Origin of the sequence: Flagellimonas amoyensis (genome assembly GCF_003058265.1) — a bacterium.
GTDB classification, from domain to species: domain Bacteria; phylum Bacteroidota; class Bacteroidia; order Flavobacteriales; family Flavobacteriaceae; genus Flagellimonas; species Flagellimonas amoyensis.
In genome coordinates this window covers 171530-402215 of record NZ_QBUK01000002.1, presented here as the reverse complement: position 1 = coordinate 402215, position 230686 = coordinate 171530, and the positions used below count along the sequence as shown (strand labels likewise).

Genomic DNA, 230686 nt, shown 5'->3' with positions numbered 1-230686 from the left:
ATCCTTCGGACCGTAACACCCACGGACAGTATTGTGTTGGACGTCAGGCCCAATGTGGTCTTTATCTGTGTGGAAAGCCTTAGTGGAAAGTTCCTGAAATCGTTCGGGAACGAACTGGATCTGACCCCAAATCTGGATTCCTTGGCAGGGGAAAGCCTCTTCTTTACCCAACTGTATGCCACGGGTACACGCACCGTAAGGGGCATGGAGGCCATCACCTTGAGCATTCCCCCTACACCGGGGAGAAGTATTGTCAAACGGGTGGACAATGCAGGGTTGTTCACCATCGGGGAGGTGTTCGAACAAAAAGGGTATGAACGGAACTTTTTCTATGGAGGGGACGGTTATTTTGATAATATGAACTCCTTTTTTGGGGGCAATGGTTTCAACATTGTGGACCGTGGCCGTGGATTTTTAATGGATAAGAGCATCCTGACCAAAAGGACCAATATCGATGATGACGAGGTCACCTTTGAAAATGCATGGGGTGTTTGTGACGAGGACATCTACAACAAAGTTTTGAAAGAAGCGGACCGGGCCTACGGTGCAGGGCAGCCTTTTTTTGATTTTGTGATGACCACTTCCAATCACAAACCCTATACCTACCCTGAAGGGAAAATAGACATTCCCTCCGGTACGGGACGGAACGGGGCGGTAAAATATACGGATTATGCCATCGGGGAGTTCCTGCGAAAGGCCAAGGGGAAACCATGGTTCGCCAATACGGTCTTTGTGATCATGGCCGATCATTGTGCCAGTAGTGCCGGCCGGTGGGAATTGGATGTGCAGAATTACCAGATACCCGCATTGATCTATAACCTGCCTCTAAAAAATACAGGAAAGATCAATAACCTTTGCTCACAGATCGATATGTTTCCGACCCTGTTCGGCTTATTGGGTTGGGACTATACCTCCAACCTTTTTGGAAAGGATGTATTACAGATGACACCAGAAGAAGAAAGGGCCTTCATCGGTAACTACAGAAAGTTGGGGTTGTTGAAAGGGAACCAGGTCATGGTGCTTGGAGATCAAAAGAATGCCAATTTCTATGATTGGGATCCTTCCGACAACAGTCTGAAAAGTATCCCCACGGACCGGGCTTTTCTCGATGAGGCCATTTCGTGGTACCAGGTGGCTGATTTCCTCTATTCCAACGGAGGACTTAAACTTCGGGATTGATGGGGCATCAGAGAATACATTTTATTGTCAATCCCATTGCGGGCAAGGGGGAAAGGGTGCTCAATGAGGCCTATTTAGATCAGTTTTTTATCAAGAGCTTTCATCGGCTGACCGTAAAATATTCCCAATACAAGACCCACGCCACCAGTCTGACCAAGGAATCGATAGCTGAGAGGGCGGATATCATCGTGGCCTGTGGGGGGGATGGTACCATAAATGAAGTGGCCTCCTGTCTCGTGGGTACCGGCATCCCCTTGGGCATCATCCCGTTTGGCTCCGGAAATGGCTTGGCCTCCAACCTCCATATCCCCAAAAAACTGCGTGAGGCCCTAGGACTTTTGCGGAATGCACATACTATCCGCATTGATGCTGGTCGGATGAACGATTGCTATTTTTTCAGTAACACCGGGGTAGGTTTTGATGCCAGTGTCATCAAGAATTATGAATCTTCCAATAGGCGCACTTTATCCGGATATCTGGGGGCATGTATGACTTCCTTCAAGGAATTGAAGAAACCTCAGGAAATCGGGATCAAGGTCAATGGGAAGCAATGGAGGACAAACCCCTTTCTGGTGTTTGTTTCCAATACCAATGTGATGGGGTATCACCTGAGCCTTACGCCACAGGCATCTTTACAGGATGGGCTTTTGGATGTATTGGTCATTACCAAGATCAACAGGTTCAAAATGTTGGTATTGGGTGTTCTGCTCTTGATGAACAAGCCGCATTTGCTCAAGGAAGCAACACATTTTCAAACCACAGGCCTTGATCTATCAGGACTGCCTGGTGCCCATTTCGATTCCCAGATAGATGGGGAGTTCCATCCCATGGAGGACAATACGATTTCCATCGGTATTGAAAAGAAAGCCTTGACCGTAATTGTGCCCAGACCAAAAGGATGATGGATAGTACTTCGGGCGCAACTTAAAATTGTCTTTAGATTTCAGTACTACTTTGGTTCCATAATGTTAGGGGAGGATCTTTGATGCCAATCCCACAAACGAATTATACCATCATGGAAGTACGGTTTTTTGGAGCCACTGGAATCAAGAAAAACATATCGACCTTTGGGTTGTTTCTGCTTTTGGCCTGTACGGTTTGGGACACCCATGCCCAGGACAAGACACTACAAACTGCAGGGGACGTATTGCTGGTTTCCCTGCCTGTGGCCAGTCTTACCGGGACATTGCTCATCGGGGACCAGGAGGGAAGTTGGCAGTTTGCCAAAGGGTTTGCATTGAACCAGGCCGTGACCCTTGGGATGAAATACGCCATCAACAAACCAAGGCCCTATGATAATGGGTACCGTGCCTTTCCATCGGCCCATACCTCCACGACCTTTCAAAGTGCTGCCTTTTTACAAAAACGTTACGGTTGGAAATTCGGGGCGCCTGCCTATGCCTTGGCGGCATTTACGGGCTATAGCCGTATCCAGGCCCACAAACACGATGGTTGGGATGTCCTTGCGGGAGCGGTGGTGGGCATCGGGAGTTCCTATCTGTTCACAAGGCCCTATAAGGAAGATCGCATGGAACTCACTTTTTCAAGCGATGGACAAGGGGTCGTCATTGGATTTAATTATACCTTTTAAATGATGTGGACTTCGTATAAAACCAAAGTAAAACCTTGGAAGAAGGGATGAAACATCAGGATCGAACCCATAACTCAGGAGATATCCTTTCCTTGGCCAGGCAATTCTGCGTGTCATTCTTGAAAGGAGGCCGATGTGGGTCCCTACCGTTCCACAATGCGCAACATACCTTGGAAGTGTTTGACCATGTCCGGGTGATCGGGAGGGACGAAGGGCTGTCGGAAAAGGCATTGGAGCCGGCGCTATTGGCGGCCTTGTTCCATGATGTGGGAAATGCATCCGGTTTTGAGGGGCATGAGGCCCAAAGCAATGCCATGGCAACAAAGTTCCTGGAACCATGGAAGTATCCAAAAGAAACATTACAAACGGTACAGGCCTGTATCATGGCCACTAGAATGCCACAATCCCCCGATACCTTATTGGAAAAGATCCTTTGTGACGCTGATCTATTCCATTTGGGAACTGCATCCTTTTTTTCAAAGAACGCGTTGTTACGGGAAGAGTGGCAGCATTTTCATGGGTGGTCCTATACCGAACGCGATTGGGTCTTGCTCAATATTTCCTTCTTGGAGGAACACCGGTATTTCACTGCCTTTGGACAAAGGGAGCTTGAACCAGTAAAACAGCAACACCTGGCCACTTTACGGGGCCGACTTGATACGGAAATTATAAATGAACCATAAAATTGATACGTCATGGTAAAGTATGCCATTTTATTGTGTTTTTTGTTGGCCCTGAACAGCATGCAGGGGCAACAATCGGAAGCTGCAGAAGAGATTGCAATGGAAACTTCCATTGAAAAGATCGGGGATTATGCACAATTCGCCCCAACGGCCTTCTCGTTGATCACCGTTTTGGCCAAAGGGGACAAGGAAGGGTTTTGGCAATTGGGAAAATCGGCAACCGCCAATTTGACGGCCACATGGATCTTGAAATATGCCATCAACAAACCAAGGCCGGAAGGTAGGCTCGATGGTCATGCTTTTCCGTCCGGGCATACTTCATTTGCTTTTCAGGGTGCTTCCTTTTTACAACGGAGGTACGGTTGGAAATATGGAATCCCTGCCTATGCCGTAGCTGCCTACGTGGCCTATAGTAGGATCGAGGGGGTGAACGATAGGCACGATGGATGGGATATTTTGGGCGGGGCCTTGACTGGAATTGCCTCGACCTATCTGTTCACCACCCCCTACATGAAGGAACATTTTGATGTGAGCTTCCAAAGTGGGGACGGTTCATATGCCCTTGGGGTGGTCTATAAGTTCTAAAAGGGCAAGCATCTTGAATCGGGGTTTTTGCGATGTGGTGTTGTCCATGGATTTTGAAATAGAATGATATATTTGAAAAACAGTAATGGTTTGATTATGAGGTATTTTGTGTGTATGGTGTTTTTGTTCGGATTGGTACATCACAGCTGTGCACAGGAAAGATCCCTTGGATTCTTTGTGACCAAAGCCGAGGAAAATGCCCCGGGGCTTTTGGAAAATGCCAACCTTCAAAAGGTAGGGGAACTACAGAACGAAATCATCAGGGCCCAGAACAATGCCTTTCAGATCAATGCCACCTCCGAAGTTTTGGTGGCTCCTTATTTCAACAGTAACGACAAGTTTTTGGATGTGACCACAAACCCTTCCGTCAATGCACTGGGGTATGATGTGGGCATTACCAATGGGGGACTCTATTCCGCCCAAGTGAACATTACCAAAAACATTTTCAATAAGACGATTGTGGACAATCTGTTGCTCCAAAACCAATTGTCCAATGCATCCCTGGCCTTGGGACAGGAGGAAATGACCAGAAATCTGGTCAAGAACATCACGGACCTCTATATCTTCACTTACCAATTGCAACTCCAAAAGGATTTTACCCTTGGTATCATTAAAGATCTCAATAATCGGTTAAAGGTCATGGAGTTATTGGTAAAGCGGGGCATTTTGGCCGAAAGTGACTATTTGGCCATCCAATCGGATATAGGGACGAAACAATTGGAATTGGATCAGATCGATATCAACTTCAAGAACCTCTATACCCAAATGGGTAACTTGTCAGGGATGACCCTTTCAAACTTCGACCCCTTGTCCGAACCCCAAATAGAAACAACGTCCCAAAAGGATACCCTGCTCTTCGAAAAAAGATTTGCCCTGGATAGCCTTCAGATGTCCGCCGATCAAAATGTATTTGAGAACCAATATCGGCCACAGGTTTCAGTGTATGGCAACTCTGGATTGAATGCAGTGGACCTGAACAACCTTCAACGCAGGTTCGGACTCAGTGCAGGCCTCCGGTTGACCATACCGATTTATGATGGCCACCAGAAAAAATACAACGAGCTTCAAAATAAACTGAAATTGGACAATCTGGATTATTATAAGAAGTACAATGAGACCCAGGCCCAAAATACCCTTGAAAGCCTTCAGATGCAGATGGAGGGACAAACGGCATATTTAAAACAGATGGAACAACAACTGCAACTGCAGTCGAACATCCTGGAAATCTATAAACAAAAAATGGTTCAGGGACTTGCTTCCGTAATCGATTATTTGAACCTGGTCCAAACCTATAAATTGACGGCCTATGCCAAACTGCAGGCCCAGACCAACCTCTGGTTGTTGCGAAACCAATATAACTATACAAACTGGTGATATGATGAAAAAGTTATGGTACACCTTTCTTTACATATGGGTCTTGACCTCCGCGGGTTCCTGTAAAAGTGACCCCCAAACCACAACCACATCGGAAGTGCCCATTCAGGTAAAGACCGCTGCGGTTCAACAAGGTGACATCAAGGAATATATTACCTTCAATGGAGTGACCCTGTACCAGAAAAAGGAGAATGTGCGTTCCAATGTTACGGGATATGTCTCTTGGTTGCCCCATAAATTGGGGTCCCATATCCGTGCTGGACAAACCTTTGCCACGGTCAGGACCAAGGAACAGGATGCGCTGGCCGAAGCCGTAAGGATAGATAGTACCTTGGCCAAGCTTTCAGGGCCTATTTCAGTCATTAGCAATGGTACTGGGGTCATAGCCCAACTCAATGTGCAGCGTAATGATTATGTGGCGGAAGGGGATGTGCTGGCCATAATTTCAGAACCAAGGTCCCTCGTGGTCCAAGTCAACGTGCCCTATGAATATGGGGACCATATCGATATCGGGACCCTTTGCGAGATCATGTTGCAGAACGGAACGGTCATACAGGCCAAAATATCGGCCATCCTTCCAGTGATCGACCCTGTTCCCCAATCCCAACAATTTTTGATCGAACTCCCCGACCAAGAACTTCCCGAAAACCTGAACGTGCAGGTCAAGACGGTCTACAAGGAAAAAAAGAATGCCATGGCCGTGCCACACTCCGCCCTACAATCCAATGAATTGTTGACCGATTTTTGGGTCATGAAGGTCTTGGGTGACACCCTGGCGGTCAGACAAGATGTCGAGACGGGCCTCAAAAACGATTCTTTGATCGAGGTGATGTCAAAAAACCTGGGAATCCATGACAAGGTGGTGACCGAGGGCAGTTATCAAATGCAGGATTCCACCAAAGTCAGTATCGAAAAATAATGAAGCTTTCCTACTCCAAATACAAATACCCGCTTTTGGCCATAGCCCTGATGTTATTGATCGGGGGTGTTTTTTCCTATAGGGGACTGAAGACGGGATTGTTTCCCGATATCACCTTTCCGAAGATCAAAGTGATCGCGGATGCGGGTCAGCAACCTGTGGACAAAATGATGACCACGGTGACCATCCCCTTGGAAAATATCATCCGAAGAACGGAAGGGTTGCAATATATCCGTAGTACCACCTCAAGGGGCAGTTGTGAGATTTCGGTCTTTTTGGATTGGAGTACCGATATCAATACGGCCAAATCGCAGATTGAATCCTTTATCAACCAGTCCCAAGTGGATATTTTGCCCAATACGACCACATCCGTAGAGAAAATGAACCCCTCCATTCTGCCGGTAATGGGGTATTCCCTGGAAGGGGAGGGGCTCTCCCAAGTGGATTTAAAAAAAATAGCGAAATATCAGATAAAGCCCTATTTGGCCGCCACGCCGGGTGTGTCTGACATTGCGGTGATAGGGGGCAAGGACAAGGAATACCAAATCGAGTTGAAACCGTATGTCATCCATACCCTTGGTATTTCGATTGCTACGGTTACCAGTGCCGTGGTCAATTCCAATATTTTGCAATCCAACGGATATGCATCCGATTACAATCGATTGTACCTTACCCTGACCGACAATGCCATCGATGATCTGGATGATCTTCGCAACCTGGTCATCATCAACTCCCCGAATCGTTTGATCCGGTTGAAGGATATTGCCGAGGTCAAAGTGACCGAGGCCAAATCCTATACCAAGATCTTGGCCAATGGTAAAAATGTTCCCCTGATCGCTGTCATCAAACAGCCCAATGCCAACCTTGTGGAGGTCAACAACACTATTGAAAAAAAGGTAAGGGAACTGGAGTCCATTCTCCCAAAGGGTGTAAAACTCTTACCCTATTACAAACAAGCGGATTTTGTCAATACCAGTATCAGCAGTATCAAGGATGTACTTTGGATAGGTCTGGTACTGGCCCTATTGGTGGTCATCCTGTTCCTACGGTCTTTTTCGGCCAGTATGGTGGTACTTTTTACCATTCCCCTTTCCCTTTCCTTGACCCTTATTGTTTTGGATGCCATTGGTTACACTTTCAATATCATGACCCTTGGTGCCATTGCTGCTGCCATCGGTTTGATGATAGACGATGTGGTCATCATCGTGGAACAGGTGCATAAGATAAAAGAGGAGCATCCGGACCAGAACGCTGCATGGTGGTCCAAGGAGGCCATTGCCCATTTATTTCCGGCCATGGTAGGGTCGTCCTTGAGCACATTGGTGATTTTTATTCCCTTTGTGCTGATGACAGGGGTGGCAGGGGCCTATTTCAAAGTGATGGCGTTTAGTATGATCATTGCGTTGGCCTGTTCCTTTTTGGTGACATGGCTTGTGGTTCCCGTACTTTCAATGCTGTTTGCCTCGAAAAAGAAAATCACGAAAAAACATCATACGAATACCCAATGGATCCATATGGTTCTGACCAGACCGATGATTGGAATTCTTTTTGCCCTAGGATGTTTGGTCATCATTTGGCTGGTTCCCTCGAAATTGGCGTCCGGATTTTTACCGGAAATGGATGAAGGCAGCATTGTTTTGGACTATTACAGTCCTGCGGGGACCACTTTGGAGGAGACCGATCGGATGCTACAGGTGGTCAACCGGATTTTGGACGAGCAACCGGAGGTGGAAGCCTATTCTGCACGCTTGGGTACACAAATGGGGTTTTTTATAACCGAACAGAACCGAGGGGATTATCTAATAAAACTAAAGGATAAACGGAAAAAGACCACCAGTGAGGTCTCCGATGAGATCAGGAGCCGAATTGAAGCGGCGGTGCCACCTCTGACGGTAGATTTTGGGCAAGTGATCGGTGATATGTTGGGGGATCTTATGAGTTCCGTACAACCTATCGAGATTAAGGTGTTCGGTGATGATATTGGCAAATTGGAGGATTTTTCCCGGCAGATCGCAACATTGGTGGAGCAGGTAAATGGTACGGCCGATGTGAGCGACGGAATCATTGTGGCAGGCCCCGAGGTGCTCATACAGCCCAACGTACCCATTTTGGCACAATTGGGATTGACCCCTGCCGATTTTCAAACGCAATTGGAAACCCAGATACAAGGGGTGGTCATCAGTAGTATCATTGAAAGGGAACAGGCCGTGAACATCCGGTTGGTGTTTCCCGGCACCAACACCAATTCGGTTTCGGATATCCAACAAATGACCCTGCAATTGCCCAGTGGGGATATCGTACCCTTACAAAAGGTGGCGAAAATCGAAATAGGGAAGGGTGTGGCAGAGATCAATCGGGAAAACCAAAAATCCATGGGGGTCATTACGGCTCGCTTGAACAACAGGGACCTGGGGTCGACCTTGACCGATATCCGAAGCAATCTGTCCACGAAGATCAGCCTTCCCCCAGGGTATCATATTGAATATGGAGGGGAATACCAACAACAACAACAGGCCTTTAAGGAATTGATGCTCATTTTGATTGCCGCGGTACTGTTGGTCTTTACCGTCATATTGTTTCTGTTCAGAAGGATCAAGATTGCTCTTGCCATCATATTCATTGCCATTTTAGGGGTTGCAGGTTGTCTGTTGAGTCTATTATTGACAGGAACACCTTTGAACGTAGGGAGTTACACTGGTATCATTATGATAGTTGGGATTATCGGGGAGAATGCCATTTTTACCTATCGACAGTACCAAGAATGTGATGTTTCGTTATCACATCTTCAAAAGATCGAATATTCCATAGCGCAACGATTGCGTCCCAAATTAATGACGGCCACTGCCGCAATCATGGCCTTGATCCCCTTGGCCCTGGGTATCGGAGCAGGGGCCCAGTTGCACCAGCCCTTGGCGATTGCTGTTATTGGGGGGTTGGTCTTTGCATTGCCATTGCTATTGGTGGTACTTCCAATTATACTTAAATTGTTGAAGGAGTAGAAACAATTTAAAAGATGCCATTGATTGGAATTGCTTTGTCAGGAGGAGGTGCAAGGGGAGCTGCCCATATAGGGGTCCTTCAGGCCCTGAATGAGCACGGAATATTTCCGGAAGATGTTTCCGGATCCAGTGCGGGAAGTATCATCGCGGCATTGTACTGTTTTGGATATACCCCGTTGGAGATTCTTGACCTTTCACACGAAAAGGAGTTTTTAAAGATCTTTAAATTGGGAATATTCAATAAGGGAGTTACCGAGCTTACTTTTTTGAAGAGATTTCTTGAAGCCCATATTCATATACCTGGGCACGAGAATCCTAGGAACAGACTTCATGTCTGTATGTCGAATATCAATTCAGGAAAGTTTGAAATAGCCTCAGAGGGTAGTTACATCGTTCCCTTGTTGGCATCATGCGCCTTACCATTACTGTTCAAACCAATTGTTCACAATGGATATACCTATGTCGATGGGGGTTTGTTGAATAATTTGCCCATTTAGCCCCTGATGGCCAGCTGTGATACTGTTATCGGTTCCAGTGTCTGTCCCCATGAAGAAAGGTATGATATCCAGGGAAGACGGAATGTTGGTTCCCGTTGTTTTCAATTGGCCATTTGGAATACTGTCTATCCCCGCCTCAAGGAATGCGATTTGGCCTTGGAAATTGAGGACAGCTATCGTTTCAATATGTTTGACATCAAGGAATCCAAAACACTTTTTGAAATCGGTTACGAGTCCACGTTGAAGAAAATGCCAAAGCTTATGGAAATCCTAGAAGAAAAAAAGTAGGGTTTACTTAGATGATTTTTCCGAAAGCATTTTTTTCAATTCCTTTATTTCCTGCATCAAAAGTGCTATTTCCTTTTCGGCCTTGATGTTGACGTTATAGTCGTTTTCAGCCCTGATCTCTGCTCTTTTGGCCTGAAGGTTTTGTCCTACCATCAACAAGGGCATCAGGAATATTTGGATCATATTGGAAATGAACAGCCAAAGCACAAAAGCGGGATAGGGATCAAACCGGAAGTTGACGGGTGCGAACATGTTCCATCCTAGCCAAAATATGGTCCATGCTAGGATAAGAATAAAAAAACCGATGGTCCCAATTCGATCCGTAATCCATATGGCGAAACGTTCCGATGGTTTTAAATTTTTTTTATAGACGTGGTTGGTGTTCTTGATTTCCATTAGATTTCATTTTTGTCCATGGTATTGGGGAATGTAACGGTTCTTTGGGGGAATGGGATTTCGATACCTGCATCATCAAACCTTATCTTGATACTCTGTAAAAGGTCGCATTGAAGGACAAAGGCATCGGCAGAATTGGCTGCCCACGCCCACACCCGCAGGTTCACAGATGAATCGTTAAGGGCCGTTACCCTGGCAATCACAGGAGGAACTTTGTTCTCCAAATCCTCCTTGTTTCTGGGATCGATATGCAGTGGGTGTTTCGCTACTTCTTCCTTCATAATATCCAAGGCTTTTTCAACATTTGAGGAATATCCTATGCCAATGTCAATCATTTTGCAACACTTGGTATCCCCCAAGTGGGCGTTGATGATCAAATCGGAACTTATCACTGAATTGGGGACAATGATTCTATTGTTCTCAAAATCACGAATCACCACTTGACGTAGGTTTATGTCTTCAACAATTCCAGTAAAACTTTCACGGATGGTAATCTTGTCATTCACGCGGAAAGGTTTAAAGATGACAATCAAGATGCCGCTCATGATATTGCTAAGCGCTTGTTGTGATGCAAGGCCTGCAATCAGGGAAACAACACCGGCACCTGCCAAAAGGGAATGACCGACAATTTTGAATTCAGGAATCTGTACCAAGGCACATGCAATGCCCACCACATAGATCAGTGCGGTAGAAATATGTTTGATAAAGAGAAACCCGGTCAAATCCTTGTGATGGTTCAGCAAGGATTTTTTGATAAAACGGTTTAGGAACCAGTTAAAGACTAAAGCAATTGTAATAGTGAGAAGTATGATAATTACAATCAACGTCAATGTCCTGAATTCTGTAAAAAGCGTTTTGATCATGTTATGCTTATTGCTCTAAAAGTGTTTTGGGAATAACCCTTTTATTTTTCACTATTCTTTTGTTCATTAAATCTAGGCAAATCTATTTGATTTTACATTTTGAAATTTTCTGTGTTTTCCTACAATAGGAATTTTTGATTTCTTAACTTGGAATAGTTTGAAACACATAAAGGTTGTGTTCAAAAGTTGTTTTTTGCTTTCCGTGTTCTTAACGGGAATATCTTTAGGATTTCAGTGGTAAAACAATGATTTTCAATAATATAAGATTTGGTCGATGATTCAGTCATCCCGACGAACCGCCATTTTTGCATGTTAATCTTCAACTAAAAGTGGACTGAACTTGGTCTAAAGATAAGTGATGGTTTTGTTATCTTCAAGGCTAGCCTTGAAGATGGATTCATTAACCATTTAAATCACTTAAAATGACAAAGAAGAAGAACACGGAATCAATCGTAAAGGACATCAAGAGAAAGACAAGGCGCAAGTTCTCCGCGGAGGAAAAGATCAGTATCGTACTGGAAGGGCTCAAGGGCGAGGAATCGGTATCCGGTATATGCAGGCGAGAGGGAATCGCCCCGGCACTGTACTACCGTTGGAGCAAGGACTTTTTGGAGGCTGGGAAGAAACGCTTGATGGGCGACACCTTGCGTGAGGCCAATACCGGTGAGATAAAGGAACTGTGTGGGGAGAACTCCCAACTCAAGGAAACGGTGGCGGAGCTTCTGCTCCAGAACCGTGTGCTCAAAAAAAGTACGAATGGCTTAGGGTAAAATGGAGGAAGTACATGCGATTTACCCAACAGGAGAAATATGAGATCATACGGCTCGTGGAGACATCCGAGATAGGCGTGAACAGGGCATTGAAGGAAATAGGCGTCAACAAGAGCACCTTCTACAACTGGTACGGCAAGTACCTCGAAGGGGGCTTTGACGGCCTAGCCCCTAGTCAAAGGGCCAGGAACACCTATTGGAACAGGATACCCGACAAAATCAGGTCGGAGGTCGTGGAGATGGCCTTGGACTTCCCGGAGGAATCCTGCCCTGGACTTGCCTGCCAGATGACCGATGAAAGGGAGTACTATATCTCGAAGAGCAGTGTCTACCACATATTGAAGTCCCGTGGACTGGTGACATGCCCTGCCTTTGATACCATGGCCGCCTCACAGGAGTACAGGGACAAGACCACAAGGGTCCACCAGATGTGGCAGACGGACTTCACCTATCTGAAGATCGTGGGATGGGGGTGGTACTATCTCTCGACCATCCTGGACGATTACAGCCGTTATATCGTCCATTGGGAACTCTGCCCCTCGATGAACGCGGGGGACGTGAAGAAAACAGTGGGAAGGTCACTGGAAAAAGTGTCGCTGCCCAAGGGGAAAACGCCAAGGCTCCTCTCCGACAACGGGCCCTGTTACATCAGTGGCGAACTGAAGGAGTTCATAACGGAAAGGGAGATGGAGCACATCCGGGGAAAGCCCAAACACCCACAGACACAGGGCAAGATAGAGCGTTACCACCGTTCGATGAAGAACATCATCAAACTGGACAACTATTATCTGCCTGGGGAACTCAAGGAAAGGTTGGAAGAGTTCGTGGACTATTACAACAACAGGAGATACCACGAATCATTGGACAACCTGACCCCTGCAACCGTATATTTTGGATTGGACAAGAAAATATTGGAAAACCGTAAATCGATAAAGAAAAGAACGATGCTCAAAAGAAGGAAAGAGCACCAAATTCAAAAGTTGAAACTATGACTTAACTTTGTACTGGGCCAGTTCAGATTCGTTTGAAGACGTACAAATTTATGCTAGGGTATTGGAAAAGAAAGTAGGAGAAGATATGAGGATACTGGTTGAAAAAATGGTTGGTAAGTAAAGCTTTCCAGTAAGAATTGATCAAATTCATCAATTTTACTCCATTTTAGCAGTATATAGATGTATTTTACATCCATATTATCTAGTTACTTGCAAGTTGAAAACCGAACTCTTTGAATAGAAAATGAATAATATTAAAGACTTAAATATAGAAAGTGAACTTTTACCAATATTCGACTATTCTCTGAATGTATTTTCAAGGAACAAAATCCTTGAAATTCTTGGAAAACCATTAGAATCGACTACGGACATAATTCAACGGCAGAATATCCTTAAAGGATTTTCTGAAAATGAGAAAATACTAAAGGACTATTCATATACTGTTCTATACTTAAACGAAGTTCATTTTTTCCTTAATGATGAAAAAATCGAGGACCTTTCAAAGAAAAAGCTGAAATATAAACTGTTTGCTTCAAAACAAGAGAAAGCAAGATATACAAGCAAGCTTAATCAATTGGTTTTGTTTTTCCATCGTTTGGAGTCCAAATATTTTACCAGATTGAGATTAGAAGCTTTTCCAAAGGAATATGCTTTGAACATAAAACAAATATTGCAGTTCCTATCAAGTTTTGGACTTCATAAGTTTGAGCATATAATTAGAGAAAAGGGACTTAAGGACAATCATGTAATTGAATTGACAGAAAAAATCAATGAACTAAAAAGGAAGGAATTGGTAAGGCCTTTTTGGGAAGCTTTTTTTCTGTTCGAGTCATATCTATCGATTCATATAGGGATCATAGAAAACAATTTTTCATTTCCAATTTTTACCAAAGACAAGATCAATCTTAGTGATTTTTACCATCCATTATTAGAAAATCCAGTCAAAAACAATCTGGAAACCAGCAGCAATGTAATCGTGTTAAACGGACCAAATATGTCTGGAAAATCAACTTTTCTTAAAGCTATTGGACTTTGTATGTATTTTGGTCATTTAGGACTTGGCATACCAGCATCAAAAGGGGAAATTCCATTTTGTGATTACTTTTCAATTGAAATCAACAGAAGAGATGATATTTTAAACGGATACAGCCATTTTATGACCGAAGTGATGAACCTTAAAAAAGTAGTCGAACAAGTAACAAATGGGAAAAAATGCTTTGCTGTTTTTGATGAACTTTTTAGTGGTACAAATGTGGAAGATGGTTTTGAAATTTGTAGAACAACAATAAATGGATTAAGCAAATTCAAAAAGTCATATTTTTTTATTTCTACTCACATTCAAGAGCTAAAAAGTGTTTCAAACAGACAAATTGAAAATTATTATATCGATTGTGAGTTGATTGATAACACCCCTACTTTTACTTATCAGCTAAAAAAAGGTTGGTCGGACATAAAGGTTGGTCGGATTTTATTTGAGAAAGAAGGTTTAAACAAAATGTTGAATTAAAAAGAAGCCGGGGTAATGGCGATGAGTAATTTGTAAGCTCCCCTTAAAACCGAACTGTTTAAAAGTAGAATAATAATCTTAATTTTAAACAGCGTTATGAGGAAGAGCAAATTTTCACCAACACAGATTGCAATGATTTTAAAGGAGTTCGACAACGGCAAGTCCGTTGCCGAGATAACCCGTGACCACGGGGTCAGCTCTGCGGCATTTTACAAGTGGCGTTCGAAGTACGCCGGTATGAGCGGCAAGGAGCTCAAGCGCTTCAAGGAGCTCGAGGAGGAGAACCGCAAGCTCAAGCAGATGTACGCCACCTTGGCCCTGGACCACCAAATGGCAAAGGAGATCATCGAAAAAAAGCTCTGAGGTCCTGCCGTAAGCGAAGCATTGGCAAGGATTTTGCCCATTACGGCATCAGGGGCGTGCTGTGTCCTTAATATCAGCAAGAGCGTTTATTATTACAGTCCGTTGCCAAAGGATGACGGCGAGATTCAACAGGCCCTTCGGGAAAAGGCCAGGGAACATCCGGAGGAGGGTTTCTGGATAGCCCATCACCGTTTGAGGGCGGAGGGGAGGCCATGGAACCATAACCGCGTTTACTGTGTCTACAGGGCACTTGGACTGCCCTTGAGAAGAAAGGCAAAGAAACGCCTGCCGTCACGTGTAATGGAACCTTTGGAGGTCCCAGCGGAGGCGGACCATACTTGGAGCATGGACTTTGTCACCGATGTCCTAGAGAACAGACGGCGGTTCAGGGCACTCAACATCATGGACGATTACAACAGAGAGGCGCTGCACATCGAAGTGGACTTTTCCCTGACAAGCAACCAGGTGGTATGGGTCTTGAACCATCTGATAAACCGAAGGGGGAAGCCCAGGCGGATACGAATGGACAACGGCCCTGAATTCATAGCAAAGCTCACCTCCCAATGGAGCGAGATGCACGGAATAGAGTTCAAATATATACAACCGGGAAAACCGACCCAGAACGCTTTTATGGGACGGTTCAACGGCAGTTTTAGGAGAGGGACCCTCAACAGGTTCATCTTTGAGGACATCGATCAGGTAAGGGAACAGGCACGGATTTGGATGGACGATTACAACAATTACAGACCTAACAAGGCCCTGGGATATGTGTCCCCCAAACAATATCTGGAGCTTAATTCCTTGTGCGGTACCGCTCAAGGAATTAAAAACGATAACTTTGATGAAGTTATAGAAAAATGAGCAGTTCTATCTAGGGGGAGCTTACATCTTACAAGGGAAAATAGGGAGGACATGCAGAAGGTTATGCAGATTTATTCCAATAAGACAGAACAATTTCAGAAGCTAAGCTGTAATAGTTAAGACTTAATCTGACAATCTTAATAAATTAGTTTAACCCTTAAATTAGATTTGTCAGATGAGTACAGAAGAGAAGATTATCAAACCAAAGTTAGGACTGCTGGAACTTGCCAAGCAGTTGGGCAATGTATCCCAAGCCTGTAAGGTCATGGGATATAGTCGGGATAGTTTTTATAGGTTCAAAGAACTTTATGAACAGGGTGGAGAGCTGGCTCTCCAAGAAATTTCGAGAAAGAAGCCAATTCTGAAGAACCGTATCGGCGAAGAAATTGAGAAGGCCGTTGTAGCGATGGCCACCGAGCTTCCTGCCTATGGACAGTTACGTGTTTCCAATGAACTGAAGAAGCGGGGAACGTTCATATCTCCCGGTGGTGTACGGAGTGTTTGGTTGCGCCATGACCTAGAGACCTTTAAAAAGCGGTTGAAGGCCTTGGAGGTCAAATCCGCCTACTGACCGAGGACCAGTTATAGGCCCTGGAACGTGCAAAGGAGGAGAAACAGGCCCACGGGGAGATAGAAACGCACCATCCGGGCTATCTGGGCGCACAGGACACCTACTATGTCGGTTCCGTCAAAGGGATCGGCCGGATCTATGCGCAGACCTTTATCGACACCTATTGCAAGGTATCGTTCGTAAAGCTTTATGACCGCAAGAACGCCATTACGGCCGCCGACCTTCTCAATGACAGGGTAATCCCCTTCTTTCAGCAGAAAGGGCCTCCCTTGCTGCGCATATTGACCGACAGGGGAACCGAGTACTGTCGAAAACGGGAGCACCACGAATACCCGCTTTACCTGACCATTGAGGACATCGACCACACCAAGACCAAGGCAAAGAGTCCGCAGACCAATGGAATCTGTGAACGTTTCCACAAGACCATGCGGAATGAATTCTTCTTTGTCACCTTTAGAAAGAAGGTCTACAAGTCCATTGAAGAGTTGCAGAATGCCCTGGATCAGTGGATCGGATGGTACAACTCCGAGAGGACGCACACAGGAAAACACTGCTATGGCAAGACACCTTTGCAGACTTTCGAGGATTCCATACTTTTAGCAAAAGAAAAGCTTATCGATCACAATGAGCTTAAAAGTTCTTTTCAAGTGTCAGATTAACCAAAACTGTCAGGTTAAGTAGTGGCTAGTACAGCTAAGACATAATAACCTCCTATAAAAGTCGAAAAGCAGTTTAGGGAAGTTTTTGAGAAAGTAGCTAGGGAATCCCCTTATTTTTGTGAAAATATGTTGATTGCAATATCTTCGGAGGCATTTTTTTGGGTCGCCCAAATATGCAATTTCTCCCCATAATCAACCTCTAAGCCTGCAGCACCAATAAAATCCACTCCATTTGTACAAGTGAAAAGCTTTGTTGCAATCTTTTCCATTTGTGGTTCGAATTGATTAATACTGCTCACATAAATAAGGTCGGCACACCCGGTTTTCATTTCCGCATAGAACCCGATGGCAAAGATGTCCTTTTCATCCATGATGAGGTTGATGGATTGATAACTTGCCCAATCCTTTGGAGCGTCAAAACTTTTAAGCAACCTGTACTTTCCACTTTCGGGTTCAACAGCATAAAAATCCCAGATTCGGGAATCCCAGTTGGCCACCACCATCAAGTAACCCTCGCCGAGTTTTAGTAGTCCAGTGGCGCCGCTTGTCGGCCTTTTGGCTTCCCCTGTCCTATCGATGATGACATCGGGTATCGACTTATAAAGATTGCCATTCCCGTAATTGTAGATGCAGGCCTTTGCACTGGTCTTTTTGAAATTGTCCTCGATCCCTACCGCAAGATATCCATTGCTCACTTGGATTCCTCCTGCATGCCGGAACGGTTCTTTCATGAGTGTGATAAGGGTGTCGGTCTTTTGGCTTTCCATATCCATTTGTAGGATATAAGATTGGTGTAATGAACTCCCGGAAACCAAAAGTTTTTTTCTTCCCTGGGTCTCCATTACCTGAATCCCTTGAAAATGCCCATTTTCAGTAGGAACAACGAGGGTGTTTTTTATATGGACTGTGGTTGGGCTGGTGTCGATGGCCTTGAATGCTTCGGGAACATTCCTCACTTTCTGGGACCATATCGGGAAAGGAGATAGCAGCAATGGAATTACAAAGTGCACTAATCTTAAAGGTCCTTTTGGGCAACAAAAAAAGAAAACAGTTATTCGTTGAATCATTTTTTGGTTTGTTGAAGAGAGTTCAAAATCGAAGTGTCCCGAAAAAACCTGCCTAGTTGCCTGGTCTTAAAGCGTGCCTGTTCCTTACATCTTCAGGAAGGCTTAGGTTGTAGCTGGCCCCGAAGCCATCTATTTGGTGGTAGATGTATCCCTGCCAAGGGTCGAGCCCCAGTATTCTGGGATCTCCTGTTTCTTCCAAATGTGTTTTGAGTTGATTCCACATGGCATTTTTGTAGGATTGGTATTCTGGATCATACGCCAAGTTCTTGGTCTGACCTGGATCGTCGGCTATCTTGTAAAGTTCTTCCATAGGTCTTTTTCCGAAATTCCATTCATATTCCTCAGGGTATTGCGCAGCATGTTCTAGGATGAAGGTCTTTGTGGGACTGGCATCCACATCGCCATGATAGGTTCGGTTGGATGAAACAAAATCCGGTCCTCCTGTGGGCCACCGCTCCGATTCAAAATTTCGGATATACAGATATTCCTTGGAGCGAATGGCGCGGGCTGGATATGTGGCCCCTTCCGGCCTGCACCATGTATGTCTTTCGGTTGCGGTAAAAATATGGTCCCTTTCCTTTTCAACCTCACCTTCTTTCTCCGACATGAGGATGGGGAGTAGACTTTTCCCTGTCATTTCGGTAGGGATATCCAAGCCGGCAGCTTCAAGGAAAGTGGGCGCAAAGTCGGTATGGGACACGAGGTCATCCACAACTCGTCCCCCTTTGATCTTGTTGCCCCAACGTATGGCCAAAGGCATTCTGGTTCCCCAATCATATAAGGTGGTCTTTGCCCGGGGAAAGGGCATCCCATTGTCCGATGTAACGACAATCAGCGTATTGTCCAGTTCTCCCTGTTCTTCCAATATGTTGAGCATACTGGCCAAATGGGAGTCGTACCACTCTATTTCGTAATAATAATCCAGTATATCGCTTTTCACCACATCATCGTTGGGCCAAAAAGGGGGCACTTCCACATCTTCCACTTTTTTTCCGCTCATTTTCCCCACACCCTCTTCATAGACCCGGTGTGGCTCAGTGGATCCAAACCAAAAGCAGAAGGGTTGCCCGTCCTTGCGGTCCGTTAAAAAATCCTTGAAATTTTTGGTATAGTCCCGTTTGTCCACTCCACGGGCAAGATGCCCCTCCAATTTGCTGTTGTATGGGGTGCCAATAGGGTCTTTTTTGAGGCCCAAGGCCCCAAAGTCACCAGGAAGCCATCCTTTTCCGGTATAGCCCACATGATAGCCCGATTCTTCCAACATATGGGGATAAATTTTCAGATCGGCAGGAATGGAGCCAAACAGAACCCCAGCCTGCCCTATACGCCATATGTCCTGGCCGCTGATGACCGCACTTCTGGATGGGGTACACGAGGGGCTGGCTGTAAAAGAATGCGTAAAGAGGACCCCTTCTTCCGCAATTCTGTCAAATGCAGGGGTTTTTACCACTTTGTCCCCAAATGCACTGGTATGCAACCATGACTGATCGTCCGCAAAAACAAAGAGGATATTGGGTCTGTCCCTATTCTGCGACAAGTCTTCGTTATCGGCGGATTTTTGTGTTGGGTTGACGCATCCGAACACAGTTGAAAGAAATGCGACAAGGGTGACTTTTCGTAATATGGTATACACAATGATGGAGCTTTAGTCTGTTCAAGTAAACAAATAAATCCTATTTGTTCAATTATATGGAAGAAATGACCTGTTATTTTATGCAAACCTTTGCATTTTGTTTCGTTTTATCAAAAAATCATAAAATGTCTTGATGGTTGTTCAAATGGAAACCTGTTGCCGGGGATCATCCACTTTGGATGGTCATTGGGAATTGTAAAAGGAGAGTTTATGGAAACCCTTCAATATGTAGTTTGAAATCAAAAAAGCCCGGGAACAAATGCCCCCGGACTTCCGCACCAACTAAAAGTGCTAACTAAACTTAAATTGTGGAGAAATCAATGGGAGTCCTGTAGGATTTCCATGATCTTATGAACGACCTCATTGTTCTCATAAACGCCCTGAAATTTTTGGGAATGAGGCCCATAGGCAAAAATAGGGACCATGGCTGCCGTGTGATCGAAGGTGGTAAAATCCCCTTCGACAGTATGTGCGTTGAGGCTGCCTTGTGGAATGCTGAACCCCGAGGTCTCATGGTCTGCGGTAATAATGACGAGCGTGTTGCCCGATGTGTCTGCAAACTTGATGGCCTCGGTTATGGCCCTATCAAAATCGATTCCCTCGCTTATCAGGCCTGGTGCGTTGTTTTGGTGGGCGTACTTATCTATTTTGGCGCCTTCCACCATCAAAAAGAAAGGCTTGTTCTTGGCCTGTAGGAAGGCGATACTGTTTTTGGTGGTCTCCGCAAGTATATTTTCCCGGCCTTCCAAAATGCTGGGTACATCGCCGTCTGCAAGGAAATGGCCAACCTTATCGTGTTTGGAACTTCCTATGGTTTCTATACGGTCAAGAAGGGTGAAACCGGATAGGTCTTTTGGATCGTTGAAGTCCTTTTTCCCGCCCCCCACAAATAAGGAGAGTTGGCCCTTTGGAAGATCTGAGGCTATTTCGGAAGTCATGGACCGATCTTCTTGGTGGGCATAAAAAGAAGCAGGAGTCGCCCCGGTAAGTTTATCCGTAGTGATACAACCGGAAACATATCCGTATTTGGACAACATTTCGGGCATATTGGCGAGTGGTTGTCGCAAGGTATCCAGACCTATGGAACGGTTGTAGGTCTTGCTCCCCGTGGCCAAAGCCGTCCCGGCAGCAGCGGAATCTGTGGTAAAATCGTCCGTGGAGGCCGTTTTCAAAAAGCCAATGCTCCTAAGCTGCGTCAACGTCAATGCGCCACCATTGGCCAAAGTAGCAGCAGAGATTTGGGAAAGACCATTGCCATCGCCAATGAGGAGAATGATATTTTTTAAAGGCCGATCAGTTTGGTCAGGGGCATAAGTAGGGGTGTAGACTTCCGAAAAGATTTTGTTCCGGTACGTTCGCTCGGTCAGTGAGGTCATAAATTCCGAACAGGCAAATGGTTGGTCCGTATTGATGAAATCAACACCGAGAGCACTGAGTGACCTCCATGCGGTTTTTGTATCGGGAGTGGCCCAAAACCTGAAAGGTTTGCCAAGGCTATGGGCCTTATCAATGGTCTGCTTTACTTTGACAAGGTCTTCCGCGGTCAATCTTCCCAATCCGTTCCATGAAGATGTTTTTTTGAAGTTGAGGCTGATCAAGGCCACTTTGCTCCATGCCTCTGCATTGTCCAGGGTTTCCAGACTCTGGTAATCGAACGTTATGAAGGATGGGTAGTCCACATATTTTTCTGCAGGCGGTCGGCTCCCTGAAATGACCAAGGTTATTTTTTCATTTTCAGTGATATGGGGGTATGCTTCCAGTAAGGAGACCAAAATTTTTAGGGTAGGCTCGGCCTCCGATTTGATATCGATCAACAACTGCAGGGATTTTTGGGTCCCCAAGCCCAACGAAAGTATTTTTTCGATGGGTTGCAGATATAGGTTTTCAATGGTACGGTCGGGTTTTATTTCTGATGCTTCGTGGGTGGCATAAAGGATGCCGTTCTTTAAAAAGATGTCCACTTCGATGGAGTTTGCCCCACTTGAATAGGCATTCCAAAAGGGAACGGCCTGCTCATAATCATTATGGGAATGTATCTGCTGGGCAGAAACTTGGGAAACAAAAATGCATGCTCCCAAAAGAAATGAAAATTGGGAACAGATATTCTTTAAAAAGAGAGAAATATGGGCCATCGGATTGTTTTTTTGGGTTGAACACGCCATTATTCAAATTTTGTGATGAATGATGAATGTCCCAAAACAACAACAAATTATAGGTTCCATGAAAAAACATTATGCAAACCTTTGCACAATAATGGCAACACCATCCGCTCATTATCAGGGATTTATAAAGAGGTGGGGTAGGGTTCCTATCAAGGCTGGTGTTGCACGTGTAGCAAGCGTTGAAAACGTGTTTGAACCAGTCGTTAAATGCTTGCAAATTAAAGGTTAACCAATGCAAACCTTTGCATAAAGTTTTGAAGTGAGCATATTATCGATATGGGTTTTTTATTGTTATTTGGTTGCCGAATTAACAATTTTAATCAGCCAAATATGAAGAAACTTAAATTTTTAATATTCATTTTTCTTATTGGTTACTCAACGGTTTCGTGGGCACAGAAGACGATTACCGGTACGGTTACCGATAGTAATGGAACTCCTCTTCCAGGAGCAAGTATAGTTGAAAAGGGAACTCCCAATGGTGCAGTTTCCGATTTCGATGGACGATACACGATCACGACCGCTACAGATACCCCAACATTGATTGCTTCTTATTTGGGTTTTGAAACTGTGGAAAAAACTGTGTCATCTGCTTCGCAAACGATTGATTTCAGCCTTGCAGAGGCCAGTAATGTTCTGGATGATGTCGTTGTCATCGGTTATGGAACCAGTTCAAAGGAGAAGATTACCGGCGCCGTCGTAAGCTTGGACGCAAAGGATATCCAAGAATTTTCGAATGCCAACTTTGACCAAGCCATTGTGGGTAAGATGCCCGGTGTGGATATCTTGACGAATGCAAGGAATCCCGGGGATGGAAACACCATTACCATTCGTGGTGTTGGTTCCATTACCAGGGAAGCAAACCCCCTTGTGGTGGTGGATGGTTTTCCACTGGCGGAGGGTAGTTCGTTGAATGTGATCAACCCGAACGATATTGCAAGTATAGATGTCATCAAAGATGCAGCATCTTCTGCCATATATGGATCCAGGGCAGCCAATGGTCTCATTATGATCACCACCAAAAAAGGCAGGAGCCAAAAACCGACCGTTCAGGTGAACTCCGTTGTGGGTATCCAGGAACGCACAGGCAGCTATGACCTTTTGAATGCCTATGACGCAGCTATATTCTTCAGGGATGCGCGTAATAATGCCTATTTGAAGAACCATCCTACCGGTAGTGCAACAGATACTGAGGCCCAACGTATTGCTAATGGCGCAAACGTGAGGGAACTTATTTTGGACTATACCGTCCCATACCTGAACAATGAGCCAGGATTGACGGATTATAATTGGGAGGACGGTGTATATAGGGCCGGCATTGTACAAAACCACTACGTGAACGTTTCTGGGGCCACCGATGCCACAGATTATTCAGCCTCGATTGGATATACCAATGAAGAGGGTATAGTGATCACTGCCGATCAGAAACGCTACACGACCAATTTGAAATTGAACACCAAGCTGAGTGAACGTCTCAAGTTTGGGGTCAACCTGAATGGGTACTATGCGGAAAGGGGCCTTACCAATGGCAGCAATGAATACAGGTTTCCCATTGACCCTGCTGGTAGGGCCATGGTGTACATGTTCCCATTTTTCTCCGCCTATAATGATGCGGACCCTACAGGTTACAACATAGAGGCCCAGATCTTGGCCAACAGACCGTACAATGGAAACATGCAGGAAAACCCTGTGGCCATGGCCGAATTGTCCAAATATGAGCGAAGGGAGTTCAGAACGTTTGGGAACACCTATCTGTCCTATGAGCCCATTGACAATCTGGTATTGAAGAGCTCGGTAGGTTATTTGTTGGGAGCATCCTTCACAGACCAATATGCACCCATGCTTACAGGTGCCTATCGTGAATTGATCAGCGAGCGTAACTCACAACAAGGATCTGAGGATAGAAGCGACCAAGCCGATATCCTTATCGAGAACACCATCAATTACGATTTCAATATAGGCAAGCACTCCTTCAATACCTTATTGGGGCAGAGTTTCCAAAAAAGTACATCCACGGGACTCTCCGTACTAGGGTATGATTTTCCAAATGATATCATTGAGAACATTGGAGGATCAACGGTACAGACAGCCACTGCTTCCAGGAGCAGATGGACACAGCTTTCCTACTTTGGAAGGGTCATGTACAACTACGATGGCACCTATTTCTTATCGGGATCTATCCGTACCGACGGATCTTCCAGATTTGGTAAGGACAGTAGGTATGGTACTTTTGGGTCCTTTTCTGCGGGCTGGTTGTTGAGCAATGAGTCGTTTTTCCCTAAAAATGATGTCCTCACCCATGCAAAACTACGTTATAGCTGGGGACAAACAGGGAACAACCAAATAGGCAACTATGCCCAATATGCTTCCATAGGAACAGGAAGGGACTATCCATATGATGGAACGCTACATCCAGGTGCAGCACCATCAACGGCCCCATCATATTCCCTTTCGTGGGAGACCAATACATCGAACAACTTTGGTCTTGATCTGAATTTTTTCAATAAGGTGAGCTTGGGCGTGGATTATTACGTCTCCAACATCACTGACTTACTATTGGACAGGCCGGTTCCCCAGCACACAGGATTTGATGAATCCCTTCAGAATATTGGGGAGATGAAGAACAATGGTTGGGAATTTCAGTTGAACGCCTATGATTTTAATGTAGGGGGCATGCAGCTGGGCTTCAATGCCAATGTGGCCACCAACAAGAATGAAATCGTATCCTTGGGAGGTCCTGAGGAATTGTTCGAAGGTTCTAGCCAACGTTTTATAACACGAGTGGGCGAATCGTTATCCAACCTATACGGATATAAGATCATAGGGTTGTTGAAATCCGAAGAGGAAGTGGCAGCATACACCAGTACCACGACTACCACGCTTTCCGCACAAGTGGGGGACTATATTTTCCAGGATACGGATGGTAATGGTACTGTAAATGCGGACGACCGCGTGCTATTGGGGGATTACAACCCAGAGGTCACCTACGGTTTTGGAGTGAACTTGGCGTACAAGGGCTTTGATTTTAGCATGAACTTCAACGGAACTGTGGGAAGGGTGGCCTATGATGAAATGACATCAAGGTATCTGGAGTATGGGGAAGCGTTCACCAATACGAACTACTATTACTTCAACAATTATTGGGATCCCACCAGAAACCCGAACGGATTTTTGGCCCCACCCGATGCCTATGGCAATACATCCACGCGATCGGCAAGTAGAAACCCTACCAATTATAATGTTATGGATGCGGACTACCTCAGATTGCGAAGCGTGCAGTTGGGCTACAACTTTCCATCCAGTGTGGTGGAACAGTTACAACTTCAAAGCTTACGAGTGTATATTTCGGCGAACAACCTGCACACTTGGACAGACTACAGAGGCATGAACCCAGATGGTGGGGACAATGGAAACCCACTTCAAAGAGGATTCATCTTCGGAACAACTTCTGTACCACGACTTGTATCAGCAGGTATCAATCTAACCTTATAAAATTAGTATCATGGTTTTAAAACGAATATTCACATACATTTTGGCAATGCTGTTTTTTGTGGCCTGCGAAGATCAGTTGGACCAACTTCCGGAAACGAATATATTATCGGAAAACTTCTATACCGATCAGGATAATGTAGAAACCACAGTGACCGCAGCCTATAACGAATTGCAGGATCTCTACGATTATTATATGATCTTGTGGGGAGAGATACCCACGGACAATACCTATGTCCAAGCACCCAACTCCAATGGAGGGGTAAGGGCCTTGGAAGATTTTTCATGGATCAGTACCGATGGATTTGTGGGCAGTATCTGGGAGAACTCCTATGAAGGGATTTTTTATGTGAACACCGTATTGGATGTCATTGAAGATATTCCGTATGACAGTGAATCCCTAAAAAATATACGGATCGGGGAAATGAAGTTCATCAGGGGATTGTTATATGACAACCTTACCACCATATACGGGGATGTTCCCTTGGTATTGACCATTGATGATCCCGTGAATGCCTTTGATGACACCCGTACCCCGGTAGCGGAGATATATGCACAGATAGAGACGGATCTATTGGATGCCATTGCGCTATTGCCCACGAGCAACAGTGCTGGTAGGGCCAATGAGTATGCCGCAAGGGCCATTCTTGCCAAGCACTATATGAAACGCCAAATGTTCGGCGAGGCAGAGGACCAATTGGAGATCATTGTAGGGTCGGAACAATATGACCTAGCTCCCTTGGATGGATTGTTCGGTGTTGATAATGAAGGGAATGTTGAGGATGTATTCAGTGTTCAATATGCTTCCAACCTGGATGGGATGAGCGAGGGTAGTAGGTATTATTACATATTTACCCAGCCTGATGATCAAGGAGGAATGGGGGCCATGGCCATGGAAAGTTCCCTCTACGATCTTTATGAAGTGGATGATCTTCGTAGGAATCTGATCAATGAGTCCAGTAATGTCTACTATATCAACAAATGGACACCATCTCCCAACAGTAATAGGGAAGATGCCGGGGACAACCACTATGTGGTCCGATATGCGGATGTACTGCTGCTCTATGCCGAATGTTTGAACGAAAACAACAATACGCCCTTGGCCGGAACCTATCTCGATTTGGTTCGGGAGCGGGCCAATCTTACCGGCACTACGGCATCCGATCAGGCAAGCATGAGAACGGCCATCGCCCTTGAAAGAAGACTGGAGTTGGTAGGTGAGGGACACAGATGGTTCGATCTTTTGAGAACAGGAACGGCCATTCAGACCATGAACGATTTCTTCACTGCCGAGAATAGGAACATAACCGTTAACCCTATTCGTTTGTTGGCCCCGATCCCACAAGCAGAAGTCGACATTACCGAAATGCAACAAAACCCAGGATATTAGTGGGAAGGAATAAATGGTATATGAGATTGGATAGAGTTAGTCAAGTATTTTTTCTCTCATTGCAGGAAGGGGCCCTTTTTGGGGCCCTTCTCGCAATCTAAATATGAAGTAGCATGAAGGGATTGATACGTATGGTCTCCATGGTATTGGGCTCTTGTGTTATCTTCGGATGCTCAACGTCGGGGGATGCCCAATCTACGGTTACACCACCCGATGGAAATGGGGGTACTGATCCAACGGTCAAGGATTCCACTACGGCCATTTACAGACAGTTTTTTTTCCGGGGAACCCACAATTCGTACTCGGGAAACCTAGATGGCATGAAACGGGAAGGAATTGCGACCCAGTTGGAACGAGGACTACGGTTTTTTGAATTTGACCTATACTCATACCATACGCCAAAATATTTGGAAACCAATTGGTTGGAAGAAGGGAAGATAGCCTCGGTATTTGATTATCAAGGAAATACACATTTGCTATCCTATTCCGCCAGTAGAGGTGTCATGAACATATACAAGGTGTTGGATGGCAAAACCGTTCAGTCATACAGCAATGATGCAGAACCTCTTGATGCTGGGGAAAGAGAATTTTCCCTATTGACCTTAGGTACGGAACTATACATCTTAAGTTACGAATATAACACAGGGGATCTGATCATCTATGCGTTTGATGGCGAAGGGATGGACATCATATTTTCAGGTAAGTTGGGTGCCGAAAAGGGTTCATTGTCCACATTTGTTTATAAGAATACTGCTTATGTATCAGTCATCACCAATGATGGGTCTGTCCTTGAAATCCGTAAGCTCACCTTCGGAGAGGACAGTGCTAGCGTGGGGTCGGTCATTTATGAGGATGGTTCTGTGGATATTGGGGAGCTTGTTTTCCCTTTCGAGCAGGACAATGCCCTATATATCTTCAAGTACAATGCCCATTCTGCAAAACAATTTTCCGTGGATGCAGTGGATACCCATGCAGATACATGGTCCAAGGCGAACAGTGTTCTTGGTATGTCCGAAAAGCTTATGGGAGAGATACAGGCAGCATATACGGATGGAAAGCTCTATGTAAATTCCTATGGAACAAATGGGGATGTGATCGGATTCAGATTGATCATCGACAAAGGCATGCCCAATTTGGTCTATGAGTACAACAATGAAGGAAACATGCTCACCGAGGCCGATGCAAGTACATACCCAGCTGAAAATGGGTACTACTTGTTTTTGCAGAAAGGTCAAGAAGTGCAACTGTCCCATATCGATATGGGAAAACTTACCCTTGGGCATGATGCACCTGGTGATGAAGTGGATTTTTCCGTGGACAATCCTTCCTCCATTTTTCTGGAGGATTGGATATCCTATATCGTGGATTGGAGCAATGCACACCCCTATCACGAACCCCTTTTTATCATGACCGAACTGAAAGACTATGAACAGTGGATGGTCGACGCTAAGTGGCAGAACATCATCCGGCTTATGCAAAATAGTTTTGGGGATAGACTCAGGTATCACAGTTCCGATGGGTTCTCCAACGAAACCATTGTGGACAACAACAAAATAGTGGATGGAAAAACCCCCTATTTCATGGACAGTAATGGCTCGAAGGAAGGAGGGCTGTTGGGAAAAGTGGTCCTCTATATCCAGCCCAACATCAAGATCACCAGAAGTGCGGACACCAACAATTTTGAACCCTTTGTAACCAAGGATGGAATGCTTCAAGAGAATTTTCTCCAATTAAAAAGATACAGGGAGAACAATAAACTGGTGTCGCCCGACTGGCGGCATGCCGAAAACTATGGAAACGATATTGGGGCCCATATCGATGGTAAGGACGACAGTTACATCAGCCGGATTTTTCATATGCAAAGCCCGGATGGTGATGGCCAGTATGACAATATCCGATGCACGGACGTCATGTTCGCTGTCTCAGACAGGCCCTATCAAGGATTATATGTGGAATATGCAGAGGAGCAAAAGGTAAAGAACCAGCTGGCAACCGTTTCCGGTTGTGATGAATAGAGGCTGGTAGTACTTGAAAAAGTAAAGTTCATTGGTTTTTTGTCAAGGATAGACAGGGTAGCAAAATGCATCTGGATTGAAGGCTGATCGTTCTCACCTAGTGGGATGGAATCGGAAAATTAGTTGTATTTTGTATACAGGTCGAACAAAAAAATAGAAGATGTCTTGCTATTGATTTTGGAAGACGAACGACATCAAATGAAGTAAAGATTTATACAGATCTGTTATGAAAAAGGGACGTGTAACCCTCAAGGATATTGCAACCAAGCTCAATTTATCACCTTCAACGGTCTCAAGGTCGCTGAACGATCATCCCGCGATAGGTGAGGAGACCAAAAAGGCGGTGAAAGAGTTGGCAAACGCATTGGATTATCAGCCTAACCCCATGGCATTGGGCCTATTGCAGAAAAAATCCAATACCATCGGGGTGATCGTGCCAGAGATAACCAGTCATTTCTTTTCTGCGATCATCACGGGTATCCAGGATGTGATCGGACCATCGGAATACAACATTATGATCTGTCTTTCCAACGAGTCGTATGAAGAAGAGTTGACCCTGGTCAAAAAATTGTCGAAGATGAGGGTGGATGGCATTTTGGTATCCCCTTCTTCCGCAACCAAGGATTTTGACCATTTCCGCAGACTCCAGAACAATGATGTGCCTGTTGTCGTATTCGATAGGGATTGTCCCGGTCTGGAAGCGGATAAGGTGTTGGTGGACGATTATTCCGGAGCATATCAGGCAGTTGAATATCTCGTCCGTTCCGGTTGCACCAAAATAGCGCATCTGGGCGGACCGCTGAACCTGAGCACGACCAAGCATAGGTTGCAGGGGTATCTGGATGCCTTGGAGAAAAATGGGATCCCCAAAAGGGAAGAATATATTTTTCATGTCAAGGGTTTTTCGCATAAGGACGGTCTCAAGCCAGCGAGGAAGCTTTTGGAGATGGAAGATGCCCCGGATGCCATTTTTGCGGTAAACGACAACATAGCCACTTCGGCCATTCATGTGGCCAAGAAGATAGGCCTGAGGATACCCGAGGATATATCAATAGTCGGTTTTGATGACGAACCCCACTCATCCTATTTTTCCCCGGCATTGTCAACCGTTTGGCAACCTGTATATAGTTTGGGGATGTTGTCCGCAAGGATCCTGTTGCAACGGATAAAGGATACAAGTGCCAAGAACGATTTCAGGCTTGAGGTCTTTAAACCGGAGCTGGTGGTCAGGGCATCATCTAGGGAAAATTTGAGTGATATTTCTGGCTGATGTTGACTTAATTTTCATGCAAACGTTTGCATGCAGTTTTAGGGGCAATACTTTTGGACACAGGCTTTTTTTTGTTCTTTTACCCTTGGCATTAGGCTTATAATGAGCCAATAAAAAGTAAAGAAATGATAATTTCTCCAAAGGTTTTTTTTGATGATTGTTATGGGAGATATGCCATAGCCGCGGTAAATGTTTTTACCATGGAACAGGTGCACGGACTTTTCAGTGCTGCCCAAAAAGCAAATGCACCGGTCATGGTACAATTGACCCCTGTGGCGAGAAATTATGCACATGCCGGGATGCTATCGGCCATGATTGGCGCCGCAGCGAAAATTTATCCCAAAACGGTCTTTTCGGTACACTTGGACCATGGCAACGAGGAACATGCCTTTGATGCCATCAGGACAGGGGACTACCAATCCGTAATGATAGATGCCTCCCATGATGATTTTGAGACCAATGTGGCAAGGACCAAAAAAGTGGTAGAGGAGGCCCATGCCAAAAATATTGTAGTGGAAGCCGAGCTGGGCGTTCTTTCGGGAGTGGAGGATGATATCTCTATAGATGAAGAACACTCCTGCTATACCAAACCTTCCGAAGTGGCCGCCTTTGTTGGGGCCACCGATTGTGATAGTCTTGCCGTGGCCGTGGGTACCAGTCATGGGGCCTATAAGTTTTCGGGGGGGCAGGGCATTCAGTTCCATATCCTGGAAGAGATACAAAATCGATTGGAAGGATTCCCCATCGTATTGCATGGAGGGTCGGCGGTAAATATGGGAGAGATTGAGCGGATCAACAATGCGGGTGGAAACCTGACCGAAGGAGCAGCCGGTGTTTCGCCGGAAGAAATAGTAAAATCCATAAAATATGGGGTCTGCAAGATCAATATTGCGACAGATACCCGATTGCTTTGGACAAGGACACACAGGGAATTTTTCAAGAACAGCCCCGAACTGTTCGACCCCATTCTTCCTGGCAAGGAATATATCAAGGAATATGAGAAGTTCATGCTGCAAAAATTCGATTTGTTGGGAGCAACAGGCAAAGCAGAAAAATTGAGATCTAAACAAACAATAGTCACAAGAAAATGAAGAAAGAATCACATCTATTGGTCAAACCCCAACAGGCCAAGGGCATCTACCACAGTGTGACCCCGGAAACGGCAAATTGGACCTATTTGAGTTTTGGCGCACGTGAAATGAAGAAAGGGGAAAAGTGGGGACACAAGACCGAGGACAATGAAATGGTCATTGTTCTTTTGAGCGGTAATTTCAAGGTCGAGAGCGATAAAGGAACTTGGGAGACCCAGAATGGACGAACAAGTGTTTTTGATGGGGTGGCACATACCCTGTATCTCCCGAAGAATAGCAATTTTGTGTTGACTGCCACCAGTGATATGCTGGATATTGCCTACGGATGGTGCAAATCCGACGGGGACTTTCCCGCAAAATTTGTGACACCAGAGGAAACACCTGTCGTAATTTTTGGTGGTGACAATGCTACCCGGCAATTCAACGATTTGGTGCCCCCGGGTTTCGGGTGTAGTAAGATCGTGGTCCGTGAGGTATATACCCCTTCGGGCAATTGGAGCTCGTTTCCCGCCCACAAGCACGATGAAAGAATAGTGGACAACGAAGGCAATGTACTGGAACCCATACAGGAAGAGACCTACTTCTACAAATTTCAAAAACCAGAGGCCTATGCCATACAACAAGTATATACGGCAGACCGCTCCTTGGATGAAATTGTAAGGCCACGCCACAACAATGTGGTGTTGATTCCAAAGGGATTTCACCCTGTGGTCGCGGAACACGGCTTTCATTGCTACTACCTCAATTTTTTGGCGGGCACGGACCAATGCCTTGCCAATACCACAGATCCCGATCATGAGTGGATCTATGGCTCATGGAAAACAAAAGATGATAGATTGCCACTGGTAACGGCTGAAATGAACAAAGCATAAACAATGGACAATAAAAAATACGACGTCATAACTTTTGGTAGATCATCCATCGATCTATATTCCCAAAATATCGGTTCCCCGTTCAACGACATCAAAGGGTTTGATGCCTTTGTGGGGGGCTCTCCGTTGAACATTGCAGTGGCCTGCTCCCGATTGGGCCTCCAGGCCAGTTTGCTCACGGCCGTGGGCAATGACAAGGTGGGGGGCTTTATCATCGATTTTCTGGAAAAGGAAAACGTGAACACGGCCTGTATTCCCGTCAAGAACAGTGCCCGCAGCAGTGCGGTTGTTTTGGGGATTGAACCCCCAGATAAATTTCCCTTGGTCTATTACCGAGACAATGCGGCGGACAGTCAAGTGGATATTGATGATGTGCTCAGGGCCAAGATCGAGGACCATAAGATATTGCTCATCAACGGTACGGCCATGAACATAGAACCCACGAGGAGTGCTACTTTTTTTGCTGCGGAGATAGCACAGAAAAATGGAGTGGACATTGTGTTGGACCTAGACTTTAGGGCCGATCAATGGCACGACTACAGGGCCTTTGGGATCACGGTAAGGGCCATTTTGCCCAAGGTGAAGATTGCCATTGGTACCGAGGAGGAAATATTGGCCGCAACCTTGAGCGAAGCCTCACAAGTGGTCATAAAAGATCAACAGATATCAGCCCCCGAAATCAAAGGGGACATTGAAAAATCGATAGCATGGTTGCTTTCCTCAGGAATAGAGACCTTATTGGTAAAGAGAGGCGCGGACGGGGTAAGCATCTATTCCAAAGATGGCTCCCGTACCGATGTGCCCGGGTTCCCAGTAACGGTATTGAATGTCTTGGGAGCAGGGGATGCATTCGCAGGTGGGTTTCTGTATGGTCTGCTTCAAGGATGGGACCTGTACAAAGCATGCCGTATGGCCAATGCCAGTGGAGCACAGGTAGTGACCAAGAAAGGCTGTGCCAATTTTATGCCCACTCTGGAGGAATCATTAAAATTCATACAGGGCAAAGGAGGGTTTTGAGCAAAGGGATGTAATGAAGAAGAGGTAGTGTGCTGAGCATCCCATCAGAAATAACCAATAAGAAAGACGAATGAAAACAATACGATTGACTGTGGCCCAGGCCACCATTACATATCTTAAGAACCAATATGTGGAGCGGGACGGGGTTGAACACAAGTTTTTTGCCGGATGCTTTGGGATATTGGGCCATGGTAATGTGGCAGGAATGGGGCAGGCCCTGCACCAAGATCCGGAATTCCCTTTCTATGTGGCACGGAACGAACAGGCCATGGTACATTCAGCAGTGGCCTATGCGAAGGTAAAGAATCGCTTGGAAACCTTTGTTTGTACCACATCGATTGGTCCTGGGGCCACCAATATGGTGACCGGAGCGGCATTGGCAACCATCAATAGGATTCCTGTTCTACTGATACCTGGCGATATTTTTGCCACCAGGCAAGTGGCCCCGGTCCTACAACAGTTGGAATCCAGTGCTACCCAAGATATATCGGTCAACGATTGTTTCAAACCCGTGTCAAAATATTGGGACCGAATCAATCGTCCCGAACAATTGATCACGGCCTTACCTGAGGTTATGAGGGTACTCACTTCCCCTGCCGAAACAGGGGCCGTTACCCTAAGCATTCCACAGGATGTCCAGGCAGAAGCCTTTGATTTTCCCAGTGAAATGTTCCAGAAAAAAGTATGGACCATAGGTAGGACCATGCCCGATCGGACTTTATTGGAAAGGGCAGTTTCATTGATTCAAAAAAGTAAGAAACCCTATATTGTAGCCGGTGGCGGTACCATTTATAGTGGTGCGACCGGGATACTGCAAAAGTTTGTAGGTCGCACGGGGATTCCTGTTGCGGAAACCTATGCAGGTAAAGGATCCCTGCCTTATGATATGTCCCAAAATTTGGGGGCAGTGGGGGTCACGGGTACTCCAGGGGCCATTGAAATGGCCAAAGAGGCCGATGTGGTCATTGGTATTGGTACCCGGTACAGTGACTTTACTACCATATCCAAATCGGGGTTTCAAAATCCGGATGTCCGTTTCATCAACATCAATGTTGCAGAATTTGATTCGTTCAAGCACGGGGCATTGCCCTTGGTGGGGGATGCAAAAGCGATCTTGGAAGAATTGGACCAACGCCTTACGGATTTTCAAGTAAGTGATGCCTACAGGACCAAAGTTGAACAACTCAACCAAAGTTGGGATGCCTTTGTGTCCGAAATCTATACCGAAAGAAACGAAACCCCTGCGTTCCAAGGAGAGGTCATCGGTGCCGTGAACAATTTTTCCGAAGCCAAGGACATTGTTCTTTGTGCAGCGGGCAGCTTGCCGGGAGACCTCCACAAACTTTGGAGGACCAGGGATCCCAAGGGATTTCATCTGGAATATGGCTATTCCTGTATGGGCTATGAGATAGCAGGTGGCTTGGGGGCCAAAATGGCAAGACCCGATAGCGAAATATATGTGATGATAGGTGATGGCAGTTATTTGATGATGTCCCAAGAAATAGTCACCTCGATCCAGGAAAAGCAGAAACTCACCATAATCCTATTGAACAACGATGGGTATTCCAGCATAGGGTCATTGTCCGCTTCGTTGGGAAGTGAAGGATTTGGCACCTATTACCGATACAGAAATGAAGAGACCTCCCAACTGGACGGAGGGTTGTTGCCGGTCGATTATGCGGCAAACGCGGCCAGCATGGGTGCCCATGTAATCAAAGTGCCCAATGTGGAGGGCTTGAAAGAAGCCCTGAAAAAAGCAAAGACCATAGACCGGACAACGGTGATCTACATTGAAGTGGACCGCAAAAAAGGGGTGCCCGGTTTTGCATGGTGGGATGTGGCTGTGGCCGAGGTCTCTGAAAAAGAAGCGGTCAAAAAATCTTATGAAGCTTATCAGAACAACAAAAAGACCCAAAAATATTACCTATAGCCAGCTTTAACTAAACAAACAAACCAACCAATGAATTCAGATTTGATCATCATATTGGCTTCTTTTATCCTTTTTACAGGGGGAGTGGCCCTTTTTACCTGGCTCAGCCTTCGGAAAACCAACCTTACTTCTTCAGATGGTTATTTTCTGGGCGGAAGGAGCCTAACGGGAACCGTGATCGCAGGTTCCATGTTGCTGACCAACATATCCTCGGAACATTTGATAGGCATGAACGGTAACTCCTATGTGAACGGGTTCATCGTCATCGCCTGGGAAGTCACCTCTTCCATCGCCTTGGTGGTGGCCGCTGTCTTTTTTGTACCCAAATACCTGAAAATGGGGCTTACTACCATTCCTCAGTTTTTGGAGAACCGTTTTGACAGTTTTACCCGATCGTTGGTAGCCGTCATCCTTATTTTTTCCTTTGTGGTCACCCTGTTGCCCATTGTCCTATATTCCGGTGCCATTGGTATTGAAAGCCTGTTCGGGGTTTCGGAAATTTTGGGCATCAGCAAAACCGAAGGACTTTGGATCACTGTGGTGATCATAGGTGCAATCGGGTCCATTTATGCCATTTTTGGAGGGCTGAAAGCCGTAGCGTTTTCGGATACCATCAACGGATTCGGACTTTTGATTGGAGGTCTGCTCATTCCTATTTTGGCCTTGATGGCCATTGGTGGAGGCAATGTGTTGGATGGGCTTACCGAAGTGTATGAGTTTGCTCCCCAAAAGTTCAATGTTATAGGGGCTCCAGATTCTGTGCTTCCATTTGAAGTATTGTTCACGGGGTTGATCATCAATCAGTTGTATTTCTGGGGCATGAACCAGACAATTATCCAAAGGGCGCTTGGGGCGAAAAACTTGAAGGAGGCCCAAAAAGGACTGTTGTTGACAGGTTTGTTCAAGATTTTGATCCCATTGATCATCGTATTGCCCGGGGTAATCTGTTTCTATTATTTTCAGGATAGCTTTTATGGTAACCAGGACAGCGTTTATCCACAACTGGTGAAAAAAGTGCTTCCCACTTGGTTGATCGGGTTCTTTGCGGCCGTTATCATGGGAGCAGTGTTGAGTACCTTCAATTCGGTCCTGAATTCCGTGGCCACACTCTTCAGTATCGATATCGTAAAAAAACACATTAATAAGGACATCAGTGACGGCAAGCTCGTGGTCGTGGGCAAGGCCACCTCTGCAATTTTGGCCGTGGTCGCCATTTTTGCCGCACCCTTGATGGCCAATGCCCCAGATGGACTGTACCAATTGCTACAGGAGCTGAACGGTATCTATTTCATCCCCATAGCCTCTATTTTATTGGCAGGTTTCTTCATGAAACGCGTGTCTGCAACAGGGGCCAAGGTGGCTTTAGTCTTTGGGCTTTTGTTCTACATTTTCATGTCTTGGATCTATACAGGACACGGAATTCATTTTGTGCATCTGTGGGGCATTGAATTTGTGTTGAATGTGGCCCTTATGTTCATTGTATCACACTTTTACCCCCGAACGGATGATTATGAGATAACGGACGTGGGAGCGGTCAATCTCACCTCATGGAAATACACCAAGGCAATGTCCATTGGTCTTTGTTTGGTCACAGTATTGATCTATGTACTATTGGGTAGCAACTCTTGATAAAAAGAAAGAATTAGTTTAAAAACAATAAAATGAGCATTTTAAAGAATTACATCGACGGACGATGGTCCGAAAGCGTATCAAAGGATTCGATACCGGCATATAATCCTGCCACACAAGAAGTATTGGCACATGTTCCCAGCGGTCCAAATACGGCAAAAGACGTGGACCAAGCGGCACAGGCCGCCCAAAAGGCATATAGGGAATGGAGCAAGGTTCCGGTCATGAAAAGGGTACAGGTACTCTATCATTTAAAGACCTTGTTGGAAGACAATAGGGAAGAATTGGCCGAAATCATTACCAAGGAAGCGGGCAAGACCAGGGGCGAATCGTTGGGAGAGATACAACGGGCCATTGAAAATGTGGAGGTGGCCTGTGGAACCCCTATGCTGATGGCAGGGGATATCATTGAGGACATAGCCACTGGTATCGACGAAATGATGATCCGTCAACCCTTGGGCGTATCGGCCTGTATCACCCCGTTCAATTTTCCGGGAATGATCGTTTTCTGGTTTTTACCATACGCCATTGCAACGGGTAATGCCTTTATCGTAAAACCATCGGAAAAGGTCCCTATGACCATGATGAAGATTTTTGAGTTGTTGGATCAATTGGACATGCCTGCGGGATTGGTCAATTTGGTGCATGGTGGAAAAGAATCTGTGGATGCCCTACTGGAGCATCCCATTGTGAAAGGGATAAGCTTTGTGGGAAGTACCCCGGTTGCTCGATACATCTATTCCAAAGGAACGGCCCATGGAAAACGGGTGCAGGCCCAAGGTGGTGCAAAGAACCCAGTTGTTGTTCTGCCCGATGCCGATATTGAGATGTCATCCAAGATCATTGCCGATTCGGTCTATGGTTGTGCAGGTCAACGATGTTTGGCTGCATCCACCATAATCACTGTGGGAGATGATAAGGGAGTGATCAAAGATGCCCTATACGAAACCGTGAAGACCCGAACAACAGGTTATGGTCTGGAAGATGTGGATATGGGACCTGTCATCACAGCGGAAAGTAAGAGCCGTATAGAAGGCCTTATCCAAAAAGGGATCGATGAAGGGGCAAAACCCCTTTTGGATGGTAGGAACACAAAGATTTCAGGATATGAAAAAGGCAATTTTCTTACACCGACCATCTTGGAGAACGTGGCTTTGGACAAGGAATTGATCAAGACCGAAATCTTTGGTCCGGTCATGAGCCTGGTCCACATGAAAAATATAGAGGAAGCCCTTCAGTTTGTGAACAATGGAAGCTATGGGAACATGGCATGCCTGTTCACCACAAGTGGTGCCAACGCCCGAAAGTTCAGGAACGAGGCAGATGCAGGAAACATTGGGATCAACATCGGTGTTGCTGCACCCATGGCACAGTTCCCGTTCAGTGGGTGGAAAGATAGCTTCTTTGGTGATCTGCACGGACAAGGAAAACACGCCATAGAATTTTTCACCCAGACCAAAGTGGTCATCGAACGTTGGCCGAACATTTGGTCCCGTAAATTTTAAAAAGAAGCAAATGATCAAAATAGCAAATGCCCCTTGCTCATGGGGCGCACTGGAATTTGACCTTGAGGAGAAATCGGAAGAAATAGGGTTTGAGCAAGTTTTGGATGAGATCAAGGAAACAGGATATTTGGGCACCGAACTTGGGGATTGGGGCTATATGCCGACCGACCCCAACCTTTTGAGGAAGGAAATAACCAAAAGGGGCCTTCAGCTCTTGGGGGCCTTTGTTCCCGTTGCACTGGCAGATGCATCAAAACACCTGGAAGGCCTGGAATCTGCCATGCGTGTGGCCAATCTAATGCACAAGGCTGGCTATGAAGATGCCTTTATCGTATTGGCGGACGATAATGCCTCGGTACTGGAAAGAACCAAGAACGCCGGAAGGATAACTCCAGAAATGGGACTTTCACAGGCACAATGGGAGGTTTTTGCAAAAGGAGCCGATAAAATCGCAAAAGCCGTAAAAGATGCTTTTGGCATAAGGACCGTTTTTCACCATCATTGTGCAGGTTACGTGGAAACCCCAGAAGAGATAGATACCTTGATGGAACTTACCGATCCCAACTTGGTGGGACTCTGTTTGGATATGGGCCATTATGCTTTTGGTGGGGGAGATCCGGTAAAAGCACTCGAAATGTATAGAGATCGGATTTGGCATGTCCATTTCAAGGATTACGACCCAGTTGCCGCTCAAGATTCCCGCAAAGAAGAGGGGGATTATTTTGATGCGATACAAAGAGGGGTTTTTTGTGAACTTGGAAAAGGTGCGGTCGATTTTAAGGCAGTTGTGGACTTGTTGACCAATACAGGTTATGATGACTGGGTGGTAGTGGAGCAGGATATCTTGCCAGGAATGGGCAACCCCAAGGCATGTGCCAAAGCAAACAGGGATTATATTAAAACATTAGGGTTATAGTTTTTAGAAAGCAATGAAAAAATTAAAATTTGCCGTTGCCGGCTTAGGCAGAATAGGAAAGATCCATTTGGGCAACCTTTGTCAAATGGAGGGCATAGAAGTAGTAGCGGCCATGGATCCCATGGAAGAGGGCAGACAGTTTGCGAAAGACAGACTTGTCCCACACATTGTCTCCTCTTTTAAAGAGATGTTGACAGTGACGCCGATAGACGCCATTATCATATGTTCTCCGACCGATACCCATGCAGACTATGTGGAAATGGCTGCAAAGGCAGGTATCCATGTATTCTGTGAAAAACCCTTGGATTTATCTTTGGATAGGGTAGTGGAAGTTCTGGATATAGTGTCCAAATCTGGGATAAAGTTGATGTTGGGATTCAATAGACGATTTGACAAGGAATTCCGAAAAGTAAAAGAGTTGGTCAAGAATGGCGCTGTGGGCGAACCGCATTTGGTGAAGATCACCAGTCGCGACCCTGGCGCACCACCTGTGAGTTACATCAAAACATCCGGGGGGCTCTTTTTGGACATGACCATCCATGATTTTGATGTTGCCCGTTTTATTGTGGACAAAGAGGTCGAGGAAGTATATGCCAAGGGAGCCGTTCTGATAGATCCAGCGATTGGGGAAGCCGGTGACATTGACACGGCAGTAGTGACCCTAACGTATTCCGATGGAACCATAGCCGTGATAGACAATAGCCGGGAAGCCTCTTATGGGTATGATCAAAGAGTGGAAGTGTTCGGTTCCAAGGGTATGGTACAATCCAACAATAATTTTATGGATTCCCATAAATTGTACAATGATCAAGGCATACATGCCGCACTGCCATTGCACTTTTTCTTAGAGCGATACCGTGAGGCCTATAAGAATGAAATCGGTGATTTTGCCAAAAGCTTGGAAAATGGAAATGCGACCCCTGTGGATGGCAACGATGGATTGCAATCGTTGAAAATAGGATTGGCAGCAATGAAATCCCTCAAGGAAAACAGACCGGTCAAGATTTCTGAAATAGTACCTTTGATATAAGTCCCTCAAAATAGGTCAATAATTTTTGGGAAGTAGAAGGCAAAAGGATTTTTCAATCGGTTGGCCAAAATTGTTGTGTTGGTTCAGATGAATTCCGTGGAAATGAAAAAAACGTATATAGTTTCACTCCTATTTGTAATCCTACTGGGCATCCATGCCTGCAAGGATAAGGGCAAGGACGTTCCTGTGGATGATGCCGAACAAGCTACTGCGCTGGTCATTGAAGAGGAGCTATACCGTCCCAACTTTCATTTTACCCCAATGAAGGGATGGATGAACGATCCCAATGGTATGTTTTACCTCGATGGTTATTACCACCTTTATTTTCAGCACTATCCAAATGGGAACAAATGGGGGCCGATGCACTGGGGGCATGCCAAGAGCAAGGATTTGATACATTGGGAAGAAATGCCAATTGCATTGTTTCCCGATGATATGGGCTATATCTTTTCCGGTAGTGCCATTGTAGATCACGAAAACAGATCAGGTTTCGGTGCAGAAGGACAGGTCCCGATAATAGCTTTTTTTACCTATCACAACACCGATATGCAAAAGGAAGGCAAGGTCGATTTTCAATCACAGGCCATTGCATATTCGTTGGATGAGGGGAGCACATGGACAAAATATGAAGGGAATCCAGTTGTGAAAAATCCTGGAATCCCTGATTTTAGGGATCCGAAGGTTGTTTGGGACAAAGAGGGGGAACAGTACATCATGTCCCTTGCCGCTGGACAGAAAATTAGATTCTATGGTTCCAAAAATTTAAAGGACTGGGAGTTTTTATCGGAGTTTGGGGAAGGTATCGGCAATCACGATGGTGTCTGGGAATGCCCAGATCTCTTTCCGATCAAGGTGCACGGACTTGATGATGAAAAATATGTTTTGTTGGTAAGCATCAACCCTGGTGGATATAATGGAGGCTCAGGCACGCAATATTTTGTAGGCGATCTTAAGGACGGAAAGTTCGTTCTTGACCCATTGCTTCAGGGGAAAATAGGTAATCACCATGACTACTGGGTAGATTTTGGCAAGGACAACTATGCGGGTGTTACTTGGTCAAACACAGAAACCGGGGATAGTGAAAAACTGTTCATAGGATGGATGTCCAACTGGCAGTATGCCAATGAGGTGCCTACCGAAAAATGGCGAAGTGCCATGACAGTTTCACGGGAATTGAAATTGATTTCCAAAAACAGTGATTATAGATTGAGTTTTGCCCCAACAAAAGCACTTGAGGGGGCAAAATCCAAAAAAATAAAGAAATATGGGCCAATGTCCATATCCGGCCCTATGGAATTGATGGACTCGGAACCGATACCCTTGAGCAGTACCTCTTTGAGTTTTACTTTGATGAATGCAAAGAGTTCATCTGTGTCCATCAAGCTTAAAAATGAAATGGATGAAGCACTTGAGTTCGGTTTTGACCATGGGGACCAAACTTTTTATATTGATAGGACCCATTCCGGGAAAACTAATTTCTCAAAAGATTTTGCTACCGAGCCAAGTATTGCCCCCAGAATAAGTCAATTGGAAAGTCTGGAGGTGACAGCATTACTGGACAAAACCTCGATTGAGCTCTTTTTTGACAATGGAACAACGGTAATGACTGAAATATTTTTTCCAGAGCAACCCTACACGGAACTATGGTTCACATCTTCTGGAGAAAAAGCACAACTTTATAACATTGAGTTGAGTGAGTTAAAAAACTATTGAAACTATTCCCAAATCTCGCAGACAAATAGGTAATTCAATTGAACAAGGTCTCCTGAGGCCGTAAAAGTGTATCTTGCCAAATAGGTCGTCAGATGTTTTTGGTTATTTCCTAAAAAGAGGCAATCAATTTCTAATCAACACTTACGGGATAACGGGTGGATTTGAGATTTAAAGTTAGGCGATTAAAGCAAGTAACTTGAACATTGTCAAAAGCTGTGTTTTCTTGTTGTTTGCCATATCCGAGATAAAAGGCATACACACTTCCATTTTGGGCAATAACCTCCACCATCATTTTGATCGTATTAATCAAGAGGAAGAAGTGAACAGCTTCATTCAAAAAACGTTGTTGGAGGAAAAAGTGTTTTTAAGACATGATTTTGACATCAAAAAGGCATTGTCCGACCACAATCTTTCAGAACGTGATTTTCGATTGATGGTCAAAAGGGACAGGGGGCTTACCATTCATGAATTTATTATCAAGCTTAAGGTCAAAGCGTTCATTGAAATATCCCAAAATGAAGATTACGGACGATATGGGATGGAAGGACTTTATGAAATGGCCGGTTTTAACTCGAAAGCTACGTTCTACAGGAATTTTAAAAAAGAAATGGGCATTACTCCTTCGGATTATTTGAAAAAAGTAAAGGGCATCAATGTTGAACAATTGGCCAAGGAATAGAACGGCTACATAAATGATACCGCTTCAATGGGAATGTGGTTGTCCCAAAATGATAAACCAAATCATCATTTGAAAACCCAATAGGGACAAAGGCTGACTATCTACCCTTTAAATATTCTTGGTACAGTTTGTTCATCTCTTCAGGGGAAAGTTTCCAGTATTCGATCAATGGATTTTCTTTGGCTTTTTTATGGTATTCGTCAATAAACTTTTGGTTCAGGGAGTCATTGTCCCCATATGCTAGCCTCAGTTCATCCAAATCTTTGTGAAGCTTTTCTTGGATATCGGCATATGCAGGGTCTCCATAAATATTGTTCATTTCGTTGGGGTCTTTCTTAAGATCGTATAGTTCCCATACATCAAGGTCATAGTAGAAATGGATCAACTTATAACGGTCTGTCGTAATGCCATAATGCCGTCTTACATCATGTTCGGAAGGATGTTCGTAATAATGGTAATAATGCGCATTTCTCCAGTCTTTGGGCGTTTCTCCCTCCAAAATGGGCACTAAGCTTTTCCCTTGCATATCATTGGGTATGTTGGTTTGGGCAATGTCCAGAAAAGTCTCTGCAAAGTCCAGATTGGAGACCAGATCTTTGTTGATGGTGCCGGGAGCCACCTTTTTTGGCCATTTCACCAACAATGGGGTTTTCAGTGACTCCTTGTACATCCAACGTTTATCGAACCAACCGTGTTCGCCTAAATAAAAGCCTTGGTCGGAAGTATAAATGACTATGGTATTTTCATCGAGTCCCGCTTTTTCAAGATAATCCAATACCTGTCCAACCCCTTTGTCCACACCGGCAACACTCGCCAGATAATCCCTCATATAACGTTGGTATTTGAATCGGGTAAGGTCGTCCCCTTTTGGGTTCTCCCTTTTGAATTTTTCGTTGATCGGGCCATAAATGGAGTCCCATTTTTGTTGTTGTTCCTTGGTAAAACCAGCTTGGGGTCCATCGGTTATTTTAAGGTCTTGTTCCATTTTCATGGCCTCGGAAATTGACATATAGTTCATGCCGGCAACGTCACGGTTCCCGGAATAATCATCAAATAGGGTTTCAGGCTCCGGAATCTCAACATTTTCGTACATGCCCAGTTCATTGGGGCCGGGTTGCCATGGTCTATGTGGTGATTTGTGACCAAGGAACAGCATGAATGGTCGTTCTTCAGATTTAACGGAATCCATCCATTGGATTGCTTTTTCCGTAATGATTTCTGTTGTATATCCCTCCAGTTCATATTGTCCTTCCTTGTTGATGAAAGTCGGGTTGTAATAGGAGCCTTGTCCAGGTAGAATGTCCACATAATCAAATCCTTTTGAAGGTGTGTCCCCCAAATGAAGCTTGCCCAAAACGCCGGTTTTGTAGCCCGCCTGTTGCAGCAATTCACCAAAGGTCTGCTGATCAAAATCAAACTTGGAACCAATGGTGTTGTCGATGAATCCATTAAGGTGGCTATACTTGCCGGTAAGTATGGCAGCCCTTGACGGCCCGCAGATAGAGTTGGTCACCAAACAGTTTTCGAACAACATTCCATCTTCTGCAATTCTGTCAATATTGGGGGTAGGGGCCACTTGGGCCAACCTGCCGCCATAGGCACTGATGGCCTGATAGGCATGGTCATCACTTATGATGAAGACAATATTGGGTCTTTTTGGGCTTTCTTCCTTTTGTTGTGCCTGCATTTTGGTCATGCCGAAGGACAGCAATATGAATAGGACGAGGAATGGATATTTCATGTTCGTTTATTTAGAGGTGTGGTTCGTTTCGATGGGTTGGACAAATTGGAACCCCAATCCTGAAAGTTATCTATTTTACCGCTACTTCCTTCAAATCACAATGGGCCCATATCAAAAATAGTGCAAATGCCCTATTTTCTGACAGTATTCCCCGAGGTATCATTGCTATAGTATTTGAAACAAGAAAGTAATGAAAGTACCGAATATCCCCAAATGGATCCTATTGGCATTTGTGGCAATGCCATTGCTCACCTCGTGTGGAAAAGATAATGAAAATGGCGAAGAAGGGCAGCAGGCAGAGCAGGCCAAAACCATCAATTGGGAAGTGTTCCACGAATTTGAACCGGGTGAAACGGTCACCCAATTTGAAATTTCGGACGATGCCCATTGGTTGTTTTATACCAATAGCATGGGAGTGACCTATCGCATTAACAAAACCACAGGAGAAAAAAATATATTATATGCCAACCCATTGCAATTTGAAGATGGGAAACTTTACCTCTATGTGGTCAGGGACAACAGGAGCTATTTTGCCGTTTCGAATGATTTTGGTGCGACCCGGACGGAATACCACGTTGGGACCTATACCAACTATGCCGCAGGTTGGTACGACGGTGCTTTTATGAACTTGATTGTCAACCGAATGTTCGTCATGCCCAATGGCGACCTGGTTCTTCCCCACATCATGGACAAGGCCAATAATGCCGCCTATCTACAGGACAATGGATTGATTGCCGTTTCTGCTGATGGAGGGGCTACCTGGAACCGTAGGGAAAGCAATAATTCCTATATCCCGGCACTGCAGGGAAACAGGCTTTTTGCCATAAGTGAAGGTTGGACAGGGGTGAGTTCCTTTGCTTCCAAACTCTATTATTCCGACGATGTTGGTGCTAGCTGGCAGGAATCTGACCTTGAATATGCCCCGCAGGCGGTGGACAGGGAAAATAATCTAATCGCAGGTAGGGGAAACCAGCTCCTGAAATTTAAAGGAAATTCTTGGACAGCATACACATGGGAAGGACAAACTTCATCCATGGATGGGCCGGTATATTTAAATGGATTGAAATATGGGGGGACAACAGGCAATGACCCCAAGGGTAGGCAGATGGATGATATCGAATTTGATGCCGAGAACAACATCTATGTCATGGGTAGGAACGGGACAACCATTTGCAGGACCAAACTGGACTAAGTTCCAACCACGTAAACGCAACTAACATGAAGAACACACCATTCCTTTGGCTTTTGGGCCTCTGCTACAGCCTGAATCTGTGCGGACAAGAGTTTGTTTTGGATGACACGAAATTGTTTGGAGGGGCCAATTTTGCCAAATACAATTCCTTTGATAGTAAGTATATCACAAAATATTCCAACCTCCGGGCCGTCGTGGATAACCCCAAGAGCAATGGTAAGGCCGTGAAAAGTAAAAGGACCTATGAACGCATAGATTTCACCATTGATGGAACCGCTCTATACAGTAAGAATGTAACGTATGACCCCAACGGGGGAAAAGGGGATTTCCCGAAATGCAACATGTACTATGCTTCCAATGATCAATTGTACTTTGCATATGATCCCGAAAAGGCTACTATACTGGAAAGTCCTATGTTTCATGAAAACGGGATGCTTTGGAACGTGCACCTGCAGGATGAAGAAGATCCGGATGTCCGGCGCTTTATTGTGCGGGACAGTATGGGAAACACCTTTATTGATAGGGCCGAATTGCCCGAAAAAAAAAAGTTTTGTAACGGTTGTACATCCCAAGTACGGGAAAAATTTTGTTGATTTTGTACCTTCAAAAAAACCTTCCTTTTATCCTTCGAACACCTATTTCACAGTCAATTGGGAGCCTTTGATGGACCCAAGGAGCGAAACCAAGGCCCTTTACTATGGTTATGACCATCTGGGTTCGTACATCAACAATGTGTGGGGATTTACACTGACCGGATTTATGTTGCCCACAGCCCTGAAATTGGGAAATGGATCGGTGTTGTTCTTGGAAGATGAAATCAGCCAAAAAAAATACTGGGCGGTGGTGATCAATCAGGAAATCAAATTCAAACAGGAAGCCGAGGCCGATGAGAAACCTGATGTGGCAAAACTATATCAGGATACCGCAATAGAAATGTATAGCAATACCTTGGCCACCATGGTAAGCAAGGATATCCAAACCCATAACGGTTATGGCATCCGCTTGCTCCCCCAGGATAATGAAAAGCCAGGTGATGGGATTTCTTTGGAGGTAGGTATTTTTAAGAATGGAAAATTACACGGGGTCGGTTACAGGACAAAAATGATCCTTGGCAAGGATATATATGGTGATTTGGTTACCATTGACGCTTCCTATGGCCTATTTGAGGAGGGCCAACCCATTAACGTAAAGCATATAAAGGCCTTCAATGAAAAGCTGAGCCAGAATTTCTGGGACCCCATGCCCGTGGAAGGGTTCACCCATGTAGGTAAGGAGAATTCGCAGGATCTTTTTTTTAGGGACTATTTCAAGACCAACTTGGCTCAATTAAAACCCAATGATGAGCTATATATAGAAAGTATCCATCGCGTTGCCAAAATAAAAGGCATCCATCCCTCCGAACACTATATAGCCGTATATGGGGACAACCCCGATGTGGAGGCCAAACTGGATAAGGGCAGTGGTGCTATTTTTGTGAAGGAAACCTATATAGGGGATAATGTTATTTCCTGTCCCAAGACCATAAAGGTGCCTATTTACAAAGAAAAAATGGAGACCTATGTGGTGCCGGCCGAGATCAAGAGCAATTCCTATGTGGTCAAAGGGGTCTATTATGATAAGCATGTGACCACTACAACCTATAGGACTGCGGAATATATCAACAAAAAAGTACGGTATATCGAAAGAAAGGTTGATGAGGCCTGTCCAAGATGTAATGGGACCGGTTATGTCAAGCAAGGCACGAAGAGCAAAACTCTTTGGAAAATCGTGTCATTTGAATAACATGGATGCTCAAGATGCTGGGGTATCATTGCTTTCCAAAAAATCAAAGCGGCCCGAGGATACAATCTTGATGTTTCCCCTGATGGCATCAAACTCCTGTAACTGCAAAATGGCGAGGAGTTGTTCCTTGAAATTGGAAATGTACTGTTCCGATAACCGTTCAATCTCCTTATCAGGCCGGCTGTCCTTGTTCGTGTTCATTTTATAGGCGATTACTTTGTCCAACGTGAGTAGGGTAGTGGGAAAGTCAAAATATTGGATGGTGCCGCCCTCCGACCTCTTGGCGGTCCTGTAATCCATTTTTCTTTTTTCATTTTCAAACAAGAGTTCCACGGTGTCCACCACATATTGTCTGTTGGAAAGTTCAGTGATGACCTCGTCAATGGAGTGGGACCGGAACTCGTCCAGATTTTTGGGGATATAGACAATAAAGACCATCCCAGATGGGTCGGGAAGGCGTTTTCGAAGTCCACGCACCACGGGAGCCAGATAATTGTACATATAACCATGCGCAAGGGCATAGGCAATGCTGAGTTCTTCCTCCTTGACCCGTTTTTCCAATTGCTTGGTGATCCAATTGCCCAAAAGGGCCACAACCGAATAGAACAGTCCCAAAAAGGCCAGGAGCGGTTCCAGATTGAAGGAGGCATTGTAGACCCAAAGTCCTGCAAATACAAAACTGGCCACCAAAATGGCAATGGATAGCCAATGGAAAACGGTTTGGATACGGTCTAGGGATCGGTCGGTCATCCTTCGAAGAATTAACTTGAGCCTAGGTCAAAGGCCATATCCAAATATAGGACAAAAACATCCATCTTTCGAAGCCTATGATTTTCATATCGCAAAAGCGATTGTCCAAGTACATTGAAAACAGTTCACCTCCAATTCACCAACAAATTTGGTGATAGATCCAATGGGAGAATGGGTAATCCCACGTTCGGATTCCTATGGCACGCAATTCGTAAAGTTGGGTTGAGGCAATGCCCAGCTGGTGGCGTTATCGGAAAAACCCGAACAATCTGTGGCATTTTCCACGTTCCATGCGCTTAAATCCTGGTTGAACGAGGTGGCATCCGTGAACATTCCCTCTATGGAAGTCACATTTCCAACATCCCACCCGCCAATAGGTTGGTTAAAAGCTATGGCCTCTCTGAACATGTAAAACATTACGATCACATTTTCCGTATTCCAGTCACCGATGGGTTGATCGAATGCCTGTGCCGCGAGAAACATGTTGTCCGTTCGGGTCACTTGGCCAACATCCCAATCACCGATGGGTTGATTGAATTCCAACGCTCCTGTGAACATGCCGCTCATTAGCGTAACGTTGCTCACATCCCAATCGCCTATTTCTTGGTTAAAGACCGAGGCGCCCCTGAACATGGTCGTCATAGAGGTCACTTGGCTCACATCCCAGTTTCCAATGGGCTGGTCAAATGAGCTTGCCTCGTTGAACATGGCCCTCATGGTGGTAACGTTGCTTACGTCCCAATCGCCAATTTCTTGGTTAAAAGAAGTAGATCCGTCAAACATGTATTCCATATCCGTAACATTGCTTACGTCCCATCGGGTTATGGTGTACAAAGGTTCCCGTTCAAAGAACAGTTCTGACATATCCGTTACCCTTGAGGTGCATACAAATTGATAGTCCTCCTCATTGTCAATGCGTGACCGTAATTCCTGCTCACTGACAATGATGTAGGTGCTCCCGTTGACCTCACCTGCGTCCCCAATTTGGGCCCAATCCCTTGCGCGGATGGTAATGCCGTTGGCATCGAGGTAAACAGGGTTGCCATTGTCATTGTCATCATCGGATGAACATGAAACAAGGATTAAAAGTGCTAGGGTGAAGAGGTTGAATTTCATAATTGATATAAGGCTTTGTTTATAGGATTATCATTAGTGGTGGATGGTGTTCACGGGACAGCTGAAATGGTTTTTCCATTGTCCAGATTTCCATTGCCACCAAGGAATTGAGGGCAATTTTGCCCATGTATTGAAGAAGTGCGCCCGTGAATGGAAAATCCAAGGGATGCGCATACGTTTTAACTACCATAGTCCAGTCTTTTCAAGTATTGTTTGGGGAACTATACCTTTTTGCTGGTCGGCCCTATGCGTTGGGTTGATTGCTAATATACAGTTATTCAGTCTATTATTGTTCCGTGTTTTCAGAAATTAGACGAACTGCATGATGGGTTACTTAGAACTTTCATACGCTTTTCATGAAAAAAGACCATAAAAGAGCCTTTTTGACCAGTAGTTAAGATTTTGGTCATTTCTGAAACTATTATGGTTACCCCCAAGGATCTCTTCCTCTATAATTTTGTCCAAGTAAATTAAAATCAAAGTAAAGATCATGATGCAATTAAATTTCAACACGAAGAAAAACCTGACCATTGGTCTGATGCTCTTGGCGGTAACCATATTCATCTATGCCTTCACCACAGCGGACAATGGAAATGAAGCTCCACAAGCCGAAATGGCGGCCCTTCCGGTAGAAGTGGCGCTCCCTGTCCACGAGAACATCACGGAATGGGATGAATATACAGGTAGATTTGAAGCCAGTAGCAGGGTAGAGGTCCGTGCCCGTGTCAGTGGTTTTTTGGAAAAAGTGAATTTTGAGGATGGCCAGCACGTCAATAAAGGCCAGATTCTTTTCACCATTGACCAACGACCTTTCAAAATTGCCCTGGACGAGGCCAAAGCGAACCATGGACAAGCGCAGGCATCCCTCAAAACAGCACAGGACAATTTTCAAAGAGTGGAATCCTTGAGGGAAACGGGTGCCGTTTCCACAGAAGAATACGATCGTCGCAAACAGGCCCTGGTCCATGCAGAAGCAAGTGTACAGTTGGCCCAGGCAACCGTTGAAAATGCCGAGCTGAACTTGGAGTTTACCCAAGTGAAAGCCCCCATCTCCGGTTTGGTGAGCAGGGACAAGGTGAACGAAGGCAACTTGGTGGATGGCGGCAGCGCCAATTCAACCTTGTTGACCACCATAGTGGCCACAAGCCCCATACATTTTTATTTCACCGGAAGCGAATCCGATTATTTGAAATATGTGCGCTTGGCCAAAGATGGAAAGCGGGGTTCTGCACGATCCGAAGGTTTGCCGGTACAGATCAAACTTTTGGACGAGGACGAATTTTTGCACGAGGCCACACTGGATTTTGTGGATAATGAGATCGATAGCCAAACGGGCACCATTGAAAGCCGTGCCGTTCTACGGAATGAAGACCACTTGTTGGAACCCGGTATGTTTGGGAAGGCAAGGATCAGTGGTAGTGACGAGCATGAGGCCATTATGGTTCCTGATGAGGTCATTGGTACCAATCAATCCCTGCGCTTTGTTTACGTTTTGGGAGAAAACAACCAAGTGACGAGCAAGAACGTGGTTTTGGGACCATTGCATTCCAATGGGTTGCGGATTGTTAGGGAAGGACTTTCCCCAGGCGATAAGATCATTACCAACAACCTTCAAAAAATCGGACCGGGCATGGTGGTGAATCCTCAGGAATCGACCATCAGTCCCCAGAAAGCAGATTTGGCATCAGCGCACTGATCCATCGACATACATAGTAAAAACTGAAAAAACAGATTGTCCCTTTCGGTAGGGAGCTCCTTTTCACCAGGTCACAATGGGTTTGGACATAAGGGAGCAAGGGAATCCTATTACCCAATCTCAAATGATCTAGAATTATGAAGTTTAGTCACATTTTTATAAAAAGACCAATTTTTGCAGCAGTATTGAGTGTGCTCATACTCATTGTTGGAGGATTGGCATACATATCCTTGCCCACGTCGCAGTTTCCCGATGTGGCACCCCCTACCATAGAGGTGGTGGCCATGTATCCGGGAGCGAACGCAAAGACACTCTCGGAAACCGTTGCGGCTCCGTTGGAAAAGGAAATCAATGGGGTGGAGGACATGATCTATATGACCTCACAATCATCTGCCGACGGACGTGTCATCCTACAGGTGACCTTTGAACTGGGCACAGATTTGGACAAGGCACAGGTACAGGTGCAGAACAGGGTGGCCATAGCTGAGCCCCGTTTGCCGGAATCTGTGAGAAGATTGGGGATCACGACCAAAAAAGTGTCCCCTGATATGTTGATGGTGGTCAATATGTACTCGCCCAACAATACCTACGATCAAATCTATATGGGCAACTATGCGGTACTCCAATTGAAGGACGAGCTGGCCCGGATCAAGGGAATTGGGGACATTCAGATTTTTGGGGCCGCGGAATATGCCATGCGGATCTGGCTGGATCCCGATAAGATCTCCAGCCTCGATATGACAGCGGCAGAGGTAGTGGCCGCCTTACGCGCCCAAAACGTACAGATTGCCGGTGGTACGCTCAATGCATTGCCTTCGGGGAGCCAAACTGCTTTTGAGGTGAACATCCAGACCCAGGGCAAATTGGTGACAACGGAACAGTTCGAAAACGTAATCATCAAATCCCAGGACAATGGCCGTATTGTTCGGTTAAAGGATGTGGGAAGGGCGGAATTGGGTGCCCAGAATTATGCCACCCGTGGTTACTTGGGAAAAAATCCCGCCATTGCCATGCCCATTTTCCAGCAACCGGGGGGCAATGCCTTGGAAACCGCTGCGGAGATCCAGGACAGAATGAAAGAGCTTTCCAAGAATTTTCCAGAGGACTTGAAATATGAGATTGCCTATAACCCGACCGAGTTTATCCAAAAATCGGTGGATGAGGTCTATCGCACCATATTTGAGGCCATCATCTTGGTGGTATTGGTGATTCTTCTGTTCCTGCAATCGTGGCGTGCGGCGATCATTCCAATTTTGGCCATTCCTGTTTCCTTGGTGGGAACCTTTGCCGTGATGCAGGCCATTGGGTTTTCCCTGAACACCTTGACTCTTTTTGGTTTGGTGCTGGCCATCGGTATCGTAGTGGATGATGCCATTGTGGTGGTGGAAAACATGGAAAGGTATCTAAAGAAAGGTCATTCGCCCAAAGAGGCCGCCTTCAAGACCATGGATGAAGTTGGTGGTGCATTGGTGGCCATAGGTCTAGTGTTGATCGCTGTTTTTATTCCAACGGCTTTTCTGGAAGGGATATCCGGTCAGTTTTATAAACAATTTGGGGTGACCATTGCGGTGGCCACTGCAATTTCGGTCTTTGTGTCATTGACCTTGAGCCCTGCCATGGCTGCCTTGTTGATGCGCCATGAAGAAAAGGAGGAAGGAAGAAAGACAATTCCCTTGCTCAAACCTTTTGCTTATATAGGGAACAAGTTCAACCAGTTCATGGAGAACCTTTCGGAACGATATGGAAGAGGGGTCCAACGATTGGTAAGGTCATCGGTAATGGTATTGGTGGTCTATTTTGGACTCATCTTGCTCACCGGATTGGAGTTTGGTAGGGTGCCCAAAGGGTTCATTCCTGCCATGGACCAGCAATATTTTATCACTTTGATCCAATTGCCGCCGGGGTCATCCCTGTCGCGAACGGATGAAGTGGTGCAGGATGTATTGGATATTTCCTTGGAAATCGATGGTATTGATACCGCTGTTTCCTTTACAGGCTTTGATCCAGCTTCGTTTACCAATGCATCCCATTCGGCAGCAGTGTTCCAGACCCTTGATGATTTTGAGGAAAGGAACGACAGGGGAATTGGGTATGAGGAACTGTTGGCGACCATGCGTGGAAAATTGTCCCAAATCGATGATGCGATTGTGTTTGTCATACCACCCCCATCCGTTAGTGGTATCGGTAATGCAGGAGGATTCAAGATGATGGTACAGGACAGGGCAAACCTGGGTACGGATAAGCTATTGGAAGCCACAAATGCACTTGCCATGGCTGCCAACCAAGATCCCGTGTTGAGCAACGTCTTTACCTTCTTCAACAACCAGACACCACAATTGTATTTGGACGTAGACCGGGTGAAGGCAGAAAAATTGGGGGTCGATGTAGAGGAAATATTCCAGTCCCTTGAAATATACATGGGTTCTGCGTTTGTCAACGAGTTCAATTATCTGGGACGGACATTTCAGGTGACCGCCCAAGCCGATGCCCCAAACCGATTGACCCCAGAGGACATATCCAAGATCAGGGTGCGCAACAATGCAGGGGACATGGTGCCCTTGGGAACCATTGCCAAGCAGGAGAACATTGCCGGTGCCTCGCGGATACCTAGGTTCAATTTGTACCCATCCGCCTCTTTGAACGGTGATTTTTCACCGGGATACAGTTCCGGACAGGCATTGGAACGGATGGAGCAGTTGGCCGAAGAGATACTGCCCCCGGGCATTTCCTTCCAGTGGACAGAAATCGCCTATCAGGAGAAAAAGGCCGGCAATACGGCCGGGATAGCATTCCTTTTGGCCGTGATCTTTGTCTTTTTGTTGCTCGCAGCACAATTTGAGAGTTTGGTCCTGCCGCTTGCCGTAATCTTTATTGTACCCATGGTACTGTTGTTCGCCATTTTAGGGATAGACCTTGCCGGATTGGACAATAACATCATGGTGCAGATAGGGTTGGTGGTGCTCGTGGGTCTGGCCAGTAAGAATGCCATTTTGATCGTGGAATTTGCAAAACAATTGGAAGAGCAGGGAACCGAATTGAAAACAGCGGTAATAGAGGCATCCAAATTGAGGTTGCGACCCATTTTGATGACCGCAATGGCCTTCATTCTAGGTGTTGTGCCCTTGGCCTTGGCCACTGGTGCAGGTGCTGAACTAAGAGTTTCTTTGGGAATTGCCGTGTTCAGTGGAATGCTCGGAGTGACCTTGTTCGGTGTCTTCCTTACCCCGGTATTCTACTATTTGGGAAGGAAATGGACAACCCGCAGCAAAGAAAGAGAAATAGAACAGGTGCCCAATGCACTGAACGCTTAAAAGTAAGATGATGAAAAATATATATGTAATGATGGTCCTGTCCCTGTTGATCAGCTCGTGTGGGATACAAAAAAGGACGCACGACACAGGGGATATCATTTCGGTACGGAAGGATTTTCTCAAGACCGAATTGGAAGATGCAACATTTGAAAGTACTGCCATTGCAATGGAATGGTGGTCGGAGTTCAACGATCCTGTATTGGACAGCCTGATCAATAGGGCGAGGGTACACAATTTAGATATCAACTCAGCGGTCGCCAATTTTCAGGCAGCCAGGGCCATGCTCAAGGAGACCAAGTGGGACCGCTTGCCAAGCATCACCGCAAATGGCGATTATACAAGGACGCGATTGGGGGAAAATGTTTTTGTGTCGGGAGTCAACCCCACCTATAGCACCTACAACGCAAGTTTTGATGCTTTCTGGGAAGTGGATGTGTTTGGAAGGGTGTCCAACAGGATCAAAGGGGTCTATGCAAACAGACAACAGGCCTTGGCCGATATGCACGGGGTGTACATCAGTATTTTTGCCGAAGTGGCGAACAACTATCTCGAGCTGAGGGGCAACCAATATTTGTTGGACATCGCCAAACGGAATCTGGAAGGGCAGCAAGAGACCTATAATCTGACGGTCAAATTATCCGAGGCCGGTACCAGCAACAGCTTGGACGTATCGCGGGCGTTGGCACAGTTGGAAATGACACGGGCGAGCATTCCCCCGATAGAGGCAAGGATAGAAGCCTTGAAGAACAGCCTGAGCGTTCTAGTGGGCAGCGTTCCCGGAAATTTGGATGCTTCAGTGGTGAACAAGCAGCCTTTGCCCAGTTTGCCAGCCTCCGTGGCTCTCGGCGATATTGACGAAATGTTGCGTCGCAGACCGGACGTAAGGCGTGCGGAAGCCCTATTGCAGCAACGGATAGCCCAGTACAATATCTCCGTGGCCAACCTGTACCCAAAGATCGCATTTGGAGGGTCCATTGGTTTTTCGGCCATCGATTTTTCGAACTTTGGAAGCAAGGAATCGTTTACGTGGAGTATTTTCCCCAATATAAGTTGGGCCGCCTTTGATCTGGGAAGGGTAAGACAGCAGATCAAACGGGATGATGCGCTAACTTTGGCAGCGCTCAACCAATATGAAAAAACGGTTTTGGAAGGATTGGAGGAAATCAAGACTTCGTTGAGCAATTTCACGCAAGAGCTCAAAAGAAGGGAAATCCTCAGAACATCTTCCAAGGCCAGTGCCGAGGCTGCCACCTTTGCCCAGCAACGTTTTAATGCCGGACTGGATAATTTCATTGATTACCTTAGTGCGGACAACGCCTTGCTACAGGCAGAAAACACCTTGGCTTTGAGCGAAATATCCTCTGCAAGATCATTGGTCGCCATTTATAAGGCCTTGGGCGGGGGATGGGAAATCGTTTCCGAGGAAGAATTGGACGATAAAATGGAGGCCATGGACCTCATAGGGGCCAAGCAAGACTAAAAAGTGTAAGATTGTCAATTTGATATGGACTAATACATCGTCCATCTATATGATATGGAGAAAAATTTGAGCAAGGCGGATATTCCTGTTTTTGAAAATCCACATGATCATCATGAGGCGATCGGCTTTGCTCATAAAAGTCATATTCCAAACTTTGATGTTTTTCAGGTAGAGGATATGGGACCCTCCATAAGAAGTTGTATGCCCCCTTATCGACAAGGGTTTTATCAGATTGGATTGCTGAATTATACAGGGGAAAGCAAGTTCAACCTCAATACACATTTGTTGGATTTTGATGGACTTCCACTTTGGTTCGTTGTTCCGGGACAGGTGGTTTCTTGGTTTAGGGACAAGAACATCTCCGGATTTTTTGTGATGTTCCGAAAGGAGTTTTTGATGAATTCGTTCCCGGATTTGATCCATGATTTCCCCTTTCTGAAAATGACGGAAAACAGTGTGATGATGCTCACCGAAGAGGAACATGAATCATTGAACCTGGATCTGGAACGGATGCACTCCGTGTTCAAGAACCCGCATCCCTACCAAGAAAGGATGCTGGAGGGCATGCTCGGCTCGTTGCTCTTTTTTTGCAAGGCCATCCATGAGCGGCACAAGACCACCGAGAACCATCTGTCCAGGGCACAGGTCATTGCCAACCAGTTTGAGGCATTGGTGGATAAAATGTACGTGGATACCAAAAATGTGGGAGACTATGCGGAGGAACTGAACATTACCCCCAACTATTTGACAACGACCATAAAGAAATTGACGGGCAAAAGTGCCAAGGATATTATTCAGGAACGACTTTTGATAGAGAGCAAGAGCCTCCTAAAATACTCGGGATTGGATATTGCGGAGATTGCCTACAGATTGAATTTTCAAGAACCAACGCATTTTACGAGGTTCTTCAAGAATTTAAGCGGACTCACCCCCAATCAGTTCAGGAGGATGTAATGCAGTGATGGAATGACCGGACCGACCAAATTATTTTGAACACTATGTTTTTAACCATGAAAGACCATATGCTAAATTTGTAAAATGTTTTAAATGGATTGTAATGAATGAGAAGAATGTTGCTGTTGTCACGGAAGCAGGTAATGGATTGAGCAAGAAATTTGCAAGTATCCTAAAGGACAACCATTATGAGGTTGTGATCGCTGCTTGCAAGGAGAGTTATGATAAGCTCACCGCCCAGGATGAAGGGGTGGGGGAATATGAACTCCTTGAAGTTGATTTTACGTCCCCGGATAGCCTTGCAGCATTCGAAAAGACCATTGGCGAATCTTATGGGAAGTTGGACCTGTTGATCAACAACGCGGAAATCGTGAATGGTTTTGGGCACAAAATAGACCAGATCAACATAGAGGACATCAAAGAAGTTTACGAAATCAATTTCTTTTCTGTCATACGCGTCATTCAAGCACTGAAGCCCTTGCTGAAAATGAGCGATCACCCCCGTATCATCAACATTACCAGTTCGTTGGGAGACATCAGCAAGATGAAGGATGAATCTTTTTGTTATTCAGGATACAGCCTTACCGCATACTCTACTTCCAAAGCGGCACTCAACATGTTCACCCACTTGCAATGCAAGGAGTTCAAGCCTTCCAAAATCAAGATGTACAGTTTTGACCCCGTTGCCATGAAAAATTGCACCTATAACTCGGTGGTCATCGGTGAAAGTGTCAAGGACGAGTTCATTTCCCTGATCAGATAGCACGGCCCTGCCATACAAGCGATCGTCAAAGGGCCGGACTCGTCAGTAAGCTATTCCTCCCGGAATGGTTTTTCAGCACATAATACATCCGTTCGGCTTGGTCAAGTGTGAAGATGTTCATCGTTGCATCCTCACTGTAATTCATGTAGTTACCGATCATGATGGTCTCTCCGGAGCAGCCTTTAAAGGGGGTCGACCCATAAACAGGTTGGTCCACGGCCGGAGTGTCATCACAATAATCGTTATGGATACAGTCCTTTTTGCCCCAAGTATGTAAAAGTCCCAAATAATGCCCCATTTCATGGGTCAAGGTCCTTCCAAACCTCGCATGGCAATCCATGTCCGATTCCCCAAAATGGATCCAGTTCACAAGAATGCCTTCGGCATCGCCGGGTTGTGGCAATTGGAGCAAGTCCGATCCGGGCAGGTCGGTTTCTGGCCCCGTGGACGAACCCAGTACCAGGCACGCCGTCTCCAAAGGCAAAGGAGTGACCCAGATATTGATGTACTGTTCAGGACTCCAATAAGCGTATTGTGCAAAGTGGTTTTGATTGTATCCCAACTCATCCACTTGTTTTTGGGAGGCATCAATTCGGTTGATTCCATCGAAGGGTTCAGCGTCAGGGTCGAATTTGGCCAATACAAATTCAATTTGGGTATCCGCTCCATTGGGATCTTCATTGTATCCTTTTGTGCCCTTTTTTCTACGAAAATCCTCATTTAGGATTTCGATTTGTCGTAGCACACGTTCCTTGGATAAGTTTGGACCTTGGCCCATATCCTCTCCATTATGGATCAGATGTACCACAACGGGAAGCTGCACCAATTGCTCTCCGGGAAGGGGAGCGTCGATTGGAATGGGGTCATCATTTTTACTGCAACAGATCACAGTGATGCTGAGCATGGCTGCTAAAAGGGTTTTGTATTTCATGCTGTCTTAAATTGGTGATATGTGTTTTTGGGTTGTTTTGCAAAGCACATTTTACTTTTCCTTCCAGCGAAAGCCTGAGTATGTTGAAATCCAATCTTCAGTATTGTAGAAAAAGAAATCCTGTATCATTTTGCTATAATGGCCCTCCGCTTTCAGCGATTTGAACGTATGGTCATCATCAGCAATAAAAAGACTGGCGTTTTCCAAAAGTGAACCCAAATAAATGGAGGAGCGATAATCCGCTACATGATCATACCTACCTGCCAATAGGAACAGTTTGCCAGTGAATTTTCTAAATGTCCTTTCATTGAATTCATTGACCATCCCATGGTCTTGATCCTTGAAGTGTTCCATTATTGGTTCTGCAATCTGGTAACTGTTCTCTAAATCGGGATAAAATCGATTGGGATCGCTTTCGCGGTATTCCATCAAGGGATATATAAACTCCGAAAGCCTTACCCGAATGGGAATCCCATCTTCCGAACCAAAAAGAGCGTTGATGGCATCAATTTGAAATTCCTTTTGAAGCTGGGCCACATAAGCGGTGTCCCTATGGTATAAACGATGGATCAGTTCCGAGCGTTTACTGCTCAATTCTGATGGTCCAACAAAGAAATTCTGCCTTTGAAAAAGAGTGGCCAGTAATTTTCGATCAAAATGGCCCTCATCCATAACGGCATCCAGCTTTTTACGATCCTGTGGATGGTTTGAAAGAAACGCTCTCTGGAAATCATCGTGTATGATTCCAAGTTTTTGTTCAATGACAGGATTCACACTGGCCCCGATGAACACCTTCTTTACCCTTGTATCGGGGAAAAGGGATAGATATTCCGTAATCAAAAGAGCACCGCCGGATTGACCATACAAATACACATCACCGGGAATTTTGCCCAGAACGGAATGGATATCGTTGGCATATTGGAACGATCGGTAAACCTTGTATGCCAGAAACCAATCAACGGTTCCATTGCTTTGCAATTGGACTTTTCTTCTCAGTTCTTCATTTGTGCTTCTTGGAAGTATGCCAAGCACATTGATGCGTTTGGAGAAAAGATCATCTTGGATTTTTTTCATGCGGCCCTTTCGGACATAAAACTGCTGCGCATCAGCAATGACAACGACTGTGGGGAGTTCCGGGTTGAATTCGGCACCAAACTCATACTCCAACTGGAACGACCCCGAATTTGGGTCGTTGTAGTCCAGCGGGACCTCTATGGATTGCCCCATGACCATTTGGGCCAATAAGGAATTGATGATTATGATCGAACGTACCATAGCTTGAACTGAATAGGGAATGAATGGTCCATGTGCATTGAATTGTATTTCATGGGTTGATCTTGTTTACATAAATTTTTCCGTGCCGAGAGATTTGTAGATGTCTGTATGGATGAATATTCGCATCACTTTTAGGGTTCGATTAAAAAGTTCCTGACGGCTTCGCCCATTTTGTCCATGTCACATGCAAAGGTGTAATGGCCGCAATCCGATTTTAGGTCCAGGGATTTGGCCTTTAAATCTGCTATGGCAACCAGATTGGCCGATGGTGCCACCAGATTGTCCGTGTTCGAATAGATGATCAACGCCTTTCCTTTGAATACCTCTGACAAGGTTTTCGCATTTCGTCTTTCCAGGTCCTCTTCCAGATTGTGTTTGGAAATGGCCAACATTTGGCTGTACAGGTCCCGAACATCATAGTATTGGGCTTCGTCTTTGATTTTTCGCAAAACTTCTTCAATGGATCCATTGTCATCTTTATAGTATTGCGGTGTTAGTCCCAACGAATACTCCAACATCAAAAAGGTTTCTTCCTTAGTACCATGCTGAATCTCGCTGTTCAGTACCCTTTTGAAGATTTCATAGTTCAGTTGATCATAGACGGACAATTTGGGAGAGCCCACAATTGGGATGGCCCTGTCAAAAAAATCAGGATAACTGGCCATCCATTTATAGGTCTGCATACCTCCCATGGATATTCCGATGACCGCATATAAATGATCGATATTCAAAATGTCCTTCACCAGTCTATGTTGAAGGTCGACCATGTCGCCAATACCAAATTCTGGAAATTTGGTGCCAGGTTTTGTACTAGTATTGGAGGGCGATGAAGAAATACCATCACCCAAAGCATCCACTACGATCAGGTAAAATTTCGTAGTGTCTATCATGGTTTCCCTGCCAATGTATGGTTTCAGGCTTTCTCCCGTGCCAGCGTACCATGTGGGGAAGAGTATCGCGTTGTTTTTTTCTTCATTGAGTGTCCCATAGGTTTGATATCCCAGTTTTGTGTTTACCAGAGTTTCACCGTTCCGTAGGGTATGGTCTCCCAATTCTGCCATCTGTACTTGGGCAGTTAGGTCAGCAACCAATATGATAGATGTGGCAATCGCCAATAGGAATTTTTTCATTTTAGATGATAGGTTTTTGTGGTGTTTTTCTCCAATGTCAAAGTAGATGAACAAGGAGCGGCACACTTTGAAAGATTCAGGTGCCGCCCTCGATCATTGTATTTATGGACATGGCAATGGACTTCCATTGCCGGAACAAATACCGTTACTTGTCTTTTTTGTTGTTTTCTTCCGTCACATCTTTGAACAGTAACATCTCTTTGATCCGCTTCGAGGCCCCGGTATAAAATCCAGTTTCATTCGAGTATCCCTTTGGATTGTTGAACGTCCCAAAGATGATATCATAAATGGGTAGATCGGAATAGTTATACGCGTGGATGCCCTTGGCGTGGTGTATCGTATGGCTTTCTGGCCGTTGGATGATATACCCGAGCCATTGTGGGGTAACAATGTTGCTGTGCTGAAATATTCCCAGGAAAAAAGTGGTCAGCAGCGTGATGGTGGAGGCCCCTGGGGTGAAGCCAGCAACCCCTACAAGGCACAAGCTGCCCAAAAGGGTGAAGCCGGCCATGTCCATCGGACTAAAATAGAACGCACCATAGGTGTCTATCCGCTCGGCACTGTGGTGCATTTGGTGGAACACTTTCCAGAGCAGGTCACTTTTGTGGATACTATAATGCCAGAAGAAAAGCCCAAACTCATAAATAAGCACTCCAACAATGCCACCCCACATATCGCCTAAAATCGATAGGTCAAAAATCTGGTATTTGGAGATGGTACCGTCCCAGATAATGGGCAGATAACTGGATAGGTAAAAGAAGACGGCAAAGGAAAGCAATCCCCTCACCTTCCAGTTTTTGATCTTGGGAAGTTCCCTGGCCGGAAACAAGGCTTCCCAGATCATAAGAGTTGCATAGATGGCCAGGGCCACCAAGGAGATAGGGTCCAAAAGAATCTCCAGAGGAGTCGGTAGATTTTGTAAGATTTCCATAGTGCTCAGATTTTGGATTTAAACTTGGAGTTGAAGATCATTTTCTTGCGTTTCCAGATGATTCTCAACCCTTCATTGGGCTGATAGCTCTGGATGAATAACTGTCGTTTCATGTTTGATGATTTAATTGATTGATGAATAAACACGGCTTTCGTGCTCGTTTTTTGATGGGGCAAACTTAAGTGCAACATTTTTTGCCCAAAAGAAATTGGCTTGATACGGGGTGTACAGGGGTCCAATAAGATGTAGACTACACCCAAAAACAGGTAGACATCAGGTAGACAGGCTTTGTGAAAATGATTTCAACTAAAAGAAAATCAGATGCTTGAAAATTCTAATTGAATTGCAGTAAAAAGTTGAAAAGGTCGGCTTCCGGGGACAGTCCCATCTTTTTGCGAAGGCGATATCGGGCCGTTTTTGTGCTTTCAGGTGAGATTCCGAGAATATTGGAAGCTTCCTTGATCGATAAATTGAGCCTGGTAAGCGCGGCCACCTTTAGATCGTTGGAACTCAGGTCAGGATATTTTTCGTTCAGCGAGGTGAAAAAATCTGGATGTACATTCTCAAAATGTTGCTTGAAATCTTCCCAATCCTTCTCTTTTCCTTGGTTCATTTTGATGGTCCTTTCCATCTCGGAAAGCATTTTTTCTACCCCATCCAAGGATTTGGTTTTCCGTGCCTTCTGAATTTTATTTTGGAACTCTTCCAGCAGTTGATTTTTCTGGACAAAATTCATGGAGTAGGAGGTAAGCTCCCTGTTCTTGGTATCCAGTTCACCTTCCAGGTCCTTGCTCTTCAGTTGCTGGTTTTCCAATTCCTTTTGCGCGATGACCTGTTGTTGCTCAAACAGTTTCTTCTGGTTTTTGGTGCGTTGTCTAAGGCTTTTGATCAACAAAAAGGACAAAAGAACGACCAACCAAATGCCAATGATCAATATCCACTGGATGGTCTTGCTGTTTTTCTGTTTATCGGACAGCCTGTCCAACTCCTGGCTTTTTTGGAGCAACTCGTTCCGGAATTCCAGTCCGGCTATTTGGCGAGATTTTTTGAGGGTAAGCAAGGAATCCTTTAAATCCACATATTGGGAAAAATAGATCAAGGCGGAATCGGGCTTTTGTGTTTCCCTTTTGAGGTCAGACAGGTTTTTTAGGATTTCAAGCCTGTAATTGTTGAGGTGCATTTCACTGGCCCTTCCCAAGGCAAGTTTGAAGTGCATATCGGCCAGTTCATACTCGTGTTGGAGTTTGAAAAACCTGCCAAATTGGAGGATATTGTTCACCAGTCCGTCCTTGTCATCGATTTTCCTGCACAATGTGAGTGATTGCCTCAAATGATAATCGGCCTGTTCCAGATTTTCTTGTTCCAGGTATAATCGTCCCAGCCTATTGTGGGCCTCGGCCATCCCATATTCAAAATTGTTCCGGGTATGGATGTTCAATGCATTGGTGATATTGGTGTGCGCCTTGTCAAGCCTTCCGTGCTGCATTTGGAGGGTGCCCAGTTTGGTATAGGCCGTTGCGACCCTATCATCCAGATTGAGCTGGGTGAACCCGATAATGGCCTCGCTGAACTGTTTCAGGGCAAGGGAATCTTCATCAATGTCGGCATATACCATACCAATGTTCAGCTTGCTGTTGGAAATGCCCTCAAGATCATCCAGATTTTCGTAGCGTTCCAATCCTTCATACAGATCGAACAAGGCCTGTTTGGGTTCTCCAAGGGTCCAGTGTGCCACCCCGCTCACTCTTTTGGCAAATGCGGCCCCTTTTTCATATTTAAGTTCGTTTGCCAACCGATAGGCCTCTTCACCCAATAGCACAGACTGGGAAGGATCCCTGATCCAAAGTGTATACCCCCTGTGGGCTATGCTGTCCACGGTCAATGTATCCAATTTGCCCTGTTCGCTATCTGGCATATTTTGGGACAAAATCGGGAAGCACCACAAGGCGCAGATAAAATATGTTATGGAAATCTTCATCTGGCTATGATCCAATACATCTATTAAGTTAAAGGGTATTCAATGAAAACAAAGCCTAAAAATAACGAAATGTGTTCAATAGATGGTTCTTTTTAGGGGAATCACGGGCTACTTCACAGGAACAAATAATCAGTAAGATAATAGTTTTCAGATTATCAGAAGAAAATTATAGTATATTTGTAATATTATAATTATGTACTACAATATAATTTTTATGAATCGAATTGTTTTTTCCCTTCTGTTTATGTCCGTATTGATGACCAGTTGTCAAAAGACGTCTTTTGAGACGGCAAATACCAAAATGTTCAACTGGCCGGTTTTGAAGAACAAATCGGATAATCCGGTGTTACGGATTAGTTTTCCAATCCCCAACGATACCCTTTTGGAAGCTGATATCCAATTAAAAATATCCCACGAAAATATTGAGGCCCTAAAAACAATACGTCTTTACGCTTCAGGGAAGGACTCCCTGTTTACCAAAGAGGCTATGTTGGTTGGAGAGACCCTTCCTGCAAAGGAGACCAAATTTGACGTATCGGTCAAGCTAGAGAATGCCCCGAGTTATTATTGGCTTACCTATGAGCTTCAGGAGAAAGCAGACCTTACCCAAACCGTGAAGGCTGTATTAAAGGAAACCAAGATCAATGGAAAGCAAGTCACTATTTCAAAGGACAATGATATCGATAAACTGCGTTTGGGCGTGGCATTGAGGCAGCATGGACAAGATGGGGTCCATACTTATAGGATTCCGGGGCTTACCACTTCCAACGAAGGTACCCTTATGGCGATTTATGATGTAAGAAGGGACCTTTCCAGAGATTTGCAAGGTAACATAGATATAGGGGTAAGCAGGTCATTAGATCAAGGCAATACCTGGAACGAAACCCAAGTGGCCTTGGATATGGGAACTTATGGCAACTTACCGGAAAAGTTCAATGGAGTGAGTGATGCCAATATTCTGGTTGATGAAAAAACAGGCAACATTTTCATTGTCGGTCTCTGGATGCACGGTGTAATCAATAAAGAAGGGCAATGGCTGGAAGCATTGAACGAGGAAAGTGACGACTGGAACCACCAATGGAGGAATAAGGGATCACAGCCAGGATTGGACATCAAGCAAACCAGTCAGTTCCTCATTACTAAAAGTACAGACAATGGAGAGACTTGGGAAGAACCCATCAACCTGACCCCCATGATCAAAGATCCGAAATGGTGGTTGTTTGCACCGGCCCCTGGTCATGGCATAACCTTGGAAGATGGTACCCTTGTATTTCCTACACAGGGAAGGGACCGTGAGGGACTGCCTTTTTCCAACATTACCTATAGCAAGGACGGTGGCAAGACATGGGTCGCGAGCCAACCTGCGGCAAAAAATACCACGGAATGCATGGTGGTGCAACTGTCCGACGGGTCACTTATGCTGAACATGCGGTACAACGCCAACAGAAAAAACTTTACGGATACCAATGGAAGGGAAATAGCGGTTACCCATGATCTGGGCCAAACTTGGGGGGAGCATCCAACATCGAACAATGCCCTTATTGAACCGGTATGTATGGCCAGTATCCACAAACATTATTATACGAATGATGCGGGGGAAAAAAAGACTGCTTTGCTGTTTTCCAATCCCAATTCCAAGGAAAGTAGGGTGAAACAGACCATCAAGGTGAGTTTTGATGAAGGTCGAACATGGCCCAGTGAACATTGGATAGAACTGGATGAGGGTAGGGGTGCCGGATACTCCTGCTTGACCAGTATCGATGAGGACAAAATTGGAATATTATATGAGGGAAGTCAAGCCCAGATGACTTTTCAGACCGTTCTTTTTGATGAAATATTGAAGGGCGGCAAGGAATGACAAGATCAATGACCGGGGGCAAAATTATTTGCCCCCTTGTCTTAAAAAGTTCATCTCGTAATACGGGTTAAAATGGTTGTGCATCAGTTCCCGGAACTCTTGGACCGAACCTTTTTCCAGACAGTCCACCAAATCCGAATGTGTGACCTTGCTTTTGTTGATCGGAGTATCCATCATCTCTTCTTCAAGGCTCAATACATAATCAAAAACAATCTTCAGGTATTTTTGGAAACCACAAAGCGTTTCATTTTTTGAGATTTTATAAAGTTCTGAGTGAAAACTGATCTCATGCTCAATTTTATTCGGCACCTTTTTGGATTCAAAGTCCTCCACAATCTGTCTTAGGCCATGTACTTGTTCAGGAGCTATGTTCCTATAAATGGCATCGGCCATTCCGATTTCGAGCATGATTCTCAGCTCAAATAAATCGTGCAAGGTTGATTTGTCCAGGACATTTGGGTCCATCACCCTTTCCAAGGCAGAAAAGAGATTGAATTTTTCCAAATGTATCCCACTTTTCTTGTTGGAAGATATGAGCCCCAACATCCTAAACCTGCTCAAAGCTTCCCGGATGACATTGCGGCTTACATTCATGATCTGGGCCAGTTCGTTCTCTGTGGGCAGATTGTCCCCGGGCTTGAATCCGTTTTCCTTGAAATAGATACGTAGTGACCTTTCTACTTGATCTACCATGGTCATCTTCTGGACGGGTCTAAAAGTATTGTGGTTTTCTTTCATATATAATCATATATAGCCCCAAGGGCAATTTCGAACAAAAATAGAAAAGATTTTGGCGTAATCAATAGAATTGTACTATATTCGTATCATAATATTGTCCTACAATATAAATTAACAAACAACTATGAACTCAATCTTAATTAAAAAACTCTTAGTTCCCTTTGTGTTCCTTGTTTCCATAATGGCCATGGGGCAGCAGGAAATAAAGGGAAGGGTGGTCGATGCCGAAGGGGTTCCCTTGCCGGGGACCAGTGTATTGGTCAAAGGCACCTCAAACGGTGTTGCCGCAGATTTTGATGGCTACTACGCAATCAATGCAAATCAAGGCCAGACCTTAGTATTTACCTATGTGGGTTTTGTGCCCAAGGAAGTTGTGGTAGGTTCGCAGGCCGAAATCAATGTATCCTTGGATATGGATACCCAAGTATTGGATGATGTGGTGGTCATAGGTTATGGCAAACAATCAAGGAATCTGGTTTCCAGTGCGGTTTCAAAAGTAAAAGTGGAGCAAGTGGACAGCAATCCGTCCGCGAATCCTATTCAAGCCCTACAAGGAAAGGTTGCTGGTTTAAGCATTCTGCCCTCTTCAGGACAGCCTGGTGAAGAAGCCCAAGTATTCATCCGTGGTGGTACTCAAGTTTCTGGTACAAGTTCTGCCAATAGGCCCCTATATATTATTGATGGGGTTTTTAGGGACAACATGAATGGACTTAACCCCCATGATATTGAATCTATACAAGTATTGAAGGATGCAGCGGCAACAGCCATTTATGGTGCCAGGGCCGCAAATGGAATCATTTTGGTCACTACAAAATCCGGGGAAAGAAATGGTAAGGGTACAGTTTCCATCAATTATAGGTCAGGTATCGCCCAGCAATTGAACAGGTATCCATGGACCAGTGCCGAAGATTATATACAGGTGTCGCGAATTGCCGCCGCTAAGGGAATCAACTTGGAAAACCCAGGGGACAGGCTTTCCAATACCAACTTTGGGTATAGTGTGCAAACCGTGAACAATCGAGGGGACTATGGCTTCAATAGAAACACATTGGCGTTTTTGGACAATGTGATTGGCGTGGAAGGACAGGCCTATGTTGCCGACCTTCTGGAAAATCAAGGATATGAGACCATGAAGGATCCCGTGACGGGCAGAACCATGATCTTTAAGGACAATAACTATGATGACCTGATTTTTACCACGGCGCAACTACAGGATTTCAATGTTCGGTTTTCCCAAGGTAGTGAAAATGGCAACATGAACATCAGTCTGGGGTATCTAAAGCAGGATGGAACCTTTTTGGGTACCGGTTTTGATCGGATTACGGGGCTTTATAATGGAAATTATGACCTTTCGGATAAGATCAGTGCCAATGCAGGGGTCAACTTCAGTTTTCAACGGAACACTGAGGTCCAAAATGCCAATAACTCCATAAACAGGTCATCGCGCCTTCCACATACGGTAAGATTATGGAATGATGATGGAACCCCTGCATTGGGTGAAACCACAAGTTCTCCCAGAAACCGTTACCATGAGCTCTATTATCAGGACGCAGAACAAAAGACCTATTACTATACCTTGAACTTTGGGTTGGATTGGAATATTTGGGATAACCTACATTTCAAACCTTCGGTCTCCTTCTTTAGGGATGATTACAATTTCAATTTTTTTGAAAGGGCTTCCCCTGAAATTCCAGGTAGGCGGGCCGAAAGAAGCGAAGTCGCCAACAACCAATTGTTGTTGAACGGAATATTCACCTATGATCGCTCTCTTGGAGATCATAACTTTGACTTGCTCTGGGGGATGAACTACACCAAGAACCGAAGGGAATCCATCAATGGAAGTGGCTCCAACGGGGCAACAGACATCATCGAGACCCTCAATGCCTCTGCCACTGATATGGAGCGGGTGTCCAGTTCCATCGTTGAGAACAAGCTGCTCAGTAATTTTGGTCGTATCAGTTATGACTTTAAGGGGAAATACCTGGCCTCTGCCAGCTACCGTATCGATGGTGCATCGCAATTCGCAGAAGACAACCGATTTGCATTCTTCCCGGCATTTTCTTTGGGTTGGAATGTGCACCAGGAATCGTTTTGGAAGTCCAAGGCCCTTAGCCGTTTAAAGTTGAGGGGTAGTTGGGGACAGGCAGGATCGCTTGCCGGGCTTACCATTTCGGATACTCAGGGAGAATTTTCTACTCGTCTTTATGGTTTCCAAGGAGGAGCCTTGTTGACCCAATTGCCCAATACGGCCCTAAAATGGGAAACCACGACTTCAACGGACATCGGTTTGGACATGGGACTGTTCAATAATAGGATCAACCTCCTTCTGGATGTCTATGAAAAGATCACGGATGACCGATTGATTGATAGACCGATGCCCCAGCAGACAGGTTTCAGTTCCATACGGGACAATGTGGGAAGTATCCGAAATAGGGGAATCGAAGTGGAAATTGGCGCTGATATCATCAAAGGGGAAGATTTCCAATGGCATACGGATTTCAACTTTGCCTTTAACCGGACCACAGTGGTCAAACTTCCTGAAAACGGAAGGGACAAAAACAGGATCAACTACGGTTTGGTCTATAACGATAACGGTGACCTGATGGAAGTCGGGGGACTTGCTGAAGGGGAAAGACCCTACGGAATCTGGGCTTTTGACATGATAGGGGTCTATGCCACGGATGAAGAAGCCGCCAATGCGCCAGAGGATTTACTGGTCTCAGGGTCCAAATTTGGAGACCCCAAACACGGAGGGGATGCTATTTGGAGGGATGTCAACAATGATGGTGTCATCGATAACTATGATATGGTATTTGTCGGCTTTGCAACACCGGACAAATTAGGGGGAATGTCCAATACATTCACCTACAAGGGGCTGCAACTTCGTTTCTCAATGGACTATGCGTTCGGGCATGTGATCAATAACGGATGGAGGGCCAGGGCCAATGCCAATGCACGGAACAATGTAATGACCACCAAAGATGTCCTCAGGGACGACTTTTGGAAAGAACAGGGGGACATTGCTGTTTTTCCCAGATATGACAATGCTTCCGATTTTGACAATGGTTATAGGAACCACCTTCGCCCTTGGGAATCCAATGGAAACCTGACCCCGAGCAGTAGTGGAGGTTCTGCCAGTACACTGTATTATCACAGGGGCGATTTCATTGCCTTCCGTGAACTATGGCTCGGATACCAATTCCCCGAATCTGCAGGATTGGACAAATTCGGGATTTCCAATCTGGATGTCAGTATCAGTGCCAACAATTTAGGGTACTGGACCAAGTATACCGGCCTTACACCAGAGGTGTTCGATGGTCTGGATGAAGGTATATACCCAAGGCCCTTTCAGCTTATCATCGGATTGAATGTCTCTTTTTAAAAAAATAAAACTATGAAACTGTCTTCTATATATAAATTTCTGGCACTGATACTGTTCCTTTCGGTTCAGTCGTGCATCAAAAGTGCATTGGATACTGAAATACCATCCAGCATCACCACGGGCAACTTCCCAAGGTCTGAAGGTGACCTAAGGGCCATTTTGACCGGGCTATACGATGGTGTAAGGGACGAATACAACCGCACCCAATATGGCGAGGATCGTGGAGATGCCTTCGATGTGGGCCTCATCGGCACGGTTTCGGATTCGTGGGCACACAACCTGAGTGGGGCAAACGGACCCAACTGGAGGGTGAGCTACAATTTGATCAATAATGCCAATATTGTCATCAATACCGCAGATGAAATTGAATTCAACAGCTCCCAGACAAGAGGGCAAATTCTCGGGGAAGCTTATTTCATAAGGGCCTTCGTCTATTTCCAAATGCTGAAGATTTGGGGAGATGTTCCCTTGATTTTGGAGCCTGTGGACCAAACAACCCCATCAGTGGGCAGAACGGCGGCAACACAGGTCATGGATCAGATTTTGTTAGATCTGGAAAATGCCTTGGCGGCATTCCCTTCAAATGGTTTCGGAGATAGCAAATACACAGCATCAGCCCCTGCGGCCAATGCTCTTTTGGCCGATGCCAGTCTTTGGAAAGGCAAGGTACTCGGTGGTGGTAATGAGGACTTTATTAGAGCTGTTGATGCCATCAATGACATTGAGGGTGTGGGACTTCTCAATTCTTTTGGGGATGTTTTTGATGTCAAGGAAAACAATGAAGTGGTCTTTTCCATCTTTTTTGATTTCAACGAACAGGCCGGTATGTATGCAAGTACCATTACGTCACGGGATGTGAATGTGGATAGGGAGCTTAACCCGGACGTTCCCACTTCGACCAGTTTCAATGCAAGGCATAATTACAGACCAAGTGACAAGATCATGGCGCTTTACAACAATCCAAACGACCAGCGAACAGCTCGGAGCTTTATTCCAATTCTTACACAAGATGGATCGGATGCAGATTCTGATCCGGATGTATTGAGCATCAGCCAGAACAAGTTCAAGGGAACGGACAACAATAATGATACTTTTTATGACAATGACATTATTGTGTACCGATGGGGCGGACTTTTGCTTTTGAGGGCGGAAGCCTTGGCAGCCCAAGGATTGACAGCAGAAGCGATCATCGATATCAACACGGTCAGGGAGCGGGCAGGAACCGGAGCCTACACAGGACCTACCGATCAGCCTACCGTAGAGCGGGAGATTCTGGATGAGCGGGGGAGGGAACTCTTCTTGGAACTCAAAAGATACTGGGACCTTGTGCGGTTCGATGCGGGCAGCACCATCGATATCTATGCCGAAGTGCCCAACTTGGCAGGAAAGAACCTTCCGTTGGTATGGCCCGTGAACGACAATGTCATTGCACAGAATGAACTTATAGAGCAGACCGAAGGATATAGGAACTGATCCATGGTCAATATCCCAAGTGTTTTTTGAACAAATAAAATCATACATGAAGAAATTGGAATTTAAAGGGATCATCGCAGCAGGATTCAGTCCATTTGATGTGGACGGTAAACTGAAGTTGGAAGCTATCCCACCACTTGTTGAACATCTGATCGAACAAGGTATAGAAGGGTTCTATCTCACCGGAAGTACCGGGGAAGGAATGTCTTGCAGTATAGAACAACGAATGGCCATTGTGGAAAGCTATATGCAGGCCGTAAACAAAAGAGTGCCCGTCATCATCTGTGTCAGTCATGCCAGTCATGAGACCAGCACCTTGCTGACCAAGCATGCCATTGAGGTAGGTGCTGACGCCGTTTCGGCCAACCTGCCTACCTATTATGGCATCAACAACTTGGATCATCTGGTATATGGGGTGCAAAAAATGGTAGACTGTCAGGATGAATTGCCATTTATATACTATCATATTCCTGGAAAGACCGGTCTCAATTTCAAGATGCACGATTTTCTGGAAGCAATTGCCGGACGTTTGCCCCAACTCAAAGGAATCAAATACACCGCGGGCAATCTGGATGATTACATTCGCTGCGAACACACTTTTGGGAAGGAATTGAAAATGTACTTTGGTGTGGACGAACTGTTTCTACCTGCATTGTCGTTGGGTGCGGATGCCTTTATAGGAAGCACCTACAATTTTATGCTGCCCATGTATCAACAAATTGTGGAACAGCACAAAAACAACGACCCTCAAAAAGCAGTCGCCCAATATCATCAAGTGGCAGAGATCATCAATGGTTTCTTGAAATACGATGGTCTTTCAGCACAAAAGACCATAATGAAAATGGTCGGCCATGATTTTGGTCCTCCGAAACCTCCGGTACGACCCTTATTGGAAACCCAGTACAATGATTTGTATTCGGTAATGGAGCGGCTTGGGCTTTTCAACCCAATACCACATTGAGGATAACAAACTAACAAACCTTTACAAGCACATAAAATGAAATACGGTTATCTCATATTTTTTTTAGTACTGTTGTCCGCATGCACCGAATCCCCTGGAGGGAGCATCGTTATGGATGACGATGATCCGGTAGCTGTAGAGTTTCCGGGTACAGAAGGAATCAACTATCTTTTTGAACAAGGGATAGGAGGTTATGCATGTTATCGTATCCCGGCACTGTTGCGAGTGGATGACATGACCTTGTTGGCCTTTGCTGAAGGCCGTAGGAACAGCTGTAGCGATACGGGGAACATTGATTTGGTATTGAGACGTTCCGAAGACAATGGATTCACGTGGAGTGAAACCATTGTGGTCTGGGACGATGCGGACAATACCTGCGGCAACCCTGCCCCCATTTGGGATGCAGTGGCACAAAAAGTGGTATTGCTGGCAACTTGGAACGATGGTAGGGACGATATCGGCCCTATCAATGATGGTACTTCCATCGACACGCGCCGTGTCTACCATCTTTCTTCCACCGATAAAGGAAAATCATGGTCCTCTCCCACAGAGATCACTGAAGATGTAAAATTGCCCAATTGGCGATGGTATGCCACGGGACCAGGTTCTGGTATCCAAATTAAAAATGGACCCTATGCCGATCGTCTAATGGTAGGCTGTGATTATATCGATAGTGAGCGACGGGGGTATTCACATGTGATCTATTCCGATGATCATGGAGAAAGCTGGGTGTTGGGAGGTGTTTCCCCGGAGGTCCAGACCAACGAATGCGAAGTGGCCGAACTTTCCAATGGAGATCTCATGCTGAACATGCGGAACTCTGGGAACGAAAAGCGCAGAAAGGTGGCCACAAGCTCTGACGGTGGTGATACATGGGAATATGTGGGATTGGACAATACCCTTATAAGCCCCAAAGTACAATCCAGTTTGCACCGGTTTGATTTTGAGGACAACATTCTGCTGTTTTCCAATCCTGCCGATCAGATAGAAAGGATGAACATGACCATACGCTTGAGTACGGACGACGGAAGTACCTGGCCCCGCTCATATCTGCTCCATAGAGGGTTCGCAGCCTATTCCGATCTGGAAAACTACAACGGGGATAGGGTTGCCATTCTCTACGAGACGGGCCCAACACCACAAGACCGTTACCAAGGAATCTCTTTTGAGACTGTGGGACTCGATGACATACAATAACCAAGACTAACTAACAGTAAAAACTAAATTGATGGATATGAAAACAATAAAAATAATGATGGCCCTTTGTTCCTTGGCCGTTCTGTTCTCGTGTACTGATGACGACACCAGCACATTGGAGAAACAAGTGGATGCGGATTTTTCTGCGGAAGTGCAGAATGTGCAAGCAGGGAACACAGTTCAGTTTACGGACTTGTCCATAGGCGATGTGACCAGATGGAATTGGACATTTCCAGGGGGAACGCCACCAACTTCAAATTTACAAAGTCCTGAGGTGATTTACGAGACCCCGGGCACATACAGTGTCACTTTGAATGTGGCCAACCAAAATGGAAGTAAGACCCTAACCAAGGAAGGCTTTATCGTGGTACAGTCCCCAGAAGTCAATGCAGATTTTGAGTTGAGTGCAAATTCGGTGATCATGGGCAACAACTTTACGATCATGGACAGGACGACTGGAAACCCAACTTCTTGGCAATGGGAGTTCATTCCAGAAACAGGAAACAGTATCACTTCTACCGATCAAAATCCGACTGTCGTTTTCGAGCAGCCAGGTGTTTATTCCATTAAATTGACTGCTGCCAACGCCGATTACTCGGATGAGGTGGTGATGAGCAATGTGCTCACCGTTTTGGACCTGACCTCGGTGGATGCCAATTTTGAAGCTTCGACCTCTTATACCTACACGGGAAATGAGGTGACGTTTACCGATCTATCCGTAGGAAATGTGGATACCTATAGCTGGACCTTTGAAGGAGGAACGCCTGCCACGTCAAATCAAACCAGTCCCGCAGTCATTTATGCTACTCCAGGAAGGTATAGAGTATCGCTAACGGTGTCCAATGATAATGGAGGAGAGTCCACCATTACTCAGGAAGATTACATGGTTGTGGTTCCAGGAGGTGATCTTGCTGCGTATTTCCCATTGAGCAATGGTGGATCAGACGCAGGGCCAAACCAACTTTCCACCTCTATTTCGGGGAATGTCCTTTTTACTGGCGAAGATCGCTTTGGAAATACAGGGACGGCCACCTTTGATGGAGCTAGTCTGATCTCCGTTGCGGACAATGATGCATTGAATTTTGGCACTGCCAACTTTTCTGTTGGGGTATGGGTGAAAACAGAAGATACCTCCAGAATGATGGTCTGGCAAGAAAGTGGGGCCAACGGACCAAACGACAACCAGACCTGGTTGAGAATAGGCGATAATACGGATTCGCGAGTGATGCGTTTTGATACTGAGGACAGTAATGGAGGAGCGATTATCAACATCGGTACAGATAGGTTGCCCAATGGCGTTTCGGATGGACTATGGCATTTTGTGGTCGCTGTGAGGGATGGCAACACCAACTATGTTTATGTGGATGGATCATTGATCCACCAGATGGATGTCACCCCGATCCGAAATGTGTCCAACGAACAGGATTTCAAAATTGGAGGGCAGGAAATGGACCCAGGCGTTTTTGGAAATTTTCTAAATGGAACTTTGGAAGGAATGCTCATTTATAATAAAGCATTGAGCGAAGCAGAAATTACCGAACTTTATAATCTGTAGCATAGAACAGAAGAGAGGGCTGTCCAAAAGATCTTTTGGACAGCCTCTTTATTAAAAAAAATGATCAATAGAATGAAAAGATTACGTTTAGTCTTATACACAGCTGTATGTGTTTGGGTGTCCATCCAATTCGCCAACGCCCAAATCAAGCTTCCCGAACTCTTTTCATCGAACATGGTCTTGCAGCGCAATACCCAAGTGGCCATATGGGGTTGGGCCGATGCGAACGCCAATATTACCATCCATACATCGTGGATGGTAAACCCCATTGAGGTAAAGGCGGATAACAAAGGATCTTGGAATACAAAGCTGACCACCACCAATGCAAGAGAGCCACAATCCATGGAAATCAAGGGAAGCGGTTCCAGTATCATATTGGAGAATGTCCTCTTTGGGGAAGTATGGCTTTGTTCTGGCCAATCGAACATGGAACAATCCCTCAAAGGCTACACGGGCCAACCCACCTATGGTGCGCTTGAAGCACTTTCCGGAGCAAGAAATATAAACCTTCGGGTCTTTTCAGTGGATCATCATGGCTCAAAAACACCTTTGGACCATTTGGACGGATATCGGCCATGGCAAGAGGCATCTCCTGAATCGATTAGTGATTTTAGTGCGATTGCCTATTTCTTTGGACAGCAACTCCAGGAAATATTGGATGTCCCTGTTGGCCTTATCCTTACTTCATGGGGAGGAACGGAAATACAATCCTGGATGGCCAAGGATGCATTGGAGAACTATCAAACCGTTGATTTGAAAGATGTCGATCTCTCCCAAAATACCAAACATATCCCCACGGTATTGTTCAATGCCATGGTAAACCCGTTGGTGCCGTATACTGTCAAAGGAATGTTGTGGTACCAAGGCGAGTCCAACCGTTTGGAGCCTCAACTCTACCGACAACTTTTGCCAGCAATGGTAAAGGATTGGAGGGCCAGGTGGGGTCAAGGGGATTTTCCGTTTTATTATGTGCAGGTTGCTCCATACCTATACGATAAGAGGAACGATTACTTTCAGGAAGTTGAAAATTCAGCTTTTATCCGGGAGGCCCAATTGGAGAGCTTGGCAGATATTCCAAACGCCGGTATGGCCATTACCATGGATATTGGGGAATCGCATACCATCCACCCACCAAAGAAGAAAGAAGTCGCGGATAGGTTGCTCTATATGGCCCTTAACCAAACCTACGGACAAACGGCCATAGACTATCTGGGCCCGACCTACAGTTCCTTGGCCACAAAGGATGGAGGAATCGTATTGAGTTTTGACCACATTGGGGATACGGGTCTTTTTGTCCATGATAAGCTTGAAGGCTTTGAAATTGCCGGGGAGGACAGGAAGTTTTATACAGCTGAGGCCAAAATAATGGGTAACCATAAACAAGTCTTTGTCACAAGCCCAAATGTGCCCAAACCTGTAGCGGTTAGATATGCCTGGCGTAATTGGATCGTTGGGACCTTGTACGATGTGAACCTATTGCCCGCATCCTCGTTTAGGACAGATGATTGGGACAATGCCACCAGAGTGGAAGAATAGGGATATGAAGGACCAAATACCAATGGGAATGATGGGAATCGGAAAGAAAGGCAAGAGCTATTTTCTATTTTTTATTTTGATTTTTTTACTGGGGAACTCCTCCAAAGCACAAGACCAACCACAAAAAAAAGAGTTCGTCCGGTTCGATTGGCAAACGGCTACACAAATGCCACAAGGTCAGTATTTTCCGGAAAAGGGACTGGCCGGAAGTTTTTCAGGGGTACATAATGATGCACTTTTGTTGGCAGGAGGAGCCAATTTTCCCAACGGATACCCATGGGAAATGGGGCAAAAAAAGTGGGAAAGCACAATTATTGCCATCACAAGACAAGGTACAGCCTATAATTGGTACAGTTCAGAAGAGGTACAACTCCCTGTTCCGATAGGTTATGGTGTTTCCTTGTCCACCAAGGAGGGAATACTTTGTTTGGGAGGGAACAATGCCGAGGGCATTGTCACCAAGACCATATTGCTTTCATGGGACCAAGTGGATAAACGTATTTCACAACGGCAGTTGGGCAATCTACCAGGGAATTTGGAAGCGACCTTTGGAGCCGTATATCAGGAACAAATTTATTTGGGAGGAATTGAAAATGGGACAAATAAGTTGTTCCAACTATCCCTTTCTGAACTATTGGGGAGTTCCCCCGATCAAAAACTTTCATGGAAAGAATTGCCGCCGTGTCCTGGTCCGGCAAGAAAAATGCCTGCCTATGCCCTGCAGGGCAATGGACAGTCCGATGCGCTCTACATCTTTAGCGGAAGGTCAGAAACTGAAGCGGGCATAGAACTGCTTGATGACGGATATAGTTTTGATTTTTCAACCAAGCAATGGAATCGTATCATCAATGTGCCTCCGGTCATGGCTGCACCAGCATTGTCCTATGGAGTGTCCAATATTCTCATCTTTAGTGGGGATGGAGGGGACAGATTGTTGGAAAGGGATGCCCTGTCCAGGCAGATACAAGCTATGGAAGATGATGAGGGTAAAGATTCCTTGCAATCCGTGCTGAAGGACAAGCTGAAGAACCATACCGGCTTTTCCAATCAGGTCTGGTCGTTCAATACCATTACCAACACCTTCCAGAAGGCGGGCAAGCTGCCCAATTTTCCACCGGTCACGACCAACGCTTTTTTTTGGGATGAAAAGGTAATCCTACCTATGGGGGAAATTAGTCCAGGTGTTCGGTCAACTGGAATTTTGCAAGCTACGGTGGAGCATTCCAAAGGAACGTTTGGATATCTGAACTACATGGTGCTGGGCCTTTATTTCCTTGTTCTTTTGGGAATAGGAATCTATTTTTCATCCAAACAAAAGACAACGGACGATTATTTCAAAGGTGGGGGACGTGTGCCATGGTGGGCCGCAGGTCTCAGCGTTTTTGGCACGGCATTGAGTGCCATCACCTTTATGGCCATACCCGCAAAAACCTATGCAACGGACTGGTCCTATTTCTTTTACAATCTGAGTGTTTTGCTGTCCACCGCGGTGGTGGTAGGGTTGTTCATCCCCATATACCGAAAGCTGCAGCTCACCACGGCCTACGAGTATTTGGAACAACGTTTTAATCTTACCGTGCGGATGTTCGGGAGTATTTCCTTTATGCTTTTCCAGATTGGCCGTATAGCCATTGTACTCTATTTGCCGGCCATAGCACTATCCTTGGTAACAGGAATAGACATTTCGCTATGCATTGTGGTGGTCGGAGCCTTCAGCATTGCCTACACCCTCATTGGTGGTATAGAGGCCGTCATCTGGACGGACGTGGTGCAGGTCATCGTGCTTATGGGAGGAGCGGTTCTCTCCCTTGTTGTCATCTTTTTTGATTTGGGTGATGACCTTCAACCGATGTTGGGTAGGGCTATAGAGAACAACAAATTAACGTTGACCCATTTTGATTTTTCTTGGAACGAGCCCACGATATGGGTGGTCATAATAGGAGGGTTCTTTGCCAACCTAATCACCTATAGCAGTGACCAGACTTTGGTACAGCGTTACCTGACTACGAAGGATGAATCTGGTGCCAAAAAGACCGCATGGACCAATGCCTTGTTGGTCATCCCATCGACCCTTATCTTTTTCAGCGTTGGAACGGCCCTATTTCTCTACTACACCAAGTTTTCGGATGCCTTGGACCCTGTGGCCGAGAACAATGATGCCATCTTTCCGTGGTTCATCATCAACGAACTGCCAGCTGGCGTTTCAGGTTTGTTGATTGCAGGGTTGTTTTCTGCGGCCATGTCCAGTTTGAGCAGCAGTATCAATTCCACAGGCACGGTTTTTACCATAGATATCTATAAAAGGTTTTACAAAGGTGTTGCTGAAAAAAGGTATCTAAAGGTGGCCCGCTACGCGACACTTTTGTCCGGGGTGCTTGGCGTTCTGTTCGCACTTTGGATGGCCTCTTTTGATATTGAATCGCTTTGGGATGAATTTTTCAAGGTGTTGGGATTGTTCACAGGGGGTCTAGGAGGACTGTTTCTTTTGGGGGTATGCTTTCCCAAGGCCAATGCCCAAGGCGCTGTCATCGGACTTTTGGTGAGCAGTGTGGTCCAGTTCTTCGTATCTACACAGACCGATCTACATATTTTTCTGTATAGTGCCATTGGTTTGGGTACCTGTGTACTGGTGGGGTACTTTTCCAGTTTTCTTTTTCCAAAAGCACGGAAATAATTCCATTGATTGGGTCGTTCTGCCAGAAGACAGGTAAGATATGAACTTTGATTGCCAAAGCTCTTTTAGGCTACATGTGGTTTTTTGGGAATGTTCTTTATCATTTTGGAAAACAGCAATGCGCCGTTTATTGGTTTGGTGATCAGGTCATTGGCCCCCAATCTGAATATCTCCTTTCGGGTCTTACTGGTACTGTCCGCTGTGACCACAAGAATGGGAATTTGGGGATTGCAGCTGGCTTTCCCACTTCGGATCACAGAGGTTGTTTCGAAGCCATCCATTTCGGGCATTTGCAAATCCATCAGCACAAGGTCGAAAGTATGCTCCTTCATGATTTCCAGGGCTTCCTTCCCGTGATTGGCAATAGTGAGGTTGGTGTCTTCCCATTTTTTGAACAAAAGTTTCACCACTGTTTGGTTCATTTTGTTGTCTTCTACAAGTAGAATGTCCCGTGTGCCCAAACTATCCGTTGCGGCCATCTCATCTTGTTGGTCCAGTACCAATTCGGTATCGTCCATTTCATAGCCCAGGCTCAGCTCGCAAGTGGTGCCCTGCTGTACATTGTTTATGATATTGATGGTTCCTTCATGCAGGTCCACGTAGTTTTTAACGATGAACAGGCCGAGCCCAAGACCACTGAACTCCCTTTTGTCCATAAAGGATTTTTTGGTAAATGATTCAAACACAGTGCTCATCTTTTCCTTGGAAATTCCAATGCCGGTATCTTGAATGGAAAAATCCAGGGCCACTCCACTCTTGCCTTTGTATTTACAGTTCAAGGTTACGATTATGCCTCCCGTATTGGTGAACTTGATGGCATTTTCAAGAAGATGGTTCAAGATCTGGACCAGTTTTCCCTTATCCCCAATGATTCGTGCCGGTAAGGACCCTTGGAAAGAGAAGCTGAAATCCAAGTTCTTTGCCGTTGCCTTTTTCTGATAGGTCTCCATAACTTTTGATAAGGTTTCCGGAAGCTCAAAAGAGACCAACTTTAGCTCTTGGGTACCCTTCTCTATCACGGTAAAGTCCAAGATGTCCTCTATATACCCCAAGAGGTTCTTGGACGAGCTCAGGATAAGCTTACATTTTTCTTCCAGATCGGCCTCTTCCTTGTTTTGCTGTAGTGAGGTGGCCACGCCCATGATAAGGTTCAAGGGTGTTCTGAGTTCGTGGCTGATGTTTGAAAGAAAAGAGGACTTGATGTCGTTCATGTCCTCCGCACGTTGTAGGGCCAATAACTGGTTTTTTTCATTTTCCATGCGAAGTTCACGAATCCTGTTGCTCATGGAAATGGAAAGGAAAACGATTTCCAGACCAATGCCAAACTTTGCTCCATTGTTGGTGAAGAAAGAGTTTTCTATGGTATTGAAGTTATTCAGGATGAAAATGACAAAACCAAGCACCAAACAAGAGATGCCTATCACAAAATAGGGGTCTACTTTCACTTTTTTCGCTTTGACAACCACTAACGAGGTAATCATATGGACCAATACCAATATGCCAACGCCATTGGCCAAAGGATAGCAGAATGGGGGCAGGGCAGGAGCTGCACAGAGGATGACTATTCCCATAAGGGTGCCAATGCCCAAAGCTTTGCCCAATTGGTGCAATAGGCGGTTCTGTTTCTTCAGGTTCAAAAAGGTATCCCCATATTTTCCAAAAAAGAAAAGAGAAATAAAGGCGGTGAGCAACACGGACCTATCGGAAAGCCAGCCACCTTGCGGGGTAAAGTATTGGTGGAAAAAACCATCGAGCGAAAACTGCATCAGGGCGATGAATAGCACATAGAGCCCATAGTATATAAACGCGTTGTCCTTCAGTGCAAAAAAGAAAAAAAGATAGATGATACAGGCCAGTATCAATATCCCATAAAAGAAACCGTAAAAAACCTGTTCCTGATAGGTCAGCTCAAAAAACGTATTTTTTCGATACAATTGCAGCGGGGTCATCACGACTTCACCATCACTTTTCAAGTGGATATAGGCCTCCATTTTTTGATGTGGTTTTAAGCTGATATCAAAAATGGACTTTCGGTGGGCCACGGTCTTTTTTGAAAACGGAATTTTATCTCCACTATGCTGTCGTTGAACTTTGCCAACTTCGTCCACCAAATAAAGATCTACAATGTCTGTAATTGGCCTTGCAGTCTCCAGATAATATTCGGAAGTTGTCATTTCTGGATTTTCCAAAGAGAATTTGATCCAATAACTTTCATTTGAAAACCCCATGTTTTCCTTTACACTGGAAAGAGGGACAAAGGACAGGTTCGAACTTCTTATATCATCAAATGTGAGGTTTTTGTTGCCAGTTAAAAGAATGGATGCCTGGGAACGGAGTGAAATGGTCCCCGATACATTATCTTTTTTATGGGATTGGGCATTGCCAACAAAGGGAATCATGTAGATTGTGGCACACATAAGCATACCAACTATCATAGATAGTATAGAGGTCAAAAAGCGCATAAAGTAGGTTTTTTGTAGATACAGCCCTTTGGGAAGGCAGCATCATACTTGTTTATATATCCTCAGATATAATAAAACTAAAGAAAGCCAAACCCCGACTTTTCCCCAATATTTGGGGATGTCCTGCAAAATACATCGATGTTCGGTGGTTTATTGATGAAAAAGCCGATTTTGGCCAAAATTGAAAAGCCAGTAATTTCCTACTCTTAAGCACTATATTGGGCTGTATTTATTAGATTTGAAGGGAAACGAACAACTTAAACTGACTCATGGGAATTCAACTACGCTCTTTTTACTTTTCACTACTGTTTTTTGTTAACTGCGCATTGATGGCGCAAGACTTCAAAGCATTGAAATACCGTACCATTGGACCATCTCGTGGAGGACGGGTGACCACGGTTACCGGAACACCTATGTTGCCCGGAACATTCTATTTGGGAGCTTCGGGTGGGGGCGTTTGGAAAACGGACGATTATGGCAACACATGGAACAATGTTTCCGATGGCTATTTCAAGACCCCGTCCATAGGGGCCATCGAAGTGGCCGTCAAGGACCCCAATATCGTGTATGTGGGCACAGGGTCGGACGGTATTCGCAGTAACATCATTGAAGGGAAAGGAATGTATAGGTCCATCGATGCAGGAAAAACCTGGGAGCATATCGGACTGGAAAATGCGGGACAGATCGGTGCCGTCGAAATAGATCCTACCAATCATAATACGGTATGGGTTGCGGCCATAGGAAATGCGTTCAAACCCAACAGCGAGCGAGGAATCTTCAAGACCACCGATGGCGGCCAACACTGGGAAAAAGTACTCTTCGTGTCCGATGAGGTGGGTTTTGCCGACCTGGAACTGCTTCCCGGGAACCCCAACGTGGTCTATGCAGCTGCATGGAAGGCTCGCCGCACTCCATGGACCATCGATTCAGGAGGAGAGAACAGCGAAGGGGGCATCTACAAGTCTATCAATGGTGGAAAAGATTGGGCAAAACTGGAAAAAGGACTCCCCAAAGGACTCATCGGCAAAATCGATCTAGCGGTCTCACCAGTCGATTCACGCATATTGTATGCCGTTATTGAAGCCCCGGGAGAAGATAGGGGACTCTATAAATCCGTGGATCAAGGCAAATCGTTCACCCATGTTTCGGACAATGAGGATTTGGTGAACAGACCGTTTTACTATACCAACATCGAATTGGATCCCACCAATCCGGATATTATCTATTCCAATGCCAATCCCTTGGTGAAATCAACGGACGGTGGAAAGACCTGGAAACGGATGAGCGTACCACACGGGGACAACCACGACATTTGGCTCAATCCCAACAACCCAGATCTGCTGATCCAATGTAATGATGGCGGTGCCAACGTGTCCCACAATGGCGGCAAGACATGGTCTACCCAATTCAACCAGCCAACGGCCGAAATCTATCAAGTTGCTGTGGATGACCAATATCCCTATTGGGTCTATGGAGCGCAGCAGGACAATACCACTTTGGCCATTCCGAGCAGGGCTCCGAATGCCACGGGTGTACAAGGAACCCAGATCATGATGGATGTGGGCGGCTGCGAAACAGGACCCGTTATTCCCATGCCCGGAAACCATTATATCGTTTACAATAACTGTAAGGGCCGTTTCAGTGTGTACAGCAAGAAAACGGGAATGGACAGGGAGTATTCCATTGGGGCATCCAATATCTATGGACACAATCCAAAAGATTTGAAATATCGGTTCCAACGGGTGGCCCCTATCCATGTTTCTCCCTTCAATCCCGAAGTGGTGTACATGGGGTCACAGTATCTTCATAGAACGAGCAATGGCGGACAGCAATGGGAAACCATTTCCCCAGACCTGACAGCAAACGAGCCGGACAAACAAGTCATATCAGGAAATCCCATTACAAGGGACATTACAGGAGAGGAATACTACAGTACATTATACTCCATTAGGGAATCCAAGATCAGCCAAGGTGTCATCTGGACCGGTTCCAACGATGGGGTCATTTCCGTGACGAAGGACGGTGGCAAAACATGGAAGAATGTAACCCCTAAGAAAATGCCCAAAGGAGCAAGGGTGGAATCTGTGGAGCCTTCCCAGTTCCATCCGGCAAAGGCCTATGTGGCGGTAGACCGCCATTTGTTGGGAGACCCCAAGCCTTACTTCTACAAAACGGAGAATTATGGCGAAAGTTGGGAACTCATCAGCACCGATTCCAATGGCATACCTTCGGATTACACGGCCCGTGTGCTACGGGAAGATCCCGTTCGTGAAGGATTGTTGTATGCAGGAACGGAATTTGGGATGTTCATTTCCTTTGATGATGGAAAAACCTGGAAGAAATTCCAACAGAACCTTCCCGCGACGCCCATTACGGACATCATTCTTTTTCGGGGCGATTTGATCCTGAGCACCATGGGGCGCGGATTTTGGATCTTGGACAAGGTTACGGCCCTTCAGGACAAAAATATGGACCGATTGAAGGATGACCCCGTCTTGTTCAAGCCGGACAACACCATTCGGTACAGAACGCCATGGGGAGGAGGGGATTTTCCAAATTATCCCTCCACCAGTGTTATCATTGATTATTATTTGCCCAAAGAAGTAAAAGAAGGGGTAAGTCTCCAGATTTTGGATGCACAGGGCAAAGAAGTGGCCACCATTGTGAGCGATTCTACCCAACTGGAGTCCACGGAAGAAAAAGTGGAGGACATGGCCCTGAGCATGACCTTTGTCTATTTGGATAGTAAGCTGGAAACCAAAAAAGGCATCAACCGATTCCAATGGGACCTTCGTCAAAAAGGGCCTTGGGACAAGCGCAAGGAAAGACGCTACAAGAATGGACCCATGGTACTTCCCGGCACCTACACGGCCAAGCTTACGGTAGATGGGCAGACGTATGAGAAATCATTTGAGGTACTTATCGATCCCAAGTTGGAGGAAGAGGGGATTTCCCTATCCGATATGAAGGAGCAATTGGAACTACAGCAAAAAGCGATGGATCTATTGTCAGATGTACGGAAATTGCAGGACGATGTGGAAACCAAGATCAAAAAACTGGAAAAGGAAAAGACCGACGAAGGCCAATTGGAGGAGCTGAAAAAATTATTGCAACAACTGAAAAACGAGGAAGGTGCCTATCCCCAGCAAATGATGGTGGCCCAGATATCCTATTTGAACAGCATCTTGGGCGGGAGTGACAAAAAGCCCGGGGAGGAAGAAAAAGCGCGCTATGCAGAACTTCTGTCCCAGTTCAACCAGTTGAAACAAAAAGCGGGCATCTGATCTAAAAGATCAGGATGCCGGCTTATGCTGTTTAGGGCGAATGGTCCAAAACCGGAACACTCGGTCAACATCCCTTGATCGGGGGTCAACCCCGATTGGTGTATCATCGGGTGTGTTTTGGGAAACAGTTTCAATGGAGCTCTTCACAACAAAATCCATTTTTTTCCAATAAAGTTGAAATAGTGTGTGCCTGTACGTTTTGGGTTTCGACCCGGAGAATGTTATCGCAATCCTCCAGGTCAAAATTCCAATACCCGTTCCTGTCGATCAGTTGGTTCAATAAGGGCCTAAGCGTCCTGATATGACCCTTGCCCAATACCGAAGTCCTAAATACCAAAACGGTCTTCATTACATTCGTTTTTAGCGCTCGTAGAAAAACGGGGGTTCAATGCCCAAGGATCTCAGATAGACATAGCCTTGTCCACGGTGATGGATCTCATTGTCCATAAAATAGAAGATGGAGGATTGCACGGTGCCTTCATACTGGCCGAAGAGTTTTACATGCTCTTGGTAGCGCTCCAAATCGATTTGCCCCCAGAGCTTGTCGATCTCTTCCGTGTCCTGGTCCCATCTTTCGAGGATCTTGGCCTTTTGGTTGCCATGTTCAAAATGTTCTTGAAGTTCCGAGGTTTCCCGGGTCACCATTTCCTTCAGTCCAGGGACCGCAATCCCCAAAAGTTCCATGGTCATTTCGGCAAAGGTGCGCATGCCCCCAATACTGTAGTTGAAGAACTCCTTTTCAGGGAACGCTTCAATCACCCTTCGGGTAAGCCCGCGGTGACCTTGGTAATGCTCCAAAAGTTGGGCAGGGGAGATGACTTGTGCTTCAGTTTGATTTTTTACGGTGTTTTCCATGATATTTGTATTTAAAGGTTTATGATTTCTGAAACCAAAATTAGAAGGGGGGTATGACAGCCCTTTGTCAGTAGAAAAAAAATGGACCAAAAAAAAGTTCTTGACAAGCTGTTGTCACCTCACGGACATAGCTTTGCTGCGAACAAGATGTTATAAAATGAATCAAGATGGGAAAGAAAAGAACGCAGGTCCTTGGATTGAAATCCTATCTTTGGGAGATAGCTCACGCAATTATGGGAATGGACACCGCCAAACGTTTTGATAGGATTGTCGCCATTTTGATACAGCTGCAGTCCAAACGGATTGTGAAGGCACAGGAACTGGCAGACCGCTTTGATGTGAGCTTGCGCACCGTGTACAGGGACATCAGGACCCTGGAGGCGTCCGGCGTTCCCATCGTCAGCGAAGCGGGTGTGGGCTACTCCATTATGGAAGGTTACCGCCTGCCACCGGTCATGTTTACCCGGGAAGAGGCCGGAAGTTTTGTGGCCGCGGAAAAACTCATGCAAAAGTTCACCGACAAATCCCTTGGAGCCTACTACGAATCCGCCATGTACAAATTGAAATCCGTGCTTCGGGGCAAGGAAAAGGATTGGGTGGAAGCCTTGGAATCGCAGGTGTCCATCGTGCCGGGCCAATTGCTGTTCAACGAAGAGGTGCCCAATGCCCTTGAAATCCTGTTCGAGAGCATTGCCGAGCGGAAACAGGTATTTTTAAAGTACGAATCACTTCGGGAAGAAAATCCATCGGAACGCAGAATAGAGCCTGTAGGCCTTTTCAATGAAAACGGGTTTTGGTATATTTTGGGCTATTGCCATCTGCGGATGGACTACAGACATTTCCGAACGGATAGGATCCAACATATCACCAGGACCTCCATGGATTTTATATTGGAGCACGGGACCATGGACGAACACCGCGAGAAAAGGGAAGAAGTGGAAAAGACCAAAGTGAGGATCTTGGTGGAAAAATCCGTGGCCAAATACATCCGCAGCGGCAGAAAGTATTATGGCTTTGTTTCGGAGAAAAAAGTGGGCGAACAGTTGGAGATGACCTTCATGACCACAGATATGGAGAACGGCTTTGCCAGATGGTACCTCATGTTCGGGGATTATGCCACGATCGTGGAGCCCGATGCGTTGAAAAAGAGGGTGGCCGACATCCTCAAGAAAAGCCAAGAGATGTTGGCGGGGTAAACTGTTCCCTATCAATAGTCAGCAAGATTCGGGTTTTATTGCCTTGTTGAACCATGTACTTTTGGTTCAAATATTACAACTATGGACACACAGGCAGAATTCAATTACGATAGGGTGGCAAAGGCCATCACCTTTATCCGAAGCAATTTTAAGGAGCAGCCTTCCCTGAACGAGATTGCGGAATCCGTTCATTTAAGTCCTTACCATTTTCAAAGACTGTTCACGGAGTGGGCTGGGGTAAGCCCCAAGAAGTTCATACAATACATAAGCATTGAACATGCCAAAAAAATGTTGAAGGAAACGCAGGTCACCTTGTCCGAAGCAGCCATGGAGACAGGTTTTTCTGGCACGGGAAGATTGCACGACCTCTTTGTCAACATTGAAGGGATGACCCCTGGGGAATACAAGAACGGAGGGGAAAACTTGGAAATCAACTATAGTTTTGCGGAAAGCCCTTTTGGAAAACTGATTGTTGCCTCCACACCCAAGGGCATTTGCCATATGTCCTTTGTGGATGATGGAAAAGAGGGGTTCGAGGATTTAAAGTCCCGTTTTCCGAATGCCACCTATCGACAGTTGTTGGACAAGAACCAACAGGATGGACTGGCCATTTTCAGGGATGATTGGAGCAAGCAGGACCAGATCAAACTGCACTTGAACGGCACGCCGTTCCAGTTGAAGGTATGGGAAACACTGCTCAAGATCCCCACCGGCAGTTTGACGGTATATGGCTCTATTGCGCATACAATCGAACGACCCAAAGCCTCACGGGCAGTGGGCACGGCCATCGGGAAAAATCCCGTAGCCTTTTTGATCCCATGTCACAGGGTCATCCAATCGACGGGAAAAATAGGAGATTATATGTGGGGCAGTACCCGAAAGAGTGCCATTATAGGATGGGAAGCTGCGCAAATGGCCCCCGCCGAGTAAAAGCACATCAATCAAAAAATGAACAATCAAATCAATCAAAAAATGAACAGTCAACATGAATACGATAATGCGCCAAAGTTCCAAGGTCAAATGGGACCAAGTGGAAGAAAGTCTGCATAACAGGGGATATGCCTTGGTTTCTGATTATTTGGAACCAGCTATGTGCGATACCCTGAAGGTACTATACGATCAGAAGGAAGGATATAGAAAAACGGTGGTCATGGAACGCTATCGCTTTGGGTTGGGGGAATACAAATATTTTGATTATCCATTGCCCGAACCCATCCAAGAACTCAGGAAAGGCTTGTACCCCCATTTGGTTCCCGTTGCCAATCTCTGGATGAAAGCATTGAACATAAAAAGGGTTTTTCCGCAAACGCATCAGGAATTGATAGATCATTGTAAGGAGCAGAATCAATTAAAACCGACCCCACTTATTTTAAAATATGGGAAAGGCGGATTCAACACATTGCACCAAGATCTGTATGGAGAAGTCTATTTTCCCCTCCAGGCCGTCCTTTTTTTGAGCGACCCCGATACGGATTACCAAGGAGGTGAATTTGTGATGACCCAGCAGACACCTAGGGCCCAATCCAAAGCCATTGTGCTCAGGCCCCGAAAAGGGGATATGGTGCTCTTTACCACGAATTTTAGACCAGTGAAGGGCACAAAAGGATATTATCGGGTGAATATGAAGCATGGGGTGAGCGAGCTGCACCATGGTGAAAGATATACGATGGGCATTATTTTTCATGATGCCATCAGTTGAGAAATGGTATTCCATTCCGACATTGATAAAAAGGAAATCCTGAGCATGATCCTAAAAGGGGAGATTGCGCTGGGCGGGAACAAAAGGTTGAAAATATATGGTACCTTGGGGTGTACTTCGGGCAAACGTATGAAGCGGGAAAACAGAGTTTTTTTCAAATCGGATGACGAGGCACGGAAAATGGGGTTCCGACCCTGCGGACACTGCATGAAGGAAGCCTATAAACAATGGAAAAATGGATTTGTTCACCTCTGAAATAGACCCGGTCCAAAATTGGTTGCCCAAGGATGGTATCGTGAATTATTATGGACCTGTTATGGCCCGAAATGTTGCGGATGCCTATTATCAAGAGCTTTTAGCGGACATTGCCTGGACCAACGATGTGGCCATCATCTATGGTAAGCGCATAGAGACCAAACGTAAGGTGGCCTGGTATGGCGACCAACCCTTTGAATATACCTATTCCAACCATACCAAAAAAGCACTGCCGTGGACAGCAACACTCTTGGAATTGAAGGCATTGGCTGAAAAACGAACCGGGGAGACCTACAATTCCTGTTTGCTCAACCTATACCATTCCGGGGAAGAGGGCATGGCTTGGCACAGTGATGCGGAGAAAGACCTGAAGCGGAACGGGGCCATAGCTTCCCTAAGTTTTGGGGCCGAACGGAAGTTTGCGTTCAAACATAAGGAGACCAAGGAAAAAGTAGGGCTGATCCTCGACCACGGTAGCCTCTTGGTCATGAAGGGAGCAACCCAGAGTCATTGGTTGCACCGTTTGCCACCAAAAAAGTTGGTGAAGACGCCAAGAATCAACCTTACTTTTAGAACAATAGTCAGTGTTTAGCATATATTATTGGTCGGCACCGTCGACCCTGGCCCTGTCAATGGTATATTGGGCTACATTTCGTCCTTGTTCCGTGCCCACCGTGGCATCAAAGCTCCAGTGGATACCGCCATACACCCTCGAAATGGCCGCTTCTTCAGCCCAAGCCCGCATCTGTGATGCTTCATCCGGGAAAACATAGGCCAAAACTTCCGATGCTGCCGCCGAGAACACACTGTGTCCGGAAGTATAGCTGGGAAAGTTCGGCGTGCCTGCAATGGTCTTGAACCCTTCGATCATCTGTATGGGCCTAGGGTAATGGTAGTAGTATTTGGCATCCCAGCAGCTTATACCCGAATCCATGATGGCCATGTTCATATAGGCCAAGGTCCGTGTGGTCTGCAAGGGATTCAATCGATATTCCACGATAAGTTCGTTGGCAATACGGTTCCAGTGTCCTGGGGGCGTATAGGTGCCGAGGCCATCCTGCCAGAAATTGGCAATCCTACGGTGTTCATCGGTCATGTTTTTGGCGTAGTCCTTCAAGAGTTTCACGTCGTCCAAGAATTCCTGTGAATCCAATTGCGGTGGGGCGATGGGACGAACGCTTTCCACATCGTCAATGCTCCACATGGTCACTTTTCCAAATAGAGGGGTAAGACCCACGGGGCGCACAGGGATTTCTAGATTGTCCCAGGCCCAGCCAAACCTGTCCAGAGCGGCCTGCTTGATGGAGTCCGATACGGCTTTTGGGGTCTGTGCATTCTTCATACCGTCATTGGCAGCACGCGCCAGGGCGGTGGAAGATACCGCATCGCCGATTTCCACGCCGGCATCGATATCGCTCATCACATTGCCCCCAGAAAGCATCAGGCTTTCCAAATGTTCTTCCTCAAGTTCTTGCAAATATTCGGCCTCCAAGGGAAACATGGCCGTGAGGATGTTCCTTGATGCCCGGGCAATGACTGCACCATCCGAAGGGTAGGAAGGAATATCGTTGTCCTCATAGGCATAGACAATGCTTTCATCCAGTTGATAAGGGGCGGCCCTGTTGTATGTGTATTTGTGGTGCCATGCACTGATGAGTCCGTCAAACTGTGCTACGGACATATAGGCCAGTGCCCTGCACGCATAGGGTGGGTGGGCAAAGGGAAATGCCGGCGGTCCTTCTGGGTTGGAAGGGTTGGGCAGGGTATAGGTGCCATCAGGATTGGGTCCGGGGATGAGATTGTATTTGGCAATCAGTTCCAAGGCTATCTCGTTCCAGCGTATGGTCGGGTTGTTGGTCCAGTATTTTACCGCCTTTTTCTGTTCGGAGGTCATGCCGGACATGGCCTGTTTCATTTCTTCCAGTTCGGCAAGATAGGATGATGAATCCGTGGACTCTGGAGCTGCTATGGTAATGGCTGCTCCGGATTCTTGGAGTATGGGAACCCAATCACCCCCATTTTCATCGGTATCGGTAAAGGCGTATCCTTCATACGGAAGGTATCTTGGGGTATCTTTCTCACAGGAGGCTAGGAAAATAAGCCCCAAGGCCAATAGCAGGTTGTATATCTTATTGTTCATCGGTAGCTTCAGTTTGTTTTTTAATGACATTGAATTGGTAGGTGATACCAAAGCCTGTATTGCTCAGTTTGGGCACGTTCCTTCCATCCACCACCCGGTTGTGATAGGCCACCACCCCAAATCCTTTCAATGATTTGAAGAAATATTGTGCTGAAAACCCAACACGATCGGATTCCACTTTGTTGGTGGGCTGCGCTGCGTTGTATGCCCGGATATCATCCCCACTGGTAGAGGTAAGGCTGAAGTAGCTCAACTCAAGTTTCAAGGATCTATCGAGCAGCCATTTTCCTAGGACCCCCTCGTAGGTCCATGCATTGGGCACATCCATCCAAGCGGTGTAGTAGCTGCCATCGTTGTAATAATAGTCCCGCTCCGCTTCGGTATATCCACGCCACAGATGGGCGAGGGAGGCGCGGGCATAAAAACCGTTGTTCCATTGGTATTGGACGATACCTCGCAAGGAAAATTCAGGTGCCCCGGCCCCAATACTATACGGTCTGTAATCTGACAGATAGTTGGTGAAAGGGGTGGAAAAACCTGCTGTGGCAAGAGCAGTGAGCTTTCCGCTGCCCAGGTCTTGGTGTATGGCCCGGTACTTTAGGGCAAAACCAATATCCTGAAAGCCCCTGGCCCCTGCAAACCTTCCTCCATTGGGTTCGGAGGAATCTGTTTTGATGTAGGGCAGGCTGATATAGAAATTAAGGTCATCGAGAAAACCTATGGCCGCCATGGGCAGAATAGTGTTCTGGTCCACTGTGGCAATGGTCTCGTTGGACCTCAGTAAAGACCCTTCCCAATATCGGTCAAAAGTCCCCATATCATAAGAAAGAAGGACACAGATGTTTTTGGAGCGCATCATCAAGGCATCGTTGGGTGTCTGTGCCCGTAGCGAAAGCCCCATACAGGTGAAAAACAATAAAGGAACCCATTTGAATACTTTTCCCTTCAAAAAGGGGTTCTTGGAGCAAGTATATTTTACTTGGATCATACTATAAATTTGGTTGGAAATGGTTTCAAGAAGCCCGTTCGAACGACTTGGTTTGCTGAGGCGCTAAAATAGAACTACGGAATGTCGCTGCGGATTAAGAAGAAAACAATAAAGGTTATGGAAAAGGAAAAAAGGTTAGTAAAAGATTAAAACAGGTTGTCAAATGTTAAATTGAACTGTCAATGAGATAAATACGTTTAACGAAATCATTCAAAAACAGTCGTTTATGAGTGTTTTTTGATGTTTGAAACACGATAAGGGGGCGTTGTGGAAAAGAATGGCATTCCTATGCCCATAGTTTTGTATATTAAGTGAAAGGAAAGACCTTTGAAGACTGGTTAACTCGAATAATATGTTTTATAGGTTCATAAGGACTTGTATCCTCTTTTTTCCACTATGGCTATGTGGACAGAACATGCTCCCGCCCATTTACAACTACCGTTTGTTGGAGTATAAAGGGGCAAGCAAGAACTGGGATGTTGCAGTGAACGATGATGGAGAGCTTTTTGTGGCCAATAACAAGGGTCTGCTCTATTTTAATGGAGAACAATGGACCCTCAATAAACTGCCCAACAATACCATCATCCGATCGGTAGAATCCATAGGGGACCGTGTGTACACGGGGTCGTATGAAGAGTTTGGCTATTGGGTGAAAAATGATGTCGGCCAATTGGCCTATACCTCCCTCACCCAGTTGATCAAGGACCATACCTTCACCAGTGAGGAGTTTTGGGAAATTTTTCCAACACAGGACAACAAAGTGCTATTTCGCTCCTTTTCGGCCATTTACAGTTATGATGGGAATGCCATAGATGTGGTGGATCCTCCCAATTTTGTGTCCGATTTTATCGAATTCGGTGATAAGCTCATTGTTGCTTCCGGTCCTCTCGGTCTTTTTGAACTGAAAGAGGGAGAATTGGTGCCCTTGTCCGACCAAGACCTGCTCTTGGGAAAAACCATAACAGACATGATGGTCTTCAAGGGGAGTTTGCTAGTGGGCACCAAGCTCAGCGGTTGTTACCTTTTTGATGGAAAGAAGCTCCGCCCATGGTCGGCAAAGATCAATGAAGAGCTCAAACAGCACCAATTGAACAAGATGTCCTTGCTTGGCAGGGACCGGATAGGTTTTGGTACCATCAAAAATGGGATGTACCTCTATGACTCATTCACAGGAAGCTATCAAATATTGAACAGGGAATCGGGACTGCAGAACAACACGGTCCTTTCCATATTACTGTACAATGACCAGCTCTGGTTGGGATTGGACAACGGTATTGCCCGTGTAAAGCTCAACAATCCCATTTCCTACTATACCGATTATACAGGGGCTCTGGGAATGGTATATGATATTGCAGCTTATAAGGGCAAGCTCTACTTGGGCAGCAATACCGGTGTTTTTTATTTTGAAGGGAACGAACTCAAATTCGTGAACGGTTCCCAGGGCCACGTATGGGATTTGGTGGAACTGGAAGGCGACCTGCTCTGTGGACACAATACGGGCACCTACAAAGTAGAGGAAGATGGCTTCATCCCTTTGGGCTCCATTACGGGAGGTTATCAGACCATAAAGGTTCCCGGTCAAAATGCCACCTATGTGCAGGGCACCTATAATGGCCTTTCACGATTCGTGAAAAAGGATGATGGCGAATGGGAGATAACCAAGATAGAAGGTTTCGATTATCCTGTGAAGCACCTCTGTTTCGAAACACCCACAACGCTATGGGCCGCCCATCCCTATAAAGGATTTTACAGGATCTATTTTGAAGGAACCGACTATGAAAAGGTGGCACGTGTACACCAGTTCGGGGATGAAGATGGACCAAGTGCCTACAATGTGAAGATCTACAACATCAAGAACCATATTGTGCTGAACAGTGAGGGGAAATGGTATTGGTACAACCCCATTGGGGACCAAATAGTCACTTTTGAAGAGTTCAAGGATTATAAGGATAAGGAACTTCTTTTCTTTGATGAGGACCACTATTGGTTTGTGGATGGGGAGGACAAAAAAGCGATCATATTCACCAATCTGAAGCAGGATAGCCTAATGATCACCGACCTTCCATTGCGGGAACGATTGGCCCCGGACTCCCAAAAGGTGGTCAAGGTAAACGATAGCCTCTCGTATATTACGCTCAGTGATGGTTTTGCACGGGTCAACCAGTCCATGTTGAAGGGCCAATCACAGCAGTTGATGCTACCGGTGCCCAAGATCGTTGTATTGCGTGATCAAAAGGGTACACACCCTATCGGCCAGGAACAAATGGAACTGTCCTATAGGTATTCGCAGGCCATCACCATAGAGGTGGCATCCCCGAAGTACATTTCTCCCCACTACCATTTTGAGTTGAAAGGCCCCAAGGAATACTCGGAACACGTGGAAAACGGTTTCATCAATTTCCAGAACCTGCCCTATGGGGAATATACCTTCAAGGTCCACACCGCAGGTATGGACAACCAACTTTCAGAACCAAGCACCTTGACGTTCACCATTTTGCCCCCTTGGTACCTTTCTACTTTAAGTCTGGTCCTGTATGGTTTTCTGGCCATTTTGGCGATAATCTTGGTGCGCAGGTACAATAGAAGGAAACTGGGGCGTAAACAGCGGGAACTGGAACAGCAAATGGAGAAGGAACAACAGGAGCGATTGGCCCAGTTTGAAAAAGAAGAACTGGCCAAGGAAATCCGCCTGAAGCAAAATGAACTTGCGAGTACTACCCTGAACATTGCCAAGAAGAACGAAATGATGTTGGAAATCAAGAACATGCTCTTGGTGAACAAGGAAAAGTTTCCCAATTCGCAACGTTACCGTTCGTTTATCAAGAAGTTGGACAGCTCCATTGAAGATACGGAAGATTGGAAACGGTTTGAGGTCAACTTCAAGGAACTCCATGAGGATTTCTTCGAACGACTATTGAAGGCTTATCCTTCATTGACCCCCAAGGACCTTAAACTTTGCGCTTATCTAAAAATGAACCTATCCACCAAAGAAATTGCACCGCTCATGGCCATTTCAGTTAGGGGAGTGGAGATACATCGGTATCGTCTACGGAAAAAACTGGAAATTGACAGTTCAGAAAACCTTTCAAATTTCCTTATCACCTTCTAGGCCTATAGTACGTGGTTTTAAGGTAAAATTCCTACTTTTTTGGATTACATCATTACTACATCACAATGTTAATATTTTTCACAGTCATTACAGGGAAACTACTGCAAATACAGTGAAATAAGGCCTTTTCAAGGGTGTTTTCATGATGTATTTATTATGTATTGCCTCTGTGCGCCAAGCATTTAAGGTTTTGTTAATTTAGTAAAAATCTAACTCTATTTTTGCACAATTATGAAAATTAAAAGCAAACTTTTGCTAATCTCGTTTATGTTGTTTCAGGCAATACTTTTTGCCCAAAACAACATCACGGTTTCGGGAACGGTATTGGACAATTTTGACCAACCATTGCCCGGAGCGAGTGTGATCTTAAAAGGTACAACAACGGGAATCCAAACAGACTTTGATGGTAACTATAGCTTGGACAACGTGCCAGGGGACGGGACCTTGGTGTTCAGTTATATAGGATTTGCCACGCAAGAGGTCCCTGTTGGTAACAGTACCACCATTGACGTTACCCTGCAAGAGGATACACAAAGCTTGGATGAGGTTGTAGTGGTCGGGTATGGTACCCAACGAAAGGCAGACTTGACCGGTTCCATTGCCACTGTTAAGGCAGAGGATATTACCAGAACCCCTTCTGGTGCTGCCATGCAGTCATTACAAGGGAAAGTCGCAGGCTTACAGGTGGTGAGTAGCGGAGCCCCAGGTACAGGCCCAACCATTAGGGTGAGGGGTATAGGTTCTTATGTAGGAGGGGCCTCCAATCCACTGTATGTGGTCGACGGGACATTTTTTGATGATATTGATTTTCTTAATACCGAGGATATTGAGAGTATTTCAGTATTGAAAGACGCTTCGGCGGCGGCCATTTATGGTGTACGGGCTGCAAATGGCGTTGTTTTGATCGAGACCAAATCTGGTAAAAAGAACCAAAAGCCACAAATTACCTATAACGGTTATCAAGGAGTTCAGGTAGCCCAAAACTTGGTGAAACTCTCTAATTCAGAACAGTTTGCAACATTGGCCAGAGAATCTGGTTCTGCGGCCGAGGCCCAATTTATTGAAAATGCTATGCAGCGTTACGGAAGGAGTAGGGTCAATCCCAATGTTCCAGATGTCAATACCGATTGGTACGATTTGATCCTCCGACATGCCTTACAGCAAAACCACAGTTTTGATGTTGCAGGAGGTTCAGAAAACATAACCTATTCGGTAGGGTTGAACTATTTTGAGCAAGAAGGGATCCTTAAAATGAAGAACGATTTTGAACGCTTGAATGTTCGGAGCAAATTGAATTTTGATGTCAGCGATCGTTTAAGTGTGGGATTGTCCACACTTTTTAGCAATGCCACTAGGTACAGACCGGAAGATACTGCCTTTGCACTGGCATATTTTGCAGTACCTGTCATGCCGATGCTGGATCCATCCAAAACGGATGCTTATCCAAGACCTTATGCAAATGCGCAGGACTTGGGATATAGGGGTACCCAAAACCCTTTCCCGATAATGGAAAACACGGAGAATAGAAATAAAATACGGAACACATTGATGGCCATTGATTTGAGTTATCAACTAGTTCCGGATAAATTAACGTTCAAGACCGCGTATTATCACAATTTTGAAACCTTGGAAGTAAGAGAGGTAAGGCTTCCCTACTTTTTTGGAAATGGTGATGCCTTTAGGGAAAATGCAGAGCTGATCAAAAGGACCGAAACCTTTTCTGAACAGACTTGGGACAATACTTTGACCTATAACGATAGTTTTGGAAAACACAATCTCACCCTTTTGGCAGGTACCGCATTTAGGGACAGGTCTTTTGAGCTCTTGGAGGTAAAAGGTCTGAATTTTCCCAATGGCCCAGGAATTGGGGACGAGTCCTATTATTTGGATTTGTCCGATACCATAGATACCAGTGTGGATAACGATCGGGTCAGGGTTACGGGCGACGATGGTGCAAGGGAATATTTCTTTTCCTATTTTGGGCGTGTCGCCTATAATTTTGATGACCGATACCTTCTGTATGGTACGTTCCGTGCGGATGGAACCAGCAAGTATCAAGAAAAATGGGGGTATTTTCCAACAATTGGTGCAGGCTGGGTCATTTCGGAAGAATCTTTTTTTCCTGAGACCAATGCAATCAATTTTCTAAAATTTAGAGGTAGTTGGGGTGAATTGGGGAACGCCAATGTTGCATCCAGTTCAGGGGGTATCACCTCGGAGGAAGTAGTCGCGGCATTTGGGGACACTCCATATTCCGGACAAGTTACCAGTAGCGACTTTGAAGCCTTGAAATGGGAAGTAACGGCAGAGACCAATGTGGGTGTAACTGCAAGATTGTTCAATAATCAATTGTCCTTGGATGCCGATTATTTTAAGAGGGAAACCAGAGATGCGGTAATTCCAGTTTCTAGATTGTTGGTTCCTGGAACGACGAGACAGAATGTTGGAAAGATCAGGAACACTGGATTTGAGGTCGTGTTGAATTGGAACAAAAAGGTTTCTGACGATTTCAGCTACACTATTGGGGCAAACTTTTCAACCCTGAAAAATGAAGTGTTGGATTTGAAAGGGCAGGAAAACCTGACCACCGGGGGTGACGTTGCCCAAAGAACCGTGGTCGGGGGTACCATAAATCCATTTTTCGGACTAGAGGTTGCCGGGGTTTATCAAACTCCAGAAGAAATCGAAGCCGATCCCGCTGCACAGACAGCCATTGGAAATGGTCTGACGGTGCAACCTGGCGATTTTCGTTTCGTGGATCAGAATGGAGATATGATGATAGATGCCCAGGACAGAGTGGATTTAGGGTCTTATTTGCCTACATATACCTTCGGATTCAATTTAGGACTTAATTATAAAGCTTGGGATTTTTCATTGAATGTCATAGGACAGGGAGGGAACGTCATTGCCAATCAAAAGCGATTCGCGATTCGTCAAACACCCGATCCAAACATAGACAGGGATTTTGCCATCAATCGATGGACCGAACCAGGCTCCACCAATTCATACCCTTCTGCCAGGGGGATCAGAAACCCTTGGAGCAATCAATTTCTCAACAGCTTTTTTGTTGAAAAAGGTGATTTCGTTAGGTTACAAAACGTGACCTTGGGCTATACCTTGCCAGAATTGTCAGGGAAATTTAGCCCTAAAATACGGTTCTATATAACTGCGGAAAGACCCTTGACCTTATTTGATTATAACGGCTTTACCCCTGAGGTGCAAGATGGTAGGGATAATCAGACGTATCCAATACCAGGGGTATATACAATGGGTGTCAATATTAAAATTTAAAAATAAAAGCTATGAGATTTATAATAACGAACAAATTTTTAGCACTCTTGGCATTCATGGGCATCTTGATGGCAAGCTGTTCCAGTGAACTGGAGCAACCAGAGCTTAATAATAACTTTGCTGGCGGAACCGATTTCTCAAAGACGGGTGATATGATATTCTCACTAGTCGGCATCTACCAGGCAGTCAATGATAGGGGTTGGGAACAACCTTTGGTCGTAGCTACCCGGGGAGACGATGTTAATGCGGCCGGAGACCAGCAAGGGTTAAAAAACCAAGACAGATATGTTTATGATAACTCCTTTTTTGGTTCCAGGACCTTGTGGGAAACCTACTATGGTGACATTATAGCGGCACATACGGGTATGGAGCAGATCAGCAGGTACATGGAACTCGCCGATGAGGAGGGGATTGCCCGTGGAAATCAATATATAGCAGAGGCAAAAGTGTTGAGATCGATACTGCTTTTTCAACTTTCCCAAGTATATGGTGCTGTGTTTATTCCAGAATCTTCAGACCTCAGTGCCTTTGAGAATGTAACCTCAGTGCCCACGAAAGAAGAGGTAATGCAGCATATATCCGATCAAATGGACGAGGCGATTCCATATTTGCCCAATATGAGGCCCAATGAGCGAACCGATTTGCCAGGCGGGGTCACAAGATACACGGCATTGATGGTCAAAGCTTTGGCAAATCAGGAATTGGAGAATTATCAAGCTGTGGCAGATGCGGCCGGTCAGATAATAAGTTCGGGGAAATTTTCTTTGATGTCCGATTATTACGAGCTGTTCAAAACTCCGGGAAAGTTGAGCGATGAAAGTCTGTTCGAATTCCAATATTCAGATTTTAATTCAGGTACGGGAAATAGGGTAGGTCACCTGTATGCTCCCTATGGACCCAATGGATGGACGCCAGCGGTTGCCGGGGCAGGAGCAGGATGGGGCTTTTTTGAACCCAGCATGAAGTATGTAAAGTTTATGCTGGACAGGGGTGAGACCGAACGTTTGGAAACAACCGTGTTGTTCACTCAAAATGGCATAGATAGCATTATTGCCGCAACCGATTATACGGCCGAAACATTGCCGGATTTTGTTTCTCCAACAACTCGGGACGGAGATATATTATTGGATAACGAAAGAGCCATTTTTTGTAGTGGAAAACATTATCTGCCCAGTAATCAATTGATTTCTGGCCGAACAGATTATGGAAGCAATAAAAATTACATCGTTTACAGGTACGCCGAAACACTTTTGATCTATGCCGAAGCCTTGCTGCATGGAGCGACTGGTTCGGCCATGAGTGCTGATCAGGCTGTGAACATAGTAAGGGCCAGAGCTGGATTGACACCGTTGAGCGGAGTTACCTTAGATCAATTGGTCGATGAGAAATATGCAGAACTTGCCATGGAATGGGGCAAGCGGTTTTTGGATATGGTCAGATTGGGTAGATACGAAGAGTTAAGCTTCGAGGGAAGAACTTTTACCCCGGACAAAACTTTTGTTACTTATCATCAAGACCAAATTGATGAATTCCCCATTTTGGGAGACATAATAAACAACTAAAGACTTAGACATGATAAAAAGAATAAAATATTTGATTGGAAGTTTTCTGGCCGTCATGTTCTTTTACGGCTGTGATCAAGGTATTGACCCCATTACCGCAGTGGATGCAGGAGTGGACGAAACGGCACCTTCAATAGTCATTAACAAGCCTATAGATGGTTTTCAGTTAAAAGTACCAGAAGCTGTTGCAGCTATAACCATCGATTTTGAAGTTAGGGATGATATAGAGATCAGCACTGTTTCTGTTGCAATGGATGGGACCGAAATTGCCAGCTATACGGGGTTCTTGGATTACCGATATTTTATAAAGGATGATTTGGTTTATGACAATGTAACTACGGGGGTACATACATTGACCATAACGGCTACGGACATAGATGGCAAAACCACCACATCTTCTATTGATTTTGAGAAAACACCACCTTATGTACCTATATATGATGGAGAAATGTTCTATATGCCTTTTGACGGCGATTTTAATGAGCAGGTTACCATTACAGCAGCTACCGAAGTGGGATCTCCGAGCCTTGTTGGCGGGGTATCGGGAAATGCATACCAAGGAGCTGCGGATTCCTATCTGAGGTTCCCATCAGCCGATTTGGCCCAAGGAAATGAATTCAGTGCCACGTTCTGGTTGAAAGTCGACCCATCGGATACGAGGGCGGGAATAATCAATATTGCACCGGCATCACCGGCATCCCCATCCGATAAGCCCAGTGGGTTCGGATTGATCCGCGAAGGAAGTGCGGACGCACAGAAATTCATACTTCTTGTGGGCAATGGGACCAATGCCACCTGGGTGAACCCAGGAGTCCCCGCCACCATAGACCCGACCCTTGACGAGTGGGTGCATTTTGGAATCTCGATCTCGGCAACTAATGCAGCACTGTACATGAACGGGGAATTGGTTGGAGAAACTGCTTTTACCGGAATAGATTGGACAGGTGTGGGAGATTTGGTGATCATGTCCGGCGACCCCAACTTTAGTGGGTGGGACCACAAAACGGAGAAAGGACAAATGGATGAGTTGAGGCTGTTTAACAAAGCACTTTCGCAACAGGAAATTCAAAAGCAGGTCACGGAGTCGAGTTCTACATTCTATTTACCCTTTGATGGAAGTTATACTGAGGTCCTAAGTGGGGAAGATGCCACCGAAGTGGGATCTCCGAGCCTTGTTGGCGGGGTATCAGGAAATGCATACCAAGGAGCTGCGGATTCCTATCTGCGGTTCCCATCAGCCGATTTGGCCCAAGGAAATGAATTCAGTGCCACGTTCTGGTTGAAAGTCGACCCATCGGATACGAGGGCGGGAATAATCAATATTGCACCAGCAGAACCGGCATCACCATCCGATAAGCCCAGTGGGTTCGGATTGATCCGCGAAGGAAGTGCGGACGCACAGAAATTCATACTTCTTGTGGGCAATGGCACCAATGCCACCTGGGTGAACCCAGGAGTCCCCGCCACCATAGACCCGACCCTTGACGAGTGGGTGCATTTTGGAATCTCGATCTCGGCAACTAATGCAGCACTGTACATGAACGGGGAATTGGTTGGAGAAACTGCTTTTACCGGAATAGACTGGACAGGTGTGGGAGATTTGGTGATCATGTCCGGTGACCCCAATTTTAATGGGTGGGACCACAAAACAGAGAAAGGGCAAATGGATGAGTTGAGGCTGTATAGCAAAGCACTTACACAACAGGAAATTCAAAATTTGATACAATAATTAGTTTAGTCGAGTTAGTTTAGTTTTTTTATGAGGTTAATTTTAGTTCCAATGGCTGTTGCATCCTTACTTATAGGGTGCAATGGCCATAAAAACAAAAAAGAGGCAGATTTAACAAGCAAAAGCAAGGATACCATCTCCTACACGGATGAGGCATTGATGGATTCTGTCCAGTACCAGACCTTCAACTATTTTTGGGAAGGTGCGGAGCCAGTTTCAGGATTGGCAAGGGAACGTTTCCATATGGACAATGAGTATCCCAACCACGACAAGGACATCATCACCACGGGAGGTTCTGGTTTTGGCCTTATGGCCATCTTGGTGGGAGTGGAGCGCAAGTTCATCACTCGGGAACAGGCTTTGGAGCGATATGAAAAAATCGTGGACTTTTTGGAAAAGGCCGACCGCTTTCATGGGGCATGGCCCCATTGGATGCTGCCATCGGGAAAAGTGACCCCTTTCAGTCCAAAGGACAATGGAGGCGATTTGGTGGAAACGGCATTTTTGGTGCAAGGGCTTTTGACCGTAAAGGAATATTTCAAGGACGGAAACGAACGTGAACAAAAATTGGCACAAAAGATCCAACAGCTTTGGGAAGAAGTCGAGTGGGACTGGTACACCAAAGGAGGTGAAGATGTGCTGTATTGGCATTGGAGTCCCGAGTATGCCTGGGAAATGAACTTTCCCGTTGGGGGATACAACGAGTGCTTGATCATGTACGTTCTCGCAGCAGCGTCCCCCACACATGCCATCCATAAAAGTGTTTATGAAAAAGGATGGGCACTGGATGGAGCCATTGCGAAGGACACCACCTATTATGGATTGGAAACCGAACTCAACCATTTTGAGCACGATGATGCGCCGGTGGGACCCCTGTTCTGGGCACATTATTCGTATCTTGGACTGGACCCCAAAGGGCTTTCGGACCAATTTGCCGACTATTGGAAATTGAACGTCAACCATGCCATGATCCACTACAAATATGCAGTGGACAATCCAAAGGGATATGACGGTTATGGGGAAGACTGTTGGGGGCTCACCTCCAGCTACTCCATCAAAGGATATGCGGGGCACAGGCCAGGCGAGGACTTGGGGGTGATATCGCCAACGGCGGCACTTTCCTCCATGCCCTACACACCTAAGGAAAGCATGCAATTTTTGAGGTATATGTATACCAAACAAGATAGCTTGGTCGGTGAATACGGTCCTTACGATGCGTTCAGTCTGGAGAGCGATTGGTATCTGCCCAGATATTTGGCCATAGATCAAGGTCCCATTCCCGTGATGATAGAAAACCATAGGAGCGGTCTTTTGTGGAAACTCTTCATGGCGAACGAGGAAGTGAAAAATGGATTGACAAAATTGGGCTTCGATAGCCCTTACCTAAAGAATGATGATTAAAAAAGCATACAGTCTCATCTTTCTCCTCGCTCTAGTGGTCTCGTGTGGGGGAGGTGATGACTATACCTATGTGCCAACACCACCAGTACTCCCGGGGGATGGTTCCGATGATGATGAGCCGACCATAACGGATGCCGAACTGATGGATTTGGTACAGGAAGAAACCTTCAAGTATTTTTGGGATTTTGCCGAACAAAATTCAGGAGGAGCCAAAGAAAGGTACCATCCGGACGACCCGAACAGGGATTCGCACATCGTGACCTCGGGCGGAACAGGATTTGGACTGATGGCCATTATCGTGGGGATAGAACGAGGTTTCATTTCCAGGACCGAAGGCGTGGAACGATTGACCACCCTTTTGGATTTTTTGGAAAATGCAGATCGTTTTCATGGCGCATGGTCCCATTGGATCAACGGTTCCACTGGCGCGGCGATTCCTTTCAGTGCCTTGGATGATGGAGGTGACTTGGTAGAAACCGCATTTTTGGCCCAAGGATTGATCTGCATCAAGGAGTATTTGAAAAATGGCTCGGCGGAAGAACAAGCATTGGCACAACAGGCTGATGACCTCTGGAAAGGCGTGGAGTGGGATTGGTATACCCAGAACCAGAATACCCTTTATTGGCATTGGAGCCCCAATAATGGCTTCAGCATCAATTTGCAGCTGAAGGGTTACAATGAAGTCCTGATCAGCTATGTTTTGGCCGCTGCCTCACCCGATTTCGGCATTGAAAAAGAAGTATATGCCAATGGTTGGGCATCCAATGGAGGGATCAAATCGGCCAATTCACAATATGGAATCCCACTTTTGGCGCGACATACAGGCTCGGAACAGTTTGGCGGGCCTCTATTTTGGGCACATTATTCCTATTTGGGACTCAACCCCACCAACCTCTCCGATGAATATGTGGATTATTGGGACGTCAATGTGAACCATTCCAAGATCAATTATCAATATTGTGTCACTAATCCACAAGGTTTTCAGGATTATGGAAATGATTGTTGGGGGCTGACAGCCAGTTATTCTAGAAACAACGATGGTAGCCTTGGCTACAATGCCCATAGCCCGTCCAACGATACAGGAGTGATTTCCCCCACTGCGGCCGTTAGTTCCATTCCCTACACACCAGAGGAATCTTTAAAGGCAATGCACTATTTTTATAAAAATAAGGACAAACTATTGGGGCCTGCCGGCTTCTATGATGCCTTCAGTCCAGAGTACAATTTTTGGGTGGCCGAGGCCTATTTGGCCATAGACCAAGGGCCGCAGATCATCATGATCGAAAACCACCGCACAGGATTGTTATGGAATTTGTTCATGGCCAATGAAGAAGTACAGGCAGGGCTCACTAAACTCGGATTCTGATATGAAAAGACTTTTATGGTTGCCGTTGATGTTTTTGATCTGTTCATTGGGTTCCGCCCAGTGGCAAGCCAAGTATGAGAAAAAAATGCTCATTCAAGGGAACGATACCTTAAGGTATCGGATCATGTACCCCAAAGATTTTAAGGAGACCGAAACCTATCCCGTCATCCTCTTTTTGCATGGGGCAGGGGAACGTGGAAATGATAATGAGAGCCAATTGGTACATGGTGGCAAACTCTTCGCAACGGATTACCTTCAGGAGCGCCATCCCGCCATTGTCATTTTTCCGCAATGTCCCAAGGACAGTTATTGGGCCAAGGTGGATGTGGATCGAAGCACCTATCCCATCAGCTTGGATTTTAAATATGCCGATGGCCCCACAACGCCTTTAAAAATGGTGATGGATCTGTTGGACAGTACCATACGGCAACCCTATTCGGATGACAACCAGATATACCTTATGGGGCTTTCCATGGGAGGAATGGGCAGCTTCGAGCTTTTGAGCCGTAGGCCTGACACTTTTGCAGCGGCCGTTCCCATTTGTGGGGGAGGTGATCCCAATTCAGTTGCCGTATATGCCAAAAACACGCCACTTTGGGTTTTTCATGGTGCACAGGACAATGTGGTGAACCCGCTCCAATCCATGGAAATGGTGAACGCCCTGCTCAAGGCAGGGGTCTATCCCAAGTTCACGATGTATGATTTTGCCAACCACAACAGTTGGGATCCTGCTTTTGCGGAACCAGACCTGTTGCCTTGGTTGTTTTCGCACAAAAAAGAGAAACCATAACCTATGAAACTTCGTAGACCATATCGATTTGTACTGCATTTCGTGTTCATTTTGGGCTTGGTAATCCAAGGAAATGCCCAACAAAAAACCTATTGCAATCCCATCAATATCGACTATGGCTACACGCCCATACCCAATTTTGCCACTCACGGCAAGCATAGGGCCACGGCAGACCCGGTAATCGTTACATTCAAGGACAAATACTTCCTTTTCTCTACCAACCAATGGGGCTATTGGTGGAGCGACGATATGTACGACTGGAAATTCATTCCCCGAAAGTTTCTGAGGGAGAGGAACAAGGTCTATGACGAACTCTGCGCTCCGGCAGCCTTCGTGATGAAGGATGAACTGTATTTGATTGGCTCCACACACGGTCCTGCATTTTCGATGTGGAAAAGCAAGGACCCGACCACGGACAACTGGGAAATCGCTGTCGATTCGTTAAAAGCCGGCGCCTGGGACCCCGGTTTCCTCTACGAAGAGGACACCGATAAGCTATACATGTACTGGGGCTCCAGCAATGTGTTTCCGCTTTTGGGCACCGAAATCAATACCAAGACCCTGCAATCGGAAGGCTATGTAAAACCTTTGATTTCCCTTGTCCCGGAAGACCATGGATGGGAGCGTTTCGGTGAACATAATGACAATACGTTTCTGCAACCCTTTATGGAGGGGGCATGGGTGACCAAGCACAACAGCAAATATTATTTGCAATATGGGGCCCCAGGTACCGAATTCAGCGGTTATGGCGATGGGGTCTATGTGAGCGATAAGCCATTGGAAGCCTTTGCCTATCAAGACCACAATCCCTTTTCATACAAACCTGGGGGTTTTGCAAGGGGGGCAGGCCATGGTGCAACCTATCAGGATACCTATGGCAATTGGTGGCATGTGTCCACCATCATTTTGAACCAAAAGAACAGTTTTGAACGTCGAATTGGCATTTGGCCAGCAGGTTTTGACCAAGAGGATGTCATGTACTGCAATACCGCGTATGGCGATTACCCGACCTATCTTCCAAAGGAAAATGCAGATCATGTCCAAGGGCTGTTCACGGGCTGGATGGTCCTGAACTACAACAAACCCGTTCAAGCCTCTTCCACCTTGGGAGGATATCAACCCAATTTTGCCGTGGATGAGGACATGAAGACTTATTGGAGTGCCAAGACGGGAGATAAGGGCGAATGGTTCCAGACCGACCTTGGGGAAGTGTCCACCATCCATGCCATACAGATCAATTATGCCGATCAAGATGTCGAATTTCTGGGAAAATCCGAGGGAGTTTATCACCAATACAAAATCTATGGTTCCCTTGATGGGAAAAAATGGACCGTGTTGGTGGACAAGGGCAAGAACCAGACCGATGTGCCCCATGACTATATCGAATTGAAGAAAACGGCACAGGCCAGATACTTAAAGATCGAGAACATCAAAATGCCCACGGGCAAGTTTGCCCTGAGCGGTTTTCGGGTGTTCGGCAAGGGTGCAGGTGAAAAACCAGCCAAGGTTGAAGACTTCATTGTGTTGCGCTCCAGTCCCGAAAAGTTTGGGGAACGAAGGAACTCTTGGCTCCGATGGAAACAGAACGACCATGCCGATGGCTATGTCATCTATTTCGGAAAATCGGAGGACAAGCTCTACGGAAGCATCATGGTCTATGGGAAAAACGAATATTATTTCTCCGGAATGGACCGAACGGATGCCTACTATTTTCAAATAGAGGCCTTTAACAACAATGGTATCTCCGAGCGATCGGCCATTGTCAAATCAGAATAAAATACCAAAACAAAACAACCAAATCATGTTCACAAAAAAAATAGTGATAGCCCTAGTTGTGCTCTCTTTTTGGGGAGCAAATGCCCAACAACGGATTCCCGAAGTGGAGGCACTTTTGAAAAAGATGACCCTGGAGGAAAAGATAGGTCAGCTCAACCTTTTGACCCCTGGCGGGGGTGTGGCCACTGGTGAAGTGGTCAGTAAGAATGTGGAGGCCAAGATCAAGGCCGGCCAAGTGGGCGGGCTTTTTGGAGTGGCCGGACCCGATAAGGTCAGGGTAGCACAGGAACTCGCCGTAAAGGAAAGCCGATTGGGCATACCGTTGCTCATTGGTTCCGATGTGATCCATGGCTATAAGACCACGTACCCAATCCCTTTGGGATTGTCGGCCAGTTGGGATATGGAACTGGTGCAAAAAGCGGCCCAAATGGCAGCAAAGGAAGCTACGGCGGACGGCATCAACTGGAACTTTTCGCCCATGGTGGATATTGCCCGCGATCCCCGCTGGGGCAGGATAGCCGAAGGGGCAGGGGAGGACCCTTATTTGGGGTCGAGGATTGCCGAGGCCATGGTGAAGGGATATCAGGGCAATGATTTGGCCGCGGCCCACACCATGTTGGCCTGTGTAAAGCACTTTGCCCTCTATGGTGCTGCGGAAGCGGGCCGGGATTACCATTCAGTGGATATGGGCAAGGTAAAGATGTTCAATCAGTATTTACCCCCTTACAAAGCTGCTTTGGATGCAGGCGCCGCCAGTTTTATGACCTCCTTCAACGATGTGGATGGCATTCCGGCAACGGGCAACAAATGGTTGCTGACCGATTTGCTACGCGATCGATGGGGCTTCAAAGGATTTGTGGTGTCGGACTATACTTCCCTCAATGAAATGATTGCCCATGGTCTTGGCGATCTGCAAGCTGTTTCTGCCCTGGCGCTCAAGGCCGGGTTGGATATGGACATGGTGGGCGAAGGTTTTCTCACCACCTTAAAAAAATCATTGGATGAAGGAAAAGTGACCGAGGAAGAGATCACCAGTGCCTGCAGAAGGGTGTTGGAGGCCAAGTACATTTCCGGACTTTTTGAAGACCCGTACCGATATTTGGACAGCGAGCGTCCAGAAAAGGATATCCTCACCAAAGAAAACAGGGCCTTGGCCCGTGAATTGGCAGCACATTCCTTTGTGTTGCTAAAGAATGAAAACCAAGTATTGCCCCTTCAAAAAAACAAAGAGATAGCCCTGATCGGGCCATTGGCCGATAGTCGGAACAATATGTTGGGTACTTGGGCGCCCACGGGAGACGTAAACTTGGCCGTCACCATTTTGGAAGGTTTCAAAAATGTGGCCCCAAACGCCACCATCCAATATGCCAAAGGGGCCAATGTTTCAGATGACCCTGAATTTGCCAAGAATGTGAACGTATTCGGTCCCCGTATCGAAATTGACAAACGTTCCCCAGAAGTGATGATGGAAGAAGCTGTTGCCTTGGCGAAAAATTCGGACGTGGTCGTGGCCGTGGTGGGCGAGGCCACCGAAATGACAGGGGAAGCGGCCAGCCGCACCGATATTTCAATTCCGGACAGTCAAAAGAAACTCATCCGGGCATTGGTCAAAACTGGTAAACCTGTTACCTTGATCTTGATGAGCGGCCGCCCCTTGACCATCCCCGAAGAACTTGGACTGCCTGTGGCCATCCTGCAAGTTTGGCACCCCGGAGTGGAAGCGGGGAATGCCATTGCCGATGTGGTTTTTGGCGATTACAACCCCTCTGGAAAATTAACGGTGACCTGGCCACGGAATGTGGGGCAGATCCCCATTTATTACAGTGTGAAAAATACGGGAAGACCAGCTCCTGAAAGCGATGAGTTCCAGAAATTCAGGTCCAACTATCTGGATTCTCCCAATACGCCTTTGTTGCCTTTTGGCTATGGATTGAGCTACACCAAGTTTGAATACTCCAATCTCAAATTGGACAAAACCAATTTAGGTCAAGGCGAATCGATTTCAGTAACCATGACGGTGGCCAATACAGGCAATTTTGATGGGGAAGAAGTGGTACAGCTGTATGTAAAGGATATCGTTCGAAGTATAACCCCACCCAAGCGCGAATTGAAAGGTTTTCAGAAAGTGTTTTTGAAGAAAGGGGAAAAGAAGGAAATCACCATCACCTTGTCGCCCAATGATTTGAAATTTTACAACAGTCAATTGGAGTTCGTTTCCGAACCTGGAGAGTTTGAAGTGTTTGTGGGAACCAATTCGGATGCCCAACTATCACAGAAATTCACTTTAAAATAAAATATCATGCGTATTGGATGGGTATTGGCAGGTCTGTTGATGGTTTTGGCCTGTAAGCAACAGGAAAAACCAAAAGAAGAAGTGGTCAAGGGCCCGCCGAACATCATTTTCATCATGTCGGACGATCATGCCTTTCAGGCCATTAGTGCCTATGGGCATGAACTGGGAAAATTGGCACCCACGCCCAATATTGACCGGATTGCCAAGAACGGGGCCATCTTTCAGAACAATTTCTGCACCAATTCGATATGCGGTCCGAGTAGGGCGGTAATCCTGACGGGCAAGCACAGCCACATCAACGGTTTTCGCATGAATGGGGAACAGTTTGACAGCAGTCAGCCCACATTGCCCAAACACCTCAAAAAGATGGGCTACGAAACGGCCATCGTGGGCAAATGGCACCTGCACGGCGAGCCCACTGGGTTTGATTATTGGGACATCCTGAACGATCAGGGAAATTATTACAATCCAGAGTTTATCCAAGGTAAGGATACCACGGTGGTGGAAGGATATGCCACGGACCTAATCACGGAAAAAAGTCTGGAATGGTTGAAGCAAAGGGACAGTGCCCAGCAACCGTTCTATTTGATGGTGCACCACAAGGCCCCACACCGGAATTGGATGCCTGCCCTACGCCACTTGAACGTCTACGATTCCATTACCTTTCCCTTGCCGGACACCTATTTTCCCGAGTTTGTGGATCAAAAGGCAGGTGCCGAACAGCAACAGACCATTTACAAGGACATGTATGAGGGCCACGACCTGAAATTGAGCAAAGTAAAGGGCAGTACCGAACTGGCCCATAATCCTTGGACTACGGATTTTGACCGTATGACCCCGGAACAGCGCAAAATATGGGACGAGGCGTATTTGCCCAAGAACAATGCCTTTTGGGAAGCCAATTTGCATGGAAAAGAACTAGCGGAATGGAAAGGCCAACGCTATCTACACGAATATTTGGCCACTGTGAAGGCTGTGGACGAAGGCGTGGGGAAGATTTTGGACTATTTGGAAGAAACAGGTCTGGACAAGAACACCTTGGTGGTCTATACCTCCGACCAAGGATTTTATTTGGGGGAACACGGGTGGTTCGATAAGCGTTTTATGTACGAGGAATCCATGAAGATGCCGCTGTTGATGCAGCTGCCGGGTGTCATCAAACCGGGCACGGATATCGATGCCATGGTACAGAACCTGGATTTTGCACCGACCTTCTTGGATTTGGCAGGAGGCACAGAATATGCTTCCGAAATGCAGGGAAGGTCGTTCCGGGAAGTCTTGGAAGGAACAACAAATGAATTCAATGATGCCGTATATTACCACTATTACGATTTTCCGGCCTTCCACATGGTAAAACGGCAATATGGGGTGCGGACACAAAGATATAAGCTCATCCATTTTTATGATGACATTGACGAATGGGAATTCTATGACCTTGAAAAAGATCCCAAAGAACAGCACAATGCCATCAATGATGAAGAATATAAAGATATAGTAACAGTAATGCACAAAAAATTGGATAGCTTGCAGGACTATTACAGCGTAACCGAAAAGGAATTTGAAACCACACCCAAGGAAAAGGTGGACAAAACCTATGAGGCTTTTAAAAAGTTGCGCGGAACCCCGATCCAATGAAAAATATCTTTTGTATTCTTTTTGCGATGGGCATACTGTTAAGTGCCCACAGTCAGACAATTGACGTGATTTCCTACAACATTCGCTATGACAATCCCAATGATGCACCCAACAATTGGGACAATCGGAAGGATTTTCTTATCGGACAATTGAATTTCTATGCCCCAGATGTATTTGGTACGCAAGAAGGTCTTGTCCATCAGTTGAAGGACATCGATACGGGGCTGGAGGACTATACCTATTTTGGGATTGGCCGCGACCAAGGGGACGATAAGGGAGAGTTCACCGCCATTTTTTACAATACCAAAAAGGTGAACTTGTTGGCGCAATCCACATTTTGGCTGTCCGAAACCCCGCAGACCCCATCCAAAGGATGGGACGCTGCTTTGCCGCGCATCTGTACCTATGGCCTTTTTGAACACATTGGGGATGGCCAAAAATTCATGGTCTTCAATACGCATTTTGACCATGTGGGAGAGAAGGCGAGGGAGGAAAGCTCTAAACTCATCCTCAAAAAGATCAAGGAACTGAACCCGGACGGATGGCCTGTGGTCCTCACCGGGGATTTCAATCTGGGCGGTGAAAGTATTGGGGTCCAGGTGATTTTGGGTGAAATGAAGGATACCCACATCGCTGCCGGCAAGAATGCCTTTGGACCTACTGGTACGTTCAATGGGTTTGATTTTGCCAAACCAGTGGATCGTAGAATAGACTATATTTTTGTTTCCGATGCCTTTCAAGTACTCAAAAGTGCCATTTTGAGCGACTCCAAAGACCTGAGATACCCATCCGACCATCTTCCCGTCTTTGCCCGTTTGAAGTTTAAATAGGGCTGTAAGGGGGCATTCAAGCCATTCAAACTAAAGATTATGAGGTCAAGCCTCTTATTTGTATTGGTTTTAAGTAAGCTTCAAAAACGTAAAATCAGTGTTAATTTTTTAGGGTTGAGAGGGGAAAGTGCTCCATCTTTAGAAGGAAATCTTTACCTTCAAGAGGAATTTTTTACATCATGGCGACATATACACTAAACATCAACGGAAAAAAACAAGAGGTGGACGTAGATCCATCCACGCCGATCCTATGGGTTTTGCGCGATCATTTGAGCTTGGTCGGCACCAAATATGGATGTGGCATAGCCCAATGTGGTGCCTGTACCATACATTTGGATGGCAAGGCGACCCGATCATGCATTCTTCCCGTATCATCTATAGGAGAGCAAAAAATCACGACCATTGAAGGACTGTCCGAAAATGGCGACCATCCCGTACAAAAAGCATGGTTGGAGGTGGACGTGCCCCAATGTGGGTATTGCCAGGCCGGCCAGATCATGACGGCATCCGCGCTTTTGGAGAGCAACCCAAATCCATCGGATGAAGAAATCGAAAGTGCCATGAACGGAAACATCTGTCGTTGTGGTACATACCTCAGAATACGCAAAGCCGTGAAAACTGCAGCAAAATCGTAATCCACCACATCTAAAAAAAGACCATCATGACACTCGTAAGGACAAAAATTGGCCGAAGGGCTTTTATCAGAAATACAGGTTTGGCCGGTGGAGGGCTGGTTCTGGGCTTCAACTGGTTGGCATCTTGCAAGATGACCCCTGAACAGGTCAAAAGTTTGCCCAAGGAGTGGTTTGAACTGAATGGTTTCCTCAAAGTGGCGGACAATGGTTTGGTGACCATCATGTCGCCCAACCCAGAGATAGGCCAGAACGTAAAAACTGCAATGCCCATGATCATTGCAGAGGAACTGGATGTGGCCTGGAAAGATGTGATCGTGGAACAAGCTCCCTTGAACACCACCATTTTTTCAAGACAATTGGCAGGAGGTAGCCAATCCATTCGGCAAGGGTGGGAAAGCCTCCGTATGGCCGGGGCCACCGCTAGGCATATGTTGAAGGAGGCCGCAGCCCAAGCTTGGCAGGTTCCTTTCAGCGAAATCACTACAAAAGAAGGACAATTGATGCACGAGGCCAGTGGTAAATCGGCTGGTTTCGGAGAAATGGCCTCAGCGGCCACAGCAATTGAGGTTCCAGAAGAAGTTGAACTGAAGGAAACCAATAGTTTTTCGATTATTGGCACGGACACCAAAAATGTGGACGGTCAAAAAATCGTTACCGGAAAACCGTTGTTTGGTCTGGACGTGCAGCGTGAAGGAATGTTGACCGCCATGATCGTACATCCTCCCGCTTTTGGGATGAAATATAAAGGAATGAATGCCGAATCGGTGAAATCGATGCCGGGCATCAAAGATGTGTTCCATTTTGAGGTGTATCAGGAAGATACCCAAAAACAGTGGTCCGATGAAGGAGGAATACCCGAACTGGTGGCCATTGTGGGCAACAGCACATGGGAATGCATGCAGGCCAAGAAAGCCTTGGAAGTGGAGTGGGAAGAAGGTTCCAAACTGGAGAGTACCGCCTACCACGAAGAAGCCTTGTCCGCATTGTTGGCAAAAGCTCCAGAGCAGCCAGCACGTAAGGATGGCGATGTGGAAGCGGCCTTCAAAAAGGCGGCAAAAATTGTGGAGAGCACCTATTCTGCCCCATATTTGGCACACAACACCATGGAGCCGATGAATTTCTTCGCCCATGTCACTCCTGAAAAAGCAGAATTGTTGGGGCCCATACAGACCCCTGAGTTTTTGGAACAGACCTTGGTGTCCAGACTGGGAATGCCCGTTGAAAAAATAGATGTGATGATGACTCGTATGGGTGGTGGTTTTGGCCGACGCCTATATGGTACTTTTGCCGTGGAAGCGGCCGTCATCTCCCAAAAAATGAATGCGCCCGTCAAGTTGGTCTACACCCGCGAAGATGATATGACGCAAGGGACTTACCGACCAGCATACAAAGTGAAATACAAAGCTGGGCTGGATGAAAATGGCAACCTTATTGCGTGGCACGTAAGGGGTGCGGGAACCAATGATGACCTTATCTTTGAAAACCGTTTTCCTGCAGGTGCCGTGGACAACTATCTGGCGGAAAAGCACAGCTTACAGACCAATGTGACCACCGGAGCATGGCGTGCACCCCGTTCCAACTTCATTGCAGGAGCGGAACAGGCCTTTATGGACGAGGTGGCCGAAGCCTCAGGAAAAGACCCTATTGAGTTCAGATTGGAACTTTTTGAAAGGGCAATCAACAATCCTGTGGGGGAACCAGAGAAAAACGATTACAATCCCGAGCGTTATGCCGGCGTGCTCAAATTGGTAAAGGAAAAATCCAACTGGGGTACCGATACCGGAAAATCGCGAGGAGTTTCGGCATACTATTGTCATAATTCCTATGTGGCCCAAGTTTTGGACCTGGAAGAGGGTGATGGAATGCCGAAAGTGGACAAAGTATGGTGTGCCGTGGATTGTGGCATCGTTATAAACCCATTGAGTGCCAAAAATCAGGTCGAAGGAGGCATCGTTGATGGTATAGGCCATGCGACCTATAGTGCCATGACGTTCAAGGATGGGAAACCCGAGCAATCCAACTTTGATAGGTACAGATTGATACGGAACATGGAAGCACCCAAGGAAATTGAGACGTTCTTTGTGGACAATGGTATCGACCCAACAGGTTTGGGCGAACCTTCATTGCCACCCATTGTGGGGGCCCTGTCCAACGCCTTGTACAAAGCCACGGGCAGACGCCACTACAGTCAACCTTTCATTAACGAGAGACCACCCTTGGTGGGGTAACATATTATTTGGAATGCCAATAGAGGTATTCAGGTTCTTAATTTATTGCCTTTGGAACAAATAGCAGCAGGGTGATGGAGTTTTTTAAAATTTAAAACCTTGTATTTCAATGTTTTGAGTTGAATTATTTTTTTTTGCAAAAAAAGTAGATGTATTTGTTTTTTGTTTATGTTTGATCCCTGAATGCGTCCAGAATAATAGGACACATCACCTAATTGCGTTGAAAACTTTTTTCATGTTCGGGCTTTTGGGAATAAGGAAGTCAACCCAAAAAGCCGTCTTGAGATCAAGACACCGGATTTTAGGAATGACTTCTGAAAAACACTCCATAATCCGTGATTTTTCACGGACACCTTTCTTCGTTGCATACACCGTATTCGAGTTTCGTATCTGAGAACTTGCTGTTCATTTGACCACAAAAAATAGCTATCAGTTTTTTATCAATACGAAATTTAAATGAAAACAAAATATATCGATCTCATCGATCAGACTTACGATTTTCCACAAGAGGAGTTCAAACTTCAGGACAACAAACTACAGTTCCATGGTATAGACCTGTACGATTTGATAGAACGCTACGGCACTCCCCTGAAGTTTACCTATCTGCCCAAGATATCGGACAACATCCAACGCGCGAAGACATGGTTCGGTGAGGCCATGAAGAAACATAATTATTCAGGTTCGTACCACTATTGCTACTGTACCAAGAGTTCCCATTTTGAGCACGTGCTGAACGAGGCCTTGAAGAATGACATCCATATTGAGACCTCATCGGCCTTTGATATTGACATCGTGGAGCACTTGAAGAAAACGGGCAAGCTCACCAAGGATACCTATGTGATCTGTAATGGTTTCAAAAGGGACCAATACATCCAAAACATAGCCCGATTGATCAACAATGGGCACAAGAACTGCATCCCGATCATAGACAATTATGAAGAGATTGAGCTATTGAGCGACGCCATTGAGGACAAGTTCAAGGTCGGTATCCGTATTGCTTCCGAGGAAGAGCCGAAATTTGAGTTCTATACCTCCAGATTGGGCATTGGCTATAAAAACATAGTTCCGTTCTACAACCAATCCATCAAGGAAAACCCGAAGGTAGAGCTGAAGATGCTCCACTTTTTCATTAATACGGGCATAAGGGATACGGCCTATTACTGGAACGAACTTTTGAAATGTATGAAGGTGTACATCAGCCTCAAAAAAGTATGTCCAACCTTGGACAGTCTCAATATCGGTGGCGGCTTTCCCATAAAGAACTCCTTGGCGTTCGAATATGATTATGAGTATATGGTGGATGAGATCATCCATCAGATCAAACAGGCATGCGATGAGGCCGGGGTGGAAGTGCCCAACATCTTCACCGAATTTGGAAGCTTTACGGTAGGGGAAAGTGGTGGCACCATCTATGAAGTCCTTTATCAAAAACAGCAAAACGATAGGGAAAAGTGGAACATGATCAATTCGTCGTTCATCACCACCATGCCCGATTCGTGGGCCATCAGCAAAAGGTTCATTACCCTCTCCATCAACAGGTGGAATGAAGAGTATGAAAGAGTGCTGTTGGGAGGACTAACCTGCGATAGTGATGATTATTACAACTCGGAGCAGCACATGAACGCCATTTATCTTCCAAAATACAGAAAGGACAGGCCGCTCTATATCGGATTCTTCAACACAGGGGCCTACCAAGAGACCATTGGTGGGTTTGGCGGACTACAGCACTGCCTTATCCCGCATCCCAAACACATCCTCATCAACAAGGACAAGGAAGGGAATATGAAGACCTCTGTCTTTGCGGAGCAGCAGACTGCCGGGGAATTCCTTTCCATTTTGGGCTATGGGGCCAAAAAAACATCGGATACCCTTGTGGGTTCACAGAAGTTGCCCGAGCCCAGCAAAAACTGATCATGAACCATAATCCCAAATGAAAACGAATAGAATATATGCCGGTATTCCAAAGGAATACGCATCTCCAGAAAAAGCCAAAGTAGTATTGTTGCCCGTTCCCTATGATGCGACCAGTACTTGGGGAAAGGGAGCTGACAAGGGCCCTGAGGCCTTTTTGGAAGCATCGGAGAACATGGAGTGGTATGACATTGAAACGGATACCGAGGCCTATAGACATGGCATTTATCTGGCCAATCCGATTGATGCACTGGGTTCCCCCGAACAGATGGTGGATGCCGTCCATAAAACCGTAAAGGAATACATCAAAAGGAACAAGCTGGTCACTATGATCGGTGGGGAGCATTCCATTTCCATTGGGGCCATTAGGGCGTTCAATGAATGCTTTGAAGACCTTACCGTGCTGCACTTGGATGCCCATGCCGATCTGAGAAAGGAATACAACGGTTCCCCCTACAACCATGCCTGTGCTATGCGCGAAGCCAACGAGATCACCAATTTGGTGCAGGTGGGCATCCGAAGCATGGACCATTCGGAAACTTTGGTCATGGATAGGGACAAAGTGTTCTTTGCACATGAAATGGTCACCGATGATTTTTGGATGGATACCGCTCTGGATCTGATGACAGATAACGTTTACATCAGTTTTGACCTGGACGCTTTTGATCCATCCATATTGCCATCGACCGGGACACCGGAGCCGGGAGGGCTTTTCTGGTACGAAACCTTGGATTTTCTAAAAAGGGTCTTTGAGGAAAAGAACGTAGTGGGCTTTGATATTGTGGAACTGTGCCCCAATGCACAGGAAAGATCTTCCGATTTTTTGGCCGCAAAGCTGTATTACAAGATGGTGAGCTATAAATTTTTAAAAAAGAATGATTACTTAGAGGACGGATTTGACGAAAACAATGATAACTTTAAGAAATCCGTAAACCCAATTGACGATTACGATGAACAATAAAGGAGAAATATCACAATTCATTCAAAAATATTTTTTGCACTTCAATTCCGCTGCTTTGGTGGATGCCGCCAAAGGCTATGAAGACCAATTGAACCAAGGTTCCAAGATGTTGGTGTCCCTTGCAGGAGCCATGAGTACGGCGGAACTGGGCAAGATTTTTGCCGAGATCATACGCACCGATAAAGTACACATCGTTTCGTGTACCGGGGCTAACTTGGAAGAAGACCTTATGAACTTGGTGGCGCATTCCCATTACCGAAGGGTGCCCAACTATAGGGACCTCACCCCGCAGGAAGAGTGGGATTTGTTGGAAAAGGGACTCAACCGTGTTACCGACACCTGTATTCCCGAAGAGGAGGCCTTTAGGCGCCTGCAACAGCACATTTACAAGATATGGAAAGATGCCGATGACAAAGGGGAGCGCTATTTTCCCCATGAATTTATGTACAAGCTCTTGCTTTCAGGGGTTTTGGAGCAATACTACGAAATAGACATCAAGGATTCCTGGATGTATGCCGCTGCCGAGAAAAACCTGCCCATAGTGGTTCCGGGTTGGGAGGACAGCACTATGGGGAACATCTTTGCCAGTTATGTGATCAAGGGCGAGCTGAAGGCGAGCACTATGAAATCAGGGATCGAGTACATGACCTTTTTGGCCGATTGGTACCAGAAAAATTCTGAAAAAGGTATCGGTTTCTTCCAAATTGGCGGAGGCATTGCGGGGGATTTCCCCATTTGCGTGGTGCCCATGCTTTATCAGGATTTGGAGCAGACAGAGACTCCATTCTGGAGCTATTTCTGTCAGATCAGTGATTCCACCACAAGTTACGGGTCCTACTCCGGAGCCGTACCCAATGAGAAGATCACTTGGGGTAAATTGGACATAGACACCCCCAAATTCATTGTGGAATCGGATGCGACCATTGTGGCGCCCCTGATTTTTGCCTACCTCCTAGACATGTGATGATGAAGAACAAGCAAACAATGACGTTGAAGCGTGTTATAGTGGATTATAAAAAGCTCGACAACCATATCCTGAACCTACTCGTGGAGAAATTTCCGGATGGGTATGATGACGATGATATTGTCACCTACCGGAATGCCAGCAATGAAGTGGTGGAATGCATTGAGGTGCGCACCGAGGACACCGCTTATCTCGTGAAAGTGAGCAAGCGCTTGGTGATGGCCATGGAAGTCCACGAGGACGTTGACACCGATGCTGATTCCGACGAGGAAAGCTCTCTGGACACCGAAGGTCTGGAGGGTGGCGAGGAGGATGAGTAGCCCCATTTTTTAAAGACTGCAGCACATATGGAGGAAAAAATATAGGCTTGGAAGCATTGAAACCAGACTATATATGCGTAATTTCCATTTACATTCCTTAAGTAAAAGAGGAGCCTTATGAAAAAAACAGTCAAATCCCGATTGATTGCCATACACAAGGACAAGGTCCTGGTGTTGAGAAAAGTGGGAGGTCCGTTAAGGTACACTCTGCCAGGTGGCGTGAAGAAAAAGAAGGAGACGGAGAGTGAGACCCTCATTCGTGAAGTGGGTGAGGAAATCAAGTTGAAACTGGCCAAAGAACAGCTCAGTTTCTATCTTTCCCACATCAAGAAAGGGAAGATGGAAAATATGGTGAAGAACTATTTTTTGGTCCAGATGAAGTCAAAGGCCATAAAAGTAAAAGAGAAATACAAGTTTGAAGAAGCCCTTTGGCTGGAATGGAAAGAAGCCCTGCCCTTTATGGACAAAATGGACCGTATGGCCGTTAGGTCCTATTTTAAAAGTATAGGAAGAAAAACAAGCAAAACAAATGGATACAAAGTTCCACCTCGCCTTGCCATGTAAGGACATAGAAGAAACCCGAGCCTTTTATCAGGATGTGGTCAAAGCCAATTTGGGCAGACATACCGAAAAATGGTTGGATGTTGACCTCTTTGGCAACCAGTTGACCTTTACCCAGTCGGGGAACTTCAACTTTGATTTCAAGAACTACCGCCTGGAGGATTATATTCTGCCCTCCTTTCATTTTGGGGTGATCGTTCCTGTGGATGTCTGGGGAGAACTGTATTCAAGACTGTTTCAATTAGATCTGGAAGTGACCACAGAGGCCACGTTCATGCAGGACAAGGTCGGTGAGCACCTGTCCTTTTTCATACAAGATCCCAATGGCTACATGGTAGAGTTCAAAAGCTTTAGGGATCCCGAGGAGATCTTTGCAACCTGAGAATATGGATTCAAAAGCCATAGCCCTGCATCTTGCGGGGAACATAGACATTTCTGCATGTAGACAGGCCATAGGAAGGCAACTCATCTTTGGTGATAGGGACGAACTTTTCTATGCCGACGAACTCCAATATCTTTATGTGTTCAGGTATGGGATTGTCTCCTTTTACGGTTTTGACGATGCTTCCATGAACGAAGTCTTGGAGGAACTGAAACCTTTTTGTGAAGGCTGGAACCGCTCTGAGCTCACGGATGAAATGGAGATAGAACTTGTCTCCGATGAAGAGCCTGCAAAAGTCACCAACAATAAGATAGAACTGCAAAAATCCAGCGTGGAAGGAATGCGTTTGGCCCTATTGCACCTATCGCAGTCGGTGGCATTGGACCATTTTGAAAAGCTTTCGGACCAAATCATGAAAGAGACCCGGGAGCATACCAACTATTTGGAACACCACGGTCATTTGGATCTTGGGGGCAAAAAACTCAAAAGATACATTGCAAGGGTCTTGAACATCAACAACCAGATTTCTGAAAACCTCTATATTTTTGATTCCCCCGAAGTGGTTTGGGAAGATGAGGCCCTTGATCGATTGGACAGGAACCTGAAACAGATCTTTGACCTGAAGGAACGCTATAGGACCATCAAGGAACAGGGCTACATCATCAAGGAGAATCTGAGTCTTTTCAAGGACATTATGGACCACAGGGAGAGCAGTAGACTGGAATGGATCATTATTTTGCTGATTTTGGTCGAAGTGTTGGACCTTTTCATCATGCGTATAATCAATTAAAAGCATTTTATTTTGGACAATCTGGAAATATTGGGCAGCGAGGAATGGTGCCGTTTTGAAGAACTAGGAATACCGGCCATCAAGGCCAGGGTGGATTCCGGTGCAAAGACATCGTCCATACAGGCCAGTAAGATCAAGGTCTTTACTAAAGGACTGGAAGACTGGGTGAGGTTCGAGGTGAGCCCATTGCAGGACAACAGGAGCATTTCCATATTGTGCCAGTCCAAACTGGTGGATATGCGTAGTGTGAAAAGTTCGCAAGGCATATCCGAAGAACGGCCAGTGATCAAGACCCCCGTGAACATTGGGGGCAAGATCTTCGATATAGAACTTACCTTGGCCAACAGGGACACCATGGAATATCGGATGCTGTTGGGGCGAGAGGCCATCAACGATAGGTATTTGGTAGATCCCTCCAAAAGCTTCTGTCTGGGCAATATATCCCCAGAGGACATGGCCGTCAAGTACCGTCCCTATAAATCCGACAAATCTGGATTGACATTGGGTCTTTTGGCCAGTAATCCCGAACTGTACAGCAACAAACGGATCATTGAGGCCGGTGAGATGAGAGGTCACAAGGTGGTCTTTTTGAATGTGGAGAACGTTTACATGAAACTGGATGCCGGTTCGCCGGAGATCAGGTATCGGGGCGGGAACATTTTGGACAAGTTCGATGCCGTGATCCCAAGGATCAAACCATCGGTCACCTTTTATGGCTGCGCGCTATTGCGGCAGTTCGATACCCTAGGGGTGTATTGTTTGAACACGGCAGATGCAATCAGCAAATCCAGGGACAAACTCTTTGCCTCACAACTCTTTTCCAAGAACGATATCCATATCCCCATAACGGGGTTTGCCAAATCCCCGATGGACACCAAGGATCTGATCCGAATGGTGAACGGGGCGCCTTTGATCATCAAACTATTGGAAAGCACACAAGGGAAGGGCGTGGTACTGGCCGAGACCAACAAGGCCGCCGAGAGTGTTATCAATGCCTTTAAGAGCGTGCAGACGAACATATTGGTGCAGGAGTTTATCAAAGAGGCCAACGGACAGGATATCCGTTGTTTTGTGGTGAATGGCAAAGTAGTGGCGTCCATGCAGCGCCAGGCCCAAAAAGGGGAATTCCGGGCCAACATTCACCAAGGTGGGGCCGCATCGTTGATCAAGATCACATCGGAGGAACGAAAACTGGCCATTAAATCGGCCAAAGTCCTTAATCTGGATGTGGCTGGGGTAGATATCATCCGTTCCAATAGGGGGCCTTTGCTTCTGGAAGTAAATTCTTCACCCGGATTGGAAGGTATCGAAAATACCACGGGAATGGACATTGCGAATGTGATGATCGAGACCATCGAGCGGAAACTGAAATACAATTCCTGATTTTATCGATTTCACAACAATAGATTCATTATCAAACAGTTGGATATTTAGTCCGTACTTTCCTACGAGTGCGGATTTTTTTCTGAATATAAATTGAAAACGGCAATCCGTTAAGTCAAAAGCCCCATCCGTTAATTGGGACCCTCAAAATATAAAATCCAGTAGTATGTTTGTCTCGAAATCAAAAGAAAGCCACCTAATAGGATGGGGTGATAGTAGGGTACTCTAGTGTTCTTTTGCCCAATATCTTATCAAAAGGAGGTTTACGTTGCGCCAGGGGGTTTTTGAGGTTGAGCCCCCTCGGCTGTAACGGTTTCAAAGTCAAAAAATATGTTCCCGTAAATTTGACCTACTTTTATTTGGAAAGGAGCCATGAAAATGGCTCCTTTTTCTTTTAGTCTACTCCAATTGTTCACATCTTTTAAGAAAACGTGGAAATCCCAAAGTGTAAGTTTTTATGCAAAAAACCTACTTTTGTAAGTGAACCAATCAGAGGAAGATTTTTGATATGTCAGAACAGATGGAAAGAATAAAAACATTGATTATTGGCTCGGGACCGGCCGGGTACACGGCTGCTATTTATGCAGCTAGGGCAGATTTGAAACCTGTAATGTACACAGGTATGGAGCCAGGTGGGCAATTGACCACCACTACCGAAGTGGACAATTTTCCAGGATACCCCGAAGGGATAGACGGACCCACCATGATGATGCAGCTAAAACAGCAGGCCGAGCGATTTGGTACGGATGTAAGGATAGGTATGGTGACTGCTGTGGATTTCAGTGATGAGATCGGGGGCATCCATAAGATGACCGTGGACGAATCCAAGGTGATAGAGGCAGAGACCGTGATCATATCAACAGGGGCTTCGGCCAAATACCTGAACATTCCCAGCGAACAACGATTAAGGGGAGGTGGAGTTTCCGCCTGTGCCGTTTGTGACGGGTTTTTCTACAAAGGTCAGGAAGTAGCCATAGTAGGAGCAGGGGATACCGCTGCCGAAGAGGCTTCCTATTTGGCCAATATCTGTAAAAAAGTGACCATGCTGGTGCGGAAGGACCACATGAGGGCTTCCAAGGCCATGCAGCACAGGGTCAACAGCATAGACAACATCGAGATCCGATACAACACCGAAGTAGATGAAGTGCTTGGGGACCAAGTGGTGGAAGGTATCCGAATGGTGAACAACGAGACCGGTGAAAAAGAGGATATTGCCGTGACCGGATTGTTCATTGCCATTGGCCACAAACCCAATACGGACATTTTCAAGGGGCAGTTGGACATGGACGAAACAGGATATATCATCACCCAGGCCAAATCCACAAAGACCAACAAGCCTGGAGTATTTGCCAGTGGCGATGCGCAGGACAAAATATACAGACAGGCAGTTACCGCTGCTGGAACGGGTTGTATGGCTGCCTTGGATGCCGAACGCTATTTGGCCGCTGTGGAGAGCAAGGAAATATTGGCCTCTTCTTAAACAGGGAATTACACAATACCCATTATAAAAAAGGCGCTGTTAACAGCGCCTTTTTCTTTTTTGGATATTTTTTAGTCAATTCTTTTGTAGTTTTCAGAAAAGGTCCTGTTGCCATCATTGTCCACGGTAATCTGGCTAAAGGAATCCGCTGTGAGCACCAGTTCAAAAGTGAAGTTGCGCATGGTGTCCAAGGCTTTCATCATTTCATCGTCCCCATATTCAATAACTTCTATCAGGGAAGAATCCGTTGTCCTGTACGAGCCATAGCCAAACCTGCCATTGGGGTCATCGGGCACATATCTGGTCCACATGATCTTTTCCTTGGAATACATTTTGACCTGTCGATATCCATCAGATTTTTCAATAGTATCCGTGATGTTCTCACCGTCATAACTATAAAAACTCTGTAATTCCCACGTACCCTCGATGGAGGGACGATTTTGTTCCATTCCCTTAAAGCTCCCGGCCATTAAGAAAACGACAAAGCACGCAATGATAAAAACTGATTTTTTCATAGAGATTGACGTTAAGGAGGTTAAAGAATATCTAAAAGATAGTGATAATTATTGTCAAAATATAAATATGATGCTTAAAATTTTAACATATTTTTAAATCAATGTTTCAGAGAGAACAAGAGATGGAGTCTTGTGGAGAATATGGTAAAATGTCTTTTTCAAAAGATTTGCAGATGATCTAACAATAATTGCACAAAACGGCATTATTTTTATATGATGAACATTTTTTTACTTAAATGTTTGATTTGTAAAATTTTTTGGGCAATTTTCAGAAGTATTAACACAAACTAAAGAAATGAAAAGCATTTATTTAACATTTGTTGCAGTGTTTTCTTGCATTGCCGCTTTTGGACAGACCATTTCAGGTACGGTTTCCGATACTTCGGGTACACCACTGCCTGGGGTGACCATTGTGGTAAGTGGCTCGAACAACGGGACAACTACTGATTTTGATGGAAAATACACCATCAATGCCACTAGTGGTCAGGTACTTAGATTTTCCTATTTGGGAATGACCACCAAAGATGTAACGGTCGGTTCAGCAACCACACTCGATGTAGTGTTGGAAGAGGACTCCACACAGCTCGACGAGGTTGTGGTGACCGCATTTGGTGTGGAGCAAAAGCAGAAATCCCTGGGATATTCTGTTACGAAGGTAAACACCGAGGACCTTAATCTGGCTGGCCAGTCCAACCCGATTGAAAGCCTTCAGGGTCGAGTTGCCGGGGTGCAGATCAATAGGTCTTCCGGTACTTCGGGAGGTGGTGTTGACATTTTGATCAGGGGGGTTACCTCTGTCAACCCAAACAGGAGCAACCAACCTTTGATCATCGTGGATGGTCTTGCCCTGGACAATGACACCTTTTCCGGGGAAGTTAGGCCCAGTGCAGGTTCCAATTCACCCAACAGTTCGGAACAGTTCGCCTTTTCGAACAGGGCCGGTGACTTGAACCCCGAGGATATAGAGAGCTTCAACGTACTGAAAGGAGCTGCGGCGACTGCACTTTATGGGGTAAGGGCTGCCAATGGCGCGATTGTCATTACTACCAAAAAAGGGAAGCAAGGAAAGGCAAAGATCAATATATCGGCCTCAACAACTTTCCGGAATGTAAAAACAACGCCAACGCTCCAAACCAAATATCGGGAAGGTTTTGGTGGCGCGCCCAGAACACTCTATGATCCCACTTCAGAAACAGGGTTCAATAGGGTCCAGAACTCAACATCGTTCTATTCATGGGGCCCGGAATATGCCTTGGATTCCTATGATTTGGGTGGGGGCAACATAGTTGACCTTTCCGATGATAGGTTCTACAGCCCATACGATATCTTCAGGACCGGATTCAATTCCCAGCTCAACCTTAATTTGAGCGGTGCCAGTGACCGGTTGAACTATTATTTCTCCATGGGAAACAATAGTGAGCAAGGGGTATTGCCAAACACGGATTACAAAAAGAACAATTTCAGGTTGAAGGCCGGATATAAAGTGACGGACAACTTTAACATAGACGGTTCCATATCATTCACCAATTCTGGAGGCAAGCGGGCAAATGGAGGTGACAAATCCGTGATGAGTGCCTTGTACTATTTTGCAGGGACATTCCCCATAAACGATTATCAGAATGCCGATGGCAGTGAAAGGGATTATTCCTTTGGAATCATTGATAACCCAAGGTATTTGCTGGAAACCAGCACCTTGGAGGACGACGTGAACCGTTGGATAGGGAACACGACCCTTACATGGTCTCCCATGGATTGGGTAACCATCACCTACGCGGCACAGATAGACAACTATTCCGATGCAAGGAACCGATATGTGGGGCCTGATCTGGATGGAGGTTCGCAAGTGGGTGGTTTCATTTTGGAGCAAAATGTAAACTTCACGGGTCTGGAGTCCAATTTCTTGGTGGCCATGAACAAGGCTTGGTCCGATGATTTCACCACAGACCTTACCTTGGGGCACCAATTGTCCGATTCCAAAAGATCTTATTTGGAAGCAAGGGGAGAGGGGTTGAACGTGCCCGGAGTGAATGAGATTGGGAACACCACCAACTTTTTTATCAATAAGGAAATAGTCCAGCTCAGAAATGTTGGGGTGTTTGGCGAACTCAAATTTGGATACAAGGATAAATTGTTCTTATCACTGACCGGTAGGAACGACTGGGTTTCCACCCTGCCAAAAGAGAACAGATCGTTTTTTTATCCCTCAGTGAGTTTGGCCTACGATGTATCTGACCTATTCGGTGACAATGATATTTTCACCTTCGGGAAACTTAGGGCTTCTTGGGCCGAAGTTGGTAAAGGACCTGGCTTTGGTGATGTTGGACAGTATTTTGTTGTAGATAGCGACTTTCCGTTCGGAGGTGTCGGAGGATACCGAAGAAGCACCCTTTTGGGAGATTTGGACATTGTGCCTGAAAGAAACCAGTCCACTGAGGTTGGGGCAGATCTTAGGTTCTTGAAAGATAGGATCCGATTGGATTATGCCTACTACAACACACGGGTCAAAGACCAGATATTTACGGTGGGCACCGCTTATTCCTCAGGACTTTCGGGAATCACCAGAAATGCCGGGGATTATGAAATCTTTGGACATGAGTTCCTATTGAGCGCGGACATCATCCGAAACCAAGACCTTAGATGGGAAGTGATCCTCAACTGGTCCACCAGTGAAGGAAAAGTGCTGGAAATCCCTGAAGATATTGAATCCGTGGTTTTTGCCGACTCTGGATTTACCGGTATAACCTCAGAAGTGAGGGCCGGGGACAAAATGGGCAACCTGTACGGCTACAAATGGCGATATGAAAATGGGGAGCGATATATTGGGGCCAACGGTTATCCTGTCATAAACATAGACGAAAGGGTAGTGGTCGGAAACGCTTTCCCGGATTTCATTTCTTCATTGGGGAGCAATTTCAAATACAAGGGAATTGGCTTCAACTTTCTATTGGAATGGAAAAAAGGAGGAGATCTGTATGATGCAGGTATTCGGAATGCCATTCGGAACGGAACGCCACAAAGTACTATTGAAAGATACGTCAATGTGGTCCTGGACGGTGTGATGGACGATGGAAGTGGTGGTTTTGTACCCAATACGACCGAAGCCCTGATAGATGAGAACTATTATAGGGATTCCAATGTGTACAACCGTGCCGCTGAGGTTTTGGTACAAGATGCTTCTTGGGTAAAACTGCGAAACGTTTCCCTTTCCTATGACTTTCAGAGCAGGTTCATCAAAGATTTGAATCTGGACAAGGTGAGCATATCTGCCAGTGCGAACAACATCCTTCTTTGGACGCCTTTTGATGGATATGACCCAGAGGGGAACCAATACAGTGCAGGAAGTAACGTATATGGATTCACTGGATTGAACATACCATTGGCCGAAAGCTATTCTTTTGGATTGAACATTGCATTTTAAAAAAAGAACTATGAAAAAAATACATATAATAAAGGCATTTCTACTATTCTCCGCAGTGGCCTATGTGGGGTGTAGCGAAGATTATTTTGATGTGAACACGCCTTCCAATACAGCGCCATTGGAAGATTTACGCATGCAGGACCTAATGGCGCCGGCCATCCACAGTACGTTGGAGGGGCAGAGGTCGGCAGAACTTGCTTTTGGCAACTATGTGCAGAATTTTGTGAGCACTGGCGGTGGTGCTGCAGGGCAGACCTCTGCCGATGGACTTTGGAGCCAAGTCTATCTCTATGTGCTGCCCAATCTTGAAGCAGCCAAGGAAAAGGCGGTAGAGAACGGGGCCACGCATATTGAAGCCATAGCGGACATCCTTATCGCGGCCAATATAGGTATGGCCACGGATACATGGGACAATATTCCCTATTCCGATGCTACGCAGGGCCCAGATAATAACTTTGCGAGTTTTGATACACAAGAGCAAATTTACGATGAGGTGTTCATCCTATTGGATGGTGCCATAGCAAAATTGAGCGCACCCGATACCTCTGGTTTTGGGCTGGGTTCATCAGATCTGATCTATGATGGGGATGTGGAAAAATGGCTAAGGGCAGCCTATTCCCTAAAGGCCCGTTATCAGTTGCACTTGGTGAACAAGGGCGTGGTCACGGCCGCAGAAGTACTTTCAACGGTACAAAATGGATTTACGTCCAATGACGACAACTTCGCCATGTACTATAATGAGAAGAATATCAATCCATGGTATTCTGAAGAGATATTGGCCAGGAATACAGGTAACTTGAGCAAGGACATAGCCAGCCAATTGGTAAGCTCCATGAACGGGGATTACTATCCTTTCTTGGGAGGTGTTGTGGAAATCGACCCACGACTGCCTTTGTTTGCCGAAAATGGCGATGAGGCCGAGTACAAAGGATTTGTCAGTGGTGGTGGAGGTATAGCTCCAGATGGCACTGATGCCAATACCCGTTTCAGGGAGGACGGATTTTATACCAGTGTGGACTCCCCACTCATCCTCATCAGCTATGCTGAAGTACTTTTCATAAGAGCAGAGGCCGCATTTTTGGCCAATGGGGGGACCGAGACCAGTGTTGGTTCCAATGCCGCAGCTTATACAGCCTACATAGATGGAATAGCCGCCAGTATGGAAATGTATGATGTGGACGGTGAGGACTATATGGCAGATGCCGCCATCGATGTGGGTGAAGGTGCACTGATGCTACACCACATCATGAAGGAAAAATACATCCATAACTTCTTAAACCCAGAGACTTTTGTGGATTACAGGAGATATGATTTTTCTGATGATGTATTTACCGGATTGCAGATCAGAAGCGAAGAGGAAAGTGCAGACACCGAGTTCCCCGGACAATGGTTCAGAAGGGCCAATTACCCTTCCACGGAACTTACCAGGAACGAAGCCAACGTATTGGCCAACCAACAGGATCCCGTGGTTCCCGTTTGGTGGGACGAATAGGCTCTCACGAGTTAGTCATGAATGCAAAAAGGCCATCCAAACGGATGGCCTTTTTTATGTGTGTTCACTAGATCTTAAAAAACATCTTGTTCCGTCAAGTAAAGGAGACCTTCATCCTTTTGGTTCAGGATACGTTTGCTTCTTAAATAACGGTCATAATTGTATTCGTCAAAATTGTCCGAACTTTTGTCCATACTGCTGATGTGGACATTCCCGGCGGAATGGATAAATTCATTGTTCCCGATCCACATACCCACATGGACCACCCTTTCCGAAGTGGAATCCGTGGCTTTTCTTCCAAAAAAGAGCAGATCTCCGGGAATGAGTTTGTCAAACTCCCTTGAATCATCTATCAAACTCCCTTCACGGATCTGTTGCGAGGCATCACGGGGGATGATCATGCCGTTCATGAAATACACGGTCTTGGTAAAACCACTGCAATCCACACCTTTTGTGGAGGTGCCTCCCCACAGATAGGGCACGCCCAACATCGTTTTGGAAGTTTCCACCAAGGCTTCTTTGGTAAAGGACAGGTTTGATTTCCAATCCAGATACGGAGACGCCTCGGATTTGGCCACAAAGCCATTTTTTCCATCAGGATATTCCACCTGATAAAAAGTGCCATCTTCGCCAATCCACTTTAGAATATTGCCCGCAACAAGGTCGGATACCACTTGTGCAGCCGCATTTGCTTCGGCAAAAGCATGCCCATAGGTTTGGGTGTAGATCAATTTTTCCGCACCTTGCCAATCTTCGAAATGGGTCTTGTCCATCAACTCGATTCCCCTGCTGTCCACCCATCCCAAATAGTGGTCCGGGGTCTGGATACGGTACCAGCTACCTCGTTTTTGGTACACGTTTACGGGCATTCCCAAAGTTCCTTGGGTCACCATTTCTGCGGAATGGGCAGGGCGGGACCTTAAATTGGCCACGGAAAGAGCTATGGTGCCATATATGTTTCCCTCCAGACTGGCTGAAGGTAGCACCTCCACACTGTCCTGAAACGCAATTTGTTCCTGTTCCAATTGTTTCCGCAAGGCATCCAAAGCTTCTGGAAGGCTTGTACTCCCTTTCAAGGTATATCCTTTAAGGCCTTCTATCACTTCGATATCGAAAAGGGCCACCCGAGTATCGGGAGCGTAGGTGCTTTTGATGGAAGAAATGGCTTCTTCAACTTTGTTGGGTCCTTCCGTATCGGTCTTTGTTTCGCATGCCATGAAAATAAGGGGTAGCAGTGCATAAAAGCAGTATCTTTTTTTAAGGGAGAATTGAAATTTCATTGTAGAACTTGGTTTAATTATTTACAAATGCACTCATCAGCTAACCTTGAAGTGCGTTCAAACAGTTGGCCAATTGTTGGATGTCCTCTTTTTCATGATAGGCGCTCAGGACGATACGGCCCACAATGGGACCGTCCGCATCCGGATAGTTGAAATAGGTGGTGATGAAACCATTTTTCTCCAAAGCCTTGGCCAAATCAGCATCTTCAAACTCATAAGTAGGATGCCCTTCCATGTGCTTGAAAAGGGAAAGATGATGCAATGAATTTCTAAAAAGGGCATCATTTTCCATGAGTTTTGCCCTCCTTTCGGCGTAGATGTCGGTGGCATCCAACAAAGTACCCATGAAAGCGGGTAGGGCAGGGCTTGCTCCTCCAAAAAAAGGTGTATTGCGAAGCAGTTCCACGTCTACCGCGTTACCCAATATGGCCCCGGCCTGAATACCGAGACCTTTGCCCAAGGAACAACAGACCAGCAACTTGGCTGGGTTCAATGTTTTGAGCAGTTCATAACAACCAGCCCCATCTTTTCCCACAACACCGATACCGTGGGAATCATCACCCACAAGCATGATCTTTTCCAAAGGAAGCCTTTTCAGGACATCGAAATGCGGGAACTGGTTCCCAGAAAAATCAATCGTGTCAAAAAGAAGCACAGGCATTGGGCCACCGCTATTGAATTCTTTCAGGAGATGATTGCTAAGTTCTTCAAAGCTCTCCGTTCTAATCACCCCGTTCAAATGGAGCGCAGTGTGGGCATTGGGAGCGGCAAACAAGGAGTGTCCTTGCTGCACTAGGGTCTGGATGACCAATTGGGCGGCCAAATATCCAGAGGATAGGGTAAGGCAACTTTCCGCCCCGACCCATTTAGCCAAATGGTCCTCTGCAATTCCATAGATGTCCAAAAAAACATTGGATTTTCTTGACGCTCCATAATGCATGCCATAGCGTTCCACATTTTTGGAAAAACGCTCCAGAAAAGGAGGATGGGATTGAAGTCCCAGATAGGCGGTGCCTCCAAAATAGAGGTATGTTTTGCCTTCCACTTGGACCAATCGGTTGGGTATGCGGGCAATGGAATGCGCCATTAGAGCAGTTCTATCCCGCTTCCGGGAAGTTTGGGAAAAATGACCTTTCCATCATCCAAAATTTGGACTCCGCGGGCAATGTCGTGTTTGAGCAAAAGCGAACCGTCCATATCCACATAGTCCAATTGGGGGGTCAGTTGTGCAATGGCGGAAATTCCGACGGAGGATTCCGTCATGCAGCCCACCATGATCTTCAGTCCCAGTTCTTTTCCTTTCTGGATCATGCGTCGGGCGGGAGTGAGCCCACCACATTTGGTCAGTTTGATGTTGATGCCATGGAAGTAGGGGCCGCATTTTTCCACATCGCTTTCCACGATGCAACTTTCATCGGCGATCACGGGCAGTGCGGAATGGGCTTTCACTTTTGCCATGCCTTCCCAGTCATCGGCCTTGAGGGGCTGTTCCAAAAATTCGACACCAAGGTCCTTCAGCAGCGGTGCATTTTGGATGGTTTCCTCCGCAGTCCATGCGCAATTGGCATCAATACGGAATATACTGTCAGTATGTTTACGGAGCTCCCGTACTATGGCCACATCATCCTGGGTGCCCAGTTTGATCTTGTAAACAGGCCATGGTTTTTCCCTGAGCTTTTCCACCATCTTTTCAACGGTATCAATCCCGATGGTATAATTGGTGGTGGGGTAGTGGCTGTTATCGGTGCCCCAGATTTCATAAAGAGGTTTGCTCAATAGCTTTCCATAGAGGTCATTGGCAGCAAGGTCCAGCGCGCACAACGTAAATTTTTCAAGCTTCAGGGATTCCAATTGCCGATAGAAATTTTCAGGATCGTCAAAGTCATATCCTTCAATGGCCTTCCTCACCGCTTCAATTTCGGCCGTCATGCTCTCCACGGTAATCTTGTAGTAGGGATTGGAAGTGGCCTCGCCATATCCGGTCTTTCCTTTATGGGAAAGGGCCACGATCATCGTGTCCTGGGTATCGTGCGATTCTCTGGATATGGTAAAGGTATGGGCGAGTTGTAAGGTGTATTTTTTGATTGCTATCTGCATGGATCTTTCTTTTTTATCATCCTGCTAAGATAGGGCTTCGGGCCTACTTATTAAAGACAAAGGCCCACCGAATTCAGGTAGGCCTTTTGTTTTTTTGAAAGGTGGGATGCTAGTATTTGCGCACGCTTCCCGAAACCGATTTTTTGGTCTCCACACTGGCATCCCCGGTGTAGGAGATGTCGGCACCGCTGCTGGCATCGGCCACCAAGGATTCGGATACGTTTACGGAAATATCGGCACCGCTACTGGCATCGGCGTGGCAGGTCTTTACGGTTAGGTCCCTAGCTTTGATGTCGGAGCCACTACTGGCATCGGCATAGAGCATATCTGCCTTACCTGCTATTCGGATATCCGCACCACTACTGGCATTGGCAGAGATTTCATCGGCCACCACTTCTACCTGAAGGTCCGAGCCGCTACTGGCATCAAGGTCTATCTTCCCGGTCTCGATGATGTTCTTGACGGTAAGGTCGGCCCCACTGGAGCTTTCCAATGCATCCACATTGCGAAGGGTCACGTACACATTCTTGGTGGCCCTTCCGATGTTCTCTATGGCATGGATTTTCAGTTTTCCATCCTTCACATCCGTTCCGATCAGTTCAATGATGTTCTCATCGGCCTCAACGGTGATCTTGTACTCCGCGCCTTGGGTAACGAACACATCGATTCCTTCTGAAGCGGATACGATGGTGAAATCTTCATCCACGTTCCGGGTTTCTTCTACGACTTCGCCGTTGCCGGTCTTGCCGCTCCCAAAGTTCATGTCCATCATACAGGATGAGGTGAACAAGGATAGTAGTGCTGCGATTGCTAATCTTGCTAGTGTTGTCATGATTGTTGTTTTTTGTGCCGGTCAGACCGGACACTTGTTATTGATTGATTAAGTTGTGATCTGCACTGAAATTCAACAGTGTAAATGTCCTTTTTTATAGGTGTGATATGAATTAATATGTACCCAATTGTGGAATTTGAACTCCCAATTGTAGCTTTTAGTTTCCGGCCTTTACCTTGATGCCGTCTTCATTGATCTTCATTTCGAAGGAATCCTTCTCATCCTTGATGTTGATATCGATGCCATCTTCATTGATGATGATCTTGCCATTTCCATCCCTCTCATCATCGCCCTTTTCTTCGGGGCAGTCCTGACACTTCAGTTCTCCATCTTTGCCCATCAACCAAACATGGCCCACAATGCTGTTTCTGTAAAAATCCATGTCGTTGGCTATGCCATGGCCCATATGGTACCTAGTGGATTCCTCGAACAGTACCATTTTGCCCTCGGGGATATAGATGGTGGCGGTCACTTCTTGGTTCCTGGCCTTGTTGGAAACATCGGTGATGAGGTATTCATCCAAAATGACCTCGTTGCCAGAGAGTTCGTAGCCATAGTTGATGTTCTTGGCCCTATCCCTGGCGGCCCGTGAAGAGCTGCCGTTGGAATCTTTTCGAATGGAGAGGGAAACGATGGTATCCTCTGCCTTTTTCACATTGATGTCCACCTCATCGGAAATGAGCACCCGATTGTCCTCCTTATCGTAGGCAAAGGACATGCGTCCAAAATGAACATCGTCCCTCGTATATTCATAGCCAGGATTCTTCATTCGGATAACAAGCGTATCGGTCACGTTTTCCATGACCAGTTGGCCCTGTTCGTGCACACTGCCTGTGTTCGAAAATTCCGCGGCCTGACGGATGCCAAGGGCAATCAGGGCCCCAACGGAGATCAACCAAAGTCCCAAAAGGGAGAATTTGGCAATGTTACCGATGGATTTCAAATTGGTCACCAAAATCTTCAGTCCGAGATATAGGACAAAGAAAAAGGGAATGCCGACGGCAAAGAACATGAGCAGGGATACTACCCAAACAGGTGCTCCAGTAGTGTTCACGATCTCATAGAAATCCACTCCGGGGAAATGTATCGCATCGAACATACCCACAGTGAACAGCCCGAAGAACAAGCCGATAAGGGTAGATGCCCCGATAAGGATCAGCAATATGCCAATGAACTTGCCAAATACCTTGAAAAGGAACAGGATAATGTCCCCGATGGTATCAAAAAAGGTCTTGGAGCCGCTTTTGACCTTGTTGCCGACTTTTTCGTAGTCAACGTTTTTTACCTTGTCGGCAACATCATCAAACCCCTCTTTAACTTTGCGTTCTATATTGCTGATGTTGACGGGCTCCCCCCGCATATCCAATTTCTGGGAGGTTGTGGCCGCTTCCGGGACCAATATCCAGAGTAGGATGTAGGCGATAAGCCCAAAACCGGAGGTGAAAACGGCCAGTAGGATAAAGATGATCCTGATCCATATGGCCTCGAAGCCCAAATAGTGTTCCAGACCCGCACACACACCACCAATGTATTTATGGTCGATGTCGCGGTACAATTTTTTGGCTTTCGGATTGGGTTCGGCATAGGTCCTTTTGGGGTCGTCCTCAAAAATGTCCTCGTCCACCATATAATCTTCGGGCTGTCCCATCACATCGATGACTTGGTCCACTTCCTTGTGGGTGATCACCTGTCGCTCGTTTTCCATTTTCTCCAAAAAGAGCTCGGCGATCCTTGCCTCGATGTCGGCTATGATCTCATCGCTTCCCTTGGTACCTGCAAACGACCGTTTGATGGACTCCAGGTACCGTCTCAGCTTGTTGTACGCATCGTCGTCTATGTGGAAGAGCGTATTTGCCAAATTTATATTAACTGTCTTGTTCATTTTTTGATACTTATTTTGTGTTGGTTACCAGATTGACTGCATTTCTTAGTTCGTCCCAGGTGCCGTTGAGTTCCTTGAGGAACAATTGGCCTGTTTCTGTCAGCGCGTAATATTTGCGGGGAGGTCCCGATGTGGATTCTTCCCAACGGTAGTTGAGCAATCCGGCATTTTTCAGCCTTGTGAGCAAAGGGTATATGGTACCTTCCACCACCAGCATCTTTGCGTCCTTCAGGGCATCCAGAATCTCCGAGGCATACTTGTCGTCATCCTTTAGGATGGACAGGATGCAGTATTCCAGGACCCCTTTGCGCATCTGTGCTTTTGTGTTTTCTATGTTCATAACTTCATGGGTCTATTAAATTAACTGTTCGTTTTTGATCGGCCAAACCAGGTCCGGCCTTGTTCCCACTCCGTCCCCTGTGATGAGCAGGGGAGTGGAAACGTTTTTTGATTGATGATTGATTGATGATTGATGAACTTTTTTCGTTTTTTGATTGACCCTTTGCTTCGACTACGCTCAGCATAAACACGCTCAGGGCAAGTTTTTGTTCGTTTTTTGATTGATGATTAAACTCCTTTTATGATTGATGATTATTTTATTCCCTTTGTGCTTCGTCCACAACTTTGTCATTTTCGATAATTTGCATTTTTTCAACACCTCCATTGTCCGATACGATAAATTTAAATTGTACGGGGCGCTCTTTCATAAAAAAGGTGTCCGCTGTTTTTGCGAAGAGTGTCGCCTGCATTTTTTCCGTTACTAACAGAAGCGTACCATTGTCTTTTTTAATCTGAACCGTACCAACTTGCACGGAAGTATAGTTTCCCTCGTATGTGTCCAATATTTCTTCTGACACTGTGATTGCCTCGTTAGGTTCTACGCTTTCCATCAAATGATGGTCATAGCTCAGCTCCCTTTTGATTTTCCAAACGCCATCCACCAGCATCCACACATGGGTGAATTTTGCAATGTCGCCTTTTTGATATTCATTTTTATCGTTCAAGAATTCAAAACGGTGCACCCCATGTTGAATGGCTCCGTACAGTTTCCCATCCTTATGTAGTGGATAAACCTCCAAACTTCCATCGATCAATATCCTTTTTGAATATGGTGGAGCGGAAGAATCTCGCTTTTCACAGTTCTCACGGGTAGGTTTTAGGAACTCTTCGCGCCCATCGGTAAAACCTCCTCGGTCATGGTAGAACTCAAAATCCTCAGTGAACAAAGACTCCATAGTGTCAATGTCGCATCGATTGAAAGCCGCATCGAACAATAGGCTGTCTTTCGACTTTAAGGTTTTATAGAGTTCTGTATCCTCCGCAACCTGCGCATTGGTCATAGCTGTCATTCCAATCAAGGCAAGGGCCAATATGTTTTTGGTCTGGTACATTACTTGATGAATTTAATGGTGAACGGATATTTGAAATATTGTCCCTCATTGGTACGGATCGTGGCCAATATGCTGTACACAATGTTCGCTATGGCCAACCCCACCTGTATGATTCCGGCTATTCCAACGGGCCAGAACAAACGGCCAAACCGAAAATCGTCACTGTCAATATGGATGTTCAGGTTGTTGAGATCGCTCAAACGGTGAAACCCGAACACATCCCAATCAAACAGACCCGGCATGGACCCAATGAAAAAGGGAATGGTGATCAAACCCGCTACAATGGAATAGAGTAGCATGCTGATCTGGAAATTAAGGGCCTGCTTTCCGTTGTAGTCCACAAAATCGTACTGCTTCTTGTTGGACATCCATAGGATCAAGGGGACGATAAAGTTCCCAAAGGGAATAAAATACTTGGAGAACGTGGACGCGTGGATGATCGCGGATAAGTTTCGTTCGTGTTTGGTCAATGTTGCTGCCATTTTTGATTGATGATTTTGATGAATAAAAGGGTAAACCTATTAGCTTACGATGCAAATATATATCCAAAAGACAGTACTATGCAAAACAAAGTACTAATAATTAACTTTTTTTTAACAATTAAACATCGCAGGTTTTTGCCTATTTTTAGGCTTCTTAATCTTAGCTTATGGCACTGACACCCAGTAAAATCAACACCTTTACATTTCTTAAACTCCCGTCGGCCTGGTGGTGCGGCATTCGTCTCAAATATATCGATGAGCAAAAGGCCATCACCACAGTAAGGCACAAATGGATCAATCAAAATCCGTTCAAATCCATGTTTTGGGCCGTGCAGGGCATGGCTGCCGAGCTCAGTACTGGGGCCTTGGTGATGAACGAGATCCAAAAGAGCGGAAAAAGAATCTCGATGTTGGTGGCCAACAACAAGGCGACCTTCACCAAAAAGGCTACGGGACGTATTTCATTTACCTGTGAAGATGGGCCCATGATCGCCGATGCCATCCAAAAAACAGTGGAAACGGGAGAGGGGCAAACCTGCTGGATGAAATCCGTTGGGGTGAATGCGGATGGGATAGAGGTCTCCACTTTTCATTTTGAGTGGACAATTCTGTTGAAGAAATAATTGATACTATCTGTCTTTGTCACCCTGAGCGGAATCGAAGGGTTGAATGGACGGTGAAAGTGAAGGCATAGATATGGTAAAAGTGAATGACAAATGGTAATGATGAAAAGATGATGCCACTTTGTATACAGATAATTGTAACAAAACCCCAAACCGGCCAACATATAAACAGTAATCAAAAAACAATCAAAAAATGAACGCACACGAAATAGACTATCACATTTACGGAGAGGAAATGCAATATGTGGAGATCGAACTAGATCCACAAGAAGCCGTTGTGGCCGAGGCTGGCAGTTTTATGATGATGGATTCGGATATTAAAATGGATACCATCTTCGGGGACGGTTCCAATCAGGATACTGGGGTTTTGGGCAAACTGTTCTCCGCGGGCAAGCGTTTGCTCACCGGTGAAAGCCTGTTCATGACCGCCTTCCTCAATATTGGTCAAGGCAAAAAGCAAGTAAGCTTTGCTTCGCCCTATCCGGGCAAGATCATCCCCATAGACCTTTCGGAAAAAGGAGGGAAGTTCATCTGTCAAAAGGATGCGTTCCTTTGTGCGGCCAAGGGCGTTTCCGTAGGGATAGAATTCTCCAGACGTTTGGGCCGGGGTTTCTTTGGCGGTGAAGGTTTCATCATGCAAAAACTGGAAGGAGATGGGATGGCCTTTGTGCACGCAGGCGGAACCATGGCCAAGAAAGTACTGGCTCCCGGGGAAGTGCTCAAGGTGGATACGGGCTGTATTGTCGGCTTTTCCCAGACCGTGGACTACGACATCGAATTTGTGGGCGGCATCAAAAATACCGTGTTTGGCGGGGAAGGTCTCTTCTTTGCCACCCTTCATGGACCGGGCACCGTTTATATCCAATCCTTGCCATTCAGCCGATTGGCCAGTCGCGTTTGGGCCGCCGCTCCAAAAGGGGGCGGAAAGGACAAGGGCGAGGGCAGTATCTTGGGTGGATTGGGCGACCTGCTGGACGGGGACAACCGATTTTAGGAATAAATCAAAAGAAATTGGATGTTAGGTTTCAAAGCTTAACATCCAATTTTTCATTTAAACCCTTTGGAAACCAATTGCCAAATGATTCAAAAAAGAAGCTTTCCGATGAAACTGAAAACCCTGATTACCATCTTTTGCAGCCTGAATGTGATCATTTCCTTAGCTCAGGATGATGTGCTTACCAAGGAACAGATACAAGGTGATATTGAATTTTTACGAAAGACCCTTAATGACAAATCTTCCTATGTGTATCTGAATGGTTATGACTTTAACAGTGATTTTGACGGTTATCTGAAGAAAATAGGGGATTCCACTCAACTTGAAGATTTTGGCTTTTTTCTGAGCCAAACGCTGGGGAAAATTGGGGACAGGCATTCCTCGATGGCCACCATAAGAGGGTATGACTTGAATGAATCCCTCTTTTTGCCATTCATCTATGCACCGCTCAATGACAAGGTCGTTGTTTTGAATTCGGACCAAGACAACGAATTGGAAATACTTTACCCCCAATTCCCTTTTCTCAAAAAAATCGATGGAACCGATATTCAGGATTTTCTGGAAAAGACACGCCCTGAAGATATAACCGCCCCGAAGCAAACCTATTTCACTTTGGCCGTGAGGGATATTCGGGACATAGAAAAAAATTACAGACTGCTCAACAGACCCTTGCCAAAAGAGATCAAGTTGACACTTTCAGATGGCAATTGGCAAAAGGATACAGTCGTGGTGGTACCTGTAGTTGACAGGTCGGAAAGATTACGCCCCTGGGACGAGAAGTTTGGAGTGGAATATCTTTTTGTGAAGGATGAAGATTACAACAAGCCTGAAATTATCGAGAAGCTTTTCGATATAGAAGACGGTATTGCGTATATCAAGCTCCCTGAAATGGCCGACAAAGAAGAAGCTCCCCTTCTTTTTGAGCGGTTCAATTCATTTATGGAATCCATCAAGGACGATAGCGAAGCATTGATCATCGATGTAAGGAGCAATGGTGGTGGGACCCGTGACTTGCTTTATGAATTTGCAAAGTATATGGTACACCCCGATTCCATCCATGTGGTGAACGCTACCAGACAAAGAGGGCCGATTCCATTACCGGAAGATTACAAACTGAGTTTGAACAATCGATTTTTGTATCCTCTCGATGAACTGACGGAACGGGAGCGGGCAGCTGTTAAAGCGTTTTTGAACACCTTCGAACCGATATATGAACTGGATAATGCCAAGTACAGCGAATATTATTTTGGCCTATTGAACGGAAAAAAATTGACCGGACAATCCTTTTATTATGACAAGCCTGTCTATATCTTAGCGAATGAAAAGACTTTCAGTGCAGCATCCATTTTTGTCTCTGTTTTCAAAGAGTTGCCCAACATGACCATTGTGGGCACAACAACCGATGGCTCCAGTGGCAATAGTGATTGGTTCGATTTGCCCAATTCCAAATTGTTTGGAAAGATCAGTACCATGGTCTCCTTTCAAAAAGATGGGAAAATCCTTGACGGATTCGGTACGGAGCCCGACATAAAAATTGAGCGGGACATAGATCAAATTCTTTGGAAATCCGATACGCAACTGGAAAAATTGAAAGATATCATAAAGGGAAACAACTAAAAGAATCATATCACACATAAGGTCGCATCTAAAATTGACCATAAAGCCCATGAATTTTAAAGACCTGTTCCATTTTCTGGAGGAACTGCAACAAAACAACAATAAGGAATGGATGGATGCGAACCGAAAATGGTACCGCTCCCTTCGACATGATTTCATTGCATGGTTGGACGATTTGGATCTGACCATGGCGCAGTTGCACGACGATTACTATCCTACGTCTGGCAAAAAAGGCATCAACCGCATCAACAACAATCTGATGTTCCACCCGAACAAGCCGGTGTACAAGGACCATTTTGGTGCCGGGTTGGACAAAGCGCCCCAATTGGCCGATTTCTATATTGAGATTGGATTGAAGCAGTGTCTGTTGGCCGGGGGTTTTTGGCGTCCCGACCCCAACACGTTGAGGAGCATTCGGGAGGGTATCGATTATGATGGGGAGGTGTTGCAGGAAATATTGGACAAACCTTCGTTCAAAAAGACGTTTGGGGGTCTGTATGAAGATGAGAAGTTGACCAATGTCCCCAAAGGATTTTCCAACGACCATCCGCATATCGATTTGCTGAAGAACAAGACCTTTGCCGTGGCACATGAATTTTCACGGGAAGAGGTGTTCCGACCCGATTTCAAAGAAAAAATCGTGGAAGTTTATAAGGAAATGCTTCCATTCCGCCGATATTTGAACAAAACCGTAACCGTTTAAATCCACCCATGAAATACGGAAACATCAGGAACATTAAAAAAGAGCTGTTGTCCGACAATTGGTACACCCTCAACAAAGTCACTTTTGAATACCAACGGGAAGATGGGACTTGGGAAAAGCAGACAAGGGAGGCTTATGACCGTGGGAACGGCGCAGCAATCCTATTATACAATCCGAATAAAAGCACAGTTGTTCTGACCCGCCAGTTTCGGATGCCCACCTATTTGAACGGCAATGCGGATGGCATGATGGTGGAAGCCTGTGCTGGCCTATTGGAAAAAGGCAATGCCGAGCAGACCATAAAAATGGAAGTGGAGGAGGAGACGGGCTATAAGATCGACAAGGTAAAAAAGGTGTTCGAAGCCTACATGTCCCCAGGTTCCGTCACCGAGATCCTCTATTTCTTCATTGGTGAATACGAAGCGGCCATGAAGGTCAGCGAAGGAGGCGGCGCGGAAGATGAGACCGAAAACATTGAGGTGCTGGAAATCGGTTTTGATGAGGCGCTACAAATGGTAAAAACGGGCGAAATCAAGGATGCCAAGACCATTATGCTGCTCCAATATGCACAGATCAATGCTATTTTTGGTCAATAGTTGAGATGGAGTTCCTTCAGTATGGAGTACATGGTTTTCCGTATCTCGGAGGAAGGCACCTTGAAATGATTGTTCATAAAGCTGAAGATGAGCAACCTGCCCTTCTTGGTCTTAATGTAACCGCTCAGGTTGTAATTGTTCCCAAACGACCCGGATTTGGCAAAGAGGAAAGGCTTTGTGCTAGGGTCTTCCCATTTTTCCACAGTGCCTGTTGGCCCCCACATCGGGAATATGCCAAAAAGCCGTTCCTCTGGCATTTCAGTATAAAGTTTTTGGAGAATCTGAACAAAAGAACGAGGCGTGAACAGGTTGTAGCGCGAAAGTCCGGAACCGTCCACCCATCGAGGTTGCTGTTCCAAATCTGCCAAATCATGTTCCAACATATATGTTATGGCCCTTTGGGTCCCCAGAGTGTCGGACAGCATGGAGGAGGCGGTCATCAACAATTGTTCGGCCAAAAAGTTGTCGCTTTTGAACAGCATTTGCTTAAAGATGGAATCCGTTTCCATACCATATAAGGTCTCTTTGGGCATATCGGGGAAATGGTCCACCAGTGTGATCTTTCTTTGGAGCACATGCTCCAGTAGCTGCATGGTAAGGCTGTCACTGGTGATGAAGGGTACCTCAAGTGTGTCCTGTTCCGTAGGTGCTATATGAAAACGGTTGGCAAGCTCGTCCCTCTTAAAAGACTTCTCCACCACATCTGTGGAATCAAGGAAAAGTGAGGGTGAAACCTCCAAGTTTGCGGTATTGGAAATGGTGGCCACATTGCCATATAGGGGAATAGTGGTCTTTTCAGGTGAAAAATACGTGTCATAATCTTCCCATGCCCAACCTGGGCCAAAACGGAGTTCTTTGGAATTTTTGGTGTACAGGGCAATGGTTCCCTGATTTTTCAACCAGTGGATGGCCGTACTGTCCTTTAGGTGGGGGTGTAGCCACGAAGGATCTCCCGTTCCCTCAATGAACAAGGTGTCGTTGGCGGTGGCATATCGTAAGGTGGGGATATTTTTGGGCAGCAGTTTCGTGCCTGTGTAGAAGGTAACGATCTTGGTATTGCTGGCTGGGGTAAAATACTGGTCCCCATGGTTGTCGAACAAGGTTTTCTGTGATTGTGCGTCCACAACCACCAAGCCATGAAAGGAATTGGATAGGCTCTCCTTGTCCAATTCGCTGTTCACAAATCTTCGGGTGGAGGAGCAGCTGGTGAGAAGGGCAAACAGAAGGGGAAGGAGATAAACGGTTTTTTGGAGGCGGTTTTCAGGTGAAATATCCATGCACTTTGTACGTTGTGGTTAACACGAAGTTATTTATTTTTTAACTGGATTTTTGGTTTTTCAAAAAGGTTTTTTAGCTAATTTAGAGCACAACCAATGACCCAATTTAATCAAATTTCTATGCCAAGAGCTATGTTGGATTACACCAAAACCATCCTGCAAAAGGTAAGTTTTGATGCTAAACTCTTCAATAAGGAATTGAAGAAAGCTATTTCAAGGCTATTGCCCAGTGAAATTGAGGAACTTAAAATCTGGTTGCAATTTTACATTCTGGACAAACCGGAGTTGCAACCCACATTACTATTGTTAAAAGCTTAAAACTGGGGCCGCAGAAATGCGGCCCTTTTAATTTTTGGCCAACGGGCTGATGATCTTCACGTCCTGAAAGGTGATGGCACCCCTAACGATGCTGGAAATCACATCCCTGAGGGCCTCCGTGATCTGGATCTTCAGTTCGCTCTTGTGGTAGATAAGGCTTATTTCCCGTGCAGGGGAAGGGCTTTTGAACGGTTTCAGGTTTTCCTTTTTTTGAGGTCCCAGTTGAAGGGTGTTCAGGTAGGGCAGCAAGGTCATGCCCATGCCTTCATCGGCCAGACTGATCAGGGTCTCAAAACTTCCGCTTTCTATTTTGAACTGCTCCCCGTTCATATTTTTGGACGCTTTGCACAGATTGATCACCCCATCCCTAAAGCAGTGTCCGTCCTGTAACAAAAGCACATCGTTCACATCCAAATGATCTGTCGTCAGTTGTGTTTCGGAGGATAGTCGGTGGCTTTTGGGCACATATCCTACAAAAGGCTCATAATAGAGCGGTCTTTCCTTGATGAACTCTATTTCCAACGGCGTAGCGGCAATACCGGCATCCAAGTGGCCGTCCATAATGTTCTTGATCAAGTTGTCGGTGGACTGTTCCTTGATGATGAGGTTCACCTTCGGATATTTTTTGATGAAGGTGTTCAGGAACATCGGCAACAAGGTGGGCATTACCGTCGGGATGATGCCCAAAGTATAGTCCCCGCCAATGAATCCTTTGTCCTGGTCCACAATATCCTTGATGCGCTCCGCTTCCGCTACAATATTTTTGGCTTGGGCCACGATTTTCTTGCCCACTTCGGTAATGGAAATGGGTTTTTTGCTGCGATCAAAAATGAGCACACCCAGCTCATCTTCCAATTTCTGCACCTGCATGCTCAAGGTGGGTTGGGTAACAAAACTCTTCTCGGCGGCCAAGGTGAAGTTCTTGTGCTCCGCAACCGCTAGGACATATTGAAGTTGGGTGATGGTCATCTAACAATAAATTTGAAATATAAAAGTATAAAAAACCATCAGGATAATCTATACAAAAAAACGGTATCCGTATAAAACAAAAAGCCTGCTCTGAGCAGGCTTTTATAGGTTGAAAAGCGTTCTAGAACCGTATCGTCAGCTCCAAGTCTTCTTCCCCCACCTCAAACTTGGAGGCAGAAAAGTTGGGCGGGCCAAAGGACATGTCATTTCCAGACGAGCCATAGCTCTCCATGGGCATCCCATTGGACTCATAATCCATTCGGTTGTTCCCGTTTGTATCGTGCATGGCCATAATGGCATAGGTGCCAGGGGAAACGGCAGTAAAGGTCAGTACCACTTTTCCATTTTCGATGGTGCTCTCAAGATTCTGGATACCGGGTCCCTTCATAAAAGTGTCTGCGGTGTGCAGGCCGGCCATCACCTTTCCTTCATTGCTGGTCACATTGTCAATGGTAACGGTAATGTTTATGCCGGTCGCTTCTTGTGCTTTGGATATCAGGCTCACCAAGAAAAAGCTCAATACTAGGGTAACAGTTTTCATAAGGATTGTTTTTGACGTTAATGTTGCCACAAATCTCGGGTAGGGGAACCGTTTTAAAAATTGGGAAACACCGAACTGTCATTTTTCAAGGTTGAATTGTAGTGGAGAGAATGGCATCCCGATCCATCCTGAAAAATCCACAGTTGGGTATTTCCTTTTGGTATGGCAACCAAGGGTGGGGCAATTTTGCGGCAACAATCAAACGAACAGTCATGAAAAACATTTTTATTGCATTCATCCTATTTTCCAATTTCGGTTTTATGATGGCCCAGACAACGGTATCGGGCACTGTGACCGATGCCAAGAAGAATCCCATTGAAGGGGCCAATGTATATGTGGAGGGCACTTACGATGGCGCATCCACCGACAAGAACGGCCACTTTAGTTTTGAAACCTCGGAAAGCGGCACCCAGACCTTGGTGGTTTCCATGTTGTCCTATGAACCTCATTATGAGATCGGTGATATTGTTTACTTCAAGGATTTAAAGATCCAGTTGGTGGAGGCCATCAATTCGCTCTCAGGGGTCACCTTGACCGCAGGAACCTTTGAAGCGGGCGATAACTCCAAAGTCTCGGTATTGAAACCGTTGGACATTGTGACCACGGCCGGAGCTGCGGGCGACTTTGTGGCTGCATTGCAGACATTGCCGGGAACGACCACCATCAATGAAGATGGGCGCTTGTTCGTACGTGGAGGAACAGCGGGGGAGACCCAGGTGTTCATCGATGGGCTCAGGGTCTTTCAACCGTTCAGTGCCACGGCCAACAACATTCCCACCCGGGGCCGGTTTTCCCCATTTCTTTTTAAAGGGATCACCTTCAGTACGGGAGGATATTCGGCCGAATACGGACAAGCCTTGTCCAGTGTACTTTTGCTGAATACCACAGATGTGCCCGATCAGGAGAAAACGGATATTTCCATCATGTCCGTAGGGGGAGGATTGGGGCATACCAAAATCTGGGGAGATCAGTCCTTGAGCCTGAACACGTCCTACATCAACTTGGCGCCCTATGAGGCCTTGATCCCTTCCAAAAATGGGACTCGTTGGAACAGTCCTTACGAATCCATTTCCGGGGAAGCGGTCTTCAGGAGCAAGGGCGATAGGAGTATGTTCAAGCTCTACACAGGTTTCAACCATGCCAATCTGGATATAGCTCAGGAAGATATCAATTATGCTGATTTTGTACGTTTTCAGATGACCAATAACAACCTTTACTTTAATGCCACGTACAAGTATTTTTTTGAGAATGACTGGAGCCTTGTCTCCGGGGCCTCCATTTCTTGGGACACCAATGATATAGGGCTTGAAGGAAACGAAATCGACTCAAAGGAAACAGGTTCCCACATCAAGGTCAAGGCCAGAAAAAACTTCAACAGTCGGTTCGACCTCAGTATTGGGGCGGAGCTGTTCACCTCGGATTTTGAAGAGACCTTTGCCGATGTGGCGGACGCTACTTTTGATACGGGCTATGACGGGCAACTTTGGGCCGCCTTTGCGGAATCCGATATCTTTTTGAGCAACAGGTTTGCCATGAAGCTCGGGGTAAGGGGAGAGTACAGTACCCTTCTGGATGATTTCAATGTCTCACCGCGGGTATCGCTGGCCTACAAACCAGGGGAAAATGGACAGTTCTCCTTGGCGTATGGCGATTTTTACCAAAGACCTGTTTCGGATGTCGTCAAGTTTGATGGGACCGTACACTTCGAAAAAGCTTCGCACTACATCCTGAACTATCAATATCTGGCCAACGGTAGGACTTTTAGGGCCGAGGCCTATTACAAGGATTATGACCATTTGATCAAATATGACACCCAAATGCCTGAATTTGGCTCCGTTTACGCCAACTCTGGTGCTGGATATGCCAGTGGCTTGGATCTGTTCTGGAGGGACAACAAAAGCGTTGAATATCTGGATTATTGGGTCTCCTATTCATACTTGGACACGGAAAGGGACTATCAAAATTTTAGCGAAAAGGCCACACCCAATTTTGCCCCAAAGCACAACCTGTCCGTGGTGACCAAATATTGGGTGGACAAGCTCCGTTCGCAGGTGGGACTTACCTATTCCTATGGTTCGGGAAGACCTTACGACAACCCCAACACTCCTGAATTTATGGCAGAGAAGACCAAATCTTTCAACAATCTGAGCTTCAATTGGGCCTATTTGATAGACCAACAGAAAATCCTCTATTTTTCGGCGAGCAATATTTTGGGGTTCAACAATGTCAGCAATTACCAATATGCGAATACGCCCAACATGGATGGGGTATTTGACAGGCGGGCCATAACCCCCGCAGCGGACAGCTTTTTCTTTGTAGGCTTCTTTTGGACCATCAGTTCAGACGGTAAGAGCAACCAATTGGACAACCTTTAGGTTATTTTTCCATTTTGAGATAATAGTCCACCGAATGTTTCCCTGATCCATAGACCATGAAGAAGAGGCAAGCGAGCAATACCAGTATCGCTATGGATAGATTGCCTACATCCATGGTGCCCAGGAAATTGGTAAGGATGGCCCCGAACAGAATGGGTAGCTGCGCAACGGCTGCCCAGCGGGTCAGGAGTCCAACAACGATCAATATCCCACCCACAAAATGTGCCGGGGCAATGTAGTGGAGAATGATCATGCCCCCGGGCATCCCTTCAAAAGGCTTGGCCATTTCTGCCATTTCGGTATAGTTGGCCATAAATTCCACTCCCTTGATGAAAAGGAAAATCCCAAGGGCCACCCGTAAAAAATCCAGTGGATAATAGGTGTGTGCATTGGCCCATTTGTTCAATTTCTTTACTGTTCCCATGGCTGAAAGGTTTTTAAGTTGAACAGTATTAAGGTACTCATTTTTAATGAGATGTGAAACAGGAAGTGTCCTTGTTTCAAATTTGGGGTTGAATTGGGGAAATTATGAAAGGACTGATTCCTCCAAAAGGCCAAGGTCCAGTTTCATCTGGATGTCGCTGCGCTCATAAGGGGAATTGGCCCCTACGATTTCCGTAAAACCCAACTTTTGATAGAGGGAAAGGGCGGGTTCGAGGACACGATTGCTCTCCAGATAGAGTTTTTTGGCACCCAGCTCTTTTGCTTTTTGAATGATGTGCTGTCCCAGCAATTTGCCTATTCCCTTGCCCTGTACAAGTTCGGAAACACCCATTTTGGCCAGTTCAAAATCATACCCTTCCTTTTGGCTTGGGATGAGCGCACAGACCCCGACGGCCCGGTTTTCCAAAACAGCCACGCCAATATAGCCGCCTTTGTCCAGAATGTATTCCTTGGGATGGTCAAGTGCGGCATAGTCCATCTTTTCCATCTTGAAGTACTTGGTGATCCAGGCTTCGTTAAGCGCCTTAAAATCCTGCTTATAAGAATCGGAATACGGAATTATGGAAAAGCTCTCGGATATTGACATTTTTGTGTGTATCTGTAGATCAAAATTAAGAGGATTTTTTAGCTTTTTTTGGGGAATTTCCCCAATATTTTGAGGGCTAATACGTTAAATATTCAATTCACCTCACCATTCAACGAAAAAATTGGCGCTTAGCCGATATTTTGCGTAATATTACATTGTAATTAGTAATAAAACTCTTACAAGTTCCCAAATCTTGCAATGAGACTTAATCAAAAAAACAACCCTGTCCCAAACAGGAAACTTAACCTACTAAATCCAATCGGCTATGGATGTAAAACTACTTTTATTCCCCCTAAAATTTCCCCTACTTAATTGTAAGCGGGTATTTTACTTTCTGGCTGCTGCCCTGATGATGGGGCAGGCCACCGTTGCCCAAGAGGGCAATCCATATGTGAGCTACGATGTTCCTTTTCAGAACTTGTTGAAATTCAATAGGTTTTTGATCAATCCGACCTTTTCTGCGGTGAGGGAGGACAAATCGTACGTGAACCTTTTTCATAGGAGTCAAAGTGCTGATTTTGATAACAATAGGCAGAACTATTTTCTCAGCTATAGCGGGAGGATCAACGATATGATCGGTCTGGGCTTTAGTCTTTACAACCAACAAGAAGGGGTCATTTCCAACTTGGGGGTCATGGCCAATTATTCGCACGGTATCAAATTGGGAAAGGAGAGCAGCCTCACCTTTGGGGTGAACATTCCCTATTATGTGAGCAGTTATGACCCCAGTAGAGGGGTTACCGTGGAAGACGATCCTTTGTTGAACGATGCCTCCCAGAATTCGATCATTTCCTTTCAGCCAGGTCTTAACCTGTCCGTTGGCAAGTTCGATTTTGGGGTGTTTGCCCAAAATTTGGTGGATTACAACATCAACTCAGGCAAATCTTTGACCGATTTGGGTCAAAAGACCTTTTCTGGACATATCCAGTTTACCCACGAGTTTGTGAACGGTGCCGGAATATTTGAGGATGGTAGGTTGCTGCCTTTGTTCAGGACCCGTTTTGACGGGGAGGAAGACCCCATTTTTGGAGGTGGTATCATTCTGGATCTTCCCAAATTGGGGTGGATCCAAGGGGGGTACGATCAATTGTACGGTGCTTCGGCCGGAACCGGGTTCAACCTGAACAGGAGGCTTTCCTTTGGTTACAATTTTGAAAAGAACATCAGCAACAGTATAGCCAACCTTGGGGTAACGCACGAAATTTCCATTGCCTATTCCTTTGTTCCCACACTTTCCAAAAACACTTTTGTGTCCAACGAGGAAAATCCGGATGGGGAGACCAAAAAGCCCATAGAAGGTACTTTTGTGGCGGATAACGATAAGAAAGACAATAAAGAAAAGGACGGGTCAAGGAGCAAGTTGGACGCCCAGACCACTTTGCGCCCCACCAACAAGGAAGACTTGGCGTTCTGGGAGGAGCAGATTGCCCAGTTGAGGGAGCAGCAGGAGGATAACTATGCGGTGATCAACGAACTGGTCTATCGAATGGACTCCTTGGAAAGGAACAGGGAACGCGATATGGAAAAGCGTTTTGAAATGGTGATGCGCATCGTGAAACGACATACAGGGGACAAAACACCTGAAATTGAGGCTAAGGCACAGAAACTCTATTTGGCCGATAGTGAGGATCTGGATTCCATTTACAGTTCTATGGAAAGTACTGCACTGGCCCAAAATTCCAAGACCAAGAACACTCCAAAAGTAGTGGAAAAAGAGAAGGAGGGAACCTTCCATGGAGGTGCCTTCAAGCCCATTGAGAAATTCATCAATCTGGATGGAGTGGGGCAAGGGCATTACATTGTGGCCAATGTTTTCAAAAATGAGAACTATCTAAGGGAGTTCATGGGAAAACTGAAAAAGCAAGGCTTGGAGGCACAATATTTCAAAAACCCGGACAACGGCCTCAATTATGTGTATTTGGCCAAATATCAGGAGAATGAAGATGCCTATGCGGCCTATAGTTGCAAAATGAAAGGGAAATATACCGATGAGCTTTGGATCATGCACGTGGAGAACCCCAGATACTCCAATTGGGCGGATGCCATTTTTCAGGATGTTGAGTAGACTCTAGGAGTTTTTAGCATCCATTTTTTGGGCAATGGCCTTGCTCCCGGCATCCCTTTCGCCAAGTTCGGAAATGATTTTGGGGTGGTCTTCCACGCGGGTCTGGGATAGCTTGTAAGTCGCTTGGATGTCCGTGATCCGGATTTGGAAGCCGACCACTCCTTTTACCTGTCGAAGGGTTTTTGGCGACATATTTTTCAGCGATATGGGGTCCTTGGAGTCACGCTCATATTTTTCCACCAATCGATGCATGGATTGCATGGTCTCTGCTTCAGTCAAGACCTTTAGTTTGCCATAAACATGTACAGCGATGTAGTTCCAGGTGGGAACCTCCTCTTCCTTGTACCATGAGGAGGAAACATAGGCATGTGGACCGTTGAAGATGCAAAGTACTTCCGCTTCTTCATCAAAACCCTTCCATTGCGGATTCGCCTTTGCGATATGCCCAACCAAGACATCATGCCCATTTCCATCCTTTTCCAGTTCCAAAGGGATGTGGGTGCCCCAAGGTTTGTTGTCGATGATATTGATGAGAATGCCAAAACTGTTGTGGGCCAAGAAATCCTTGATCTCCGCCATGTCGCTGTTTTGATAGTGGGAAGGGGTGTACATATGTTTTAGGGATTGTTCTTCTTTTTGCTAAAATAGAAATACCGCTTCAATTTGGATTGAAAATGGGTGGGTTACTACAAAAAAAAAGCGGGGCAATTGCCCCGCTTCGTATTGGCTATATTGTATCAAATCAATTGGCTTCTTGAGCAGCTTCAACTTCCAAAATAAAATCTTGGATGGTTTTGTTGGCGGCTACGATCTCCACATCCAGTGTATCGCTGGTCACATATCCATTGAGGGAGGAGAACACTTTGTAGGTTCCGGCCTCAAGACCCATAATGGCATATGCACCATCTATCTTGGTGGCACCAGAGGTAACAGGCTCCTCATTCATGTCCAAAACGGAAATCTGGGCGTTTTCCAAAGGAATTGCTGTTTCGCCGTCCATTGTGGCCACAATTCCGCTCAAAGTGCCTGCAGTGGAAAGATTGCTGGCTTTGATGACGGGTTTAAAGTTGAACCCGGTGATGCCGTCCACACTGTTGGTGCTTCCCTTGGCAACAAAAGATCGACTAACATCGAAATCTAGTAGAAGATCGCTGCTCAAGCCACCGGCAACGGTCAATCCGGGATCTATAAAGATTTTTATGCCGGTCTGTTCGCCGCTGGGAACGTTAAGGTCAAAGCTTCTCTCATCGGCAAGGACCACATTCACGCCCCTCACATGTACCCTGACCAAATTGTAGGTGCCTACAGGTACTTCAACATCGGCCAACTCTTCGGTGATGCCATTGGTGAGGTCCAAAAGATTCACGGTAATTTCCTCTTCCATAAGGGTGACGAAGGAAGATCCACTTTCGTCGTCGTCCATTTCATCATCATCATCGCTCGCTAATCTGGCGTCCACTTTGAAAATGGTCACATTGGCTTCGGTCACCAAATCAAAGGGAAAAGGGGCATCGGTCAATTGGATGCTCAATCTGCCCGTTTCGCCATTGGGTCCGTTGTTGTCGTCTCCAGAGCAGCCCATCAGTGTCAAAAAGGCCAGAATCAGTGCATTAAAAAAGATTTTTGTTCTCATAGTATGGGGTTTGTTAATCATATCACAATAATATACGGACCAAAACGGCAGAACGATGTCCATACCTGTTCTTTTCGACGAAATGCACACTTAGTGAAACGGTTCATCCCTTAAAAACCACAGTTCGGTAAGCCTTCTTTTTCTTGCTGATTTGGCCGATGCACTTTTGTGGCACGATAATCATAAATAATCAATAACGGATACCCTATGAGGGAATCAACAAAAACGACAATCATGAAAAAACTAACTTTTTTACTGGTATTTCTAACCATTTTTACGGTCAGTGCGCAGGACCGTTACACCAAAGGAATGGAAAAGGCCTTTCAATTGTGGGAGAGCGGGCAAACAGGCGAAGCTTCCAATCTCTTTGAGCGGATAGCCACGGCAGAACCCGACAATTGGCTGCCCTATTATTATGCTTCGCAGATCAACACGGTCATCTCCTTCGGGGAAAAAGACGAGAAAAAGTTGACCGTACAACTGGAAAAGGCCAAGGAATTCTTGGATGTGGCAAAGGCCATTTCGCCAGACAACCCGGAGATCCTGATTCAGGAAGCACTCATCAATACGGCTTGGATCGCTTTTGATGGTGCCACCTACGGAATGACGATGTCCCAAAAGAACGTCCAGCTTTACCAGAAAGCATTGGAACTGGCCCCGGAGAACCCAAGGGTCGTACTGTCAAAGGCGGAATGGGACATGGGTGCGGCCCGGTATTTTGGAAAGGATACGGCCCCGTATTGCAAGGATGTGGAAAAGGCGTTGGAACTTTTTGCTACCTTTAAATCCGAAACACCGTTTTATCCTTCCTGGGGCAAGGAAAGAGCAGAGGAGGTTTTGACTAGTTGTAAATAAGATCGGATGAAACTCTTTTTCAAGGAACTTTTCAAATCCATTTTAGTGGGGATGGCCATTTATGTGGTCTTCCTCATTATTTATTTTGTGAATGGCTGGGATTTTAGTGCAGGAGAACTTTGGGACGATTTTTTGGAGACCATGCTCTTTTCCATGATCATTTACCTGTGCAATGCATGTTCTTTCATCCTGTTGATGCGGAAATACGGCAAGGAACTGTTCACCCGAAAGTACATTGGCTACGGTTTGGCAGGAAACATAGGGGCCTCCATTTTGGGTATTTTTCTTTCCCGGCTAGTGGTTCGGGTATTGATCCATAAAGTGCCGTTGGATCAATTCCTTTTTGGGGAACGCCCCCAATACTATTTGACTTCCTTTTTGATTTCCATGGTCGTGGCAGTACTATTCTATGCCGCTTACTACTACAAATACTACAAAGAGAAACAGGTAAAGGAACAGAAGATCATTGCGGGTACCGCCTCGGCACGTTTCGATGCGCTCAAGAACCAATTGGACCCCCATTTCTTGTTCAACAGCCTGAACGTGCTCACAAGCCTCATAGAAGAAGACCCACGACAGGCCCAGAAATTCACCACCTCGCTGTCCAAAGTGTATCGATATGTCTTGGAACAAAAAAACAAGGATTTGGTTACAGTGGACGAGGAGCTCAATTTTGCCAAGACCTATGTGGGGCTGTTGAAGATGCGTTTTGAGGACAGCATTGTCTTTGATATTCCTGAAAAATGCTCAGTGCCCGATGCGAAAATCGTCCCATTGTCTTTACAGCTCCTTTTGGAAAATGCGGTAAAGCACAATGTGGTCAAAGCGTCCAGGCCGCTGCACATCAAGGTGTTCGAAAAAGGGCCCATGTTGGTGGTAAGCAACAACCTTCAGGAAAAACAAGTGGTGAACAAGAGCAGTGGGGTGGGGTTACAGAACATCAAGCAACGCTACAATATCTTGACCGATCGTGGGGTGGTCATCAACAAAACGGTGTCAGACTTCAGTGTGGAATTGCCCATGTTGACACAGGAATTCTCTGTGGTGGAGACCCAGCAGAGCTATATTGAGGAAAAACGCTATATGAAGGCCAAGGAACGGGTAAAAGCCATCAAGGACTTTTATGGAAACTTGACCGCATACTGTATCGTCATCCCCTTTCTCTGGTGGCTCAACTCCAGGACGACGGATTTTCTTTGGGCCATCTTCCCGACCTTGGGCTGGGGCTTTGGTGTGCTGATGCACGGCATGGAAGCCTTTGGCTATAATCCACTTTGGGGCAAGCGATGGGAGGAGCGAAAGATTAAGGAGTTGATGGAAAAGGATGATTTTTGATGAGAGGTCAAAGGTGAGGTCCAATTTCAAGCTCAAGTTCAAAAGACAAGAACAGGCTCAGGAACAGATTTACTTTTTCAAAATGATTGTAATTTTTCCAAAAATCCAATAACCAAGTAACCAAAATATTTTTTTCTTCCTAAACCCTAAACCCTAAACCCTAAACCCTAAACCCTAAACCCTAAACCCTAAACCCTAAACCCTAAACCCTAAACCCTAAACCCTAAACCCTAAACCCTAAACCCTACAATTCATCCCCCAGAAACAACAGTTCAAGAAACTACTTTTTCCCTCCTCAAGGCGTATTGCGAATTTTACAGAGTAATCAAAAAACAATCGAACAATGGAAGATTCAAGACAATATAGTTACGATAGGGCCAAGAAGCGTGTGGAGGACCTGAAATCCTTTTACTATAGCTTGGTGGCCTATTGCTTTGTGATTCCTTTTCTATGGTGGGTCAATTCGTGGACAACGGATTTCCCCTGGGCCATTTTCCCAACAGTGGGCTGGGGAATAGGGCTCGTGAGCCTCTGGATGACCTCTCATGGCTACAACCCCATTTTTGGAAAAGAATGGGAGGAGCGTAAGATCAGGGAGTTCATGGACAACAAAGAATTTTAACAATGAGTATATTTAACTGTCGCATTCCGTTAAAAAACAACACTATGGAAAATTTTGACAAACAAAGCAAATACATCAGGGCCAAGGAAAGAGTGGAAGAACTTAAAAAGTTCTACGGCAATCTTTTCTCCTACGTCGTGGTCATATCCGGTTTGGCACTGATCAACTATTTCACAACAGGATTTGGATACATGTGGTTCCTTTGGGCTGCATTTGGCTGGGGCATCGGGATTATTTTCCACGCCCTGAAGACCTTCGACCTGAACCCATTTTTTGGAAAGCAATGGGAGCAGCGCAAGATTGAGGAGTTTATGAACGAGGACGACAAGACCCAAAAATGGAAATGATCATGGAAGACATCAAGACAGACAAGTACAAAAGGGCCAAGAAGCGGGTGGACGAACTTAAGGGGTTCTACATCCACTTGGCGATCTACATAGTGGTCAACGCATTTATTTTGGTGAATGTGTATCTTAGAACGGACAATTTTTGGCAATGGCCCCATTTTGTCACCCTATTCTCCTGGGGACTGGGGATTGCGTTCCATACCTTGTATGTGTTCGGGTTCAACCCAGTATTGGGGAAGAATTGGGAACAGCGCATGATCCAGAAGTATATGGACGAGGACAAAAAAGAAATGGATAAATACAAATGACCATGAACCAAAGCGAAACAAGCCTCGAAAGGGCCAATAAGCGGATCAAGGAGCTGAAAGGCTTTTACAGGCACATACTGATCTTTGTCGTGGTGAATGGATTTCTGTTCCTGCTACAGAGTGGGGTCCTGCATCCCTTTATGCCGGAAGGTTTCCCGACAGAGCCCTATTATTTTGATTGGGTCAATGCCAATATTGCCATATGGGGGCTTATATTGCTCGTGCATGCCATAATTGTGTATCGATGGAAATTCCCGTTCTTCAAAAAATGGGAAGAGCGCCAGATCCAGAAATATATGGAAGAGGACAGCAAGGAAATGGACAGGTACAGATAGGCATCAAATGAATAGCCAAAAAGAATTCTAAAACCAAACAACCAAAACCGAACGACAATGAATGTGATCATCATTGAGGATGAAAAACCGGCCGCAAGAAGATTGGCCAGATTATTGGCAGACTTGGATCTGGAAGTTTCCACCATGTTGCATTCGGTGGACGAATCCATCGAGTGGTTCCAGAACAATCCCCATCCCGATCTTATCTTTTTGGATATCCAATTGTCCGATGGTCTTTCCTTCGAAATTTTTGATGTGGTCGATGTGAAAAGTGCGATCATTTTTACCACCGCCTATGATGAATATGCACTCCAAGCATTCAAGCTGAACAGCATCGATTATTTGTTGAAACCCATAGATGATGAAGAGCTGGAAAGTGCCGTGAAAAAGTACAAGAATTTCAAGCCGGAAAACAGGAAAATATCGGTCGATTTCAACGACATCAAAAACCTCTTGGTGAACCCCCTCGAACGGGAATACAAAAAACGGTTTACCGTGAAAGTGGGGCAGCACCTTAAGATCATCAATGCCGACGAGGTGGAATGTTTTTACAGTGAGAACAAGGGTACCTATGCTGCCACTTCGGACGGCAGAAGTTATCTTTTGGATACCACTTTGGAGCAGTTGGAAGAGGAGCTCTCCCCAAAAGTTTTTTTCCGGATCAGCCGCAAGTTTTATGTCAACATCAACCACATTGGGGACATCATTTCCTATACAAATTCGAGGCTCCAGATCAAGTTGAAGCGCTTCAATGAGCAAGAAATCATCGTGAGCAGGGAGCGGGTAAAGGACTTTAAGTTGTGGTTGGAATAGGTCTATTTAAAAGTTTGATTACCAAAATTTTAAATATATTTAAAAAGTCACTATAAATTTTTCTTATAGTGGCTTTTTTGCTGAAAAAGGCTCAATCTTCCGCTACCCTGTTGTCGTCAAATGCGGAGGGAAGCAACTTGGGGATCAGCTTGATGAAAATGGGCAAAAGAACGGCTCCGCCGGGCAGCATAAAAATGGCCAAGGAAGGTATGCTTTTAAAAATATCCACCAATTGCTCCTGTACTTTTTTCTTCTCTTCCTCGCTCAGATCTTTGACGGTGGATTTGGACAAAAGTGATACCAGTTCCCGACTTTGGGTCAACTCTTTTTTGAGTCTTTTGCTGTTCCTCAAAATAAGTTTGCTCACATTTTTTGACATGCCCTCATAGAACTGTATGGCCAAATTTTTGTCGTTCAGATAGGGTACTTTTTCCTTGTTCCCATCAAAGAAATGTTTGACAAATTCCAGCTCCAATTTCACCTCTTTTTCAGACTTGCCCAAGTCCTTTCCAAGACCAAAAATATAATCGGATTCGGTGTAGTCAAGTGACTTGTCTTCCCAAATCGTCAGGCAGGCCATATCCAAAAAATAGTCCTTCTCGAACCGGGTGAATTTGTGGTCCAAAAGATCCAGATAGGAGCCATCGAATTTCGTTTCACCGAGGTTGACATAGGTAAGGGAAGAGGCCAAAAGTTGGATGAGTTTTGCATCGTTCCCATCGGTCTCTTTGGAATTTAGGGCGTGATAGGCAATGTTGATGGTCACATATTCGAGCAGTTGGGCATGTCCTTTTACATCGGCTTTTCCGTTCAGATAGACCATAAAAATGAGCACATCCACATAAAGCAAGGAATTGGTGAGGCTGTTTCCAAAGGCACGGTTGAAGGCATTGCCTCCCAAATATATTCTGGAGTCGATGAGTTTTTCGAGCTGAGATTCAGTTTTGGAACCGCTCAATATTTTGTTCAGGAACGATATCCTGCCCACGTCCAGAGATTGGTAATACTCAAAAACCGTGTTGACAAAATCGGTAAAATCCGTTTTTCCCTTTTCAAAAGTATAGGTATAGTAGAGCGCAGTGAGCAGGTTGATCTTGGCAATCTCGTCCTCGCTCAGGGCATGTTCCACTTCAATGAACGGGGCAATGTCCAAGTGTACCCCATAAACGAAGCCATTCTTCTTGAGCTCTAGGTATAGGCTGCCAAAATCGGCAAACCCCGTATTTTCTTTATGGGCAAGATGACCAAATTTGTTGATCCATCCAGAGGCAGAAGGGTTCATTCATGCTTGGTTTGAACTTCAAAGTAAAACAAAATATGGGAATTATCAGAAAGGATAAGGAACAGGTTCATTAAAACTCCATTAAGTTTTTTTTAACATTTCAATTCCAAACCCACCCTAAAAAAGTTCCGTAGGTAGGGGTGTAAGAAACATTTAAAATAAACAACATGAAAAAAAAGATGAAATATATGATAGGTCTGTCCGCAGTTGCGTTCGTGGCCGTCATATTGGTTGCCGCAGATCATATCGATGCGCCGTCAACAGCCGGGACAACAGCAGATATTGCTGATTTTTATGCTTTTGAACCCAGTGAAGGTTCAGACAATACGGTTTTTGTAGTGGACCTACAATCGGATGTATTGCCCGAACTTGCCTATGGCACCTTTGATGAGGATGTGCTTGTGGAAATCAATATTGATTTGGATGGGGACTTGGTAGAGGACCGTGTCATCCAAGCCATCGCCAAAGAAGGTAGAATGTATTTCTTTGGTCCGGCGACTCCATTGCAGACCGGGTTGAACAGCGAAGTATATGTGGATGAGGCCTTGGGTGATGTGGAAATTTCAGGAGCTTCCGCCATTGTGGAGACGACTTCTGATGGAGTGTCCCTATTTGCGGGCCCCAGACAGGATCCCTTCTTTTTCGATTTTTTCCAGTTCAATGCTGTGATTTCCCCTGAATTGGAGTCTGCACCCGGAGGTTTTTTGCCCCCAGAGGAAGCAGCCGACACTTTTGACGGAGCCAATACCATGTCCATCGTCATAGAACTGCCCAATAGCATGTTGGGTACCCCTACGGCAACCAATGCATTGGGGCTGACGGTGTACAAAACATGGGTGACCACAAACAAAAAACAATAATCCAAAAACGATATCATGAAATTAAGTAAAGCAATATATATAAGTGCCGTGGCCGTATCCTTTGGATGGGTCGTTGGCTGCAGTAATGATGATAATGGACCATATATGAATGATGACGATGGCATGATGGCAGTAGATTTTTCTGGTACCTATGCGCAGGTGGATCACTTGGGCCGCCCAGGTATCAATACCACGCTCAGTGTGGACATGGATGGTTCGCCCAGCATCAAGGACGCCCACAATACAACGATACCTTCCGAAATGGCAGCCAGTTTTCAAGCAGGTTTCCAAGCCAGATTGGAGCAATATCATGATGTGTATGCCCTCAAACTTGGTTTGGACCCAGCAGCGGTCGATTATGAGAACAATATCCTTGGTTTGGATGCTGCCACGCTTACCACGGTCCTGGCTGCTGACGTATTGGAGGTTTCCCCAGACTTACCCACAACATATTTCAATCCAGGTACTGATTTTGACAACGATGGACGGATTCTCGTTCCTGATGGTGATGAAGTCGCCTTGACGGGCCGACATCCCAATGACGATATCATTGATGTTTCCTTGATATTGTTCTTTGGCGGTATGGAAGGGACCCGCTTTAGCGGTCAAGATTTGGATGACGACGGAATGGCAGATCTGCCAAGACTGACTTCCGATGGGGTAGGGCTTACCGCCACTATTGCTACAACTTTCCCTTATTTGGGAAATCCTGAGTAATTGCTATGAAAAGGAGAGGGAAGGGAGAAATCCCTTCCCTTTTATAAAACAACAACAACACATGATGAAAACACTAACAAAATATAGTAGTCTACTTTTTATAGGTCTAATATGCCTTTCCTGTGCCCAAGAAGAAGGGTTCAAAACGGACAGGCAGGATTATGACCAATACCTAACAGCAGCACCTGTCAAAACCAACTCCAAATATTTTGAGCTCTGGGACAATAAGATCATGCAGGACAGTGCACAATTGTTGAGCTTGGGAAATGTGGCCAGCGAGTACACCCGATTTTTTGAAGTAACTGGAGACATTGAACATCTTAAAAGAGCAGAGCAATCCTTGGAAAAGGCAGTGGATATTGCGGCTATTGGCAAAGCGGGCTATTTAAGGGCCTTGGCCCGGAACTATATTTCCCAGCACAGGTTCAAGGAGGCTTTGGAACTGGCCAGCGAGGCCATGAAAATGAGAAGCGGCGTGAATGCCACCCATGGTCTTTTGTTCGATGTTCATATGGAACTGGGTAATTATGGACAGGCACAATTGTACTTGGACAGTATCCAGAACATGTCGGATTTTGGTTATTTGATCCGTGTGGCCAAATGGAACGACCATAAAGGTGATCTAGAAACTGCCATCCGTTTTATGGAAAAGGCAAAGGAGAAAGCAGAATCTTCCAACAACAGGAACTTGTTGCTCTGGTCCTATACCAACCTGGCCGATTTCTATGGGCATGCGGGACGGATTGAAGAATCGTACCGGTTTTATTTGAAAGCATTGCAGATGGACCCTCAAAATGCCTATGCCAAAAAAGGAATCGCATGGATCGTATATTCCCACGAGCGAAATGGCAAAGAGGCCCTTCGGATATTGGACTCGATCATCAAGGCAAACAAATCCCCCGAATACCATTTGCTCAAAGCGGAGATAGCTTCATTCCTGGACGATGAGACACTTCGGATGCAATCGTTGGACAATTACTACAAGAGTGTGGCGCATGACGGATATGGACAAATGTACAATGCGTACAATGTAGGTTTCTATTTGGATGTGGATGCCATGGATAGGGCATTGCATTTGGCAAAGCAGGAAGTGAGGAACAGACCCACTCCGGAAACCTACGGTTGGCTGGCCTATAGTTTATTGAAGAGGGGTGAAAAGGAACAGGCCTTGGAATTGGTTGAAGACTATGTGGAAGGGCAGACCTTTGAACCCGAAATCTTGTTCTGTATCGCCGAAGTTTACAAAGCCAATGGACATACCGAGAAGGTCAAGGAAATCAAAAAGGAACTCCTTGGGGCGGTATATGAATTGGGCCCTGTGAAGGAAATGGGCTTGGCCAGCCTATAGGGCCATTTTAAAAAGTTGCAATGAGTGGTTTCCAAGTTTTCACTTGGTTGTTGTTTTCAAGGGTGTTCGGTTTTGCTGGGCACCCTTGTTAATTCTCAATGATCTCCTCCTCATCCGAAACTTCCTCGATGTCCTTCAAGATTTCAATCCCTTTTTGGATGACGAGGTTGGTGGGTATGGTCAACCTTCTCCCATCATCCGTGCGCATGAACAGGTAAAACCCGCTGATGTCCTCTACTTTTCCGGTCCAGTCAAAATCCTTGTCCATTACCCTGATCCGGTCCCCCAACCGAAGCGGGTGGCTGAAGAACAAGATCACACTGGCCGTCAAATTGGATAGAATGGACCATTGGGCCACAAAGCCAACACCCAAAATGGCCAGCACCGAGGACAGGAAAAGGGAAAAATCCTTTAGGTTGACGCCCCATATCAGTGAGATCCCGACGAAGGCCAAAATGTAAAAGAACAAATTGCTGAGGTAGAAAATGATCTTCCGGCTGTTCATGTCGATGGAACTGCTTTTGCCGAACTTTCGAATGCCCCTTTTGGTCAATGTGTTCACTAACAAAATGAAGGCCAGTAGGATAACCGTGAACAAAATCTCGGTTTTAAAAGACATTGGGTCTATCATGCGGTGTTCTTGCTATTTTTGGGTTAACTTATGCTCTAAACTACAAATAACCCATTTTACTTGCATAACAATGGAGACAGAATTTGAAAAAAATACATGGGTGATCAATTACTCCCCAGAAAACTATAATAACCACCAATTCTCCTTGCAGGATAACATCATCCTTTCCAAAGGGGACAAATCCGTCACATGGGTAAACACCTATGGACTTGAATATATGGATGAGTTCAGGAGGATGGTACTGGAGAACAACCTGGACGACTTTTTGCTACGGCTGCTGTTGAACCAAAAGATGGGCAACAAGGTGATAGAACTGGAAGAACTGCTCTTTGTGGCCGCTAGGATCGTGAAGACGGAGCATGATAGTTTGGAATCCGAACAGATGTTCTTTGTGGTGGCCAAGGATTTCATTTGGTGCATACAGGAAAAGCGGGGTGACCATTTTGATTGGATCCGCCAACGGATTTTCGAGAACAAGGGCATCATCAGAAAAAAGCGCGCGGACTATCTTTTGTTCTTCATCTTGGAGACCTTGATCACCAATTACAAGGACAAGTATGAGGAAAGTATCGAAATGGAAAATTCCATGGATATTATCCTGAAGCAGGAACCTACCCCGGAGTTCATGTTTGAGGTGGAGAAGAAAAAATCCATGCTCAATGAGTTCAAAAAAGCATCCCATGGCCTTCGGGACATCATCATAAAACTGGAACGGGTGCAGATGAAGGGATTTCACAACAAGTATTCCAGCGAACTCAGGGAGCAGTTGAATGGCCTGATAAACGACATCGATTCCGATATCAACGAACTGGAGAGCCAGATCAATCTGTTTTTCAGTATCCAGGGTCATCGTTTGAACGAAGTGATGAAGACCCTGACCATTTTTTCGGTCATTTTCATACCTCTTACCTTTTTGGCCGGGATCTATGGGATGAACTTTGAAAACATTCCAGAGCTCCGATGGCCCAACGGGTACTTTATTCTCTTAGGGCTGATGCTGGTCGTCACCGTTGTTTCCATCATCATCTTCAAGCGGAAAAAGTGGTTCTAAAACCCTAAGCTGCGAAAATCTTTTTATGGCGTGTATCCCTTGGGATATGCGCTTTCTGTTGTTTATCCAATGACAAACATCATATATCTGGAAAACCACTAGGGCTAGTTTTGTCCCATCTTTAAATAACAGTATAATGAGAAAGACAATACTTTTTGCAGTGGTGGCATTCATGGGATTTTCAAACGTGGTCATGTCCCAAGATTCGCCTACCAGTGATTTTGGGAAATGGCAGTTCCGGTTGAGGGGCATTGTGGTGGCGCCGGACGAAGGAGCGGACATAGAGGCCATAGGCGGGGATGTTTCCATATCCAACGCTGTTGTACCTGAATTTGATATCACCTACTTTTTCACGGAAAACTGGTCGGCGGAACTCATTTTGGGAACCACGAAGCATGATGTCGAGGCTGTGGATACCGCCGCTGGGGATATCGATTTGGGCAGTGTTTGGCTTTTACCGCCCACGTTGACCGGGCAATACCATTTTACAGGGGGCGACTTTGTTCCCTATCTGGGTGCCGGGGTCAACCTCACCCTTTTTTATGGTGTGGATGAAGGCCCAGTGGCCAATGATGTGGAGTATGACACGGCTGTTGGTTTTGCACTGCAAGGCGGTTTCGATTTTATGCTGAACGACAGATGGTTCTTGAATCTGGACATCAAAAAACTCTTTTTGAATACCACGGCCACAGTTGATGCCACCACGGCTTTGGGGGCAACAGTGGAAGCTGATGTGGATATTGACCCATGGATCTTTGGATTTGGGGTGGGCCTTAAATTATAGAAAGGGTATTGTGTTTTTTTTAGGTAAATAGAGCCGTCCAATTTTTTGGACGGCTCTATTTTTTTAAGATTCGTTACCTGCCAACGGTCCCCAAGGTGTACAATTGTTCCAGGGTAGGGGATTCGCTTCCGCCCTCTGGTTCCAAGGTAATCCCGAATGCCTCGGACTCATTGGCATTTTCAAGCGTGAAGAGTTTGTCTCCAGTCGTTACAAAATCATCCAAAAGGCCAATACTGGTCGGTGTGAGCGGGTCCAGTTTCAAGGACCAGACCTGATAGGTGAACCCTGATGGCGGTTCGGGCAATCCCTGTGCGTCGATGACCACTTTGTTTTCTGCTTTGTCCCAATAGGCCTTGGCATAGGACTCTGGTGAGACGGCCTGTCCACCTAGGGCGATCACGGAGACATTCTGATCTCTCAGCATCTCCAAGAACGTTTCTTGCCGGGCGGCCTCCTCCTTGATATCCGACAATGTCTCTTCCAAGTCCAGTTTCTCTTGGTTCGAGACTTCTATTTCCGATTTCAGGTTGTTGTTTTCCGTGTAGACCCACAACAGCCCTGCAGCGAGCAACAAAGAAGCGGCCCATCCCAAATAACTGCCCCATGGGGTCTTCTTTTTGGATGTGGGCGGAACAAATGTGATCACATCATCCAACTCGGCCTCGATTTTCTGGAAACCGTTTTGGGGCAGGCCTGGGGAAATGGTACGGGCGAGTTCCATAATGGCGGCCTCAATGGCCTCGATTTCCATTTTTATCTCTGGATATTCTTCCGCATACCGATGTACCTCCCTATTCTGCTCGGCGGTCAGCGCCCCGGCAACATAGAGTTCCAAAATACCTGATGCTATGTACTTATCAACTTCCATAACTTATGCCATATTCTTCCGAATCTCGGAAATACAGCTTCTAATTCGTGTTTTTATGGTGCCCACAGGCGTTTTGAGATGCTCTGCGGCTTCCTTTTGTGTATATCCTTTGAAATAAAGCAGGTCTATCAGCAAGATGCATTTATCCTTCAGTCCTTTCAATAGGGACATCAGGCCAATGGTATCCACCTTGTCATTTAGATCCTCACTGTTTTCATGGATACCTACGAGAGTTTCGACAGATAGGTTTTTCTTTTGATTTTTATGGCTTTTTGAGCGCAGTTCATCGATCGCCGTATTTCTGGCGATGTTTAAGATCCATGTAAAAAAGCGTCCTTTTGAGGTATCGTATTGATCGGATTTGGTCCAGATCTTGACAAATACATCCTGGCAGAGCTCCTGGGAACGTTCCGGGTCTTTGAGGATGATGTTGATGGCCCCGCATAGATTGTCCGCATACATATTGTATAGGGTTTCAAAGGCAGCCCTGTCCTTTTCTTGGAATCGTTGTATGAGGTTGTCCAATTGCATAGCCTATGGCTAAAGATATGAAAAGTCGGTTAAGATTTGATTATCCAATATTGATTCCTTTCATGACCAGCACTTTCCACTCCGGATGTCGTTGGAGGTACTTGGCCACAAAGGGGCATAGGGGGATCAGGGTCCAGTCCTGTTCCTTGATATGCTCCAAGGTCTGTTTGATCAGTTCGGAGCCAATGCCTTGCCCTTCATAACCTACGGGAACTTCGGTATGGGTAAGGTATATCTTTTCCTGCGCCTTGATGTATTCGATTTTTGCAATGTCGCCATTGTCCAGTTCAAACTGGAACCGTTTGGCGGCCTCGTTGTCCACAAGTTGGTGTTTTTTTTCCATCATGTTTTTGTTGGGGTATTTAATGGTAGCTCAATGCTCCTGATGGGCATTTTGAGATTTGGTGTTTCAGTTCGTCGGTAGTGGCGTTTTCAACTTTTATCCAAGGTTTCTCTTTGGGATTGTAGACCTTTGGGAGCATTTTCACGCATATGCCCGCATGTTGACAAAGTTCTGGCTTCCACACCACCGATATTTCCCCATTGGGGTATTCTTTTATAGTCTCCATATATCATTTTGTTTATGGGAAGAAAAAAAGAGCTGCTCCAAAGCAGCTCTTTTTACCCTATCGTTGATTATTGGATGATGCCGGTACAGGAAACTCTGGCCCCTGCATCACCGCTGGGCTGTGAAGTATAATCATCCACACCTTGGTGTACAATTACGGCCTTGCCCAAAATGTTCTTGTTTTCATCATCGCAGCCGATGCACCATTCGCCAGTGGCAAAATCCACTGTGGCGTTGCCTTCCGCATCTGCCACAAAATTGCCGATGTCGCCTTTATGATAGCCTTCTTCCGCTCCCCACTTGCCATGGGGCTGAAAGGTAGGGTTCCAGTGCCCACCGGTAGATGTTCCATCAGCGGAGGAACAGTCTGCCTTTTCGTGAAGGTGTATGGCGTGTTCGCCTTCCGATAGGCCACTGAATGTTGCCTTCATGACCACTTGTCCATTGTCCTCGGTAAAAGTGACCTCACCTGCCACATTGCTGTCGTTCTTTGGTTCCATTTCAAAGGATATCTTTGTGGGCTCCACGACCTCTATCACCTCTTCTACAACCTCTTCCGAGGTGGTTTCTTCGGCATCCTTTTTAGCTTGTTTACAACTAAAGGACATGGTCAAAATAAGTCCCAGTGTTATTGCTTGTAATTTTTTCATTGTAAGAATTTTTAGGTTTTAGACTAAGTTACTCATTATTTAGGGAGGTGTCAACCCTTTTGGCGATTGTATTTTGTCAGTGTTTCTTTTTAGCGAACAGTCCTCTTAGGTCGGGGTTGTAGAAAACGGCGACCTGCAAGCGGTCATATACCGCATTGGGAAACTGGTTGCGCATGTACCCCAACTGAACACTGCTGTTCTCCGTAACATTCACACCTACCGCTGCATAAAGTCGATTTTGACCAAAGAGATCGTCCTGAAGGTTGATGAACAATTCATCATAAAAGTTCAGGTAGAAGGTATTGGTGAGAGGCAGGGTCATCTGTAAGCGATAACGGGCCCTATGTTGTGTGTCCGTGGCATCGCCAAAATCCAAAAAACGTTGTTCCAAACGGTAGCGGTGTTCAAAAAGAAATTCCCAGACATTATTCCTTAGAATAAACTGTTCAAATATCCGGTGCTCTATACTGTTGATCTCTCCGGGCACTTCCCCAAAGGAGTTGTCGGTATCAATATAACCATAACCCAAAGTGGCTATGGCATTGGGGGCGATATGGTAGTTCAGCCCTGTCCGCAAGAGCAATTGGTTAAAATTGCTGGTGGTCTCGTAATACCTGAATTGTGCCTCGGTATGGATGCTGAAATTCTCGGAAACCTTGTTGGTGCCAAAGTACATGTACCACGCTCCCCATTCATCTTCCCCAGGCTGTTGGGCATTTGAAACCATCGACACAAACAATAAGAATAGGGGCACTATTTTTTTGATCATAAACTTCCATCTTTAATGGGCGCACCTTGTTCTTCTTTTTTTAGGTACACATCCAAGAATTCCAATATTTTGCTGTAAGCTTCTATTTGGTTCTCTTTTTTCACAAATCCATGCCCTTCGTCCTCAAAGAGCACATACTCCACGGGCACACCATTTTTGCGGACCCCGGCCACTATTTCATCGGATTCGACCTGAAGTACCCTTGGGTCTTGGGAACCTTGGAGCACAATGAGCGGCTTGGTCACCTTGTCCGTGTGGAAAAGCGGTGAAATCTGCTTCAGGCGAACGGAATCCGCACTATAGGGATCTCCCAACTCCTTGTAGAGGGCATCTTTGAAGGATTCCCACCAAGGCGGAATGCTTTTTAGGGTCCTCATCCAGTTGGTCACCCCGAAAAGGTTCACCCCCACATCAAATTCTTCCGGCGCATAGGTGAGGGCGGCCATGGTCATGTAACCGCCATAAGACCCGCCAATAATTCCGATTTTCTCCCCATCGATGCCGGGCTGTTGGGCCAGCCAATTTTTGCCCTCCACACAATCCTTGAGATCTTTGTCGCCATGGTTGAGGTCGTCCATTTGGTAGAACGTTTTCCCATACCCACTGCTTCCCCGGTTGTTCACGGCCAATACGGCATAGCCGTGGTTCACCAAATATTGGATAAAGGCACTGAAGTTTTGGCGCGATTGCCCGCCCGGACCACCGTGTACCCATACCAAGGCAGGCACAGGGTTTTCTTCGGAAGCTTGATAGGGTTTGTAATAGATGGCCGGAATTTCCACCCCATCGAAGGATTTGTATCGGATCACCTCTGCTTTGACTAGGTCTTGACCCTGTATTTCAGGATTGAGGACATCCGTAAGCTGTTTCTGTTCCTTGGTCTCCAAGTTATACACGTATAGGTTGGAGGGAGTGTGCGAGCCGCCTGCATAGAAACGCATCATCTTCTCATCATCTGAAAAGTCCACACTGGTCACTTCCATGTTCTCAATTTTGGGAAGTTCTATGTTTTTTCCCGTGGCCACTTCCATCACTTCGATGGTGTTCTTGGCATCCTCGTTGATGTAGGTCACCTGATAAGTGCCATTATCGGTAAAGCCCATTCCTACAATGTCCCAATCCCGTGCCATGGCCTTTTCATAGGTGCCATCGTCCAATTTGTACTTCATCAAATAGGAAAATTCACTGCCATTATCGGTGGTGTAGTAGAAAGCGCTGCCATCGGGCGAGAAATCCTGTCCGCTGTTGCCACTCTGGTTTTTGTTGATCTTGATGAGTTCCTTGGTTTCCAGATTGTACAGGAACAGGTCACTGTCGTTGGTGTTGATGGATTTGCTGAGTGCCACATATTTTTCGTCAGGGGAAATCACATTGATGTCATATCCAGCATCGTTTTGATAGATCAGGGTAGGGGTCATGGTCTCCAAATCCATTTCATACAGGTCCATGAATCGATTGTCCCTTTTGTTGGAGGCATAGAAAAAGGAAGCATCGTCAGTTGCCCAATCGTAGAACAATGACCGTGCGCCTTCATCCGGTGTAAGGTCCTTATGGCTGCCATCCGTCTCCCGCATGTAGATGTGGTAGATTTCATCGCCATTGTTGTCCATTCTGAACAACATGCGCTCATCTTTTGGAAAATAGGAAATGGAAAACACGGACGAACTATCGGATTGCGTCACGGGCAGCATATCCCCACCCGATGCCGGAACGGTGTACATGTTGTAGATGCCGGAACGGTTGCTCGAAATCAGCAATTTACTGTTGTCAGGGGAGAAACTTCCTCCACCAATGGCTTCATTGTCCATCATCTGGGCAATGGTGTAGGTCTGCATGGTTTCCGCTATGGACGGCTCTTTTTTCTCTTCCTTGCAGGCCCAGACCAGAGACACAAGGGCAATGATTGTTAATTTTTTCATTTTGCTTCAGTTGATTTTGTTGAAAAATGGAAAACTGACCTGAAAATATCAGTACAGGGGAGCGTGGTTCTCATTTTACACGTTGTTTAGTTTTTCTAAAGATACCAAAAACAGTATTAAGGTATGTTTGTGCGCAACAGGATTCTGATGGATGCCCTTCGGAACAAAAGTTATTCTAGGGTAGCACTGTCCAGAAGCTGTTGTAGCTCTTCTTTGGAAAATACTTGGATCCCCTTGATCACGGAATACAGTTTTTGGGTCTGGGTGATATCTTCCAACGGATTTCCTTCCAGAATGACGAGATCGGATACCTTCCCTTCGGAAATGTCGCCATAGTCTTCAGTCTGTCTCAAAAATTGGGCTCCATGGTAGGCGGATGTGCGCAAGGCATCCAATGGCGAAATACCGTTGGCCACCATGGCTTCCAGTTCCTTGTGCAGTGAAATTCCTGGATAGACATAGGAGTTGAAGGCACCACAATCAGAGCCTGCGAGCAAGGACACACCGGCCGTATCGAGGGATTTGGCCAATTTTCCGAAAAAGGTATCCAATTGTTTGCGGCTTTCCCGTGCTTCCTCGGAGGCATTCAGGGCGCTTCTGATCCTTCCTTCGTAGGTTTTGACGAGACCTTTGCCCATGTATTTCAAGTAAGGGTCGCTGGAATGGTCCACTTCATCCAAATAACTCAAGGTCTTTCCAATATGGAGGGTGGGCACGACAAAAACATCGTTCTCCTTCAATTGGGTAAAGGTATGTTGTGCAATACTGTCCGTGTAGCCGTCCATAAGGGCGGGCATGGCACCCCAAAAGCCCATTTCCCCGGTCTTCATTTTTTCGGTGACCTCTACCTCGTTGCTGGCGCATCCCTTCATGATGTAGTACAGGTGCTCTATACCATCCATCCCTGCTTCGATGGTCTCACCCAGGGTTACGGTAAAGGGCATGTGTCCCGATACGACCAGACCTCTTTCTTCGGCCCCTGCTATGGATTTGAGATAGCTTTCCGCAGAAATCCTGCTGTCGTAGAGCTTTACAAAATCCACTTGCAATTTTTCCAAGGAATCCAGGGCATTTTGTACATCCTCATCGGATTGGACCTCCAGCGATCCTGCCCAAGTGGAATTGGGTCCATCAATTTTGGGGCCGGCGGTGAAAATGGTAGGGCCTATCAGTTTTTCTTCAGCAATCTGCGATTTCCAATCCATAACGGAAGGGGTAAGGTCGCCTCCGGCATCACGGACCGTGGTCACCCCATTCGCGATAAAGAGTTTTAAGAAGTTCTTGTTGTTGGCAATCAGTGAATCACCACCCCTCAAATGGATATGGTTGTCCCAAAAACCGGGCAAGACATATTTTCCTGTAGCATCGATGGTGAAATCTGCTTCAAACGGCTGTTCGCTTTTTGCCGTTTTGATGGCCTTGATCTTGCCATTCATAATGTAAATGTCCTGCAGTTCTACTTTTCCTGTTTCCAAATGGATGACATTGGCATTGGTGATGGCCAGGTCCACTTTTTCCTTGGTCTTGGTCTGGCAGGCGGTCACAAAGAGGATCAAAAGTGCAAGGCCATATGGTGTGAGGTTGGTTTTCATGGTATTCATTAGTTTCTGTACTTGATGTTCTTTGCGGAGAGTTCCACGATTTCTTGGATTCGTTTTTCCCGTGTTTCTTCCCGCTTGGCCTGGTTCAACCAATAGAGGTAGCTTTTTTGTTGGCCAGGGGTAAAGCCTTGGAAGTTATTGAGGGCTGTCTTGTTTTTGTTCAATGCTTTTTGAAGGTCCTGCGGGACCACACCGTTCTCCACATCGTCCAGCTCCGTCCAAGAACCATTCTCCTTGGCCAGTTCAATGGCTTCCAGACCACTCCTGTGCAGCAACCCATCGGCTTCCAGTTCCTTGATGTGGTCCTTGTTCACTTTGCTCCACGTGCTTTTGGGCTTTCTGGGGCAGAAGTACTGTCTTCTTCTCCCGTCGCCAAGGCTCTTCACGGTGCTGTCTATCCAGCCATAGCAAAGCGCCACCCTCACGGCCTCTTCCCAGCGCATACTTTCCTTATGGTGGTCCACTTTATAGAAGATAAGATAGACCCCGGTATAGGTGGAATGGTTTTCGTGTAGCCATTCGCGCCATTCGGCATCATTTTTAAAGTAATGTTCAGGGTGTTTTTCCAAATCAGACTTTTTGGGTCTCTATATAAAAATTTTTATCAAACTTGAGCTCTGTGATGTCCATGGCTTCCGTTTTCCATTCTGAACTCGGGAACAGCCATTTTTCGTTGCCATCGACAAAAACACGGACGGGCATATCAAAATCTTCCACCACATCCACATACCGGTACTTGATGGTACCATCTTCCAACTGATATTCCAATTTGGGAATCATGGTGGTGCGCAGGTATTGGTTGAAAAATGCGGAAAGGTCTTTGCCCGTTTTTTTGCTGATGTAGTCCTCAATCTGTCCTGTGGTCACCGTTTGATGGTAGAAATCTTTGTTCAGCCCTCGGAGTACCTGTCTCCATTGTTCATCATCTTCCAACAGTTGGCGCAAGGTGTGCAGGATATTGGCCCCTTTGTAGTACATGTCGCCAGAACCTCCTCGGTTCACGCCATAAGGGCCTATGATCGGTCTGTCATTTTGAATATTGGCCCGTGTTCCCACAACATATGCTGCGGAAGCTTTTTTTCCAAAATGATAGTCTAGGTAAAGGTTTTCGGAATAGGCGGTGAAACCTTCGTGTACCCACATATCGGCAATGTCCTTGTAGGTGATGTTGTTGGCAAACCATTCATGGCCCGCTTCGTGGATGATGATAAAGTCAAATTTGAGCCCCCAACCCGTGCCGGACAGGTCCCTGCCCAAATATCCGTTTCCGTATTGGTTGCCATAGGTCACGGAGCTTTGGTGTTCCATGCCCAAGTAGGGTACCTCTACCAGTTTGAAACCATCCTCATAAAAAGGGTAGGGGCCAAACCAATGTTCAAAGGCCCTGAGCATCATCGGGGCTTGGGCAAACTGTATCTTGGCTTTTTCCAGATTCTCGGGAAGCACATAATAGTCCACGTCCAAAGTGCCATTTTCACCTTCATATTTTTCACCAAAATGCACATAGTTGCCAATGTTCACGTTCACTCCATAATTGTTGATGGGATTGGCCACAAACCAGTGGTAGGTTTTTTGATTGCCCACTTCGTCCACTTTTTCCAGTTTTCCGTTGGATACGTCCATCAGGTCTTTGGGAACGGTCACACTGATGCGCATGCTGTCCACTTCGTCATACATATGATCCTTGTTGGGCCACCAGACACTGGCTCCCAGTCCTTGGCAGGAAGTTGCCACGAAGGGATGGCCATTGGCGTCCTGTTTCCATGAAAAACCACCGTCCCATGGGGCCCTCACCGCTTCTCTGGGATGGCCCGAATATTCGATTTTAAGCTCATTGAATTCGCCAGGCACCTGCTTTTTCTTTAATTGGATGAAGTGTGCATTCTCCTCAGAGGTGAATTTCAATTTTTTTCCATCTTGGGTGATGGTACTTATCTGCATGGGTTCCTGAAGGTCTATCTGGAGCACCTTCGCACTTTCCAACACCTTATAGCGAACAATGTTATGCCCCGAAATGAACTTTTCTGCCGGGTCGACCTTGACGTTCAAGTGGTAATAGTTCAGGTCCCACCACTCGCGTTCGGGGGTTATGCTCCCCCTTAGGGTGTCCTGTCGGGTGAAATTCTGGGCGGATACCATGCCCATACTCAATAGACATGTTGCTAAAATAAAATAGTGTTTCATGTGTGGTTTTTACGTCTTTTAGTTGGTGTTCAAAGTGATGTTCTACCTAAAGATCTTATTGGGGAAAACCACGGGACTTTCATGTCCATCCTTCCCAATGGCGGCTACCCCGAAGAAGAAATTGTCAATGACGATGCCTTCCAGTGTATGCTCGGTCACATCTCCCACATACCTGTAGTTGTCCCAAGTAGGGGAAGTGGTGTCCCTCCAATAGATTTTATATCCAACGGCCCCGTCCACCTTGCTCCATCTCAATTTGGCGTTGGGCTCCACGATCCCACCGATTTCCACAGTTTCAGGCGCTGGAGGGCCCCAAGCGATGGATGCCAGGTTGATTGCGTTCACAGCGGTGAGCTTTTTGGCATAATCAAAATTCACATGTTCCAATACATCGCCATAGGCGATGCCATCTTCCATACGGATATCTTGATGTTGTTGGGTATAGTTTTCATGGGCCTCCATGATGCGGATGCCCGCAAACCCGGCATCGTTGAAGGGCCTGTGGTGTCCCCCGCGACCAAAACGGTCCAATCGATAGATCATCATGGGATTCATTTCAGGCATATAGGTCTTTGTGGTCTGGTACACATAGCGGGCCAATTGGCGGGAAATCCCATCCACTTCGCCACCATAGAACCGTCTGGCATTTCTTTGCTGCTCGGTTTCTGTGGGTGGTACGGGTTCGGAGAAAATCCGGAAATCCGTATTGCTGACCACACCATCAACACCCGTGATGTTGCCGATCATGTCGTTGTTCAGGATGCCGACAATGTCCCATCCCTTTTCCTTGGCATGGGCTGCCAATCCTTTTCCGCCGTAAAGACCCTGCTCTTCACCGGATAGGCCAACATAGATGATGCTGCTTTCAAACTGGTATTTGGAAAGGACGCGTGCCGCTTCAATGGTGCCTGCCATTCCACTGGCATTGTCGTTGGCCCCGGGAGATTCCGAAGTGAAATCGGCAGGATCACTGACCCGGGAATCAATATCCCCACTCATGATGATGTATCGGTTCGGGTATTTTGTACCTCTTTGAATGGCCACCACATTTACCACCCATACATCGTGGACAATCCGGGCATTGTCACCCTTTTTGACAAGGTCTTTTTGGTAGAACACTTCCAAACAGTTGTTGCAGTTGGAGGAAATCCGATCAAATTCCGATTTTATCCACCGTCTGGCAGCTCCAATACCCCGGGTCTGGGAAATGGTATCGCTCAGGGTGTGCCTTGTGCCAAAATTGGCCAAAGTGGTCACGTCTTTTTCAATTCGCTCCGCCGACACTGAATTGATGATGTCATAGATCCGAAGGTCGGTTTGGGCAAAACTTAAGGCTGAAAAGAGGAAGAGCAATGTAGTGTAGATAGGCTTCATGGTGTAGCGGTTGATTTTAAATTGGGAAACTATAAAAAATTATTGGATGAAGGTGACTTTTGAGATTTTTCCATTTTCCACTTCGTAGATGGCCACGGCAGACTCCTTGGTTCCATTGGCGGTCACGGACTCTTCGTCGATCACCTTGTTGCCGATTACGATCCGGTTCTTGATGGCGCAATGGAGATCGGGAGTGTTTTCAAACAAAGTCCTATACTGGGCGGTCATTGGTTTCTTTCCCTCGTACAGCAACTTATCCGGGTGCATGTACAATTTGACGTTGTCTGAATAGGTGTCCATGAACGCATCGATATCCTTGGCGTTATAGGCATCCAATTGTTCTTGGACTATGGTTTCCGCATCTGCAGTGGGCTGGTCCGGAAAAATAAAGGTCATGGAGGCGATGAGACCATTCTTCACCTCGTACAGCGCCACTTGGTGTCCTTTTCTACCGTCCACCAAGGTGGTTTCCTCGTCTATCACCTTATTGCCGATGACAATACGCTTGACCACTTCCACACTGGATTTGTCGGTGTTGGCGAAAAATCGTTCGTAACTCTCCGTCATTTTGGTTTTCCCCAAGTACATGGTCTCTTTGGGAAACCGCTGTACCAGGACATTATCGGAATAGCAAGAGATGAAACCTTCCAAATCTTCCTTGTTGAAGGCTTCCACTTGTCTTTGAACGACCATGGCCGGAGATTCGTCAGCAACAAAGGTCAATCGGTTTTTGGATTGGTTTACGGCAATACGACTGATATTGTTGATTTCCTCTTGTTGAAATGTCAGGATGGGCTCCCATTCCAACCCGGAATTGGTATCCATGACCAGTAATGTTTTTCCGACTCCCGTGATGATGGTATTCTGGTCCAGCCAGCACATGTCCTCTTGGTTCCGATAGGTGTCCGTGATTTTTTTGGATATGCCCGTTTCTGGTTCCAATGACTTGATTTCCCATGTTTTGTTGGCCTTTGTGATAAAGCTCACCAATTGGGTTCCAGGGATGTTGTGCAATGAACGTCCCACATTTCGTTGTACGGTTCGAGTGGTGTTTTTTTCTAAATCGATGACCACTAGGTCCATGCGATTTTCCACCAAGACCGTGGCCACAAGGATATGTTCATTGAACCAGACATGGTACCCAATCTTTAGATTGGTGATCGGGGTGGAGTCGCCCGTTTTCAAATCGTATTCATACAAACGTTGCAGCCCGTCCAAATCCAGGCGGATGGCAGAGATGGCATTTTTGCCAGGAATCCTTAAGGGGGAATATTCGCTTCCGGTCGGGGTGTTGGTCAGCCAAGAAGTGGTGCTGCCCAAGTTGATGTTGAACCGGAGTATGTCCGTTTGTCCTTCCCTTGTGGATGAGAACAGTACGGTATCATCATCCCAAAAGGAGGGTTGGTTGTCATACCCTTCATTGTTGGAAATGTTCTTTGGGTTGGACAATACTGGGGTCCCGTTTTTCAGGGTCAGGTCAAAAAGATAGACTTCCGTGTTGGCCTGGGCATTGACCAAGGCATATGTTAGAATGAAGACCGGAATGAAAAGTCTTTGGATCATGGTTGTACAAACCGTTTTAAAAGTTCCCTTACTTTTTTGGTGCTCTCCACATGGTACTTGGCCTGGGTCTTTTTCAGCCCCACTTTCACCGTGACGGCAGAATCTGGGAGCTCTTGGAACATGAACTCGTCGGTCCAGTCATCCCCAATGGCGAACACAAAATCATAGTTGTCCTCGCCCATCATACGGACGGCCGCCCTTCCCTTGTTCACATTACTGCTCTTCACTTCCATGACCTTGTTGCCATTGAGCACGCTAATATCGTCATTGCCGATGAGACTTCTAAGCACGGTATTCAGTTCTGTGGCCCTTTTTTCACCAAAATCAGGATCCGTGTTCCGGTAATGCCAAGCCAAGGAATAGTTTTTTTCCTCAATGAACGAACCGGGGGTCCTGTCCACAAACGATTCCAGAACAGGGCGTATTTTTTCCATCCAGTCGCCCTTCACTTGTTCCAACATCCTGAAATCTTCTCCATTCTTGGAAATCCAGACCCCATGTTCCACGATCATATTGTAGTGCCTGGGAAGGAACCATTTGCCAAAAGTCTGTTTGTCCCTGCCACTGATCAGAAACAAAGTGGTGTTCTCCTGTTCGTGCAACTGGTCCAGTAGCTGGTAGAGTTCTTCATCTGGGGAGGCTTTTTGGGGGTCTTTGTGGAAATCGGCCAAGGTGCCGTCATAATCCAGGAACAAGAGCCTTTTTTGGGCCTTGGAATACCGGTCGGTGATCCTGGTCAGGATTTCCTTGGACATTTTTTCCGAGACAAAGGCCCGTCCCAAATCCCGTTTTTCGTTCAGGGCGTTCATGAATTCATTGGCCCAGACTTCCACGTTGTAGCGTTCCAATCGGTTTTGGAGAAAAGTGTTACGGTTCACTTGCTCTTCTTCGGGCATATTGATGGCCTGTTTCAAGGTGTCGGCCTGTTCCTCAAAATTATTGGGGTTGATGAGGAGGGCCTCGTTCATTTCGTAAGCCGACCCGGCCATTTCGCTCAAGATCAGCACTCCGGTCCTGTCCGTTCGCGTGGCAATATATTCCTTGGCCACAAGGTTCATCCCATCCCGAAGAGGGGTCAACCAGGCAATATCGCTGGTAGTGTACAGGTCGATAAGGTTTTCAAAGGGCAATGAGCGGTAGAAATACCAAATCGGTGTCCAATTGACCGTGGAAAGTTCCCCGTTGATCCTTCCCACCAGTTCATCTATTTCTTTTTTCAGCAATTGATATTGGGGCACATTGGACCTGGAGGGTACGGCTAGGATGATCAAGCGTACCTTTTCTTGGTATTCAGGGTATTTCTTCAAAAAATATTCAAAGGCATTCAGCCGCTTGGCAATTCCCTTGCTATAATCCAATCGGTCTATGGAGAGAATGAGTTTGGTGTCCGGGGCAGAGGCCTTATGGCTGTCCAATCGCAGTTGGAAATCACTTCTGTCCTTGCTGCCTTTCTCGCTATGGGACTTTGCGGCATCATAGAATTTTTTATAATCGATGCCCATGGGAAAGGAGTCCACTTTGATGGACCTGTTGTCCATATAGATCTCGTTGAAACTCACTTCCAATCCCAACAATCTTCTTACGGAACTCAAGAAATGCCTTTCGTAGTCATAGGTATGGAAACCGATGAGGTCGGAGCCCAGCAATCCTTCCAAAATTTCTTCCCGCCATGGCAGTGTCCTAAAAATTTCAAAGGAAGGGAAGGGAATGTGCAAAAAGAAACCGATGGACGTTTCGGGGCGTTTCTCCCGGACCATTTGTGGTACCAGCATCAGTTGGTAGTCGTGCACCCAAATGGTGTCGTCTTCATTCGATTTTTCGATGATGGCATCGGCAAATTTTTGGTTGACAGATCGGTAGGTTTCCCAAAAATCGAGTTCAAATTCGGAATACTCCAAGAAATAATGGAACAGGGGCCATATGGTACGGTTGCTGAACCCAAAGTAGAACCCGTCTATTTCTTTGGAGTTGAGCTTTACTTTGGCGCAGCCATTTTCTTTAAGGGCCTTATCGATTTTGTCCTCCAGTTCGGGTGGGGTCTCCTCGTCCGTGAGTCCGGACCAACCTATCCATAGGCTCTCACTTCCGCTGTGGACAGATTTCATCCCTGTGGCCAGCCCCCCAACGCTTGGAATGGCATTGATGGAGCCATTGCTGATTTGCAATTGAACGGGTAGCCGATTTGAGATTATGATAGTTTTGCCCATAAAAGGATGGTTTTTGAAAGGTTTTAAAATTAAGTTTCTTTAAATTTCGGGAAATTCGACCGCAAAAACAATTCACACGAAACCTTTTCAGAATAATTGATGTATGGATAACTTAAATTATGGAATTATTGGTAACTGTAGAAGTGCGGCCTTGATATCCAAAACAGGTTCCCTGGATTGGTGCTGCCTGCCGGAGTTCGATTCCACTTCGGTCTTCGCAAAATTACTGGATGAGGAAAAAGGAGGAAGTTTTGAAATAGAGCCCTTGGGCAATTACGAAATACACCAACAGTACCATAGGGATACCGCCATATTGGTCACCCGCTACGCAAATGGGCCAGATGTTTTTGAAGTGATGGACTTTATGCCCCGCTACCACAAAAAGGACGGTAAATACCATGCCCCACCAGAAATCATCCGATATATCAACTATGTTTCCGGTAAGCCCAAAATGCGGGTCATCTATGATCCTAAGCTGGAATATGCCATGGGGGAAACCACCCACTACATCAAAGAGGATTTTGTGGCAAGCCTCACCCATCAGGAAAAATATGATACTTTGTTCCTATATAGTTCCTTCGAAAAGGAAAGTGTTCTCAATGGTGAGGAGCTGGTCTTGGAAGAAGATGGGTATTTTTTGGTCTGTTACAATGAGAAGATATTGAAACCCACCACCGTGAAAATAGCCTTGGAACTGGAGCGTACCAAAGTGTATTGGTTGGATTGGGCGCACAAAGCCCCAAGCTATGACAAGTTCAACGCCGAGATTATACGAAGCGCCATCACTTTGAAGATGCTCACCTACGACAAGACGGGGGCGGTATTGGCCGCTGCCACCACATCGCTGCCCGAGACCATTGGCGAGGTGCGGAACTGGGACTATCGGTTTTGCTGGATCCGGGATGCTTCCATGGTGATCAAGGTGGTATCTGAACTGGGACACAAGAATTCTGCGAAGCGCTATCTGCAATTCATCATAGACCTGATGCCGGACAAGGACGAAAAGCTCCAGATCATGTATGGCATCAACAAGGAAAAGAAACTGACGGAGAAGTCCCTGGACCATTTGGCGGGATACAAGGGCTCCAAACCCGTGCGTGTGGGCAATGCGGCCTACAAGCAGAAGCAGAACGACATCTACGGCATTTTGATGGATGTAATCTATGAGCAACTGATGAAGTTCAGCAACGATATTGAAAATGGGGAAGAGCTTTGGAGCATCACCAAGGGTATCGTCTGGATCGTGGGCAAACACTGGAAGGAACCGGACAAGGGTATTTGGGAGTTCCGTGGTGAGGATAGGCATTTTACCTTTTCCAAGGTGTTGTGCTGGGTGGCCTTGGACAGGGCCATAAAGGTGGCCAAAATGTTCGGAAAGACCCGGAAAATTGAAAAATGGACCGCTCTGGAGCAAGAAATCAAGGAGGATATCCACAAAAATGCGTGGAACAGTGACATCAATGCCTTTGTGCAGTCGTATGGGTCGAGGCATTTGGATGCTTCGGTGCTGCTGATGGAATCCTATGGTTTTATCCATGCAAGAGATTCCAAATTTGTGAGCACCGTTAGGGCCATAGAGGAAGGTCTCAGCAACGATGGTCTGTTGTACCGCTACAAGAATGAAGATGATTTTGGGCTCCCTTCGTCATCGTTCACCATTTGTACGTTCTGGTTCATCAACAGCCTGTTCAAAATTGGGGAAGAGGAAAAGGCACTTGAGCATTTCGAACGTTTGCTCAGTTACAGCAACCACTTGGGGCTGTTCAGTGAGGACATCGATTTCAAGACCAAGCGATTGTTGGGCAACTTTCCACAGGCTTATTCCCATTTGGCCTTGATTGAGTGCGCCATCAACTTCTCAAAGAAAGAGAGCGAGGAACGCATTCTGGAATCCTTGGGATAAAAAAAACGCCCCTAAAAAGGGGCGTCCATCGAAATTTGCTTTGTTTTGGCAATCTTCAATTAGTCAAAGGTATACCCATTGTCGGCGGCAACTTTGTCTGCAATTTGTGTGCGCAGCGCCACTACGTTGGGTTGGTTTGTATATTTTGTGAAACGTTTCAGTCCCATCAGCATCATCCGTTGTTCATCTCCCTCGGCAAATGAAACAATGGCTTCTTTACCTTTTTGGTTGATGATGTCCACGGCCCGGTACAAATAAAGCTTGGACATGGCTATCTGTGCGGCTTGTGCCTCTTCGCCAAAACGTTTTGCGTTTTTCTCGGTACGAAGGAGGGTCGATTCGGCCAAATAGACCTGGATAAGGATATCCGAAGCGGACATCAAGAGCATTTGGTGCTCTTCCAGATCGGGACCAAATTTTTGCACGGCACTTCCGGCTACCATCAAGAACACCTTTTTCAAGCGGGCCAATAAATCTTTTTCTTCTGCGAACAGCTCTGAGAAATCGGGGGTGTCGAATGATGGGATACCCATGAGTTCCTCACCAACGGCGGTAGCTGGTCCCAAGAGGTCCACATGGCCTTTCATGGCTTTTTTGACCAACATGCCCACTGCGAGCATTCTATTGATTTCGTTGGTCCCTTCATAGATTCTTGAGATACGGGCGTCCCTCCAAGCGGATTCCATAGGGGTGTCGGCACTGAAGCCCATTCCGCCGAAGACCTGAATGCCCTCATCGGTGGTGTGTTGCACGTGCTCGGAAACGGCGACCTTCAGGATGGAACATTCAATGGCATATTCTTCAACGCCCTTGAGCTCTGCTTCTTGGTGCGAGTTGCCGTCTGCCTCCCGGATGGCAATCCTGTCCTCAATGTTCTTGGCGGCCCGGTAACAGGCAGATTCATCCGCATAGGCATTGGTGGCCATGTCGGCAATTTTTGCCTTGATAGCGCCAAAGTTCATGATCGGAGTCTTGAACTGGATGCGTTCATTGGCATATTTGGCTGCTTCGGTAACAATACGGCGTTGGGCTTCCAAACAAGCTGCTGCCAGTTTGATCCGTCCGACGTTCAGGGCGTTCATGGCTATCTTGAAACCATTTCCCCTTTCGGAAAGCATATTTTCTACCGGTACCTTGGTCTCGTTGAAGAACACTTGGCGGGTAGAGGAGGAGTGGATGCCCAGTTTTTTCTCTTCATCACCTAAGGTGATGCCATTTTCTGGGTCATTCTCCACAATAAAACCGGTAATGTATTTGTCGTCCTCAATCCGGGCAAAGACAATGAACATGTTACAGAACCCAGCATTGGAAATCCACATTTTTTGTCCAGTGATGCTGTAGTGTTTTCCATCTTCCGAAAGCACGGCCTTGGTCTTGCCTGAATTGGCATCGGAACCTGCTCCCGGCTCGGTCAAACAATAGGCGCCGAACCATTCCCCAGAGGCCAGTTTGGGTACATATTTTTGTTTCTGCTCCTCGGTGCCGTACAAGGTGATGGGCATGGTGCCTATCCCGGTGTGGGCCCCAAATGCGGTGCTGAAAGAACCGGTGGCTCCAGAAATGTAATCACAGACCAGCATGGTAGAGACAAATCCCATACCCATGCCACCGTAGGATTCAGGGACGGCAACACTGAGCAGCCCAAGCTCTCCGGCTTTTCGCATGCATTCCTCGGTGTAGGCATAGTCTTTTTTCTCGAAGCGTTCCCAATGCGCCCAAAGTTCGCGGTCCACGAATTCCTTGGTGCTTTCGCGCATCATTTTTTGTTCTTCGTTGAGGTCTTCGAGGGTAAAAATATCCTCGCACTTGGTCTCTTTTACCAAAAATTGACCACCTCTGAGTATGTCTTTGTTTGTTGTTTCCATTTTTGATTATGATTAAAGAAGATAGAAAAGAGATAAAAGACTTATTCCAATCCGTTTTGAAACCCCATGGTCATCTTTTGCCATTCTTTAATTTTATCTTCAAGTGTGTTTAAATTTTCAGGGTCGATATAATTTCGATGTTTAGCAATTAAAAGTTGTGTTCCAAGTTCAAAGGAAGATCCCAATGCAACATCTATGAAGTGCTTAAAAGATTTGTCCGTTCTCGAAGACCCTTCAGCAATATTGCTTGGCATTGAAACTGAGCATCTGCTTATTTGGGAACTTAAGTCGTATCGCTCATGATTGGGGAAATTGATGAGTAAATCTGAAATGTCATGGGCTATTTCCAATCCGAGCAGCCAAATTTTCATTTTTTTATAATTATGTCTTTTCATTGGCCACGTCTTTTTTCTTTACTCTCTTTTCTTGTGTCTTAGGAAAGAAACTCATAAATCCCCGCAGCACCCTGGCCTGTGCCCACACACATGGTCACCATACCGTACTGGCCTTTCATGTTGCGCTTTCGCATTTCATCAAAAAGTTGGACGGAAAGTTTGGCCCCGGTGCACCCAAGGGGATGGCCCAAAGCAATGGCCCCTCCGTTCACGTTCACAATTTCCGGATTGAGGTCCAATTCGCGGATCACGGCGAGGGATTGTGATGCAAAGGCTTCGTTCAGCTCAATGAGTTCAACGTCACTTTGTTTCAACCCTGCCTGCTTCAATGCTTTTGGTATGGCCTTGACCGGGCCTATTCCCATAATCCTGGGTTCCACACCTGCAGCGGCATAGTTGACCAATCGGGCAATGGGTTCCAAATTCAGTTCCTTGACCATGTCTTCGCTCATGACCATGACAAAAGCGGCCCCATCGCTCATTTGGGAGGAATTTCCGGCAGTGACACTTCCATCAGCGGCAAAAACAGGTCTTAACTTGTTCAATGTAGGGATGTTGGTGTCCTTGCGTGGCCCTTCATCTTGGTTGACGGTGTAGGTCTTGGTCTCTTTTTTACCCGCTTCGTTCACAAACGTGTGCTCGACTTCTATGGGGACTATCTGTTCCAGGAACCTGTTTTCTTCTTGGGCCTTCAAGGCTTTCATGTGGGAGTTGTAGGCAAAAACATCTTGGTCTTCCCTAGAAACTTTGAACTGTTTGGCCACTGCTTCAGCAGTGAGCCCCATACCCCAATAATAGTCCTCGTGTCCTTCTTTGGCCGTGGCATAATCAGGGGTGGGCTTGTAGCCTCCCATGGGGATGTAGCTCATGCTCTCTGCGCCCCCGGCAATGATGCAATCGGCCATTCCGGATTGGATCTTGGCCGTGGCGATTCCAATGGTTTCCAAACCTGATGCACAATAACGGTTAACGGTCACGCCAGGTACGTCGTCGATGTCCAAGCCCATCAAGGAGATAAGTCTGGCCATGTTGAGTCCTTGTTCGGCTTCGGGCATAGCGTTGCCCACAATGACATCGTCAATGCGTTTTTTGTCGAGCTGCGGGAGTTCTTTCATCATGTGTTCAATGGTCTCGGCCGCCAGTTCGTCCGGTCTCTTGAACCTGAACAGTCCTTTTGGGGCCTTGCCCACTGCTGTTCTGTATGCTTTTACGATATATGCTGTTTTCATCTTGCTTTTATTTGATTTATGACGATAAGACGTATGACATAAGACTAATGGTCCATTATATTTTCCATGAAACGGGTTATCATCTTTTGTATTGATTGAATTTTATTTTCCAAATGATAGAAAGTGCTTTCTGAAACATACCCAATTTCGAATGCAATAATGAGCTGTGTTTCCCATTCAAATGCAGAACCAAGGGCATTTTCCAAATACTGTAAAAAATGCTTTGTTGAACCTTTACTGGTTCCCTCTGCAATATTTGAAGGAACGGATATGGAGCATCGCTGCATCTGGTTGGATAAACCATAGATCTCTGATTTGGGGAAAATTTTGGTACTCTTATAGGTTTCTTTGACCAACTCAATGCCTTCCTTCCAAATGGTTAACTTTCTAAAGTTATGTTTTGCTGCCATTTCTTATGTCTTACGTCCAAAAGTCTTATGTCTAATTTCTCAGAGGTTTCCCCGTTTTCAACATGTGTTGGATACGCTCCAATGTCTTCCTTTCGGTACACAAAGAGAGAAAAGCTTCACGCTCAAGGTCCAAAAGATATTGCTCCGTGACCAAAGAGGCTTCCGACAGGTCACCGCCGGCCATCACATAGGCCAACTTATTGGCAATCTTCTTGTCGTGTTCAGAGATGTAGTGACCGGCCTCCATGGAATCCGTTCCTACCAAGAACATGCCCAGAGCTTGCTTTCCGAGTACTTTTACATCCTTACGTTTTACGGGCTTGGTGTATCCTGCCTCGGCCATGAGTTTGGCGTGTGCCTTGGCCGTTGCGATTTGGCGGTCCTTGTTCACCACCACAATGTCCTTTCCTTTTTGAAGAATGCCCAAATCATAGGCTTCATAGGCCGATGTGGATACTTTGGCCATTCCTATGGTGAGGAAATATTCCTGAAGTACGTTCAGTTCCACATCGTTCTTTCGGAAAGTATCGGATGCCCGAAGGGCCATTTCTTTGGAACCACCCCCGCCGGGAATCACGCCGACACCAAATTCCACCAAGCCGATATAGGTTTCGGCAGCGGCCACAATTTTGTCCGCATGGAGTGAAAGTTCGCACCCACCTCCTAAGCACATGCCGTGCGGGGCAGAAATGGTGGGGATGGAGGAGTAGCGCATGCGCATCATGGTGTCCTGGAACATTTTGATAGCCATGTTCAGCTCATCATACTCTTGTTCCACGGCCATCATGAATATCATCCCAATATTGGCCCCAACGGAGAAATTCGCTGCTTGGTTGCCCACGACGAGTCCTTGGAAGTCTTTTTCGGCAAGGTCTATGGCTTTGTTCAGGCCAGCGAGTACATCGCCGCCAATGGTATTCATTTTGGATTGGAATTCACAGTTTAAGATGCCATCGCCCAAATCTTCTATTACCACGCCACTGTTTTTGAACACTTCGTTGGACTTTCTGATGTTGTCCAAAATGATAAAAGCATCTTGGCCTGGCACTTTTTCCATGGACTTTTTGGAGATGTCATAGAAGTAAGTGGCGCCATCTTTTACGGTATAGAATGAATTGATGCCGGCCGCCTTCATTTCAGCGACCCAAGGGTCAGCTTCCTGACCTTCTGCTTTGATGAATTCCAGGCCTTTGTCCAATCCCACGGCATCCCAAATCTGGAAGGGTCCGTGTTCCCAGCCAAAGCCGGCTTTCATGGCATCGTCAATCTTATAAAGTTCATCCGAAATTTCCGGAATTCTGTGTGTCACATAAGCGAAAAGAGAACCAAAACTCTTTCTGTAAAACTCACCAGTCTTGTCCTTTCCATCCACCAATACGGGAAAACGCTCAATGACCTTGTCGATGGTCTTGGTGAGTTCCAAAGTGGCAAACTTTGCACTTTTTTTGGTGCGATAGTCCATGGTGTCCAAGTCCAAAGTGAGGATGTCACTCTTGCCATCATCACCAGTAACTTTTTTATAGAAACCTTGCCCTGACTTACTGCCCAACCATTTATTGTCTACCATGGTCTTGATGAAATCGGGCAACTGGAACAGTTCATGGCGTTCATCGTCCTTGCAGTTTTCGCTGATTCCGTTGGCCACGTGAACCAAGGTGTCCAGACCTACCACATCCACGGTGCGGAAGGTGGCAGATTTGGGTCTACCGATAACGGGCCCCGTGAGTTTGTCCACTTCTTCAACGGTCATGCCGAGATCTTTTACCGCATGGAAAAGACTTTGGATGCTGAAGATACCCACCCGGTTTCCAATAAAAGCAGGGGTGTCCTTGGCCACTACGGAGGTCTTGCCCAAGAACTGCTCCCCATATCCGTTGAGGAAGTCCAGAACTTCTTGGGAGGTATGTGGACCGGGAATGATCTCGAACAATTTCAAGTATCTGGCCGGGTTGAAAAAGTGGGTTCCGCAAAAATGTTCTTGAAAATCCTCACTTCTTCCCTCGCTCATGAATTTAATGGGAATACCCGAAGTATTGGAGGTGATGAGGGTGCCTTTTTTTCTGTGTTTGTCCAAGTTTTCAAAAACTTGTTTTTTGATGTCCAAACGCTCCACGACCACTTCAATGATCCAATCCACTTGGGCCACTTTGGAAATGTCATCTTCCAAGTTTCCTGTAGTGATCCGTTCCGCAAATTTGGGATGATAGATGGGGGAGGGCTTTGATTTGAGTGCCGCGGCCAACGAATCGTTCACCAAGCGGTTCCGGACGACCTTGTCCTGAAGCGTCAGCCCTTTGGCTTTTTCCCTGTCGTTGAGTTCGCGTGGAACAATGTCCAACAGTAATACCTCGACACCGATATTGGCAAAATGGCAGGCAATGCCACTTCCCATGATACCGGAGCCTATTACGGCAACTTTGTTTATATGCCTTTTCATGTGCAGGTTTGTATTTTAATTATTTCGTTGTTTTGATATAGACTTTTTTGTCGGAAATAAGTTTGTTTATGACATCCATTGTCTTGAAGAACCCGACTAGGTCCCCGTCCGAGACATGCTTTTTGACCACGTCATTGAAACGGAGTACCACATCTTTGGATTCTTTCCGTTTTTCGAGCCCCAAAGGGGTAAGGTGGATGAGAACCCCCCTTCCGTCGTTGGGGTTGGGTTTTCGTTGGATATAACCTTTTTCCTCAATATTTTTTAAGATCCTGGACAAACTTGTGGCCTCCATTCCCATTTTTGGGCCTAGGGCCGTACTTGGGGTGCCACCTTTTGGGTCTATGCTCAACAAGGTGAACCCTATGGCCATGGTGACTCCATAGTTCTTGGCCTCTTCATTATACATCTTGATAACGGCTTGCCATGTCGCCCTAAGGGCATAATCAATGGTCAAATCTTTCATGGAACAGGTTTGGTGTTTTCAAATATAATAAAATTTATTATGCATGCATAATAAATAAGGATTAATTGATCGACCCAAAAAACAAGACCCACAATATTATGTGGGCCGTGTTTTGTTGTGATTATGTAAGTTGGACATCAATGCCCATATATCTCATTATAAAGATCCAAATACTTCTCCTTGACGATCTTTCGTTTCAATTTCATGGTAGGGGTGAGGTGTCCTTCGTCCACACTCCAGACGTCTGGGGTCAACCGGAACTGTTTTACCTTCTCCCATTTGGCAAATTCCTCATTGGCCAGGTCCACTTCTTCTTGGAAACGGGCGATGACCTTATCGTCTTTGACCAGGTCTTTGTTGTTTTCCAAAGCAACACCATGCCTTTTGGCCCATTCTTTCACAAAATCAAAATTGGGTTGGATGAGCGCTGCGGGCATTTTTTCCCCTTCGCCCACCACCATGATCTGTTCAATGAACCGGGATTGCTTGAAGCGGTTTTCCAATAATTGGGGGGCCACGTATTTACCTCCCGAAGTCTTGAATATCTCTTTTTTGCGGTCGGTGATCCTCAAAAAGCCATCGGCATCCACTTCGCCTATGTCACCGGTATGGAAGTAATCGCCCGTCATCACTTCGGCCGTTTTTTCTGGGTCCTTGTAATAGCCCATCATGATATTGGGCCCTTTGCAAAGGATCTCGCCATCTTCGGCAATCTTTACTTCAACATCATCAATGATCCTGCCCACCGTGCCAATTTTCCATCCTTTGTTGCGCTGATCGTTCACCGCAATGACAGGGGAGGTTTCCGTAAGGCCGTAGCCTTCCATCACGGGCATGCCTGCCGCTGCGAAGATCCTTGCCAATCTGGGCTGAAGGGCGGCACTTCCCGATACCATCACGGACAGGTTGCCACCAAGGCCTTCCTGCCACTTGCTGAAGACCAACTTTCGGGCGATGCCCAATTGTTTTTCGTACCACCAGCCATTTTTTCCGTAGGGTTCAAACTTGAGCCCAAGTTCCACGGACCAGAAGAACAGTTTCTTTTTGATGCCCGACAGATTGGTGCCTTTTGCAATGATGGCCTCATAGACTTTTTCCAGAAGACGGGGAACCACGGTCATTACATTGGGTTTCACTTCCTTCACGTTGTCACTGATCTTGTCCAGCCCTTCCGCAAAGTGAACTTCAATGCCACAATATTGATAGAGGTAAAGAATCATCCGTTCAAAAATGTGGCAAATGGGCAAAAAGCTGAGGGCGCTACCGCCAGATTCGAACGGGACCCGTTTTTCGCTGGAGATAACGTTGGATACAATATTATCGTGGGAAAGCATCACGCCCTTGGGTCTTCCTGTCGTTCCAGAGGTATAGATCAGGGTGGCAAGGTCGCCAGGTTGTACACTGTCCTTTATTTTTTCCACTTCTTCCTGATTGGAAGCATCGGCCCCCAATTCCAAGAGTTCTTTCCAGTTCTTGCAATTGCCCAACTCGTCAAAGGAATAGACTTCCTTCAAATTTTTAAGATTGGAACTTATCATCAAAACCTTTTCCAATACCTCGTCACAGGAAACAAAACAATATTTTGCTTCGGAATGGTTCAGAATGTATTCGTAGTCCTCTTCTGAAATGGTGGGGTAAATGGGCACGTTTTGGGCACCTATCTGAAGTATGCCGATGTCCACGATGTTCCATTCCGTTCGGTTGGTCATGGAAATCACGGCAATCTTATCGTTTGGTTTCACGCCTAGGCGCAAGAGGCCCCTGCTTATGGCATTGGCCTTGTCCACGTATTCTTGGGTAGAGGTTGCCACCCATTTGCCATTGTATTTGGTGACCAATGACTTTTCCAGGGGCAGATTTTCCAATTGATGATAGGGAAAATCAAATAAGCGGGTAACTTTTTGCATAGTAAGTTTCTGTAAAGTAATTGCAAAGTAGGGAAAGGAAACCGTATTTTAAAACGACTTTTTTAAAAACAGGCATAAAAATTTGCCAATTTTACCATAAATGCAATTTCATCCCTTCGTGGGAATCCTTGAAGCCCAAGGATTTGTAAAACTCCAATGCATCGGGTCTTTTTTTGTCCGTGGTCAACTGCACCACATGGGCTCCTTTTTCTTTGGAGCGTTCCAAGGCCCAGAGGAACAATTGTTTTCCAATGCCTTTGCCACGATGGTGTTCATGAACCCTCACCGCTTCGATTTGTGCCCGGATTCCACCTTGATAGGTAAGGTATTGGATAAAGCTCAACTGAAGTGTCCCGATAACGCCACTATCCCCATTTTCAATGACCACCAATTCTTGATTGGGGTCGTTGCCAATGTTTTCAAAAGCCTTGTAATAACTGTCGGGCAGAGGATTTCTGAAATCTTCCCGAAGCTTGCCCAACTCATCGTTGGCCAACATTTGGATTATGTGGGGGACATCACTGGGTGTCGCTCTTCTAATGTTCATTTTTTTTGGCATCCAACCACTCTTTGGCATTCACAAAGGCCTGCAACCATGGCGAAACCATATCTTGCCTATCCTTTGGATAGTGGGCCCAGTTCCAAGGGAAAGTGGAGCGCTCAATATGCGGCATGGTTACCAAATGTCTACCTGTTTTATCACAAAGCATGGCCGTGTTATAATCACTTCCGTTCGGATTGGCAGGATAGCTCTCATACCCGTATTTGGCTACAATGTGGTATTGCTCTTCATTGTGCGGCAAACTGAATTTTCCTTCACCATGACTGATCCAAACGCCCAAAGTGGTTCCGGCCATATTGGAAAGCATTACTGAATTGTTCTCCTGGATCTTTACCGAAGTAAAATTGCTCTCGTGTTTGTGCGACTCGTTGTGCGTCATTCTGCCATGCGTCTCATGTTCCGGGTTGATAAGGTCCAACTCCATGAACAACTGGCAACCGTTGCAAATACCGACCGAAAGCGTGTCAGGTCTTGAAAAGAAATCCTTCAAGGCCTTATTGGCTTTTTCATTGTATTTGAAGGCACCGGCCCAACCTTTGGCGCTTCCAAGCACGTCCGAGTTGGAAAAGCCGCCCACGGCACCAATAAATTGGATATCTTCCAAAGTTTCCCTACCGGTGATGAGGTCGGTCATGTGTACGTCCTTCACATCAAATCCGGCCAAATACATAGCGTTGGCCATTTCGCGTTCGGAGTTGCTTCCTTTTTCGCGAAGAATGGCTGCTTTCGGGCGATGGCTGAGCTGTGGTTCCTGAGCGGAGTCGAAGGAAGTCGAAGCCATTGGGAGTTTTCCTGTAAACTCTGAAGGAAAAATATATTTGAGTGGTTGTTCCTTGTAATTGTCAAAGCGCTCCTTAGCCAAACCATTGGCAGTCTGCCTGTTGTCCAATAAATAGGAGGTTTTGAACCAAGTATCCCGAAGTGATTCGATATTTAGGCCGATTTCCACACCATTGTTCTTGATGTGTAGGATGTTACCACCTGAAACGCTTCCAATTTTGTTGAATTCAATTTCAGCTGAAACCAAAACTTTTTCAATGGAACTGTCCTTGGATTGAAGCACAACCCCAATATTTTCAGAGAACAACAATTTGATGATGTCCGACTCGCCAATGGTGGTCAAATCCAATTCGGCACTAAGGTCGTTGTCGGCAAAACACATTTCCAAAAGAGTGGTGATTAATCCTCCTGAACCAATATCGTGTCCGGCCAAAATCTGTCCGTCCTTGATCAATTGTTGAAGCGTGTTGAAAACCGTTTTCACATAAGCGGCATCCAAAACGGATGGGGCTTCGTCCCCGATGCCGTTCAAGATTTGGGCAAAGGACGATCCGCCCAATTTATGGGCATCTTTGGAAAAATTGATGTAATAAATGTCCCCACCATTCTTTTGCAAAACAGGTTCCACAATTTTGGTAATGTCATCGCAATGAGCTGCTGCAGAAATGATCACGGTTCCAGGGGAAAGTACTTCCCCGTCCTTATATTTTTGTTTCATGGAAAGGGAATCCTTCCCGGTAGGCACGTTGATACCCAGTTCGATTACAAAATCCGAAAGCGATTTTACGGCTTCGTACAAACGAGCATCCTCTCCTTTGTTGCGGCAGGGCCACATCCAGTTCGCGGAAAGGGAAACCGATTTCAAACCATCCTGTAAAGGGGCCCAAACCATGTTGGTCAAGGATTCCGCTACACTGTTTCTACTTCCGGCAACCGGGTCGATCAAGGCCGAGACAGGGGAGTGCCCAATGCTGGTCGCAATCCCTTCTTTGCCTTTAAAATCAAGTGCCATCACCCCAACATTGTTCAACGGCAATTGCAGTGGTCCAGCACATTGTTGTTTGGCCACTCTACCACCTACGCATCGGTCTACCTTGTTGGTCAACCAATCCTTACTGGCCACCGCTTCCAATTGAAGGACTTGCTCCAAATAATCGTGGAAATATTCCAACGCATAGGATAGGGCAGGGTAGTTTTGTTGGGCTTTGGTATCGGCCATGATGGTCTTGGGAGAACTTCCGAACATGTCCGAAAGCTCCAAGTTCATCGGGGTTTCACCTGTGGTACCAGAGGTAAAAGTGAATTTGTGGTCCCCAGTAACAGTTCCTACTTGATATATGGGCGAACGCTCTCGGGCCGCCACACGATCAAGTAATTCGATATCCTTTTCACCGATCACCAATCCCATTCGCTCTTGGGATTCGTTACCGATCAATTCTTTTTTGGAAAGGGTAGGATCTCCAATGGGGAGTTTGTCCGTGTCGATTTTCCCTCCGGTTTCTTCCACCAATTCCGATAAGCAATTCAAGTGTCCACCTGCACCATGATCGTGTATGGACACGATGGGGTTATCATGACTTTCCACCAAACCGCGGATGGCATTGGACGCCCTTTTTTGCATTTCTGGGTTGGAACGTTGTACGGCGTTCAACTCGATGGCCGAACTAAATTCGCCCGTATCGGCACTGGATACGGCCGCTCCGCCCATCCCGATGCGATAATTGTCACCACCTAGAACGACTATTCTGTCTCCAGTTTTTGGGGTGTCCTTCAACGCCTGTTCAGTTTTGCCATACCCGATTCCGCCAGCCATCATGATGACCTTATCGAAGCCTAATTTCCGAGGTGTCATATCGAGCGCAGTCGAGATATCTTTTGATTCCTCATGCTCAAAAGTCAAAACGGAACCTGCGATCAACGGTTGTCCAAATTTATTTCCAAAGTCGGAAGCACCGTTGGACGCCTTGATCAAAATATCCATAGGAGTTTGATACAGCCAATCCCTTTCTGCCATTCCTTTTTCCCAAGGTCGGTTTGCTTCCAAACGGGAATAGGAGGTCATGTACACAGCGGTTCCGGCCAAGGGCAGGGAGCCTTTTCCTCCGGCCAAACGGTCGCGGATTTCCCCTCCAGAACCTGTCGCAGCACCGTTGAAGGGTTCAACAGTGGTAGGGAAGTTGTGGGTTTCCGCTTTTAGTGAAAGCACGGAATTGAATTCCTTTTCCTCGTAAAAATCAGGCTTATCGGCACTTTTCGGTGCAAATTGGATGGCTTTTGGACCTTTGATGAAAGCCACATTATCCTTGTAGGCCGAAACAATATCGTTAGGGTGGGCTTCCGAAGTCTTTTTGATCAATTTGAAAAGGGAAGAAGGCATTTCTTCGCCATCGATGACAAAAGTCCCGTTGAAAATTTTATGTCGGCAGTGTTCCGAGTTCACTTGACTGAAACCGAACACCTCGGAATCTGTCAATTTGCGACCTAGTTTTTTGGACAATCCTACCAGATAGTCCACTTCCTCCTCACTCAATGCCAACCCTTCCTTTTGGTTGTAGGCGGCAATGTCCTCAATTTCCAAAATGGCCTCGGGAACGATGTTGATGGCGAAAATATCCTGTCCCAAGCTCTTGTATTTTTGGGAAAGCATGGGGTCGAAATCTGTAAAGTCTTCGGATACAGCATGATACTCCTCAATTCGGATGATGCCCGAAATGCCCATATTTTGTGTGATCTCAGTGGCATTGGTACTCCATGGGGTCACCATGGCGGCGCGTGGACCAACAAAAAAGGCGTCGAGTGACGCCGCTTCTATCTTGGGTTGGTTGCCGAACAACCATGTCAGTTTACTGTTGTCTTCCTGAGCAATTTTCTGTGCGGTCTGGACGGCAAAAACCTTGGTAGCCTTGTCCCCAAAAAAATGGATCATACGAGTGATGCGTTGAGCGGTTTAAGAAAGTGCAAATTTACGATTTTGGAGTGGAATATCTGCTTTCTTATGCCAGAGTTTTGAACCGTGGGTGTTGATATTTGACAAACATCAATTGAATGAAGCCCTAAAGGCGGCAGGCGATTGGTTTGTCTTGTTCTTGAACAGTTTGCTAAAGGATTGGGAGTGCTCAAAACCAAGGGTATACGCAATTTCACTGACCGAAAGTTGGGTGGTGGATAATTGCTCTTTGGCCTTATCTATCAGTTTTCCGTGAATGTGTTGTTGGGTACTCTGTCCCGTTAAGACTTTGAGCAGACTGCTCAGGTAGTTGGAGGAAATATTCAAGGTATCCGCTACGAATTGGACGGTCGGTACTCCTTTGTTGATGGCTTCCTCTCCGTTGAAATAGGTGTCGAGAAGATCCTCCAACCGAACCAAAACCTCGTGGTTATTGATTTTTCTCGTAAGAAATTGTCTTTGATAATATCGTTCGGCATAATTGAGTAGTAATTCGAGTTGGGCAATGATGATGTTTTGACTGAATTTGTCGATGTTGGAGCGGTATTCTTGCTGGATGTGCTGCATAATTTCTATCATGGTCTTCTCTTCCTTTTCGGAAAGAAATAGGGCCTCGTTGATGGCATAACCAAAGAACTCATAGTTTTTGATGGTCTTGGCCAATGGGGTATTCCACAAGAAATCAGGGTGGATGAGCAACAACCAGCCCGAAGGTTTCTTTTCCGTTGGTAACATTTCAAACTGAAGCACTTGTCTTGGGCCGATGAATGTCAACAACCCTTCATCAAAATCGTACTCCTGTTGTCCATACCGTAGCTTGCCAGAGACATTGCGTTTCAATCCGATAGAATAGAAATTTTGCGTCCAAGTGATCTGGTTATCGACGGTCTGATAATCCACTTGCCCATAATCGACCACACTTATCAAAGGATGTTCAGGTTTGGACAGTGCACAAAACTTATGGAATTCGCTGAGGGTGTTGAACGTTTGCATGATCCATTGAAGGTTAAGGAGCAAGGCGCAAAGCCTTGCCCCATTTTGAAATTACATATTAATTTTTAAAATCCGTGGAAAGGCTGAGTTCCTTGTTGGCTTCTAAGGCAGTTTCCAAGGTTTTCAGTTTTTGTTGGGCCATCCCATAGGCGTCGCTGCCCAGAAACAAATGCAGGGCGGGCTTGTCACTTTCAGCCACTTGGATGAGCACCTCTGCGGCCTTTTCGGGATCTCCCAATTGGTTGCCGGCAATCTCTTCTTTGTGCATGCGTTCCGATTCACGGGCTTGGGCATACACATCCATTCGGTTTTTGGCCAATTTCAGGGAATCATCCGATAGAAAATCGGTACGGAAATACCCAGGATATACCAAAGTGGTATGAATCCCGAACGGGCTCGCTTCAACAGATAGCGCCTCTGTGAAACCGACCACGGCAAATTTTGTGGCACAATAAATTCCAAATCCAGGGAAATCGCCGACCACTCCCGCAACAGATGCTATATTGAAAAAGTGTCCCGACTGTTGTTCCCTTAAATGTGGCATCGCTTTTCGGATAACGTTGAGCAGACCAAAGACATTCACGTCAAAATTTTGTCGTGCCTCGGCATCCGAAATTTCTTCCAAGGTCCCATTTTGTCCATAACCGGCATTGTTGACCACCACATCCATGCGGCCAAAGTGCCCCATTACTTGTGCAATGGCAGTGTCCACACTTTCTTCGCTCATTAGGTCAACTTGTAGTGGAAGGAAAGCCTCGTGTTTTCCCACAGCATTTTCCAAGGCACTTAAACTTCTTGATGTGGCTGCGACTCGATATCCTTGATCCAATAAAGTTTTCACCAAAGTAAGCCCCAAACCTTTGGAGGCTCCAGTAACCAACCATACTTTTTTTGTGTCCATTTTCGTAGAATTTTGATTGTTAAGAATTGACACAGCAAAGTTGCCCTGAAAAGAAGGGCTGCGTGTAGCCTAATCTACGATTGTTGTAGTCGAAATTTATGGAGGTGCTTAAAAGGCTCTTGGTGGAATCAGTTCCTTTTCATCAATGCCATATAAAAACCGTCAAAACCGGTTTCTGAGGCATAAACGTTCTGTTCTCTAACCAATTCGAATTCCTTGCCGTTTTCCGATTCCAGGAACTTTTTGACCTGTTCGGTGTTCTCTTGGGGAAGTATGGAACAAGTGGCATAGACCATTTGCCCCCCTTTTTTCACCATTTTGCTGTAGTTCTGGAGGATGTCCTGCTGCACGCCCATGATCCTATCAATGAACTCGGGTTCCAGTTTCCACTTGGAATCAGGGTTTCTTTTGATGACACCCAGACCGGAGCAAGGGGCATCCAACAGCAATCGGTCGGCACTGTTGTGCAGTTTTTTGACCACCTTGGTGGAGTCGATGGGGCGTGTTTCGAAATTGTGGATTCCGTTCCGTCTTGCCCTTACCTTAAGTTTTTTCAACTTGCTCTCATAAATGTCAAGGGCGATGAGTTGGCCCTTGTTCTGCATGAGCGATGCCAGATGCAGGGTCTTTCCGCCCGCACCGGCACAGGCGTCCACAACGCGTTGCCCAGGCTGCACTTCCAGATAAGGGGCCACCAATTGTGATGAGGCATCATGTACTTCAAAAAGCCCATCCTTGAAGGCTTCCGTAGTGAACACGTTCTTGCGCTCCTTCAACTTCAAGGCGTTGGGATACCCTTCGATCTCTTCCGTTTCGATATCCTCTTTGGCCAAAAATAGTTGGAGCTGTGGTTTGGTGATCTTTAGTGTGTTCACCCTCAAAATAACATCCGCTTGTTGATTGAGTGCGGCAATTTCCTTGGTCCATAGCTTGTTGCCAAGGGATTTCTCCCCAAGTTCGTCCATCCAATCGGGGACGGATTCCCGAAACTTTCGAATCTTGGACAGTTCATCAAACTTCCCTTTGATCCTTCGCTCCGGGGTTTCTTCCAACTGTTTCCAATCGGGCAACGAAATGCCTTTCAGCACGCACCAGACCGCAAAAAGTCGAAACAAATGCTGACGGCTGTAGGGTTCGTGGGCTTCGGCTATCTCGGTATAGAGACGCTTCCATCGCACAATGTCATAAGTGGTCTCGGCAATAAAAGCACGATCGCGGGCACCCCAACGTTTATCGTATCGAAGTACTTTTTCAATCACCTTATCGGCATATTCCCCATCGTTGAAAATCTGCTTCAAGGCATCTATTACGGCAAAAACTAGGTTCCGGTGCAATCGCATGATACAAAATAAGGTTGCAAAGGTATCATTTCTCCTTACTTTTGAAGAAAATAAATGTAATGAGGATTTCCATTTTTCTTTTGATGGTCTTGGTTTTGGCCTCTTGTGCCGAAGAACAAAAGCACCCAACGTTCCAATCCGTGACCGTGACACCTGTTTATGAAGATTCGGTGAGCATACGCGCCATCACGTTTCTGGACGGTAGAACGCTGGCCTTTGCAGGGAGCAACGGCATGTACGGAACAGTGGATGTCACTACGCACAAGGTGCGGGCCAATGTGCAAACCTATGATTCGCTGACGCCCAGTTTCAGGGCCGTGGGCAAGACCACCAATGATTTTTTTATGCTTTCCGTGGAAAGTCCCGCCTTGTTGTACAAGACCGGGAGCGGTGGAAAAATGGAAGTGGTGTACCAAGAAGAAGGGGAAGGGGTGTTCTATGATGCCATGACCTTTTGGGACGATACCTTTGGTATCGCCGTGGGTGATACGGTAGATGGGTGCCTTTCCATCATCCTTACCAAAGACGGTGGACAAACTTGGAGCAAGGTGCCCTGTGACAGTTTACCGGATGGCATAGAAGGAGAGGGTGCCTTTGCGGCCAGCAACAGCAACATTGCCATAGCAAGAAATAAGGTGTGGATCGGGACCACTGAAGGGAGGATCTATTACTCAGCAGATAAAGGGGCCACTTGGGAAATCCAACAGACGCCCATCATTCACGAAGAGCCCACACAAGGCATCTATTCCATGGATTTTTATGATGAGAACTTAGGGTTTGCCATTGGCGGGGACTATACTTCATCCGAGTCCAACCAAAAGAACAAGATCATAACCGTTGATGGTGGGAAAACATGGAACTTGATTGCCGATGGTAAGGAACCGGACTATAAAAGCTGTGTGCAGTTTGTGCCCAATTCGGAAGGGAAAGGGCTAGTTGCCATTGGGTTTACGGGCATTTCCTATTCGGGTGATGGTGGTGAAAATTGGAAGGAGTTGAGCGAGGAACCGTTCTTTACCCTGCGCTTTTTGAATGATTCCACTGCTTATGCCGCAGGAAGCAAGCGTATCGCCAAATTGGAGTTCAATTAAAAAGAGGCTCTCCAAAAGTGATTAAGTTGTCATTTTGAGCTGTCACCCTGAGCGCAGTCGAAGGGGAGGTGAAAAATCTCAATTCTCTTATTGAAAAAAAACTGGAAATCAAATAGATTCTTCATTTCATTCAGAATGACACTTTTATGGAGAGCCTCGGAATCAATCAATTAACCAACCAAAAAACAAATTATACGGTAACGACTACGTACTGTCGGCCAGATCGTTTATACCAAACGCCCATGTAGCTGTACAGTCTTCGTCCGTTTACATAGACGACCTTACTGCCTCGGGGCAGCGTGCTCACCACTACGCCACGGGGAGCGGCAGTGACCACATAATTCCGTCCACGGGCTTTGTACCACACGCCATCGGCATAATAATAATTCGTGTTTTTGTGGACCACCACTTTTGGACTGTACAGGGTGGTGACCACGGTTCCATGCTTGGGATAAACCCTCACCACTGTTCTTCTTTGTGCACTTGCGGCCACTATTGTTCCCAAAAAGGCCACCATAACCAAAATTGTCTTCATGAGTTTCATAATGTGGATTTTTATGGTTTCTGTAGGTAAGACTTCGGTAGGGGGAAAAGGTTTAATGCATAAAAAAAGGAGCCTTTATTGACTCCTTTGGATTTTAATGCCGTGAAATTGTCATCCACCACCTTTTCGCTTACGGTACTGTTGCAACAACTGCCTTTTGAAATCTTCCTCGGCCTTGATCAGCAATAGTGCCTTTTTGGCCGGGATCACCTTTCGGATGTTTGTCATGAAATCCTGTTCTTCGCGGTGCCTCTCGTTTTGGAGGGCAAGCATTTTGCCCAATAGGGCTTCGGATTCGCTTTCGGACAAGCCTTCTGCCGAGGATATCTGTGATCTCAGTTCCATGCGTTCTTTTCTGCGGATGGTCTCCAGGGCCTCTTCGTGCTTGTTGTAAATGGGCCAGAAAGCTTGGGCCTCTTCGCTCGTAAGTCCTACCTTTTCGGTAATGAATGCCACTTTCAGGGTCTTGATGCGGTCCCGCGCCTGGCCTTGTGCCTGTAGCCCAAAGACCGTCAAGATTAGCGTAAACAATACAAGTGCTCTTCTATTCATGTTCTTCATTTTCTAAATGTAAATCCTCAATGTCTTCCATATTATCCTCCAAGTATTCCCAAAGGATATCGTTGGTCAGGTCCTCTGCCAGCACATCGTTCAACTGGATATCTTCCAAAGGAATGGCCTCGGCAATCTCATAGGAACTGAGCCCAATGTCGTGATTTTCAAAATAGGCATCAATCTCGGCACTGGCCAAATCATCAAAACTGAAAGCGGTGTTTTCTGTTTTCCAGTTGATACCGAAAACCAACAAAAAAATGGCCGCAACCGATGCCGCTGCGTAATAAAAATTCCGACGGCCGCCCAGTGGGATGACCTTCACGTCTTCTGCTGTAGTTTTGGAGAGAATCGCGGGAACGACTTTCTCGAAGTAATTTCCCGGCACGGCAAAACCATCGGTTTTGGGAATGCTGGAACCAGTGGTACTTTCTTCGTTTTGGATCCGGTCCATCAAACGGTCATGGAAACTTTCGAAGTAGCCTTCCGGGGTGTTGAACTTATTTTCGTTGTTCTTTTTCATGGTGTTTTTTGACTTCGATTTGTGTCAAAGGTTTAATCTGCTTTAAGATACGCCTCAATTTTCTTTGCGGCCAAATGATAGGATGCCTTCAAGGCCCCGACCGAGGTTTCCAATACCTCAGAAATGTCCTCATATTTCATTTCCTGAAAATATTTCATGGTAAAGACCAATTTTTGCTTATCCGGAAGGGTAGCCAATGCCTTTTGGAGCTTTAACTGGATCTCATCACCCTCAAAATAGGCGTCGGCCTGAAGGTTTTCTACCATATGCTCCTTGAGTTCCTGGTCGCCAATGCCCATTTTTTTTGATTTTTGTTTCAAAAAGGTCAACGATTCGTTGGTGGCGATGCGGTACATCCAGGAGTACAGTTTGCTATCGCCCTTAAATCCATCAATGTTCCGGTACACTTTTATAAAAGTGTTCTGCAACACATCGTCCGCATCGTCATGGTCAAGGACAATCCGCCGTATGTGCCAATAAAGGCGTTCCTTGTAGGTATTCACCAACACCTCAAAGGCCTTTGCCTGGCTTTCCTTGCTCTTGAGTTCTTGTACTAGGGTTTCCTCAGCGATCAATCTTCGTAGGTTTTGATGCTATGACTAAGGTAAGGGGAAATGGTTTAATTTTTCAATGGACAATGTTCAATAATCAATTTCCAATATGCTTTTTTAGAAAATAGAGGAACTGTCTGTCCAAAACGACGATCAAGAAGTGAACGACTGCATCTCCACCAACTTTTTGTAGCTTTTCTGGGACTGCATCAGTTCTTCGTGGGTGCCCTGCTCCAAGATTTCGCCCTTGCCCATCACCACAATGGAATCTGCATTCTGAATGGTGGACAAACGGTGTGCGATTACGATGGATGTACGGTTCTTCATCATTTTCTCAAGGGCATCCTGCACCAATCGCTCACTTTCGGTATCCAAGGCGGAGGTGGCCTCGTCCAAGATCATGATGGGAGGGTTCTTGAGCACGGCCCGTGCAATGGAAAGGCGTTGTTTTTGCCCACCACTCAACTTGTTCCCACCGTCTCCGATATTGGTATCGTAGCCGTGGGGCAGTTCCATGATGAAATCGTGTGCATTCGCCACTTTCGCCGCTTCAATGATCTCGGCCATGGTTGCATTTTCCTTACCCAGGGCAATGTTGTTCTTTACCGAATCATTGAAAAGAATGGAATCTTGGGTCACCAATCCCATCATGCCACGAAGGGATTTTTTGGTGATGTTCTTGATGTTGGTACCGTCTATGGCGATTTCCCCTTTGTTCACATCGTAGAAACGGGTGATCAGGTTGGCCACGGTGCTCTTTCCGCTTCCGGATTGGCCCACCAGAGCAACCGTCTGGCCCTTTTCAACCTTTAGGTTGAAGCTTTTCAGGACATAATCGTCCTCATATTTGAAAGAAGTGTCCTTAAATTCGATGGCTGCACTGAAATCGGTCTTTTCTAGGGCCCCTTCCATGTCCTTGATGGGGTTTTCGGATTCCAAGACCTCCAAGACACGCTCTGCGGCCGCATTCCCTTTTTTTACCCCATACGAAGCCTTACTGATGGCCTTGGCCGGGGTAAGGATGTTAAAGGCAAGTCCCATGTAGGTGATGAAAGACGCTGGGTCCAAAGCTTTCTCTACCAATACCATGCTTCCGCCATACCAAAGGAGCACACCAAAAACCACAATCCCAAGGAACTCACTGATGGGTGATGACAGGTTTTGGCGGTTCAATAAGGTGTTGGAAAATTTGAAGAATCGGGAGGTGGATTCTTTAAAGGTGTTATAGAATTTTGATTCGGAATTAAAGGCTTTGATGACCCGTAAGCCCCCCAAGGTTTCCTCTACAATGGAAAGGAATTCGCCCTGTTCCTTTTGGACCTTGTCCGATTGTTTTTTGAGCGATTTTCCGATCCGAGAAATGAGCATTCCGGCAATGGGTATAAAAATGAACACAAAAACGGTCAGTTTCACACTGATCAGGCACATGGCAATTATCGTGAACAGGATTGTAAGTGGTTCTCGCACAATCAATTCCAAAACGGAAAGGAAGGAATGTTGGATTTCCAACACATCCGAAGTGATCCGGGCAATGACGTCCCCTTTTCGTTTTTCCGAGAAATAGGAAATGGGCAAATCCACCACTTTTTCATACAGCTTGTTCCGAATATCCTTGAGAACACCATTGCGTAAAAAGGTGATGTAATACATGGCCAGGTAGTTGAAGACATTCTTGAAAAAGAACAAGGTCAATATCAGCCCTACGGCCAGCAACAGCCCTTTCATGGGGTCGTCACCGGAATATTGGGTCACCTGATAATTCATGTACCCTTCAAAATAATCCTGGAGCTTTCCAATTCCTTCAAACTTTGGTGCCTCGTTGAGTTGCTTGGTCTTATCAAAGAGCACATTGAGCATGGGAATCAGCGCAACGTAGGACAGTGCACTGAAAAGCGCATAGAGGATATTGAAAAATATGTTCAAATATCCGTATTTGCGGTAAGGTCCCGCAAAACGGAGAATTTTTTTAAAGTAGTTCATTCACTTATAAATTCAGCTCGGATAGGATACCTTCTATCTTGGTTTCCAACTGCGAATTTACGGATTTATAATCCTCCGCCTTGTCCAATTTTGCATTGGTGCTGATATAGAACTTTACCTTGGGTTCCGTTCCACTGGGTCTGGCTGCGATTCGGGTGCCATCTTCGGTCTCGTAGATGAGCACATTGGATTTGGGCAGGTGGATGGTGCGTTCCTCGCCGTTCTGCACATTTTTGGCAGTGGAGGTATTATAGTCTTCGACCCAAAGCAACTTGGAACCTTGCACGGAGGCCACTGGGTTTTCCTTGAAGTCCTTGAGCATCTGCTTGATCTCTTCCGCGCCACTGATCCCTTTTTTGGTGAGGGAAATCAATTTTTCCTTGTAAAAGCCAAACTGCACATAGCAATCGACAAGGTCCTCATAGAAGGAGCTGCCGTTCGCCTTGGCGTTGGCCGCAATCTCACAGGCCAATAGGGTAGAGGTGACCGCGTCCTTGTCCCGGACAAAATCGCCCACCATGTAGCCAAAACTTTCCTCGCCACCTCCAATGAAGTTGGAAGCAGGGAAATCCTTGATCATTTTGCCTATCCACTTGAAGCCGGTCAATGCCGTTTTGAATTCCACGCCATAGGCTTTGGCCATTTGCTCCATCATGGGGGTGGACACAATGGTGGTGGCGATGAACTCGTTGCCCTTAAATCCATTTTTCTTGTACTGGTCCAGCAAAAACTTGGTCATCAATACCATGGTCTGGTTGCCGTTCAGCAGTTCTATCTTGCCTTCCAGATTGCGGACGGCGATGCCCAAACGGTCACTGTCGGGGTCGGTGCCCACCACCATATCGGCCCCAATTTCCTCCGCTTTTGCAATGGCCATGGCCAAAGCCTCGGGTTCCTCTGGGTTGGGGGATTTGACGGTTGGAAAGTTGCCATCGGGTTTTGCCTGCTCCTCAATGATCGTGACATTGTGGTATCCGGCCCGTTTCAACACTTCAGGTATGGCCGTGATGGAGGTGCCGTGCAACGAAGTGAACACAATTTTAAAATTGTCCTTTCCCTTTGCATGGAAATCGCCATTGGATACGGAGGCCTCAAAAAAGGCTTCGTCCACATCCTTGTCAATCATATGGATCAGATCGGCCTTGGGTCCGAATTGGATATCCTCAAAGGAGAGGGAATCGATCTCTGCAATGATCTCCTCATCTTGGGGCGGTACAATTTGTCCGCCATCGGCCCAATATACTTTGTATCCGTTGTATTCCGGTGGGTTGTGCGATGCGGTCAACACAATTCCGGCATGGCAGCTCAGGTGCCTCACGGCAAAGGATAGTTCAGGTGTGGTGCGGAGTTCGGAGAACAGATACACCCTAATGCCGTTGGCGGAGAACACTTCGGCCACCGTTCTGGCCAAGGTATCGGAGTTGTGTCGGCAATCGTAGGCGATCACTACCCGGATGTCACTGTCCGTATAGGTTTTTTTGAGGTAATTGCTGAGTCCTTGGGTGTTCTTTCCCAAGGTGTATTTGTTGATTCTATTGGTTCCCACGCCCATTACGCCGCGCATTCCGCCTGTTCCGAATTCCAAATCTTTGTAGAAGCGATCTTTCAGTTCTTCGGTATCATTTTCAATAAGATGCCGGATTTCCTTCTTTGTTTCTTCATCAAAAAAATCAATCAGCCAAGATTGGGCGGTAGCGGTAATGGAATCCATTTTATCTAGTGTTTATGTGTCATATCAATAACATGTTGTGTATTACGACTGGACTTGACTTCGTGGAATCTTCGAATTTGTCAGTTCGAGTGATTTTTCGAAAGAAAAAATCGTATCGAGAACCAAATTTCCATACCAAAACCAATTCTCGATACAAAATTCCTCTTGGAATTTCACTCGAATTGACAGTTTTGGTGCAAGAATCTTTGCAACGTACAACGGCTTAAAAATACAAACTTTATGAGTTTTGGTGGGCCCTAAAGGTTAATTTTATCGGAGATATTGTAACGGGTGTCGTTTTTTCTGGAACGCACCATAATCTCCCCGATGAATCCTGCCAAAAACAATTGCGTACCCATGATCATTGCGGTAAGGGCGATGAAAAATTGTGGGCGTTCGGTGATCAACCGGCCAGTTTTGTTCACGTAGAGTTTGTCCACCCCCAAATAGACGGAAAAACAAAGGCCCACAAAGAACATAAGAACACCCAGTGCGCCAAAAAGGTGCATGGGACGGCGGCCAAACTTTGAAACGAACCATATGGTGATCAGGTCCAAAAAACCGTTGATGAAACGCTCTGCCCCAAATTTGGTGGAACCGTATTTTCTGGCCTGGTGCTGCACCACTTTCTCCGTAATCTTGGAAAAACCGGCATTTTTGGCCAAAACAGGGATGTAGCGGTGCATTTCCCCGTGTACCTCAATGTTCTTCACCACGTCATTGTTGAAGGCCTTGAGCCCGCAGTTGAAATCGTGTAGTTGTACCCCGGATGTTTTCCGGGCGGCCCAGTTGAAGAGTTTGGAAGGGATGTTCTTGGCGATGATGGAATCGTACCGTATTTTTTTCCAGCCCGATACCACTTGCTGGCCCTCTTGGGTGATCATGCGGTACATTTCGGGAATTTCCTCGGGGTTGTCCTGAAGGTCGGCGTCCATGGTGATCACCACATCGCCAGTGGCCGCTTTGAACCCTGCGTGCAGGGCCTGGGACTTCCCATAGTTTTTGAAAAAACGGATGCCCTTCACCTGTTCGTTCTGTTGGGAAAGCTCGGTAATGGCTTCCCAGGATCCATCCGTGCTGCCATCATCTATAAAGATGATTTCATATAAAAAATGATTGGATTGCATCACCTGTACAATCCAATCATGAAGTTCTTTAAGCGATTCGTGCTCGTTGAGCAAAGGAATTACAATGGAAATCTGCATTGCTTGTTTCTGGAATTCCCTTCAAAAGTAGTATTTTTTGGCTTAGTAGGACGGTTTGCTCTTTTTCAGGATAAGTCCCACGATCAGTCCGATGACCAAGCCGAAGACACTGTTCATGATCAAGCCAATGGGATATTGGATCCAAGCAAATCCTTTTTGCATTTCCACAGCTTGGTCCCATTGCTCCTCGGTCATGTTGGGATTTTGCTCAAAAGCCTTTGGCTTGGCTATTTCCATAGCCTTGTCAAAAAAGTCGGGTTCGATGAAGTGGGTCAGGATGTACTGATAGGCCAAGGAGATCACGGCTCCTACCACCGCGGCGCCAACGGCCACTTTCAAGGCATCTGAAATGGAGAGGAAGCCACCATTGGCCTTTTTGAAGGCGTTGACGGCAAAAAAGAGGACACCTGCCATAATAAGGATGGAGACCACGATGATCGAGGCGTTCATCTCATAGTGCATTTTTTGGGTGTAGAGCATTACGCCGAACACCACAGAGATAAGACCCAGCAATAGTCCATAATTGAGGGCGAATTTTCCGGTTTTTGGTTGTTGTTCTTCCATTTTTTTATTTTTGTGTTGATTGTAGTCCATTAGTGCGCAGACCGCACTTTTTGTTACAGCTAAAATTACTTTTTTATTTTTTAGGTCTTTTGAGTTGGTCGTGTCAAAGAAATCATTAAATTTGCACCTCGAAAATTCTGAGATTAAGCATTTAAGACGATGAAAAAAGATATACACCCAGGAAACTATAGAATGGTGGCTTTTAAGGATATGTCAAACGAGGATGTGTTCATTACCAAGTCCACTGCAGATGCAAAGGAGACCATCACTGTGGATGGCGTAGATTATCCTTTGGTGAAGTTGGAGATCTCTAGAACTTCGCACCCTTTCTATACCGGTAAGACCAAATTGGTGGATACCGCTGGTAGGATCGATAAGTTCAAGAACAAATACAAAAAGTTCAAGCAAGAAGAGGAGTAGGCCGAATAGGTCAACCTTTTTAACGATTTATAGGAACGCCCCCGATGTTTTTCGGGGGCGTTTTTTATTTTTACCAAGTCAAAAGCATCGCTTATGAACTTTATTCTTTCCGATGGTATCCACCGCGAAGACCTTTTCCCCTTTACACTGACCCGTCCTGTGGCCGAGATGCGCATCGGCATCCTGACCATCAGGGAAAAATGGGAAAAATGGTTGGGTGTGCCCCTGAGCTTCCAAACGGAGGACTATCTTTCGGAAAAATTCCCGTTGCATGCCGGTGATGAAAATGTGGTGATCAACGGCAGCTATCTCCCCAATGAAAATGTAGTGCGGGCCATCCAACAATTGCAATTGGGGGAGGCCTTGATGGATGGCAGCGAATACATAGCCTACGCGACCAAAACCCTTGAAGGTGCTTTTGACGCTTCGCAATTCCAAGAAATCCAACATGCCTTTGAAGGCATCACGCTCAAAAATACCTGGGACATCTTTTCCAAGAACGGTGAAGCGATCCAATCGGATTTTGACCTAGTGACCGCAGGCAGAAAAAGTCAACCCATATCCGAGACCAATCGAGTGTTGGCCCCGGAGAATATTTTTTTGGAGGAAGGGGCCACGGTGGAGTTCTGTACCTTGAACGCCTCCACAAGTCCTATTTACATTGGCAAAAACGCCCTGATGATGGAAGGCAGTATGGTGCGCGGCGGTTTTGTGCTCTGTGAAAGTGCCATTGTGAAGATGGGGGCCAAAATTTATGGTCCCACCACGGCCGGACCGGGCTGCAAATTGGGCGGCGAGGTGAACAACTCCGTGCTCTTCGCCAACTCCAACAAGGGCCATGACGGCTTTTTGGGCAATTCGGTACTGGGGGAGTGGTGCAATATAGGCGCGGACACGAACACCTCCAACCTGAAGAACAATTACGCCGAAGTACGCCTTTGGAACTACCGGACCGAAAACTTTGCCCGGACAGGGCTCCAATTTTGCGGACTCATGATGGGCGACCACAGCAAGTGCGGCATCAATGTGATGTTCAATACCGGGACCGTGGTAGGGGTGAGTGCCAACATCTTTGGCGGTGGGTTTCCCCGAAATTTTGTACCCAGCTATAGTTGGGGCGGGGCCGCTGGCTTCTCCACCTTTTTGCCCAGCAAGGCCTTTGAGGTGGCCACGGCCATGATGAAACGCCGCAATATGGAGTTCAACGATACCGAGGCCCGCATCTTGGAACACGTTTTTGAGTTCACGAAGAAGTGGCGGAACTTCTGACCCCTACTCTAATTTTCCTATCAATCCCCAACCGTTGGCTTTGTCAATGACCACACAGTACAAGGTGTTGATGCCTTTTTGGAGCTGTAACGGTATTTTGTTCGCACCCAGTCCTATGTGTCCTTGGTATTGGTTGTTCTTGGACCGAAAGGCATTGTTGCCATAAAAAATGGGGCTGCCGTTCAAATACACCACGATCCTATCGCTATAATCGAACGAAAACAGCTTGGTTTGGTCAGCCTCCACAGAAATGGTCGTGGAAGCCACCGTATAGGCCTCTGGATTGGCTTCAAAATTGCCCGATGTCGGCTTTGCCAGATATTTGGAGATAGGGAGAAGTCCCGACTGCTCCGTGCGTGCGGTGATGGTCTTTGCCTTTTCAAGATCATTCAGCGCGATTTCTCCCTCGATATAAGGTTTGGCCTCGGTAAGTTGCCATTCCGCAATGATGCCTTCGTCCGGGGTTGGGACAGGGAAGGGCTCTTTGGCCACGGCCTCACCGGTTTGGGTAATGGAAACGTTGGAAAAGCAGTTGCCCAGTAGTGCCCAAACACCCACTTCACCGTTCAAGTTGCCCGATTTTAAGTGATCCACGTGCAATACCTGCTCGCCATTAATAAAAAGGGTCGCAGTCCAGTTGTCCACCACCACCCGCAAGTGGTTCCACCCTTGGGTTGCAAAAGTCACTTGCGCCTGATGTTCAGGGTAGAGTTGCCAGTTGCTGTCCCCATGATAGGTAGGGGTATACTGCACGGCATCCACCTGTCCGGACTTGTGCATGCGCATATAGACTTCCTCAAAATTTCGGTCTTGTTTTCGGAACAAAAAGCCCGCAAAACTGCGTTTGGAGTTGGCGTACACATCCATTTCCAGGACACCGTTGGAAAATTCGATGCCCTTTGCAAAGGCTTTGCCGTCGAGGAGCATGGTTGGGCGACCGTCAAAGGTCTCAAAAGTGGCCTTGGTGCCTTCTTCAAGGGCCCAATACGCTTCTTCCAAGGGGATGGTTTGGGCAGTTTGGGCTTGTGTAACTGAGGTCATGCAAAGCATGCCTAGGAGCATGGATAAACGGAATTGTTTCATGGGATTGTTTTTTGATTGATGATTGATGATTTTTTCGTCGCAGGAACATAAGCGTCCTGACACTTTGAAGATGAAAAATGAACGGAAGTTCAGCGATACTTAGGAGATTTATTGGAACAAAATTCTAATCTCAAAGTCAAGAGAAAGAGGGTTGTTGATGTCTAAATTTACCTTTTGGAGTTAGGCAGATACTACGTGTCTAGCAAATGATAAAAAAGGCAAAGTGTTTGCTTGTGACTTGGGAAAAGTTTTGTTTGTTAAACATCATTTTTTTTATCGCTTTTCTTTTTTTGTTCATTCATTAGTTCTCTTTTTGTATTTAATAATCTTGTCAAATCAACACTGGGTAAAGTGTATTTACCCAATGGATAATAAGAAGTTTTAGTGGAAATATAATTCCTCAAATTATTAATTGATATTGATACACCTGATGTCCATAAAAATTCAGACCTGTCACGTTCCGATAATGTAGCTGATTCATTAAATCTAAATATTGAAATCCCTTCAGCAAAAATTGTATATCCAGGCACTGGGTTTTCGTTGTCATTTATTTCTACTTTTGCAAAGATCAGATATTTATTGTCTTCATTTTTCACGTCTCTAACAACAAAATCAATATCTAGAGAATAATCTCTCATCAAATCTTTAATGTCTGTCAAGTCTTCATTAGGCTCAATAAATGCATAATTGGAGTTAACTATGAAAAACTCTTCTAAAATTAAATCTGATTCTATTAATTTCATTATGCTATTAATTGTTTGTTTTTTACTGAAGATGGTTTAGTAACTTCAATATCAGTGAATGTTTCTTGGTTCGTTTTATTGACTTTAGAGTAAATAAACCATTTAGTTTTAACAGCACCATGACTTATTTCTTTAGTAAGGCTTGAATAGTAAGAATCACTTTGCAAACTATCGTAGTTATTTTCCTTAATTTTTATCTCAATATCTAAGTCAAGTTTATCCTTTAATTTGGCGAGAGTGGTGAAATTTAAAAGTTTTGTTCCCCTATAAAGTTGAGTCAAATAACTAGCAGAAGTCCCAATAAGTTCAGCTAAAGCTTTCCTCTTTATTTTTTTTTGAGTAGTAATGATTGATATTTCGGACAAAATTTTTGAAGCTAAAACCTTTGCCTCAATATCGTAGTCTACTTCATGATTATCAAATAAGCTGTCAAAGGCTGAGTCAAGATTTTGGATATTCTTTTCGGATGATTTCATATTTGGATTTTCCAACTGAATTAATTAGTGGGTTGTTCTTCTTATTATTTTTTTTGGATTTCTTTTTTATTAAAAGTTTGCAAGCAATAACAACGTAGGTTTTGTCTTCTAAGGAAATTTCTTTGCAATAAATTCTGTCATTATCATTCCCTTTAAAGAATTTCATTGCTGTAACATCCTTGCACTTGTCGTTTATGTCTTCTTTGTCATAAACGTCTGTATTTCTGTGGCCGTCCAAAATAATACCACAGATGTATTTGAACTTTTTTTTGTGTTTTTCATCTTGATTAATGTATTCGAAAATTTCTTCCCATTCTTCAATATCTACACAAATTATTCTTTTCCCGTCAGCACTTTTTAATATTTCTTTCGCTTTCTTCAACACAAAATTAAGCTATAGGTTAATCATAAGCAAATTTATTGTCATTATATGAATTTCATATTTATTAGTAACTTCTATTCATCAACATGTTATTTGAACTTTGATTTCCAAAAAAGTTTGAACCTCACGAATTGAATAAATCTTATAAAATGAATGATAATTATGCATAATACAATTGGCCAATTTAATAGAAAACTAGTTATGAAAGCTTACATCTTTTCTAATCAATCAACATATTTATCAACATAAACCGCTGTATTTGTGTGCTTTGGCTGATTGAAAAGGCAATAACATTTTCTGCTACTGATTTATATCAATTGTAGTTGATACCCAAAGCTCTTCCTTCACTTCAGGCAATTCATAAAAGAGGTCATACTACATTTGGAACCTGTTTCGGTAGGCCATGAGTTCACCCCAGGTCACCAACTCAATTTGGTGCTTTTGGAGGGTGTCCCTAGTTTTTTCATTGGTAAAAAAGTCAAAGTCCATCTGTCGCCATTCGGCCCCAAAGTAGGGATGGTTTATGGCAATGGCCTGCATTTCGGGTTCATCAATGGCAGGGTGGATCAAAATCTGGTTCAGGCCCGGTTGTAGGTTTTCCAACATATCTTGGTACCCTTGGGTAAATTGGCCCTTTTCAAAATCCGCAATGGCGCCCAAATAGGTATGGTCAATGGTCAGGTCGTCGGGCGTTATGTGTGTCACGGGGTCCAACCTCACCATCTCCATCATCTGTTTGTTGATGAGCACAGGGAGACCATATTGTTCGCCCAAGCGTTTGTAAACCTTAAAAAAATCAGGATGGGATCCCACGCTGTACATATGGGAGTCCAGATGGGTGGGGCGCAACCCCAACAATAGGGCCTTTTCAATCTGGGCCCTCAACTCTTTTTCCACCTCTTCGGCGGTGGCATTTTGCCGCAATTGTTCCCTTTTTCTAAAGAAATGTCCATGTTCGTCCACCAAACCGCGCACTTCCGAAACGGGCAACACGGGACCAAAACGGTAGGTTTCCCATTCGCAGGTAAGCGTAAGATGCAGGCCCATATCATATTGGGGGTAGTTTTTGGCAAAGAGCGCCATTTCATGAAACCAAGGGCAGGGCACCATAATGCTGTACGAGTTCACCATCCCTTTTTCCAACGCCAGCATGGTGGCCCGGTTTTCTGCATGCGAAAGTCCGGCATCATCCGCATGGATCATCAATAGTTTGGCCTTGGGATCAAAGCCCAATTTTTGTGCTGTGTTCATTTTCAAAAACCCTTTGCGTCAATTTTTAAAGATAAGGTGCTTTTATGAACAAAAAACCAGCAACATTTTCGGTCACTGGTTTTTTAAAAACTGTTGTTGATACCCGCATTATTCCTTCACTTCGGGCATTTGGGTAAAGGGTGCTATGCCAAACTCGGGGTACACCTCGGTGGGGTAGTAAAACGTGCCGCCACGAGCTACCAACGCAATGCTCTTGATCGCCTTGATGTCCTCCACCGGGTTGCCGGGGACCAAAAAGAAGTCGGCCAGTTTCCCGGGGGTTATGCTGCCCAAATCCGCTTGGCCCAAATACTGCGCCATGTCATAGGTGGCCAGTTTCAGCACCTCGGCATTGGCGTAGCCCAACTGCTGGGTGTACAGTTCCAGTTCGCGGTGCAGGTTAAAGGCCCCGCCCAGGTCGGTCCCCGCCACGATCAGAATGCCTTTTTCCTTCATGAGTCGCAGGGTTTCCACAATTTTTTGGTAGGCTTCGCGATAGGCCTTGTCTTCCTCGGCATCGGCAATCTGTGCCAAGGCCACTTTCATGCCACGCTGCTCATTGGGCGGCATGTGGTCGATGTAGTCCTCGGTGCCGGGCGATACTTGTCCGTTGCGGGAGAGCATCAGTTTTTCGTGGATGGACAGCGTGGGGTCGATGGCCGTTTTGTTCGCGACAAAAAGGCCCAGGGTCTCCTGCACCTTGGGACTGCTCAGGTCCAGTCCGGGAAAACGCTTCATGGCGGTTAGGCGGAGCAGGGTACGGGTGTCCTCCTCGGGTTCCAGCACCCAACCCAGCATGGTTTGGTTGATGTGTGTCATCTCGTCAAAGCCGGCATTCAGCATGGCATTGGCATTGGAGAAGGCGGGCACGTGCCCGGTCACGAAGAGCCCTTTTTCGTGGGCCTTTTTCACAATGGCGGGCGCCCAATCCCCGTTCATGCTGTTGTAGAGCTTTACGCCATAATAACCCAGACTGTCATAGGTGTCCACAGCGGCCAGGGCCTCGACCTCACTTTCCACAATGATGCCGTTGTTGGCGTTGAACTGGCTTTTGCCCTCGATAAAGCCCAATCGGGTGATGCGTGGACCGGCCAATACGCCAGCATCGATTTTTCCGATCAGATCGGACAGCACTTCGTTGTCGTTCCCCATATCGCGGAAGGAGGTCACCCCGGCCAATACGTTCAACAGGGCACCATTGTCGCCGGAGTGGGCGTGCATTTCGTACAGACCGGGCACCAAGGTGCCACCGTTCCCGGCAATGACCACTTCGTTCTCACCAGTGGCATCGGCCGCTTCTATGGCCGTGATCTTTTCACCGGCCACCACCACGGAAACCGGGTCGGTGAGGGCCATCGTCTCGGGGTTGAACACCCGTACGTTCTGGATGCGCACTTTTTTATCGTAGTTGTGGGCATATTTCTTTTGAAGGGTCTCGTAGCGTTGGGCCGAATAATTTTCGGCCAGTTGACGCATGTCCTTTTCCACGGCCTCAAACCCTTCGCGGATCACAATGTACCGAGGGTCGATGAAAGCGAAGAAACGCTTGTGATCATCCAAAATAAAATAGAAAGGGTTCAGTTCGGCCCCGGATAGCGCGTAGGTGGTCAGGGCCAGTTCGCCTTCGCCGGAAGGCTGTGGCACACTGATTTTCTCCATCTCGGTCAGCGTGAGGTTCCCTGCAGGCAGCACGGGTAAAGTATTGTTGGGGGCGTCCAGTAGCAATCTGGCGGCCAGTACGGAGGAATAGGGGCTCCCGAACTGATTCACGTAGAGTTGGGCGGCTTCCACGTTCGCATTGCCGGAACCTGTGGCATCCGTCCAAGAGGCGTTCGTGCCCTCGAGGGCAAAATGTTCGTCCACGGCATTGCCAAAGGTGGTGTTCCCGCTGATCTTCCAATCGATGGGATAGCCTTCGGGGTTCAACACGATGGTCTCCTTCATGGTCGGGCCACGGCCGTTGTTCTTGTAATCGTAATCCACATGGATGGTATCGCCCACAGTGGTGGTCTTGAGGTGGCCTACCTTGTTCTCACCGACAATCACGGTATAGGTCTCGTCCCCTTGATAGTCGGCGAAGGAGGTAGCTGGTTCTTGTTTGCAGGATTGGATGGCCATCAGGGCGATGGCGGCCGCAAGGATTCGAAGTTTCATACGGTTGGGTTTGTTTATTGCTTGAAGGTAGCAATTTCTGGCATACCTTAAGATGCATTGCCTTCAAAATGAGGATGCTCCCGACCGAAAAAAAGAAAACCCCAGCACCACTGGTACGTTGGTAGCTGGGATTCTCATCATCAATCAAAGTAAAGGCGTTTTCAATGCTTGAGGTCCTGTGGCTTGACCGTACTTTTCAATTTTTTCATGAATGTTGCGAACTGGGGAGCCAATTCCGTGAAAAGTGGATGGTTCCTGTTCTTCAGTAGCACTTCGCCAAAGAGCTTGAGTCCCACCACAAATTCAATGTCTTCATTTTTGGATTGGAACAGATTGCGGTCCTTGACCAGTTCCAATATGTCCAAGATGTTGTCGTGGTTGTCAAAATCAAATTCGATGGACCGTGTGCCTTGGGTTCCATCTTTCAATGTAACCTCCTGTAAATGAATTTTGTATGTATTGTTCTTTTTGTTCATGTGTATCAATCAATTCTGAGGGACAGCATACTGATGGAGCCTCCCACGGTCTTGTCGTTGAACAGCGCCACTTCCTCGGACTTGTCCTGCAGGGCCAGGACATAGAGTAGGGGCAGGTAGTGTTCTGGCGTGGGTATGGACATCGCAAAGCTGCTCCCTTGTTTGTGATAGTTGATCAGGGCATCGTGGTTGCCGTCCAGAATGAAAGATCTCATCTTTTCATTGGCCTCATGGGCCCAGTCCCAGGCATAGGTGTCGTTCAGTTTCTGCCAGGCCACGCGGCGCAGGTTGTGCACCACATTGCCACTCCCTACGATCAGTACCCCCTTGTGGCGCAAGCCTTCCAATTGCTGGGCCAGTTCGTAATGGTACCGCGGGTCTTTGGTGTAGTCCAAGCTGAGTTGGATCACTGGCACATCCGCATTGGGGTATAGGTGCTTGATCACGCTCCAGGCGCCGTGGTCCAATCCCCAATGGTGGTCTAGTTCCACTTCGGTCTTGGTGATGATGTCCTTGGTCTCCTGGGCCATTTCAGGACTTCCAGGTGCAGAGTACTGTACATCGAACAGGGCCTGTGGAAAACCGCCAAAGTCGTGTATGGTGGGCGGATTCTGCATCGCCGTCACCTTGGTGCCACGGGTTTCCCAGTGGGCCGAGATGCAAAGGATGACCTTGGGCCTTGCCACTTCCTTGCCCAATTTGCGGAAGGAGGAGATAAACTCATTTTCCTCAATGGCGTTCATGGGGCTTCCATGTCCCAAAAAGAGCACGGGCATCTTCTCGGAAAGGGGCAGGCTCTTGTCGAGCGACCGTAATGTGCTGAAATCGTTCATGGTAGTGGCAAAAGGGATGATTCCCTGGGTTTTGATGAAATCCTTCCGGTTCATTTAAAAAGGGGGAACTTTAGGGAACCCGGACCCTTTCGGAATCCGGGACACTGTTGCATCTGAGTTAGGCTTCGGTCTTTACAAACTGGACCTCGGCAGCAATTTTCACTTCTTCACTCACCATCACCCCACCAGCTTCAAGGGCAGCGTTCCAGTTCAGGCCAAAATCCTTACGGTTGATTTTTCCGGCAATGGAGAAACCTGCTTTTTCGTTTCCGTAGGGGTCTTTCATGAATCCGCCAAAATCCACATCCAGTTCAATGGATTTCGTGGTTCCTTTGATGGTAAGGTCGCCTGTAAGTTTGTATTCGTCGTCGTCCACTTTCTTGAAGGAAGTGCTTTCAAATTTCAACTCAGGATAGTTTTCCACTTCGAAGAAATCGGCACTCTTCAGGTGGCCGTCCCTATCATTGTTATTGGTGAAAATGGAAGCGGCATCGATGGTGGCCGATAGTTTTGCGGTCTCAAAATCGGCTCCGTCTATGGTGGCGCTGAATTTGGTGAACTCTCCCTTTACGTTGGAGATCATGAGGTGTTTTACCTTAAAGGTAAGTTCGCTATGTGTTGGATCTAAATTCCAAGTGGTCTTATTTGACATTGTTTTTAATTTTTGGGTTATTGACTTATTTCTTTGATACAAAGATCTTTCAATACCCCCAAGCAAGGGTAATACCTTTTGGAAGAAGGGTTGTACTTTTAGGAAATGAGCTGTTTCATCTCTTCCTTGAAGGCCGATGGGGTCTGTCCGGTCTTGCGTTTGAAGACTTTGGAGAAGTAGGCCTTCTCGTTATAGCCCAGTTCAAAACCGATTTCGGCAATGGTCTTGTTGGTGTTGATGAGCAGGTTCTTCGCCTCGGTGAGTTTGCGGGTCTCGATGATCTCGCCCACGCTCTGCTGCATCACTTCTTGGCAGATGAGGTTGAGGTTGCGTTCGCTCATGAACAGTTTTTCGGCGTAAAAGGAGATTTTCACCGGTCGCCGGAAATTCTCTTCCAGAATGCGCAAAAAGTTGGCATAGGTCTGCGAATGCGCATTGGTGGAGTCTTGGTCCGGATTTTCAGGTTTTTCGTTGTACACCATCGTCAGCAGGGAAGTGAGCAATTGTTTGATGATGGACAGGTTGGGATGGGGGCGTTCCACTTCGTCGAGCATCATTTCGCAGAGCGAGGTGAGCCTGCCGAAACAACGGTTGGTGGGCAGGGTAATGTTGGCCCTGTTGTGGAAATAGCCATAAAGCTTGAAAATGGTCTCCGACATGAACTCGCTGCGGAAACGGATGACCCAAAGGTCGCATTTACCTTCATTCAGCTGAGGTCTTAACAGGTGGGGCTTGCCTTGGGTCACAAAGCTGACAAAAGGGGCATAGACGATTTCATCGTCAAAATCGATGAAATGGGAAATCTTGCCTTCTACGCCTATGATCAATTCCTCAAAATCGTGAATGTGCGGTTCAATGCTTTGGCCTTCTAGGGTTTTGGCATCCGCTTCCGTAAACCTGAATATTTTGAAGAGTTTTTCCAAAGGCGATCTGATATCCGATTGTGATTGCACTATCGGCATTACGAATTTAGGGTAAAATCTTGGAAAGCTTAAGGAAGAAAGTCCTATTTCACCTCAATGATGATACGTTGATAGCGTGTTAAGCTTAAGGCTGCCGTATCAGTGGCTTCCAGAACAATGTGGATGGTTTGGCCTCTTTGGGTATCTTGAGGCACCATAACGGTTGCATTCAACGTTTTATGGTTTTCAATGTTAACGGTCCTTTGATAAGTGTCCCTATCGAACGCTCACCATTTCATGTTTACCTCGTCCCCATCTGAGTCGGAAACCTCTCCGAACAATGGTACTTTTTGTCCAAGGGGAAACCATAACTTGCTAAGGTCCCTGGATGAGAACCTTGGGCTCATGGTTGGCGTTTTTAAATTTTGAAGTCACGGACCACTGCAAACGAGCGGCTAAAAATGACGTTGGGCTTGTGGAAAGAAATTGGGATATGTGGTTTTCTTAGCGTTATACTGGTTTCCAAGTTGTGAAGCAAGGGCATCGGCATTTCCCTGAGTAGAAAAGTAACCGCTTTGGAAATATCCTTTCCTATGGAATGGCCTCCCCAGCCTCCATAAGTGGCATCTTCGTATGCGCGAAGGCCATTACCAAGCATGTTCATGAAGGTATGATTGTCCTCTTCGCCCAACCAGGAGCCTTCTTCTTGAACCGACATCGAGACCATATAGCCCATTTTATTAAGTTCCTCGTTGGTGTAGCCGGAAAATCCAAAATAGTCTACTTTGCTACCTTTCACCATTTGTTTTCCATCACCACACACACGAAAGATTTCGCCCAATGCTCCTTGATCGGAGACATTTTTTTTCATCCATTTTAGGGTCAAATATTGGGCATTTTCAGTTTGGGCATTGATTTGTGTGCCATAGCCATAATTGGGACTGTTCTGGAATTGTCTGTATTCAATATCTGGCCAAAACGGTTTGATGTATTTGGCATAAGTGTCGTCTTGATCCCCAGAGGGAAACAAGATAACTTTTTTGGAGATTTTTTGTTTGATGGAAGGCCATTCCATCGTATTTTCATATTTATCTTGAATGGATTTCAAAGCCCTGGAAATGGTGCTTTGTTCTCCCCAAGCCGTAATGAAGAGGGGACCGGGTTTGTCATCCAATATCAATGATTTGATAAGATCGGACCCAGGTGTGTCCTTGGGAAAATCACCGTCAAATGTTACATTTTCCCATCTGATCTTCGATTTTAAGTATGCAGGTTCGGGATAATCAGGGTTATGGATTTTTAGGTTTGGGTATGACTTTTCATAAGCTTCCACAACATCATCAATGAACTTTTCATCTTCTGCCCACCTCCAAGATTCACATGAACAGGTTCCCATACCAAAGCGGTCGTATTCCCGCCCTGGAACAAACCATTTGTGCCTTTGCCGTCGCCTTTCCAATGATATCCAGAGCTAGTACATATAAGACCTTCAATGTCATAGTCGGTGCTGTATAGTAGAAACCTGATTAAAGAGTTGTTGTCATCAAGTTCGGGATTAGCAGTAACCACGATCCGAGGCTTTATTGGATCATTGGGTGACTGTGCAGAAATAGTAACTGAATGTAAGAGTAACCAAAAGCAAAGCCATAAAAAGCAAGGCTTTTTTTCAAGTCGGATAAATAGGAGGTCATCTGTTTAGTTTTGTGCATGGCAGGAATGTCCTTAAAACATTTCGGTGGTACTTAAGGTTGTCCCAGTATTGCTAATTTGAGTCAAAAGGCGCAAATAGGGAATCAATTCCACTACACAATACTTTCAAAACAAATAGTGTGGAATACCTATTATGCAGAGATGAAAAAAACTTGAAAAAGGTTTTTGGCTATTTCCCGAACTTGATCAATTCGGAGTTATAATCGATGGTTACTTTAAAATGTTTTAAGGCCGAACCCCCAATGGCACCTTTTACAACTTTATCCATTGATTGGATCATTCCTTTGGACCAGTTTTCGTCTGGTCTTTTAGAAAACAGTACTGGGCCAACTCCAAATTCGCCTATTTTAACCAATGGTACCTCAATAATGTCACGGGACATATCAGATTCAGGGTACACCTTCCAATCGGGATGATTTTTTTGCCATTTGTCAAAAATGGAAGCAGCAATGAATGATCCTGCCAAAGTGCTTTTGTTGGTTTGAAGCAATTTTTGCCCATTCTCTGAAAGCACAAAAGTTGCACCTGTGTCAAAAAGGACATCTATGGTTTCTCCTTCAACTTGAATTTTCATGCTTGGATGCCCATAGATAGGAATTCCGGCGTCATTTTTTTTGAACCCTATCTTTTGTATGTTGTGATCATTCTTGGGGTCTTCATCCAGCGGGGTGTTTACCCATATTTCTTGATCAATGTAATTAAGGGTCCATGATTTTCCCATAAAAAATCCTTGCCCTAAAAAAACTTTCATCATGGGTAATTTATCTGCGAACATTTTTAACTCCTCGTCTTCTGGAGGAACTATCAAATAAGGCTCATCAATAAGGGAGAAAGGTTTTCTTAGAGCAAAATATCGCATAGGCATAGGTGCCGGGAATTTTGGATCATTTGTAAGGTCACCGAACAGAATATACTCCATTGGCATCACTCCTTTAAGAAAACCTTTCTTTGTTTTGTCGGATATAGAAGATGTGTTTTTGGCAAAAGGCATCAGCATTGATAACCCTCCGCCACTATCACAGAATCCCAAAATAGTATCGTTGTTTGCCATGGGAATCTTTACAAGGAAACGCGCACCGTCCAGGAAGTGGGATGGGACCTTATGAGGTGGAGGCGTAGAATCCTGCTTTAAAAATAGGCTTTCAGAGTGCAAATAATTTGCATCTAATTTCTTGATTGTGAAAAAGTTGATTGCGAAGAGGGCCACAATAGCCAAGATGCCCAACAATGTAAATTTGATAATTTTTTTCATGCCCAAAATATACTTCTATTGTATTGGTTTTATTTGAATGAATGGCACCTTTGGAAAAGGCATCATTTTAAGTATTTCATCTTGGGGTTATGACTACAGAATCTTTTTAGGATTTCTGTTAAGATTTTGCAAATTAAAGATTTAAATCTATTGAGGGCAAAATATTCTTTTTTAGAGGACTATCTTTCTTTCGATCATAATAATAGAAAATAGATCCAAGTAAAGAATGTACCCTTTGCATTTTAGGTAGTCCTAGCTATTTCTTTGAGGTTGGACCAATGCAGTAGGCGCATATCCAAAATGCTTTTTAAAGGCAAAAGAGAAATGCGACAGGTTCTCAAAACCTGTTTCCAGATAGACCTCTACCGGTTTTCGTTCTTTTTTGGCCAATTGGTAATGTGCCAGTTCCAGACGTTTTTGGGTAAGCCAACGCTGTGGGGTGGTATGGAACACTTTTTGAAAATCCCGTTTAAAGGTGGTCAGGCTCCGGCCGGACAAATAGCTGAACTTTTCCAACGGCATATTGAACATGAAATTCCGCTCCATAAAAGTGGCCAGATCTATTTTGTACGGTTCCTCAAAATTGGCCAAAATGTTGTCGATGTCCCTGTCCAATGTTCTGAGGATGGATATGGCCTCGGTGATTTTCAAGGAAGCGATGTTTTCTGGAAATTCCTCTTCCTGCATTTCAAAATAGGGGATTAGGGAGGATAGGCAACTTTTCAACAACGGATGGCTTCCAAAACGGATGATTTTTGGTGCTGGAACGACTTTGGGCCTTACATCCAATTTGGTATAGAAGTCCCGGAGCCTGTCCGTGGATAGGTGCATCACCACGGATTGATGCGGTAGCCCATCTTTTGGATAGTTGATGATGGTGGCCAGTTGGTTTCTGGGAATCAGGAAGATGTCCCCGGGCTTGAACACATGGCTTTCTTCTGCCTGAATGATCTTGGTTTCGCCTGAAATGAACCACACAAGCATATGGTGGTCAAACACCACTTCCGTTTTGAACAGCTTGTCCTCATAGGAGGAAAGCTTGATCTCGGGTGTGATATATTTTAATTGATAGTCCATAGGCCTGTGTGGTATAAAGGTAGCAATATCAGTGGACGGGAAATGATATCCCGGTCAAATCTTCGCTCAACTCCCACAGTTGCTTTGCAAAGGTCATGTCAAGCGCATAAGGATTGATGCCCCTCGACAGGGATGCATCGGAGGACAGTGCCGCAATATCCACATCTTCGCAGTACACCCCTCCAAGTTGGGTGAGCAATGGACTGGTAGCACACCATACCGTTGTGGCGGCTCCTTGGGGAATGGTTTTTAGGGATGCTGCCACTTCGGGCAAAATATTGCCTTCGGCATCACAAAAACCCATTTGTTGGAAGAGTTCCAACGATGCTTCCCTAGCCAACTCGGTCCCGCCTATGGAACCGGGATGTAATGAATAGGCCCTAACGTTGTATGATTTGGCCCTGTTGTCCAGTTCAAGCGAAAATAGGTTCACTGCTGTTTTTGACTGACCATAGGCCTGCAAGGTTTCGTAGTCCCTTTTCAGAAAATTGGGGTCGTCAAAGTTGAAAGGAGCAAATTGGTGACCGGACGAAGAAACATTGACCACTCGCGAGCCATTTGCCTTTTTCAGCGAAGGCCATAGTCTGGCCGTGAGTTGAAACTGCGCCAAATAGTTGGTTGCCAGTTGGGATTCCATACCACGTTTATCCCGCCGTAAAGGCACCCACATAATGCCCGCATTGTTGATGAGCAAATGCAACGGTCTGCCCGAAGCGAGGAATTTTTCCGCAAAGGCATCGATGGATTTGGGGTCCATCAAGTCCATGGTCTCCACTTCAATGTTGGCCATTCCCTGTAGATTGATTTTGGCCTTTTCAATATCCCTTGCCGGAACGATCACGGTGGCCCCTGCGCTTGCCAACGTTTTGGTGGTTTCCAGACCGATGCCTGTGTTGCCCCCGGTCACGATGGCAATTTTCCCTGTAAGATCTATCCCTTGGATGACTTCAGCTGCGGTTGACGTTGCATTGAATCCTGAGCCGATGGGGTTCTGCAATGCCCCTTGATAATTGTGTTGTTCCATATTTGATTTGTTTTATGGAGCAAAATTGGAGAAGGAATTGGCAGATGGTTTTGTTCAAACGTCCGATGTTACTTTGTTCAAAAGTTCATCTATCTCGTTTTGGGTAAGTTACCCCCGTTGTTTTACAAAACCTATTTTGCTATTTCCACAGCAAAGCTGTTCCCATAACTCCCAATAAATCATTATCTTTGCGGCCCTAAAGTCAGATGGGCAGATGAACAAAAAGGTTGCATTTTACACACTCGGTTGCAAGCTCAATTTCTCCGAAACTTCCACCATAGCGCGGAGTTTTGAAAAGGAGGACTTTGAGCGTGTTGACTTTTCCGAACGGGCCGATGTGTATGTGATCAATACCTGCTCCGTCACCGAAAATGCCGACAAGCGTTTCAAGAGTATCGTGAAACAGGCCCAAAAAGCAAACCCTGAGGCCTTTGTGGCCGCTGTGGGGTGCTATGCGCAGCTCAAGCCCGAAGAACTGGCCGCTGTGGATGGGGTGGACTTGGTTTTGGGAGCCACCGAGAAGTTCAAGATCACCGATTACCTGAACGATCTCACCAAGAATGATGGGGGAGAAGTGCATTCCTGCGAAATTGAGGAAGCGGATTTTTATGTGGGCAGCTATGCCATCGGGGACCGTACCCGTGCTTTTTTAAAGGTGCAGGATGGGTGCGACTACAAATGCACCTATTGCACCATTCCTTTGGCCCGCGGTATTTCCCGAAGCGATTCTTTGGAGAACGTTCTGCAAAATGCCCGTGAGATCGCGGCGCAGGACATCAAGGAAATTGTGCTGACCGGGGTGAATATTGGCGATTATGGAAAGGGTGAGTTTGGCAACAAGCGGCACGAGCATACCTTTTTTGACCTTGTAAAGGCCCTGGACCAAATTGATGGCATCCATCGCCTGCGCATATCGTCCATAGAACCCAATTTGTTGAAGAACGAGACCATTGATTTTGTGTCGCAGAGCAATTCCTTTGTGCCCCATTTCCATGTGCCCCTGCAAAGTGGTAGCGATACCATTTTGCGGTTGATGCGAAGGAGGTATCTCTCCAATCTGTATGTGGATAGGGTGAATCGTATCAAAAAGGCCATGCCACATGCTTGTATAGGGGTGGATGTGATCGTGGGGTTCCCCGGGGAGACCGACGAACATTTCCTTGAAACCTATCATTTTCTGAACGAACTGGACATTTCATACCTGCACGTTTTCACCTATTCCGAAAGGGACAACACCTTGGCGGCGGACATGGAAGGGGCGGTTCCCAAAAACGTGAGGAACAAACGCAGTAAAATGCTCCGCGGTCTATCTACCAAAAAGCGAAGGGCGTTTTATGAGAGCCAATTGGGCACCACTAGGACCGTATTGTTCGAAGGTGATAACAAGATGGGCTATATTCACGGGTTTACGGAAAACTATGTGAAGGTAAAGGCTCCTTGGAACCCAGAACTGGTGAACACTTTACACCATGTGGAGCTTACGGAGATCGATGAGGACGGTCTGGTACGCTTCGAGTTTGTCACCGATACCATTTTGGCATAAAAAAAGCCTTCCGGGAGGGAGGGCTTTGATTTTCTTGAATGTTGGTGGGTATCAGATGCGGATTCCCACGGGCAACATTTCCTTGTACTGTCTGTTCTTTCTCAAAAAACCTGCAATGTGCGGGCTGGTCGGGACCACGCGAAGGTTTTTTTCCTGGATTTGGTGCAGAACGGCTTTGATGAAGTCCTCTTTGAATCCCTCTTGGTCAATTTCCTCAGGAATCACCAGCTTGGTCAAAAAGACTTTGCGCTCCTGGGAAGAGTATTCAATTTTGGCTAAATGCCCATTGACCCTAGCTTCAAACTGGCGCAAGAAACTATTGTCGTTAATTTCCATTTCTGTCATATAGTACTGTTTTTAATGACTCTGTAAGATTTAGACCATCCCTAAAGATGATCAGATCAATCCCCTTAAAAAAATAGTTCAATAATTGGGGTCAGCTACAAAAGGGATACAAAATTAGTCAAAAAATTGTTAATTTCCTAGTGGTTGACGATCTTTGGTGGAATATGCCTGATACAAAAACCCATGTGTACCTGATGCCTGGAATGGCAGCCGCACCATCTATTTTTGAGGGCATCCATCTTTCTCCCGAAACTTTTGAGGTCCATTTGTTGGATTGGACCATCCCGGAAAAAGGGATGTCCCTAGAAGCCTACGCGCAGCAAATGTGTACCCGCATACAACATGAAAATCCTGTATTGCTGGGGGTTTCCTTCGGAGGGATGTTGGTGCAGGAGATGGCCAAGTTCATCCACCCCAAAAAGGTGATCGTGGTCTCCTCGGTAAAAAGCAGGACGGAACTTCCCAAGCGCATGCTCTTTGCCAAATATACCAAGGTGCACAAACTGCTCCCGACGGGGTTGGTGACCAATGTGGAGCTTTTGGCCAAATATGCCTTTGGCGAAACGGTGACCAAGCGTTTGCACCTCTATGAAAAATACCTTTCCGTCCGGGACAAGCAGTATATCGATTGGTCCATTGACCAGATTGTGAACTGGAACCAGACCGTACCGCCCCCGAACGTGGTGCATATCCAAGGGGAAAAGGACACGGTTTTTCCCGTGGCCAACATCAAGCAGTGCATAGTGGTGAAGAATGGCACCCACACCATGATCATCCACCGGACAAGGTGGTTCAATGAAAATCTCCCCACAATAATTTTAGGATAAGCACGTCTATATAGTATCTTTACGGTACCCTATAAAAATTTTGGCTATGAAACATATCAAGAACATATTGGCATTTATTGGATTGATCGCGGTGACCGGCACCTTTATTTTTGCGGTGCAGTCGACCCCGGAACCTGTTGAGGAAAAAACTCCCGAAGCAGAGGTGGTAAACGATAAAAATGTGGCCCAAGGCTACAGGATCAGTGCTATCGAGATTCCCAAAGACCTCAATTTTGCGGGCGAGCCCGTTCCTTTGGACGACCCGGAAATCATGGAGCGCGTAGATCGTGAGTTTTTGGTGAACACGTATTGGCAATCCAATGCTTTGTTGCTGATGAAACGCGCCAACAAGTATTTCCCCATTATAGAGCCCATTTTGAAAAAGAACGGTATCCCGGACGATTTCAAATATTTGGCCGTGGCCGAAAGTGGCCTTCAAAACGTGGTGTCACCTGCAGGGGCTACGGGTTTTTGGCAGATCATGAAAGATACGGGCAGGGAATATGGCCTTGAGGTGAACGATAATGTGGACGAGCGGTACCATGTGGAAAAATCCACCCAGGTGGCCTGTGACTATCTGAAGAAATGGAAGGAACGATTTGGTAGCTGGACACTCACTGCTGCGGCCTACAATGCAGGCCCTGCGGGTATCCAACGGTTTATGGGCATCCAGAAAGCAGGGGATTACTACGATCTATTGTTGGGCGAGGAGACCGGCCGCTACGTGTTCCGCATCATGGCCATCAAAGAGATCATTGCCAACCCTGGAAAGTATGGCTTTTTGGTGGAAGAAGGCGATTTGTACACCGAAGTGCCCACTTTTACGGTAGAAGTGGATACGGCCGTGGCCAGTTGGGCTGACTTTGCCCAGCTTTACGAGATCAACTATAAAGTGCTGAAAAGGCACAACCCTTGGTTGCGAGAGCCCCACTTGAACAACAGCTCCCGAAAAAAATATGTGATCGAGATCCCGAACAAGGGGTATTATCGCACATCGAGTGCGGGGAGGTAAAGTACTGATTTAGGAGATTTTGCCCTAAATTTTCTTCATCTGCTGCTGCATCATCTTGATCTGCTCCGTCAGCATATTGTTCTTGTCCAGCTTTTTGGCCTCTTGCAACAGTTGGGTAGCCTCGCGTTTTCTGCGTTTTTGCATGGCGATCCCGGCAAGGCTCAACTTGGCCATGGACACATCATAATCCATGGTAAGTCCCAGTTTCAGTGCCTTTTTGAAGTATTTTTCGGCCTGGGTCAGGTTCTTTTGGGAATAGATGATCCCGTGCAGGTAATTGAAGTAGCCCTGTTGTTTTTTGATGAGTGCTCCCTCGGGATTCTTGATCTTCTCCAACCATTTTTGGGTACCTTCCAAGTCCTGTTTGCGCATACGCAGAAAGGCCAAGAGGATAAACTCGTTCCTGAAGTACAGGAAAATGAACACCAGGGAGAACAGGATAAGGGCAATGCCATTGCCAATGTTGCCCTCCACGAACTGGTACACGGCATAAGCAATGATAAGACCTGCAATAACGAGTTTGATATTTTTGTTGAACATAGAGTTGGAGATTTTTACCGAATGTTTTAGAGGTGGCAAAAGTAACAAAAACAAATTTAAATATTTTCTTTTGGGACTTGCCAAAGTAAAAAGTCTTCGTATATTTGCGCCCAGAATTTTTCGGGAAAACAATTCCCACGAACAAAATCGATAAAAAGTTCCGAAATGAAAAGAACGTATCAGCCGTCAAAAAGGAAGAGAAGAAACAAGCATGGTTTTAGGGAGCGCATGGCGACTGCCAATGGTAGAAAAGTTCTTGCCAGAAGAAGAGCCAAAGGAAGAAAGAGATTAACTGTTTCCTCTGAGCCAAGACATAAAAAATAATGATAGCATTTCAGATTTAAATTAAAGGTGTTACTTTTCTAGGTAACACCTTTTTTTTGACCTGAAAGCAAAAAACAAGCAATAACCCTACAAAAATGCCGAAAAGAAAAGATTTAAAATCCATTTTGATTATTGGTTCTGGCCCTATCATCATCGGTCAGGCATGTGAGTTTGATTATTCTGGTTCCCAAGCACTTAGGTCGCTTCGTGAAGATGGTATCGAGACCATTCTGATCAATAGCAACCCCGCTACGATCATGACCGATCCCACCATGGCGGACCACGTATACCTAAAGCCATTGACCACCAAATCAATCGTTGAGATTTTAAAAAAACACCCCAATGTGGACGCCGTTTTGCCTACTATGGGTGGACAGACCGCGCTGAACCTTTGTATCGAGGCCGACCAAAAAGGCATCTGGAAGGATTTTGGAGTGGAGATCATTGGCGTGGATATTGATGCCATCAACATCACCGAAGACCGTGAAAAATTTAGGGAGCTCATGCTTAAAATTGGTATTGGGATGCCTCCCCAAGCTTCGGCCACTTCGTTCCTAAAAGGAAAGGAAATTGCCCAAGAGTTCGGTTTTCCTTTGGTGATCCGTGCTTCGTTCACCCTTGGTGGTGCCGGGGCAGGTATTGTGTACGATCCCGAGGATTTTGACGATATGTTGAGCCATGGTCTCGAAGTATCGCCCATCCACGAGGTGATGATCGACAAGGCTCTCATGGGTTGGAAAGAATACGAATTGGAGCTGCTTCGCGACAAGAATGACAACGTGGTCATCATCTGTACCATTGAGAATATGGACCCGATGGGTATCCACACCGGGGATTCCATCACCGTGGCCCCAGCGATGACCCTTTCGGATAGGACGTTCCAACGTATGCGGGACATGGCCATCCACATGATGCGCAGTATCGGGGATTTTGCAGGAGGCTGTAATGTACAGTTTGCCGTTAGCCCTGATGAGAAAGAAGATATTATCGCCATCGAGATCAACCCAAGGGTGTCAAGGTCATCTGCTTTGGCGTCCAAAGCGACAGGTTACCCCATTGCAAAGATTGCCGCCAAACTGGCCATTGGTTATACCTTGGACGAATTGGATAACCAGATCACCAAGTCCACTTCGGCTTTGTTCGAACCCACGTTGGACTACGTAATCGTAAAAATTCCACGTTGGAACTTTGATAAGTTTGAAGGATCGGACAGGACTTTGGGACTTCAGATGAAATCCGTAGGGGAGGTCATGGGAATTGGCCGTTCGTTCCAGGAAGCATTGCACAAGGCCACACAATCTTTGGAAATCAAGCGAAATGGATTGGGTGCCGATGGTAAGGGGTACAAAGATTATGAGACCATCATCGAAAAACTACGTGTGCCCAGCTGGGACCGGGTTTTTGTGATCTATGATGCCATTCAGTTGGGTATTCCGTTGAAGAGGATTCACGAGATCACCAAGATAGACATGTGGTTCCTGAAGCAATACGAGGAGCTCCATTTCTTGGAGATGGAAATTTCAAAATATACCATAGAAAGTTTGCCCAAGGCCCTATTGTTGGAAGCCAAGCAGAAAGGTTTTGCCGACCGACAGATAGCCCATATGCTGGACTGTTGGGAAAGCGAGGTCCACAGCAAACGTATGGATATGGGCATCAACCGTGTCTATAAGCTAGTGGATACTTGTGCGGCGGAGTTCAAGGCCGTGACCCCGTATTACTACTCCACTTTTGAAGAGGAAATCGAAACGGCTGATGGGCATCGCTATGTGGCCAACGACAGTATCGTTACGGACAAGAAAAAAGTGGTGGTACTCGGCTCGGGACCCAATCGAATTGGACAAGGTATCGAGTTTGACTACTGCTGTGTCCATGGTGTTCTGGCAGCTGCCGAGTGCGGTTATGAGACCATCATGATCAACTGTAACCCTGAAACGGTTTCCACCGATTTTGATACGGCGGACAAGCTGTACTTTGAGCCTGTGTTCTGGGAGCATATCTACGATATCATCTTGCATGAAAAACCTGAAGGGGTGATTGTGCAGTTGGGTGGACAGACGGCCTTGAAATTGGCCGAGAAGCTGGACAAATACGGAATCAATATCATAGGAACCAGTTTCCAATCCCTGGATTTGGCCGAGGACAGGGGAAGTTTCTCCACCTTGCTGAAGGACAACGATATTCCCTACCCAAGGTTTGGGGTGGCCGAGACTGCCGATGAGGCACTGGAACTGGCTGATGAACTGAACTTCCCGCTATTGGTAAGGCCATCCTACGTATTGGGTGGACAAGGGATGAAGATCGTGATCAACAAAGAAGAACTGGAGGCCCATGTGGTGGACTTGTTGCGAAAGATACCCAATAACAAACTGCTTTTGGACCACTATTTGGATGGGGCGATAGAAGCAGAGGCCGATGCCATTTGTGATGGTGAAGATGTGTATATCATCGGAATCATGGAGCATATTGAGCCTTGTGGAATCCACTCTGGGGACTCAAACGCGACCTTGCCACCATTCAACTTGGGTGAATTTGTAATGCAACAAATAAAAGACCATACCAAAAAGATTGCCTTGGCATTGAATACGGTCGGGTTGATCAACATTCAATTTGCGGTCAAGGATGATATTGTATACATCATCGAAGCGAACCCAAGGGCATCACGTACCGTTCCTTTCATCGCAAAGGCGTATAAAGAACCTTATGTGAACTATGCCACCAAGGTGATGTTGGGCGAGAAAAAGGTGAAGGATTTCGTGTTCAACCCACAATTGGAAGGATACGCCATCAAACAACCGGTGTTCTCCTTCAACAAGTTCCCGAACGTGAACAAAAACCTGGGGCCGGAGATGAAAAGTACAGGGGAGAGTATCCTGTTCATTGAAAGCTTGAAGGATGATGAATTCTATAACCTGTACTCTCGAAGGAAAATGTACTTGAGCAAATAAAATGCGAGAGGGACAACCAATAAAAAAGCCGCTGAAATCCAGCGGCTTTTTTTTATGGCTTCTTGGAAGCGTTTTCCATTTTCTCCAATCGTTCCAGTAGGTTCTGGACCAATTTGTTCTGCTCATCCAATTTTTGGTTGGCAGCTTTCAAATCCTCTATTTCCTTTTGTTGTTGGATGGTGTGGAGGGTGAGTTCCTCTATTTTTTGCAATAGCCTGGCATCCATTTCCCCCAAACTTATCCCATTTTGTTTGACTTCTTCCGCACTGGGCACATTTGGAAGGTGACCGTGCTTTTTAATGAATGATTCGGTCTCCAACAAACCGATCAGGTCATATTCCTTTTCAAACACAAAATCAGGCCAATTGCCTTGAAGTTCCACTTTAACCGCTTCTGCGATCACATTTCCTGCAACGGCAAGCATATACCCTTGTGTGTTCGTTGTGCCGATACCAACGCTTCCAGAAGCGTTCAGGTTGGAAACCCCAACTGTCCCGGCAGTGTAGGATAGATCATTTCCGTTGACGGTCCATGGAGAGGAGACCACATTGGTTCCGTTAAGAAGCAGGGCAGTGGCATCCAATGAGCCTACTTCGATATCCCCAGCAGTGTACGAAAGGTTATTTCCGTTGATGGTCCATGGGGAGGAAACCACATTGGTTCCATTAAGAAGAAGGGTAGTGGCGTCCAATGTACTTACCTCAACACTTCCTGCAGTGTAGGATAGATCATTTCCGTTGATGGTCCAAGGTGAGCTTTGCACTTCCAAACCATCAATCAATAAATCGGTCACATTGAGTTGGGTCGCGAAAATTTGCGATGCATTCACGGTACCATTGACATCCAAAGCAAAACTAGGGTTGGGGGTCAATGTTCCGATTCCCACACTCCCAGATGCGGGAAATGAGTTTTGGCCATAGGTGGTTACAGTGGCGATCAGCGCGATCAGTAAGCTAATTGGGGTAAACTTTTTCATAATTTTTCGGGTTGAAATATATCAAATGAATGACTTCTGAGCGGGATGCCTCTATTCGTACTCCCTAAGCTCGAAAGATAGATTTTCAAAGTTATCGGCAAATACGTTGATACCGTTTTGTAGTTCCAACCTGATTTGGTTGTCGCTCACCAATTCACCCCTTACGCCTGTATGTGAACTGGGAGTGCTAAAAAAGATGACCGTTTTTCCAATATCGATGGACCTGTCCAAGGTTCCCAAATATCTTCCTTGGGATTCCCTGGTCCATACAATGGTAAGGTCAAGGCTGTTGTCCAATATGCTGCTTACAGGGTTATCCGTACCAGTCTGGCTTATCAACGATGCATAGGATTGGTAGTTGAAGTCAGCAGCATCGGCATTGCAGAGGTATTCTGAAGAAGTCACCTCGGCCCCATCCAGCTCGCCATTGCCATTGCTGTCCAAACCAACATCCAATCGATATCCACCATTGGCGCAGTTTACACCGGGCTGCTCTATGACAGTGCCGATCAAACTGGTTAGGCCCTCCGAAGGGTCAAGGTTGCAAAGATATTGGGAGGAAGAAACTTCTGCTGAATCCAATTGGCCATTCCCATTGCTGTCCAGACCAATGTCAAGTCTGAATCCGCCATTGGCGCAGTTAGTGCCGGGCTGTTCCTCTGTTGTACTGATCAGACTGGTTAGGCCATTCGATCCATCTGTTCCATCAGTTCCGTCAATGCCATCCATTCCATCAATGCCATTTGCACCGTCTTCCGAACTACAGGCCATTAATGTCAAAAGAATAAAAAGGAACGTACCTAGCTTTGGGGATAAGGTTTTTTTCATGGGGGTAATATTGCATATCATTTCAACTCACAAACTTAAAAAAAATGCTGTTGAGCGAAATGGGCCAAAGGATGGAATGTGCAATTAATCGGGTGAAATGCACAAACCAGATGAAAGGTGCTGTGAGGGGTTCAAAGTGTAAGGATTCTTACTGAATCAACCCAAAAGATTCCGCAATCACACCATAGGTTTTTGCGTGTTCTTCTTTCTTGCTTTTGAGCGTCCAGGCCATGAGCATATATACATTTACCGGGCCTTCCACAAACGTCAGGAAATACGAGATTTCCTCATCGACGCCATCCACATGGGCATCCATTTCCACTTGCTCGGCATCAAGACCGTTTATCTTCAATGATCTGGGTGAGGTTTGTGTGTTGACCCGCATCCGTTCATTGAAAAGTTGCACCTGGATGTCCCTGTAATTTTCTATCAGCGAGAGATTTTCGTCATAGCTGTCCAGTTCCTTGAAAAGGTCCATAAACTCATCCTTGGGCTCGTCAATGATAATGGTGTAGGCCTCTTTGAACAGGTTTTGGTATTGCAGGGAAGCCTCATCGTTCAGGCCAGTGGTGCTCTTCATGAACCTGGGGATGTCTATTTGGTACCGATTATCCACCACAACAGTGCTAAAATCCTCAGGTTGTAGCTCCGGGTTGGATTTTTTGGTCTTGAAATCGATGCAGGACGTAAACGAAAGGCTTACGAACAATAGGAGGGCCATTTTTTTCATAAGGATGGTTTAGTGGTGTATTAGTTTTGGGACGAATATAAGGTTTAATTGTTTTTCAAAAACAAAAGACCCCGATCGGGGCCTTTGAATGTACTTTCGGTACTTGCTCAATCCTGTAAGGGCTTGTGCGTGCTCACCGATATACGGTTCCAGGCATTGATGGCTACAATGGCCATGACAATCTGTGCGAAATAATGTTCATCAAAGAGCTGTATGGCCCTGTTGTAGGTTTCTTGGGTCAGCCCCTTTTGGTGCACCAGGGTGATTTCCTCCGTCATCTTCAAAATGACTTGTTCTTCTTCGGTATACAGTTCGGTGTCCCACCAGGCATCCAGCAGGAACAACCGTTGTGGGTCTACACCCATTTTTAGGGCATCCTTGGTGTGCATGTTGATACAGAAGGCACATCCGTTGAGTTGGGAGGCCCTTATCTTGATCAATTCATAATGGATTTTGTCCAGTTGGCTCTGTTGGATATACTTTTCCAGTCCAAACATGGCCTTGAATGCCAAAGGTTCCGTTGCATCAATTTGAATTCTTTGTTCCATGATTTTTGTTTTTTGAATACAGTGCGAAGGTATTTCACGGCCTGTCCAAAAAACTTAAACAGGTTTAAGAACGCTTTTTGGCACGTATCTCGCTCACATATTCGGGCGTGAGCCCCAAAAAGGAAGCAATCAGGTACTGGGGCACCCGTTGGGCAAACTTGGGGTAGTGCTCAGTGAAATGGAAATAGATCTCTTCTTTGGAAAAATCGGACAGATATTTGGTCCTCATGAGGGAAGCTCCATATGCAGTCTGGTAGATTACCCGAAAATAGCGTTCGAGCTGCGGGTGTTTCTCCAATAAGCGTTCCTGTTGGTCCAGACTGATAGAGAGTACCTCACTTTTCTCCACGGCTTGGATGGAAAAGTCCGTATTGGTCTTGTTCTGGAACGCCAAAAGGTCGGTGAGCCACCAGTGTTCCAATGCGAACTGCACCGTGCGTTCCGCTCCTTTTTCATTGACGAAATACATGTGCAGGCAACCTTTCAGGACCACATGGGTATGGGTACAGGGCCCACCGGCGTGCATCAATGTTTCCTTTTTGGACAGCTTTCGTTTTTCAAAAAAAGATAACATGTCATGGAATTCTTCTTCCGAAAGGGCCACATATTGACCCAAATGCCTGAAAAATGACTCAAGTGATGCCTCTTTCATGAAAATGATCCATTTGGAA

At 46.0% G+C, this 230686-nt stretch carries 190 protein-coding genes and 6 pseudogenes (1 of these 196 only partly in view); 103 read left to right on the top strand and 93 right to left on the bottom strand.

All coding sequences use genetic code 11. The features are described 5' to 3' along the window. The 10 genes from DB398_RS04280 to DB398_RS04235 all read left to right on the top strand — a co-directional run. Positions 1-1179, top strand: the 3' portion of a protein-coding gene (locus DB398_RS04280; RefSeq protein ID WP_108423154.1) for an LTA synthase family protein. It extends 798 nt beyond the left edge of the window; only the last 1179 of its 1977 coding nucleotides appear in the window; its start codon lies beyond the left edge, outside the window; it ends in the stop codon at positions 1177-1179. Then, positions 1179-2081, top strand: coding sequence for a diacylglycerol/lipid kinase family protein (locus DB398_RS04275; RefSeq protein WP_108423153.1), 903 nt, complete (start codon positions 1179-1181; stop codon positions 2079-2081). Before DB398_RS04280 ends, DB398_RS04275 begins: the two co-directional genes overlap by 1 nt. Positions 2082-2194: 113 nt before the next feature. Then, positions 2195-2770 carry a phosphatase PAP2 family protein gene (locus DB398_RS04270; RefSeq protein ID WP_108423234.1) on the top strand — a complete coding sequence of 192 codons (576 nt, stop codon included), beginning with the start codon at positions 2195-2197 and terminating at the stop codon, positions 2768-2770. Between the two features lie 47 nt (positions 2771-2817). Continuing rightward, entirely contained in the window at positions 2818-3453 is a 636-nt protein-coding gene (locus tag DB398_RS04265) for an HD domain-containing protein (protein WP_108423152.1), read from the top strand. A gap of 12 nt (positions 3454-3465) precedes the next feature. Continuing rightward, entirely contained in the window at positions 3466-4038 is a 573-nt protein-coding gene (locus DB398_RS04260) for a phosphatase PAP2 family protein (protein WP_108423151.1), read from the top strand. A gap of 96 nt (positions 4039-4134) precedes the next feature. After that, a complete protein-coding gene (locus tag DB398_RS04255) occupies positions 4135-5412 on the top strand; it encodes a TolC family protein (protein ID WP_159076308.1) in 1278 nt (425 codons plus the stop codon). A 1-nt stretch (position 5413) separates the two neighbouring features. After that, on the top strand, positions 5414-6331 hold the full coding sequence (locus tag DB398_RS04250; protein WP_159076307.1) for an efflux RND transporter periplasmic adaptor subunit: 918 nt from the start codon (positions 5414-5416) through the stop codon (positions 6329-6331). After that, positions 6331-9330 (top strand): efflux RND transporter permease subunit, encoded by a 3000-nt coding sequence (locus tag DB398_RS04245; RefSeq protein ID WP_108423148.1) that lies wholly within the window; start codon positions 6331-6333, stop codon positions 9328-9330. The genes DB398_RS04250 and DB398_RS04245 overlap by 1 nt, the downstream gene beginning before the upstream one ends. Positions 9331-9350: 20 nt before the next feature. Beyond that, on the top strand, positions 9351-9827 hold the full coding sequence (locus DB398_RS04240; protein ID WP_159076306.1) for a patatin-like phospholipase family protein: 477 nt from the start codon (positions 9351-9353) through the stop codon (positions 9825-9827). Between the two features lie 6 nt (positions 9828-9833). Next, on the top strand, positions 9834-10115 hold the full coding sequence (locus DB398_RS04235; RefSeq protein ID WP_108423146.1) for a hypothetical protein: 282 nt from the start codon (positions 9834-9836) through the stop codon (positions 10113-10115). 3 nt (positions 10116-10118) lie between these two features. Here DB398_RS04235 and DB398_RS04230 read toward each other — a convergent pair whose 3' ends face one another. Both DB398_RS04230 and DB398_RS04225 read right to left on the bottom strand, forming a co-directional pair. Continuing rightward, the gene (locus tag DB398_RS04230; protein ID WP_108423145.1) at positions 10119-10511 is read right to left on the bottom strand and encodes a DUF1003 domain-containing protein; all 393 of its coding nucleotides are present in this window, start codon (positions 10509-10511) and stop codon (positions 10119-10121) included. Next, on the bottom strand, positions 10511-11254 hold the full coding sequence (locus DB398_RS04225) for a mechanosensitive ion channel family protein (RefSeq protein WP_234416048.1): 744 nt from the start codon (positions 11252-11254) through the stop codon (positions 10511-10513). Before DB398_RS04225 ends, DB398_RS04230 begins: the two co-directional genes overlap by 1 nt. A gap of 542 nt (positions 11255-11796) precedes the next feature. On the opposite strand from DB398_RS04225, the pseudogene DB398_RS04220 reads away from it, so the two are divergent. The 4 genes and pseudogenes from DB398_RS04220 (at position 11797) to DB398_RS04205 (ending at position 17097) form a co-directional block, all read left to right on the top strand. Continuing rightward, a pseudogene (locus DB398_RS04220) lies at positions 11797-13136 on the top strand (IS3 family transposase). Positions 13137-13380: 244 nt separating this feature from the next. After that, positions 13381-14643, top strand: coding sequence for a MutS-related protein (locus tag DB398_RS04215; RefSeq protein ID WP_108423143.1), 1263 nt, complete (start codon positions 13381-13383; stop codon positions 14641-14643). A 96-nt stretch (positions 14644-14739) separates the two neighbouring features. Continuing rightward, positions 14740-15867: pseudogene (locus DB398_RS04210) on the top strand (IS3 family transposase). Positions 15868-16042: 175 nt separating this feature from the next. Further along, positions 16043-17097, top strand: a pseudogene (locus DB398_RS04205) (IS481 family transposase). A gap of 110 nt (positions 17098-17207) precedes the next feature. On the opposite strand, the gene DB398_RS04200 reads toward DB398_RS04205, so the two are convergent. From DB398_RS04200 to DB398_RS04190, 3 genes are all read right to left on the bottom strand, one after another. Beyond that, positions 17208-18107, bottom strand: coding sequence for a hypothetical protein (locus DB398_RS04200; RefSeq protein WP_159076305.1), 900 nt, complete (start codon positions 18105-18107; stop codon positions 17208-17210). Between the two features lie 109 nt (positions 18108-18216). Then, complete coding sequence (locus DB398_RS04195) at positions 18217-19797, bottom strand: sulfatase family protein (protein WP_159076304.1); 1581 nt, start codon at positions 19795-19797, stop codon at positions 18217-18219. Between the two features lie 317 nt (positions 19798-20114). After that, complete coding sequence (locus DB398_RS04190; RefSeq protein WP_108423140.1) at positions 20115-21929, bottom strand: alkaline phosphatase; 1815 nt, start codon at positions 21927-21929, stop codon at positions 20115-20117. Positions 21930-22289: 360 nt separating this feature from the next. Between DB398_RS04190 and DB398_RS04180 the strand changes: the two genes are divergently transcribed. The 15 genes and pseudogenes from DB398_RS04180 (at position 22290) to DB398_RS04115 (ending at position 42502) form a co-directional block, all read left to right on the top strand. Then, on the top strand, positions 22290-25448 hold the full coding sequence (locus DB398_RS04180; RefSeq protein ID WP_159076303.1) for a SusC/RagA family TonB-linked outer membrane protein: 3159 nt from the start codon (positions 22290-22292) through the stop codon (positions 25446-25448). A 10-nt stretch (positions 25449-25458) separates the two neighbouring features. Beyond that, positions 25459-26835, top strand: coding sequence for a RagB/SusD family nutrient uptake outer membrane protein (locus tag DB398_RS04175; RefSeq protein ID WP_108423137.1), 1377 nt, complete (start codon positions 25459-25461; stop codon positions 26833-26835). A gap of 113 nt (positions 26836-26948) precedes the next feature. Beyond that, positions 26949-28850, top strand: a complete 1902-nt coding sequence (locus tag DB398_RS04170) for a hypothetical protein (protein WP_108423136.1) — start codon at positions 26949-26951, stop codon at positions 28848-28850. A gap of 220 nt (positions 28851-29070) precedes the next feature. Next, a pseudogene (locus DB398_RS18610) lies at positions 29071-29220 on the top strand (LacI family DNA-binding transcriptional regulator); the annotation flags it as partial. 15 nt (positions 29221-29235) lie between these two features. After that, complete coding sequence (locus tag DB398_RS04165) at positions 29236-30120, top strand: substrate-binding domain-containing protein (protein ID WP_262497737.1); 885 nt, start codon at positions 29236-29238, stop codon at positions 30118-30120. Positions 30121-30245: 125 nt separating this feature from the next. After that, positions 30246-31211 carry a class II fructose-bisphosphate aldolase gene (locus DB398_RS04160; protein WP_108423134.1) on the top strand — a complete coding sequence of 322 codons (966 nt, stop codon included), beginning with the start codon at positions 30246-30248 and terminating at the stop codon, positions 31209-31211. Then, positions 31208-32083, top strand: a complete 876-nt coding sequence (gene iolB, locus DB398_RS04155) for a 5-deoxy-glucuronate isomerase (protein WP_108423133.1) — start codon at positions 31208-31210, stop codon at positions 32081-32083. Before DB398_RS04160 ends, iolB begins: the two co-directional genes overlap by 4 nt. A gap of 3 nt (positions 32084-32086) precedes the next feature. Further along, entirely contained in the window at positions 32087-33100 is a 1014-nt protein-coding gene (iolC, locus tag DB398_RS04150) for a 5-dehydro-2-deoxygluconokinase (protein WP_108423132.1), read from the top strand. Positions 33101-33170: 70 nt separating this feature from the next. Next, positions 33171-35030 carry a 3D-(3,5/4)-trihydroxycyclohexane-1,2-dione acylhydrolase (decyclizing) gene (gene iolD / locus DB398_RS04145; RefSeq protein ID WP_108423131.1) on the top strand — a complete coding sequence of 620 codons (1860 nt, stop codon included), beginning with the start codon at positions 33171-33173 and terminating at the stop codon, positions 35028-35030. Positions 35031-35060: 30 nt separating this feature from the next. Further along, positions 35061-36659, top strand: a complete 1599-nt coding sequence (locus tag DB398_RS04140) for a solute:sodium symporter family transporter (protein WP_234416046.1) — start codon at positions 35061-35063, stop codon at positions 36657-36659. Between the two features lie 32 nt (positions 36660-36691). Further along, positions 36692-38164 carry a CoA-acylating methylmalonate-semialdehyde dehydrogenase gene (locus tag DB398_RS04135; RefSeq protein WP_108423130.1) on the top strand — a complete coding sequence of 491 codons (1473 nt, stop codon included), beginning with the start codon at positions 36692-36694 and terminating at the stop codon, positions 38162-38164. A 10-nt stretch (positions 38165-38174) separates the two neighbouring features. Then, entirely contained in the window at positions 38175-39080 is a 906-nt protein-coding gene (locus DB398_RS04130; protein ID WP_108423129.1) for a sugar phosphate isomerase/epimerase family protein, read from the top strand. Positions 39081-39093: 13 nt separating this feature from the next. Further along, positions 39094-40110 carry an inositol 2-dehydrogenase gene (gene iolG, locus DB398_RS04125; protein ID WP_108423128.1) on the top strand — a complete coding sequence of 339 codons (1017 nt, stop codon included), beginning with the start codon at positions 39094-39096 and terminating at the stop codon, positions 40108-40110. A 102-nt stretch (positions 40111-40212) separates the two neighbouring features. Continuing rightward, positions 40213-41823, top strand: a complete 1611-nt coding sequence (locus DB398_RS04120) for a glycoside hydrolase family 32 protein (RefSeq protein ID WP_108423232.1) — start codon at positions 40213-40215, stop codon at positions 41821-41823. A gap of 196 nt (positions 41824-42019) precedes the next feature. Then, on the top strand, positions 42020-42502 hold the full coding sequence (locus DB398_RS04115; protein WP_108423127.1) for a helix-turn-helix domain-containing protein: 483 nt from the start codon (positions 42020-42022) through the stop codon (positions 42500-42502). A gap of 97 nt (positions 42503-42599) precedes the next feature. Here DB398_RS04115 and DB398_RS04110 read toward each other — a convergent pair whose 3' ends face one another. Further along, positions 42600-44243 carry a sulfatase family protein gene (locus tag DB398_RS04110; protein WP_108423126.1) on the bottom strand — a complete coding sequence of 548 codons (1644 nt, stop codon included), beginning with the start codon at positions 44241-44243 and terminating at the stop codon, positions 42600-42602. A 190-nt stretch (positions 44244-44433) separates the two neighbouring features. On the opposite strand from DB398_RS04110, the gene DB398_RS04105 reads away from it, so the two are divergent. The 3 genes from DB398_RS04105 to DB398_RS04095 all read left to right on the top strand — a co-directional run bounded on the left by DB398_RS04105 (position 44434) and on the right by DB398_RS04095 (position 47217). Beyond that, the gene (locus DB398_RS04105; RefSeq protein ID WP_108423125.1) at positions 44434-45435 is read left to right on the top strand and encodes a sialidase family protein; all 1002 of its coding nucleotides are present in this window, start codon (positions 44434-44436) and stop codon (positions 45433-45435) included. 26 nt (positions 45436-45461) lie between these two features. After that, positions 45462-46028 carry a hypothetical protein gene (locus DB398_RS04100; RefSeq protein ID WP_159076302.1) on the top strand — a complete coding sequence of 189 codons (567 nt, stop codon included), beginning with the start codon at positions 45462-45464 and terminating at the stop codon, positions 46026-46028. Between the two features lie 70 nt (positions 46029-46098). Continuing rightward, complete coding sequence (locus DB398_RS04095; protein ID WP_108423123.1) at positions 46099-47217, top strand: hypothetical protein; 1119 nt, start codon at positions 46099-46101, stop codon at positions 47215-47217. A gap of 9 nt (positions 47218-47226) precedes the next feature. On the opposite strand, the gene DB398_RS04090 is transcribed toward DB398_RS04095, so the two are convergent. Then, positions 47227-47967, bottom strand: a complete 741-nt coding sequence (locus DB398_RS04090; protein WP_108423122.1) for an STING domain-containing protein — start codon at positions 47965-47967, stop codon at positions 47227-47229. Positions 47968-48162: 195 nt separating this feature from the next. After that, a complete protein-coding gene (locus DB398_RS04085; RefSeq protein ID WP_108423121.1) occupies positions 48163-49083 on the bottom strand; it encodes a BspA family leucine-rich repeat surface protein in 921 nt (306 codons plus the stop codon). A 490-nt stretch (positions 49084-49573) separates the two neighbouring features. On the opposite strand from DB398_RS04085, the gene DB398_RS04080 reads away from it, so the two are divergent. The 5 genes from DB398_RS04080 (at position 49574) to DB398_RS04060 (ending at position 57287) form a co-directional block, all read left to right on the top strand. Continuing rightward, positions 49574-50779 (top strand): efflux RND transporter periplasmic adaptor subunit, encoded by a 1206-nt coding sequence (locus DB398_RS04080; RefSeq protein WP_108423120.1) that lies wholly within the window; start codon positions 49574-49576, stop codon positions 50777-50779. 137 nt (positions 50780-50916) lie between these two features. Continuing rightward, positions 50917-54090 (top strand): efflux RND transporter permease subunit, encoded by a 3174-nt coding sequence (locus DB398_RS04075; protein WP_108423119.1) that lies wholly within the window; start codon positions 50917-50919, stop codon positions 54088-54090. Between the two features lie 10 nt (positions 54091-54100). After that, entirely contained in the window at positions 54101-55570 is a 1470-nt protein-coding gene (locus DB398_RS04070) for an efflux transporter outer membrane subunit (protein WP_108423231.1), read from the top strand. A 54-nt stretch (positions 55571-55624) separates the two neighbouring features. Next, on the top strand, positions 55625-56524 hold the full coding sequence (locus DB398_RS04065; RefSeq protein ID WP_234416044.1) for a helix-turn-helix domain-containing protein: 900 nt from the start codon (positions 55625-55627) through the stop codon (positions 56522-56524). Positions 56525-56627: 103 nt separating this feature from the next. Continuing rightward, positions 56628-57287 carry an SDR family NAD(P)-dependent oxidoreductase gene (locus tag DB398_RS04060; RefSeq protein WP_108423118.1) on the top strand — a complete coding sequence of 220 codons (660 nt, stop codon included), beginning with the start codon at positions 56628-56630 and terminating at the stop codon, positions 57285-57287. A 25-nt stretch (positions 57288-57312) separates the two neighbouring features. Here DB398_RS04060 and DB398_RS04055 read toward each other — a convergent pair whose 3' ends face one another. From DB398_RS04055 to DB398_RS04035, 5 genes are all read right to left on the bottom strand, one after another. Next, complete coding sequence (locus tag DB398_RS04055) at positions 57313-58218, bottom strand: M43 family zinc metalloprotease (protein WP_108423117.1); 906 nt, start codon at positions 58216-58218, stop codon at positions 57313-57315. Between the two features lie 51 nt (positions 58219-58269). Beyond that, positions 58270-59493, bottom strand: coding sequence for an alpha/beta hydrolase family protein (locus tag DB398_RS04050; protein ID WP_108423116.1), 1224 nt, complete (start codon positions 59491-59493; stop codon positions 58270-58272). Between the two features lie 131 nt (positions 59494-59624). Further along, positions 59625-60623 (bottom strand): alpha/beta hydrolase, encoded by a 999-nt coding sequence (locus DB398_RS04045; RefSeq protein ID WP_108423115.1) that lies wholly within the window; start codon positions 60621-60623, stop codon positions 59625-59627. 145 nt (positions 60624-60768) lie between these two features. Further along, positions 60769-61554 (bottom strand): sterol desaturase family protein, encoded by a 786-nt coding sequence (locus tag DB398_RS04040; protein WP_108423114.1) that lies wholly within the window; start codon positions 61552-61554, stop codon positions 60769-60771. Positions 61555-61888: 334 nt separating this feature from the next. Next, positions 61889-63469, bottom strand: a complete 1581-nt coding sequence (locus tag DB398_RS04035; protein ID WP_159076301.1) for a tetratricopeptide repeat protein — start codon at positions 63467-63469, stop codon at positions 61889-61891. Between the two features lie 277 nt (positions 63470-63746). On the opposite strand from DB398_RS04035, the gene DB398_RS04030 reads away from it, so the two are divergent. Further along, positions 63747-65390, top strand: a complete 1644-nt coding sequence (locus DB398_RS04030) for a sialidase family protein (protein WP_199913348.1) — start codon at positions 63747-63749, stop codon at positions 65388-65390. A gap of 24 nt (positions 65391-65414) precedes the next feature. On the opposite strand, the gene DB398_RS04025 is transcribed toward DB398_RS04030, so the two are convergent. Then, on the bottom strand, positions 65415-66128 hold the full coding sequence (locus DB398_RS04025) for a FadR/GntR family transcriptional regulator (RefSeq protein ID WP_108423112.1): 714 nt from the start codon (positions 66126-66128) through the stop codon (positions 65415-65417). Between the two features lie 124 nt (positions 66129-66252). On the opposite strand from DB398_RS04025, the gene DB398_RS04020 reads away from it, so the two are divergent. The 7 genes from DB398_RS04020 to DB398_RS03990 all read left to right on the top strand — a co-directional run bounded on the left by DB398_RS04020 (position 66253) and on the right by DB398_RS03990 (position 78906). Beyond that, the gene (locus DB398_RS04020; RefSeq protein ID WP_108423111.1) at positions 66253-69510 is read left to right on the top strand and encodes a SusC/RagA family TonB-linked outer membrane protein; all 3258 of its coding nucleotides are present in this window, start codon (positions 66253-66255) and stop codon (positions 69508-69510) included. Between the two features lie 12 nt (positions 69511-69522). Beyond that, positions 69523-70983 carry a RagB/SusD family nutrient uptake outer membrane protein gene (locus tag DB398_RS04015; RefSeq protein WP_108423110.1) on the top strand — a complete coding sequence of 487 codons (1461 nt, stop codon included), beginning with the start codon at positions 69523-69525 and terminating at the stop codon, positions 70981-70983. A gap of 46 nt (positions 70984-71029) precedes the next feature. Next, on the top strand, positions 71030-71944 hold the full coding sequence (locus tag DB398_RS04010) for a dihydrodipicolinate synthase family protein (protein ID WP_108423109.1): 915 nt from the start codon (positions 71030-71032) through the stop codon (positions 71942-71944). Positions 71945-71980: 36 nt separating this feature from the next. Next, positions 71981-73141: a sialidase family protein gene (locus DB398_RS04005; RefSeq protein ID WP_108423108.1), complete on the top strand. Its 1161-nt coding sequence runs from the start codon at positions 71981-71983 to the stop codon at positions 73139-73141. 37 nt (positions 73142-73178) lie between these two features. Beyond that, positions 73179-74696: a PKD domain-containing protein gene (locus DB398_RS04000; protein WP_159076300.1), complete on the top strand. Its 1518-nt coding sequence runs from the start codon at positions 73179-73181 to the stop codon at positions 74694-74696. A gap of 72 nt (positions 74697-74768) precedes the next feature. After that, entirely contained in the window at positions 74769-76232 is a 1464-nt protein-coding gene (locus DB398_RS03995) for a sialate O-acetylesterase (protein WP_159076299.1), read from the top strand. 28 nt (positions 76233-76260) lie between these two features. Next, entirely contained in the window at positions 76261-78906 is a 2646-nt protein-coding gene (locus tag DB398_RS03990; RefSeq protein ID WP_159076298.1) for a sodium:solute symporter family protein, read from the top strand. A 65-nt stretch (positions 78907-78971) separates the two neighbouring features. Here DB398_RS03990 and DB398_RS03985 read toward each other — a convergent pair whose 3' ends face one another. Continuing rightward, the gene (locus DB398_RS03985; protein WP_159076297.1) at positions 78972-81305 is read right to left on the bottom strand and encodes a hybrid sensor histidine kinase/response regulator; all 2334 of its coding nucleotides are present in this window, start codon (positions 81303-81305) and stop codon (positions 78972-78974) included. Between the two features lie 392 nt (positions 81306-81697). Here DB398_RS03985 and DB398_RS03980 point away from each other — a divergent pair, with 392 nt between their 5' ends. Next, entirely contained in the window at positions 81698-84652 is a 2955-nt protein-coding gene (locus tag DB398_RS03980; RefSeq protein ID WP_234416042.1) for a hypothetical protein, read from the top strand. Between the two features lie 130 nt (positions 84653-84782). Here DB398_RS03980 and DB398_RS03975 read toward each other — a convergent pair whose 3' ends face one another. Continuing rightward, positions 84783-85001, bottom strand: coding sequence for a hypothetical protein (locus tag DB398_RS03975; protein WP_108423102.1), 219 nt, complete (start codon positions 84999-85001; stop codon positions 84783-84785). 11 nt (positions 85002-85012) lie between these two features. Then, positions 85013-85507, bottom strand: coding sequence for a DinB family protein (locus DB398_RS03970; RefSeq protein WP_108423101.1), 495 nt, complete (start codon positions 85505-85507; stop codon positions 85013-85015). A 233-nt stretch (positions 85508-85740) separates the two neighbouring features. Between DB398_RS03970 and DB398_RS03965 the strand changes: the two genes are divergently transcribed. The 5 genes from DB398_RS03965 (at position 85741) to DB398_RS03945 (ending at position 89249) form a co-directional block, all read left to right on the top strand. Beyond that, complete coding sequence (locus DB398_RS03965; RefSeq protein WP_234416057.1) at positions 85741-86703, top strand: helix-turn-helix transcriptional regulator; 963 nt, start codon at positions 85741-85743, stop codon at positions 86701-86703. An 81-nt stretch (positions 86704-86784) separates the two neighbouring features. Then, positions 86785-87633, top strand: coding sequence for a bifunctional helix-turn-helix domain-containing protein/methylated-DNA--[protein]-cysteine S-methyltransferase (locus DB398_RS03960; protein ID WP_108423099.1), 849 nt, complete (start codon positions 86785-86787; stop codon positions 87631-87633). 55 nt (positions 87634-87688) lie between these two features. Further along, positions 87689-88402, top strand: coding sequence for a 2OG-Fe(II) oxygenase (locus tag DB398_RS03955; protein ID WP_199913347.1), 714 nt, complete (start codon positions 87689-87691; stop codon positions 88400-88402). 3 nt (positions 88403-88405) lie between these two features. Then, positions 88406-88657: an Ada metal-binding domain-containing protein gene (locus DB398_RS03950; RefSeq protein WP_108423097.1), complete on the top strand. Its 252-nt coding sequence runs from the start codon at positions 88406-88408 to the stop codon at positions 88655-88657. After that, entirely contained in the window at positions 88638-89249 is a 612-nt protein-coding gene (locus tag DB398_RS03945) for an alpha-ketoglutarate-dependent dioxygenase AlkB family protein (RefSeq protein ID WP_108423096.1), read from the top strand. Before DB398_RS03950 ends, DB398_RS03945 begins: the two co-directional genes overlap by 20 nt. Positions 89250-89255: 6 nt before the next feature. Here the strand turns inward: DB398_RS03945 and DB398_RS03940 are convergent, their stop codons facing one another. Together DB398_RS03940 and DB398_RS03935 are read right to left on the bottom strand one after the other, a co-directional pair. Beyond that, positions 89256-90797, bottom strand: a complete 1542-nt coding sequence (locus tag DB398_RS03940) for a vanadium-dependent haloperoxidase (RefSeq protein ID WP_108423095.1) — start codon at positions 90795-90797, stop codon at positions 89256-89258. Beyond that, positions 90787-91785 carry a transporter gene (locus tag DB398_RS03935; protein WP_234416040.1) on the bottom strand — a complete coding sequence of 333 codons (999 nt, stop codon included), beginning with the start codon at positions 91783-91785 and terminating at the stop codon, positions 90787-90789. The genes DB398_RS03940 and DB398_RS03935 overlap by 11 nt, the downstream gene beginning before the upstream one ends. A 415-nt stretch (positions 91786-92200) precedes the next feature. Between DB398_RS03935 and DB398_RS03930 the strand changes: the two genes are divergently transcribed. The 22 genes from DB398_RS03930 (at position 92201) to trxB (ending at position 123182) form a co-directional block, all read left to right on the top strand. Continuing rightward, a complete protein-coding gene (locus DB398_RS03930) occupies positions 92201-94894 on the top strand; it encodes a LuxR C-terminal-related transcriptional regulator (RefSeq protein ID WP_234416038.1) in 2694 nt (897 codons plus the stop codon). Positions 94895-95161: 267 nt separating this feature from the next. Next, positions 95162-98185 carry a SusC/RagA family TonB-linked outer membrane protein gene (locus DB398_RS03925; RefSeq protein WP_234416036.1) on the top strand — a complete coding sequence of 1008 codons (3024 nt, stop codon included), beginning with the start codon at positions 95162-95164 and terminating at the stop codon, positions 98183-98185. An 11-nt stretch (positions 98186-98196) separates the two neighbouring features. Beyond that, positions 98197-99747 (top strand): RagB/SusD family nutrient uptake outer membrane protein, encoded by a 1551-nt coding sequence (locus DB398_RS03920; RefSeq protein WP_108423092.1) that lies wholly within the window; start codon positions 98197-98199, stop codon positions 99745-99747. Positions 99748-99757: 10 nt separating this feature from the next. After that, complete coding sequence (locus DB398_RS03915) at positions 99758-101476, top strand: LamG domain-containing protein (protein WP_108423091.1); 1719 nt, start codon at positions 99758-99760, stop codon at positions 101474-101476. A 30-nt stretch (positions 101477-101506) separates the two neighbouring features. Next, positions 101507-102877 (top strand): glucoamylase family protein, encoded by a 1371-nt coding sequence (locus tag DB398_RS03910; RefSeq protein WP_108423090.1) that lies wholly within the window; start codon positions 101507-101509, stop codon positions 102875-102877. Next, positions 102867-104243, top strand: a complete 1377-nt coding sequence (locus DB398_RS03905; protein ID WP_417935541.1) for a glucoamylase family protein — start codon at positions 102867-102869, stop codon at positions 104241-104243. Before DB398_RS03910 ends, DB398_RS03905 begins: the two co-directional genes overlap by 11 nt. Before the next feature lies 1 nt (position 104244). Then, entirely contained in the window at positions 104245-105033 is a 789-nt protein-coding gene (locus tag DB398_RS03900) for a carboxylesterase family protein (protein WP_108423226.1), read from the top strand. A gap of 3 nt (positions 105034-105036) precedes the next feature. Then, positions 105037-106809: a discoidin domain-containing protein gene (locus tag DB398_RS03895; RefSeq protein WP_108423089.1), complete on the top strand. Its 1773-nt coding sequence runs from the start codon at positions 105037-105039 to the stop codon at positions 106807-106809. A gap of 25 nt (positions 106810-106834) precedes the next feature. Further along, on the top strand, positions 106835-109102 hold the full coding sequence (gene bglX, locus DB398_RS03890; protein WP_108423225.1) for a beta-glucosidase BglX: 2268 nt from the start codon (positions 106835-106837) through the stop codon (positions 109100-109102). A 6-nt stretch (positions 109103-109108) separates the two neighbouring features. After that, positions 109109-110737 carry a sulfatase family protein gene (locus tag DB398_RS03885; RefSeq protein WP_108423088.1) on the top strand — a complete coding sequence of 543 codons (1629 nt, stop codon included), beginning with the start codon at positions 109109-109111 and terminating at the stop codon, positions 110735-110737. Then, positions 110734-111567, top strand: coding sequence for an endonuclease/exonuclease/phosphatase family protein (locus tag DB398_RS03880; protein ID WP_108423087.1), 834 nt, complete (start codon positions 110734-110736; stop codon positions 111565-111567). Before DB398_RS03885 ends, DB398_RS03880 begins: the two co-directional genes overlap by 4 nt. A gap of 179 nt (positions 111568-111746) precedes the next feature. Beyond that, on the top strand, positions 111747-112202 hold the full coding sequence (locus tag DB398_RS03875; protein WP_108423086.1) for a (2Fe-2S)-binding protein: 456 nt from the start codon (positions 111747-111749) through the stop codon (positions 112200-112202). 26 nt (positions 112203-112228) lie between these two features. Further along, the gene (locus DB398_RS03870; protein ID WP_108423085.1) at positions 112229-114430 is read left to right on the top strand and encodes a xanthine dehydrogenase family protein molybdopterin-binding subunit; all 2202 of its coding nucleotides are present in this window, start codon (positions 112229-112231) and stop codon (positions 114428-114430) included. Between the two features lie 456 nt (positions 114431-114886). Continuing rightward, positions 114887-116341 (top strand): arginine decarboxylase, encoded by a 1455-nt coding sequence (locus DB398_RS03865; protein ID WP_108423084.1) that lies wholly within the window; start codon positions 114887-114889, stop codon positions 116339-116341. Positions 116342-116360: 19 nt separating this feature from the next. Continuing rightward, a complete protein-coding gene (speB, locus tag DB398_RS03860; protein WP_108423083.1) occupies positions 116361-117302 on the top strand; it encodes an agmatinase in 942 nt (313 codons plus the stop codon). Next, positions 117292-118266, top strand: a complete 975-nt coding sequence (locus tag DB398_RS03855; RefSeq protein WP_108423082.1) for a deoxyhypusine synthase family protein — start codon at positions 117292-117294, stop codon at positions 118264-118266. The genes speB and DB398_RS03855 overlap by 11 nt, the downstream gene beginning before the upstream one ends. A 20-nt stretch (positions 118267-118286) precedes the next feature. Then, on the top strand, positions 118287-118586 hold the full coding sequence (locus DB398_RS03850) for a hypothetical protein (RefSeq protein ID WP_417935540.1): 300 nt from the start codon (positions 118287-118289) through the stop codon (positions 118584-118586). A gap of 117 nt (positions 118587-118703) precedes the next feature. Then, positions 118704-119150 (top strand): NUDIX hydrolase, encoded by a 447-nt coding sequence (locus DB398_RS03845; RefSeq protein WP_108423081.1) that lies wholly within the window; start codon positions 118704-118706, stop codon positions 119148-119150. Next, positions 119116-119529: a VOC family protein gene (locus DB398_RS03840; RefSeq protein ID WP_108423080.1), complete on the top strand. Its 414-nt coding sequence runs from the start codon at positions 119116-119118 to the stop codon at positions 119527-119529. The genes DB398_RS03845 and DB398_RS03840 overlap by 35 nt, the downstream gene beginning before the upstream one ends. Before the next feature lie 4 nt (positions 119530-119533). Further along, positions 119534-120319, top strand: coding sequence for an RMD1 family protein (locus tag DB398_RS03835; protein WP_108423079.1), 786 nt, complete (start codon positions 119534-119536; stop codon positions 120317-120319). 9 nt (positions 120320-120328) lie between these two features. Then, positions 120329-121702, top strand: coding sequence for a 30S ribosomal protein S6--L-glutamate ligase (gene rimK, locus DB398_RS03830; RefSeq protein ID WP_199913350.1), 1374 nt, complete (start codon positions 120329-120331; stop codon positions 121700-121702). A gap of 508 nt (positions 121703-122210) precedes the next feature. Beyond that, on the top strand, positions 122211-123182 hold the full coding sequence (gene trxB, locus DB398_RS03825; protein ID WP_108423077.1) for a thioredoxin-disulfide reductase: 972 nt from the start codon (positions 122211-122213) through the stop codon (positions 123180-123182). A gap of 71 nt (positions 123183-123253) precedes the next feature. On the opposite strand, the gene DB398_RS03820 is transcribed toward trxB, so the two are convergent. Continuing rightward, positions 123254-123697 (bottom strand): hypothetical protein, encoded by a 444-nt coding sequence (locus DB398_RS03820; protein WP_108423076.1) that lies wholly within the window; start codon positions 123695-123697, stop codon positions 123254-123256. Positions 123698-123992: 295 nt separating this feature from the next. Here DB398_RS03820 and DB398_RS03815 point away from each other — a divergent pair, with 295 nt between their 5' ends. Then, positions 123993-127115 carry a SusC/RagA family TonB-linked outer membrane protein gene (locus tag DB398_RS03815; protein ID WP_108423075.1) on the top strand — a complete coding sequence of 1041 codons (3123 nt, stop codon included), beginning with the start codon at positions 123993-123995 and terminating at the stop codon, positions 127113-127115. 10 nt (positions 127116-127125) lie between these two features. Continuing rightward, complete coding sequence (locus DB398_RS03810; protein ID WP_108423074.1) at positions 127126-128607, top strand: SusD/RagB family nutrient-binding outer membrane lipoprotein; 1482 nt, start codon at positions 127126-127128, stop codon at positions 128605-128607. A 74-nt stretch (positions 128608-128681) separates the two neighbouring features. Here the strand turns inward: DB398_RS03810 and DB398_RS03805 are convergent, their stop codons facing one another. The 8 genes from DB398_RS03805 to DB398_RS03770 all read right to left on the bottom strand — a co-directional run bounded on the left by DB398_RS03805 (position 128682) and on the right by DB398_RS03770 (position 136571). Further along, the gene (locus DB398_RS03805; protein WP_234416034.1) at positions 128682-129824 is read right to left on the bottom strand and encodes a C40 family peptidase; all 1143 of its coding nucleotides are present in this window, start codon (positions 129822-129824) and stop codon (positions 128682-128684) included. A gap of 103 nt (positions 129825-129927) precedes the next feature. After that, entirely contained in the window at positions 129928-130974 is a 1047-nt protein-coding gene (locus DB398_RS03800) for a pyridoxal phosphate-dependent aminotransferase family protein (RefSeq protein ID WP_108423072.1), read from the bottom strand. After that, positions 130974-131984, bottom strand: coding sequence for a dipeptide epimerase (locus DB398_RS03795; protein ID WP_108423071.1), 1011 nt, complete (start codon positions 131982-131984; stop codon positions 130974-130976). The genes DB398_RS03800 and DB398_RS03795 overlap by 1 nt, the downstream gene beginning before the upstream one ends. A 109-nt stretch (positions 131985-132093) precedes the next feature. Further along, complete coding sequence (locus DB398_RS03790) at positions 132094-132816, bottom strand: head GIN domain-containing protein (RefSeq protein ID WP_108423070.1); 723 nt, start codon at positions 132814-132816, stop codon at positions 132094-132096. Positions 132817-132973: 157 nt separating this feature from the next. Next, on the bottom strand, positions 132974-134698 hold the full coding sequence (locus tag DB398_RS03785; RefSeq protein WP_108423069.1) for a PspC domain-containing protein: 1725 nt from the start codon (positions 134696-134698) through the stop codon (positions 132974-132976). Between the two features lie 10 nt (positions 134699-134708). Further along, positions 134709-135038: a PadR family transcriptional regulator gene (locus tag DB398_RS03780; protein ID WP_072882137.1), complete on the bottom strand. Its 330-nt coding sequence runs from the start codon at positions 135036-135038 to the stop codon at positions 134709-134711. A 256-nt stretch (positions 135039-135294) separates the two neighbouring features. Further along, entirely contained in the window at positions 135295-136089 is a 795-nt protein-coding gene (locus tag DB398_RS03775; protein WP_108423068.1) for a nuclear transport factor 2 family protein, read from the bottom strand. After that, the gene (locus DB398_RS03770; protein WP_108423067.1) at positions 136089-136571 is read right to left on the bottom strand and encodes a DUF4870 domain-containing protein; all 483 of its coding nucleotides are present in this window, start codon (positions 136569-136571) and stop codon (positions 136089-136091) included. The genes DB398_RS03775 and DB398_RS03770 overlap by 1 nt, the downstream gene beginning before the upstream one ends. A gap of 167 nt (positions 136572-136738) precedes the next feature. Between DB398_RS03770 and DB398_RS03765 the strand changes: the two genes are divergently transcribed. From DB398_RS03765 to nudK, 5 genes are all read left to right on the top strand, one after another. Beyond that, on the top strand, positions 136739-137194 hold the full coding sequence (locus tag DB398_RS03765) for a DUF4442 domain-containing protein (RefSeq protein WP_108423066.1): 456 nt from the start codon (positions 136739-136741) through the stop codon (positions 137192-137194). A gap of 193 nt (positions 137195-137387) precedes the next feature. Continuing rightward, complete coding sequence (locus DB398_RS03760) at positions 137388-138188, top strand: TIGR00266 family protein (protein WP_108423065.1); 801 nt, start codon at positions 137388-137390, stop codon at positions 138186-138188. A 108-nt stretch (positions 138189-138296) separates the two neighbouring features. Continuing rightward, positions 138297-139805, top strand: a complete 1509-nt coding sequence (locus DB398_RS03755; protein ID WP_159076296.1) for a S41 family peptidase — start codon at positions 138297-138299, stop codon at positions 139803-139805. A 49-nt stretch (positions 139806-139854) separates the two neighbouring features. Then, positions 139855-140508, top strand: a complete 654-nt coding sequence (locus DB398_RS03750; RefSeq protein ID WP_108423063.1) for a DUF2461 domain-containing protein — start codon at positions 139855-139857, stop codon at positions 140506-140508. 8 nt (positions 140509-140516) lie between these two features. Further along, a complete protein-coding gene (nudK, locus tag DB398_RS03745; protein ID WP_108423062.1) occupies positions 140517-141104 on the top strand; it encodes a GDP-mannose pyrophosphatase NudK in 588 nt (195 codons plus the stop codon). On the opposite strand, the gene DB398_RS03740 is transcribed toward nudK, so the two are convergent. Next, positions 141098-142381: a D-alanyl-D-alanine carboxypeptidase gene (locus DB398_RS03740; RefSeq protein WP_234416032.1), complete on the bottom strand. Its 1284-nt coding sequence runs from the start codon at positions 142379-142381 to the stop codon at positions 141098-141100. The genes nudK and DB398_RS03740 overlap by 7 nt on opposite strands. A 120-nt stretch (positions 142382-142501) precedes the next feature. Here DB398_RS03740 and DB398_RS03735 point away from each other — a divergent pair, with 120 nt between their 5' ends. Then, positions 142502-142699: a hypothetical protein gene (locus tag DB398_RS03735; protein ID WP_072882128.1), complete on the top strand. Its 198-nt coding sequence runs from the start codon at positions 142502-142504 to the stop codon at positions 142697-142699. Between the two features lie 27 nt (positions 142700-142726). Here DB398_RS03735 and DB398_RS03730 read toward each other — a convergent pair whose 3' ends face one another. Together DB398_RS03730 and DB398_RS03725 are read right to left on the bottom strand one after the other, a co-directional pair. Continuing rightward, positions 142727-143668 carry a LysR substrate-binding domain-containing protein gene (locus DB398_RS03730; protein ID WP_108423061.1) on the bottom strand — a complete coding sequence of 314 codons (942 nt, stop codon included), beginning with the start codon at positions 143666-143668 and terminating at the stop codon, positions 142727-142729. Positions 143669-143789: 121 nt separating this feature from the next. Beyond that, complete coding sequence (locus DB398_RS03725) at positions 143790-144209, bottom strand: DUF2141 domain-containing protein (protein ID WP_108423060.1); 420 nt, start codon at positions 144207-144209, stop codon at positions 143790-143792. Between the two features lie 212 nt (positions 144210-144421). Between DB398_RS03725 and DB398_RS03720 the strand changes: the two genes are divergently transcribed. Beyond that, complete coding sequence (locus DB398_RS03720; protein WP_108423222.1) at positions 144422-146584, top strand: TonB-dependent receptor; 2163 nt, start codon at positions 144422-144424, stop codon at positions 146582-146584. Position 146585: 1 nt separating this feature from the next. Here the strand turns inward: DB398_RS03720 and DB398_RS03715 are convergent, their stop codons facing one another. Beyond that, a complete protein-coding gene (locus DB398_RS03715; protein ID WP_108423059.1) occupies positions 146586-147008 on the bottom strand; it encodes a DoxX family protein in 423 nt (140 codons plus the stop codon). Between the two features lie 102 nt (positions 147009-147110). Beyond that, positions 147111-147614 (bottom strand): GNAT family N-acetyltransferase, encoded by a 504-nt coding sequence (locus tag DB398_RS03710; protein WP_108423058.1) that lies wholly within the window; start codon positions 147612-147614, stop codon positions 147111-147113. A gap of 265 nt (positions 147615-147879) precedes the next feature. On the opposite strand from DB398_RS03710, the gene DB398_RS03705 reads away from it, so the two are divergent. Further along, positions 147880-149679: a PorP/SprF family type IX secretion system membrane protein gene (locus DB398_RS03705; RefSeq protein WP_108423057.1), complete on the top strand. Its 1800-nt coding sequence runs from the start codon at positions 147880-147882 to the stop codon at positions 149677-149679. Positions 149680-149682: 3 nt separating this feature from the next. Here the strand turns inward: DB398_RS03705 and DB398_RS03700 are convergent, their stop codons facing one another. Beyond that, a complete protein-coding gene (locus tag DB398_RS03700; RefSeq protein ID WP_108423056.1) occupies positions 149683-150291 on the bottom strand; it encodes an FMN-binding negative transcriptional regulator in 609 nt (202 codons plus the stop codon). A 130-nt stretch (positions 150292-150421) separates the two neighbouring features. Continuing rightward, complete coding sequence (locus DB398_RS03695; RefSeq protein WP_108423055.1) at positions 150422-151312, bottom strand: DUF4382 domain-containing protein; 891 nt, start codon at positions 151310-151312, stop codon at positions 150422-150424. A 234-nt stretch (positions 151313-151546) separates the two neighbouring features. On the opposite strand from DB398_RS03695, the gene DB398_RS03690 reads away from it, so the two are divergent. The 7 genes from DB398_RS03690 to DB398_RS03660 all read left to right on the top strand — a co-directional run bounded on the left by DB398_RS03690 (position 151547) and on the right by DB398_RS03660 (position 155927). Next, positions 151547-152167 carry a tetratricopeptide repeat protein gene (locus DB398_RS03690; protein WP_108423054.1) on the top strand — a complete coding sequence of 207 codons (621 nt, stop codon included), beginning with the start codon at positions 151547-151549 and terminating at the stop codon, positions 152165-152167. 6 nt (positions 152168-152173) lie between these two features. Beyond that, positions 152174-153502 (top strand): 2TM domain-containing protein, encoded by a 1329-nt coding sequence (locus tag DB398_RS03685; RefSeq protein ID WP_108423053.1) that lies wholly within the window; start codon positions 152174-152176, stop codon positions 153500-153502. Positions 153503-153845: 343 nt separating this feature from the next. After that, positions 153846-154124 (top strand): 2TM domain-containing protein, encoded by a 279-nt coding sequence (locus DB398_RS03680; protein ID WP_108423052.1) that lies wholly within the window; start codon positions 153846-153848, stop codon positions 154122-154124. 44 nt (positions 154125-154168) lie between these two features. Then, the gene (locus DB398_RS03675) at positions 154169-154471 is read left to right on the top strand and encodes a 2TM domain-containing protein (RefSeq protein ID WP_199913345.1); all 303 of its coding nucleotides are present in this window, start codon (positions 154169-154171) and stop codon (positions 154469-154471) included. Between the two features lie 2 nt (positions 154472-154473). Further along, positions 154474-154779 carry a 2TM domain-containing protein gene (locus DB398_RS03670; protein ID WP_108423221.1) on the top strand — a complete coding sequence of 102 codons (306 nt, stop codon included), beginning with the start codon at positions 154474-154476 and terminating at the stop codon, positions 154777-154779. A 2-nt stretch (positions 154780-154781) separates the two neighbouring features. Further along, complete coding sequence (locus tag DB398_RS03665) at positions 154782-155114, top strand: 2TM domain-containing protein (protein ID WP_159076295.1); 333 nt, start codon at positions 154782-154784, stop codon at positions 155112-155114. Positions 155115-155171: 57 nt separating this feature from the next. Then, a complete protein-coding gene (locus tag DB398_RS03660; protein ID WP_108423049.1) occupies positions 155172-155927 on the top strand; it encodes a LytR/AlgR family response regulator transcription factor in 756 nt (251 codons plus the stop codon). A gap of 91 nt (positions 155928-156018) precedes the next feature. On the opposite strand, the gene DB398_RS03655 is transcribed toward DB398_RS03660, so the two are convergent. Further along, on the bottom strand, positions 156019-157209 hold the full coding sequence (locus tag DB398_RS03655) for an LETM1-related biofilm-associated protein (protein WP_108423048.1): 1191 nt from the start codon (positions 157207-157209) through the stop codon (positions 156019-156021). A gap of 167 nt (positions 157210-157376) precedes the next feature. Between DB398_RS03655 and DB398_RS18725 the strand changes: the two are divergent. Together DB398_RS18725 and DB398_RS03640 are read left to right on the top strand one after the other, a co-directional pair. Next, positions 157377-158786: pseudogene (locus tag DB398_RS18725) on the top strand (DUF4331 family protein). Positions 158787-158847: 61 nt separating this feature from the next. Beyond that, positions 158848-160134 (top strand): tetratricopeptide repeat protein, encoded by a 1287-nt coding sequence (locus DB398_RS03640; RefSeq protein ID WP_234416029.1) that lies wholly within the window; start codon positions 158848-158850, stop codon positions 160132-160134. Positions 160135-160222: 88 nt separating this feature from the next. Here the strand turns inward: DB398_RS03640 and DB398_RS03635 are convergent, their stop codons facing one another. Next, entirely contained in the window at positions 160223-160753 is a 531-nt protein-coding gene (locus DB398_RS03635; protein WP_234416028.1) for a mechanosensitive ion channel family protein, read from the bottom strand. A gap of 82 nt (positions 160754-160835) precedes the next feature. Here DB398_RS03635 and DB398_RS03630 point away from each other — a divergent pair, with 82 nt between their 5' ends. Together DB398_RS03630 and DB398_RS03625 are read left to right on the top strand one after the other, a co-directional pair. Next, the gene (locus DB398_RS03630; protein WP_108423043.1) at positions 160836-161816 is read left to right on the top strand and encodes a CorA family divalent cation transporter; all 981 of its coding nucleotides are present in this window, start codon (positions 160836-160838) and stop codon (positions 161814-161816) included. Between the two features lie 136 nt (positions 161817-161952). Beyond that, positions 161953-162600, top strand: a complete 648-nt coding sequence (locus DB398_RS03625; protein ID WP_108423042.1) for an OmpW/AlkL family protein — start codon at positions 161953-161955, stop codon at positions 162598-162600. 73 nt (positions 162601-162673) lie between these two features. Here DB398_RS03625 and DB398_RS03620 read toward each other — a convergent pair whose 3' ends face one another. The 13 genes from DB398_RS03620 to DB398_RS03560 form a co-directional block, all read right to left on the bottom strand. Then, a complete protein-coding gene (locus DB398_RS03620; protein ID WP_108423041.1) occupies positions 162674-163468 on the bottom strand; it encodes an anti-sigma factor in 795 nt (264 codons plus the stop codon). 3 nt (positions 163469-163471) lie between these two features. Continuing rightward, positions 163472-163999, bottom strand: a complete 528-nt coding sequence (locus DB398_RS03615) for an RNA polymerase sigma factor (RefSeq protein WP_108423040.1) — start codon at positions 163997-163999, stop codon at positions 163472-163474. A 40-nt stretch (positions 164000-164039) separates the two neighbouring features. Continuing rightward, entirely contained in the window at positions 164040-164345 is a 306-nt protein-coding gene (locus tag DB398_RS03610) for a GNAT family N-acetyltransferase (RefSeq protein ID WP_199913344.1), read from the bottom strand. A gap of 16 nt (positions 164346-164361) precedes the next feature. Continuing rightward, a complete protein-coding gene (locus tag DB398_RS03605) occupies positions 164362-164568 on the bottom strand; it encodes a (4Fe-4S)-binding protein (RefSeq protein ID WP_108423039.1) in 207 nt (68 codons plus the stop codon). Positions 164569-164635: 67 nt separating this feature from the next. Continuing rightward, positions 164636-165217, bottom strand: coding sequence for a superoxide dismutase family protein (locus tag DB398_RS03600; protein ID WP_108423038.1), 582 nt, complete (start codon positions 165215-165217; stop codon positions 164636-164638). Between the two features lie 76 nt (positions 165218-165293). After that, complete coding sequence (locus DB398_RS03595) at positions 165294-165986, bottom strand: DUF2490 domain-containing protein (RefSeq protein WP_108423037.1); 693 nt, start codon at positions 165984-165986, stop codon at positions 165294-165296. Next, positions 165983-167905, bottom strand: a complete 1923-nt coding sequence (locus tag DB398_RS03590; protein ID WP_108423036.1) for a S9 family peptidase — start codon at positions 167903-167905, stop codon at positions 165983-165985. Before DB398_RS03590 ends, DB398_RS03595 begins: the two co-directional genes overlap by 4 nt. Positions 167906-168075: 170 nt before the next feature. Further along, on the bottom strand, positions 168076-169497 hold the full coding sequence (locus DB398_RS03585; RefSeq protein WP_234416027.1) for an amidohydrolase family protein: 1422 nt from the start codon (positions 169495-169497) through the stop codon (positions 168076-168078). An 8-nt stretch (positions 169498-169505) separates the two neighbouring features. Beyond that, positions 169506-170075, bottom strand: a complete 570-nt coding sequence (locus DB398_RS03580; protein ID WP_108423034.1) for a YdeI/OmpD-associated family protein — start codon at positions 170073-170075, stop codon at positions 169506-169508. A gap of 1 nt (position 170076) precedes the next feature. Further along, a complete protein-coding gene (locus DB398_RS03575) occupies positions 170077-171690 on the bottom strand; it encodes a M1 family metallopeptidase (protein ID WP_108423033.1) in 1614 nt (537 codons plus the stop codon). Positions 171691-171732: 42 nt separating this feature from the next. Further along, positions 171733-173064 carry a M28 family metallopeptidase gene (locus DB398_RS03570; protein ID WP_108423032.1) on the bottom strand — a complete coding sequence of 444 codons (1332 nt, stop codon included), beginning with the start codon at positions 173062-173064 and terminating at the stop codon, positions 171733-171735. Positions 173065-173103: 39 nt separating this feature from the next. Beyond that, entirely contained in the window at positions 173104-174627 is a 1524-nt protein-coding gene (locus DB398_RS03565; RefSeq protein ID WP_108423031.1) for a nuclear transport factor 2 family protein, read from the bottom strand. Beyond that, a complete protein-coding gene (locus tag DB398_RS03560; protein ID WP_108423030.1) occupies positions 174624-176834 on the bottom strand; it encodes a bifunctional alpha,alpha-trehalose-phosphate synthase (UDP-forming)/trehalose-phosphatase in 2211 nt (736 codons plus the stop codon). Before DB398_RS03560 ends, DB398_RS03565 begins: the two co-directional genes overlap by 4 nt. A 103-nt stretch (positions 176835-176937) precedes the next feature. Between DB398_RS03560 and DB398_RS03555 the strand changes: the two genes are divergently transcribed. Next, positions 176938-178737: a glycoside hydrolase family 15 protein gene (locus DB398_RS03555; protein WP_108423029.1), complete on the top strand. Its 1800-nt coding sequence runs from the start codon at positions 176938-176940 to the stop codon at positions 178735-178737. A 59-nt stretch (positions 178738-178796) separates the two neighbouring features. On the opposite strand, the gene DB398_RS03550 is transcribed toward DB398_RS03555, so the two are convergent. The 12 genes from DB398_RS03550 to DB398_RS03495 form a co-directional block, all read right to left on the bottom strand. Then, positions 178797-180602, bottom strand: a complete 1806-nt coding sequence (locus DB398_RS03550; RefSeq protein ID WP_108423028.1) for an acyl-CoA dehydrogenase family protein — start codon at positions 180600-180602, stop codon at positions 178797-178799. A gap of 41 nt (positions 180603-180643) precedes the next feature. Next, positions 180644-180997, bottom strand: coding sequence for a four helix bundle protein (locus tag DB398_RS03545; protein WP_108423027.1), 354 nt, complete (start codon positions 180995-180997; stop codon positions 180644-180646). A 38-nt stretch (positions 180998-181035) separates the two neighbouring features. After that, entirely contained in the window at positions 181036-182226 is a 1191-nt protein-coding gene (locus tag DB398_RS03540) for an acetyl-CoA C-acyltransferase (RefSeq protein WP_108423026.1), read from the bottom strand. Positions 182227-182270: 44 nt separating this feature from the next. Beyond that, positions 182271-182636: a four helix bundle protein gene (locus DB398_RS03535; RefSeq protein WP_108423025.1), complete on the bottom strand. Its 366-nt coding sequence runs from the start codon at positions 182634-182636 to the stop codon at positions 182271-182273. A gap of 31 nt (positions 182637-182667) precedes the next feature. Beyond that, complete coding sequence (locus DB398_RS03530) at positions 182668-185073, bottom strand: 3-hydroxyacyl-CoA dehydrogenase/enoyl-CoA hydratase family protein (protein WP_108423024.1); 2406 nt, start codon at positions 185071-185073, stop codon at positions 182668-182670. A 19-nt stretch (positions 185074-185092) separates the two neighbouring features. Further along, positions 185093-185539, bottom strand: a complete 447-nt coding sequence (locus DB398_RS03525) for a MarR family winged helix-turn-helix transcriptional regulator (RefSeq protein WP_108423023.1) — start codon at positions 185537-185539, stop codon at positions 185093-185095. Positions 185540-185676: 137 nt separating this feature from the next. Beyond that, positions 185677-187446, bottom strand: coding sequence for an AMP-dependent synthetase/ligase (locus DB398_RS03520; RefSeq protein ID WP_108423022.1), 1770 nt, complete (start codon positions 187444-187446; stop codon positions 185677-185679). A 91-nt stretch (positions 187447-187537) separates the two neighbouring features. Further along, positions 187538-187993: a GNAT family N-acetyltransferase gene (locus DB398_RS03515; RefSeq protein ID WP_108423219.1), complete on the bottom strand. Its 456-nt coding sequence runs from the start codon at positions 187991-187993 to the stop codon at positions 187538-187540. Continuing rightward, positions 187983-191714: a phosphoribosylformylglycinamidine synthase gene (gene purL, locus DB398_RS03510; protein WP_108423021.1), complete on the bottom strand. Its 3732-nt coding sequence runs from the start codon at positions 191712-191714 to the stop codon at positions 187983-187985. The genes DB398_RS03515 and purL overlap by 11 nt, the downstream gene beginning before the upstream one ends. Before the next feature lie 111 nt (positions 191715-191825). Then, positions 191826-192728: a helix-turn-helix domain-containing protein gene (locus DB398_RS03505; RefSeq protein WP_108423020.1), complete on the bottom strand. Its 903-nt coding sequence runs from the start codon at positions 192726-192728 to the stop codon at positions 191826-191828. 58 nt (positions 192729-192786) lie between these two features. Next, a complete protein-coding gene (locus DB398_RS03500) occupies positions 192787-193629 on the bottom strand; it encodes an SDR family NAD(P)-dependent oxidoreductase (RefSeq protein WP_108423019.1) in 843 nt (280 codons plus the stop codon). Between the two features lie 128 nt (positions 193630-193757). After that, positions 193758-194969 (bottom strand): RsmB/NOP family class I SAM-dependent RNA methyltransferase, encoded by a 1212-nt coding sequence (locus DB398_RS03495; protein ID WP_108423018.1) that lies wholly within the window; start codon positions 194967-194969, stop codon positions 193758-193760. A 59-nt stretch (positions 194970-195028) separates the two neighbouring features. Here DB398_RS03495 and DB398_RS03490 point away from each other — a divergent pair, with 59 nt between their 5' ends. Next, complete coding sequence (locus DB398_RS03490; protein WP_108423017.1) at positions 195029-196060, top strand: WD40/YVTN/BNR-like repeat-containing protein; 1032 nt, start codon at positions 195029-195031, stop codon at positions 196058-196060. A 190-nt stretch (positions 196061-196250) separates the two neighbouring features. On the opposite strand, the gene DB398_RS03485 is transcribed toward DB398_RS03490, so the two are convergent. The 8 genes from DB398_RS03485 to DB398_RS03450 form a co-directional block, all read right to left on the bottom strand. Beyond that, positions 196251-196604, bottom strand: a complete 354-nt coding sequence (locus tag DB398_RS03485; RefSeq protein ID WP_108423016.1) for a DUF6515 family protein — start codon at positions 196602-196604, stop codon at positions 196251-196253. Positions 196605-196715: 111 nt separating this feature from the next. Then, positions 196716-197156, bottom strand: a complete 441-nt coding sequence (locus DB398_RS03480; RefSeq protein WP_108423218.1) for a hypothetical protein — start codon at positions 197154-197156, stop codon at positions 196716-196718. Continuing rightward, positions 197149-197679, bottom strand: a complete 531-nt coding sequence (locus DB398_RS03475; protein WP_108423015.1) for a hypothetical protein — start codon at positions 197677-197679, stop codon at positions 197149-197151. The genes DB398_RS03480 and DB398_RS03475 overlap by 8 nt, the downstream gene beginning before the upstream one ends. Positions 197680-197711: 32 nt before the next feature. Further along, the gene (locus DB398_RS03470; protein ID WP_108423014.1) at positions 197712-198254 is read right to left on the bottom strand and encodes an RNA polymerase sigma factor; all 543 of its coding nucleotides are present in this window, start codon (positions 198252-198254) and stop codon (positions 197712-197714) included. Positions 198255-198383: 129 nt separating this feature from the next. Continuing rightward, entirely contained in the window at positions 198384-200210 is a 1827-nt protein-coding gene (locus tag DB398_RS03465; RefSeq protein WP_108423013.1) for an ABC transporter ATP-binding protein, read from the bottom strand. A gap of 4 nt (positions 200211-200214) precedes the next feature. Further along, entirely contained in the window at positions 200215-201921 is a 1707-nt protein-coding gene (locus DB398_RS03460) for a phospho-sugar mutase (RefSeq protein ID WP_108423012.1), read from the bottom strand. A 257-nt stretch (positions 201922-202178) separates the two neighbouring features. After that, positions 202179-203126, bottom strand: coding sequence for a glycosyltransferase family 2 protein (locus DB398_RS03455; RefSeq protein ID WP_108423011.1), 948 nt, complete (start codon positions 203124-203126; stop codon positions 202179-202181). Positions 203127-203168: 42 nt separating this feature from the next. Beyond that, the gene (locus DB398_RS03450) at positions 203169-203690 is read right to left on the bottom strand and encodes a DUF4199 domain-containing protein (protein WP_108423217.1); all 522 of its coding nucleotides are present in this window, start codon (positions 203688-203690) and stop codon (positions 203169-203171) included. 159 nt (positions 203691-203849) lie between these two features. Here DB398_RS03450 and DB398_RS03445 point away from each other — a divergent pair, with 159 nt between their 5' ends. Beyond that, the gene (locus DB398_RS03445) at positions 203850-204110 is read left to right on the top strand and encodes a type B 50S ribosomal protein L31 (RefSeq protein WP_108423010.1); all 261 of its coding nucleotides are present in this window, start codon (positions 203850-203852) and stop codon (positions 204108-204110) included. A 93-nt stretch (positions 204111-204203) separates the two neighbouring features. Beyond that, complete coding sequence (locus tag DB398_RS03440; RefSeq protein ID WP_108423009.1) at positions 204204-205379, top strand: GlmU family protein; 1176 nt, start codon at positions 204204-204206, stop codon at positions 205377-205379. A 3-nt stretch (positions 205380-205382) separates the two neighbouring features. Here the strand turns inward: DB398_RS03440 and DB398_RS03435 are convergent, their stop codons facing one another. The 16 genes and pseudogenes from DB398_RS03435 to DB398_RS03370 all read right to left on the bottom strand — a co-directional run bounded on the left by DB398_RS03435 (position 205383) and on the right by DB398_RS03370 (position 219394). Next, positions 205383-206462, bottom strand: a complete 1080-nt coding sequence (locus tag DB398_RS03435; RefSeq protein WP_234416025.1) for a 3-keto-alpha-glucoside-1,2-lyase-like domain-containing protein — start codon at positions 206460-206462, stop codon at positions 205383-205385. A gap of 257 nt (positions 206463-206719) precedes the next feature. Continuing rightward, positions 206720-207205 carry a hypothetical protein gene (locus tag DB398_RS03430; protein WP_108423007.1) on the bottom strand — a complete coding sequence of 162 codons (486 nt, stop codon included), beginning with the start codon at positions 207203-207205 and terminating at the stop codon, positions 206720-206722. After that, a complete protein-coding gene (locus DB398_RS03425) occupies positions 207205-207681 on the bottom strand; it encodes a helix-turn-helix domain-containing protein (protein ID WP_108423006.1) in 477 nt (158 codons plus the stop codon). The genes DB398_RS03430 and DB398_RS03425 overlap by 1 nt, the downstream gene beginning before the upstream one ends. After that, entirely contained in the window at positions 207647-208066 is a 420-nt protein-coding gene (locus DB398_RS03420) for a hypothetical protein (protein ID WP_159076294.1), read from the bottom strand. Before DB398_RS03420 ends, DB398_RS03425 begins: the two co-directional genes overlap by 35 nt. A 372-nt stretch (positions 208067-208438) precedes the next feature. After that, positions 208439-209314, bottom strand: a complete 876-nt coding sequence (locus DB398_RS03415) for a polysaccharide deacetylase family protein (protein ID WP_108423004.1) — start codon at positions 209312-209314, stop codon at positions 208439-208441. A gap of 108 nt (positions 209315-209422) precedes the next feature. Beyond that, positions 209423-211468, bottom strand: a complete 2046-nt coding sequence (locus DB398_RS03410) for an amidohydrolase family protein (protein WP_108423003.1) — start codon at positions 211466-211468, stop codon at positions 209423-209425. 161 nt (positions 211469-211629) lie between these two features. Next, on the bottom strand, positions 211630-211944 hold the full coding sequence (locus DB398_RS03405) for a DUF3861 domain-containing protein (protein WP_108423002.1): 315 nt from the start codon (positions 211942-211944) through the stop codon (positions 211630-211632). A gap of 5 nt (positions 211945-211949) precedes the next feature. Next, positions 211950-212831: a 4,5-DOPA-extradiol-dioxygenase gene (gene ygiD, locus DB398_RS03400; protein ID WP_108423001.1), complete on the bottom strand. Its 882-nt coding sequence runs from the start codon at positions 212829-212831 to the stop codon at positions 211950-211952. 64 nt (positions 212832-212895) lie between these two features. After that, positions 212896-213429, bottom strand: a complete 534-nt coding sequence (locus DB398_RS03395; RefSeq protein ID WP_108423000.1) for a YceI family protein — start codon at positions 213427-213429, stop codon at positions 212896-212898. A gap of 98 nt (positions 213430-213527) precedes the next feature. After that, positions 213528-214391: a helix-turn-helix transcriptional regulator gene (locus DB398_RS03390; protein ID WP_234416023.1), complete on the bottom strand. Its 864-nt coding sequence runs from the start codon at positions 214389-214391 to the stop codon at positions 213528-213530. 44 nt (positions 214392-214435) lie between these two features. Further along, positions 214436-214594: pseudogene (locus tag DB398_RS18720) on the bottom strand (hypothetical protein); the annotation flags it as partial. 155 nt (positions 214595-214749) lie between these two features. After that, the gene (locus tag DB398_RS18410; RefSeq protein ID WP_199913343.1) at positions 214750-215727 is read right to left on the bottom strand and encodes a nucleoside hydrolase-like domain-containing protein; all 978 of its coding nucleotides are present in this window, start codon (positions 215725-215727) and stop codon (positions 214750-214752) included. After that, positions 215631-215900 (bottom strand): nucleoside hydrolase-like domain-containing protein, encoded by a 270-nt coding sequence (locus DB398_RS18715; protein WP_417935539.1) that lies wholly within the window; start codon positions 215898-215900, stop codon positions 215631-215633. Before DB398_RS18715 ends, DB398_RS18410 begins: the two co-directional genes overlap by 97 nt. A 310-nt stretch (positions 215901-216210) precedes the next feature. Continuing rightward, the gene (locus tag DB398_RS03380; protein WP_108422999.1) at positions 216211-217293 is read right to left on the bottom strand and encodes a hypothetical protein; all 1083 of its coding nucleotides are present in this window, start codon (positions 217291-217293) and stop codon (positions 216211-216213) included. A 252-nt stretch (positions 217294-217545) separates the two neighbouring features. Further along, positions 217546-218370: an AraC family transcriptional regulator gene (locus tag DB398_RS03375; protein ID WP_108422998.1), complete on the bottom strand. Its 825-nt coding sequence runs from the start codon at positions 218368-218370 to the stop codon at positions 217546-217548. Positions 218371-218398: 28 nt separating this feature from the next. Next, positions 218399-219394, bottom strand: coding sequence for an SDR family NAD(P)-dependent oxidoreductase (locus tag DB398_RS03370; RefSeq protein WP_108422997.1), 996 nt, complete (start codon positions 219392-219394; stop codon positions 218399-218401). 214 nt (positions 219395-219608) lie between these two features. Here DB398_RS03370 and mtaB point away from each other — a divergent pair, with 214 nt between their 5' ends. Beyond that, positions 219609-220937 carry a tRNA (N(6)-L-threonylcarbamoyladenosine(37)-C(2))-methylthiotransferase MtaB gene (mtaB, locus tag DB398_RS03365; RefSeq protein ID WP_108422996.1) on the top strand — a complete coding sequence of 443 codons (1329 nt, stop codon included), beginning with the start codon at positions 219609-219611 and terminating at the stop codon, positions 220935-220937. A gap of 51 nt (positions 220938-220988) precedes the next feature. Here the strand turns inward: mtaB and DB398_RS03360 are convergent, their stop codons facing one another. Further along, entirely contained in the window at positions 220989-221282 is a 294-nt protein-coding gene (locus DB398_RS03360; protein ID WP_072882456.1) for a GNAT family N-acetyltransferase, read from the bottom strand. A gap of 164 nt (positions 221283-221446) precedes the next feature. Between DB398_RS03360 and DB398_RS03355 the strand changes: the two genes are divergently transcribed. Continuing rightward, a complete protein-coding gene (locus DB398_RS03355; RefSeq protein ID WP_108422995.1) occupies positions 221447-222109 on the top strand; it encodes an alpha/beta fold hydrolase in 663 nt (220 codons plus the stop codon). Between the two features lie 46 nt (positions 222110-222155). Further along, positions 222156-223121, top strand: a complete 966-nt coding sequence (locus DB398_RS03350) for a lytic transglycosylase domain-containing protein (RefSeq protein WP_108422994.1) — start codon at positions 222156-222158, stop codon at positions 223119-223121. Positions 223122-223145: 24 nt separating this feature from the next. Here DB398_RS03350 and DB398_RS03345 read toward each other — a convergent pair whose 3' ends face one another. Further along, on the bottom strand, positions 223146-223661 hold the full coding sequence (locus tag DB398_RS03345; protein WP_108422993.1) for a hypothetical protein: 516 nt from the start codon (positions 223659-223661) through the stop codon (positions 223146-223148). Between the two features lie 165 nt (positions 223662-223826). On the opposite strand from DB398_RS03345, the gene rpmH reads away from it, so the two are divergent. Further along, on the top strand, positions 223827-223985 hold the full coding sequence (rpmH, locus tag DB398_RS03340; protein ID WP_072882462.1) for a 50S ribosomal protein L34: 159 nt from the start codon (positions 223827-223829) through the stop codon (positions 223983-223985). A gap of 95 nt (positions 223986-224080) precedes the next feature. Beyond that, the gene (gene carB / locus DB398_RS03335) at positions 224081-226933 is read left to right on the top strand and encodes a carbamoyl-phosphate synthase large subunit (protein ID WP_108422992.1); all 2853 of its coding nucleotides are present in this window, start codon (positions 224081-224083) and stop codon (positions 226931-226933) included. 52 nt (positions 226934-226985) lie between these two features. On the opposite strand, the gene DB398_RS03330 is transcribed toward carB, so the two are convergent. The 5 genes from DB398_RS03330 to DB398_RS03310 form a co-directional block, all read right to left on the bottom strand. Continuing rightward, positions 226986-227909 (bottom strand): hypothetical protein, encoded by a 924-nt coding sequence (locus DB398_RS03330; protein ID WP_108422991.1) that lies wholly within the window; start codon positions 227907-227909, stop codon positions 226986-226988. A 51-nt stretch (positions 227910-227960) separates the two neighbouring features. Further along, positions 227961-228737 carry a DUF7151 family protein gene (locus tag DB398_RS03325; protein ID WP_159076293.1) on the bottom strand — a complete coding sequence of 259 codons (777 nt, stop codon included), beginning with the start codon at positions 228735-228737 and terminating at the stop codon, positions 227961-227963. 148 nt (positions 228738-228885) lie between these two features. Continuing rightward, positions 228886-229467, bottom strand: coding sequence for a hypothetical protein (locus DB398_RS03320; RefSeq protein ID WP_108422989.1), 582 nt, complete (start codon positions 229465-229467; stop codon positions 228886-228888). A 107-nt stretch (positions 229468-229574) separates the two neighbouring features. After that, positions 229575-230015 carry a carboxymuconolactone decarboxylase family protein gene (locus DB398_RS03315; RefSeq protein WP_108422988.1) on the bottom strand — a complete coding sequence of 147 codons (441 nt, stop codon included), beginning with the start codon at positions 230013-230015 and terminating at the stop codon, positions 229575-229577. Between the two features lie 64 nt (positions 230016-230079). Continuing rightward, a complete protein-coding gene (locus tag DB398_RS03310) occupies positions 230080-230667 on the bottom strand; it encodes a Crp/Fnr family transcriptional regulator (RefSeq protein ID WP_108422987.1) in 588 nt (195 codons plus the stop codon). Between the last annotated feature and the right edge of the window lie 19 nt (positions 230668-230686).

Coding starts and splice junctions, on each gene's coding strand:
- DB398_RS04275 (WP_108423153.1), top strand. CDS start 1,179: ATGGGGCATCAGAGAATACATTTTATTGTCAATCCCATTGCGGGCAAG.
- DB398_RS04270 (WP_108423234.1), top strand. CDS start 2,195: ATGGAAGTACGGTTTTTTGGAGCCACTGGAATCAAGAAAAACATATCG.
- DB398_RS04265 (WP_108423152.1), top strand. CDS start 2,818: ATGAAACATCAGGATCGAACCCATAACTCAGGAGATATCCTTTCCTTG.
- DB398_RS04260 (WP_108423151.1), top strand. CDS start 3,466: ATGGTAAAGTATGCCATTTTATTGTGTTTTTTGTTGGCCCTGAACAGC.
- DB398_RS04255 (WP_159076308.1), top strand. CDS start 4,135: ATGAGGTATTTTGTGTGTATGGTGTTTTTGTTCGGATTGGTACATCAC.
- DB398_RS04250 (WP_159076307.1), top strand. CDS start 5,414: ATGATGAAAAAGTTATGGTACACCTTTCTTTACATATGGGTCTTGACC.
- DB398_RS04245 (WP_108423148.1), top strand. CDS start 6,331: ATGAAGCTTTCCTACTCCAAATACAAATACCCGCTTTTGGCCATAGCC.
- DB398_RS04235 (WP_108423146.1), top strand. CDS start 9,834: ATGGCCAGCTGTGATACTGTTATCGGTTCCAGTGTCTGTCCCCATGAA.
- DB398_RS04230 (WP_108423145.1), bottom strand. CDS start 10,511: ATGGAAATCAAGAACACCAACCACGTCTATAAAAAAAATTTAAAACCA.
- DB398_RS04215 (WP_108423143.1), top strand. CDS start 13,381: ATGAATAATATTAAAGACTTAAATATAGAAAGTGAACTTTTACCAATA.
- DB398_RS04190 (WP_108423140.1), bottom strand. CDS start 21,929: ATGGCCCATATTTCTCTCTTTTTAAAGAATATCTGTTCCCAATTTTCA.
- DB398_RS04180 (WP_159076303.1), top strand. CDS start 22,290: ATGAAGAAACTTAAATTTTTAATATTCATTTTTCTTATTGGTTACTCA.
- DB398_RS04175 (WP_108423137.1), top strand. CDS start 25,459: ATGGTTTTAAAACGAATATTCACATACATTTTGGCAATGCTGTTTTTT.
- DB398_RS04170 (WP_108423136.1), top strand. CDS start 26,949: ATGAAGGGATTGATACGTATGGTCTCCATGGTATTGGGCTCTTGTGTT.
- DB398_RS04165 (WP_262497737.1), top strand. CDS start 29,236: ATGGCATTGGGCCTATTGCAGAAAAAATCCAATACCATCGGGGTGATC.
- DB398_RS04160 (WP_108423134.1), top strand. CDS start 30,246: ATGATAATTTCTCCAAAGGTTTTTTTTGATGATTGTTATGGGAGATAT.
- iolB (WP_108423133.1), top strand. CDS start 31,208: ATGAAGAAAGAATCACATCTATTGGTCAAACCCCAACAGGCCAAGGGC.
- iolC (WP_108423132.1), top strand. CDS start 32,087: ATGGACAATAAAAAATACGACGTCATAACTTTTGGTAGATCATCCATC.
- iolD (WP_108423131.1), top strand. CDS start 33,171: ATGAAAACAATACGATTGACTGTGGCCCAGGCCACCATTACATATCTT.
- DB398_RS04140 (WP_234416046.1), top strand. CDS start 35,061: ATGAATTCAGATTTGATCATCATATTGGCTTCTTTTATCCTTTTTACA.
- DB398_RS04135 (WP_108423130.1), top strand. CDS start 36,692: ATGAGCATTTTAAAGAATTACATCGACGGACGATGGTCCGAAAGCGTA.
- DB398_RS04130 (WP_108423129.1), top strand. CDS start 38,175: ATGATCAAAATAGCAAATGCCCCTTGCTCATGGGGCGCACTGGAATTT.
- iolG (WP_108423128.1), top strand. CDS start 39,094: ATGAAAAAATTAAAATTTGCCGTTGCCGGCTTAGGCAGAATAGGAAAG.
- DB398_RS04120 (WP_108423232.1), top strand. CDS start 40,213: ATGAAAAAAACGTATATAGTTTCACTCCTATTTGTAATCCTACTGGGC.
- DB398_RS04110 (WP_108423126.1), bottom strand. CDS start 44,243: ATGAAATATCCATTCCTCGTCCTATTCATATTGCTGTCCTTCGGCATG.
- DB398_RS04105 (WP_108423125.1), top strand. CDS start 44,434: ATGAAAGTACCGAATATCCCCAAATGGATCCTATTGGCATTTGTGGCA.
- DB398_RS04100 (WP_159076302.1), top strand. CDS start 45,462: ATGAAGAACACACCATTCCTTTGGCTTTTGGGCCTCTGCTACAGCCTG.
- DB398_RS04095 (WP_108423123.1), top strand. CDS start 46,099: ATGGACCCAAGGAGCGAAACCAAGGCCCTTTACTATGGTTATGACCAT.
- DB398_RS04090 (WP_108423122.1), bottom strand. CDS start 47,967: ATGACCGACCGATCCCTAGACCGTATCCAAACCGTTTTCCATTGGCTA.
- DB398_RS04085 (WP_108423121.1), bottom strand. CDS start 49,083: ATGAAATTCAACCTCTTCACCCTAGCACTTTTAATCCTTGTTTCATGT.
- DB398_RS04080 (WP_108423120.1), top strand. CDS start 49,574: ATGATGCAATTAAATTTCAACACGAAGAAAAACCTGACCATTGGTCTG.
- DB398_RS04075 (WP_108423119.1), top strand. CDS start 50,917: ATGAAGTTTAGTCACATTTTTATAAAAAGACCAATTTTTGCAGCAGTA.
- DB398_RS04070 (WP_108423231.1), top strand. CDS start 54,101: ATGAAAAATATATATGTAATGATGGTCCTGTCCCTGTTGATCAGCTCG.
- DB398_RS04065 (WP_234416044.1), top strand. CDS start 55,625: ATGGAGAAAAATTTGAGCAAGGCGGATATTCCTGTTTTTGAAAATCCA.
- DB398_RS04060 (WP_108423118.1), top strand. CDS start 56,628: ATGAATGAGAAGAATGTTGCTGTTGTCACGGAAGCAGGTAATGGATTG.
- DB398_RS04055 (WP_108423117.1), bottom strand. CDS start 58,218: ATGAAATACAAAACCCTTTTAGCAGCCATGCTCAGCATCACTGTGATC.
- DB398_RS04050 (WP_108423116.1), bottom strand. CDS start 59,493: ATGGTACGTTCGATCATAATCATCAATTCCTTATTGGCCCAAATGGTC.
- DB398_RS04045 (WP_108423115.1), bottom strand. CDS start 60,623: ATGAAAAAATTCCTATTGGCGATTGCCACATCTATCATATTGGTTGCT.
- DB398_RS04040 (WP_108423114.1), bottom strand. CDS start 61,554: ATGGAAATCTTACAAAATCTACCGACTCCTCTGGAGATTCTTTTGGAC.
- DB398_RS04035 (WP_159076301.1), bottom strand. CDS start 63,469: ATGCCAGATAGCGAACAGGGCAAATTGGATACATTGACCGTGGACAGC.
- DB398_RS04030 (WP_199913348.1), top strand. CDS start 63,747: ATGAATCGAATTGTTTTTTCCCTTCTGTTTATGTCCGTATTGATGACC.
- DB398_RS04025 (WP_108423112.1), bottom strand. CDS start 66,128: ATGAAAGAAAACCACAATACTTTTAGACCCGTCCAGAAGATGACCATG.
- DB398_RS04020 (WP_108423111.1), top strand. CDS start 66,253: ATGAACTCAATCTTAATTAAAAAACTCTTAGTTCCCTTTGTGTTCCTT.
- DB398_RS04015 (WP_108423110.1), top strand. CDS start 69,523: ATGAAACTGTCTTCTATATATAAATTTCTGGCACTGATACTGTTCCTT.
- DB398_RS04010 (WP_108423109.1), top strand. CDS start 71,030: ATGAAGAAATTGGAATTTAAAGGGATCATCGCAGCAGGATTCAGTCCA.
- DB398_RS04005 (WP_108423108.1), top strand. CDS start 71,981: ATGAAATACGGTTATCTCATATTTTTTTTAGTACTGTTGTCCGCATGC.
- DB398_RS04000 (WP_159076300.1), top strand. CDS start 73,179: ATGAAAACAATAAAAATAATGATGGCCCTTTGTTCCTTGGCCGTTCTG.
- DB398_RS03995 (WP_159076299.1), top strand. CDS start 74,769: ATGAAAAGATTACGTTTAGTCTTATACACAGCTGTATGTGTTTGGGTG.
- DB398_RS03990 (WP_159076298.1), top strand. CDS start 76,261: ATGATGGGAATCGGAAAGAAAGGCAAGAGCTATTTTCTATTTTTTATT.
- DB398_RS03985 (WP_159076297.1), bottom strand. CDS start 81,305: ATGATTCCCTTTGTTGGCAATGCCCAATCCCATAAAAAAGATAATGTA.
- DB398_RS03980 (WP_234416042.1), top strand. CDS start 81,698: ATGGCGCAAGACTTCAAAGCATTGAAATACCGTACCATTGGACCATCT.
- DB398_RS03975 (WP_108423102.1), bottom strand. CDS start 85,001: ATGAAGACCGTTTTGGTATTTAGGACTTCGGTATTGGGCAAGGGTCAT.
- DB398_RS03970 (WP_108423101.1), bottom strand. CDS start 85,507: ATGGAAAACACCGTAAAAAATCAAACTGAAGCACAAGTCATCTCCCCT.
- DB398_RS03965 (WP_234416057.1), top strand. CDS start 85,741: ATGGGAATGGACACCGCCAAACGTTTTGATAGGATTGTCGCCATTTTG.
- DB398_RS03960 (WP_108423099.1), top strand. CDS start 86,785: ATGGACACACAGGCAGAATTCAATTACGATAGGGTGGCAAAGGCCATC.
- DB398_RS03955 (WP_199913347.1), top strand. CDS start 87,689: ATGAATACGATAATGCGCCAAAGTTCCAAGGTCAAATGGGACCAAGTG.
- DB398_RS03950 (WP_108423097.1), top strand. CDS start 88,406: ATGGTATTCCATTCCGACATTGATAAAAAGGAAATCCTGAGCATGATC.
- DB398_RS03945 (WP_108423096.1), top strand. CDS start 88,638: ATGGATTTGTTCACCTCTGAAATAGACCCGGTCCAAAATTGGTTGCCC.
- DB398_RS03940 (WP_108423095.1), bottom strand. CDS start 90,797: ATGAACAATAAGATATACAACCTGCTATTGGCCTTGGGGCTTATTTTC.
- DB398_RS03935 (WP_234416040.1), bottom strand. CDS start 91,785: ATGATCCAAGTAAAATATACTTGCTCCAAGAACCCCTTTTTGAAGGGA.
- DB398_RS03930 (WP_234416038.1), top strand. CDS start 92,201: ATGCTCCCGCCCATTTACAACTACCGTTTGTTGGAGTATAAAGGGGCA.
- DB398_RS03925 (WP_234416036.1), top strand. CDS start 95,162: ATGTTGTTTCAGGCAATACTTTTTGCCCAAAACAACATCACGGTTTCG.
- DB398_RS03920 (WP_108423092.1), top strand. CDS start 98,197: ATGAGATTTATAATAACGAACAAATTTTTAGCACTCTTGGCATTCATG.
- DB398_RS03915 (WP_108423091.1), top strand. CDS start 99,758: ATGATAAAAAGAATAAAATATTTGATTGGAAGTTTTCTGGCCGTCATG.
- DB398_RS03910 (WP_108423090.1), top strand. CDS start 101,507: ATGAGGTTAATTTTAGTTCCAATGGCTGTTGCATCCTTACTTATAGGG.
- DB398_RS03905 (WP_417935541.1), top strand. CDS start 102,867: ATGATGATTAAAAAAGCATACAGTCTCATCTTTCTCCTCGCTCTAGTG.
- DB398_RS03900 (WP_108423226.1), top strand. CDS start 104,245: ATGAAAAGACTTTTATGGTTGCCGTTGATGTTTTTGATCTGTTCATTG.
- DB398_RS03895 (WP_108423089.1), top strand. CDS start 105,037: ATGAAACTTCGTAGACCATATCGATTTGTACTGCATTTCGTGTTCATT.
- bglX (WP_108423225.1), top strand. CDS start 106,835: ATGTTCACAAAAAAAATAGTGATAGCCCTAGTTGTGCTCTCTTTTTGG.
- DB398_RS03885 (WP_108423088.1), top strand. CDS start 109,109: ATGCGTATTGGATGGGTATTGGCAGGTCTGTTGATGGTTTTGGCCTGT.
- DB398_RS03880 (WP_108423087.1), top strand. CDS start 110,734: ATGAAAAATATCTTTTGTATTCTTTTTGCGATGGGCATACTGTTAAGT.
- DB398_RS03875 (WP_108423086.1), top strand. CDS start 111,747: ATGGCGACATATACACTAAACATCAACGGAAAAAAACAAGAGGTGGAC.
- DB398_RS03870 (WP_108423085.1), top strand. CDS start 112,229: ATGACACTCGTAAGGACAAAAATTGGCCGAAGGGCTTTTATCAGAAAT.
- DB398_RS03865 (WP_108423084.1), top strand. CDS start 114,887: ATGAAAACAAAATATATCGATCTCATCGATCAGACTTACGATTTTCCA.
- speB (WP_108423083.1), top strand. CDS start 116,361: ATGAAAACGAATAGAATATATGCCGGTATTCCAAAGGAATACGCATCT.
- DB398_RS03855 (WP_108423082.1), top strand. CDS start 117,292: ATGAACAATAAAGGAGAAATATCACAATTCATTCAAAAATATTTTTTG.
- DB398_RS03850 (WP_417935540.1), top strand. CDS start 118,287: ATGACGTTGAAGCGTGTTATAGTGGATTATAAAAAGCTCGACAACCAT.
- DB398_RS03845 (WP_108423081.1), top strand. CDS start 118,704: ATGAAAAAAACAGTCAAATCCCGATTGATTGCCATACACAAGGACAAG.
- DB398_RS03840 (WP_108423080.1), top strand. CDS start 119,116: ATGGATACAAAGTTCCACCTCGCCTTGCCATGTAAGGACATAGAAGAA.
- DB398_RS03835 (WP_108423079.1), top strand. CDS start 119,534: ATGGATTCAAAAGCCATAGCCCTGCATCTTGCGGGGAACATAGACATT.
- trxB (WP_108423077.1), top strand. CDS start 122,211: ATGTCAGAACAGATGGAAAGAATAAAAACATTGATTATTGGCTCGGGA.
- DB398_RS03820 (WP_108423076.1), bottom strand. CDS start 123,697: ATGAAAAAATCAGTTTTTATCATTGCGTGCTTTGTCGTTTTCTTAATG.
- DB398_RS03815 (WP_108423075.1), top strand. CDS start 123,993: ATGAAAAGCATTTATTTAACATTTGTTGCAGTGTTTTCTTGCATTGCC.
- DB398_RS03810 (WP_108423074.1), top strand. CDS start 127,126: ATGAAAAAAATACATATAATAAAGGCATTTCTACTATTCTCCGCAGTG.
- DB398_RS03805 (WP_234416034.1), bottom strand. CDS start 129,824: ATGGCATGCGAAACAAAGACCGATACGGAAGGACCCAACAAAGTTGAA.
- DB398_RS03800 (WP_108423072.1), bottom strand. CDS start 130,974: ATGGCGCATTCCATTGCCCGCATACCCAACCGATTGGTCCAAGTGGAA.
- DB398_RS03795 (WP_108423071.1), bottom strand. CDS start 131,984: ATGCAGATAGCAATCAAAAAATACACCTTACAACTCGCCCATACCTTT.
- DB398_RS03790 (WP_108423070.1), bottom strand. CDS start 132,816: ATGACAACACTAGCAAGATTAGCAATCGCAGCACTACTATCCTTGTTC.
- DB398_RS03785 (WP_108423069.1), bottom strand. CDS start 134,698: ATGAACAAGACAGTTAATATAAATTTGGCAAATACGCTCTTCCACATA.
- DB398_RS03780 (WP_072882137.1), bottom strand. CDS start 135,038: ATGAACATAGAAAACACAAAAGCACAGATGCGCAAAGGGGTCCTGGAA.
- DB398_RS03775 (WP_108423068.1), bottom strand. CDS start 136,089: ATGTACCAGACCAAAAACATATTGGCCCTTGCCTTGATTGGAATGACA.
- DB398_RS03770 (WP_108423067.1), bottom strand. CDS start 136,571: ATGGCAGCAACATTGACCAAACACGAACGAAACTTATCCGCGATCATC.
- DB398_RS03765 (WP_108423066.1), top strand. CDS start 136,739: ATGGCACTGACACCCAGTAAAATCAACACCTTTACATTTCTTAAACTC.
- DB398_RS03760 (WP_108423065.1), top strand. CDS start 137,388: ATGAACGCACACGAAATAGACTATCACATTTACGGAGAGGAAATGCAA.
- DB398_RS03755 (WP_159076296.1), top strand. CDS start 138,297: ATGAAACTGAAAACCCTGATTACCATCTTTTGCAGCCTGAATGTGATC.
- DB398_RS03750 (WP_108423063.1), top strand. CDS start 139,855: ATGAATTTTAAAGACCTGTTCCATTTTCTGGAGGAACTGCAACAAAAC.
- nudK (WP_108423062.1), top strand. CDS start 140,517: ATGAAATACGGAAACATCAGGAACATTAAAAAAGAGCTGTTGTCCGAC.
- DB398_RS03740 (WP_234416032.1), bottom strand. CDS start 142,381: ATGGATATTTCACCTGAAAACCGCCTCCAAAAAACCGTTTATCTCCTT.
- DB398_RS03735 (WP_072882128.1), top strand. CDS start 142,502: ATGCCAAGAGCTATGTTGGATTACACCAAAACCATCCTGCAAAAGGTA.
- DB398_RS03730 (WP_108423061.1), bottom strand. CDS start 143,668: ATGACCATCACCCAACTTCAATATGTCCTAGCGGTTGCGGAGCACAAG.
- DB398_RS03725 (WP_108423060.1), bottom strand. CDS start 144,209: ATGAAAACTGTTACCCTAGTATTGAGCTTTTTCTTGGTGAGCCTGATA.
- DB398_RS03720 (WP_108423222.1), top strand. CDS start 144,422: ATGAAAAACATTTTTATTGCATTCATCCTATTTTCCAATTTCGGTTTT.
- DB398_RS03715 (WP_108423059.1), bottom strand. CDS start 147,008: ATGGGAACAGTAAAGAAATTGAACAAATGGGCCAATGCACACACCTAT.
- DB398_RS03710 (WP_108423058.1), bottom strand. CDS start 147,614: ATGTCAATATCCGAGAGCTTTTCCATAATTCCGTATTCCGATTCTTAT.
- DB398_RS03705 (WP_108423057.1), top strand. CDS start 147,880: ATGGATGTAAAACTACTTTTATTCCCCCTAAAATTTCCCCTACTTAAT.
- DB398_RS03700 (WP_108423056.1), bottom strand. CDS start 150,291: ATGTACACCCCTTCCCACTATCAAAACAGCGACATGGCGGAGATCAAG.
- DB398_RS03695 (WP_108423055.1), bottom strand. CDS start 151,312: ATGAGAACAAAAATCTTTTTTAATGCACTGATTCTGGCCTTTTTGACA.
- DB398_RS03690 (WP_108423054.1), top strand. CDS start 151,547: ATGAAAAAACTAACTTTTTTACTGGTATTTCTAACCATTTTTACGGTC.
- DB398_RS03685 (WP_108423053.1), top strand. CDS start 152,174: ATGAAACTCTTTTTCAAGGAACTTTTCAAATCCATTTTAGTGGGGATG.
- DB398_RS03680 (WP_108423052.1), top strand. CDS start 153,846: ATGGAAGATTCAAGACAATATAGTTACGATAGGGCCAAGAAGCGTGTG.
- DB398_RS03675 (WP_199913345.1), top strand. CDS start 154,169: ATGGAAAATTTTGACAAACAAAGCAAATACATCAGGGCCAAGGAAAGA.
- DB398_RS03670 (WP_108423221.1), top strand. CDS start 154,474: ATGGAAGACATCAAGACAGACAAGTACAAAAGGGCCAAGAAGCGGGTG.
- DB398_RS03665 (WP_159076295.1), top strand. CDS start 154,782: ATGAACCAAAGCGAAACAAGCCTCGAAAGGGCCAATAAGCGGATCAAG.
- DB398_RS03660 (WP_108423049.1), top strand. CDS start 155,172: ATGAATGTGATCATCATTGAGGATGAAAAACCGGCCGCAAGAAGATTG.
- DB398_RS03655 (WP_108423048.1), bottom strand. CDS start 157,209: ATGAACCCTTCTGCCTCTGGATGGATCAACAAATTTGGTCATCTTGCC.
- DB398_RS03640 (WP_234416029.1), top strand. CDS start 158,848: ATGATGAAAACACTAACAAAATATAGTAGTCTACTTTTTATAGGTCTA.
- DB398_RS03635 (WP_234416028.1), bottom strand. CDS start 160,753: ATGTCTTTTAAAACCGAGATTTTGTTCACGGTTATCCTACTGGCCTTC.
- DB398_RS03630 (WP_108423043.1), top strand. CDS start 160,836: ATGGAGACAGAATTTGAAAAAAATACATGGGTGATCAATTACTCCCCA.
- DB398_RS03625 (WP_108423042.1), top strand. CDS start 161,953: ATGAGAAAGACAATACTTTTTGCAGTGGTGGCATTCATGGGATTTTCA.
- DB398_RS03620 (WP_108423041.1), bottom strand. CDS start 163,468: ATGGAAGTTGATAAGTACATAGCATCAGGTATTTTGGAACTCTATGTT.
- DB398_RS03615 (WP_108423040.1), bottom strand. CDS start 163,999: ATGCAATTGGACAACCTCATACAACGATTCCAAGAAAAGGACAGGGCT.
- DB398_RS03610 (WP_199913344.1), bottom strand. CDS start 164,345: ATGATGGAAAAAAAACACCAACTTGTGGACAACGAGGCCGCCAAACGG.
- DB398_RS03605 (WP_108423039.1), bottom strand. CDS start 164,568: ATGGAGACTATAAAAGAATACCCCAATGGGGAAATATCGGTGGTGTGG.
- DB398_RS03600 (WP_108423038.1), bottom strand. CDS start 165,217: ATGAAAAAATTACAAGCAATAACACTGGGACTTATTTTGACCATGTCC.
- DB398_RS03595 (WP_108423037.1), bottom strand. CDS start 165,986: ATGATCAAAAAAATAGTGCCCCTATTCTTATTGTTTGTGTCGATGGTT.
- DB398_RS03590 (WP_108423036.1), bottom strand. CDS start 167,905: ATGAAAAAATTAACAATCATTGCCCTTGTGTCTCTGGTCTGGGCCTGC.
- DB398_RS03585 (WP_234416027.1), bottom strand. CDS start 169,497: ATGAAAACCAACCTCACACCATATGGCCTTGCACTTTTGATCCTCTTT.
- DB398_RS03575 (WP_108423033.1), bottom strand. CDS start 171,690: ATGAAACACTATTTTATTTTAGCAACATGTCTATTGAGTATGGGCATG.
- DB398_RS03570 (WP_108423032.1), bottom strand. CDS start 173,064: ATGAAGCCTATCTACACTACATTGCTCTTCCTCTTTTCAGCCTTAAGT.
- DB398_RS03565 (WP_108423031.1), bottom strand. CDS start 174,627: ATGATCCAAAGACTTTTCATTCCGGTCTTCATTCTAACATATGCCTTG.
- DB398_RS03560 (WP_108423030.1), bottom strand. CDS start 176,834: ATGGGCAAAACTATCATAATCTCAAATCGGCTACCCGTTCAATTGCAA.
- DB398_RS03555 (WP_108423029.1), top strand. CDS start 176,938: ATGGATAACTTAAATTATGGAATTATTGGTAACTGTAGAAGTGCGGCC.
- DB398_RS03550 (WP_108423028.1), bottom strand. CDS start 180,602: ATGGAAACAACAAACAAAGACATACTCAGAGGTGGTCAATTTTTGGTA.
- DB398_RS03545 (WP_108423027.1), bottom strand. CDS start 180,997: ATGAAAAGACATAATTATAAAAAAATGAAAATTTGGCTGCTCGGATTG.
- DB398_RS03540 (WP_108423026.1), bottom strand. CDS start 182,226: ATGAAAACAGCATATATCGTAAAAGCATACAGAACAGCAGTGGGCAAG.
- DB398_RS03535 (WP_108423025.1), bottom strand. CDS start 182,636: ATGGCAGCAAAACATAACTTTAGAAAGTTAACCATTTGGAAGGAAGGC.
- DB398_RS03530 (WP_108423024.1), bottom strand. CDS start 185,073: ATGAAAAGGCATATAAACAAAGTTGCCGTAATAGGCTCCGGTATCATG.
- DB398_RS03525 (WP_108423023.1), bottom strand. CDS start 185,539: ATGAAAGATTTGACCATTGATTATGCCCTTAGGGCGACATGGCAAGCC.
- DB398_RS03520 (WP_108423022.1), bottom strand. CDS start 187,446: ATGCAAAAAGTTACCCGCTTATTTGATTTTCCCTATCATCAATTGGAA.
- DB398_RS03515 (WP_108423219.1), bottom strand. CDS start 187,993: ATGAACATTAGAAGAGCGACACCCAGTGATGTCCCCCACATAATCCAA.
- purL (WP_108423021.1), bottom strand. CDS start 191,714: ATGATCCATTTTTTTGGGGACAAGGCTACCAAGGTTTTTGCCGTCCAG.
- DB398_RS03505 (WP_108423020.1), bottom strand. CDS start 192,728: ATGCAAACGTTCAACACCCTCAGCGAATTCCATAAGTTTTGTGCACTG.
- DB398_RS03500 (WP_108423019.1), bottom strand. CDS start 193,629: ATGGACACAAAAAAAGTATGGTTGGTTACTGGAGCCTCCAAAGGTTTG.
- DB398_RS03495 (WP_108423018.1), bottom strand. CDS start 194,969: ATGCGATTGCACCGGAACCTAGTTTTTGCCGTAATAGATGCCTTGAAG.
- DB398_RS03490 (WP_108423017.1), top strand. CDS start 195,029: ATGAGGATTTCCATTTTTCTTTTGATGGTCTTGGTTTTGGCCTCTTGT.
- DB398_RS03485 (WP_108423016.1), bottom strand. CDS start 196,604: ATGAAACTCATGAAGACAATTTTGGTTATGGTGGCCTTTTTGGGAACA.
- DB398_RS03480 (WP_108423218.1), bottom strand. CDS start 197,156: ATGAATAGAAGAGCACTTGTATTGTTTACGCTAATCTTGACGGTCTTT.
- DB398_RS03475 (WP_108423015.1), bottom strand. CDS start 197,679: ATGAAAAAGAACAACGAAAATAAGTTCAACACCCCGGAAGGCTACTTC.
- DB398_RS03465 (WP_108423013.1), bottom strand. CDS start 200,210: ATGAACTACTTTAAAAAAATTCTCCGTTTTGCGGGACCTTACCGCAAA.
- DB398_RS03460 (WP_108423012.1), bottom strand. CDS start 201,921: ATGGATTCCATTACCGCTACCGCCCAATCTTGGCTGATTGATTTTTTT.
- DB398_RS03455 (WP_108423011.1), bottom strand. CDS start 203,126: ATGCAGATTTCCATTGTAATTCCTTTGCTCAACGAGCACGAATCGCTT.
- DB398_RS03450 (WP_108423217.1), bottom strand. CDS start 203,690: ATGGAAGAACAACAACCAAAAACCGGAAAATTCGCCCTCAATTATGGA.
- DB398_RS03445 (WP_108423010.1), top strand. CDS start 203,850: ATGAAAAAAGATATACACCCAGGAAACTATAGAATGGTGGCTTTTAAG.
- DB398_RS03440 (WP_108423009.1), top strand. CDS start 204,204: ATGAACTTTATTCTTTCCGATGGTATCCACCGCGAAGACCTTTTCCCC.
- DB398_RS03435 (WP_234416025.1), bottom strand. CDS start 206,462: ATGAAACAATTCCGTTTATCCATGCTCCTAGGCATGCTTTGCATGACC.
- DB398_RS03430 (WP_108423007.1), bottom strand. CDS start 207,205: ATGAAATTAATAGAATCAGATTTAATTTTAGAAGAGTTTTTCATAGTT.
- DB398_RS03425 (WP_108423006.1), bottom strand. CDS start 207,681: ATGAAATCATCCGAAAAGAATATCCAAAATCTTGACTCAGCCTTTGAC.
- DB398_RS03415 (WP_108423004.1), bottom strand. CDS start 209,314: ATGAACACAGCACAAAAATTGGGCTTTGATCCCAAGGCCAAACTATTG.
- DB398_RS03410 (WP_108423003.1), bottom strand. CDS start 211,468: ATGAAACTTCGAATCCTTGCGGCCGCCATCGCCCTGATGGCCATCCAA.
- DB398_RS03405 (WP_108423002.1), bottom strand. CDS start 211,944: ATGAACAAAAAGAACAATACATACAAAATTCATTTACAGGAGGTTACA.
- ygiD (WP_108423001.1), bottom strand. CDS start 212,831: ATGAACCGGAAGGATTTCATCAAAACCCAGGGAATCATCCCTTTTGCC.
- DB398_RS03395 (WP_108423000.1), bottom strand. CDS start 213,429: ATGTCAAATAAGACCACTTGGAATTTAGATCCAACACATAGCGAACTT.
- DB398_RS03390 (WP_234416023.1), bottom strand. CDS start 214,391: ATGCCGATAGTGCAATCACAATCGGATATCAGATCGCCTTTGGAAAAA.
- DB398_RS18410 (WP_199913343.1), bottom strand. CDS start 215,727: ATGGGAACCTGTTCATGTGAATCTTGGAGGTGGGCAGAAGATGAAAAG.
- DB398_RS03380 (WP_108422999.1), bottom strand. CDS start 217,293: ATGAAAAAAATTATCAAATTTACATTGTTGGGCATCTTGGCTATTGTG.
- DB398_RS03375 (WP_108422998.1), bottom strand. CDS start 218,370: ATGGACTATCAATTAAAATATATCACACCCGAGATCAAGCTTTCCTCC.
- DB398_RS03370 (WP_108422997.1), bottom strand. CDS start 219,394: ATGGAACAACACAATTATCAAGGGGCATTGCAGAACCCCATCGGCTCA.
- mtaB (WP_108422996.1), top strand. CDS start 219,609: ATGAACAAAAAGGTTGCATTTTACACACTCGGTTGCAAGCTCAATTTC.
- DB398_RS03360 (WP_072882456.1), bottom strand. CDS start 221,282: ATGACAGAAATGGAAATTAACGACAATAGTTTCTTGCGCCAGTTTGAA.
- DB398_RS03355 (WP_108422995.1), top strand. CDS start 221,447: ATGCCTGATACAAAAACCCATGTGTACCTGATGCCTGGAATGGCAGCC.
- DB398_RS03350 (WP_108422994.1), top strand. CDS start 222,156: ATGAAACATATCAAGAACATATTGGCATTTATTGGATTGATCGCGGTG.
- DB398_RS03345 (WP_108422993.1), bottom strand. CDS start 223,661: ATGTTCAACAAAAATATCAAACTCGTTATTGCAGGTCTTATCATTGCT.
- rpmH (WP_072882462.1), top strand. CDS start 223,827: ATGAAAAGAACGTATCAGCCGTCAAAAAGGAAGAGAAGAAACAAGCAT.
- carB (WP_108422992.1), top strand. CDS start 224,081: ATGCCGAAAAGAAAAGATTTAAAATCCATTTTGATTATTGGTTCTGGC.
- DB398_RS03330 (WP_108422991.1), bottom strand. CDS start 227,909: ATGAAAAAGTTTACCCCAATTAGCTTACTGATCGCGCTGATCGCCACT.
- DB398_RS03325 (WP_159076293.1), bottom strand. CDS start 228,737: ATGAAAAAAACCTTATCCCCAAAGCTAGGTACGTTCCTTTTTATTCTT.
- DB398_RS03320 (WP_108422989.1), bottom strand. CDS start 229,467: ATGAAAAAAATGGCCCTCCTATTGTTCGTAAGCCTTTCGTTTACGTCC.
- DB398_RS03315 (WP_108422988.1), bottom strand. CDS start 230,015: ATGGAACAAAGAATTCAAATTGATGCAACGGAACCTTTGGCATTCAAG.
- DB398_RS03310 (WP_108422987.1), bottom strand. CDS start 230,667: ATGAAAGAGGCATCACTTGAGTCATTTTTCAGGCATTTGGGTCAATAT.